We start from the raw sequence: 230,686 nt of genomic DNA, 5'->3' as shown, positions 1-230,686 counted from the left end.
ATAAATTCTTGTCAGTATCATTATATCATGACCATAGAATCTAGTCAATCGAGCACATTACTTCGATTACCCTCCGATGAAATCAATTTATCAGTTACTTGATCATGATCAACAGCTTCTTCGATTCCAATCAGATCTCCGGGCTGTACATTAAAATATAAACAGAGTTTTAGCAGCAAATCTCTCGGATATTGGACCATTTCATCTTTATACATGCGGCGAATGGAATCAAAGTGATAATTGACCTCCTTCGCAAGCTTGCGAATCGATAATTTTGGATCATGTTTCTCCATAACCTCTTTAAGTCTACTGCGTATAACCATTACTCACGCACCCCCTCATTTACTATATAAAGGAACATTTAGTGAGTCAATAAATGGACAAGTAATAACGGTCAAGAGACAGGATTACCTTTATTACAAGTACTTATTATATTTTAGGAAAAATTTGGGGTTGTCGACAGTAACCGCCACTTCTCGCTCCTCCGAATGCGTTAAACTGGTACTGGCACTTAATCTTGGAGGGGGGCTCGTCATTTGAACAAGTATGATGTCATCATGATTGGCAGCGGTCATAACGCACTTATCACGGCTGCTTATCTTACACGCGCGGGAAGAAGCGTCCTTATGCTGGAGAAGAACGACCGCCCGGGCGGGTTTTTACGTACGGAAGAACTCACATTGCCAGGATTTAAACATGATGTATACGCCGCTGCTCACCCTCTATTCCTGACAGGTCCTGCATATGCGGATTTCAAGAAAGAGCTCGAAGCGCGTAGCCTGCATTACGTCAACACGGACCTCCCCACCGGTGTTTCAATGGAAAACGGGGATACGGCCGTCTTCGCAAGGTCAGTCGAAGAGCTTACCGTCGAAGCAGAGCGCCTGGCTCCGAGTGACGGAGCGGTACTCGGACGGATGTTCGAGGCATTCGCGCCTTATGCCAGTGATGTCTTCGAGCTGTTCAACTTAGATTTATCCAGTCAACAGGCCACCGAGATTATACATAGGCTGCTATATGACAAACGAGTTGGGGGCAAAAGCATACCTACGTTCACCCCCTCCCTGTTCTCGACCGCCCGAAATGTCGTAAGTGATTTCCAGTCGCCGGTCATGCGCGCTATGTTGGCTTCATGGGTCACACATTTAGGTCGAACACCTGATGAAATCGGCAGCGGAATCTGGGTGCCGCTCACAGCAATGGCGCTTATGGGCGGTGGGATGCCAATACCTGCAGGCGGGAGCGAACAGCTTGCACAGGCCTTGACTCGGTTAGTACAGGACCAAGGCGGCAAGATCCTTACCGGTACTATGGTCAAGAAGATCATCGTCAAGCATGGAAAAGCGGTCGGCGTTCGCACGGCCGATGGCGAAGAATACCATGCAAAACATGCGGTTGTCGCATCAACCGGCCCGGATCAGCTGTTCCTGTCGCTGCTAGCGGATACCGAAGTCAGCCCTGACATCCGCAGTGAAGCGAAGGGGTTCCGCTACGGAAGGGGCTGTGTTCAAATCCATCTCGCGCTAAGCGAAGCGCCGAAATGGCCGGATGGTCGGTTCCATCGCGTCGGACAGCCCCATTTAACCGATGGGCTCGACGGGTTTACTCAAGCCATCGCTCAAGGGATGGCGGGTCTGCTTCCAGCCAAGCCAACGTTTACGGTGGATTGCTCGACCAACCTTGATCCCTCCAGAGCACCTGCCGGCAAAGCGATCATGCGGCTCCAAGTTCTTGAAGTGCCTTGCCGCCCGCGCGGAGATGCCGCCGGCCTGATTGATGTTGGCGATGGTACGTGGACGCCCAATCTTACCGAACGCTTCACGGAACGCGTTATTGCCGTAGTTGGCAAGCATATCCCGAATATACCGGACGCGATTATCGGGAAATCTGTCGTTACGCCGGACACGATCGCCCGTTTCAACCCGAACTCCGGGCCCGGCGACCCTTACGGAGGCTCACATGATTTCGCACAGAGCTACTTGTTTCGACCGCTGCCGTCCCAACCAAGCCACAGAACTGCAATTCCAAATCTGTTTATGTTAGGTGCGGCTACGTGGCCGGGGCATGGCATTAACGGCGGATCAGGTTATATTGTGGCACAGCAGCTGTTAGCTCAAGACATGCATGAATAGGATCACAACGAAAAGCTGCCGGACTTATTCTCCGGCAGCCGAATGACAGAGAAACCCAACGCGTATAACACGTTGGGTTTCTTTTCTGTACTCCGAATAAACTCTAACGGTTGTCAGCGTGGCTATTTCATGAAATAAACTGCTTTAACATTTCTAACGGTTGCAGGTATCGTTAATCGCTGCAAAACAGTAGATTTCTAACGAAAAATGCCCAAATAAGCCCGCTCACAGCCGTTAGTAATGAAATACTTTCTTTTTGGGTTAAATAGCCGCTGTCGCAACCGTTACAGCTTCCTCTCTCGACGCTCCGACAGCTTTACTTTATCTAAACTCAATCTTTATCCTTCGGCCCACCATGCTTGTCATGCCCCTTCGGTGGGCGGTCCTCATCTTTCTGACCGTGGTCATTCTTAGGACCTTTATGACCGGGACCTTTATCTCCCTTATCTCCTTTATTCCCCTTGCCTCCCGGCTTGTGATCCTTATCTCGATCATCCGCTTTCGGCGGCTTCCCGGGTTTCTTCACAGCATTGCCCGGCGCTTTCGGAAAAGCGAGAATCGGTTCGCCTTTCAGCGCCTCGCTCATCAACTCCCGGAATACTGCCGCCGCTGCCTTTGATGTTGTCGTTAGATAATGCTGTGCATCCGTATGATCGTACCCAAGCCATACGGCTCCGACAAGCTGCGGGGTATAGCCGACAAACCAGTTGTCCTTGATTCCTTCGCCTCCGGTTCCCGGCATTTCGGTTGTGCCTGTTTTACCGGCGACAGGTCGACCTGCAAGTGCAGCTACCTCCCCTGTTCCTTCCTCAACGACGCCTTCAAGCATGGCAGTCATCGTACGCGCAACGGAAGACTCGGTCGTCTTCACGCCTGCATCCCCGGCTGCTTCAGCCAGTACTTCGCCATCTGCCGATTCGATGCGGATAATGGAGTGGGCCGGATTGCGGGTCCCATCATTGGCAAAGACACTGAACGCTTCAGCCATAGTCAGTGGAGAGACACCTTCTTGGAGTCCGCCCAGTGCAAGCCCAAGCGTTCTGTCCTCGTCCTTGAGCTCGATCCCGAAACGCTCAGCTGCCTCCATCCCCGCATCAATCCCCATCTCATTCAATAACCGCACGGCCGGAATGTTATAAGAATTTATGATCGCTTCGTAGATCGATACTTCTCCGTGGTAGCCGCCTCCGGCATTCTTCGGTTCATACCCTCCGAAGGCGACCGGCTCGTCGAGCAGCGTATCATCGGGACGATAGCCCTGTTCGAAAGCCGGCGTGTATACGGAAATCGGCTTCATCGTGGAACCGGGCTGTCGCTTCAGCTGCACGGCGCGGTTAAATCCACGGAAAGGCTGCTGCCCTCTGCCGCCAACGAGCGCTTTAATCCCGCCATCACGCGGATCGACCAATACCGCACCGCTTTGAATAAGCTGGTCGGCATTGCTGGTTGGAAACACCGCATTGTTCGCATACACCTTTTCTGCGGCTTGCTGCATTTTCGTATCCAACGCCGTATGTATCCGCAATCCTCCATGCAGGATTTCATTCTCGGTCAACCCGTACAAGGCGGACGCTTCTCGAATGATTTGATCCACATAATACGGATACTTTATGCCTTCTCCGCGGTTTGGCTTGGCGCTTCCGAGTTTGATCGGCTCACGGACCGTCTTCTCATACGCAGCCGGGCTTAGTTTCCCTTGATCCTTCATGAGTTGAAGAACAATATTACGGCGTTCTAACGCTTTATCGAGATGCTTAAACGGCGAAAGCGCCGAAGGGGCTCTGATAATGCCTGCCAGCATCGCCGACTCTGAAAGCGTAAGGTTCTCGACTTTCTTGCTGAAGTAAGTCTCTGCCGCTCGTTTAATTCCCCAAGCCCCTTCGCCAAAGTAGATTTGGTTGATATACATTTCGATAATTTGTTGTTTGTCGTATTCTCCTTCGATTTTTTTGGATAAGAGTACTTCGTTCCATTTCCTCCCCCACGTTCGATCATGAGTCAGAAAGACGTTCTTAGCCAGCTGTTGCGTGATCGTGCTCGCACCTTGTACCGTCTTTCCGCTCGTTAGATTGGTCGTTAGTGCACGGGCAATGCCCCATAGGTCAGCCCCGTTATGCTCAAAGAAACGTTTATCTTCAACCGCAACGACTGCATCGATGAGATGCCTTGGCAATTGCTCAAATGTAACGGGTTCAATGGTATTGAGTGAAATTCGGCTTGCTACTTCGTCATCTTGATCATAGATAATTGTGGCTGCCGGAAGCGGCTTCGCCAGCAAAGTAATATCCTGCTTGTTTACCAGTGCTCCGAAGACGGCCCAGCCTAATGCAACAACCAATATACCTGTCAGTATTAAGGCTACTCCTAGCTTCTTCCACGACATTTGTACTGTCGATCTCTTTTTACTTCTCGGTTTCATATAAGTCTCCCAACCTCTTCCTATCCTGCCCTGCCTCAGATAGTAGTTCGCAGAGAGAATCGAATTTCAGTAGGTTGGAACCCAAATTCGTTCTTTGTAATTACTGGGGATGCTGTACTTACACCTTATTTTAACGTTATACAGCCACAATTCTTAAGTTACATAACGTCTTCTGTCTTTATGTTAACAATATTTTTCCATATTCCCTGTAACGATTCCAAGCCTTAAGGGATATCCTATATAGTCAAATGACTATTCCAACATCATGGAGGTTACCGAAATGAATCGTGGATTTTTCCCCGGAGGTGGATTTGGTGGAGGCTTTGGTGGAGGTTTCGGCCGTCGCCCGTTCTTCCGTCCCTTTCCCCATCCATTCTTCCCAGGACGTTTCTTGTTTCCGTTCTTTTCCTTTTCACCGTTTTTCTTCCCATTCTTTCGCGACGGTCAATCGGATGATATGGTTTTCGCACAGCATCAGGTTCAAACCGGCGATACATTCGCCTCTATCGGCCACAAATATAACATCCCCATGCCGATCTTGGAGGAAGCAAACCCGCAGCATAAGAACCCGAACCAGTTGAACGTTGGCGAGACGGTCGTCATCCCGCGTATATCCAATATGGTTTGTCATAAAACCTATTCGGAAATGGCCCAGCAGCCTTCTGAAATGCAGAAATAACAGCATCGCCTATCCATAATCCATAAATAAGCAGATAACTATGCAAAAAGCCCTCTGAAACGCAGTTAACTGCGAATCAGAAGGCTTTTATTCATTCAGATTCATTTCAACCACTTTCCTGGCGAACTGGGCAAAATAGGCAATGTGCTCCGGACTTCGGTCTATCGCCCATCTGAGTTTATCGAACGCTCTAAGCAGCATTAACGGCTTTAAATCCGTGAAGTCCTCGATCCTTCTCCCATACCCATCCAGAAAAGCTTGAAAATCCTCAGCATCCGGCCCGTCGCCAACTATCACGCATTGCAGCACTTGCATAATATCACCATCCGGCACTACATGAACCTCTGCACTGCCCCAATCCAGCAATCGAACCTCTCCCGTAGGACTGACCAATGTATTCTTCAGTGAGAGATCACCGTGGTTTAAGCCGAACCGATAGTCTGTTCGCTTCACAAGCTCGAATCGTTCTCTCACTTTCACCGATTCTTCTTGGGAGATGACGCCAAGCTCGATGAACCGATCATCCGCAGTCAAACTGTTGATGTTATATTGCACGTACCCCTTCCAACTGCCGTCAGACCCGGGATGAGGAGGCGAAATGAACTCACCTGTTGCGGGATTGATCAGTTCTTCCCCGAAGCCCCGTGCATCGATCGTATGGATTCGTCTGACATAGATTCCGAGCTGTCGCCAAACTTCCGACTCCCGGGTTGTGGTGTCTAACCCGTTGTCTCCATCTACGAAAGATTGAATCATATAGGCGGTATCTCCGGCTATTCCTATCGCCAGCACTTCAGGACCGGGCACGCCGGCAGCGGCCGCTTGCTCCATGCACCATTTTTCCTTGATATAAATGGGATAAACCGATGAGTCGTTCATGCGAACCACAACCTTGTGAGCTGCTGTCTCGACTACACAAACTTGATTTACGAAGCCTTTGCCTAGGATCTGGTACGAGGATATCACATGTTCCTGCAAATAAACGCCTGCTAGTTGTTCGGCTTGTTTTACGATCGAGTTCTCCATGGCGCTTTCAGCAAACCCTCCTTCAAATCCGGTCAGTTTCCCCCTCTTGGCGGATGTCTATTAAACGCAATGAAGTGGAAAAAGTTGCAAACAGCGTGAAGCTGGATTCAGCAGCATAAAAAAGACTACCGAACAATGGTCCGGCAGTCTCTGTGTTACATCCTAATTGGGCTATTTATTTAGCATCAGGAGCAGGGTGGGCCTTCAAGTAAGCAATCGCATTGTTGATGGCTTCCGAAGCTTCTCCATAGGTGATTTCACCCTTCGGATCGAAGCTGCCGTCGCTGCTAAGCTTTACGATTCCGTAGCTGAGTGAGCGCTGGATGGCACCGGAATTGACAACGTCGATTTGATCCGCATCCTTGATATCGGTGACGACTACATTGATCATAGGCAGCTTGCCTGCTTCTTCAACCGTTTTGACGAGCTGTGTAATAAATGCTTCACGCGTAAATGCTGCGCTAGGATCCGCATCCTCGCTCAGAGACGGTGTTACGCCAATTGCTGCACCGATCATCTCATTACCTTGCTTGATGGATACTTTGCTGTTTGCATCGATAGGCGCAACGTGAGCTTTCATGTAAGCCAGTGCATTGTAAATTTCAACTGCCGCTTCCGAACGTGTAATGATCACCTTCGGATTTACTTTGCCATCTTCGCCAAGTTTAATGACGCCGTAGTTTAGTGCACGCGTGATAGAACCCGAGTACTCGATGTAAATTTGATCTTGGTCCGCGATCTCTACGACAACCGGCTTGACCATTGGTAATTTGCCGGTTACTTCGATAGCATGGATAAGCTCGTGTGTAAATTCTTCGCGCGTTAATTGCTTGTTCGGATTCAAATCTTTCGGGAGATCAAGCCCGTTGACTGCGGCAATGATCAGCGCATCCGCGTACCAAGCTTTATCGTTTGCGTTCACGAAATAATCAGTCGCTTTCGGTTCTTTAAAGAAGCGAACCAAATCCAAGTTCAAGTCCAGGGCATTGACGATGAGCTGCACGCCTTGAGCTGCTGTCATGGTTGCATGCGGTGCAAATTGGTCAGCCGAGATTCCTTTGATCAAACCGCGCTGCTGCAAGGAAATGATCTCATTCTTCCCAGCATTGTTGCCCAGATCCGTGAAACCGGAAGTTGCAGCGAAGCTCTGGCTTGCAAAAGCGAATACCATCGTCGCCGCTGCCGTTAACGTAATCATTTTGAATGTTTTTCTCATTATCGTTCACCTCATGAAGTAAATTGGCTTTCAGGTAAGGTAGACGAGCATGAATTGGAAAAGGTTACAGAAAGTAACCCGATTAATTGTTAAGGTATTGTAAATCCGACATTCACCCAGCCACCTATCCATTACAATGGCCTGATTGCATTAGAATAATGCCGGTTTCAAGGTCCAGGTTTGCAGCTGAGACAGCCGAATCAGATTCGGCACTTTCAGTTCAGGAGGAAACGGACTCCACTGCGGCCCCCAATTCTCATCCGTACGCGCATGTACTTTGGATTTCAATACGGCGCCTGTAATGATTTCGATACGATCCTCATCTTCGTAACCATTCGCGATAACAGCTGCCAACGTACACGTAAGATCAACGGGATTAATGCGGTATCCGGCTACATTGAAATAATCAGGAAGCTGCATGTCATCCAACAATCCGGGATATTGTCCGGAGATCGCTTGCTTTATGTCCGCAACTCGAACAGGTTCGGCCGGATCGCTCTGTGTTTCATTTTCCGGGCCATAGATGAGTTCAGGGATTAAGTCTTGTCCAAGCAAATACCGGCAAAAAACAGCGTGCAGTTCCGATGCGGACAAAGAGTAGTCTTGAAAGACCGTATAGTTCAGTTCATTTGAGATCCCGGCTGCGATGGCGCGGATATCCGAAGCCTGCAACGGTTTCCGATTGGATTTCTCCATCTCATAAGCTTCCATTGAAGTGATATAGTTCACATTTGATTTTGTACGTGTATGGTCAATAAACTTGCCCAGCATGTCGATATAGCGTTCCATCTCTCCTGCCGGTCTAAGGGGAGCTGGTTGCCACTGATCACGCGGGGTATTGTGACCCTTATTGTAATTCACGCCGTCCCAGAATCCGGTACATGCAAACTCGCAGGGATGATAATAGATGCTGATGAGCCCTTCCCCGTCTTCTAGAGTAAGCTCGTCGTACAGCTGGTCGAATACGGCCATGCCCTCTTCCAGACCGTCTTCTCTCAACTCCATGCGCATTATACCCTTCATATCGGTAAGATTAAGCAATCCGCCATACCAAAACGGTTTATGATCCAGTGTAATTTGATCATGAACATCCAGATAAACCGGAATGCCCCAGCTTCGAAGCACAGGAAAGGTTTGCGGTGCCCATGAATATCCGGCCTGGCCATAACATCGGCTGGATTGACCCGTAATGCGTGTTACATCCTCCAGCCCCATTCTCTCTCGCAAAGCATACTCCGCAGCACCATCCGCAAAGCCATAGCTCTCCAAATATTCGCTTACCGTGGGATGCACGCTGTGCCAATCCGTATGATAGCCGATTTCATGTTGAGCGAGCTGCTCTATAATATCCTGCCGGTTATTACGTTCTAATTTGCGGGCTTTCTCACCGACAATCTTGAATATTCCCTTGATGTTGCGATTGTTTAACAGCTGTACAACGGCAAGCAATGCTTCTTCGGACTCCTTGGTTATGTAGTCTTCCGTATCGAACCAAAGCATGACATGAACATTAGCCATCTTCTATCCCTCCCCCTCCTGTCACCTAAGTAATAAACGACTTTACGACTCGTTTCGGAGCAACCAGGCTCCACGCCTTGAAGATCAAGCTATTCAATTCATTCGGATCCACGAGCTCGAGTTGAATGATGACATAATTCAGAGTTGGATATTTCGGCGGAACCCGATAAACTTCGGGGTCGATCGTCGTGTACGCCTCACGATCTTCCGCCGTTAGCTTAACCAGCAGGGTCACGCCATCAGGCTGAATGACGGCATAGATCTTATTTTTCACGCGAAAGGATGGCTTCCCCCAATGGTCGACTTCATCCGTTTCGGGCAAGGACAGCGCATACCTTCTTATTTGATCCTCGGTAATCATTGCGGTTCCCTCCAATTGCGCTTGTGGATGTACAGGATATTGTTGTCTATTTTCGCCATGCTGCTCGATTCCCCTCTAGTTAATCTCAAAAAAAATAGACCCGTGAGCTTCGCGGATCTTGCAGCTTGTATAGACACCTACTAACTTCACCTATCTTCCGCTCCATCTTCCTAGCTTCCGACTACTCTTTCAAGGCGGGGAGAGTTTCGTCTAACGGTCGCCAGAGCACTTATTTGGTCTTCTTTTGTTATGAATTTACTCTAACGGTAGTCAGTGCGCTTATTTGTCCTATTACGATCGGAAATCCTACCTTATTCGCGAAATAACCTCTGTGGCAACCGTTACAAATGCTGGACTCTGAATAAGGGGAGTTTAGGCGCGCTGGCAACCGTTAGAATTCGGGGAGCGACTCTCTAGGCTAGCCTTCACTATGGCGCTTGTTGAAACGAAAAGAACCCCGCTGTTTATAAATCGGCGGGGTTCACTACCATCTGAAAGTATGCAACACTATTATCTACGCTTCTTGGAGAATGCCAATCTCTTCAATAGGCAGAATCAAATCTACCGTTGTGCCCTTATCAAGCTGACTCTCGATATGGAGGCTGCCTCCATGTGCTTCAATGATTTTATGACAAACCATGAGTCCGAGACCTGTCCCCTTCTCCTTGGTCGTGTAGAAGGGCTCTCCCAACATCAGCATTCTTTCTTCCGATATTCCGCATCCGTTATCTATGAAGCGAACCATAATATGGCGGTCGACTACCTTCATTTCTATATGGATGTTGCCTCCGCTTGTCATCGACTCGATCGCATTTTTAAGAATATTGATAAAGACCTGTTTTAATTGATTTTGCTGGCAGTTTATCATGGGAATGTCGTCTGCGATGTCGGCATGAATCTGCACGTTACTGAGCGTTGCTTGGGTTTCGAGCAGCGAGAACACCTCATAATAAATTTGCCGCACATCTCTTACCTCGAAGCTCATCGCTTGAGGTTTGGCGATCACGAGAAATTCACTGACGATATCATTGATGCGGTCTAATTCCGATAACATAATTTTTAAATATTCTTGATTCATGTCTTCCTTCGCTTGAAATAATTGAACAAAACCGCGAAGCGACGTTAACGGATTTCGGATCTCATGTGCAACACCGGCTGCGAGCTGACCTACTACGGACAGCTTCTCGGATTTAATCAACAATTCTTCTGTCCGCTTACGATTGGTGATGTCTTTGGCAATGCCATAAACACCTTGGATTTTACCATGAATAACAATCGGAACCATCTTCAGATTCAAATCGATCGGAAGCCCGGATTCATGTCGGATCGCAATTTCAATGCTGTTGGACTCGCCATTCACTGCTTCCTTAAAAATAGCGCATACCTTTTCACGATCATCCGTCATGATCAGCTCCTTGAAAGGCTGGTGCAGAAGATCATCAAGTTGAAATCCGGTAATCTTGCTGGTGGCCGGATTGGCATTCAAGAAGTAGCCCTCCAGATCTAATCTGAAGATCGCATCCGGATTATGATCAACAAGCGACATATAGGCTTGTTCTTGCTCTTCCAGTTTACGTTCGGCTTGTTTGCGCTCGGTAATATCCTTGCACAAAAGCTGCACAGCCGACTTGCCAAGGTACTTGATCGGAACCGACCTTACCTCGACATCAACGACTTGTCCATCAAGGCGAACGATTTTCTGTTCAACGGGCACCGTGGACTTCCCTTCCACCACGACTTGTCGAACACGTTCCATTACACGATCAATGAACTCCGGATGTATCATCGTAACGATAGGCAGTCCAATCACTTCTTCAGGACTGGATGCTCCGACAATTTTGGCGCCGGCAGGATTAATAAACACGATTTTTCCATCACGGTGGACCGCAACGGGCTCCGGCGAATGCTCGACGATCGCACGGTAACGTTCTTCGCTTTCGGTCAGGGCCTTCTTCAGCCGTTTCACCCAGAAGTAGAGGATTACGGCCGTACTCAACACGTAGAACAGACCTTTGGAGGCATTCACCGTAATGGCATCTGATAATTGCAGCATATCGATTAATTTATCGGATAGGATGATCCAGAGACTGCCTATAATCACATAGACGAATGAAATCTTGACAGCCGATTCTGATTTTTCCAACTTTGACCGCATATTCATACCCTTCTCATCCTTAACTATATAAAATAAAAAACGCGAATCTATAACTTGTTGATTATATCATTTATTTCTTTAAAAATTTACAGAACTTTATTTCCAAATCGATTGCTTTGATTACAGGGGGATTAATTGAAAAAACCAACGCAATCCACGTTGGTTCCTAACTTGTTCATGTCCGATTCCATTTCGATCTCTAAACGGCAAGAGACTGAAACAAAAACGGATCTCCGTTCATATATGCGCTGAGCAGAGCCTGGGCATATGGCTGTTCTTCCATTAAGCCTTCGGTTTCAAGCTCATTCTCTGCGTGAAAGCTGTAAGCTTCGATAATAGACATGATGAAGAAACTTTCTAAGATCGGCATTGCAGCTTCACTCAGTTGTCTCACTTTGCGATAGCCTTGGATGAAGAGCTCTCTTTGAGCCGGATGCAGCCCCATAATCGACTGGGCGATGTCGTATAGGTGATAACCGAAGCCGCATCTTCCGAAATCGATGGGAAACGGCTCTCCATGATGATAAACGATATTGCCAATATGTAAGTCTGCATGAATCATCCCATAATCATCCCGCTCCTGCGATTCGAGTGCATCAAGATGGTTGCTCACTCTTACGGCAGCTTGGGCATATAATGCGATGCCTTCCTCCGAAATAAAATGCGCATAATGACCATTCAAATGTTCCCAGTCCTTCGTAAAGCTCTTACTGCCCCAAGTCGGTCGAACAAAATCGCGTGAAGGACAGAAATCTGCGCCGGCCTCATGCAGCCGGGCCATCATTGCCCCGAGGCGGTGGACGTTTTCTGTCGTCAGCATGCCTTTATGAATAGTGTCACCCTCGACCCATTTCAGCAAAGTTGCATAATAACGCAAGCCCTCGCGGCTCTCCGCATTCGTAATGAATTCACCTTCGTGATTCGATATTGCGACCGGTACGATCAGTTCCTTGTGCCGCAAGTATGCCAACCATTCAAGCTCTGATGCGGTTTCACTGCGAGTCTTGGTAGCTGGATGAATGCGGAGCAACAGTTTCTCTCCATCGCCGAAATCGACGCGGAAGGTCGCATGCTCCGAAATTTGAATGAAATGAATGGAACTCCAGTCGATATCGTAGTGCTGCAAGGCGATAAGCGCCGCCTGCTTGGTTTGCTTTAGTGTATTACGCCGATTACTCTCCGTGTCCATAAGAAATCCGCTGTGCATAACAATCCCCTTATTCCATACATGTCTTGAAACTAATTCCTCTTCATTAAAGTAACATTCATACCAAATCGTGTAAACTAGCAGATTGCCATAAAATGCATAGATGAAACCGGCTTTGCTTATACTAGTCACCGAGTGAATTTTATCCGCCGGGGGATCATCCATGGGTACCATCAGCAGCAGCATCGAAGTAAACGAAGCTTACCTCAGGGAACAATTCGACCATTGTTCGGATATTGTGTTTCGTCAATTTTCTCTGAAGGATGAAACCTTAATTTTGCTCGCCTATATAGATGGCATGACGAATGTGGAACGAATTGAGAATAATGTGCTGAGACCTCTAATCTTCAACGGTTTGCCGCAGGGGATTGGACGAATACAGACATTGGCGGAAATGTTCAAACGCGAATGGTTACCCTTGTCGAATATCAAAACAGCCGAATCCATGGAGGATCTCCTTCAACATATTCTGCAAGGCAGTTTGGCAATCATGGTGGATGGCGAAGCATCCGTGCTCCTCGCTCAGCTGCAAGAATTCGAGATGAGAGGCATTCAAGAGCCGCTTAAGGAATCGACGCTGCGCGGTTCCAAGGAAGGTTTTGTAGAAAATATCCGCACCAACACCTCGTTAATCAGACGCAGAATCATTCACCCGCAGCTGAAGATGGAATCGTTTACGATCGGGACATACACGCAAACCGAAGTCGTCCTCACCTATGTCAAAGGACTTGCGGCTGATCATGTGATAGCTGAAGTAAGAGAAAAACTCGGACAGATCGAGGTTAACGGCGTCATCGATTCTGCGTATATCGAAGAGTGGATCGAGAACAGTTCCTTCTCTCTCTTCCCGCAAATTCAAAACACCGAACGTCCGGACATTGTGACCGCAAGCTTATTGGATGGCAAGGTCGCACTTCTCACGAACGGAACGCCCTTTGCCCTTATTCTTCCCAGCACTTTCTGGTCCGGCTTGCAATCCGCCGATGATTATTTCGAGCGGTTCGTCTTCATCATCCTAACTCGGATGGTGCGATACATTATGACTTTCATTTCCTTTGCTTTGCCAGCCATCTATGTCTCTCTGTCGACGTTCCATCCGGAGATGATTCCGAGCAATCTCATGATAGGCATTGCGACAGCCCGAGAATCCTCGCCTTTTCCAACGGTTATCGAAGTGTTTATTATGATGTTCATCTTTGACGGGTTGCAAGAAGCCGGGGTTCATCTTCCCAATCAACTCGGTCCTGTGGTCAGCATCATTGGCGCGCTGGTAATCGGACAAGCCGCGGTTGAAGCAGGCATCATCTCAACGCCGATTATCATCGTCATTTCCTTAACCGGGATCGCTGCTTATACCATTCCCAGATATAGCGCTACCCTTCCCTTTCGCATCATTCGGTACATGATGCTGTTTATTTCCGGTGCCCTTGGCTTCGTAGGCTTCGCTTTCGGCATTATCTTCTTATTAATTCATCTGGTTATGCTGGAATCCTTCGGAACGCCTTACTTAAGCCCTGTAGCGCCTTTCGATGGCAAACGATTTCGAGATCTCGTCATTCGATACCCCTTCTGGATGAAAAACGGTCGAAATAAGAAAAAGAAAAGAGCTTCGCAATGATTCGGTTAATACGGTTTCTAAGTATCGCTTCCATGCTTCTGCTGTCACTGCCCGGCTGCACTGATTTTGTCGAACCGAATCAATTAGCCTATATCTTGGGTACGGCTGTTGATCATGCTGATGATGGGGAGATTGAAATTAGTAATCAGATTGTCATTCCCTCTCAATTAAAAGGCTCCGGTCAAGGCGGCGAATCCGGAAGTGAGGATAATTATCTTGTCGTTTCCGCTAAAGGAAAGGATGTATTTGATGCCACTCAGAAGATTCAAAGTAAAATATCTCGAAGATTGATGACGAGCCACCGCATCATAATCGCAATCGGTGAAGAGTATTTCCGAAAACAAGAGGTAAGTAAATTATTTGATAAGCTGGGGAGAGACCCTGCAAACAATCTAAGGGATACCATCCTTCTCGTTCGCGGCAGTCGTGCCAAGGATTTTCTAATGCTGCAGCATCCCATGGAATATAACTCCAGCATCGCTGCCGGCAAAGAGCTGCACATCAATGGGCTCCATGGTTTTTCGTCGAGAGAGCTCGTGATCGAGAGTCTGTCTGAAGGAACTCGGCCGGTCTTACCCTATCTTCAAATCCAAGAAGTGAAATATAACAGCAAGTCGAAGAAACCTATTGCATCTGTAGCAGGCTTCGCTGTCATGGATAAGAAGCTTAAAATCAAAGGATTTCTAGACGCAGCAGAAGGCTCACAAGCAATCTGGATGATTGGGAAAGGCAACTATGGCGGAATTACGATTCCTTGGAAAAAGGATGAAGGCGTCGTCTCGTTTAGGTTGACACATCAGAGCCGGCGAGTTCACGCCGGTAAAGACCCCACGCACGTTGTACTCACAGTTACAGGGCAAGCCTACTTGCTTGAAAATACGACATCACTTGATATGTCGGAATCCGTTAACATGATCGCGATCCAGAAATACTTGAATGAATACATCCAGAAGGACATGCAGCTTACGATGAACAAAATTCAGCAATGGGGACCTGATGTGTTCGGTATTGGAGAGTATCTGCATCGTAAACATCCGACTTGGTGGAAAAAACAAAAGGCGGATTGGGATGCGAATTTCAAAAACATTGAGGTCAAAGTCAAAGCAACGATTCAGCTTCGGTCGACCGGCGTAACCGGGGCGCAGCTCAAATAACGGTGGAAAGGTGGCAGAATATAGGATGAAAGTTAGCGGTTATCAGATGTTTTGGTTAATCAGCATCTCCTCCATGATCATATTCTCCTACCTTCCTATCCGTTTGGCTACGGAAGAATCGCACCAGGATAGCTGGATCTCCATTCTACTCGGAAGTATGATCATGATGGCCGCAACTTGGGTCATTCTTCGCCTATGTCAACAGCATAAAGATAAAACGTTAGTAAACTTCCTTAAAGACCTCTTAGGCACCGTGATAGGTAAGTTACTCGTCATTCTATATTTCATACTCTGGTTTATGCAGATGTCTACGATCACCAAAAGCTTGGTGGAATTTCAAAACCTGGTTATGCTGCATAACACGCCAATGATTGTAATTTTACTTTGCATGTTGTTTCTTATTGCGTTTGTGGTGTATAAAGGCGGGATTACGGCAATAAGCAGATGCGCGGAGATTATAGGTCCCATTTTTGTCTTTACTTTTTTCGCTCAGCTGGTGCTCAATCCGCAGGACATGAATGTGAAGCGAATTTTGCCGATCTTTGTCGACTCGGGGTGGCCTCATATTCTGAAGGGTACGCTGTATTCGTACAATTACATGGTTGATCCTTCGATCATCCTAATGCTTTTCTTCTTCGCAAGAAACAAACGTTCTGCCTCGCGAGCCATTTTGCTGGGTACAGCCGTTTCTATGATTTGGGGCGTGTTAACCACGCTGGTGCTGCTGTCCATCACGGGTCCCTTCTTGGCTGCTCAATTAGTGGTTCCTGTATATTCGCTAACCAAGTTTATCCATATCCTCAATTTCGTACAAAATATTGATGCAATCTTCATCCCGCTATGGCTGTTTGGCGCATTTATTAAGTTGGCAATAGGCTTGTTTATCCTTAGCTACGGATTATCGGAGTGGACCGGCTTCAAGAACTGGAAGCTCATTTCATGCATCCTGACTGTCGTTCTGCTTGGAGTCGTCATGTATAGCTCTCAGCATATTGAGCTTTCAAATATGCTTAAAAACTCATTTCTGATTCATTTTTTTTATCCCGCTGTATTCCTTGTCATTCCCTTAATGCTCTGGGCGATTAGCAGCATCCGGCAGCGCCTTGGAACCTAAAACAGGACGTACCGATTAGCAATCGATACGTCCTGTTTCATTCTTCTATACCGCTAAATGTTGGAGTTTATCGGGATTTCTGAGCACATATAAATTCCGGATGGCGTCGCCTTCGACATGCAGCATCACTACCGTGTGAATGCCTTCATCCGATCGCATAATAATCGCCGGCTGCCCATTTAATTGGGTGATTTCGACAATCGAGCCAATAGCAGCTTTATGCAGCGGCTTACTTAGGAAACTAGCAACAATTTCTCTTGAAGCAACGGGTTTGACGACTGCAGAAACCTTGCCTCCCCCATCCGAGACAAGAACAACATTCTGATCGAGCATCGATACGATTTCATGGAGGTTTCCTTGTTTGAGCGCATATAGGAAGCCATGTACCCACTTCTCGTCGGCGGCTTCCGGCTGAACAAGCTCTTCTGAGGACACGCCCATCTTCGCCCTCGCGCGACTAAGCAATTTACGGCAATTCACTTCGCTCTTCTCGATCAACTCTGCAATTTCGGGAAATTCAAAGCCGAGCGCCTCGCGTAATACGAACACGATTCGTTCCGAGGGAGTTAAACGTTCAAGCATGACAATCATGGCATAAGATAAGAGCTCGTCGCGAGCTACCGATTCCATGCCATCATCATAAGAGCTGACAAGCGGCTCCGGCAGCCATTCTCCAAAATATTGTTCTCGCTTCTTGCGAGCCGACTTCTGTAAATCCCGACAGCGATTCGTAACCATTTTACATAGATAGGCTTTGGGCTGGGTCAATTTCTCCGGCGGAATCTCATAAGCCTTCATAAATACGTCCTGCACAACATCCTCTGCATCGGATACGGAGCCGGTCAGCTGATATGCGAGTTTAAACAATAGTGCCCTGTACTGCTCATATAATTCCTGCATCCTACCACTTCCATTCATCAAGCTTAACTTCAAACAGCTTAGAAAAAGGCCATTACATATAACGAGGTACGATGGCAAAGTGTGACAAGCAATTTTTGCAGGCCGGTAATTTCAATTGATTTGGTACATAGCTTTTCCTGCTCGATGTTTAATATGTATGTGAACGCGAATGGCTGTCACAGAATTTAATGCTGCCTCGTTTTATGTTCGAAGAGCGGATAAGACAACCTTAACCGACCTTACAAAACCAATAAAGCGAGGAATAGACGATCATGACACAACGTATAAATTACATGCAGCAATCACCGGAGTTTTTCAAGCAACTGATGAATTTGAGCAATGCCGAGAAGGAAAGCGCCATTGAAGAAACCATTCTTGATCTCGTTCATATCAGAGCATCTCAAATAAACGGCTGCGGCTTCTGCCTGGATATGCACGCGAAGCAAGCGAAGATGAATGGCGAAAGAGAGCTTCGTCTGTATCACCTGCCAATCTGGAGAGAATCCACCTTGTTCTCGCCGCGCGAGCGCGCAGCGCTGGCATGGACTGAAATCCTGACTAAGCTGCCTGAGCATGGCGTACCTGCCGAAGTGTACGACCGCGTTCGCGAACAATTCTCGGAGAAAGAGCTCTCCGATCTGACTTTCTCGGTCATGACCATCAATGCATGGAATCGGATCAACGTCGCGTTCACAACCGTACCAGGCTCGGCGGACGCAGCATTTGGTTTGAATAAAGCCGGCCTGAACTGACTTAAACAGCTGAAATTCCAATAGATATTTCGAAACGGCCTTCGTTTGCGGATACAAACGTCGTAGCGCGATTCGTTCGAGATATTACAAGGAAAGAGCTCCTGAATGCATGCATTCAGGAGCTCTTTTGCGCTGTTCAAATGCCGTTCAATCACTCATTCCATGGGGTGTAAACTAGCGAATACCGCGCGTTCATTCCATTCGGTTTGAAAGCCGGGCTCTGAGGGCCGAGCATAATAGATTCGATTGATCCCGCTCCACCGAATGGCGCTCATACACATCGGGCAAGGCTCATCGCTCGCGTACATTTCACAATCCTTCAGTTCAGTTATCTTCAAAGTATGACAAGCGGTACGTATGGCTTGAATTTCGGCATGCGCTGTCGGATCACAATTCCGGGTGACATCGTTCGTACCGGTTGCGATGATGATGCCGTTCATCATGAGAACAGCTCCGTACCGACCGCCACGGCCGGATTGCTCATTCTCGTCAGCTAACTCAACAGCTAACTTTAGCACTTCTTCTATGTACATCATCAACGTCCCTCCATCTCTAACCTCATTAGAAACGTCTGGCTTCGACGACCATCTCTGATTTCTTCTTCCCGTTCTTCCATACGCCTAAGCGTGGAGGGCGATCGATGATAACATCTTCTACCCGATCCGCCTGTACCAGAACAAGATCCGCGTTTGCTCCAACCGAGATCCCATATTGGGCCAAACCGAGTGCGCGCGCAGCATGGCTCGTCGCCATCTCCATGATTTTGGCGAGTTCAACCGTTGTCCCGAACTGCGCGGTATTCGCTAATAACAAGGCGATATCGAGCGGATCACCCGTTCCATAAGGCGTAAAAGCATTGCGGATATTGTTGGTCCCCATCGTCACATTAACGCCCGCCGCTTGCAGCAGCTTTACCGGCGTCAGACCGCGGCGCGCGGCTTGTTCATCTTGCCTGCCGCCAAGATAAAGGTCTGTCGCAGGCAGGCAAATAATCTGCAAGTCCGCCTCAGCCAGTTTCTCCGCATATTGCAGCGCATGATCGCGCGCGACGGATCCGAGCGATGTCACGTGTCCGGCAGCCACTCGCCCTTGATAACCGCGGTTGATGGTCTCTTCCGCAACCATCAGGATGTTTAGCTCGCTCGGATTATCGGAGAAATCGATATGCAGGTCCACAGGTTTTCCATACTTTTCCGCCAGATCGAACACGATCTTTACATGATCATTCGCCGAGTAATCGTTATAAGGGATGCCTCCAACGACGTCCGCTCCCATGCGAAGGGATTCCTCCATCAGCTCCGCGGTTCCGGGCTGCTGTATGATCCCCTCCTGCGGAAAAACGACAAGCTGTAGGTCTATGGTATCCCTCCATTTCTCTTTGAGCGCAAGTGTTGCTTCCATCGCCTGAAGCCCAATGATAGGATCCACCTCGACTTGGCAGCGCATCGAAGTCACGCCGAATCTCGCACTTCGCTCCAGAACCCGAGTTGCTCGACTGGATATATCCTCGTAGGTATAATGATTCTTCAACGCTCTGGTAACAGCGATTGCCTCAGCAAGCCCTCCTGCTGCGACCGGCGACTTCTCGGTTAGAAACGCTTTGTCTAAGTGAATATGCGCCTCCACTAAACCCGGCAGCAGTATTCTGCCTTCCCCGGCGATTGTTTCTTGGGCAGGAGGCAGCTCCTCACCTGCACCTACTGGCTCGAAGCGGATGATTAACCCGTCTTTTACTCCGATATCATACCGGCCGCTGCCGGTGGAAATCCCAATGTTACGAAAAAGTAGATCTAACATAGACACCCGCCTTTTCCCCGGAAACCGCTATCCTCTCAGAAATAATGCCCCTATAGCCAAAGAACCTAAGATGCCCCACACCGGATTCCAATGTAAGTACTGCACCATAATAAAGAACATGCACGCAATCATGAACGGAAGAAAGCTTAGGCCAATCGCACTTGAGCCGGGTTGAAACGCATATTTCGCAAAGTCGTAAGCAAGCAGTGCCATCATTGTGAAAATAACCGGCTGTACGCCTTTGATCATCCCTTTGATAACCGGCACATGCTCCAGCTTTACCAATATGCCGGAGAGCACGACCATTAATAATGCCGTCGGTAGAACTACCGCACTCAGCGCGACAATTGCGCCGCCCCAACCGGCGACTTTAAAACCAATATATGCGGCAAGCTTCGTTGCAATCGGCCCCGGCAGCGCGTTTCCGAAAGCAAGCGCACTCCCGAATTCCGATGTATCCATCCAACCGTTACGGTTAACCACTTGATCTTGATACAGCGGAATGATCGAAGGTCCCCCGCCATACCCCAACATCGTCGCTGAGCCGAAAGCCAAAAACAATTTCCATAATAGGCTCATTTGAACCCTTCCTTTCCTCTACGAGCTGATCGCCATGCCGTCACCGCGCGGATCGACAGCGCCGCTTCGAAGTCCATTCCCGTCAATAACAATCCCTTGTGCTTGCCCCATGATGCGATTCCAATTCCCGAACAATTGCACTTGATGTCCCCGGAACGCCAATTCACAAGCGGCTTCTTCCGTTTCCGGACACCGGGTCTCCATGCGAAGCACATCGCTGTCCGTCCCCCACGTTCGACCGTATACCCACCGCGGCAATTCAATCGCTTCGGCAATGGTAAGCCCATAATCCAGCAAGCCCGTTATAAGAGATAATTGCGTCTGCGGTTGACCTTCTCCGCCTTGTGTCCCCAGTAATGCGTAGAGCGCTCCGTCCTTGCTAATCATTGCCGGCATTAAAGTATGGAAGCTTCTTTTCATTGGCTCGAGCGTGTTGACATGATCGGCATCAAGAGAGAAATAGGACCCTCTGTTTTGGAAAATAATGCCCGTATCTCCCGCCATATAACAGGAGCCGAAATCGTAATATAAGCTCTGGATAAAGGATACCCCGTTGCCTTCCGCATCCACGATGGCTGCATAAGCCGTGTCCTGCCCCAACACGGGTGATAGATGTGGTTTTACATCCATAGGCGCCCCATCCATTGTGCTTATTTTCGCGAACAATTCTTTTGCATAAGCTTTGGACAGCAGCTTCTCCATTGGAATATCCGCTGCGAATAGGGGATCGGTTAAATAACGATCTCTCTCCTTGAATACCTGCTTGACGGTCTCCACTGCCAAATGGTAGAAATCCGCCGAATGGCGAGGGATCTTCCCCATATCCACATTCTCCAGCATGTTTAGCATCATAAGCGCGGAGAAACCTTGTGAGTTAGGCGGCATCTCGAAGATGTCGTAGCCCCTATAATTAACGGTTAACGGTTCCGCCCATTCCCCATGATGACGGCGAAAATCATCGTCTCGAAGCAATCCGCCATCCCGTTCGATTGCCTCCGTCATCTTCTTCATCAATTCGCCTTCGTAGAAGGCCACTCTTCCTTCCGACTGAAGCGCTCTTAAACTTGCCGCCAATGCTGTCTGGACCAGGCGATCTCCATGACTTAGCAGCTTTCCATTCTTCAAGAAGACTTGCGACATGGACTCGTTTGCTCGAATCAGCTCTTCATCGGTCACCATCCAGTGATGCAAATCTCGCGATATCGGAAAACCTTCTTCCGCATATTCAATTGCCGGTTGAAGCAAATCCGCCCAGGATAACCTGCCGTAATGGGACCAGACTTCCCACCAGGCATCGACCATTCCCGGAACCGTTATCGCGCTCTCTACGCCTCGCCCGGGGATCGCCTTCCAACCCTTATTCAAAAAGTACTCTCTGGTAGCTAAATGACCTGATCTGCCGCTGCCGTTAAACCCCACTATGGTGCCCTTGTGATGGATCATGAAGAAAGCATCGCCGCCGATTCCCGTCATATGAGGATAAACAACGCCCAGCGCTGCACTTACCGCGACAGATGCATCTATGGCATTGCCGCCGCGACCTATAATCTCATTTCCCACCTGCGAAGCCAAGTAATGCGGTGCTGCAACCATATTCTTGTAGGACATTGGCATGATGTTTCTCACCGCGCTGCCTCCTTTGCTTGGCATAAAGGGACCCCCCTAGGGGATCCCCTTTTTACGCCAACCTTCTATTTTTCCGGAAGAAAGTCATTCGTATAAAGCTCGCTGGTCGGAATATCCTTCTTGATCATGCCGGCTTCCTTCATCTCATCAACAAGCGTCTTCCAACGCTCCTCCGACATGTAACCCAGTCCGTGGGTTTCCGCATCGCCGCCAAATACGAAGTCCTTCGTGATTTCTTGTGAGCTCTTCAAATGATCGAGGGAATAATCCTTGTTGGTTTCGTTAATCAGTTTATTCACTTCATCGCCGTGCGCATAGTAATAATCCCAGCCTTCAACCGTAGCTTTTAAGTATTTCTTGACGGTATCGGGATGATTCTTAATCATGTCTTCCGTCGTAATCACGACGTTACCATAGGGGTTGTAGCCCAGATCCGCGTTCAGGAACCAGTCCACATCAATGCCTTCTCCCTTAAGCACGTACGGCTCGTTGGTTGCAAATCCTTGCGTGACCGAATCCTTATCCGCAGAGAACCCCGCAAGGGAACCCGTGTAGTTCTGAACCTGCACCTTATCCAATTTGTATTTGTAGCTGAGGTACTGCCAGAATGGAAAACCGGTTGCCGTATACACTTTTCGGCCGTTCAAATCTTCAATCTTCGTAATGCCGGAGTCTTTGTGAAAGATGAGGTTCTGCGGATTGGTTTGGAGATTGGCGAAAATCGTCACGATCGGGATGCCTTCATTGCGGGCAAGCACGACCTCGTCCGCATTGGCCATCGCGAATTGCACTTTGCCGGATGCGAGCAGCTGCACGTTGGACACCTGCGGTCCGCCTTGCTGTAACGTTACGTCCAGACCGGCATCCTCGTAAATCTTGCCGGCTACCGCGGCATAGTGTCCGCCCATCTCCGGCTGAGCGAACCAGCTCATGGTTTGCGTGATTTTGACCGGCTCGTCAGATGATCCCGTATTTGATCCACAAGCTGTCAATACTGCGGCCAGAATCGTCGTACTTGCAACCAACTTCGTTTTCTCCATCGTTTTCATCCTCAATCTCCCCATCCATTTTCTATATTTGGTGAATCGTTGAAACCACCGTTGACCCGTCAGTTCTCCGTTTGAGATGCGGATTCGTGCCAATTTCTAAGGACGTAATGGGATAAAATCGAAATGCCTGCGAAGAAGATCATGCCCAGCAAGGATGCGGTTATCGCACAAGCAAACAAATAAGGCGTCTGCATCTGAACCGCTGCCGATGTAATGGCGATGCCAAGCCCGCCTTTAGCTCCGCCGATGCCGGCAACGAATTCGCCAATAATGGCACCGATGACGGCAAGGCCGCAGGAGATTTTCATCCCGCCTAATATGTAGGGCATCGCATACGGAATGCGAAGCTTCCACATCATTTTCCAGCCGGTTCCGTTGTACATGCGCATGAGATTCACGAGGTTGTGATCCGTCGCATTTAAGCCGAGATTGCTATTCGAGATAATCGGAAATACCGCTACGATAAAGGAAATGATAATGATGGAATTCATGCCGGTGCCAAACCAGATCACGATCAGCGGCGCAACGGCTACAACGGGAATCGTCTGAAGGACAATGGCATAAGGGGACAAGCTTCGCTGCACCCATTTGGATGCCGTCATCAGCAGCGCCGTTAGATTCCCGACGACGATACTGAGCAGAAAACCGAAGAAAGCGGATAATGAAGTATTAAATGCGGAGCGAAGCAGGTCGCTCCCTCTTTCCGATGCTGCTTGTGCAATTGCTGTCGGCGACGGAAGAATGTATCGGGGAAGATCAAAAATCATCGTAATGAACTGCCATATCACCAAAATCGCAAGCATGAGGATAAGCGGAGGCGCTGCAATTGGCAGAATTTGCTTCGCTTTGCCGGGCTTGTTTGCGGCAGCTTGCTCCTTCTCGGGCTTTGCGGGCACTGCGGTGACTTCGATGTTTAGAATATCGTTCATGTTCTAGCCTCCCTTTAAAGCTTTCGAAACTTGATCCACTAATTGACCGAAGGCCGCCGAAGCTTGAAACTCGTCGTCCCTTGGATAAGCAGCAGGAATATCGATGGTGCTGCTTATTTGGCCCGGGTATGACTTCATAATGACGACTTTGCTGGATAAGTAGACAGCCTCGAACACATTATGGGTAACGAATACGACCGTAAGCTTCGATTGCCGCCAAATCTCAAGCAATTCCTGATGCAGATGATGCCGCGTCATCTCATCCAGCGCGCCGAACGGTTCGTCCATGAACAGGATTTTGGGATTGGAAACGAGCGAGCGAGCAATCGAAACCCGCATCTTCATTCCGCCTGACAGCGCTTTGGGATAGGAATCGCGAAAGCTCTCCAGCCGCACGAGTCTAAGCACCCGATCTACCTCTTCGCGTCGCTCCTTCTTACCTACTCCGCGCAGCTCTAATGGCAATTCAACATTTTCGATTACCGTCCGCCATGGCATCAGGTTAGCTTCTTGGAATACGAATCCAAGCTGACCGCTCGTTTTCATTAATTGCCCCGAAGGCTGACCGAGGACGGACACGACGCCTTCGGTTGCTTCTCCCAGTCCGGCCATGATGCGCAGCAATGTTGATTTTCCGCAGCCGGAAGGGCCAACCAGAGAAACAAACTCCCCTTCGCCTATATCCAAATCTACTTCCCGCAGTGCCAGCGTTCCGGTTCCGTACCGCTTCGTGACATTGCTAATATGTATCGCCTTCTCTGCCAGCATCGCCATTCCCCTCTCGCCTCTCGTCATCTCAACGGGTCGTTACCATGACCGATCGAATTGCTTCCCCGCAACAACCTTCCCTTGAACAGCAACGATTTCCCGCTCGGGCGCGGCTGCAATCGCGTGCTCGGGATTTAATGCTTGCACCAACATGAAATCTGCTTGTGCGCCAATTTGAAATTCCAGCGGAGCTGAAGTCAGATAAGGATATACCGCACGCAATCGCTCATCGTCATTCCACCTATTGATCTCGGCAAGTCTTCTGCCTCGGGCCAATAGATCAGGATTTCCGAAAGGCGTCCATGCATCCAGCCCCGTATGATCAGTACCTAGTTTGATGTTCACGCCCAGCGCTGTTAGCTGATCCGCTCTTGGCATCGCGGAATCGATAGGAACGCTCGTGATAATCATGATGTTCTGCTCCGCAAGTCGAGCGGCGATATCAGCAGAAGCTCCCTTGTCGATTTCTCCTAAGCAATAAGCATGACTGACAGCTACTTTACCTTGCTTACTCGTTTGCTGCGTATAGTCCGCAATGCGCTCAATGGTATAGAGTCCCAGATGACTCTGATCATGCAAATGAATATCGACGCCTGCGCCATAATCCACACTCATATCAAACACGGTGTCCAAGCAAGCTTCGATATTTCGATCAACGCCCGCAGGATCGACACAACCAACGATTGTTGCCCCTTCGCGAAGGGCTTGCTTCAGCAGCGCAATCGATGAAGATCGAAGTAAACCTTGCTGTGGGAAAGCCGCGATCTCGATATCTACCAAACCTCTGTACAGCTCCTTCACTTGAACGATCGTTTCCAAATGCCGTAATCCGATTTCGGGATCGATATCGACATGAACTCTTGCGCGCGTCGTTCCGCTTGCCAGCATTTGATCCAGCGTTTGGATTGCACGATCCTTCATACCGGCCTTATGCGGTGCCAGGAGCTCCTTCTCGAGGTGAAATTGATCGAGAATCGTGTCCACTCTTCTTCGAGCTATCCATCGATCAGCCGGGAATTGCTTATCCAGATGCACATGATAATCTTCCAGCGTCGGAAGCATGAGCAGGTTCCGGGCATCCCAACTATTCGCATGAACCGGCATGGGCTGATGTTGAGGAATGATGTCAGCTATTCTTCCTTGACTGATGTAAATGTGGTGTATCCCCTCGTTCACAACTATGTTGCTTAACCATTGGCCCACTGTTTTCCCTCCTTGCCATGATTCATCTTCCGTTATAGGACAACATAAATAGCCCGAAAAATATCAGCTACGATATCTCCCGGGCTTTTATCCCTCCGTGTGCACGGCAGTTTGCCGTGTGACATCTCTTGGACCGAACCAATGCCTCAAGATCGACATTGTGGAACCCTAGATGTCATTTCTATTTAGTTTTAGATGATGATCCAGTTGTTTATGTTATGTTTATTAACATGCATATAACATAACAAACAAATGGCCGATATGCAATAACTAAATTTTCATTGCGATGTCTAAATATCGATTGTAAATTCTATTGGTTGGTATATTATGATTGTATGGTTACGTTACGTAATTATAAAACGAATAATCTCATGTTTTGTATATCGAATACAGGAGGACGAGCATGGAAAATTACGAAAAGAAAGAATGGACAGAATATCCCCTTGATGAGATCGACCGTAAAATCATTCAGTTTCTTCATGACAATGCGAGGATATCTTACACGGATATCGGCAAGGAGATCGGTTTATCACGGGTAGCTGTTCAAGCGAGGATAAGCGCCTTGCTGGAGAACGGAGTTATCGAACGATTCACGGCCGTTATCAATCCGGCCAAGATTGGCATCCACGTGTCCGCTTTCTTTAATGTGGATGTTGAACCCTCCCACCTGCAAGAAATATCAGAGAAGCTTGCCACAGTCGATGAAGTCACGAGCTTGTATCACATGACCGGACCGAGCAAGCTGCACATGCACGCGATCTTCCCGAATATTCAAGTGATGGAATCGTTCCTGGTAGAGAAGCTGTATGCCATGAGAGGGGTCGTAAGCGTAGATTGCCAATTGCTCATGAAACGATATAAGAGTCGTTTTGGGATGAAATTGTAAATAGCCGAGTATAGAGCGAGGTTGGTGCGAGGTAGAGAAACGGGATATGCAGTTCATCGAATCACAAGCCTGTTGTTGATTCATTTAACCTGCAGCTGTGACTGCCGCCACTATCGGTATGCTAACGAATCGCAGAGGTCTTATTTTCGTGAAAATCGCCTTTCGAAAAATCTAACGAATCGTAGAAGCCTTATTCCGCCGAAAGAGGCGTTGGGACATGGGATTTGGGCTAAATAAGACCTGTAGGATTCGTTAGAATTTCAAATTGCCTCATTCCGGGCAAATAAGGCTTCCTGGATTCGTTAGAAAAATCACCGTATGTGGGTCATGCTTGACTAGCGATTTTACAAGGTTGAATGTCCTTTGTTGCGATCACGAGATCGTGGCGAGATCAGCAATTACCCATCCTTTACTCTCCGCATCGGCAATTCGCTCCGCATAATCGGCAGCTTGAGCCAATGCCTCAACCTTATGCGCTGATTCACCTAACACCGAGTACGCCCGCGCAGCAGCTTCATAGGCATAAGCGATATAGAAGGCGTCCAGCTCTGCATCCGCGCTAATCTTCATGCACTTCATGGCGTAGCCAAGCGCTTGACTGCCTTGTCCAATAACTGCATAAACGCGGGCCAGCTGCCAGTAGCCGATAGATAGGTTCGTTGGCGTATGATCTTCCACCTGCGTCCAGTGCCAGAACGAGCTGTGGCACAGATGCAGCATCTCTTCGCTCTCCCGCTCCGTTCGCTCTTCCTTACTAAGCAGATCCCAAACTTTGTTGAAGCATGATGAAGCCAGCTGTTTATGAGTCGTCAGAACGTCCCTCTCCCTGCAAATGTAAGATAAGTGCTACGCTATCATCATAAATAATCGATATAAACTTGTAAACGCGAACATAACTCCAAGAAAATAAGCTGCAGGAAGGAAGGCAATTCCAACCTGCAGCTATCTATGCCACTATAAACGTTTACCGATATTCCGGCGGTGTCCGTCTCGCGACATTCGTCAGAATAGCCGCTTCGATAACGGCTTTGCGCACCTGAATGACGACCTGCTCGTTGAAAATACTCGGAATTATGTAGTGCTCATTTAGCTCGCTGCTTGAAACGACCGATGCGATCGCTCTTGCTGCCGCCAGCTTCATCGGTTCATTGATGCGTCTCGCCCGGCAGTCGAGCGCTCCGCGGAACAGTCCCGGGAATACGAGCACGTTGTTGATTTGGTTCGGGTAATCGCTTCGGCCCGTCGCAAATACGGCAACATGCGGCAGTGCCTCTTCCGGCGTAATCTCCGGCTCCGGATTTGCCATTGCGAATACGATGCTCCCCGGCGCCATGCGCTTCACATCTTCTTCACCCAGCACGCGCGCACGCGAAACCCCGATGAATACATCTGCTCCCGCTATAACTTCCTTCAGTGTGCCGCTGTTCGTTTCAACCTGCGGCTGCTCCGAGAGCCATTGCCACATCGGGTGATGCTCATACGATCCGCCGCGAACAATCGCTCCGTCTCGATCAACCGGAACAAGACGTTTCACGCCGGCTTGCAGCAGCATTTTACAGATCGAAACGCCTGCCGCTCCGATGCCGTTCACGACAACACGAATATTCTCGATCCGTTTGCCGACAACTTTAAGGGCATTCAACAATCCGGCAATGACGACAACGGCCGTTCCGTGCTGATCATCATGGAAGACCGGAATATCCAGCTCATCGGCGAGCCTGCTTTCGATTTCGAAACAGCGCGGAGAACTGATATCCTCCAGATTGATGCCGCCGAAGATCGGACTCATGATCTTAATCGTCCGGATGAGTTCTTCCGTATCTTTCGTATCCAGACAGATGGGGAACGCATCGACGCCTGCGAGCTGTTTGAACAGCATCGCTTTCCCTTCCATAACGGGTGCCGCGGCATGCGGGCCGATATCGCCTAGACCAAGAACCGCTGTTCCATCGGTGACCACGGCAACGGTGTTGCGTTTTATCGTAAGCGAGTAAGCTTTGTGAGGATTCTCAGCGATTGCCGTACACACGCGCGCCACTCCCGGCGTATACACTTTCGAGAGATCATCGCGATTCTTGATCGGCAGCGTCGGCTGAATGGTGATTTTACCGCCTAAGTGAACCAAGAACGTACGGTCCGATACGTTGATAACCGTAATCCCGTCCAGTCCGCGAAGCGCATCCACCATGACCGATTCATTTTTGTCCGAGAGATCGACGGTAATATCGCGCGTTGACGTGTCATGACCCGGGCGGATAACGTCAATCGACGTAATATCCCCGCCCGCCTTGCTGATGGTTGCGGCTACATCGCCGAAGGTAACTTTCTTATGATCGAGCTCCAACCTGAAAATAATGCTAGTTTGTGCCATCTTAGACCCAACCTCTCCATCTTACGGCTTCAGCGACTCGTTTTAATCCTACCATATAGGCGGACAGCCTCATATCCGTCTTCTTCTCTTGGGATGTGCGGTACACATTGTTGAACGCATCCACGAGTATCTTTTTCAGACGATCGTTAACTTCTTCTTCTGTCCAATAGTATCCCTGATTATTTTGTACCCATTCGAAATACGATACAACCACGCCTCCGGCACTTGCCAATACGTCAGGAACGATCATAATGCCGCGTTCGGTCAAAATCTGTGTAGCCATATGAGTCGTCGGCCCATTAGCGGCTTCTACGAGCAGCTTTGCTTTAATGAGATGGGCATTGTCTTCCGTAATTTGATTCTCAATGGCCGCCGGAATTAGGATATCGCAATCCTGAACCAATAATTCCTGATTCGTGATGCGATTCGGGAATAGATTGGTCACGCAGCCGAATGAATCGCGGCGATCCATCAAATGGTCGATATCCAGACCTTCCGGATTGTAGAGCGCACCGGCTGCATCGGAGATACCGACGATCGTTGCCCCGGCGTCGTGCAGGAATTTTGCCAAATAACTGCCGGCATTTCCGAAGCCTTGAATGATAACGCGCGCCTTCTTGATCTCGATTCCGAGCACTTTAGCCGCTTCATTCATGACGATGCTCACGCCAAGCGCCGTCGACGACTCACGTCCGATGGACCCGCCGAGCACGAGCGGTTTACCTGTAATAAAACCCGGGGAGTCAAATTCGCGGATCCGGCTGTACTCGTCCATCATCCACGCCATAATTTGCGAATTCGTAAATACATCCGGAGCCGGAATATCCTTCGTCGGTCCTACGATCTGACTGATCGCTCTTACATAACCGCGGCTAAGCCGTTCCAATTCGCCGAAAGACATTGTGCGCGGATCGCACTGGATGCCGCCTTTCCCGCCGCCATACGGCAAATTCGTAATGCCGCACTTGATGCTCATCCACATCGATAACGCTTTCACTTCCTCCTGCGTAACATCCGGATGGAAACGAACGCCGCCTTTAGTCGGACCGACCGCATCATTATGCTGCGCGCGATAGCCTGTGAACACCTTCACCTTGCCATCATCCATTTTCACCGGGATACGAACGGTAAGCTGACGCAGAGGCTCCTTCAACAGCTCGTAGAAAGCGCTCTCATATCCAAGCTTAGTTAAAGCCGTTTCAATGACTTGCTGCGTTCTTGCAAGTACGTCAACATTTTCTTTGACCTTATTCATTTGTATAGGGCCCCCTCAGGTAGGTGTGAAAAATAGAATGATTAACAAGAGAAAGGCCCTCCAGGCAATTAGCTTAGAGGGCCGCAAAGTTCATTAGATTTTGCGGGAAGTCAGTTTAGCTTGCGTGAAGAGCAGCAGGTAATCATAGCCGCCTGCTTTGGAATCCGTACCCGACATGTTGAAACCGCCGAATGGATGAACGCCTACAAGCGCTCCCGTACATTTACGGTTGATATAGAGGTTACCGCAATGAACCGTTTCAAGCGCTTCTGCAATCCGATCCTCGTCTGTTGAGAAGTAAGAACCTGTCAAACCAAACTCCGTATCGTTGTACATGGCGATTGCTTCCTGCCAATCCTTCGCTTTAGCAAGCGCAAGCACCGGTCCGAAGATCTCTTCCTGCATGATCCGAGCTTTGCCGCCTACATCGCCGAACACAGTCGGTTGGATGTAGTAGCCGTTGCCTTCCGCTTTATCGCCGCCCACGAGCAGCGTGCCTTCTTGTTTACCCACTTCGATGTAATCAAGGATGCGGTCATAGGACGTTTTATCAATAACAGGACCTGCCGCAAAATCATGCTCTTGCAGACCCCACTTCAGCTGCTTCGTCAATTCGACGACACGTTCAGCTACTTGATCGTAAACCGATTCCACGATAACCGCACGCGAGCCTGCAGAACACTTCTGTCCTTGGAAACCAAATGCAGACGCTACGATAGCTGCCGCCGCCGCTTCCAAATCAGCTGTTTCATCGACCACGATACCGTCTTTGCCGCCCATCTCCGCAATGACACGTTTGATCCAGATTTGACCCGGAACGGTATCAGCGGCAAGCTTGTTGATGCGAAGACCGACTTCTTTGGAGCCGGTGAAGCTGATGAAGCGAGTTTTCGGATGTGTCGTCAAGTAGTCGCCCACTTCTGCGCCGCTGCCCGGGATAAAGTTGATAACGCCTGCCGGCAAACCTACTTCTTCCATAAGAGCAAAGAACTTATGCGCGATGACCGGAGTTGTCGATGCCGGTTTAAGCAGTACGGTGTTACCCGAGACGACTGCTGCCGTCGTCATCCCCGCGCAGATCGCCAGCGGGAAGTTCCAAGGAGGAATAACAACACCGACGCCCAGCGGAATATAAGTGATTTTGTTGTCTTCGCCTGGAATCTTCGTCAGCGGCTGCGTTTCGTTCGTATGGCTTAGGCGAATCATTTCGCGGCCGTAGAACTCCAAGAAATCGATGGCTTCCGCAGTATCCACGTCAGCTTCCACATAGTTTTTACCGGACTCCAGAATCATCGTCGCGGAGAATTCATGCTTGCGCTCGCGCATCAGATGAGCGGCTTTGAACAAGTATTCCGCACGCTCGCGGGCAGGTACCTTTTTCCACGTTTCGAACGTAGTCAGCGCTGCTTGCATCGCTTGTTCGGCAAGCTTCTGATCGGCTTTGCTCACATAGCCGATCACTTCGTCCACATTACCGGGGTTGATCGACGTGATTTTCGCTTCCGTCTCGATCTTCTCGCCGCCGATCGTAAGCGGATAATGACGGCCCAATTCAGATTTCACCTTTGCAATTGCCGCTTGCATGGCTTTCTTATTCTCTTCCAGTGCAAAGTTCGTAAACGGCTCGTTCGCATATGGTTTCACTTCTGTAAATGTTTTCATCATCGTCAGGCTCCTCTCCCGGTTACGGGTCTAATGTATTCATAAGGCTATTATTTACTTAAACATGTTCTTGAGAACGAACCAAACATTAGCCGGACGTTCTGCCAGGCGGCGCATGAAATAACCGAACCAATCGACGCCATAGGGCACATACACGCGAACACGGTAGCCTTCTTGCACAAGCTGTTTCTGTAGATCCTCGCAAATCCCGTACAGCATTTGGAACTCAAAGCGTTCCTTGGAAATGCCCTCTACTTGAACGAATGCTTTCGTAAAATCGATAATGGCGGGATCATGGCTGGCGACAGCCGTATAATTACCGTTCTTCATATGCTGCTGAATAATCCGTTTCAGATTATCATCCACATCTTTCTTCTCCGGGAACGCCACGTCAGGCGATTCCTTATAGGCACCTTTCACGAGGCGCAAATTAGCGCCAAGCGCATTTAAATGCGCGATATCCTGCTCGGTCCGGTACAAATACGCTTGAATGACAATGCCGACATTGTCGAATTCTTTGCGAAGCTCCTCATAAATATCGAGCGAAACTTGGCAGTGCGCGTAATCTTCCATGTCAATGCGGACAAAATTATTATGCGTCCGGGCGCGGGTCAAAATCCGTCTCATATTGCTCATGCAAAGCTCGCGGCTGATATCCAGGCCAAGCGAGGTCATCTTGAGCGACAGATTGGAAGTAACGCCGGAGCTTGCGATCGCATCGAGTGTCTGAATACACATCTCTGCGGACTCGCGTGCCTCTTCTTCGCTAAACACAAATTCACCCAAGTGATCCAGCGTCGCGATACGACCATCCTCATTGAGTTTACGTACGGCATCGATCGACTGTTTAATCGTCTCGCCTGCGACAAAACGGGCTGCGCCAAAGCGAAGACCATATTTCTTAGCTAAACGGTTGGCAGATCGGCTCTTGCCCAATGCTTGAAATATATTTCGAAGCATCACTTCCATGCGATCAAGTCCCCCCCGTGGAGTTGTACAAAGTTGTTCATTTCACTACAGATAATTATACACTCAATTTTATGTTTTGAACAGTATTTGTTCAATAAAAGTGTTCAACCAATGTTTTGAACAACTGTGCAAGCCGACCCATGGGCAATTCTGTTGAATAAGTTCGACAAAGTATGGTAAATTTGAGTCATCTTACGCCATAGCGAGGGCCATTATGTTCAAAATTGAACAACTACCATTGAACAATCAAGTGATGTTTCTGCCTGGCGCAGCGACAGTGGATCAACTGCTGCAACCATTAAGAGAAAACAAAGCCGTCATTCTTGCTATTAAGGAAGACATCAAACAAGCTGTCCTCGTCATTCCCGAGGATCTGGCTCTCTTGGAGGGCGGGCTTCTTGATAAGCATGCCTCCGTGCAGGAGCTGCTTGGCGAGAACCCTTGGTTTCGGTCTGCCCTATGCGAAGTAATAAATGACTCCTTCATTCAAGCTTCTTTCGCAACGAATCGCCCTGTACTTCTTCGTGAAACGGGCGGTACGATTCTGGGCTATATTTCTTTATCGGATCTGGTCCGTCATCTCGATTCGGAGCAGCAGCGCTGGTCAGCCTACTTCAAGACGCTCTCGGAGACCGTTACGGAAGCCGTTACCGTTGTCGATCGAAGCGGCGAGGTGATCTGCTGGAACCCGGTCGCCGAAGAAATCTACAACTTACCCAAATCCGATATTCTTGGCCGGCGCATCGGGGAACATTTTGAAACCGAAACGCTGATGGTATTGAAAATACTCGACGAAGGCAGATTGATTCGCAACACCTATCATCGACCTCGCGAAGATACTCATGTTCTAATAAATGCAGCTCCTATTCGAGATGCTCAAGGTACAATAATCGGCGGCATCGCAGCTGAGCAGGATATTACGCAGCTGGTGCGGCTTAATGAGCAATTGAGCTCTGCTCACACCTTCTCGCATCTGCAGAAATCCGCCGATAAAGATCTGTATTCCCTCATGAAAGGCAAAGGTCCGGCCATCGGCAAAGTGATGCAATGGGCTAAGAAGGTCGCGGCGACCGACACTCCTGTTCTGCTAATCGGTGAGGGCGGCGTAGGCAAAGAGCAGCTTGCGCAGATCATCCATAATTCGGGACCGCGTGCCGAGCACGCGTTTCTGTCCGTGAATTGCGGCATTGTTCCGATGGGGCTGCTCGAAACGGAGCTCTTCGGTTTCCAAGGCGGTGCTTTCACCGGTTCAGAAGCCGGAGAAGCCGGCAAGCTGGAGCAAGCAAAGGACGGTACCTTGTTCATAAATGAAATCGACCGGCTGTCACTTGAACTGCAAGCGAAGCTGTACCACTATATTTCGCGGCAAACGATCACGCGTACAGGCGGCAGCAAACCCATTGCGCTGCGAACGCGCATCATTGCGGCATCGACGACTGATCTGGCGGCCAAGGTAGCAGAGCAACAATTCCGGTCCGATTTGTATTATGCGCTGAATGTCGTCTCCCTCTCCATCCCGCCGCTGCGGGAGCGGCCGGAAGATATTCCGGCGATGCTGCAGATGTATCTGAAGCAGTTCTCGCTTCATTATCAGAAGCCGCTTCCTACCCTATCCCCGGAAGTCATGCTGGCGTTTGCCAATTATGATTGGCCGGGCAATATTCTGGAGCTGCGCAATGTCATCGAACGCTGCATCATTCTAAGCGATGAAGATACGCTGACATTAGAGCATTTGCCTGCAGCCCTTCAAGCGAAGCAGCCAAGCTTGGCGCTTACCCGCAAGGATGCCGACGCCTCCAATTCCGATGGCGAGAAGCGACTGAAAGCAAGCAGCAACAACGAAGAAGAGCAGCTGCTCATTCACGACGCGCTTGCCAAGACAGCCGGCAATAAGAGCGCCGCGGCGAAGCTGCTCGGCGTATCCAGAGGAACGCTGTACAACAAGATGAAGGAATTCGGTCTGGAATAAAGCTAAAAGCCGCTGCGAGCGATCCTGAGATCGTGGTCGTAACGGCTTTTCTTTATGTGCGTTATAAGATTCGTTTACCGAGCAAGGATGCAATAAGTCCGATAGCCAGTCGAGCTGTGCGGCGGCTTTCATCCATCATGCCATTCACTTCAACGACATCGATGGAGAGAATGCGGTTGGTCTCAGCCAGCAGCTCGCAAGCAAAATGCGCTTCACGATACGTCAGTCCACCCGGCACTTGCATGCCGACTCCCGGCGCTTCCATCGGATCCAGGCAGTCTGCGGAGAAGCTTACGTGGATGCCGTCCGTGCCTTGTCCTGCAATTTCAACTGCTTTGGCAATGACCTTCTCAATCCCCATTCGGTCAATCTCGTGCATCGTGAATACGCTAATCCCTTCGGACAGAATGAGCGCTCGCTCTTCAGGTTCTACATCACGGACTCCGATAAGAACTACATTCTCCTTCTTAATGGCAGTCGCAGATACCCCATCAGTGATATCTGTCAGCGCAAGCCTTGCTTTGCCAAGCGCGACGGCTAGCGACATTCCGCCCATTTTTCCTGTAGGCGTGTTCTCTTCCGTGTTGAGTCCTGCATGTGCATCAAAGTAGATGACGCCAACGCTTGCGATTTCCTTCGCAAGTCCTGCCAATGCTCCGATCGTTACGCTGTGGTCTCCGCCGAGCACGAGCGGCATGCTGCCTTTACTCACTTCCTGCGCGACCAAATCCGCCACTTGTCTGCTCATTTCCTTCACTTCAGGCAAATGCTTAAGGCTTGAATCTTTGGCAGACGCCGCTGTCGGCTTCTGAGGGCACTTCACTTTATGTTCGCCTACGATCTCATAGGCTGTCTTGCGGAGCTGACGCAATAATCCAACCTGCATCATCGTTTCCGGTCCCTCTTCCGTACCGGGACGTCCCGCTCCAAGTCCGAAAGGTACCGCAATCAGACTCAGTTTCTTCTTGTTCTCTGCCGCTTGGTTCCGTTCTGCCATCGTGGCCCACCATCCTACTCGTCGTCTGCGTGCTATTGCCGGCTTCAGCCGGTTTTAGAAAAGCTGCTTGATTCGCGTGAGCGCCCAATCCAGCTGTTCTTTCGTAATCGTGAGCGGCGGCGCGAAGCGAATGGTCGTTTCATGCGTTTCTTTGCACAGAATCCCGAGCTCCTTCAGCTTTTCGCAGTAAGGCCGAGCTTCTCCGTGCAGCTCAAGGCCAATAAACAGCCCGCGTCCGCGTACTTCTTTAATAACCGGATTGTCAATCTGACGAAGCTGCTCAAGGAAATAAGCACCTAGCTCATTCGAGCGTTTTACCAGTTCTTCATCCTGAAGCACATCGAGTGCAGCGATCGCAACCGCGCAGCCGAGCGGATTGCCCCCGAACGTTGAACCGTGCGAACCTGGGCTGAATACGCCTAGAATCTCCTCGTTTGCCGCAACGGCAGAGATCGGGAACACGCCGCCGCCGAGCGCTTTCCCCATGATGTACATATCCGGTGCAACCGATTCCCAATCACATGCGAACAGCTCACCTGTACGGCCGAATCCCGTTTGGATTTCGTCCGCTACGAAGAGTACATGGTTTGCTTTGCATAGATCTGACGCAGCCTTAAGGAAACCTGCAGTCGGAATGATGATACCGGCTTCCCCTTGAATCGGCTCGACGAGAAACGCTGCCGTGTTCGGCGTGATTGCTGCGCGAAGCGCTTCAAGATCGCCGTATGGGATGATTTTGAAGCCTGGTGTAAAGGGTCCGAACCCTTGCTTATATTCTTCCGAGGAAGAGAACGACGTCACCGTAATGGTCCGTCCGTGGAAATTGCCTTCACACACGATAATTTCCGCTTGATCTGCCGGCACCTGCTTCACATTGTATGCCCAGCGACGAACCGCTTTGAGCGCTGTCTCGACCGCTTCCGCGCCGGTGTTCATTGGCAGTATCATGCTTTTCCCGGTCAACGCGGTCAGCTTCTCATAGAACACGCCAAGCAGGTCGTTATGGTATGCGCGCGAAGTTAGCGTTACTTTGTCTGCCTGTTCCTTGAGCGCTGCGATGATGCGGGGATGGCGATGACCATGATTCAGTGCCGAATACGCACTCAGCATATCCATGAATTTGTTGCCTTCCGGATCTTCTACCCATACGCCTTCAGCCTTCGAGATGACGATCGGCAGCGGGTGATAGTTCGGGGCGCCGAAGCGCTCCGTCTGTTCGATAATGCGATTAGTCACGGTACCCATAGTGGCACTCTCCCTTACGATGTCTCTTACAGCATATGCGGTTAAAGGATACGTTCGCCAAACACCGATCCGATCAATTCCACTGCTGCCATTGCCGTCTTATTATGTTGATCCAGCATCGGATTCACTTCCACGAATTCCGCGGACACCAGTATGTTGCGTTCGAAGAGCAGCTCCATTGCAAAATGGCTCTCTCTATACGACATCCCGCCTGACACCGGCGTACCTACGCCCGGCGCTTCAAACGGATCCATGCCATCTAGGTCCAAGCTCAGATGGACGCCGTCAGTACCGTTCGTCACAATCTCCATGGCTTCTTCCATGACCTGTTTCATGCCATTGCGGTCAATGTCATGCATGGTGAAGACGCGAATTCCTTTCTCCTTCAGAAAAGCACGCTCACCCGGGTCAATCGACCGCGCCCCGATAATGACTACGTTCTCCGGACGAAGCGTCGTCTCCATGCCGCCAATCCCTACAAGATCAGGATGCCCGTAACCGAGTACGGCTGCCAGGGACATGCCGTGGATATTACCGGAATGCGTAGTCTCATGGGTATTGACGTCTGTATGAGCATCAAACCAAATGACGCCAAGCCGTTTCACATGCTGCAAAACACCTTTGATGGTTCCAATTGCAATGCTATGGTCACCGCCAAGCACAAGCGGGAACTGGCCTTTACCCATTTCGGCGGAAACTTGTTTGGCTAGCTCCGTGTTGACGCGAACGATTTCGCTAAGGTGCTTCAATTTCTCGCCTTGCCTCGGAGCTTCAAGCTTGCGTTGTACGCTAAGATCGCCGAGATCCTCTATGTTAAAGCCGAGCGCTTTCAGTCGTTCATGAAGATTCGCTCCTCGAATCGCGTCCGGGCCCAAGTCGACGCCCTTGCGATCTGCACCATATTGCAGCGGCACACCGATAATGGAAATGTTGTTGTTTTTCACCGCGTTCATTTGCTGCACTCCTTCCATATCTTCAAGTATGTCCATTGTAGCATAGCGAATTTTATAGAAAAAATTGAAATCCTTAATGATTACAATTGAGAAAACCTATGTATGATTATGCACGGAATTGCTTCGGCGCGTTGGAGGGGATTAGGTGTGGGGGGTTCCGACCGTTTCTTGTACTCGAATTAAGTTGAACAATCCCCTGCGGATATTATTCGAGTACAAATACGGACGCTTACGCTTCTCCACTCCCCCACACCCACCCCCTCTTCTATGCGACTTCTTCTCGTCCGTGCAACTTTTAGTAGCGAAAAAACCTTTAATTGTGCCGCGATGGCCAATTAAAGGTTTTTGTTAAAAACATTAGTCCCACTCTTTCCAGATGCGCTGGACGATTTCGGAGAAGGATTGGATGTTTTGTTCGGTGATTCGTTTTTTGAGGATGACCATGGAGGTTTCGATTTTGCCTGGGAAGCGGTGGATTTCGGCCAGCGTGCCTTTGCGAAGCTCGTCTTCGACGAGCGCTGAGCCGAGCAATGCGGTACCGGTATGATAAAGCACGGTGCGTTTGATCGTTTCGTCGGTGACGCATTCGATGTATTTGTCCGGGGTGAAGCCGTACTCCTGCAAGCATTCGTTCACAAGCCGCTGGATGTTGGACCCGGATTTGTATGTAATAAACGGATAGGTTTCGAGCAATGTGCGCGTATCGTGTTTCTCGAACAGTTCTTTGGTCGTGACGAGGACGAGATCTTCTTTGCCAAGGGGCATAAGCTCCATCTGCTGCGAATCGCAGGGCCCCGCGATGATGGCAAGATCCGCTTCGTTGGTGGCGACCTTCTTCATGGCATCATTGCTGTCGCATGAGAACAGCTGCAGCTTCACCTTCGGATTTTGCGAAATATAGGAATGGATGATAAGCGATAGATATTGCGTACAGTAAAATTCAGGCGCTGCTACGGTTAATAACCCATGCGGGTTATCCAGTTTGCGGAGCTCCGCTTCCATCTCGTCCATCAATGCGAATGTCTGGTCAACGTATTGTTTAACAAGCTTACCCGAGGGCGTAAGGTACGTCTTCTTCCCAACACGATTCAATAAAGTGACGCCAAGCTCGCTCTCAAGCGATTGGAGCTGCAACGTGATGGTCGGCTGTGTATAACCGAGCATTTGGGCTGCTTTTGTAAGATTAAGGGTATCGGCAACTACTTGGAAGGTCTTATATTTCTTGAAATCCATGCGACAATCCGCCTTTGACAAGCCATAATGACTCATTATAGAGGTGAACGCAAAGAAGGGCAAGCACGGGGCCGGCCCTTCTACTCTACGGTATTGTTCAACTTTTACACGAGGTCTATCCAGATGTCATCCTCTTGCTCGTTAAACCGAATCTGTAATTCACGATCCTCCAGATACCACAAATTGTCCGCTTCCATGAAGAACGTAATGCCCTCCACTACTTGATGAAGTCCCGGTTCTCTTGGTTCATCCTTCATAATCCCGAGCGAATAGCCTGGTTGAACACTGCCGCTGCCACCTAAACGAACGAAAATACGCAATTGATCGCCATCCGACAATTCCATTTCTCTGATATACCAGCGTGCGGCCGATTGTTCTACCATTATCCTCATCGCTTCCATCTCCTCATTTTGGATACGGTTACATTGTATATATACGCCGTCCAGCCCGCTTTTACCTCTTTGTTCGCAAAGAATCAATGCATGCCTATTTCTGACTACAACCCTCTGGCTCGCTCCTGTTTCTGACGTTTAAGCCTCAAATACGCGAGCACCGCCAGGTACGCGAGCAATGACATCCATATGATAAAAATCGTCAGCTTCGTGCTTCCCGAAGGCTCGTCGCTGTGTACGTCCGCCGCCATCTTCACATCTTCTTCCGGACTTGGCGTAACCGAAGCAACGGACACGGGAAGCTCTGGTTTGACTGGTTCCATTGTACCAGCATCTACCGTCCCTATCGAGCTGGTTACCAAAACATTTCCTTGGGAGGTTACGGTAATTGCGGGCGTTTCTCCTTTGGGGAGTACGGCCCACATCGGTTCGGCAGCTATGAACTCAGCCGGTGAGCTGCTTGTGAAGGGATAGGAATCATTGGCTGCGATCAGCTGTTTCAGTTCGTAATGTTCAAAGCCGTAGTCAAGCAAATTGGTCATCTCTTTATAGACGGCTGTTTTGGAAGGCGATTTCAAAATAACGCCGATCAGTTCCATCCCATCACGTTTCGCCGACGTGACAAGTGTAAAGCCCGCCGCTTCCGTATAACCGTTCTTGATACCCGTTGTACCTTCATAATCTTTGAGCATTTGGTTGTGGTTAATAAGTGACGAGGTCCACTCTTTCCCCACCCAAGGCATTCGTTTCGTAGCCACGATTTTGCGGAAGACTTCGTTTTGCATCGCATATCTGCTGATTCTGGCCATGTCTATCGCAGTTGTAACCTGCGCTTCGTCCGGCAATCCGCTCGGGTTGACGAAATTGGTGTGCTCCGCGCCGGCTTTCTCTTTGACAAAAGCATTCATTCGTTCTGCGAACTGCGCCTTAGATCCGTCTATATATTCGGCGATGGCCGTTGCTGCATCATTGCCGGAATTCATGAGCATGCCGTAGAGGAGCTTCTCCAGCGACACCTGTTCGCCTTCAGCCAGATAAATTCGCGTCCCCTCTTCGCGCCGGGCTTCCCTTGACACGGTTACCAAGTTCGATAAAACGCTTTCATACTCTAAAGCGACAATGCCTGTTACGATCTTGGTAATACTTGCCGGAAACTGCTGTTTCTCGGCGTTCTTCTGAAATAACACGGTCCCGGTCTGGGCGTCCATCAGAATGGCCGATTCGGAGGCTAAGTTGGGCTCAGCCTGTACAGCCTCTTCTGCATAGACTGGAACAGCAAAACAGAAAACTTGGATGAGAAGAAGCAATGCGCTTATGCGCTTAATTGTGTTTTGAGCCATGACAGTAAATGACCTCCTAGTACGCTCGAAGCCTGCATCTGTTACTAACGTACCATCTGGAAAGGCTGTACTTCAATTATTATTTTGTGGCATCTGACAAAAGCTATGGAAGATCGGTTTGACAGCCCAGCAGGTTCAACCTATTCTAAAGGCAAGATCTCACAAATCGAGGGTGCAGAGAGGGTTGTCTCCATGAATGAATATCGTGTAAAAGGTCTCTCATGTGTCAGTTGTACATTAGAGCTCGAACGCCAGATTCGCAAGCTTGAGCACGGCAATGAAGCCTCTCTGAGTTACACATCCGGCAAGCTGAAGCTCCCTCCGCTCGCGTCACTTCAAGCCGTGGAGAAGCTTCTTAAGGAAGAGCGTGCTTTCATCGTACAAGAGGTTTGCGAGAATACCAGTGAGAACGATCCTTCTGTTGGACATAAACATGCACATGGATGCGGGCACGATCACGGACATGATCATGAGCACGGGCATCTTTACGAGCACGAACACGAGGGCGATCATGAACATGTTCACGAACATACTGCCGGACATCAACACAAACACAGTCATGACCATGATCACGGCGATTCGCACCAGCATAAAGGCCATGATCACAGTCACAGTCACGGGCATGATGGTCACGACCACGATCACGCTCATGCGCATGGCGGCAGCCTACTTGAAAATAAAGGCCTCATTGCGGCGGCTGTTTTATATGGCGCAGCATTTTTTGCACAGGAGTATTGGATATCCGGACTTATCATTACGCTCTATCTCATATCCATCGTTCTAAGCGGCTACACCACTTTCATGCGCGGGCTCAAGAACTTACTCAAACTTAGGTTCAATATCGATACCTTGATGACCATCGCGCTCATTGGAGCGATCGGCATTCAGGAATGGAAGGAAGCGGCTTTCGTGTCGCTCCTGTTCGGCATAAACGAGTGGTTGGAAGGCCTCGGCATGGAGAAGGCGCGCCGATCGATGTCTGCGTTGCTTGAATCGGCACCGAAGGAAGCTTTGACCGTGGTGAATGGTATCGAGAAGCTCGTACCTATCGCATCCCTTCGCAAGGGGGATCTCGTCATTGTTAAGCCGGGCGCTCAAATTCCCTCAGACGGCAAGGTTGTCGGCGGTCGAAGTTCCGTAAGCGAGGCAGCCATTACCGGGGAATCGCTTCCTGTTGATAAAACCGTTGGGGATCCGGTATTCGGCGGCAGCTTGAATAACGAAGGTGTACTTCATGTTGAGATCGAGAAAGCCTATCATGACTCGTCGCTTGCTAAGATTTTGCATTTGGTCGCAGAAGCGCAAGAAACCAAGACTCCGACAGAATTGTTCATCAACCGCTTCTCTCGCATCTACACGCCGATCATTATGATTATTGCTGCAGTTGTTATTTTGATGCCGCCGCTTTTGTTGGATGGCTCCTGGAGCAAATGGCTTTATCAAGGTCTGGCTGTACTAATCGTCGGCTGTCCTTGCGCGCTCATTCTCTCCTCCCCTATCGCCATTATCTCGGGGATTACCCGAAATGCTCGAAACGGGATCCTTGTCAAAGGCGGCGTGTACTTAGAACAGCTCGGCAAAATCAACACCTTAGCGTTCGATAAAACAGGGACACTCACCAGAGGGGTACCGGTTGTCGAGGAGACAATCGTGTACGAAGAGGAAAGGTTCTTCACAATAGCCGGAACAATAGAACGCAGTTCCTCGCATCCTTTGGCCAAAGCAATTATGAAAGCCGTAACCGATCACGGAGCTGAACTCTTGCATGCAGAAGACATCGAGACATTGCCCGGCCGCGGGGTGAAGGCTGTTATTTCCGGTCAAACCTACTGGCTGGGCAACGAACATAGTCTTGCACATCTCGTTGTGCAGCCGCAAGTCCAAGAACAATTGAAAAAGCTCAAAGAGCGCGGGCTGACGGTCGTACTCGTGGCAGATGACGCGAACGTGCTCGGATTATTCGGGATCGCAGATGAAATTCGCGAAGAGAGCGCCGCCGTTATGGATGCGCTGCACCACCTCGGCATGAAGCGAACTGTAATGCTGACCGGAGATCATGCCATTTCCGCTCAGAAAGTCGCACAGCGCGTCGGCGTAACGGAGTACTATGCAGATCTGCTGCCCGAGGACAAGGTAAATAAGATCAAAGAGCTCGCAAGAGATGGCCGCGTCGCGATGATCGGAGACGGCATTAATGATGCTCCTGCACTTGCCTTCGCAAACCTCGGCATTGCCATGGGCAAAGGAACGGACAGTGCCATTGAAACCGCAGATATCGTGCTGATGCAGGATCACCTGGGGAAATTGCCTGATGCGATACGGGTCGCCAAACGCATGAATCGTATTATTTTCTTCAACATCTCCTGCGCGCTTGGGCTGAAGCTAATCGCTCTGCTGCTCACGATTCCGGGCTGGCTCACCTTATGGATTGCCATCTTATCCGACATGGGAGCTACGGTCTTTGTCACGCTTGTCAGTTTAACGATTCTTATCGGAGCAAACAAATCGATAGAACCATCACCAAAAAGGAGACACGGCGGTTAGCCGCGTCTCCTTTTTGGTGTGTTTACAAGCTTGCCTGGATAACGGCATGTAAGGTATCGACATCCGAAGATATCGGAATGGCTTCATATGACTTTAATTGATTATTGTCGATGATACATCGATGTTCGTAACAGGCTTCTCCAGCCAAGACCGCAGGCAAATAGTTCGGTATGATGACGCCCATCCCATGATTGCCTTTGCCAAGCACCCACGACTTATCCTTCCACTCTAATACGCCTTCATCTATTCTCAGCGGAGTGTTTAGCTTGATATGCTCGGGTACGGATACGCGGAACACATACATGCCCCCGTTATCTTCTTGATCGACTTCCCATGACACAATTCCGCAATACCGGAAGTTCGCGAGGCTCAGCCCCGTCTCTTCCACGACTTCCCGTTTCACGCCGGCGAGCGGCGTTTCCCCTGCTTCCAGCTTGCCACCTACGCCGTTCCACAACCCCATCGCCGGCGGGCGGTCTCGATTCAACAGGAGCAGCTTGTCCCCTTGTTCGATAAAACAAATCGTATACTTGTACATCCCACGCCTCCACATGAATGAGCTGATCTATATGACTAGTTTAGCATGGAATTGTATCGGAAACCTCAACGGGAAAGCTGAGCATCGGAAAATCCGTCGCTCAGCTGCAAATCGGAGCTTTCTTGTTGCCGAGAGTCGGGAATTCCGACTCTCACTGTCCCCAAACACAAAAAAAGGTTGAACAGGAACCTCCTGTTCAACCTCCATCTTAAAAACGCTACTTCTGCACATCCTGCGGATGGCCCGATTCCAGCAGCGCGACGACGCTTGCGTTGGAGTCGACCTGCGCCGGGTTCTTGCAGCCCGGAATAACGGCCGTCACCGCCGGGTGCTTCAAGCACCACGCGAGTGCCCATGCCGCCATATCGACGCCGGCCGGCACTTCTTCGGCCGCGATGCGCTGCACTTCCTGCAGCTTCTGCACCGTGCTCTCGCGATCGTGGCGATGGCGCACATCCGTGACATCGAATACCGCATCCGGCTTATACTTGCCGCTGAGATATCCGCTTGCGAGCGGAACGCGTGCCAGCACGCCGAGGTCCTGTCTCAAGCAGGAAGGGAACACTTCCTCCTCAGGCGCCTGATCAAGGCGATTATAGACCACTTGAATGACCTTTGAACCGACCTGCGTGGACGCATCAACCTGATGGATGTTGCGGTTGCTGCCGATTGACGTGCCGAGGTGTTTGATTTTGCCGGCTTGCACCTGCTTGTCCAGCACCGTCCATAGCTCGTCATTATCGAAGACCGCATCCGGTCCGGAATGGAATTGGTACAAGTCCACGTAATCCGTCTTCAGCGCGGACAGCGAAGCATCTAGCTGTCTGATGACGTCTGCCGCCGAGAAATCATCCGTACGGGTGAAACGTTCATGGAAATGATGGCCGAACTTCGTCGCAACAATCCAATCCTCGCGTTTACGGCGGGATAGATAATCACCGATAAGGGATTCGGATAAATGATCGCCGTAACACTCCGCAGTATCGATCAGGTTAATGCCCAGCTCCGCACCGCGGTCCAAAATCGCATCCGCCTCAGCCTGCGTAAAGGACTGTCCCCATTCACCGCCAAATTGCCATGTGCCGATTCCAATGACCGATACGTTCAAATCGGTTTTACCAAGTCTGCGATATTGCATGCTCATGTTCTGTTTCGCCTCCGATTTCCCACTATAATTCTTGAGCAGATTAGTATCACCCGCTCCATCATTACTGTTCTAACACATGGAGCCGCGTGAATCAAATCGAGCCACAGCCAGCCCTATCAAACGGTTTGTTTATTCGATTGCGCAATCAGCTCCGCAACCAGCCCTGCAGCTGCTTCCGCGGAGTAAGGCTTGCTCACTTTCTTCGCTTGTCTGCGCATCAGATCCAGTCGAGCAGGCGATTTCAGCAACATGCGCATAGTTGCCAGCAGATCTGCCTCATCCTCGATGTGTATCGCCGCGCCGCTATTGCGCAGGAAGTTTGCATTATCTATCTCTTGTCCGGGGAGAGGCTTATAAATCAGCATTGGCAAGCCGACAGCGAGCGCCTCGGAAGATGTAAGTCCACCGGATTTGGTAAGAAGCAGATCGGACGCAGCCATCAGCTCAGGTACCCGGTCCGTAAAGCCCGTAACGACAATTGGCAGCTTATGAGCAAATTTCAGCCGCGTAAGGTGAAGTCTGAGTTTGTCATTATGCCCGCAGACAAAGATCATTTGAGCATGGAGTTCTTTTCGAGCCAGAGACAAGCATAACGCTTCCCCAATCTCCTGCCCCATCAAACCGTTGCCGCCGCCCATAACAAGGACCGTCGGACGTTCCGGTTCAAGCCCGATCTCTGTTAATATCGCGGTTTTATCATAGGCACCGTTATACTCCGGACGAATCGGGATACCCGTCACCGAGATTCGCTCGGGTTCAACGCCGACTCTGGACAAGCTATGCGCAACTTCAATGGAGCCCACGACATAATAGTCCGTCTCCGGATATAACCAATAGCTGTGATCCGTAAAATCCGTAATAACCGTGACCGTCGGAACGTCATATAGTCCGTTATCTTTCATAAAAGACATCGCTCCGGCAGCCAGCGGAAAGGTGGATACCACAACGGAAGGCTTGATCGTTTGCAGCATCGTCAGAAACTTCCCGAGTCCGAGCGCCTGCATAAACTTCAAGCTGCTCGTCAATCGATTATGATGACGTGTTTTGCCATAGAAGTAGCCATAGGTTTTCGGAAAGGTTTGCACACCGTTCAAATAGACATATTTGCTTATAGGATGAACCCTAGGATGTGCTTCGGCCATGTAGTCCATGATCTCTGCTTTAATTTCAGGATGAAGTGCAGCCAGTGCTCTTCGGAGCGCATGGGCTGCCTGAATATGCCCGGACCCATAATCGCCGGTCAGAATCAGAATCGGTCCTTTCTCCATCAACGTCTCCCCCTCAAGTCGTTTCGAAGGCATATGGATGCTTTGCACCGAATGAACAACCGAATGAACAAACTACCCCAAATTAATTTGGCTAGTACCATCAATATACGTTATAACTCGCATGCTGATGCTCGTTTTGACCTAATCTTTACTTGGTGTTTTTGTAAAAACGATCTTTACTCTTCTTTCGGTACCGGGCTTCCCTATTCCTTCACGACATGTAAACGGATTCATAAAGAGTCGACCTGTTAAAAGAATCGCGTTTCCCCCGGCTGGAACAGGTGGAATTTCTGCCCCCGGAACTTGCCGAGCAGCGCATCCATAAATCCGGCAATACCTTCGCTATTATTAGGATAAAGGTCGTAGTGGAGCGGGATGACGACATCCATGCGCAATTCGGCTGCAAAAGCCGCCGCCTCGTACGCATTCATGTTGCCGACAACGCCAAGTCGATTTCGAAACAAATCCCTTCCGTTAATCGGCAGCATGCCGATGTCGATCTCATAGGACTGCAGCATCCCGATCAGCTCTTCTTGCACCAGCGTATCCCCGGCGTGATAGATGGTCAAACCATCCCATTCCAAGATGTAGCCTAAATATCGATCCCAGCCGTCCTCATCCACTTCTCGCTCTTCATGCCAGGCGGCTATAGGATGAATGATCAGATCAGCTTCGCTCTGCAGAGACGCACCGTATCGCAAAGCAAGAATCCGATCCGGAGAAATTCCGATATCCGCCAGCAACTGCCGGCAGGCAAGCGGCCCCGCGAACTTGCAGGCAGGCGAAGCTTCTGCTAGTACCGCCAATGTTTCCGGATCCAGATGGTCTTGATGCTCATGGGTAAGAAGAACAAGATGGAGATCCTTCAGCTCAGAAGGATGTACGGGCGGTGCATAGCTGCGCGTCCAATACCCTTCCGGAAAACCGGTTAATCGGTCGACGGAGTCCGTCAAATAAGGATCAATGGCGACATGAAACCCGTTGCGGTGAATGATGACACCGACTTGTCCAATGTACTGGATGGATGTCTGTGCCTGAATAGTTGCGGTTGATGGATCATGGATCATTTTGGAAGCCCCCTTCTTAAATTAGCGTATCAGAAAAAGCGCCGTCTCGGAAGCGTTTACCTCTCTATGCGGCAATAAAAAAATGACCGCGCCGGTTTCCACCGGCACAGCCACTCTTGATAAACAGATTTAGTCAGACTCAACAAAGCGCTGAAGCGCTGACATTTTATTTTCCCAGAAGCGTTCATAATAATTGAGCCAATTCTTGAGCTCCTGCAGCGGCTGCGTTTCCAGTCGGTAACGAGTTTCGCGTCCGACCTTCCGTTCCTTGACAAGACCGGCTTCTGCCAGAATGCGGAGATGCTTCGATACGGCAGTACGCGTCATTGGAAAATATCCCGTAATCGCCGTCACCGGCATTTCCCGATCGACCAGCAGCTTCAATACCTCGCGCCTTGTTGGATCGGCGATGGCTTGAAACACATCATGCTTCGCTGATGGTAGTGCCATATTAAGCCTCTACATACTTGCCGAGTGCTTGGTGGATTCCCACCCAGCCCCCTTTCATCCGCTCGCGTACGACGGCATGAGGCATTCCGAATTCGTTGACATAATCGGCTTTCCAGCCGGAATGAATGAGGGTACACTCGGTTTGATTGTCGCCGATCATTTGAAGCGTAATCGTAAGCACCCAATCCTTTCCCCAGGCAAAAGAAATCCGATTAGGCTCGTCCACTTCCTTCACAACGCAAGGCTGAATACCGAACGGACCGGCATCGATTTTAAATTCATGCCCGACTTCCGCTACCAAATCATTCGGCATGAACCATACCGAAAGCCCTTCCGAAGTCGATATAGCCGCCCACACCTTTTGGATCGGGGCTTTGAAAATCCCGGTTTGAATTATATCCGGCAATAGGTTTTCTGTTTCCATCCCATCAATCTCCTCTTGTAATTACTTTATCCGCGTGGCAGAACAAGCTAATGTGCTGCAATTTCCACCGTTCCCGCAACTATCGGCAATCAAAAAAGCGAAACCATTTGGTTTCGCTTTAATTATAGAATGTTTATTGTTTTCATGTCAAACTAGCTGTTCTTCTTCCCTTGCTCATTCTCTACATTGTGATCTTCCCAGCGTCTGGAGTAGGCTTTATTGGTAACCCAAATTGTCATCCACGTCACAATGATCGCGATAATTGCAGCTGCAATCCATACCCCTGTCGGAACACCCATTCTCAGTCTCCCCTTTATGTTCTGTACTATACTGCTCATTCTTATCCAAATCATATCATTTACTCGTGCCTTGCGACGCACGGACAAATGAACACATTTTGACGAATTCCGAAATGTCTGCTGTTCATTACGATGTCCAAGCGTCCGGCGACATACAGATGCCAAATAGTCTCTTTCCCTTGCGGGGACAAGCCTTTGTGTGCATAATGAGAAAGGTCGCTTCGCGCATAATTAATGAAGGAGCAGAAAGAAGGAACCTCGCCGTGAAAATTTCGATATCCTCTAAAATGTCCATTTCTCCCGTATTCCCGCTCATTGTCGGAATGCTGGCCATCTCGTTTGCACCGATCTTCGTGAGGTATTCCAATGCGCCGGTTTCCGTCCAAGGGATGTACCGGATGCTCTTCACTTTTATTCTGATGCTGCCATTCGGCATTAAGCAGCTTCCCGGCATGAAAGCCATCTCGCGAAAAGATTGGCTGTTGCTCCTGGCAGCGGGCTTCTTCCTCGCCCTCCACTTCCTTCTCTGGATGGCATCGCTGACCTATACCTCGATTGCCAGCTCCACCATCATATTGGCGCTGGAGCCTGTGTTCGTCATGGTCGGCGCCTTTCTATTGTTCAAGGACAAACCGCGCAAGTTCGCGGTTATCGGCATGATCGTCGCTTTGATCGGGGCTATCAGTATCGGTTCAGGAGATATTACACTGTCGCAGCGCGCGTTCTTCGGCGACAGCTTGTCTTTCTTCGGGGCGTTAGCCGTAGCCGTGAACATGCTGATCGCCAAACAAATTCTGAAGCGCGTCTCCTCGTTCCTGTATAGCTTCATCGTATTTGGCGTCACAACGGCGTGCTTCGCCATTTATAATGTGGCAACGAGTACCCCGATGTCCGGATACGCAGACCGAGAGTGGATCGTATTCCTGCTGCTTGCGATCGTTCCGACCGTATTCGGTCACATGATCTTTAACTGGCTGCTGAAGTATGTCAAGCCGACCACGATATCCATGTCCGTGCTCGCAGAGCCGGTCGGCGCCAGCTTGCTCGGCATGCTGCTGTTCCGTGAGATGGTTACGGGCTTCCAGCTCGTCGGCGGCGCCTTCGTCATCGCCGGGCTCATCCTCTATATGCGAGCCGAGAAGCAAACCCATCCAGTCGAAGTTGAGAACGAAGCGCTCAGCGCGTAAATAAAGGCTCTCCGATCCGTCATCTATTTTGACGGATTGGAGAGCCTATTTTTCTCTCTCTCGCCCGCCCCGGTAAAAAACGCTAACGAATCGAACAAGCGTTATTTCCTGCTGAAATACTGTTTTCCGCTCCTTTGCCACAAATAAGACCTCTGCAATTCGTTAAAGCAAATTCGCTGCTGCTTTACCTCAAAACAAAAAGCTGCCTCAAAGCGCATAATTCACGCTTGAGACAGCCCTATATGTTTCTTACAACTACTCCAAGCCGTGCTCTTCTCGAATACGGTACAAGCCTTGGATAATCGGTTCTGCCGGATCGCGATTCAGCAAGTGATGCGCAATCAGCATGTGAAGCGGCAATGCACAGACGTTATTGCCATCGGAGATGGACGTAAACCCTGCTTCGAGCACTGCGCCATGCTGTTCGTTCAAGTCCAGATCAACATGAACCTGCTCGTCCGGGAATTCTTCGCGAATGGTCTTCGCGCAGTAAGGCACGATAATGTTGTCGATGAGCGCTTTCGCCTCATCTTCGGATTGCGGAGGCATTGGAAGCAAACGCTCGCCGCCCGCATCCATCAGATCCAAGAAGAACGACGACATCCAAAGCGCCGGATCTTCGTTGTTTTGGAACGTGTTGAGCAGCTCGCGCATGAAGAAGCCGCATGCATACTTGTGTCCGTCTTTCACTTCGACTTTGTATGTGAAGATCGGCCCATACACTTCATGGTTCAACACTTGTCCGTCAACCTGATCTTCTTCGAATTTAAAACGAAGCGCTCTTAGCGCGTTCTCGTGAAGCGCTTGAATCAAACGTTGGATTTCTTCTTCAGGAATACCTGCCGCTTGCTCTTGCGTTTCGTTTTGATTAGATACATCGTTAGTTGTCATCGTCTATTCACCCATCATTCATCATATAATGTTCGTTTCCTAATTGTCTACTCGTAATTTTTCCTATTGCAGCCTCTATTTATGAGCGGGGCTCCAATAAATAGGCCAGCAGCAGTGCCGCTGTATTCAATACTGCATCGCTATGCGTGCGTTCCATACTGTGCGAGGCATGTACGCCCGGCCCGATTAACGCCGCCTTGATGTTGCTTCCGCCGCGCAGTGCAGCCGAAGCATCTGAGCCATAATGCGGATAAATATCGATCGCATATGGGATGTTCTCACGCCCGGCCAGCTCAATTAATTTCGAGGTCATGAGATAGTCGTAGGGTCCGGAAGAATCCTTCGCGCAGATGGACACATCCCGCTCGGTCGTCGAGAGATCATCGCCGATCGCGCCCATATCAACAGCGATCATTTCGGTAATATCCGCCGGAATATTCGAGCTGCCATGACCTACTTCTTCATAAGTCGAGATGATGATCTTAACCGTGCGAAGCGGCGATTTGCCTTCGCGCTTCAACCACTCAAGAAGTCCGAATACGGCGGCCACACTCGCCTTGTCATCCAAGTGTCGTGACTTTATGAGTCCGTTAGGGAAGAATCGCGTGCGCGCATCCCAGCTAATCATATCCCCGGGAGCAATGCCAAGCTTCTGTACATCTTCCTTCGTCTTCACAAGTTCATCGATCCGAATCTCCATATTGGCTTCATCGCGTTTCAAATCGCGAACATCGGAGAATACGTGGACAGACGGTTTCGTTGTCAGCACGGTGCCATCATACGTGCGCCCATCACGCGTGTGAATGAGACAGTATTCGCTCTCTACCGTATGCATGGAATAACCGCCGATCGGTGTGAACCGGAGCGTACCGGACGGCTTGATGGACCTTACCATAGCACCCAATGTATCCACATGGGCGGTAATGGCGATAACCTCGTTATCTTGAGGGTCGGAACCTGGTATCGTTATAATGCCGTTGCCTTTAGGGGTCAGCTCCAGCGCGTAACCCAGCTTGGCTGCTTCCTCTTGAATAATGCGCATGATCGTCATGCAAAATCCGCTAGGGCTCGGTGTTGTCAGTAGTAGCTCCAGCAGGCGGTGAATGTAAGCTCGATCGAGCTGAGGTTGAAGCGGTTCAGTCATAGCTTGCCAGACACTCCTTTCAGAAAGTTAACACTTGTTCTATCATAGCCGATTCGGAGGCAAATGCCTATTGCCACATCCAGAAAATGACCGGAATGGCGGAACCTACCGCGGCCAGAACCGTGTCGCGTCCCTTCCAGTGCTCGGTGATCAGCAGCGTCGGCTGCCTTTCTTTGCCGACACCCCTGCTCTCGAGCGCGTCGGAAACCTGTTCGCCAAGCCGGAACAAAGCCAGCATGAACGGGATGGACGTTTCCTGAAGCCGTCGGAACGAGCCTCCCGCGGAACGCTCGGTTTGTTTCCCTCTCGCCGTTGCGATACGCGCGAAACGTTCCCATTCCGATAGAAGAACCGGTATGAATCGAAGCAGCAGCGTAATGGTTAGCAGCAGCTTCGTCACCCAGAGCGGTACTTTCCCTACTTTTGAAAACAGTTGTTCCAGTGATCGTCTAAGCCTCAGCGGCGTAACGGCCAAGGGCAATCCGAAGCCAAGCAGCATCGCCAGGAGCGGCCGCAGAAGGGATTGCAGCGACACGAGTGCGGCTTCCGTGCTCCATAAGCCGCCACCTTCCTGCGGTCCGAGTCCGGCAATGAGCGCGACCGAGAACGTGAACACAGTCAGTGCCATAATTGCGCTGCGCCAGCGACGCAGTGGAATTTTCCCGAAATGTATCGCAGCTGCAACAACCAGTGCCATAGCACCCAAACCGGACCAGGTGGACTGAAATAGGATCGCGGCAGAAACCAGAATATAAGTAAGCCAAACCGATCTGGGATCAAATAAGGATATTGGCGATGGATGTCTATCTGAATCTCGCAGAGCGAACGGCGTTCTGGTATCACGTACGGTAGGCGGCCTGTTTGGCCGAAGCAAATGGATGCTCGGCTTCACGCTATGGGCTGCTTCTAGTGCCAAAGCGGCCGGATCCCACACCTGCTTGGCCGGAACGCCAAGGCAAGCGAATTGATGGGCTACACGCAGCCATGCCGGAATGTCCATGCCGGCCTCCTCCAGCCAATGGGGATTCATGAGAAGCTCTTCCCTGCGGCAATGCCGCACGCTCCCGTCCGTATGCATGATGATCACCGCAGTTGCCAACTGCAGCGCCCAGTCGCTCTCATGTGAAATGAGGAGCACGCCTTTTCCGCCTGCTGCCTGCTGTTTAAGCTGCGCACCGAGCTGCTCATGACCGGCAGCATCCAGCCCGGCGGTCGGTTCATCGAGCAGCAGCCATGAAGCCGGAGGTGCGAATAAGCAGGCTAATGCGGTTCGCCTGCGCTCCCCTCCGCTCATAAAGTAAGGATCACGTTCAAGCCACGACTCATCCCATCCGACAGCGGCGAGCGCCTCAATTGACCTGCGGGTGCGATCATCTTCATCAAGCTGATAGGGACGCATCACATACTGCAGCTCGTCGCGAACCGTACGCGCAAACAATTGTTCTTCCGGCGATTGACAAGAATAACTATAACGGAGCATGGCCGGACGGTTGCGTTCGGTTTTCTTTCGTCCTAAGCGCGATCGACGCTCCCTCCACAACGGATGCGAATCATACGAAACGGTGATGCCTTCAGACTTCGTAAGGCCGGCGATTGTTTCCATGAATCTGGTTTTGCCGACGCCATTAGCGCCAATGATGATCGTGATCGTTCCTTGTCTCAATTGCAATTCATGCTCATGAATAGCGGGCATCTCATTATGTACCCCTGAAGGCACCTGCTTCAAACCGACAATATGCAACGTCATCGCGGCACCGCCTCGATTCGAGCAAGCGCCTGATCCCATTCTTCCGTCGTTTCCGGATAAGGCCGCTGCAGCTTTCCGAGTCTTCCCAGCTCCAGCGCTAAGGCGGATAAGTAGGGCAATCGAAGCCCGATCGTTTGGCATGGCGTCGGTCCTTGTCCGACTTGTTCTGCCGATCCATAAAGGAACTCTTCGCCTATCCCGTCAAAAACAATGCTGCCGCCCAGCATCGCAACGACACGCGCGTTAGACGTTATTTCCTGCAAACGCTGCGTTACCCAGACGATCGAAGTGCCTCGTTGATGTAGCTTCTTCGCCAATCCTTGCACAAGCACCATCGATTGCTCATCGAGCATGGATGTCGCTTCATCGAACACGATTAGCGACGTCTCGCCGGCCGAAGCGGCCGCCACGGCAGCCAACTGTCTTTGTCCGCCCGACAGGCGGTTCCAGGGAATATCCCCGATTGCCGAAAGTCCGGTAAAGGTGAGTATCTCTTCGGTCTGCAGCATAATTTCATGAGGAGGCATGCCGCGCCATTCGAGCGCAAATCGAATTTCCTCTCGCGGTGTTTCGGCGAATAATTGGGCATCCGGCTGCTGCATCACATAAGGCGATGGTCCGTTCCCTGCAAAACCTCGGCTCCAAGTCCCTTGAACGCCTTCAATTGTTAACCCAGCCAGTAATCGGGCCAGCGAAGACTTCCCGCTCCCGTTCACTCCGGCAATATTCACCCATTCTCCGGGCGACAGTTCAAAATCAATTTGCTGCAGCCGCGGGCTGCTATCCCCATTATCCAACAGCCGATCTATAGAAACATCCTTCAATATCAGACGTTCATCATATGTAGATTGCCTCATGAAAATCCCTCTTCCCAAACGGATTAACCCATGTTATGATTTCAATTGTTAACCAACACACGATAACAAGGTTAACATTAGAGAGGAGAATTTTCAATGGAAACGACTTCAAGCTCCAAATCAAATTCAAACAACTCATCTTCTGCTGTACTCGCCCCTATTTCGGATAGCGGACAATCCGGAGCAACCTATTGGATACGCGGTATCGTATTCACAGCACTGTTCGCCGCTCTCTTCATCGCTTTTGGTTACATCAGCATTCCGCTCGGTTTCACAACGGTGCCGATTACGCTGCAAACCTTCGCCATCATGTTAGCCGGCGGTTTGCTTGGCGCCCGATTCGGCTTTTGGAGTATCGCCATCGTCGTCATCCTTACCGCTTGCGGCCTCCCGCTTCTGCACGGCAACGGAGGTCTTGGCGTGATTTTCGGCGCAACGGGCGGATACATATGGATGTTCCCGCTTTCGGCCTTGTTCATCGGATTGGCAAGCGACCGTATCTTCGCACGTACGAACAAACTCAATCGCAGCCAATATGTAATGCTGTTCATCAGCTTGGTATTGTTCAGCGTAATCCTCGCCTATGTAGGCGGCGTGCCGTGGCTTGCCTATAAGGCCAATTACTCGTTCGCCAAAGCGATGGTCAACGGCTGCTATCCGTTCTTGTTCGGCGACATGGTCAAAGCGATTGCCGCTACATTCTTGATCGCGACACTACGTCCATTACTTCCGAAACTCCGCTAATACGGAGATCCAGCAGCTCTTTCATCAGCCGGCCTGCCGCTTCAATTCTGTTCTATCAGAACGCGAAGCTCGCGCAGCGTCGGCTTTCTTATGCTCACAACGACATTTCCCTTGTCGATCGCAATGCCTTTGATATGCAGGAGCTCCGGCAGCTGCGATCCAAGCGGAATGACAATATCGTCAAAATACCCCTTCGACAATGAAATCCCGCGCAGCTTTGCTTCATCGACCTTCGCGACTAGGTTCGGCTCGTTCCACTCCAGTTTATAGTAGATCACGATCCCCACCGGCAATCGATCCCTCAGCTTCAAATTTAAATGCGCAACCAGACGTTCCCCCTCCAGATTAAATCTGGCGCCGGTAATGAGGACTCCCGGCTGGTATTCCGGTTTCAGCCGAATCGCGGCTTTGCCGATATTATCAATGTCTGCCTCCGAGAGCACGAATGACGTTTTCAGGTTCTTTATCATCGTCAACGCCCGTTCCAAGAGCGGCACTTCATTAAAACGCAGATCCAGCTGCTCTGTCGGCTTCACGTATATAACAGCCCCGAAACAGGCAGCGATAACGAGCGCCAGCAGTACGATTAATGTAATCCCGATTTTCTTAAGCACAAGTCATCACTCCGATCTCATTCCTCCTATTATACTCTCCCCTCCGTTTCCCCTTCTACTGCCGCTTTGAGCAGCAGGATAAAAAAATACAAGCCGGTCCCCTTATCGGGAAAACTCGGCTTGCATACCTTCCATACAAATTCCGCTATTGCACTACGGCATTGCGCCACGATCCATACGCAGATATATCTTCCGCACCAAGCTCTGCATACGCTTCACAAATAAATCCGGGCACTTCCGTGCCATCGCTCAGCTCAACCTTGCCGATGCCGAGCGGCGCCGGAATGGACGCAGTGAAGCCGCCGAAGGAAGCTATCGGCATCTCCCAGATTTCAAGCGTAACGGCGGATCCGCCGTGCTTTTGCTTAATCATGCCCGGCTTCGCAGGCGTGGTTGGGAGCCTCACAAGCCGATATTTAGCCGCACTCTCGGCCTCTCGAACAAAAGCGGCGCCGCAAGCAATCATTTGCTTCTCAAGCGGGAAACCCCGCATATGAAGACCGCATACCGCAACCAATGTCGTTGCCGGAGCTTCTGCGGATGATAGCGTGACCGATGGTTTAACATCATCTGCAGGCTGTACGCCGCCGTCAAACGCGGAAATAAACTGTTTTGCAGCACTGCATAGTAAGGTTTCATTCTCCGCGGTACCAAACAACGTCACGCCAAACGGTAAATCCCTATCCGCATCGCCGGCTTGAACGGCAACGGCGCACAGATCAAGTAAATTGCAATGGTTCGTATACCGTCCCATATCGCTGTTCGTGCTGATCGGATTCGCTCGCACCTCATCGCGCGTCCATGTTCCGCCGCATGTCGGCAGGAACAGAACCGCGTCTTTCAGCAGCTGCTTTGCTTCCCGTTTAAATGCTTGCAGCTTATGGGAGGCTTGGAAGACCGCCGCAGCAGTGTAGTCCGGTGATGCACCGGTACGAAGCACCTGCTCCGTTACAGGGAACGCGGTTCCGGGATGGCTCTCGATGAATGGACCCAGATCTGCCCATCGTTCCGCCACCCAAGGTCCTCCGTATAGGATCGCCGCTGCTTCCGCGAACAGATCGAGCTCTAAATAGGTAACAGGCAACCCCATCGCTTCAACGACCGCAACTGCTTTCGCCCACGCTCGCTCATATTGCTCCGAGAACGGTCCGTAGAAGGTTGGCGTCCCCTTTGGTAAACAGACCGCTGCCGGGAGTTTATCCGTGAATGGATGCGCGATCTCGCGCGACCATGGATCTGTCTCTTCCAAACCGCGGGCAATCAAGTCAACCGCCAGCGCATCGTCAAGATTATGCGCGAAGACCGTGACGCAGTCCAGGCTCGCACATGCCGGAACAACGCCTTTTGTCGGCCATGCGCCTAGGGTCGGTTTGTAGCCGACCAACCCATTCAGCGCCGCCGGAACTCGGCCGGAGCCGGCTGTGTCCGTGCCCAGCGCAAAAACCGCTTGCCCGCGCGCTACCGACACGGCCGATCCGGAGCTGGAGCCGCCGCTAATCAGCTCGCTTCGCAGCGCATTATGCGTTTCGCCATAGGGGCTCCGCGTGCCGACAAGGCCGGTGGCGAACTGATCCAGATTGGTTTTGCCAATGGGAATAGCTCCGGCCCTAATGAGTCGCTGTACGACAACAGCGCTGTCACCCGGTGTATAGCTGTACTCCGCACACGCGGCTGTTGTGGGCGCTCCCTCTAAATCGATATTATCTTTGACGGCGAAAGGGATCCCCCAGAGCGGCGAGCTCTCCGGTGTCATCGTTGCCGTTAACCGTTCAAGGTAAGGCTCAATCAGCGCCATGGACGGCGGTGTAATCCATATATTCATCTCCGCATCCGCTTCGGCTCGGCGAATGATCTCGGCAATCACATCAGCAGGCTTCAGAAGCTGCGCGATATATTGTTCTCTGAGCCATTGTGCAGTCAGTTGACTTGGCCATTCTATCGTGGTCATATGCTCAGCGCCTCTCTTTCCCGTGCCTTCACGAGTCCGACAATCAATTGACCCGTATGCACTTCATCACCCGGTTTGACGAAGATCGAAGAAACAACCCCATCGCATGGAGCCGTTTGAGTAAACTCCATCTTCATGCTCTCCTCGATAATCAGCGTTTCGCCTTTCTTCACCTCTTGGCCCGGATTTACAAGCACCTTCCATACACTTCCGGGCATCGTGCAGCGAACCGCAATCGTTCCTTCCGGCAGTTCATCCTCGGGCGTTTCTTTACCCGCATCATGCTCCGAAATAAATTCGGCGAGTCCGAGCGCTTTCCAGTTCTCCCGCTCTGCTTGGAAAGCCGCTTGCTGCATCGATTGGAATTCAGCCGCGCTCTCCTTAATCTCATCGAGGAATGCCAGGTAATCGCTTAGCTTGAACGTCGTTTCGGTAATATCCGCCTCGAACCGTCCGCGAGTGAAATCTTCGCGCAAGCGCAGAAGTTCATCAGCCGTTACCGGGTAGAACCGGATTTGGTCAAAGAACCGAAGCAGCCACGGCTTGCCCGGCTGGAAGCTCTCCGTTTGCCGGTTCAAGTTCCACATTTGAATCGTCCGGCCGACGAATTGGTAACCGCCGGGACCTTCCATGCCGTATACGCACATGTAGGCGCCGCCGATGCCAACCGCATTCTCCGGCGTCCATGTCCGTGCCGGATTATATTTGGTTGTGACCAGCCGATGGCGCGGATCGATCGGCGTCGCAACGGGCGCTCCGAGGTAGACATCGCCAAGGCCCATCACAAGATAATTCGCCTCATGCACGACTTTAAACACTTCATCCAGATCGCCTAGGCCATTTATACGACGAATGAATTCCAAGTTGCTTGGACACCAAGGGGCATCCGGACGAACATTTTGCTGATAACGTTCGATCGCCAGCTGCGTTGCAGGATCATCCCACGAAAGCGGCAAACGAACAATTCGCGATGGAACCTCAATGGTTTCAAGAGGCGGCAACTCGGAATCCAACTCAAGTATTCGCTCGCACGCTTCTCGTACGGTGGTTCGTTTCGGATCAATATGCACTTGAAGCGAGCGAATGCCCGGTGTCAAATCCTGTACCGGAATGGCACCGGTTTCCCGGATCGCTTGCATCAGCGCGTGTACTTGGAAGCGAAGCAGTAAGTCAAGCTCCATCTCGCCATACTCCACCAAAATATTCTCGTCCCCGCTGCAGCGAATCGTAATCGGGAATCTGCGATTCGCCGATTCTTGCTTCAACAACGGATATTCCGGCGACAAATATTCGGATTCGGTTTCCGGTAAGCCAAGCGGGATGAGCTGATCCCATTTCCCTTGACCGATCGCTTCCAGATTGCTTTCTTGTTCCTTGCGCAGACGGTCAGCTTCATCCAGCGACAGCAGACGGAAACGAACGCGGTCACCGGGATGCAGCTGACCCAGCTTCCAGAATTCCGCGGACGCAGTCGTCACGGGACATACGAAGCCGCCTAAGCTGGGACCGTCCGGTCCAAGCAGAATCGGCATATCCCCCGTCAAATCCAACGTTCCAACCGCATACGCGTTGTCGTGGATATTCGATGGATGCAAGCCTGCTTGGCCGCCATCCTCCCTAGCCCATTGCGGAGCAGGTCCAATTAGTCGTACACCGGTCCGAGAGCTGTTAAAGTGCACCTCGAAGCTTGTTTCGGCAAGCTCTTGGAGGTAAGTAGGCAGCAGATATTCCGCTGTACAGTGCGGTCCGGGAATAACGCCAACCGTCCAAGTGCGAGTCATCGTCGGCAGATCCGACTCTTTCAGCAACACTTCCGTTCCGGTTAGAGGAACTTGCTGCACGCTCCGATTGACACCCAGCACATCCCCTGCGCGAAGCGCCCGCCCGCCATGGCCGCCGAAATTGCCAAGCGTAAATGTCGCCGAGCTGCCGAGAATACGCGGCATGTCAAACCCGCCGCCAACAAGCAAATAGCCGCGCATACCTGCTTTGGCTTCGCCGTAGCTGAGCACTTGACCTTTGCGAGCATGGATTGGCTGGTACATCGGCACAGCAGCCTCATCCAGCACCGCGTCCATGTCAGCTCCGGTTAAACAAATCCACATATCATCCCGGAACTTATACGCACCGCCGCGAAGCGTCAGCTCTAGCCCTGCCGCATCGTCGGCATTGCCTAGCAGCTTGTTCCCCATACGGAACGACAGCGGATCCATCGGACCGCAAGGCGGGACGCCAACATCCCAATACCCTGTACGCCCCGGCCAATCCTGCACCGTCGTTTGCACTCCGCCATCTAGGACTTCAAGAGCAAGCTCAGCCGGCTCAAACGTATTAAGAAGCTGTGTATACACGTTGCCGCTCAAGCAATCTTCATGACTAAGCAGCGCTTTGACATATTGCAGATTTGTCGTGACCCCATAGAGACGCGTCTCATCAATGGCTTGTATCAGCTTGGCGATGGCATCCATCCGGTTGTCGCCGTGTACGATGATCTTTGCCAACATCGGATCGTATAAGGTGGTAACGGTAATGCCGTCTCGTACCCAGGATTCAATGCGCGCATGTTCTGTGAATTTCACTTGATCGAGCTTCCCTGCGCTCGGGCGGAATTGCTGCAGACAATCCTCTGCATAGATACGCGCTTGAATACTGTGGCCAACAGACGGCTTGATCATGGACTCCAGCCCTGTCAGCTCATTCGCCGCTTCACGCACCATCCATTCCACCAGATCAAGGCCAAGCACTTCCTCGGTCACGCCATGCTCCACTTGCAGCCGGGTATTCACTTCCAAGAAATAAAACGCGCATGATTCCGGGTCGTACAAATATTCAATGGTTCCCGCACTGCGGTAGCCAACCTCTGCGGCAAGCCGCTTCGAGGAAGCGAACATCTCTTGACGCACTTGCTCCGGAAGATTCGGTGCCGGACTTTCTTCGATGACCTTCTGATTCCTACGCTGAATGGAACAGTCGCGTTCTCCTAAAGTCACGACCTCACCGAAGCCGTTGCCGAAGATTTGGACCTCTACGTGACGGGCTCTGGCAATATATTTTTCCAGAAAAATGCCGCCGTTCTTAAAGTTGGTCTCCGCTAGGTAACGAACACCGTCGAAAGCAGCAATAAGCGCGCTCTCATCTGCGCAAACCCGCATGCCGATTCCGCCGCCGCCGGCCGTGCTCTTCAGAATTACGGGATACCCGATCTCTTCAGCCTGCACGAGTGCTTCGTCGAGCTCCGAGATCAGCGCCGTTCCGGGCAGCATCGGCACACCTGCGCGTTCTGCGATTTCACGAGCGGAATGTTTCAGACCGAACATCTCCATTTGCTCCGGTGTTGGTCCGATAAATACGATTCCGCGCTCGCGGCAAGCACGGGCGAAAGCGGCATTTTCGCTGAGAAACCCATAACCCGGGTGGATTGCCTGCGCACCGGTATCAATGGCGGTTTGGAGAATCCGATCCACATCCAGGTAGCTTTCTTTTGCCGGGCCGGTCCCGATCAGTACCGCTTCATCTGCACCATCAACATGAAGACTGTCTTGATCTGCCTGTGTATAGACGGCAACGGATTGGATGCCAAGCTTGCGAAGCGTACGTTCAATTCGAACGGCGATTGCGCCGCGGTTGGCGATAAGAACTTTAGTGAACATGGACATGGTGTTTCCCTCCCGTTTATGGAACTCTATTTCTCTCTATGGATTCCAGATTAATACCCGAATCGGAGTTGGGTTATAGGCATTGCATGGATTATTTAATTGAGGACAATTGCTGATTAACACCATCGTGCGGGAAATCGATTCCATCTCCACATAACAACCCGGTGCCGACACCCCATCAGCAAACCGCAGCCCGCCATCTTCTGACACCGGTACATTCATGAAGAAGTTCACGTTAGGTGCCAAATCCCGTTTGGTATAGCCGCCATCATGTTTAGCCAGCTGCAGCATGAACGTATCGCGGCAATTGTGCATTTGGAGCTTCTCATGCGCATAGCGCACGGTATTACTCTGAGCGGAACAAGAGCCGCCGACCGTGTCATGTCTGCCGCAAGTATCGGCTACGATCTTCACCAGTTCTTTGCCGGATTCCGCCCTAAGCACGGAGCCAGTCGTTAAATAAATGTTTCCTTGCCCCGTAATGGTCGCGACCGCACTATAATGGTCTTCCGGATTCTCCGCATCGTAGAACAACGTATCAGCCGCTTGATTCCCTTCCAAATCCACAATCCGCAGTACTTGCCCCGGCTGAAGCTCCTTCATCCAGCCGTCCCCGGCCAATACAATTTCATCTATAATTGCCGTTTCCGGTTGCAGTAAACTTTCGTGTCGGTTAAATGCAGTAGTCATCGTAGTTCCTCCTTATGAATAGTTGCATGAATGAATCGATATGGCCCATTGGGCTTATCAAGATGGATCAGCGACCTGCTAGCAAGTAGTACTCCGCCGTATTCTCGAATGCTCGCCGATTCTCGGATCTAAAGTTACAGCAATAATCCGTATCCAGATCGACGGCCGGGGCAGGCAACACCTCAAGCTGTACAGGAGCTGTCGGATAGTGAGTGGACGGATTCAGCGGGTTCGGCGTATTCGACACGACTAGGAGAATATCCATCTCTGTCCGGAGCGTTACGGAAGCGCCTTCCTTGCAGTGAGAGGCATCGTAGATCATTCGGCCCACATCGTTACAGCTCACCTTCGAGAACAAATTGACGACCGGTCCCATGTCGCGGATGCCTAAACCGCTGCGGACGAGCTCTACCGCAAAATTCTCATAGCCGCTGCGCAGCCACTCATTCCGAAGCTGTTGATAGGTGGATTGGCCGTACTTGGCATCTGTCGTAGCGCGAGTCATAAAGCCGGTTATCGTGTCATGCCAGCCTAGGTCATCTTCGACGAAGCTCGCCATTGCGCGGCCGTTATCGCTCATCAGAATATTTCCGCGAGTCAAATGTGCCGTATATTGGGCTTTCAGCGTGTCCGGCATATTGTAGCGCTCCGTCAAATCATCCGCGTGAAACATCATGACCGACAAATTCGCGTTATCCTTCAAGGCCGTAAACCGAAGTAACCTTCCTCTGCTAATCCTCGCAGACCATTTATCCCCTGCCCCAAAGGTGGTGCTCCATAAGCTTGTCGTCATTGAATATTCCTCCTCGAAAAGTGATTGAAATATAAAAAGCCCGAGAGATTGGTTTCTCCCAGGCTTTTATCCTTCCGTGTTATGCAGCGCTGCCGCACACCATCTCTCGGACCAGACTTACATGAAAGAATCGCTCACGCAACGGAACCCTAGATGATTAGTTGTCCTCAATAGCTAACATGAGAACCGATATTCAATTGTTAAAACCTGCTATTGATTCGTATTATAGGGGGGTTTTCGTGAAAGTGTCAATGCTTATGTAAGGTATTATTACATTAACGTTCGTTAGGCAATGCAAACAGCAACTAAAAAAAAACCTCCCTGCATGCGTCCGGCGCACTTAGGAGAGGTTGAATAGGGAACTATTTTAATGTCGCTGCGGAAGCGATTTTACATACCGATCGGATACATCCATCAGTTGCATCACATAATCATAGTCGCTCCGATAAGGAGTAAGATTCGTCACCGGCTCCAGCGTTCGAATGTTTACCGCTTTGCCATCCTCGAAGCCTTTGCCCGGCACAAACAGAATGTCATCGTTGTAGAACGAGCCTGTCGGCAAATAATAACGCGTCCCAAACACATTCCGGTCTACATTAAGCAAATCATGGCCGAAGGCCGTATATTGTTCATCCTTCAGCGACACGCCGAGCAAATTCGCGACTGTCGGCATAATATCCAGCTGGCCGCCTACACGTTCGACGACCTTCCCTTGCTGACCGGGTGCATGAATGATAAGCGGGATATTAAACCGACTTACTTGCGGGTCGTATTTAATTCCAAGCGCTTGCTTCACAAACGCAGGATCGTTTTCGTCCGGCTGAAGTCCAAAATGGTCTCCATACAACACCAAAACGGTATTATCCCACTGCCCCGTCGCTTTGAGCTTATCGATTAACGTTCCGATCGCATAATCCGTATAGTTCACGCCGAGCAAATAGTTGCCCAGCTGCGTGCCTTTCAGCTGCTCCGGAAGTTTCATTTTCATGCGATCCAATGGCACTTCGAATGGGAAGTGATTCGACACGGTAATAAACTGACCGTAATACGGCTTGCTTCCGCCGCTTACTTCCTGCAGCTTCTCAACCCCAACGCGGAATAGCTCTTCATCGGAGGCTCCGAAGCTGTTATAATGATCGTTTTTGTAATAAGGCTTGTCAAAATAATGATCAAACCCCAGTGCAGCATAGAGCTTATTGCGATCCCAGAATGTCACATCGTTCACATGAAACGTATTTGTGACATAGCCGCTTTCCTTCAGCAATTTCGGGAGACTGGGGATATCACGATCGCCATAACCGGTAGACATCGCGATTTTCGCAGTCGGGTAGATGGACGTGTTGGACATAAACTCGGCATCCGATGTATTCCCCTGCCCGATTTGCTGGAACACATACGGGAAATAGAAGCTTTCATCAGCCAGCTTGTTCAGCACGGGCGTCAGCTCTTGACCGCCAACGGACAGATGAATCGGAAAGTTCTGAAACGCCTCCATCTGGATGACGATCAGATTTTTGCCCTTCTGCGTGCCGAAATAGGCCGCTGGTGCTCCACCAGTCCCGTCCTTATAAGGATAGCTTGCTTGCAGATCGCTTGCTTCCTGCGTGATTTTGTCGATATCCCCTTCAGCCGCTACGCTGTTATCTTGCGCCGCTTTGATGGCTGCAGATATTTGATAATTCAAGAAACCTTCCTGCTCTGCTTCGACAAGTTCATTTTCGATGGGCATGCCGACTTGAATAACACGAGCCGACAGCGAAAAACTTAGGATCAGAATCAGAGTCATCACAACACGATAAATTGACGTCACGGACCGCTTGCTGTATCCGCCGTTACTGCTCCATGAGCGGCGGCGGCGCGATCCTCTAACGGCAGTGAAAATCCACAGCGCTAAACCAATCACCAAATCGGCAAAAAACAAAAAGTGATTCAATTGAATCGTTGATTCGACGCTTGATCCGATTTTCGTCACCTGATGCAGCTCGTACAGTGCCGTATAGGTCGGTACGTTCCCGAAATGCTCGAAATATACAGCTGACGAGAATAACGCGAAGGAATAAATGAGATTCACCGCGCCGTATACGGCTGTTCGGAGCTTACTTGGCGTAACAAGTTCTATTACGCTGAGCAAGACCAAGATAGCGCCGAGGTCCGCGAATATATGCGACAAATCAATTTCGTGAAATAAGAAATAGCGCAGCAGCAGCATTTTGGCAAAGAATAGTGCAATTGCCATATAGAATAGCGGAATTCTCGCATTCTTCTCCTGATTCAGAGAAAGCAGCGTCCCCCGCTGATGGATCGGAAAATGATTCATAACGACTTTCTGTACCTTCTTTCTTATAAGCTGAACCGTTGCCTGAAGCCGCACTTCCGGCATAGCTCCTCGACAACTTCCCTGCGCGAGAATCCGTCATACAGCCGGTTCGCGCGGTCGCCTTCAATGATGTCTGAGAACGGTGTCTGATGAATGTTGCCAAGATTGATGACGCCTTCGCCGTCTAAGCAGCAAGGCACTACGGTGCCGTCAACCAGAATGCCGGCTTGATTGCGGAGCGCATGGCAGAAACCTTTGCCCTCGTCTTCTTTCTCCTTCAGATCCGGCCACTTGAACTCCACCTCGTGGTTCAAATACACGCGGTCCGCGATCTTTATCCCATTCCCGCGCTGGAACTTTTCTTGAATGCGGAAATCCAAATCAAAGGCTTCCTCAATCTGCTGCAAAATCGCTTGATTGCGGTTAGCTTCCACATTAACCTCATTGTCTTCAGCCAAATTCCATAACCGAAGCGACACCAGCATGTCCGAGGTTGCTGTAGCCTCTTTCACGAACGACAGCACGCTGCCCACGTAACCTTCTTTATCAACGGAGCCTTCATGTCCGTCAAAGCTATGCAGCGAGAAGTTCATTTGACGAAGGGCGGGTTTGCCCATGATCTTATGTTTGGCTTTGTGCAGCAGCGTTCCGTTCGTCGTAATATTCACCTTAAAACCGCGCTCATGACTGAGATCAAGCAGTTGATCGATCTTCGGATGCAGCAGCGGTTCGCCTTTTAGGTGAAAGTAGATATAGTCTGTGTGCGGTTTGATTTCATCTAGTATTTTCGTGAAATCTTCGATCTTAATGAAGCTCGCCTGACGTTTCGTTTGTGGACAGAAGGAGCAAGCCAGATTGCATACACTCGTAATTTCGATATAAAATTTCTTGAACTTTTTCATCCCGATCAGGCCCCGTTCATACGATCAATATAGGTTGCGGTGCAATAACATACCCTCCATTATAAATCGCCGACGCAAAAGCTGTCCACTTAAGGACACTGGAAACGGCGGTTTTGTCGTTGACACAAAGGCAATTTGCAACTTATAATTGCTATTCATGCAATTGAGAAATATTATCAAAGGAGTGCGCGCCAATGATGATGAACGAGCTCGTCATCGATTTCTCGCAATTCGATTCGTATTACTTACGCGTGTCGCCGACAGGTGCTGCAACCCCCGCCTTCGAGATGCCTGCGACTGATTTTTCTCGCGCCGATGAAGTAAAGAAGGCGATTGAGATCGCAAGTTTGACGGCGCGCGCTACCGGCTCTGAGCTGGCTGCTTCTTTTATCGGCGGTTCATTATTCAATTTGTGCAAAGCAAGACTGCTCTTACTGTCCCGATATAACGTTCTTCTTAATTTCTCGCTCGATCGACTCACGTTTCAAATGGAAGATTTCGGAACTTATCATATGTTCGGCTATAAGCTGCATGATGTCCGCTATACAGAGATACCGAACGATGCCGACCGCGGACAGCTCGTCCGAGACGCGTTCGAGGCAGATTTTCGAGACGTTGTGACACCGATACTGAACGCCATCGCTTCTGCAGGGGATCTCAAGCCGGCTGCCATTTGGATGCAATTCGGCAGCATGCTGGCTAACATGATAACCACTTTCGAGGCAAAAGAAACCCATGACGCCGTGCGGGAGCGCTTCGCTCACGATTGCAAGGTACTCACGGAACAGCTCGACCCGGGCCTGTTCGGCAGCAAACGCAATCCTTTTGCACATACGCCGAGATATGTCGACAGCCCCTACCAGCTTGGCGGCAAAACGATGATCCGTTCCGGCTGCTGCATGTACCACTGCCGCGAAGACGGCGACATGTGCTACAACTGCCCGAAACTCACCACCTCCCAGCGCGAAGAACGCTACGCGCGCATCGTCAGCGCGAAATAAACCATTAACGGCTGAACGGATTATTATCCCGTTCAGCCTTTTTTGAACCAGCTCGCACCAATCCACCCGGCCGCACGCCCCGCGGCAGAGGCTGAGAGTCGGAAAATCCTACTCTCAGTGCCAAACCCACACCGATTTGACGCCGAGAGTCGGGAAAACCGTCTCTCAGCATGCAAACCAACCACTTTACCCCCGCGGCGGAGGCTGAGAGTCGGAAAATCCTACTCTCAGTGCCAAACCCACACCGATTTGACGCCGAGAGTCGGGAAAACCGTCTCTCAGCATGCAAACCAACCACTTTACCCCTGCGGCGGAGGCTGAGAGTCGGAAAATCCTACTCTCAGTGCCAAATTCACTCCAAATTGTCGCCGAGAGTCGGAAAAACCGTCTCTCAGTATGCAAACTAACCACCTTCCCCCGGCTTTAGCTGCTGAAAGTTCGAAAACCGTGCTCTCAGCTCCTACATCACGCCGAAATGAAGCCGAGAGTTCCATATTCGAACCCTCAGCTCCAAACCCACTCCGAATTGATGCTGAAAGCTCCAATTTCGCACTCTCAGCGCTCCAGACACCGTTCACACCGGTTTCGGCGCGCATTCCGCCCTACCCGGCAACTCGCAGCCTCAACAAAAAAAGCAGCCATATGGCTGCCTTCAATAATCATCGTTACTCGCTCGTCAGCATGGCGTGCATTTCGTCCTTCGTTCGTTCCTGACGGAGAACATGCTCCGCGGAGATGTCAGACTTGTTCTCGTTGCGGAACCACTTGCCATCCAGGTAATAGCCGTTGACTCGCGCCATGGAGTAGAACGCGCACAGCTGATTGGCGATTCGGATGGCATGCTCTTTGGTTTGGGCCGAATATAACGTATTACCGAAACTGAGTGGATTGTTGTTGCATTGAATGTTGACATTAAATGGCCCTTCATCACCTTCTACCTGCTTCACCAAAATTTGATTGTTGTAGCAATTGAGCAGATAATGAACTGTCATGTCATACACCGCCTTAATCACTTTGTTTCGGCCCGCTATTTGCTGGCCGTACAAACTATTACACACGCATGCTCATTTCTAAGCAGTTCACCTTATTCTATTCTTCGGCTTCCGAGAAATGCGCTTTACAAAAACTATCAATCAGCTGCTCTTCCTCGTCTTCCAGCTCAGCATCCACATAACGATCGTTAATGCTCTCGTACAGCTCATACTTCACGATGCCGGACGCCTCGCCATCCACTTTATAAATGACGCGGATATATACGCCATTCTCCACGAACAGCTCATCATCCTCAGGCAAGTCCACATCCAGCCTAAACTCATATCGATCCCCAACAAGAATGCCGAACGGGTCTTTCACTTTATCCACCGAAAATGCCGTAATCGAAATCATTGCCTCATCCCTTCAAATTCCTCAAGTATGCCTCATGTGTTAGTATATCGTCTATCTCCGTTCCTTTAAACACCTGCACCTCATTGACCTGCCAGAACGCCTTCCAAGCGAAGCAGCTTCTCCTTCGCATCCATCCCGCCGCGGAAACCGGTTAACGCACCATTCTTCCCGATTACCCGGTGACATGGCACGACGATTAGCACCGGATTCGCGCCGATAGCTGTCCCGACGGCTCGAACCGCACTTGCTTTGCCAATCCGCTCCGCAATATCAGAATAGGAACAGGTCTGCCCATGGGGGATTTGCTCCAGCGCTTGCCAGACCAGCTGCTGAAAAGCCGTACCCTTCACGCTCAGCGGCAGCTGAAAACTTGTCAGCTCCCCATTCAAATAAGCAAGAAGCTGCTTTCTATATCCCTCTAAACGTACATCATCCCTAACCAGCATCCATCCCGGATAATGTTTCGCACACCATTCAGTGACCTCTTCCAATGATGCAGCGGGCGAGCTAACATAACTTAACCCATCATCAGTCGCAACAAGAATGAGCTGCCAGGCTGCATCGTCAATCGCCGTCCAATACAAATTTTTCACGGTTCCCCATCCTCCCCTAAGTCCATCTTCTTGCATTGCTTCGCAGCAGCCATCCGATAAGCCGACGGCGAGCTGCCCGTTTCCTTCTGATAAACCGTTGCAAAATGAGCCGCGTTCGGATAACCCACTCGCACGCCGACTTCACTAATGGATAACTCGGTTGCGGACAACAGCAGCCCCTTCGCCGCCTCGACACGCACTTGCTGCAAATACGCAGCGGGGGACTTGCCTTTGATTCGCTTAAACGTTCGCTGTATATGATAAGGACTGACATGCGACATCTCAGCTAATGCAGCTAAAGTAAGCGGCTCCTCGTATCGCTCATCCATCATGGCTGCAATCGACTCCACCCATTCTTCCTCCGGAAGTCGCTTTCCTTCCGGCTTGCATCGTTTACACGGCCGATATTCACTCGCGAGGGCAGCTTGCGCATTCGAGAAGATGTGGACATGCTTCGGATTCGGCGTTCTCGATTTGCAAGAAGGCCTGCAGAATATTCCGGTCGAACTCACGCCGTAGTAGAACTGACCATCGTACGAAGCATCGCAGCTCGCAATCGCCAGCCACATTTCACTAGTCATCAAGGGCATGCTCCTTCACCTCCATGAGAAGAAGTATACCCTCTTTACAGTGCCGATGTAAGCTTTCCCGCATGAGAACGCAAGATTACGAAAGCGAACAGCCGTCAAAATATGATACAACTGTAATGTACCCGAATTGAAAGGAGGCCTCCGAACGAGCGATGCACGCCATTACGATCCATCCACCTGCCCCGTTCAGCAGCGCCCATATCATCGACTATTTGAAACGATCCAGCAACGAATGTTTATTTCATGTCGAAAATAATGCTGTACTGCGGCTTATCCCAACTGCAAGCAAGCCCGTGCTCATAAGAATTACACCTGATCATAACGATTCACTGATCATCGAGTTCCCCGCCTTGAACGAAGAACCTTCTCAGAACCTTCGCGAGACCGCTGCCCGCTATGTATGGGAATGGTTCGATTGCGAACGCGATTTACAGCCCTTCTATGAAATGGCTGAGCAGGACGACCTGCTTCGGAATACGGTTAAACAATTCCACGGTCTGCGAATAGTCGGCATCGACGACTTATTCGAAGCGCTCAGCTGGGGAATCATGGGCCAGCAAATTAATTTGACCTTTGCCTACACGCTCAAGAAGAGATTTGTGGAGCGCTTCGGCTCATCACTGGAGTGGAATGGCCAATGTTACTTTACCTTCCCTACACCGGAACAAATCGCCGCTCTTCAGGTATCCGACCTGACGGAAATGCAGTTTACCGGCCGCAAATCCGAGTACTTAATCGGAACCGCCGCCGAGATGGCCGAAGGCCGATTATCCAAAGAACAGCTAATGGCACTCCCAGACTGGTCCGCTATAGAAAAAGCATTAACGCGAATTCGCGGAATCGGGCCTTGGACAGCTAACTATGTACTGATGCGTTGTTTGCGGATGCCCGCTGCTTTCCCGCTTGAGGACGCAGGGCTGCACAATGCGCTCAAACACCTTATGCAGCGGCCGGACAAACCTTCAATCGCGGAGATCAAACAGCTCTCCTCCAACTGGGGCGACTGGAAAGCCTATGCCACCTTCTACCTCTGGCGGACCCTGTACTAGCAACACCCCACCTTCCCCGAACAAAAAAAGCCGCCAAATAGGCGGCTAAAAGTCAAATTCACCTTTCTTCTTTCGCGGTTGAGATTTGATCTTATTCTGTACTTTGGGCAGATGCCTCATGCTGCGATGCATCGGTCCTTTACAGATCGGACAAGCCTGTTCACCAGCCTCGGCAAATTCCTCACGAACCCACGCTTTACAATCTGCGTTCTTACATTTCCAAATCTTCGTTGCGATTAACTGCGGTTTTTCCTCTTCATTCATCGACAATCTAAAAGCATCCTTTCTCTTGCTGCCTGAACGAAGCTAGTTCGCACGCCATTAAATTTTCAATTGACGATCAGGTAGTTTATGTTATATTATCTAACAAAACAACGTAACTAAATATGCCATACGTTTTCTAGGGTTCCGCAGCAGCCATTCCGGCATGCTGGACTGGACCGAGAGAGAACGCACAGCCGCTGCTGTGTTCACGGAGGGATAAAAGCCCGGGAGGATCTCATTTGGGGATACCTTCCGCGCTTTTTTTATTTTCAAGCCATCTATCTTCTCAAGTTACGATGGTTACAAGCGGGATGACGGAAGGGTGCTGCACATGAACGTACAAGTCAAACTAACGCCAACATTATCGTTATTTCAAATCGTATTCCTCGGCCTCGCTTGGATGACGCCGATGATCTATTTCTCGATTTATGGCATTGCTTACGAATCCTCCGCCGGGATGTTAACCCAAGCGTACTTGACCGCGTTTGTCGCCATTATGTTTACTGCCTACAGCTACGGACATATGTCGAAGGCTCACTCGAGCTCCGGTTCTGCCTACTCCTACGTGAAGAAATCTATCCATCCCTATCTTGGCTTCCTGGTCGGGTGGGCATTGCTGCTGGATTACCTCTTCTCACCTATTATCGCATGCTTAACATTCGGAATCTATATGCATGCGCAATTTCCGGCCATTCCGTCCTACCTATGGATAATCGGCATCAATTTGCTAGTTACACTAGTGAACCTGCGCGGAGCATCTTTCTCAGCCAATCTGAGCAAATGGTTCGTCCTCATTCAAATGGGATTCATTGCCTTGTTTTGCATCTTGCTCTACCGAAACCTAACTTCCATAAGCGAACCGCTTGCGCCGCTCCTCCAACACGAGATTCCTTTCTCCACGATACTGACAGGCGCTTCCATGATCTGCTTCTCCTTTCTCGGATTCGATTCCATTACGACAATGTCGGAAGAAACGAAGAACGCAAGCAAAACCATTCCCAGAGCCATCGCTATTATTATTGGGATCGCGATCGTTTTATATGTCGTACCGTCTTATTTAACTCAGCTGACCTTCCCTAATCCAATCCCTTTTGCCAACATCGATTCGGCCGGGCTCGAAATCGTGAAAATGGTCGGCGGGGCCATGCTTGGATCGGTATTCATCATTGTGCTCTTATTTGCAATCTTTACGCAAGGAATCTCTTCCGTTTCAAGCGTATCACGGCTGCTGTTCGTAATGGGACGCGAATCGATTCTTCCGGAGCGCATCTTCGCCTATGTACACCCCAAGCTCAAAACGCCTGCGGTCAATATTCTGATAGTTGGCATGGTCTCCATGTTAGCTTTAGTCATTCGACTTGATACGGCAATCAAATTTGTGAACTTCGGCGCACTGACTGCCTTCTTCTTTGTCAACATATCTGTCATCTGCCATTATTACATGAAGCAGCGGAAACGTACTGTAAAAGGAACACTAGCTTATTTGGTTCTGCCGGGCACAGGCGCCTGCGTTATCGGCTATTTGTTCCTCCTGTTGAGCAAAGATGCACTTATTATGGGACTTATCTGGCTCATCCTCGGTGTGCTGTATCAAGCCTATCGCAATCAAGACGTCATAAAGCTGTTCCTGCAACGAAACAAAGCCTTCTCGATCGAGAAATCAAAAAGCACCCCTTAAGGGGTGCTTTCATGATTACACAACATACAGTTAGTCGTTAACCGTATTCGGCGCCGCTCCCAGGCTGCCATTATCGATCAAGCTGCGAAGATCCGGCTCAATCGCTGCCGGATCCGTCGATGCCGGATACTGCTTCACAACGTTGCCCTCTTCATCAATGAGGAATTTCACGAAATTCCACTCGATCGTACCGGTATGATAAGGGGCAGGCGCTGCGTCCACAAGATATTTATATAACGGATGAGCATCTTCGCCAATCACGTCAATTTTCGCAAACATCGGGAAGGTTACGCTGTAATTGAGCTCGCAGAAGCTGGCAATCTCCTCGTTCGTCCCCGGCTCTTGTCCAGCGAATTGATTGCACGGGAAACCAAGTACGACGAAATTTTCGTCCTTATGGGCTTCGTAAATCTGCTGTAAGCCTTTGTAATGAGGGGTAAGTCCACATGCGCTTGCCGTGTTGACGATAAGTAGCGTCTTGCCTTTATATGCGGACAGCGACTGCTCTTCGCCTGTAATCGTCTTGACGGTGAAATCGTAAATGCTCATCGATAGGTCCCTCCTGAATTGAGTTCACAGTATATTGCATTTAATTAAATTGTATAAAATGATTATAGCCTATGAACACCGCTTCGGGCAACCCCTAAAATAGCCATTATTCCTTCGTTATCACCTTCTGGAGCATCCTTACCAGCTCCTCCACATCTTGCCAAATATGAGGTCTAACCCCTTGCGGCAGCTGCTGATCGGCCTCTTGGCTTGTCCAAATGATCGGGATCTCATTGCCTATCGCAAACCCCGCACGTAACCACAGTTCCGCATTCGGATCCGTCACATCCACTACGAACAGTTTGCAATTGCCGACGTCTTGCAGTATCGCTTCAATCGGCTTCGGATCATGGCGCAGCGAGATATCCTCCTCCAGAAACTTCGGTGCATAACCAAGCTGAATCAGCCTCGGGAATACCGTCTCCAGCCAATCTCTGCTTCCTTTATCGTCCATGCCGCTAAGCAGGACGTAACATGGTTTCAGCGCTTTACCGCTCGCGGTATTAGCCGCCTCCACCCATCCTTTCTCCGTCAGCTTGAACGTAGAGCCGATGCGCTCAATATATCCTTCTTCTTTGAGCTTCTCCGTGATGAAGACGAGCTCTTGCAAATTTAATGAATATGTCAAATTATAGCTTTGTGAGAACTGATTGATAACGACCGCTTCACCCGGACCGCCAGTATGGCGGTGCAAATAACGGAGAAGACGATTCCCCTTCTCTTCGGTTGTAATCGGAATTTGCGGAGATTGCAGGATGGTTTCCCTGTCCTCGTACGTTAGAACGACCTTCTCATCGCAATCCGTCTGCTCCCGGATATAGGCCGACAGGATCGGAAACGAATTCCGTTTCTCCGAGTAGGACAACAGTCGATAGGGCTCGTAGCTGTCTTCCCGCAGCCCATAAGATCCGCCCGGCGCGCACATACAGTCGATGTACCATTCATTGCCGCCTTTTCGTTTCACTTTCACTAACTCATCGCAAAATAAACAACGTTTCGATTCTAAAACTTCCATTGTCTAATCACCCCTTATTTAACGATTCGCAGCCGCTGCCTTCGATTAGGGTGCTAAGGGGATTAAGCTTCTCTCATTATTGTCCCTCTCCTTTATCCTCCTGCCGTGCAAGAACCCATTTTGCACCATCCCAGCGCAGTACGTCACCGGCCTCGATTTCCTCCTCCGCTTTCTCCCGCGGCAGCGTGAGCACCTTACCGTTCACCTCGATCGCAAGACTCTTCCCGTCTACGGCAACCACGTTCCCGAGCCGTTGAACGGCGCACTTGACTTTAGTATTCGCTTCGTTTTCCATCCTTATAGCCCCCCCGGGTCCAATGTGATCCTACACGTCCAATCACCGATCGATTCGTTACATTCATTATACGCTTCCAACGCGTGAGGGCAATATTCTCCGGGCAGCTTCCTGATGCTTCATCTTCAAGAACACCGTAAATATGCATAAAAATTGCCAAATTGGTAATTTTAACTACAATGCCATCGAATGGAGGAGCATGGAATTGAATGATAAAATCACCCCTTTCCAATTGTCCACCTTGCTGGTTACCTTTATCGGAATCTCTAACCACGTCATCTTGATTCCCATCTTGCTGGATACAGCGAATCGGGACGCATGGATCTCTGTCTTGGCGGCCATCCTTCCTTCCTTACTGCTTGGCTTGCTGTATGTCTATATCTACAAAAAGATCCCTGCTTCGTTATCCACCTGGATGTTCGAGAAAGCGCCTGCGTTTATATGGCTTATTTTCACCCTGCTGTTCACCGCATATTTCCTGACACAAGCAAGCATCAGCATACGGGATACGATTATGTGGTCCAACTCGTCCTACTTGACCTATACGCCGCAGTGGGTAGTCGGCTTATGTCTCATTGGCATTAGTTATTACACGGCAAGAAAAGGGCTGGCCGCTATCGCCATCACAAACGGCATACTTCTTCCTTTTATTATTGCGGCCGGATTGTACGTCATGACCGTGAACTTTCAATATAAGGATTACAACTACCTCTTTCCCATCTTCAAAAATTCGGCGAAGTCGATCACGAAAGGCGCTTGGTATACGACTTCAGGCGTTACGGAAATCTTCCTCGTGCTCTTCCTGAAAGACGATGTGAAAGGGAAGCTGTCCGCACTCAATATCAGTCTGGTCGTACTCATGTTAATCGAATTGACATTCGGGCCATTGACCGGCGTAATCGCCATGTTCGGTCCTTTCGAAGCAACGCTGCTGCGATACCCTGCCTATGAGCAATGGAGGATGGCGGCCATCGGAAGCATGCTGAGCCAAACGGACTTTATGTCCATTTATCAATGGCTGGCCGGCGCGTTTATCCGCATTTCCTTGGCCATTTATATCATTCACACGCTGTGGGTGAAAAGGTGGAAGCATCCCGAGATCTTGCTCATTCTGATCTCTTCGGTCCTTCTGGCGGTCAATTTACTTAGACTCTCGGATGTAAAATTTCATAATCAAGTGAGAACCTACTATTCAAGCTCCATCATCTTTTGCGTTGTGGTGAGCATCGTGATCTTAATTTGCATCTGGGTCGGAAAGAACAAGAAGGCGGTGCAGCGAAATGGCTAACCTGAGCGAACGCGATATCCGGCTCCTATTCGAAGACTGCGGCGATGTTACCTTCGAGCTCAACGGCACCTTTTTATTCGTCTTCTGCCAAGGATTATCGAGCCGCGAGCAAATCAATGAAATCAGCACCTACGGCGCAGACCTTTGGCAACAGCATCCCGTTAAACTAACTTCACAATGGAAGAACGAGCTCTCCTCGTATGTGTTTAACGGCGACTTAATCCTTTACGATCGGGAAACAACGAACTGCTATGTGCAATACGTCTCAGATCCGCCCCAAAGAACAACGGAAGAATCGGTCACGGAAACGTCTACGAAAGGAGCACGTGACGGATTTACCGAGAGTATCCAGACGAACTTGGCGTTAATCCGAAAACGTTTGGCTACGCCGACACTCAAAGTCGAATCCTTTGCAATCGGTCTCCGGAGCCAGACTGCAATAAATCTCCTCTACATTCAAGATATCGCGAATAAAGGGGCGGTTAATGAAGCCAGACGCAGATTGCAGAACATACATATCGATGCGCTTGTTACAAGCTCACAGCTGGAAGAAGCCATCTCGGACCGTTCGTATTCGGTAATCCCCTTAATCGACAACACCGGACGACCGGATTTCGCCGCGGAATGCTTGATGAGCGGCCGTTTCGTTATCCTGCTGGACAACTCACCGCTGGCCATCATTGCCCCCATTACGCTTACATCGCTCATAAATTCACCGGAAGATGGCTATTTCCGAGCGGTAATCAGCTCTTTTCAGCGGTTAATCCGGTTTTGCGGCTGGTATTTGGCACTGTTCCTACCCGCTTTCTATATTGCGCTGATTGGCTTTAATTTCGAGCAGGTACCATTGCCCTTATTGGCAACAATTGCATCGAATCGCATCGGACTTCCGCTTTCCCTTCCATTCGAGGCGATAACCGTGCTCGTCTTGTTTGAATTGTTCAAAGAGGCCGGACAACGGCTGCCTAAATCGGTTGGGCCAACCGTTACCGTCGTCGGCGGTATCATCGTAGGCGATGCCGCGATCCGCGCCGGAATTACGTCTCCGACCGTAACCGTGGTGGCTGCAACAACCGTGATCGCCGGCTATACGCTCGTAAACCCGACGCTCAGCGGCATCGTGTCCATTGTTCGCATCGCCATCATGATCATCTCCTCCATTCTTGGCATGTTCGGCTTCTTCATGTCCATTTTCTTCGTCGTCTCTTATCTGTCCGATCTCAAATCGTTCGGGATTCCTTACCTCTCTCCGATTTCACCGCCATCCTGGCCAGATGTTGTAGGAGCGATACTGAAGAAACCGGCAAAACTCATGAATAAGCGACCGCAGAACCTCCATTTGCAGGACGATACCAGGATGAAGGACGATAACCCATGAAACGAACCTGGAAGGCCATCGCGGTCAGCTGCATCGTCTTATCGCTGTGCGGCTGCTGGGACGTGAAGAACATTCAATATTTCAACTTCGTTACCGTAATGGGGGTTGATTACGTCGACGGTAAATATAAGATTTATGCGCAAATCAACGATCTCACCACAATGGCCAAGGAAGAAGGCGGCGGCCAAAGCGCTAAACCCGTCGTAATCGGCAAAGGCGAAGGCGAGAGCATCGGGATGGCGATATTCGACCTGCAGAAAGAAAGTCAAATGCGCATGGATTGGACGCAGAATAAAGCGTTCATATTCAGTGATCGGCTTCTTGCGAGGGGGATTTTCGATATCCACGATGAATTGATGCGAACGCGCGATCAACGTTATACGCCATGGGTGTTCGCGACGAATGAAGATCTTGCAGAGATTCTGAGCACCATGCCGATCACCGGCAGCTCCTATGTTTCCACTTTGTACTATCAGCCGAATCTGTTGTTTAAGCAACTCCAGTCTTCTTTTGAACCCATCCAATATCAGAAACTGATCCGGTCCACAAGGGAACCGTACGAGACGACTTTGGTTGACCATGTAAAGCTCTCGAATAACTGGAAGAAAGGGAGTACGGTGTTCACGCTGCCAATTGTGGATGGGCTTGTCGCGCTCAAGAACGGAAAGAGCGAAGCTCGATTCAGCCGCGAAGAAGCTACCGGCGTGAAATGGTTAAAGAAGAACACCAGGCGCGGCATGCTCCCCATCAGGGATGAGCAAGGCACCTTCATTGGAACGGCTACGCTTAAGAGCCTCAAGGTTAAGAAACAAGCTGTTTATAAGGATGGCAAACGGATCGTCAAACTAAATATCAACATGGACGCCGGTCTTCGGGAGCAAAAGAAATCGTTCCCTCTGGTTGAAATGAACCAACTCCTCGAGAAGAGCTTGTACGACGAAATTATGAAAACCTATGAAGTAGGCAAGAAGCGTTCCACGGATATCTACTCTTTGAACGAAGTCTGGTATCGTAAAGGCCTTGCCGTAAACGAAGAGATTCCGGGGATTGAGGTGCATGTCAAAGTAAAGCTAATGGCCACCGGCATGCTTGAACTTCGGAAATGACGAATCTGCAAGTCAAGGCGGATTACATTAGACTTTTCTAATTGTATTCTCATAATCGGGAGCTTTCTTGATGCGGCATAGGTCTTCCGGCTCATTGGAAAGTGGTGGTACAAAATGCTGTGCTATAGTGTTCCTAGGCAATCACAGCAGCCTGTATCCAACTACTATTCCGTGCAGGAGGAATTCATCATGACAAACACACACATTCATAAACGTTTAAATAAAAAACTTCTGAACCTTACATTAGGCTTATCCATTGCAATTGGCGGCGGAAGCATGCTCTTCACGCCGGATACGACTCATGCAGCGACAGCTACGAAAACGAATACAACTACAAATACGACTGCGACTGCGGCTGAGAATTCTTCTATCGTGAATGACATCATTGCAACAGGTAAACAATATTTAGGCGTCGAGTACAAATTCGGTGCCAAGACGACAACGACTTCCGTATTCGACTGCTCCTCTTTTGTTCAATATATCTTTAAGCAGCATGGCATTGATTTACCGCGTTCGTCCAGACAACAAGCTAAAGTCGGCACGAAAGTAACGAAGGATCAGCTGCAGCCCGGCGATCTTGTGTTCTCCGACACCAATCGAGACGGCGTCATTAATCACGTGAGTCTCTATATCGGCGATGACAAACTGCTGCAAACGTACCGTGTCGGCGTAGGTGTAACGGTGTCCAAATTCTCCGGCAGTTCGTGGGATAAGACATTCGTAACGGCTCGTCATGTTATTACCGATGACAATACCGGCAATACGGGCGACAACGGTAATACCGATAACAGCGGCGACAATGGCAGCATTGATGATGGCAACACCGGCGGCAATAACGAGAACGATGGCACAATCGACGACACTCAACCCGAGCAGTCTGATGATTCCACGACGCCAACGCAATCTTCCGGCAACTCCGGTCACTATAATCGGAATCGATAAGCTAAGCGCTTAGAACACTCCCATCACCATATACAAATAGTGGCTGTCCCAAAAGTGCATGTATTGGCTTTTGGGGCAGCTTTTTCGGCTTTACCCAGCACATTTATATTCTAACGAATCGTAGAAGCCTTATATTAGCTGAATGATAGGTTTTGAAAATCTAACGAATCGTACAGGTGTTATTTCGTGTCCCAATGCCTCTTTTCGCTCCATTTCACCCGCATAAGGCCCGTACGATTTGTTAGACTAATTTCGAGGCTGTTTTCATCAAAATAAGGCCCGTACGATTCGTTAGAATTCTAATATCTGTGGCGAGCCCACCAGCGAAGCGACAAGGCCGAGATCAGCTGCAAATTGCCAAGATGCAGCTGTTCGCTTCCGGTTGCACATACACCACAGCAAAGAGGAGACTGCTTCCCACGCAGCCTCCTCTACTATTAATCCCTATCGTACAATAATCCGCCTTTGTTCGTAGAGGCACTTCCGTAAAATTCGGTATAAACCTTCTCCGCATAAGCATCCGTCATGCCCGCAATATAATCGGACACCATCCGCTCCCACGGCCAGACATCCTTAAGCCGCTCGTAGCTTTCGAGCCAATCCGGCGGGATGATGAGCCTGCCCGAGTCTTGCACCTTAAAGCTGTCCCACAACCGCTTTATGATGATCTCACTGCGTTTGTGAAGCCGCTGGACCCGGAAATCCTTGATCAGCATCACCCATGCCAGCTTTTTCAGGATCTCCATTGTGCGAAGCAGCTCTAAGTCCTGCACGCCGTCGCGAACGAACGTAACCCGTTTCCAGCCTGTTGCCGGATCATCGATAATCCCGACCCCGCTGACAAACTTCCTCACCCATCGCGCTTTCATCTCTCTGCGGGTGCGCGAGGACTCCCTGCCGCATTCCACGTAGATGCTTTCCCACTGCTCCAGATAATGATGCAGCGCCTGCTTCACCATCAGCTTCATATCGACCTGCTCCCAGTGCATGACTGCGTTGCCGGGATCGTTGATGATTTCCTGCATGACGTTCGCGACAAGGCGATCATCCTCGAACAAGCTAGGGTTCATCTGGATTTTGCCCGCACGAATGCCATCCTCTATATCATGCGTGGAATAAGCGATATCGTCGCACAAGTCCATCAGCTGCGCCTCAAGCGTTGCACAGCCATCCGGCATCCCCCACGCACTGCGCAACGCGTGGATCCCTTGCCATTCCATGCTGTAGACCCCCTTCAAGCGTCCGGGATCCTCCAAGCAGAATGGGTATTTATTAATGGCGAGCAGGACAGCTGCGGTCAGATCGAGTCCGCTGTCACTTCCTGCGCGTTTCTCCAGAAACATTAAGATCCGATAATTTTGAGCATTGCCTTCATACTTTAGCCCATGCTCTTCCATAAGCAGTTCATTGAGCACCTCTTCCCCTTTATGGCCAAAAGGAGGATGCCCCAAGTCATGCGCAAGCGAAGCGCATTCCACAACCTCCGGATCGAGCATCAGCCCCGGATGTTCTTTCTTCGCCAGGAACGTGTAACTCTTCCCGAGCTTTCGAGCCACTTCCCGCGCGATCTGTGATACTTCAAGCGAATGCGTCAGACGAGTTCGATAATAGTCGCCGGAGCCTGCCCCGAATACTTGCGATTTGCCCTGCAGGCGACGAAATGCCGGGGATTGAATCAATCTGGCATAGTCTTTCTCATACTCATCCCGATCCTCGCTGGAGTGGATGTTCTCGAAATCGAATAACCGCATTTTACGCACGTTCATCTGCATTCGCCTCCGTTTCTCGCTGTCTTACCCTCATTCTATGTAGTATGGGGAGCAATAGCAAATAAAAAACCTCACTAGCTGACGTTCAGGGATAGAAGCCCTAACGTCAGGAAGTGAGGTTGATGTTTGTCCGCGGGAAGGATTAGCCTTCGAGCAGCAGCGATTCCGGATCTTCAAGCAGTTGCTTCACGGTAACGAGGAAGCGAACCGCTTCGGCACCGTCAACGATACGGTGATCGTACGACAAGGCGATGTACATCATCGGGCGGTTCTCCATGCGCACATCGTCAATCGCCACAGGGCGAATTTGGATTTTGTGCATACCGAGAATACCGACTTGCGGTGCGTTAAGAATCGGCGTGGACAACAGCGAACCGAATACGCCGCCGTTTGTAATCGTGAATGTGCCGCCTTGCAGATCATTCAGCGCCAATGTGTTAGCACGTGCTTTACCGGCAAGGTCGGCAATTTGCTTCTCGATTTGAGCAAAGCTCAGACGATCCGCTTCACGTACGACCGGTACAACAAGACCTTCTTTCGCAGATACCGCGATACCGATGTCGTAATATTGTTTCACAAGGATCTCGTCGCCTTGGATTTCTGCATTCAGCAGCGGGTAAGCTTTGAGCGCGCCGATTACAGCCTTCGTGAAGAAGGACATGAAGCCAAGACCGATGTCATGCTTCTCTTTAAACGCGTCCTTCCGGCGTTTTCTCACTTCAAGAATCGCCGTCATGTCCACTTCGTTGAACGTTGTCAGCATTGCAGCGGTTTGCTGCGCCTCCACGAGGCGTTTCGCGATTGTAATACGGCGACGGGACATCTTGCGGCGTTCAGCCGGTTTGCCCGGCTCTGCTGCTACCGGAGCAGGCGCCGCTTGCGCGGTAGGAGCTGCTGCAGGAGCTTTAGCCGCAGTGTTATGAGCTTGGATATCCTCTTGACGGATACGGCCCATTGGATCTTGCGCTTGCACTTGCGTCAGGTCAATGCCGCGCTCTCTTGCAAGCTTACGTGCTGCCGGCGTTGCCGAGAACACAGCAGCATTCGCATCGGAAGCAGCCGGAGCAGCCGGAGTCGCTGCAGGCGCAGCCACAGGAGCCGGTTCCGCAGCTGCCACAGGAGCTGCCGGAGTAGAAGCCGGCGCTACAGGTGCCGGAGCTGCAGCAGGGTCGCTGCTAGGCGACATTGGCTGAGAAGGCGCCGCGCCGGAGCCGCTGCCGATCTGGCCGATCGTTTCGCCTACCGCTACGGTTTCCCCTTCGCCGCGTAGAAGCTGTTCGATAACGCCGGCTTGCTCCGCACTGATTTCAATATTTACTTTATCCGTTTCCAGCTCAGCAAGCACATCGCCTACATTTACGCTGTCACCAGCTTTAACATGCCATTTAGAGATCGTGCCTTCTACGATCGATTCGCCCATTTCGGGTACTTTAATTTCACTCATGGCTGTTCTCCCCTTTAGTCGTCGTTGTTAGCGTACTGCGATTCAGCGCAACGGAAACGATACGTTGCTGCTCCATGTTGTGTACATATTGGAATCCGCTTGCCGGGCTCGACCGTTTAGGACGACCGATATAACGGATGGTTGTATTAGGTGTTACACGAGCGCGGATACGCGGCTCAACATAGTTCCATGCGCCCATGTTTTGCGGCTCCTCTTGCACCCACAGCACTTCTTTTACATTCGGATAACGGTTGATGATTTGCTCGATATCGGTTTTCGGGAACGGATACAGCTGCTCCACGCGAACGATATGAACCCAGTTCCAAGTATCCGCAGCTTGTCCGTCTTTAAGCTCTAACGCAGCTTCCAGATCGATGGCTACTTTACCGGTACAGAAGATCAGGCGTTCAACTTGCTCCGGCTGTTTGCCGAGACCCGGCTGCTCCAGCACAAGCCTGAATGAGCCATGGCTGAATTCTGCCGGATCGGATGCAACGCTTGGGTTCCGAATCAAGCTCTTAGGCGACATCACGATGAGCGGACGCGCTTCGTCCGTATTGATGATCGCCGCTTGACGGCGAAGCAAATGGAAGTATTGCGACGCTGACGTCAAGTTCACGATCGTCAGGTTGTCTTCAGCCGCAAGAAGCAGGAAACGCTCGAGCTTCGCACTGGAATGCTCCGGACCTTGGCCTTCGTAGCCGTGAGGCAGCAGCATGATCAGACCGGATTTCTGCGACCATTTGACGCGGCCTGCCGTGATGAACTGGTCAATGATAACTTGCGCGCAGTTGGCAAAGTCGCCGTATTGGGCTTCCCAAATAACTAGTGTTTCCGGGGAAAACACGTTGTATCCATAATCAAACCCAAGTACTGAAGCTTCTGCCAGCGGACTGTTATGGACCGCAAACGAAGCATTTGCTTGAGGCAGCTTGTGAAGCGGCGAGAACGTCGCATTTGAATCGTAATCATGCAGCACGATATTACGGAATGCGAAGGTTGCGCGTTCCGAATCTTGTCCGCTAAGACGAATCGGCGTACCGTCGGATAGGATTGTCGCAAACGCAAGCGTTTCTGCCAAGCCCCAATCCACTTTGCTGCCTTTTTCCAGCGCATTGGCACGACGCATCAGGATGCGTTCAAGCTTCTCGTGCACCTTGAAGCCATCCGGCCATTTGAGCAGTTCCTCGTTGATGGCACTAAGCTTCTTAAGCGGAACGGAAGTAACGACTTCCTTCTTGCGGCGCTTGCTTGTGTCGTCAATTTTCGGCTGCTTGAACGATTTATCGCTCGATTTCACTTCATCAAGCGCAGCTTGCAGCTTCGCCAGACCGGCTTGTCTAATAGCTACGACTTGATCCTCCGACAGGAGACCCTTTTCTTTGAGCTTCTCGCTGTAAATGCGGCCGACAACCGGATGGTTGCGCAGCTTCTGATAAACTAGCGGCTGCGTCGTTTCCGGATCGTCCGTCTCATTGTGACCATGACGGCGGTAGCCGACCATGTCGATCAAGAAGTCTTTGTGGAACTTCTGACGGTACTCACATGCCATCCGAACCGCAGCAATACACGCCTCCGGATCGTCGGCGCTAACATGTACGATTGGGATTTCGTATCCCTTCGCAAGGTCACTCGCATAATGCGTGGAACGCGAATCCTTGCTCTCGGTCGTGAAGCCGAGTTTATTGTTTACGATGATATGAATCGTTCCGCCGTTCTCGTAACCCGCAAGCTTCTTGAAGTTAAGCGTCTCCGCGACGATACCTTCACCTGCGAAAGCAGCGTCGCCGTGCATAAGGATCGCTGCCGCGCTGCCGAAATCGGATTTCGGATAACCGGCTTTGCTGCGATCATCCTGAGCCGCGCGCGTGTAGCCTTCAACGATCGGATTTACGTATTCCAAGTGACTTGGATTGTTCGCCAGCGAGATGCGAGTCTCAACCGTTTCATTCTCTTTAAGCGAACGATGTGCGCCTAAGTGGTATTTTACGTCGCCTGTCCAGCCGATATTGATGCCCATCGCGCCTTCGGATGGCAGCAAATCCTTCTCTTTGTTTGGCGAATGATGGAATTCCGAGAAAATAGCTGTGTAGGGTTTGCCGAGAACATGAGTCAGAACATTCAAACGTCCACGGTGCGCCATCCCCATCAGAATGTGACGAGCGCCGTCATGCGCGAGCTCACGAACGATCTCATCCAGCATCGGAACAAGCGTATCCGTTCCTTCAATGGAGAAACGTTTCTGTCCCACGAATGAACGGTGCAGGAAAGTCTCGAATTGCTCGACATCAATTAGGCGTCCCAGCAAAGCGATCCGTTCTTTGGCACTCATCGGTTTGCTGGCCATGCCGATTTCAGCTTGGCGATGGAGCCAGATCCGCTCATCCTCAGCATGAATATGACCGAATTCAAAACCGAACGACTTCGTATATACGTCCTTCAAATGCGCAATAGCTTGGGCACCTGTCCGAATCGCCTCCGGTGCTTCCTCCCAGATCAGAGAAGCCGGAATGGTGTCCAGATCTTCCGGTGTCAGCTTAAATGTGGCGGGCTCAAGCAGCTGCGTGTCCGGAGCGGCAGATAAACCAAGCGGATCGTTGTCGGCTGCCAGATGACCGTAAGTACGGATGTTCCGCACAAGCTTGCCAGCGTCGACGATTTTCTTCAAGAAAGCAGGATCAATCGATTTGATGCTATCAGAGCCTGAAGCGCCGGATGCGAGCGGTGGATTCACATTTACAATGCCCTTTGCCGAAGTGACCGGCGGCGGTCCCCACTTCGCAAAGGAATCTCTGAATGCTGGCTCAACAGATTCGGGGTTTATCAGGAACTTCTCATACATTTCCTCGATATACCCTAAATTCGGGCCATAATAGAGTTCCCATGGCGACTTCTGACTATTATTCTCTGCTGTCATTACAGGCTACCTCCAACTATTTAGATGCGCTTATTTAATTAATTAACCCTTTGTACGTCCATCCATACATGATAGCAGAAACAACACAGCTGGGACAAATGAACAGGCAAAAGTCCATGGAATGTTCATATTTAAAAGTCTGAATCCCCGTTGACAGAAAAAAAGCATACTAATCACCGGCAAATGCAAGTAAATTAGCCCCTAAATTCACAAAAAAAAGAAGTCCCGAGGGACTTCTACTCTTTTTATAAGGTGGAACGCTCGCCCAGCTCCTCTTCAGCCTCATCGTGCTCCGATTCATCATTCGCTTCATCAGCCGTGCCGCGTGCATTCAGCATCAGCATCGTAATCAGGGCGAAAGCGATCAAAGCCAGGAATGGAATGGTGACATAACCGCCAAACCAATCGAGGTAATCTTCGCTGCAAGGAACGCCGACCGTGCAAGGAAGCATTTTGGCCAAAGCCGGAATTTGCTGTTCCGCATAATGATACAAGGCAATCAACCCGCCAAGCAGTGATAGCGGCCAAATGTATGGGATTAGCCTGCGATCATTGCGATAACTCGCAATTCCGAGGAGTACGACAAGCGGATACATGAATATGCGTTGATACCAGCATAAATTGCATGGGATAAAGTGCATGATTTCGCTTAAATACAGACTGCTGCCCGTTGCGACGATCGACACGATCCACGCCAAATATAGCGCGTATTTGCTAAAGAACCCAAGATTCTTGGACGATTGGATCATTTGTCCTCGCCGGCCAGCGCGTCATCGATGGCTTTCTTAATACCCGGATAGTCGCCGAATTGGCCTGTAAATTCTTCTCCGTTAATAAACAGGGTTGGTGTCGAGTTTACGTTAGCGGCAATTGCTTTGGATTTATGCTTGCTGACCTCGGATGAGTACGTGCCTTCTTCGATATCTTTCTTCAGCAAATCCAAATCGACATCGATCGCGTTATCCTTGGCTAGCTGAACCAAATGTTCTGGCGTTGCCCAAAGCGTATGCTCGTCTTGCTGATTCTTATAAAGGACATCGAAATATTTCCAAAAAGCGTCATTATTCTGATGATAAACGGACTGAGCGGCCAGTGCGGCTGTCGTTGAATCCTCACCGATGAACGGGAAGTTCATAAAGTAAAATGCAACTTTGCCCGACTCCACGTATTCCTTCTCGATCTGTGGTTTAATTTGCTGGCTGAACACTTGGCAGGATGGGCATTTGTAATCGCCGAACTCGACGATCTTCACCGGCGCATCGGCTTTCCCCAGCACAGGCAGCTGTTCGTAATCAAATGCGGTCGGGTCTGCCTTCGGTGTGAAGATCAGGGCAGCAATAATACCCAGAATGACAACAAGGCCCGTCCCCCACATCAGCTTCTTCATAAACTTGCGCTGTTTCTCCAGCTTCTCTTGCTCGGCTTTGCGTTGACTCTTATACGTGGATTTCTTCATTGGCTGCGACATATTGCTTCCCATCCTTTTCTATGAAGCTATTCTATTTAAATTGTAGAGAACGACTTACTAGATGTCAATTCATTCAACGCTTAGAGTCAGGGGCTTAACGCCTCCCGGAAGAATGCGTTCTACTTGCTCCATCACCCGCGCATCCGCCAGTTCTTGGCCTATGATTGTAATCATCCCGGTATCCTCGCGACCACGAATCAACCGGCCTACACCTTGCTTCAACCGAAGCAGCATATGAGGCATGTCCACCGTTTCGAACGGATGCTCGGCATCTCTGCGTTTAGCGGTAAAGACAGGATCGTGCGGAGGAAATGGAAGCGACCACATCAGCACATGCGACAGCGAAGGACCGGGAATATCGAGCCCCTCCCATAACGTGACCGCACATAACACACTGGCTTCATCGCGTTGGAACGTCTCGATGAGATGGCTGATTTCAGCCGTCCCTTCAAATAGGAACCGGAACGCTGCATAATCCGGTATCGCTGCGATATCCGTTTTAAACTGCTGCAATTCTTCCTTGGACGGGAACAGAATAAGCGCTCGGCCTTCCGATTGTTGCAGTCTGCGCAGAGCAAGCTTCAGCTTGTCAGCCTGGCTGCTTAACGGCGCAACCGCCGCACTCATCTGCGACTCGTAATCATATGGCGACGCAACCGAGAAGGATAACGCCTTCTGAATGCCGAGACTGTCTGCGATATAATCAAACGAATTATTGACGGACATGGTAGCCGAGGAGAACACAATCGGCATGTGTTTCGAGAAGACGCGCTCCTCCAGGATCTCCTTCACCAGCTTCGGCATAATGACAAGCGTAATGCCATCCTGCTCTTCTTCGATCCATGTGATCAAACCGTTTGGTTTCTTGAATAAGTTCAGCGCAAGCTGGAGCATTTCGATATGCTCTTCCACAATGGTGAGCTGATAAGCATCGATGGTAAACATTCCGCTCTCGAAGACAAGCTCTTCTTCGATTGCCGCGAGTACAGCCCCGAAGCGAGTAACTTCCTTCAACAAGCGCTCCGACATGATCACTTCGCGTCGATCCGACGCTGCAACGGAACGGCTGCCGGCATCCAGCAGTCTGAAGAGCTGTTCGCTCTGTTCGATCGCTTCATCAATCGTAACGGCAAGCGTCTCACGGATCTCTCCTTGAAGCAGCCGCGTGATGATGGATTCAAAGACGTTGTGCTTCAGTTTATAGGTAAGTGCTTTCTGAGCTGCCGTCTCCAGCAGATGACCTTCGTCAAATACGACGGAGCTATGCTCGGGAAGCAACGGCAGCTGACCTTCGCGTTTACGCGCTTCATAGGTCCACACATGCTCCATATAGAAGTCGTGGGAGCAGATAATAATGTCAGCAGCTTTGCGGTAGTGCTCGCGTGAGAGCGTCTGTCCACAGCGATGTCTCCGCGAACAGACCAGGCAGTCCTGGAAGACGTCCCAACCGACCGCTTTCCACTGGTCGTCCGTCAGGTTCGGGTAATCCTTGCGATTGCCGTAGGGGTAGAAGGCTTGCATCGTACCGGGGTTATGGACAAAGTCAGGCAATGCCGCATGCATATCCCGATAAATCTCCGTATCCGTGAAGCCGCCTCTTGCATCTTCAAGCTTGTTCAAGCAAATATATTGATCCATCGACTTGCCCAGCCGCGCATCAATTGTCAAATCCAGATAACGTGCCAGCTTCGCGATATCGCCTTCAGGCTTCACCAGCTGTTCGATCAGCGATTCATCCGCGCAGGCAATAATGGCCGGTTTTCGCGTATATCTTGCATAGTTAATGGCATAAAGCAAATAAACGAAGGTTTTCCCAGTCCCTACGCCGGCCTCTGCAAAAGTCGTTTGTTTCTCGCTATAAGCCCTTTCCAGCTGAAAAGCCATATAGATTTGCTCATCTCGGAGTTCAAATCCGGCTTCAGGCAGCCGTTCGTAGAACACATCCGCAATCCAATCACTGGCTTGCTGGACGAAGGATTCTTTCGGGTCAAAGTCAAAAGGGTACTTGTTCACCTGTTTCAAAGCCTCCAGCATTACTTAATTTCTAACAACATTCAAACCGTAATCATACCATGTTTCCACTCAAAAAGGCTAATCCATCCCGTGGATTAGCCTTGATGAAAGAATTGCCACCTGCGATTTACACGACGTCGAATCCTTGATCTTCGATAAGTGTTTTAATGCGATCCAGAGAGATCGACTTCTCCTCGTAATCGACCATAACGCGGTTGCCCGGCAAATCAACCTTCGCTGCTACGCCGTTCTTCTTCAGCGCGCCTTCTATGCTGTTCACGCAATGCTGGCAGGACATGCCTTTTACTTGAATGGTGGTTGTCATTTGGAATCGCTCCTCTTCGTCTGAATTACTTGCGGAATCGTTGAAGTCTTAAAGCGCTGAGTACGACGGAAACAGAGCTCAGCGCCATCGCAGCCCCTGCCACCCATGGGGCGAGCCAGCCGGCTGCGGCAATCGGGATCCCAACTGCATTATAGGCTAGCGCCCAGAATAAATTTTGCTTGATGTTGCTCATTGTTTTGCGGCTTAGTGCGATTGCCTCGGGAATACTGCTTAAATCGCCGCGCATCAACGTAATATCGGCTGCTTCTATGGCAACGTCGGTCCCTGTTCCCATAGCCATGCCGATATCCGCGGTAGCGAGCGCCGGCGCATCGTTAATGCCGTCGCCAATCATCGCCACTTTAAGCCCGCGCGCTTGAAGTTTCTTCACTTCCTCCGCTTTGCCCTCCGGTAAAACTTCGGCAAGAACCGTCCGTATCCCTGCTTGTTCCGCGATTGCCCGGGCTGTAGATGCATTGTCCCCCGTAATCAGCACAACTTCCAAGCCAAGCGCCTGTAACGCTTCGACTGCTGCGCGAGATGTCGGCTTAATCCGATCCGCAACCGCGAGGAAACCTGCATACACGCCGTCTACGGCTGCGAGAACAACCGTATTGCCCTCGTTCTCCAGCTGTTCGATTGCGGTTAGATCCGCAAGCTCAACCCGATGCTGCGCAAGCAGGCGGCGTGTGCCGACAAGCAGCTCTTTCCCTTCGATGCGCGCCTCGATCCCGAAGCCGGGTATCGCGGCGAACGATTCCATCGCGGCTGCCTTCTTCATTCCCTGCCCGCGAAGACCTGCGGCAATCGCTTCGCCAAGAGGGTGCTCAGAACTGCTCTCGGCTGTAAGAACCAATCGCAGCACCTCGTCTTGTTCAAAGCCGGGTTCAACCTGATAACGCGTCAGCTTCGGTTTGCCTTCTGTCACGGTTCCCGTCTTATCAAGCAGTACCGCATCGATGAGATGCGCACGCTCCAGATGCTCTCCGCCTTTGAACAAGATGCCCAGCTCAGCCGCTCGGCCTGATCCGGCCATGATAGAGGTCGGCGTGGCGAGCCCCAGCGCACAAGGGCAGGCAATAACGAGCACGGCAATCGCTTTGCGCAGCGCCTCGGGAAATGCTCCGGGCTCAAGCGCAAAGTACCAGACCAGAAACGTTACAGCTGCGATTCCGATAACAATGGGGACGAAGATGCCTGAGATGACATCCGCAATTCGCTGGATAGGCGCCTTCGAACCCTGAGCTTCCTCGACGATCCGAATGATCGAAGCCAACACGGTTTCTTTGCCTACCTTCGTGGCTCTCATGACAAGCTGACCGTTTCCGTTGATCGTTGCCCCGATTAGCGGATCACCTGCCTGCTTCTGAACAGGGAAACTCTCTCCGGTTAGCATCGATTCATCGACAGACGAACGGCCCTCCAGCACAGCACCATCCACCGGAATCTTCTCACCAGGCTTTACGATAACTAAATCACCGGGCTGCACCTCTTCGATCGGAAGACGAACCTCGATACCTTCCCTTATAACGACAGCTTGCTTCGGTGCCAGCCCGATTAATGCGCTGATCGCTTGGGAGGAACGGCCTTTCGCCAGCGCTTCAAGCAGCTTCCCGAGCAGCAGGAAGGTGATAAGCAGCGCGCTCGTTTCATAGTACAGTTCAACACTATGCATCCCCATTCTTAGGGATGACAGCGTCTCGACCAAACTATAGAAATAAGCCGCGGATGTTCCGATCGCTACTAACACGTCCATATTGGCGCTTCTGCCGCGCAGCGCCTTATAGGCACCGATATAGAACGGAGCGCCGATTACAAATTGAACCGGCGTAGCCAAGACGAGCTGCAGCCAAGGATTCATGAACCAGCCCGGAATGTGAAGAAAGGATGCAAAAGCGAAGTGATCCGCCATGGCCAGCAGCAGCGGCAAAGAGAGCAGAGCAGAAACAAGTAACCGAAGCTTCAGCTTCCTCAATCCCGATTCACGTTGATCGCCGAGCTGCGACATTTCTTTATGTAGCTCAGCATGAAACCCCAGCTGATCCACTTTGCTCATCACGTCGCCAACGGCGATGACAGCTTCATTATATTCCACACGAGCGGTTTCCATCGTCAAATTCACGCTGGCACTCGTGACACCTTCCAGTCTAGATAGCCCCTTCTCGATCCGAGCCGCGCAAGAGGCACAGGTCATGCCGCTGATTTGTAGTGTCGTCTTCTGTATCGTCACGGTCGATCCATCCCCTTCTCCCCTCCGTATACCTCTGGAGGGTATGCTCTCAAAACCATCTTACCATACCCCATGGGGGTATTTCAAGTGGTGTAAAAAAGACCGCACAGCCTGCACTTCCGGTCTGTCGGTCTGTTATTTCATCAGTTTGTTCATGGTTACCAGCAGTTCCTTTACCACAGCATGATCGCCCTGCTGGATGCGCTCGATCACGCAGCTATTCATATGGTGCTCCAGCAGCAGCTTCCCAACCCCATTCAACGCAGACTGAGCGGCGGCAATCTGATTAAGCACATCATCGCAATACGTATCCTTCTCAATAAGACCCTTCAAGCCGCGTATTTGCCCCTCTATTCGGTTCAAACGGGTAATTAAGCTGTTCTTGATTTCATCGGTATGCGCACTGCGCCGGACTGAACCTTCTTGATCGTGGCAATGCTCATGTTCGGTATGGTTCATCCACATCCCCCTTTTCATACCATTCACTATATCATACCTCCAGGGGGTATACAACTTTACTCCGCTTTCATGCCTTCGTCCTACGTTAACCCTGATACAGAAACACGGCTGCAAGCACAAATATGCCAAGCCCGAATACGAGCGGATGCAGGAGCGGTGTCTGTTTACTGACTTCCTGCGTTTCCTCGTTCACCTCTTGTGATTCTTCCCGAATCAGCTGCAATACAACCAAATGAACGAACAGATACAGCACATCGACGAACAGCACCATCATCGCGGCATGCGTGCCCATCATGACACCAAGCATCGCGCCCATCATGCCTCCCATAATTCCCGCGAGCATGCCATCAAGCGCTGCCATCGTACTGACCGGCTTCCCTGCCAAGTAACCGCAGACAAGCCCAAGCAGCACCGATGCTGCTGTAGGAAATGATAAATCCTTAGGATACATGACCCCTGCAATAGTACCTATAGTGACGCTTGTCATCATCCCAATCGTCATTGCAATCATCATCCCGGCCATGCAGCTGATGAATTCACTTCTTAAATATGTACGGATGATCGACCATGCAGACATGCCTGCAACCCCAACAATACTGCCGATATAGAAGTAACTCATCAATCAAACGCCCCTTTGTACCCCATCATTCCATGATAGTATTCGGTCACGTCTGTCAATATTCGTTCGATGAAGAATTTCTAATGCATTTCTCATACTTCGGTTCAAACCCTTGTCATTCCTTATGAATCCGCTTTCTATGTAAATGATGGAATTTATTTATATGCTATAGTGTTCCTAGGTCATTTGTCCCAATCGGAGACAACGCATATATCAACTTCACAGGGGGAACTTGAAAATGAAAACGAACATCAGCAAATTGGTTATGAGTATCGCATTAAGCTTCTCTTTACTGGCAGGCGGCACAGTGGCTCTTCAAGCTACACCGGCTCATGCAACTTCAGCTGCGAAAGCGAGCAATATTATCAGCACAGCCAAAAAATATCTCGGTACACCTTATAAATATGGCGTTTCCACTTCAACAACCCGTTATTTCGATTGCTCTTCTTTCACTAAATACGTGTTTAAGAAGTACGGCACTACGCTTCCGCGTACGTCCAAGAGCCAATCCAAAGTCGGTTCTTATGTGAGCAAAAGCAACTTAAAGCCGGGCGACTTGGTTTTCTTCTATAAACCTATTCATCATGTCGGCATCTACATCGGTAACGGTAAAATGATTCACACGTACGGTAAACCGGGCGTAATGATTTCCAGCATCAACTCCGGCTGGTGGAAAGATCACTACGCTACAGCACGCCGAGTATCCTAGTTCGTGCAAATGAAAAAGGGAAGAAGCGCTCATTGCCGAGCGTTTCTTCCCTTTTGTCGTTTCGAGTGCAGCATGCTTAATCCCGGAACTTTAATATAATAGCGCGGCTTAGCGACGTCGATTAACTGCGAACTGTATATACCGGAATGTCCGGAGAACATATAACTGACGAAGCAAGCCAACAGCATATAACCGGCTCCTGAAATACCGAACAGCTCTAAACCAAGAACGGCACATGCCAGCGGTGCATTGGCAGCGCCGCTGAAGACCGCAATTAACCCGAGCCCGGCCAGGAATGCGACACTTAAATGGAGCAGCGGCGCGAGCGCATTGCCAAGCGCGGCCCCAATGACAAACAGCGGTGTAACTTCTCCACCTAGGTAACCGGTTCCTAATGTGACGACTGTAAACACCGTTTTCCATAGGAATGCTGCGCCGGGCACCTGCTCTTGAAACGATTGTATAAGTAGCGGCAAGCTTAATCCCAGATAGCGGCGTGTGCCCACGGCGAATGTTAACCCAATGATGACTAATCCTCCGACGACAGCTCTTAGCCAGCCGAGCGGCATCAGCTTTGAAGAGATTCGTTTCACGAAATGAATCGCAGCCGTGAAGATCAGGCTCATCCATCCGAACAAGATGGATGCAACCAGCACCTTCAGCAGAATAACCCAGCTAAAGGAAGAAATACCGCTGCCCATGCTGTAATCGATATGGTGAATCCCCCAAGCCAGCGTCGTGTAATTCGCAACAATTGCTGCTATGAGACTTGGCAAGATCGCATGATACGTGATCTTCCTTCCCATAATGACAACTTCAAGCGCAAAGACCGCCCCAGCCCAAGGTGTCCCAAATACAGCGCCGAAACCCGAACTTATTCCGCACAACAGAAAGATTCTTCTGCCTGCTGAATCCACTTTTACGATCCTTCCGAACCAATCGGCAAGGCTGCCGCCCATCTGAACGGCCGTCCCTTCTCGTCCGGCTGAACCGCCAAATAAATGAGTGACCCACGTTCCGATCAGGATAAGCGGAGCCATCCGAATCGGAACGCGCTCATAGCGATCCGGCAGGTCATCGCTCCTACGAATTTGTTCGATTAGGAGATTATTTCCCTTTGCGGTATTCGCCCCATATTTCGCAAATAAGAAGCTCATCCCCCCTCCGGCTGCTGGCAGAAGCAGCAGCAGCCAATAAAAGGAATTCTGAAGATAAGTTGCATATTCGAGTCCTGCCAGGAATAATGCGGCAGCCGAACCCACCGCAATTCCGATTATCGCGCTATACATCATCCATCTGATACTCTTTCGAATAATCGTCATCGTCATCATCGTCGCCCTTGCAAGCCTATTTGCTCCTAATCATAGCCGTTTCACAGCCATACAGGCAATAAACTTCTGCGGCTTGGGTATAAAAGGCATGCCAAAACGACCATCCTAAATGGGAACGGAGGTGAGTTCAGATGGCGAAAGATGTACTTTGCGAAGTCAACTCCTGCAAGCATTGGGCTGCAGGCAACCATTGCAATGCTTCTTCCATTTATGTGGTGAGTAACCGCGGGAAACAAGCAAACAATTCCGAAGAGACAGATTGCAAAACCTTCGAAGCGAAAATCTAGACGAATGCACGTTTTGCTTCATGAAACGACAACGAGCCGCCTCGACCAGAAGGCGGCTCGTCCTGTCCTTCTATACCGTAGTATAGCCAACAGTGATAATAATTATCATTGAGAATACAATTTGCAATAATTTTTAATTACGCTTGCCACTTCTTCACGTTTTCGCGGAAACGCTTGTAGATCCAGTCGTTAACTTCCCACAGATCTGCAACCGGTTGGTTCGTGTGCGGAAGGGTATGCATGTAGCCCGGAGGTCCGAATTCAGGAACAACGGTCGAAACCGCATGTCCTTGTGCCGCGCGGCTTTGGATCATTTCTTTCCACCAGCCTTCGAACAATGACACCTCATATGCATACTCCGGTGCCGATGGATCCGCTACTTGCGGTCCTTCCGCATAACCTACACGCGCATGAATATGAAGCGTACGGGAAATTGCGAGCTCGATATCCGCTCTGTTATCTTCCAGATGCGACTCACATACGCAAGTCCAGTGGCTGAAATCCGCAGTGATTTTGAGCTCAGGAAGCGCCTCAAGCAAACGAGCCGTCGTCCATGGCGTGAACATGGCACGCTGACGGTGCGTTTCATGACCGACCGCCAAGCCTGTCGAATGTTCTACAGCCAGCGCTTGTTCGAAGAAGTTGACTTGCTGCTCGAACGTCATGTGATCACGTGCGCTATGGGAGTTTACGAAGAGCGGTTTAAACGAAACCGCGCGCTCCACTTGCTCTGCGAAGCTAGCCGCATGGTCAGCGCCGCCTGTGAAGATTTGCGGGATAAAGTCAAATTTGAACTCTTCCAGCAGTTCCTTGAATTCATTCTCTTGATCGGCTTCAGGCATCGGTGTCTCAACACCGTCAAAACCTGCTGCTTGAATCCGGGTAAACATGTCCCGATATGTGCCTTCCATTCCCCACAATGCTTTCAGAAACTTCGTTTGCATCTTAGTGTTCCTCCTCAGACCTATACCTTTTAATAAAATTACCACACTTTACTATACACGTGCTCGTCCAGGCTGACTACTCTAATTCTACGGTTTCCCTCTCATGGAGCCGAAGCTGCTGTGTGGCAAATTCCAAATACAGCGGATGGGTTTCAAGCAGCTCATCATGCGTCCCGCTTCCGGTCAATTTCCCTTTCTCGATAAACAGAATTTGATCGGCATCCACAACCGTCGACAGCCGGTGAGCAATGACCAGCGTCGTGCGTCCTGCCATTAAATTCTTAAGCGCTTCTTGAACGACAACCTCTGATTTGCTGTCCAGACTTGATGTCGCCTCATCGAGCATCAGGATCTTCGGATCGCGCAGCAGCGCTCTGGCAATCGCAATACGCTGGCGCTGGCCGCCAGAAAGCTTGATTCCGCGTTCGCCGACTTCCGTATCATAACCATTTGGCAGCTCGCTGATGAATGTATGGGCATAGGCCATTTCCGCCGCACGCACGATCGTCGCGTCGCTGACTTCTTGATCCATGCCATAACATAAATTATCTCGAATCGTACCGGCGATCAACGGACTTTCCTGCGATACATACCCGAACTGGCTTCTCCACGACCTCAAATTGTAGCTGTCGATGGATTCCTTGCCAAGCTTGATAGTCCCGCCTGTCGGCTCATAATACCGTTCCAACAATGAGAACAAGGTTGTTTTCCCGCCGCCGCTCGGTCCTACGATTGCCGTAACCGTACCCGGCTCCACACGAAAATTAAGCTCAGCCAGCACAGGTTCGCCGTTCGCATAGTGGAAGCTGAGATCATGAACGGAGATGGCTTGATCCGCACGATCAACAGGTTTTCCGCCCTCGTGATCCTCTTCGGGAGCATCCAGTATCGCAATAATCCGTTCCGTAGCGCCGACTGTTTTCTTGAACTGGGTGAAGAATGAAGTGATCTGCGTCATCGGCATTACAATTTGAATCAGATAGAGAATAAATGCAACGAGCTCGCCGGCCGACAAGGCGCCTGAAGACACCCGCACGCCGCCGTAACCGATAATGACCACAAGCAGCATCATCATAACGAAAAACATCAGCGGTGCAATCATCGCTTGAATTCGCGCTTCTTTCAGACCGAAACTGAACAAACTGCTAATTTTCGTGCTGCCGGCTGTATATTCGCGTTTCTCGGCATTCATCGATTTCACGAGTCTGACTTCAGAGAGCACTTGCGTTAGCGTCGTTGTGAACGATGCGGTTTCTTCTTGCAGTCCTTTCGAAACGATATACATCTGACGGCCCAGCGGAACCAAGAACACGGCCGCTATCGGAATCACGCCGAGCATGACTGCGGTCATCTGCCAATCCATGTAGAACAATACGGCAACCGATCCGATTACCGAGATGATCCCGGTCAAGAAATTCGTTAAATTCTCGGAGATCAGCTGCTTCACGACTCCTGTGTCATTGGTCATGCGGCTGATCGTCTCACCGGTTCGGTGATTATCATAAAACGGAATCGGCAGCTTCAGCAGCTTCTTCCATAGCTTGTCGCGCAGGTTGGCCACGATTCGCTGTCCAACCGCATTTAACATATACATGGAGAACCCGCTGGCTAAAGCCTGCAGCACGAAGATGCCGCCGAACAACGTAATTTGCTGCCAGCTGAGATTGCTGATCGAGAAGCCGTCCACGAGATTTTTGGTGAACAACGGTATGATAAGCGAAATTAATGTCCCGATTAAACTCATCGAAATGGCGGTAATAATCAGTCCTTTAGACGGTCTTGTTTGACCGATCAATCGGAGCAGCGGTTTCCAGCTGCCGCTTGGCTTTGCTTGGTCATTCATGGTGATCAGTTCCTTCCCTGCGTATCTATTCTGGTAGTACGCGTTAAGCATAGCAGCTGTTTTTGAACGGATTATGAACAGAACGGAAGGATATGCTGGAAAAGAAGCTGCTTGGCCGCCATCGCGCTGCTCTTGCCCTCAGGCTCCTTGCGAATGGCCGCTACTAGATCATAAGAGGGTACGATGAAAATATACTGTCCCCCATAACCTTTGGCGAAGCAGTAATCTACGACACCGTTATGCGCCTCCGTCGATATCCACCAATGGTACCCGTATTCCCCGAATATCGGGGGCTCGTAATGAGCCAGCCCTTTGTGGTGAATCGCGGTTGAAGTTTCAACCCAGCTTCGCGGAATAACCTGCTCTCCCTTCCATAACCCGCCTTGCAAATAAAGCTGACCGAATTTCGCCATGTCTCCGGAAGTCATATGCAGCCCCGCTCCGCCTTCATATATCCCGTCATGACTGTTCCATCTCGGCTTACGAAATCCCAGCTTCTGAAACAAATGCTCCTCTGCGAAGGCATAGGTCGATCGTCCGGTAGCTTTGGTCAGAATCGCTGATAATAAATGAGAACCGCCGGAATTATATGCAAAAGCTTCCCCAGGGTCATGCGCCATCGGCTGCGCGAGAATGAAAGAGATCCAGTCGTCCGTTCGCTTCATTTTCCAATACGGCTTATCGAAATCCGGCCATTCCAATCCGGACGTCATGGATAGCAGATGCTTGATTCGAATGGCATGTTTGCGCTCATCATCTGCTGCCGCCACGGGAAAGAAATCGGTAATCGGCTCCTCGATCCCTTTAATGTGTCCTTGCTCGATAGCGATGCCGATTAAGGCAGATAGAATGCTCTTCGTGCAGGAGTAGATCGCGCCAACGCGATCGATGTTCTTGTCATGCCATTCCCACAGCAGCTCACCGCCTCGGAGAATGACGACATCGTTTATTTTCCACGTATCCAGATGACTGCGAAGATCTTCGGTATAGAGTGCTACCCCATGTGCCGGCGTAGGCGTCAATAAATCCATATGTACATAATTCCTTTCTCACTGGCTGAATGAGATGCTGACATGTAAAATAAGAATAGCTTGTCTGATTTTAACAAATGCGAATAAACCGGAGGTAATGAACGGGATGGCTCTTATTCAATGTGATTTCTATTCGGAAGTGCTTGGCTTGTCCATGTCGATGAACGTTATTTTACCACAGGCTGCTCCCTCGCAGATTGGGATGGCTTCTCATGCCGGACAGCAGAAGCATAAGACCTTGTTCCTGCTTCACGGCTTGTCGGATGATCATACGATCTGGCTTAGAAGGACGTCAATCGAGCGTTACGTAGCTGAACTTGGCATCGCTGTCGTTATGCCGGCCGTACATCGCAGCTTTTATACCGATATGGTTTTTGGCGGCAACTACTGGACGTTTATCAGTGAAGAGCTGCCAGCCATCGCCCGCTCCTTCTTCCCGCTGTCGGACCGCAGAGAAGATAATTTCGTTGCAGGCTTATCCATGGGCGGTTATGGCGCATTTAAACTGGCGTTGAATAAACCGGATTCGTTCGCGGCTGCGGCGAGCTTGTCGGGCGCGCTGCATTTGAGAGACCTTAGCGAGCGTTGGCCTTTTGAGTATAACCTGATTTACGGATCCACTAATAAATTAAATGAGCTGCCCAACTGTTTATTCCTGGCCGCTAAGCAGCTGGCTGAATCAGGGAAACCGATTCCGATGCTCTATCAATGCTGCGGTACCGAGGATTTCTTATATGATCATAATGCCCAGTTCCTTGAGCATGCGCTGAAGCTTCGACTCCCCCTTACCTATGAGGAAGGGCCGGGCGAACATGAATGGGGCTATTGGGACAAGCAGATTCAACGCGTGCTTGCATGGCTGCCACTTAAGTAAAGACAATAAAGCCGCGGTGGAAATGAGCGTTAATGCTCATTCCTGCCGCGGCTTTATTTGATCAATCCAACAGAATCGGAGAAATCGCGACTCCCGAAGGGAAACTGCCCGTCGGCAGAATCGCTATCGGCAGTTGACTGGCAACCTCAATGACCGCAACGTAGCCAAAGGTAAGTATCGTCACATACACCTTCAAGCCATCCGCAGTAATGGCGATATCGCTCGTATTGCTGCCTGCGGGCAGCTCGATCCGAGTTAAAATTTCATTACGCGACAGATTGATGACCACGATCTCGTCGCCACCTCGACTCGCCACATAAGCTAATGCACCATCCGGCGTAATAACCAGCTTCTGCGGGTCATTGCCCGTATCCAGCTTTATTGTGGCCGCAATGACTTGCGAAGAAGTCCGAATGGCATAAACACGTTCAAATTGCACATCCGTTACATACGCGATTTCACCGTCCGGCGTAAACGCGATCGCGGAAGGTTTGGCGCCTTGTGGGAGCCTGATCGTCGATATAATGGCATGTGTGATTGTATCAACAACGACTATACAACCTTTGTTGATCAAGCAGCAATACGCCTTCTGTCCGTCCGGTGCGATGGCAACTGCAACGGGATCGCTGCCGGCAGGGAGCGGAATCAACTTGACGAGCGAACGCGTCTCCGTATCGATGACGACGATATAGTCCTCTACCATCGTCGTCACGTACGCTTTGCCGCTGTTACGCGACACAGCAACCGCTAGCGGCACGGCACCCACCGGGAACGTAATTTCCCCCGCGATGGTATGCGTGAGCGTGTTGATGATTTTCACCGTTTTGTCGCCTTGGCAGGTCACCAGAACTTCTCGCCCATTCGGGGTAAAATCCAGCTGCCGCGGGCTGCTGCCAACCGGAAACGGAATCGTCGCAACTCTTGTGTTGGTCGCTGTCTGAATAACCGTTACCGTGTGACCCGTATGGTTAGCGACATACGCGTGCATCATTTCGTCCATCAGCGAAGACATCACCTGCAAATTATGCTGGGCGATCATCTCCCCTTCGTCGTCGAGCTCCGCCATGGTAGCGAATACTTCACCGGCTGCCAGACCGTTTGCCGTAATGCTGACGCCAAATTGATCCAGTTCTTTGACCTCATGCCGGACCGTGAAGGTGCCGCTGGAATAACCGACAGGCTGCAGCTCAACGATAGCCAGCCTGCGCATAACAAGCTTCCCGTATCCCCCTCCTACTTGATCGCCGTTTACCGGATTGGAATCCGTTGATGCTGCCGCTTCGGTTGCAATCGTATACACTTGAATGCCTGCCGAAGCTTGCTGTCTTCCGCGATTCATGACCGTAATTCTAAGGCTCGCCGTTCGTCTTCGTTCTCGATTAATCAGCAGTCCAGTGTCCAAGATCGGCAAAGGGGACGCCTCCTCTACTCTTCCATTCCTCTATCGTATGAGATGCTAGAGAAAATGGCGCGAGACATATCACTATGTCAGGCTGGTAGATTGTGCAGGCTCGGTTGCATCCCGCACATTCACCCCAAATAAACGTCAATCGTGACATTCTCTTCGAATCCGATTGCTTGGTACACGCCTTGTCCCATCTTGCTTGCGAGCAGTACGGCAACTCTTCCGCCGGCAGCTTGGCCTTCCCGCGCGGCATGCGCAGTTAAGGCACTTCCTAACCCTCGGCGCCGATAACCTTCCAGTGTGGCTACATTATAGATGCCGATTGTATCTCCATCGTGGATCGCAGTCGCTGCCGCAACCGGCTGACCATCCATGAAGCCTATATAATGGCGGAACGCGGCGTTCTCGCCAAACGCTGCATCTTCGCTGATTTGAACGAGGGCCTCACCGGCTTCGCCTTCAAATCCAAATACGGGCAGCACGATTTCTCGAAACCAGTTCATCTCCGCCCGCGTTCGGATTGGCTTGATGTTTAACCCGTGAATTGCAGGCGAAATGTACGTCCAATCAGGCAATGAAACCGACATACCGGATAGGCTGTCTACCTTCTTAAGTCCGTTCTCTGCCAGTGCTTGCGCCAAATTCGCATGGTCGGCATCATGGGACCAAGTCAGCCAAGTGAATGGAACCTTGCGTGCCTGATAACCATTTATCAGTCTTTCGATATCTTCCTTGGTATCTTTGTCGGACAACGGTTGATGATAGGCGATCACGCTGTTATATAGCGGATGAGTAAGATCGGATTCATATCGCATGAGTTCCCGCGTTTGCTCCACCATGATGCGCTGACTTACAAGACTCAATTGTACGCGGGAGAAAATGACATTTTGCTTGATCTTCTCAGGCATGTTGGTCATATCGCTCAGCCTCTCTTTGTTTCGTTATTTATTAGTTACATAACTGGGACGAATATATAAACGTTCGAATCCTGCCCTGTGGTAGTTCCCGTAAGACTTATTCGCGCCTTCTTCCCCTGCGGACGGTTGCCCGGTTTCCGCGGTAAATCCGACTACACCTGCTGATATCCCATCGGTTAACCGCTGTTTAATTAATGCGTTCTGGGCTCCTCTGCCGCGATAGTCGGGCAATGTGGCATCTATACCAAACCAAGCCCAGTTGTGATCGATGAACATAGCTCCGCTTGCTACTGGAATTTGATTATCGTAAGCGACATACACTTGCCATTTGGGTCGTCCAACCAGCGCCGAGAACCATGGGATCACGGCCTCAGGCAAGCCGAACCCCGCTTGCACGACATGGCCGAAGTCTGCGGCAAGCTGCGGCTCAACCAGCTTTACTTCAAGAGCGGTTGGCATCGGATGATCTTCTGCAGGCAGCGCATAACGATAATATTTTGCGATACCGTTACCGGAAGGCTTCAGAGCTCTGGCTTGTATCCATCTCTGAATGGTTTCCGCCGGACGCGCTGTCTGAGCAATTTGCAAGGAGAAGCGCGGTGAAGCATGTTGATGCATCCATGCCATCGCTTGCTCCAACTCCGCACTGCTTACGGGCTCATCGATTCCTAATCCGAGAACTCGGTTGAATTCGCCAATCGGCGTCCCCTGATCGGCAATGGCTATGCTCGATCCCAAACGAGTAAATGAAACCTGGGCATGTTGGACATAATCTTGAGGGGCAACTGCAAATAAATCAAACCAAGCCTCTCGTTCTACCTTTTCAATTGCAAGATGTACATAACTATCAAGCACCGTGTTGATAGGGGTTCTTCCTCTCCGTTATTGCCAGATGATTTTCGCTCGTCAAAAAAGCACCGTTCGCAGCCGAACGGTGCTCCATCAGTGGAATAATGTTATGATTTCATACCTTTGAATCCCATGCCGTACACGCCCGGGATCGACGTCTCTTTGCCAAGGACAGCGGCCGCTTCGAGCGTCCAGTACGGATTACGCAGCATGCCTCTTCCAACAGCTACGAGATCGGCATCTTCATTGCCGACGACTGCGTTGGCAAGCGACGGTTCGTCCAGTCGGCCAACGGCGATAACCGGCACTTCCAAGGCATTCTTGATTGCTCTGGCCATCGGAACTTGGTAAGCAACATGCGTGCCCGGCCTGCCATGCGCGAGGATAGGACCTTCACCGCCGGAGCTCACGTGGAACATGTCTACTCCGGCATCGCGGTAGGCTCTTGAGAATGCGATGCTTTCATCAAGGCCATAGCCGCCTTCGACGTATTCTCGGGCTGAAATGCGCATGATAAGAGGCATGTTCTCCGGCATCGCGCTTCTAACGGCATGGATGACTTCGCGGCCGAACAACGTCAAATCCTTGCCATATTCATCGGTACGTTTATTAGTATACGTGGATTGAAATTGATGAATCAGATAGCCGTGCGCACCATGAATCTCTATGGTATCTACGCCGGCTTTGATCGCGCGTTCGGCAGCCTTTCTGAATTTCCCAACCATCGCTTTCGTTTCTTCCGTCGTCAAAGCCCTCGGTGTTTTGGACTTCTCATCGTACGGAATCGCCGAAGGGGCGACAGGAACTTCAGCATGCTCGGCTTTGCGTCCGGCATGAGCGATTTGAATGCCTACCTTCGCGCCGTATTCATGACACGCATCAACAATACGCTTGAGCGGCGCAATATGGTCATCGGACCACAAACCCAAATCGAAGTCCGTAATACGGCCGTCCGGCTCGATGTCGCTCATCTCGATGATCACCAATCCTGCTCCGCCGATCGCCCGGCTCACATAGTGCACGTAATGCCAATCTGTGGGTATTCCGTCGTTGTTTCTGACTGCATATTGGCACATCGGCGGCATGACGACTCGATTTTTCAGTTCCAAGCCTTTGATCTTAAAATCATTGAACAAATTGTACATAGATTCGCATGCTCCTTTATACCTTCAACTGCTTCACGGCAGTGGTATGGATTTAGTTATAGCGGCTGGTGGTGCTCCATCATGGTAACATTGCGATTTGGCAAAATGTACTACGTTTCTGTTTGGAGGGTCCTAACCATTCGTTATGACGGATGCGATTCAATAAAGCCTAACAACTGTCTGCAGACGGATTCTTCCCGTGTAATGACTGAGATTTGACGCGTCGCCCCAAAATCCGTAATCGGAATCGCTTTTATCGTATCCTTCTTCTGAATGATGAAGATTTCAGGCAAAATGGCAATACCCAGGTTAGCATGAACGAAACCGAGAATGCTTTGTCCCAATTCGATTTCCAGAGCGATGTCGAGCTCTTTCCCTCTTTCGGAGAATTCTTTCTCGACTAACATTCTTACATCGCAGCCTTCGGGAAGCATCACGAACGTATCATTTTTTATCTCATCAAACCGAACTTCTTCTTTATTGCCGTATACAGGATGATTTACATGAACGAATAGGAAGAACCGCTCCGTAAATGCAGGCGTTGTATAGAAGGGGTGCTTAACGCCTCTGTCATCAAAGAATGCGGCATCGAGATTGCCATTTTCCAAATTTGTCAGCATGTCAAAAAAACTATAAAAGACCCGTACTTTGATGTCCAACTTTGTCTCTGCTTGCAGATTGCCTGCTATTCGACCGGGCAAATAAATGGTGGCGATGCTTGGCCAAGAGCCGATGGTCAGCACGGTTTTGCCCTCATCTTGACTTCGCGTAACCTCCCGGCGCAGCGCATTTACTTCATTAAGGATACGTATGCTTCTCTCAAGCAAAATCTGACCTGCGGTCGTCAGCGTCACGCCGACGGATGATCGCAGCAATAATTGGGCTCCCAATTCATCCTCTAAGTTGCGGATCTGCTTACTTAGAGCAGGCTGGCTGATATGCAAAGATTCACTGGCCTTCGTTAGGCTTTTCGTTTCCGCCGTCTGCTGAAAGGCCTCCAGCCATTCTATTCTCATCTTCATCCCTCATAACTTTTGGTTACTCCCGACCAAACATAGCGGTAGTACAATCCGCAGATGCGGAGTGTTACAGTATGGATACAGCAAAAACAACGACAAATAAAACGTCGTTTCGTTCTTTGTTTGAACCGTTAATTGTCCAAGGCGGCGTCACGCGGAAGTGATGCATTGTTCTTGGTTATAGTGCGCTTCGCTTCAACAAATTATTTCGAATCGAGGAGTGATATATAATGACAAAACGTGTGCTTCTGGTGGTTACAACCGCCGATAAAATGAACGATAATGAACCGACAGGGCTATGGTTATCCGAATTTGGAGAAGCCTATATCGCTTTTAATAAAGAGGGTTATGAGGTTACAATCGCCAGCCCGTTAGGCGGGCAAGCGCCAATTGATCATAGAAGCTTGGAAGGCGCGTCTCAAGAAATGCTCGATACGGCCAACTATCTGACAGATACCCTGAAACTGGATCACGTAACCGACATCGATTCTTATGATGCCCTCTTCCTTCCCGGCGGGCACGGGACAATGTTCGATATGCCTGATAATGAATGGCTTCGGACCATCATTCGATCGATGTATGAATCGGGTAAAGTAGTCGCAGCTGTGTGCCACGGTCCGGCTGCGCTCGTCAATGTGCAACTATCGAACGGCACTTCATTGGTCGCCGGCAAAACAATTGCGGCTTTTACCGATGAGGAAGAACGCGAAACGACATTGGACAGATTTATGCCGTTCCTGTTGGAGACGCGGCTTCGTGAATTGGGAGCCAATGTGGTAGCAACACCTAACTGGACGATTAACATACAAGCGGATGCAAATCTCATTACAGGTCAAAATCCGCAATCCACAGAACAAGCTGCTAATGAAGTCATTCGATATCTGGGTGGCCAATCATAATGACAACAACAACAATCGAACGCACTGCAGGACAACAAGTAATCAAACGTTGGAAGATGCACCGTAATGCTTTGCTCGAGCTTGTAGCGGTATTGCCTGAATCAGGCGGATCCTGGCGCCCTTGGGAAGGTGGCATGACGACCGTTGAACTGGTGCACCACCTTGCTTTTACGCCTGATTTCTTCTTCTCTGCGATCGAGAAACGAGACATGATCATCCCGCCTCTTCCGGCGACATTAGCCGAAGCTCGCCAGCTCCTCGAGGAGCTTACCGCTGAACATGAACGCAAACTTGCTTCTTATTCAGAAGCCGACTTACTGAAAGACGCGACCATTAATGCCTTTAACGTTACAGAACCCATCGTGGAAGTACTGCATCGTTTAATCGGCCATGAGGCACATCACAAAGGACAGCTGTTCGTATATGCCCGCATGCTTGGGGCTGTTCCGCCATTTTATGCAGATATAACGGTGTAAACTGCAAAAGCCATGCAACCATTGAGGCCAAACAAATGCACGCAAAAAAAGATCGGCTAATCGCCGATCTTTTTTTGCGTTAGGCTTACACCTCTACGGCAATATGCGAGAACGATTTGAAATCGAATAACCCTTTGTCCGTCAGCTTCAAATGCGGGATGACGGGAAGCGTCAGGAACGATAAGGTGAGCAGCGGATTAAAATCCTGCGAGGCGCCGATCTCAGCCATCGCAGCCATCAGCTTCTTCAGCCCCTCGTTAACTTCCGCATATGGCCGATCCGACATTAATCCTCCAATTGGCAGCGGCAGTGAAGATAGTACCTCGCGGCCGTCCACGACCACGGCTCCGCCACCGATACGCGTTATTTCTTCGATTGCGAGCAGCATCTCATTGTCGGAAGCTCCGACAACCACGAGGTTGTGGGAATCATGCGCAACCGTTGTTGCAATCGCCCCTCGTGTCAGACCGAACCCTTTTACGATGCCAACGCCTACATTTCCGGTCGCCTGATGTCTTTCAATGACAGCCAGCTTCATGAAGTCGCTGGCTGCGGATGGCAAGAACATCCCCTCATCGTCCACGTCGACCAATTCGATGCGTTGGTTCGTCACAAGCGAATTCGGAATAACCTCAATGACACGGCAGCGATTACTTTTTAAAGGGATTGCAAGGTGAGCGGGTTCGACCGGCTTAACGTTAAGTCCAAGCAAATTGCAGCTCAGGCTGTCGATTGTCGTACCCGATGGCGGAAAAGCTTCTTCCACGATTATCCCTGCTTCCACAACGCAGCGTCCGCGCTTAAACACTTGATAAATCTTCACTTGTTCCAGATCATCGAGCAGCACCAAATCGGCTTGGTATCCGGCGGCGATCGCGCCATGCCGATAGAGTCGGAAGCACTCCGCCGCATTGATCGTCGCCATCTGAATCGCGGTGATCGGATCGAGCCCTTTAGCCATTGCGAGCCTTAAGATATGATCGATGCTGCCTTCGTTCAACAGATCGTCGATCAGCTTATCATCGGTAACGAATAAGCAGCGTCTTGCGTTTCTCGTCGTAACTACAGGCAGCAGCGCATCCAGATCCTTCGCGACCGTCCCTTCGCGGATCATTAAATACATGCCCAGATCAAGCCGATCCTGGGCCTCCTGCAAGCTGGTGCTCTCGTGATCGGTACGAATGCCTGCCGCCATATAGACATTCAAACCTTCTCGGCTAATTCCGGCCGCGTGTCCGTCCAAGAGGACGCCGGCCTTGTGGGTCGCTTCAAGTTTATGCAGCATTCGTTCCTCCGTATGTTCAACGGATGGAAAATCCATGACTTCGGCCAGCCCCAGAACATTGGGGTGGCTAAAGAATGGCTCCAGATGCACTGCATCGAGCCGAGCACCGTTGCTTTCGAATGGGGTTGCAGGCACGCATGAAGGCAGCATGACGTAACTGTCGATCGGCAAGCCTTCGGCAGCATCGAGCATATACTGAATGCCTTCTGTTCCAGCGACGTTCGCGATTTCATGCGGATCCGTTACGACCGTCGTGACTCCGTGCAATAGCGATACGCGAGCAAATTGCGGCGGTGTGAGCAGCGAACTCTCGATGTGAACATGACCGTCGATGAAGCCCGGCACGATATAACGGCCCTCTGCATCAATGATTTCTTTTCCCTCGTACATGCCGATACCGGCGATTATACCTCCAATGATAGCGATATCGCCTGTCATCATTTCTCCCGTAAAAACATTAACGATACGTCCGTTGCGGATGACCACATCCGCAGGCTCCTGTTTAGCCGCAACCCGGATAAGCGTACGCAAACTTGGTTGTTCCATCATTCCCACCTCTGTTTCGAGTAATAAAATAAAAAAAAATCCTGATCACAAAAACATGTATGCGAAATACACATTTTTGTAATCAGGATTTTACGGCTCCTGGTAGAGACCCTCAAACCATATTATTGAGGTTATACAGCTTGGTATCAAATTGCCGTAATTGTACAACATACGTCAACCTAAATTCAAGTATGTGCGCATTTATATTCGGATAAGAAGTGAAGCGCTGCGCTTCATTTCTTATCCGAATGGTTTCACTCAGTTCGTTAATGCCCCATCATCATAGCTGCGTCTGCTCCCGTTTCATCTCCGGCCTTTACTTTATCTTCATCCTTCAATCTTGGTTTGCGCAGAATGAGCGAAAGAAGGACACCTGCCGTTGCAATGCATGCGGACAGGAAGAACGTATCTCCATACCCCGCTACAACAGCCGTAAGTGGGTTTGCACCTTGCTCAGCGCTCTCCGAATGGGAAGTAATTTGCGAAGTCAGATACCCGGTAAGTCCGGCAACCGCGAAGGATACTACAACTTGCTGTGCAGCTGTGGTAAGCGGGGTGACCCGGCTGACCAAACGCCGAGGCGCTGAGTTTAAAACATGGGTATTCAGTGGCATCATGGAGAATCCCATCCCCAGTCCCATCATGCAGATGGATACAATTATTAGCCACAGACTGGTATCGACCGATACGGTGGATAAAATAAACAATGCAGCGGAGACGACAGCCAAACCACCGAATGCAAGCGGTCTGGCCCCGATTTTATCAAATAATCGTCCGCTGATCGGCATCCCAATACCTGCGCAAATCGCTTGCGGCATTAGGATCCAGCCGGTCTCTAATGCTGTGTAATGTTTTACACTTTGCAGGTAAAGCGGAACAATCAACATAGCGCCAAACAACGCGAGCTGCACGATCCAAGTCAGAATAATCCCGCGGGTAAAGTCCGACGATTTGAATACTTTAAGCTCCAGAAGCGGCTGCTCCTGCCTCAGTTCCACGAAGATAAACACAAGTAATGCGAGCCCGCCAACGATTAGCCCTGTAAGGGTAGCTGTTGAAGTCCAGCTTGTCCCCCCTTCGCTCACGCCGAAGGCAAGCATCGTAAATGCAATCGGAGCAAGGAACATGCCGATCACATCCAGATGAGGCGCTCGATGGCGATCGGATTTCGGCAAATATTTGACGCCCAGAAAGAATGCAACGATGCCAATGGGCAAATTGATAATAAAAATCCAATGCCAGCTGACCGAATCCACCAACCACCCTGACAAGACAGGACCAAATGCCGGCGCCATCAGCATCGGAATGCCTAATACGCCCATAATGGATCCGCGTCGTTCGGGCGGCGCAAGCTTAAATACCATAGCCATCCCTATCGGAGATACCATACCTCCGCCGAGGCCTTGAATAACACGGTAAATGATCAGTTGTTCCGGTGTCTGAGCAATACCGCATAAGAGCGAACCAATCGTAAACAAGGTAATCGTCAGAAGAAAAATCTGCTTAGAGCCGAACTTATCCGTCAGCCAGCCTGCAAGCGGAATGACAGCGGACAATGCAAGTGTATAACCGGTAACCGTCCACTGAATGGTCTTCAGATCCGTATCGAAATAATCCACCAGATGGGGAATGGCGTTATTGACCACCGTGCTGTCGAGAATAACCATAATCATTCCCACGATAATGGCCATTAGCGGCGCAATGATGGTTTTCAGAGAGAAGTCATCGTCTTTATTCGGTAAAGGTTGTGATGGTGTTCGTGCAGACATGTGCGCTCCACTCCTTTCTACTGCTGTTGATTAGGTTCCCCCTTGGCTGCAATAATAATTGATGAGCGGAACAGTTGTATCTGCCAACCATGCATGATTACGGATGTTATAGGCAAATAAGTTGTTAGACACATAAAAAGAAGCGAAGCGTATTACGCTTCACTTCTTAACGGCGAGGTCGAGGCCATTCTGCTATCGCCAATGTACAACCCGATACACGTTGCGCTTCCCTACATGTTGTTTAATCCGCGTGGCCACTCGTGACATTTTCACCACATCCGTCTTCCCTTTCGCATCTTTCGTTACGGTTAACCGCAATATGGTTCCTCGCAGTCTGGCGGTATGCTGAGGAAGCTCGGTAGACACGAAGTTCCCCAGGGAAGAGGCCGCTACCCGGTTTCTGATTTGTCCGTCGATGTCCTTTATCTTCGTCATTTTGATGGGATGCAGCACATGGGGATGGGCTCCCAGCACCACATTCACGCCATTTCTAAATAACAGCTGCATGAGCCGGAGCTGGCTCCGGTCAGGGTAAGATCGAAATTCTTTCCCGAAATGAAGGCAAGCAATAATCAGGTCCGTTCTGCGTTTTAAGCTGCGCACGTCCGCAATCATCTTTTTCCGATGTAGCCTGTTGACCATCCACGCTTGGGGCACCGCGATCCCATTCGTTCCTTTCGTATAAGCCACTATGCCGATTCGAATTCCTTTAACGTTCACAATCAGCTTCCTGCGCGCTTCTTGAGCAGAACGACTTGTGCCTGTATGCCGAAGCCCATGGCGATCTAGGACGCTAAGCGTCCGCTTCAAACCGGAGACTTTGCCGTCCATGCAGTGGTTATTGGCTGTACCTAATACATTGAAACCTAAGTTTCGAAGCGTAGCCGCAAATGGATCCGGGGAGCTGAACAGCAGTTTGCCGCGTGCCGGGCGGAACTTTGGACCGGAGAAGGTCGTCTCCAAATTGCCTATCGTTAAATGGGCATTGCGCAGATAGGGTTTCACTTTGGCAAAAATCGGAGCGAATCCGCCTTCTCGCTGAGCCGATGCGATCATCTTCTTCTTCATCAACAAATCCCCGACTGCCGCAATGGTGATTCTCATTCCTTCACCCACTCCTCTCACGTTATACCGCGTTATTCGATGGACGAGTGATCTGCTTGCAAGTTGGACCACCTTCAGCGCGTCAAATTGGACAAAAAGTAATCCGCGGAAAACCGCGGATTACTTGCTTTGCTCTCTATCTGGTTTCTCTGTGCAGCGTGACCTTCTTATGCGTCGGGCAATATTTGCGAAGCTCCAGACGCTGCGGATTGTTTTTCTTGCTTTTGGTCGTCATGTAGTTGCGTGTCCCGCATTCCGTACATGCCATCGTAATCGTTACGCGCATGATTATATCACCTTCCTCTATCCATAAGTTATGAATGAAGGCGTCTGGGTGACAATCATAAGTTAACGAAAAAACCTGCCTTTAGGCAGGTCATAGTAGCGTGATATGGGGAGTCAAACACTCTCTTCATAAGTCGAGAGAATGTTGCATTTCTTGCAACATTCCAATTCAGGAGACGGTCATTGCTGATCCTCACGCACGCATGCGCCGCCGTTGCACGAACCGTCGTAAATAAAAAGAGCCAAGCACATCCAGCTGCTTAGCTCTTCCCTATTATCTAACCTGTCGGACCGTCTGCGAACAATACGCGCAGCTCTTCCAGCCTCGCCAGCATATGTTTAAGCTCAATCGCCAGAAACTCTTCGTTAGCGGTTTCAAACGCTGTTTTCAGCTTCGTTAAACTCTCCGTTGCCTCCGGAAGCAGCTTGAACGCTTCTTCCGCATGTTTGTAAAAGGGATGGACCTGAACCGACTGCGGATCTGTCATCGATGTTCACTCCTTGCACGTATGTAGGTAGTCTATACTCTACCATTGCGCAAGCCATTTTGCAAAATCCTGACAGTTCAGCTGCCTCTATAGGTGCTGTATCCGCCTGGCGCGACCAGCAGCGGGATATGATAGTTGGAGCTCGAATCCTCGACAATGAATCGAACGGGCACTAGATTCAAAAACCGGATATCGCCGCCAAAATAGCTCCCTACATCAAACACAAGCTCGTACTCGCCGCTATGCAATTCCCCTCGACCCAGCAAAGGCGTATCCACTCGGCCATCTGCGTTCGTTTGTACTTCCTTAATCAGCTGCGGCGGTCTGCCAAGCGAGGAATGAACCCACAGCTGAATCTTCATCCCGGCGGCCGGCTTTCCTTGCGACGTGTCCAGAACATGCGTGGTCAATTGTCCCATCATGGCGACACGACCGATTTGGCGGAAGTATGAGCAGCCATCGCCTTTTGAAATTCAGCACTCTCCAGATCCGCTCTGGTCAGCGAGAATCCTTGAAACCCAAACGGCGGCCTCGGCTCCGTATATGCACCGGCTCCCGTGACCGAATCGCGGTCGACGATCGTTTCCCAAGTCCGGTTGTTGGATTCGAAGCTAACCTCCTCCAATTGCAGGAATCTGGTTAATAGCTGCAAGCCAATTTGACAAACCAAGTATTGAATAGACGGGGACTGGATCGAGTGGAACACGTGCTGAGCCAGATCACGTACTTGCTCCGCCGCTACGTACGCACCGCTATTCCCGTCGATAGCATCCGTCACCTTCGAATACCGCCAATTGATGTTCAAGAAAATAAATAAAGGCCGATCATAGCTTTCGGGCAACGTCGTATATTCATCGCGAATGAATCCGTAGAACGAGCTCCCGCTCACTTTAATAAGCTGCAAATCCGCAATGCCGCTGGCATGACTGACAACGACGGCTCCGGCATCAGCCGCACGTTTCATCCCTAGCGAAGCATGGGCATGTTCGTTGTGAGACCGGCGAAACACCAAACCGCTCTCGTTAAAGCCCCCATCACCGCCGACCTGAATGGACTGGAACGGAATGCGATCTGCAGCCATTTCAACGTCCGTTATGTGCGGGTATTGAGCGAGGAAAGCTTCGGCAACATACGCCAGGAAACCTTCCGTCGTACTGCCATCATAAGCAGCAGCATGCCTTAGAATGAAATTTTTCATCGAGTCGGTGGCCACGACATGCGTGTTATCCCCTTCACTGAACGAGCTCAGCAGCACCTCGCTGCTGACCGAGAACGTCACATTATGCGCAAAAATTATATTCGTTTCGCCACAATAGGGTGATTCCGGAATCGGCGTTACAGCAAGCGGAGCCGCATAGGTTCGATAGGCAAGCACATCGCCTTTGCCATAATAGAGCGTCCGTCCATCCCGAAGCTTCATCAAGCATCATCCTTTCCCCACAAGACTATTCATCAATTAAATCAATCAGGCGAAGCTGCGTAATTCGCTGAATTTCCAGCAGCGCCTGTCTTCGTTCCTGCACGGCGGAATGCTGCAGACGCTGCTGCATGGCTGCCAGCAGATCCGCTTTCGTTCGCCCGCGTACCGCCATTATAAAGGGAAATCCGAATTGCGACGTATAAGCTGCATTGAGCTGTGCAAATCGCTTAAACTCGTCCGGGGACAGCTCATGCAGCCCTGCCCCTTGCTGCTCGGCAGAGGAATAGGACGTCATGGTCATTCGAGTTGCCAAATCCGGATGCGCGCGAAACAGTTCGGTCACCCGTTCTTCCGGCGCATGCCGCACGACGGCCAACATCGCTTCATGAAGCTCGTTCACGGAATGAAAGGGCCTTGCTTCCCAAGCTTTCTCCGCTACCCAAGGCGAGTGCTCAAATACCCCTCCGATTTGACCGACGAACATCTCCTTACTGAGCGTATTCAGCTGCCATAAACTTATGCTCATGTCCAATACCCCGCATGTACGGCCGCAGTCTCCGCATCGATTTCCGGGAATGGCCCAATCACTTCGATCGGTTTGCGACCGCAGGCAAAGACGTCCCTGCAAGGCAGGTTCAACGTTAAATTCCGTTCATCCTCGCCGGTCAGCTCCGAAAGCCTGCTCTCCGACATGCCATATACGACTGTGCCCACATTTCCCCAGTAGATCGCTCCTGCACACATGGCACAAGGCTCAACGGACGTGTACAGAGTGAACTGCCAGAGCTGCTGCTTGGAGAAGGTTCGGGAGGCGTTCACCATTAAGGTCGTTTCCGCATGACCGGCGCAGCTGCCCGTGGTCACTTCCACATTGCCCTGCTCCAGAACGATGGCGCCTGACGGATCGACCAAGATTGCGCCAAAAGGCGTATTGCCTGAAGCTAATGCCTGCTTGGACACTTCAATGCTTTTACGCAAATAATACAGATGCCGCTCCTTCTCGTTCATGGCAGATCCCCCCTTTGTTCAATGAGCCGATGCACCGCGCGAATAATGCCTCCATAGCCCGTACACCGGCATAAGTTGCCGGACAACGCCTCTTCAACCTCTTCAAGCGTTGGATTGGGTTGTTCTTGCATTAATGCCGTCACCGAAACGATCATGCCCGGCGTGCAATAGCCGCATTGATAGCCGCCTTCTTCCAGAAAGGCTTGTTGGACCGGATGCAGTCCTTCTCCGCCTATGCCTTCAATTGTCGTAATGGCCTTTCCGTTACACTGATAGGCCATCGTCAGACAGGCATTGGCTGCTTTGCCGTCCACCAATACCATGCAGGCGCCGCATCGCCCGATTTCACAGGCTATCTTCGTACCGGTAAGCTCCAGATCCTCGCGGATAATCGCTAACAATCGTTTACTTTCGGGAACGTTCAATCGGACTTCTTCGCCATTGACGGTACAGTTAAGCGGAGAAGGAGACCATTGCTGAAGCTCGAATTCATTTTTCACAGGTCCCTCACCGCCTTCACCGAGAAAGTAGGCCGATTCAGCAGCTCAAGCGGATCGATCGGGAGCTTATTCAGACGTCTTCCGGTTGCATCATGTACCGCCGCCAGAATGGCGGGAGCCACGCCAACCGAACCGATTTCGCCAACGCCTCGCGGTCCGTAATCATCGCCTTCCGGCAGTTCCTCAATCGCCTCAACATGGACCATTCCGTTCGCATCCTTGATTGTCGGAATGAAGTAACTGTCGAGGTTCCCCGTCATGTAACGGCCTTCTTCCATGAGCGCTTCTTCGGTCAGCGTATAGCCAAGCGCCATGATGCTCCCGCCTTCAATTTGTCCCAAGTATCCTTGCGGATTAATGACCGGTCCGGCCGCAACGGCATGATACTGCTCCAGAACGTGGACGCGTCCTGTCAGCGTATTGACTTCCACCTTCGCGACTACCGCAGCGAACGTATACAAATAATGGGCTCCTGTCCTCGGATACGTCGTGGCAGGAAACGCGAACTTCGTCTCGGCGCGGATCTCTCGTCCGGCGCCATCGGCCAGCGCTTTGTAACAGAGCAGCAACTCACCGCTGTCATTGCCCTCACCCGCTTCGCCCTTGCTCCAAATCCCTCCTGCGCCAACACTGAGCCTCTCTTCGGGAAGCGCCAACAGTTCGGCCGCTGCGCCAAGCAGCCCGTTTATAAAAGGAGGCTTCAGCTGCTGCAGCGACTTCCACATCATCGTTGTCGCTCTGGATGCGGTCGTCGAGCCGCTGTCCGGCACCGCATCGGTGTCGCCGATAACGAGGCGCAGATCGGACGGCGCGAAGCCGAACTGTTCCAGCAGCATCAGTTCAAGGGACGCGAGCAAACCCTGCCCGCATTCCTCGTAACCGAACTGCGCTTCTATGACGCCGTCTCGGGCAAGCACCAACCTGCCGCCGGCAGGGTCGGGAATACCGGCTCCAAGCCCTGCCCCATGCATGATGAAAGCCGCTCCGATGCCGGTATGAAGCCAGGGTTGAGCCGGAGCGGACGGCTTCGACTGTTGCTTTTCCTGCCACAAGGGTGAAGCCGCGACCGCCTCCCATACTTGCCGAGCACCATCCGTTGGTGCAATCGGATGCCCGAACGGCCCCGGATCATCCTTTCTGCGCATATTGTGCAGCCGGAACGCCCACGGCTCCATTCCGCACGTCTCCGCCAGTCGATCCATCTGGCCTTCCAGCGCGAATATCGCCTGATTGCCGCCGAAACCGCGAAACTCGCCGGACATTCCGTTGTTCGTGTAAACAGAGACACTTTGTACATCGAGTGTTCCATATCGGTAAGGCCCGATCACATGCTCGGTGGCAAAATGAAGCACTTCCGCCCCAAGCGTCGCGTAAGGCCCGGTATCCGCGGTTATTGATACTTGATGAGCCAGAATGCTGCCATTGCCGTCAATGCCCGTTTTCATCGTAATCGTCATCGGATGCCGTTTAAGTCCGGCTCGCACGGACTCTTGCCTGGAATTGTGAATCTTAACCGGCCGATTCGTCTTGAGGGCCAGCAGCGCACCGTACGGCTGAACGTTCAGCTCATCCTTGCCGCCGAAGGAACCGCCGATCGGACTGGACAAGATACGGATGGCTGTCTCCGGCATCGCCGTAATACGCGATAGCTGTAACCGATCCATAAACCCATGCTGCGTCGGGGAGTGAACCGTCAGCCGTCCGTCAGCTTCCGGAACGAACAATCCTCCCTCGGTTTCCATGTACGCATGCATTTGTCGAGGAGAGATGTAAGTCTCCTCCACGATATGGACGCATCCTGCGAAGCCTTCTTCGATATTCCCGCGGGCAAAATCGGTTTGATGCAAAATATTCCCCTTGGCATGCAGCTTTACCGCATCTGCCGCCATCGCCTTTGAAGGACTGTCCATGATCGGCAGCTCTTCATAATCGACCTCGATTAGCGCCAGTGCCTGCTCCGCTTGTTGAGCCGTCTCCGCGGCAACGCAAGCTACCGCATCGCCAACGTAGCGAACTCTATCCCAGCACAGCACGGGTTGATCTTGAATCGCTATGCCGTACCCGTTCAAACCCGGGACATCCATATGCGTCAGCACCGCATGCACGCCCGGCAGCTGCTTCGCTTTATCGGTACGAATGGCCAGTATGCGCGCATGGGGATAGCGGCTGCGAAGCACGCGTCCAATCAGCATGCCCGGCGCCGTCCGATCCGTGAGATACGCAAGCTTGCCCGTCACTTTATCAGGACCATCGGGCCTGACTCGCCACCGCTCCTTGCCGTTGCTTCGGTTGAGCAGCATGTTCATCACCCTCCCGTATCGCTGAAATTATGTCTTCAACTACCCGCTCGAAGCAGTCCTTCCTGCATGCTGCCCTTGCTGCCACAATAACGCTGAGAGAAGCCCCGCCGCTGTTCGTTTGCGGTATGCCGCAGAAACGAAGGAATCTCCTTTGGGCTGCGCTTCCAGCACAACTTGCTCATACAGCTTCTCCATCAGCTCTGCGCTCAAGCTGGAATTAAGCAGCAGCTTCTCTGCTCCGTAAAGCCGATGCGGAACCATTTGTCCTCCGCCTACGGCCATTCGGATTCGGCTGATTGCCCCGCTGGCACGATCCATATCAATGGAATAGGCCACCGTCACGACAGAAGGGGTGAATGCCTCGCGTCTGCCAATTTTCTGATAGACTTCCAATCTCCGTATAAGCGGGTTCGCATCCGGCAGCTGCAGTTTTACTTGAGTCAGTATTCGTCCCTGGGGAGTCGCCGAATCACTCCCGTTTTCAAGCCACAGAATAAGAGGTTCGCGCTGTGCGCCGCGTCCATCATGCCAGAGCAGCTCCGCTTCGCTGACGATCAGTGCCGGCAGAATATCTCCGGTCTTGCAAGCGATATTGCCTCCGATGGTTGCGGCATTGCGTACAGAGGGTGCGGCGATCGTGGTCACGGCATCTACGACGCCCTTGTAATGCTCCCCCAGAAACGGATCTCGCCGAAGCGTGGTTAAGGTGGATAAAGCGCCGATCGTCATTTCTTTCGAGCTGACGGAGATCCCTTTCATGCCGGGGATGCTGCTAAGATCGATCAGATGCCGAGGTTTGGCCGCGCCGTTCTCCCATTGGACGGAGAGCCAAGTGCCGCCGGAGATAAATGTAGCTTCATCGCCGAGGCTCTGTTTCAATCGCCAAGCTTCCGCCGCATCCAGCGGATGCCACACCGAAGGAGCAGGATGGAAACGCTCATTGCCGGTAATGCTCATCGTTCGATCACCTCCTTACCCAAACGAACAATCGGTTCAGAATCGTTGTTCCCGATAATAAGGCATGCCGAGCGCTTCAGGCGCGCCGGACGGTTTGTTGCGGTTACGCCAGCCTAAAGCCATAAGGACGAGAATGGTGACCAGGTACGGGATCATTTTCAGGAAATAAGAGGGGATTTCAACGCCAATGAGCTGCAGCCTAAAGCCGATCGTACTGAGCAAGCCGAAGAAGTATGCGCACAATAACGCACGAACGGGGTTCCATCTGGCAAAAATAATGAGAGCGACGGCGATCCAGCCCCGTCCTGCCGTCATCCCCTCCGTCCAGGTCGGGGTATACACAAGCAGCAGGTCCGCGCCGGCGATACCGATGAGCATCGAGCCCGCGATTACACAACCATAGCGGAACGCATAAACGCGGATTCCCATGACATCCGCCGTCGCAGGACTGTCGCCCATCGCGCGCAGATGCAAGCCCCACGACGTCCGATAGATGAACAGATGCATCGCGATAACAAGCAGGAAACTCAGCCAAGTAAACAAATCCAACCGAGCAAAAATATCACCGGCAACAGGCACTTGGGCAAGCCAGTTCATTCGTATTGCAGGTACGGCATGCGCGATCGGAATACCGCTGATGCTTTTGCCCAGATAAGCGCTCAGACCTGAGCCGAATAATGTCAGCGCAAGTCCGGTTACAATTTGGTTCGTTCGCAGCGATACCGTGAAAACCGCATGCAGCAAGCCGATAACTGCGCTAATTGCGATGACGGCGAGCAAGGTGAATGTGAGATTTTCGGTATGCAAATAGGTCAACCCCGCCATCACGGCGCCGAGCAGCATCAACCCTTCCGCGCCAAGCTGAATGATGCCGGAGCGTTCAATCAGAATCCCTCCAAGCGCTGCAATCAAGAGCGGCGTACCGGAAGAGATGGCGACCTGTATGAGCTGAATCATGGTTTCCATAAGCTCGACACTCCCCGTTACACGTTTCGGCGCAATCGCAAGCGGCCAATGAAGCCGCCGGCAATGAGGAAAAATAGGATTGCGCCTTGCAGCATATTCGAAATCGATGACGGCAAACCGATCGTTTGAACGCTGTAGCCGCCGACGATCAATCCGCCGAACAAGACGGAAGATATAACTAAGCCGATCGGGTTCAGCTTCGCCAGCCAAGCGACGATTATAGCCGTATACCCATAACCCGGAGAGATTCCGTACATCAATCGATGCGTAACGCCCGATACCTCGCTCATTCCGGCAATACCGGCTAAGCCGCCGCTAATCAGCATGACAAGCAGAATATGCTTACTAAGCGGCATTCCCGCATGTTTGGCTGCTTCCGGGTTGGCGCCGATGACTCGCAGCTCATACCCCCACTTCGTATACCTAATCGTAATGGCATACATTGCCGCCGCGACGAGTCCGATTATTAGGCCGGCATGGAGTCGCGTGCCGCCGAGCACGGGCAACGATTGTGCGGCGGTGAATACAGGCGTTCCGGGGAAGTTGAAGCCTTCCGGGTCTCGCCAAGGGCCGAAGACAACGTAATCCAGCGCCAGCAGCGCGACGTAATTCAGCATCAAGGAAGTAATCAGCTCGTTGACTCGAAAATAAATACGGGGCAAAGCGGTGAGTAAACCCCATATTCCACCGGCCAGAATGCCGAATACGGCCATTAGCGGGATAGAGAAGTACATCGGCAATGTCGGAAAATAAATCGTGACCGCGGTTGCCGCAATTGCACCTGCGGCAAATTGTCCTTCTGCTCCGATGTTCCAGAACGAGATCCGGTAAGCGATGGAAACGCCGATTCCGCATAAGAGGAGCGGTATCGCTTTAACAAGCGTTTCCGAGAGGCCGTACGAGCTGCCAAACGCACCGGTCACCATCTTCTTATATACGATGAGCGGGTTCATCCCATTCATGGCAATGAAGATGCCGCATACGATCAGCGCCAGGATCATGGAGATAAGGACGACCCACCATGGATTCCGGGCGGAATCGGCTCCCGGTTCCAATACGAGCCGGAGAGGGAACCTCCGTTTCGCTCTAACCTGCTGCGGCAGCGGATGACCGGCAACGGGGTGGTCATTCATATCACTTCCTCCCCTCCGCCGCTCTCGTCTCGAACCCCTGCCATATAGAGACCGATTTGCTCCCGGGTTGCTTCTTCCCGATTCAGCTCACCGACAATTGCCCCTCGGCTTATGACGAGAATTCGGTCTGACAGGCGAAGTACTTCGTCGAGGTCCTCCGAAATCAGCAGAACGCTTCCGCCTGAATGACGCAGCCGAAACAACAGCTGATGTACGCTGTTTGCAGCCCCGACATCCAAGCCCTGGGTAGGATGAACCGCAATCATCAACTTCGGCGACTGATGAATCTCGCGTGCGAACAGCAGCTTCTGCTGATTGCCGCCGGAAAGCTGACTGACAGGCGTAGATACGGAAGGCGTTCTTACATCGAATTGCTCGATAAGCTGTTGTGACCAAGCCAGATTGCGTTTCATCCGCAGAAATCCAAGCCTCGTCCGCGCTCCGGAACGATAAGACTTCAGTAACAGATTGTCCGTAGACCCCAAGCTCCCGGCCAATCCGCTGCGCATCCGGTTCTCGGGTATATGCGCAATACCGGCTTCGATGAAGTCCCGCACTGTAGACGAACGCATATCCTTCCCCGCGAAACGGATGGAACCGCGGCTCGGAGAGCGAAGTCCTGCCAGCACTTCGGCCAGCTCCTTCTGTCCATTGCCGGCGACACCGGCGATGCCGACGATTTCACCTTGGTATACGTGAAGCGACAGCCCTTTGCACGCCGCGCGGCCATGATCGGCCATCACTTCCAGCTCTTGCGCGGAGAGCAGCAGCTCCCCGCGCGGAGTCCCTGCTGATAGATGAGGCATCTCGATGATCGTTTTACCGACCATCAGCCTCGCTAAATCGCGTTCATTCGTTTCGCTCGTGTCCATCGTTACAACCATCTTGCCTTTTCGCATAACCGAGATTCGATCCGAAGCCTGCATCACTTCACCCAGCTTATGCGTCGTCATAATGACGGTCTTGCCTTCCTTCTTCATCGCTTCGAGCGTCTGAAAGAGAAGATCGGCCTCATCGGGCGTTAAGACGGAGGTCGGCTCATCCAGGACGATGATTTCCGCCCCCCGGTACAAGGTTTTCATAATTTCTACGCGCTGCTGCTCGCCAACGGAGAGCTGCCAGATCGGACGATCAACATGGATCGCAAGACCGAATCGCCTCGCAATGGCTTCTATCTCTTCTTGCTTCTTCTTCATCCACCCGGCGCCTCGCCAGACGGAGGATTGCTCTCCGAGCACAATGTTCTCCGCGGCCGTCAGCGTCGGAACAAGTCGGAAGTTCTGAAAAACCATGCCGACACCTTGCTTCATCGCATCCTTCGGCGAACGAATTCTCACTTGTTCGCCGCGCAGGCAGATGGCGCCGTCCGTCGGCTGGTACACGCCTGAGAGCATGCACATCAGCGTGCTCTTGCCTGCCCCGTTCTCGCCAAGCAGCGCATGAATCTCGCCCGCTCTCGCCCGAAAGTCCACCCCGTCGCTCGCGATCACACTTCCGAAGCGCTTCACAATGCCTCGCATTTCAACGGAGAAGCTTCCCTGCATGACGAAACGCCTCCTGACCATCGGATTACTTCGGAATCGTGCCCGCTACCCCTTTGACGAACCAATCCATTTTCAAGATCGCGTCCAAACTCATCGTTTCGCCGGCTTTCAGCTTCTCTGCTCCGCTTGCATCCGCAATCGGACCGGTAAACACTTGCAGGGATCCGTCCAGAACCTTCGCCTTCGCATCCTCAACCAGCTTCTTCACGTCATCCGGCACCTTCGCGCCAAGCGGCGCGAGATCGACCATCCCGTCTGCCATCGAGCCCATGAATTGCTCGTTTTTCCACGTTCCGTCCTGCACGGCTTTCACGACGCTAGTGTAATACGGTCCCCAGTTCCATACCGGGTTGGTCAAATACGCATCCGGCGCATATTTGCTCATATCCGAGTCGTTGCCGCCTGCGAACGCACCGCGCTCAGCCGCAGCTTGAACGGTAGCAGGTGAATCTTGATAAGCCATCAATACATCCGCGCCTTTATCCAGCAGACTGATCGCCGCTTGCCGCTCCGTGTTCGGATCAAACCATGTGTTGGACCACACGACGTCTACTTTTATGTCCGGATTCACGCTTTGTGCGCCTAATGCAAACGCGTTGATATTATAAATAACTTCCGGAATCGGAAATGCGCCTACATAACCGAGATGATTTTTCTTCGTTACCTTTCCTGCCGCGATGCCGGCTAAGTAACTGGCTTCGAAGTTTTTCCCGAAATAAGTACCCATGTTGTCAGCTGTTTTATAACCAGCCGTATGTTCGAAGATGACCTTCGGAAATTTCTTCGCCACGTTCAAGGTGTAATCCATATAACCGAAGCTTGTTGTGAAAATAATATCGTGGTTCTGCGCCAGCTCTGTAATGATGCGCTCCGCATCCGCGCTCTCGGGCACATTCTCTACCGTGTCGGCTTTGATGCCTGTCTGTTCTTCCATATACTTACGCCCTTGATCATGCTGGAACGTCCAGCCGCCGTCACCCGGCGGTCCGATGTAAACGAACGCGACACGAGGGACTTTAGCTTCTGATTCCGTTTCCGTAGTCGTCGTGTTCGTGCTTGTCGCCGTGTTTGAATCCGTATCTTCTGCCTTAGCCGCGTTAGTAGAGGTTGATGTCTTATCTTCGTTGTTTGTGCTGCTGCAGCCGGTCAGCACCATGACAAATGCAAGCATGGCCGTCAAACCAAACGTCATTGCCCGGTTACGAAGTTTCATACCGTTCCTCCCCAAACCTTATCTATATTCATCCCAGGTTCTGCCTGGGACGTAATTCCACTATAAGTCGGCGTCATGAATACGTCAACTTATATTACATTAACATGACTTACATGTTACTTCGCTTTCAATTGCATTTGGGACCAAATCAGCCTCGCCTTCTCCAGTTGATCTTTCGTATCCACATCAATGAAAGCCCATTCCGCCGCATAACGGACTACCTTTCCCCGATATTTCGGAGATTTCAGCAGTTTCCTCGCTCCGGCGTCGCCTTCAAGCTCACACAACAGCGGGAACATCGATTTGTTAAAAATCACCGGCGGACCCGCTACGTCCCCATATCCGCTGGCCACATAATCCACTGTCGGATCCTCTTGAAACACGGACACAAGGCGTTTAAGCAGCGTCGCATTTACAAAGGGCTGATCTGCCAGCGCAATTAACACGGCATCCGGATTTTCCGACAAGAGCGCTTGAATGCCGCTTCGGATGGAATGCGACATCCCGCCTTGCGCTTCTTTGCAGAGGGTAATCCGGTACTTAGGCAGCAACCCAAGCCGTTCCTTGCGGTCATACAGCCATAAGAGCGGATCATCCGGCCGCACGACGACAGTCAACGAGTGAAATCCGCAGCTGCGCAGCTCCTGTAAGCCTCGACTTCCCATTGTGACGCCAGGAGCCAATTCCAGCGACAGCTTCGCTTCCCCCATTCGTTTGCTTGAGCCTGCAGCGAGATAGATACTGCCTATTTTCATCCCGGTTTCGCCTCCTCTTTACTTGTTTGCATGGCATGCTGCGCAGCAGCGCGTACCGCAATCAATTGCGCGGCTGCACTAACCGCTATTTCCTGCGGACCTTCCGCACTGATCGGCAGCCCCATCGGCGCATATACATTTGCCCTTCGATCCAGTCCTTCAAGCAGCTGCGCCGTTCTCGACCTCGAACCCAGCAGCCCGATATAACGCAGTCCTAAAGGAATCGCCCGGCTAAGCATCTCCCGATCATGCCGCAAATGATGGCTGCACACGATCAGATAATCCTTGATTCCAAGCTGAAGTTTATCGATCAACTCTTGAGGAGTCCCCATGACAAACGCCACGTTAGTACTAAGGTTGGCGCGATAACGGCCACTCTCGCCTTCCATGTCGCGTTCACGCCAATCGGCAATTACAACGCGAAACCCAATATCGACGGCTATCTTTGCAATCGCAGCTGCATCCTGCCCATCCCCGAACAGAATAAGCCTCGGCTTCGGCGGCCAGACACAGATGAGACTTCCCTCTCGCTGCTCGGTATCCGTTATGTTCGGAGCGTCTACAAGAACGCCGTCGACAACCAAACCATCCTCATCCACGAGCTTATAATCGATTCGCGAGCCGCCCCATCTTCGGCTAAGTGCAATCGTTTGCTCGAATTGCATACGCCGATCCGCCTCTCGGAGCAAGCGCAGCAGCCCACCGCGAGCAGCCTCCACGAGGACGGTTACCTCACCGCCGCAGCCAACCGTTTCTCCCCATATAACATCTTCTTCGGATCGGAGATTGTAGCTCACCATGACCGGAAACCCGCTCTCCAGCACATCCTCCACCCTTGCATGCAGATCCTCTTCCAAGCAGCCCGGACTTAAACTCCCGATCCTCCTGCCGCTTGCGTAAATCAGCATTGCCGCTCCTTCTTTGCGATAAGAGTGACCGCTTACTCGAATAATCGTAGCCAGAACAGCCGGCACTTCACTTCGATGATCCGCTGCCAGTTCGACCAATATCGGAGTCATATCCACCGCCGCCACCTCCAAAACCTTACATGCAGGTATCACGAAAGGAAACACCAACGAATTATAAATGTCATGTTATATAACATAATAGGACGCTCTATGAAAATATTCAAGAGCATAATGTAACGTTAATTTACATATTGTATGCCAAAAAAACCTCCTCGCTGCACGTCCCAGACGCTGCGGCAAGAAGGTTTTCTAGGGCTTATTCGATTGTTATTGCATGTAATTGTTCGATGGATAGGAAGCTGTCGAGCTCGGCTGCGAGGCAAGCGAGCTCTTCACTTGCGCCATCGCCTGCTGGATTTTCTGCTGAATGAGCTGAATTTGACGTTTCTGCGCATCCATTTGCATTTGCAGCTGATTCTCGGCCAGCTTCAGCTCGCGTTCAATGTTGTACAGCTCCTGAACGACCTGTTGGACCTGTTGTGATTTCGGGTCCAGCCCCGCATTGCGCAGCGCCTGCTGCGCCTGCAGCTGCTCTTGCTGTTGTCTTTGCTTGATCTGCTCTTGGAACTGCTCATAGCTAAGCTGTTGACTGTTTAGGTTCGATTGACCTTGCATCTCCATATTGAGCCTCCTATTGCGGTTTCCTAGTTCCGCTATAGATTGCCCCTACCCAGAGCTGATTATGTCATTTCGTACCAATCAGCGCTTCACTCCTCCGTCGCGAGCGATGAGCTCCTCCAACAACTCATTGGAAATGGATTGCTTGCCGTAGCGCGCCCGTTGATAAGCCGCAAGGAGCGGATTCGTTTCAACAGCACCGTTACCTTTGCTCAGAGACTGCACATCTGCACTGATTTCATTCGGCGTCAGATGCGGCTTAAATGAATACCCCTTCTTCACGAAGCTGCCTACCCAGCGGCGGTATAAGTACCGCACACGCGCTTCATTATCCGCAAGATCCTTCCATTTGAGCTTCTGCTCTTTGGCGCGATTGCGCCATGAAGTGAACCGGTTGCCGGAACTTCGAATCCGTTCGACTTCATCGACATAGCCGCTGGTCGTCCGCGCAGCATCCCTGCGGAACAGCTGCGCAAGTTTACTGCGAAGCTGTTTCAACCACTCCGGCAGCTCTTTCAGCTTGCGAAGGACCAGCCAGAGTACGAATCCGACCATTATCGCCGCGATACCGTACAGGATTATCTCAACCCACAGCGGCAGCCCCTTCGATGCGCCGTCGATCGGCGGCATTTCAGGCAGCTGCTGCGTCTCTGCGCCGCTTGAAGGCGGAGCCGACTCTTTCCCGCTTCCGCTTAACAATCCGCCGAGCAGATCCTTTACCCCGCGTCCGAGTGCCCCGAATACAGCCTGCAGCTGATAGCTGAGTACAATCAGCACGGATATCGCTGCGGCAACGCCGACGAAGAGCCGATTATGTCTGCGCACGGTATAGTCTACGACCGGTTTGGCATCTCCGGATAATGTCTCCCGGCTAACCGTACTGCGATTCGTCTGATACAGCGTAATGCCTAGCGCAAGCAATCCCGCAATCAAATAGAAGGAATGATACGCACTGAAACCATCCTTAAATTGATACACGACCGATCCGGCAAAATAAAAGGACGTCCCCATCACATACGTTCGCGGCAGATGGCGCAATAACGGATGTGTCACCGCATAAGCCGAACCCCGAAACAGCGCGGCCGTCAAATACAGAAACGGAACAATCGCATCTACCGTCAAACCAAATAAGAAGAAACAGCTTGCGGCCGCAATGATCGCAGCAAGTACGCATCTGCCAAACGAATGCGCAAACTTCACCATTAAATTAAGTCCGCAACCGACCATATATCCTGCGAGCAGAAGAAGCATCATAGCAGGCAACGATACGCCAAATTGCGGTTTCCATACATAAACAGCGAGGTAGATCGGCATGAACAACAATAATTCGATCAAGCCCGATAAGAGTAACGAGATGATAGCTTTAAGCACGTTTCCTTTTACATTTGAAGCACTCATCCGGCAGCAACCTCCACTCCCGCAATCGGCAGCCAATCTACCGAATGGCCATCGCTTCGAAGCTTCGCCATTTGCCGTTCGATAGGGTCACTCATGAAAGCTGAAATAATGACGACATCGCAGCGTTCCTCCCACGCGGAGCTGAGCTGCTCCACCATCGCATCGAAAGGCTGTGTACGCACAATAACAAGCTTCGCGAGTTGACCGTATAAATGCGTCAAATGCTCGCTCCCGCTTCCTCTATCTACCTTCATGACCGTTTCCGGATGATCAAGCTCATGGCCGTTGCTCGCAAAGGCCGTTTCAACGCCTTGTTCGGTCGCATATTGCAGAATCGCAGCCGCATAACGGATGCCTTCTTCTATGAGAGCCGGGTTATTGACCGCTTCCCACATCCCGGCATGATCCTCGACATTGAGCAGAACGATGAGCCGGTAATCTGCGGTGTAGTCGCGGCGGTGTACCTGCATCGCGCCGGTTCGCGCGGTCGCGCTCCAATTGATCATTTTGAAAGAATCGCCCGGACGGTATTCCCGAACTCCGCTGATGTAGAAGGGATCTTCCACAATCCATCTGCGCACCGCGATATCCCCTTGCCAGCTCCGAGAAGGAAGCTGGATCAGCGAACGATCGGCAGGCTGCGGGTACACGAGCAGCTCCACTTCAAGCGGCACTGACCGCCATGAGCTGAACATTCCGAACAGATCGCCAAACGTCAGTGACGCGCTGGTCAGCCGGTAGCATCCCCTCGAGGCGGCCAGAACCGTATGGCGGCGTTTTAATTGCTTATTGCCCATAAGGCTGAATAAGCTGCGATGATTTTGATAAAATTGCCCGTGGCTGACCGCGAAATTGGTATCGCTTTCGAATTTCAATCCGGTGTGCAGCAAGGATTCAACGCGAAGCCACGGCACAGGCACTAATTTACGATTCACTAACCGCTCCACCATTTCGATGCGGTCGCCTTCAAAGCAGGTCGCCACGCTGAACGTACGCGAATACGTCACGCCTTTCATCCCCAAGTAGCGGAAAATATACCGCTGCACCAAGATTACAAAAAGTGCGCTTAGAATATACCAATGAATGCCCATGCTTCATCTCCCTCCACGGCCGACTTCTTAAGCCCGGCCGACAAGCGGCGAATCCGCAGGCACCGAGACGGATCCAAGAATGCTGCCGATGACCTGCTCCGCCGCTTCAGGACGCATCCGCTGCACGCTTCTCAGCGCGATACGGTGAGCCAGCACAGGCACCGCCATGGCCTTCACATCATCCGGCAGAACATAGTCTCTGCCCTTGATTGCCGCATGCGCTTGGCAGGCACGCAGCAGCGCCTGGCTGCTCCGCGGACTGGCGCCGAGCGCCGCATCCGGATGCACCCGGGTCGCTTCTACGATCGCAAGCATATAGCCAAGCAGCTCTTCACTGACTTGAACGCTCGTAAACAGCTGCTTGGCAGCTTCAATCTCTTCCGCGCCGATAACCGGCTCAAGCTGCTCCAGCGGACTGTCCGCCATGAAACGCTTCATGATGGAGATGCCTTCCTCCGTAGTCGGGTAGCCCATCTTAATCTTGAACAGGAAGCGGTCTAGCTGCGCCTCCGGCAGCGGGAACGTCCCCTGCTGCTCGATCGGATTCTGAGTCGCAATAACAAGAAACGGACGACCAAGCGTATGGGTCGTACCGTCGATGCTCACTTGGCGCTCTTCCATACACTCCAGCAAGCTGGACTGTGTGCGCGGCGTCGCTCGGTTTATCTCGTCTGCCAGCACAATGTTAGCGAAGAGAGGTCCCGGACGAAATTCGAATTCCGCGATTTTCTGATTATAGAAGTGAATGCCTGTCAGGTCGGACGGGAGCAAATCCGGCGTAAATTGGATCCTCTTGAAAGCGCCGTCAATTGACTTGGCAAGCGCTTTGGCGAGCAGCGTCTTCCCTGTCCCCGGTACATCTTCCAGCAGCACATGGCCGGATGTTAGTATGGCGATAATTAATTTGTCGACGATATCTTCTTTCCCTACGATGACTTTACTGACATTGGAACGAATTCGATCTGCCGTTTGACTGATTTTACTTAAACTCATCCTGCGTGCTCCTCTCGTTTCCAGCGAATGGAAGTACATCCTCTCAAGTATACCCCCATTCTACCGGACAGGCTAGACCCGATTAAGAGACTGCTAGCGAAGCTCCGAGAGTCCTCTCATATAGGGACGAAGTACGGGCGGGATATAAATCGAACCATCTTCACGCTGATGGTTCTCCAGCAGCGGAATTAGAATTCGCGGCGTGGCGACCATCGTATTGTTCAACGTATACGCAAATTGCGGTTTTCCGTTCTGGTCCAAATAGCGGATATTCGAGCGCCGCGCCTGAAAATCCAGCAATAACGAAGCCGAATGCGTCTCCCCATAGCTGCCGCGGCTCGGCATCCATGTCTCGATGTCGTACTGCTTATAATTCTTCTGCGACATATCGCCGGCGCACACCGCAACCACTCGATACGGAAGCTCAAGCAGCTGCAGCAGCTCTTCGCTCGTTGCCGTCATTTGCTCCAGCAGCGATAACGCCAGCGATAGATCAGCCTCACACAGGACAACCTGCTCGACTTTCGCAAATTGATGAACCCTATAGAGACCCTGTACATCGCGCCCCGCCGACCCGACCTCGCTGCGATAACAAGGGCTGACAGCCCCAAGCCGCTTCGGAATAGCAAGATCCATGAGCTCCCCGCTGTAGAACGAGATGAGCGGCACCTCCGACGTCCCGATCAGCCACTTATCTTCCCCTTGAATGCCGAAGGTCTGATCCCGATTAGCCGGAAAATACCCCGACGACACGAGCGTCTCCTCCTTCACCATAACTGGCACATCCATTAGCTCATATCCTTTATCCATCAACATGTCGAGTGCCAGCTGTTGGACGGCCCTATGCAATTGAAGCCCGTAATTGGCCAGCACATATTGCCGGGTACCGCCGATCTTGACTCCGCGCGCAAAATCCACCATGCCCAATCGCTGCCCGATCTCCACATGGCTCTGCGGCGTGAAAGTCGCAAAATCGGGAATGTCTCCGACTCGGCGTATTTCAACGTTATCCTCATCACCGGCTCCGGGCGGCGTGTCTGCCGAAGTGAGATTAGGGACGCGCAGCATCAGATCCTCGTAGCGGAACATCGTTTGCCGATACTGTGCCTCTGCCAGCTTAAGCTGCTGCAGCAGCTCCGATGTTTCAAGCTTCAATGGTGCCGCTTCTTCCTTGCGGCCTTCGAGCATCAGCTGCTCAATCGCTTTCGAGCGTCGGTTTCGCTCCGCGCGAAGCGTTTCCGTGAGTAGAAGCAGCTCCCGCCGGCGGTCATCGACTTCGAGGAGCTCTTCAATCGATATCGAAATCTTTTTCGAATTTGCGGCTTGTTGATACGCTTTCGCTTGCTGTCTGATCGCTGCGATGTTTAGCATGGTAAGCACTCCCTTTAATTTGTAATGTCGTTGGAGACAAACAAAAATACGCGTTCCTTTTGTCCCATAACAATGGGACGAAGAACGCGCTCGCGGTGCCACCCAAATTAGTCAATCGCATGATCGACTCTCTCAGATCCGCCGATAACGGTGCGGTACCGGAATGCTTGGAGAGCCTGGAACGGCAACCGAATTGCCGTCAAACTCTGTACGCAACGCCTCCGAGTTGGATGCTCATCATCGGCCTGTGTGCTTATTGTTCGTTAGTATAGCAGAGCTATACTCAAGGTGCAAGGGGCAGTCATGAATGACGGCCCGAAAAATTACAGAACGGAAGAAATAAGCTCTTTCTCGAGCACTTCACGCTCAAATGCTTCTACATACTTAGTCATGCAGTTGCAGTAGTAATCTCTTCTGCAGATTGGGCAAGGAACCGTAAGAAGACGGTTAACGCCAATCAATTTCCAATCCGGCTTCTTCGTGAAGATCAGTCGGCATTGGGTGTTATCGGACATCGTAACGACAAAATGATATAGTCCATCTGCTACATTAATGTCTGCAGCTGCAAAATCTTTAATTTTCATATTGAATTTCATAATCAATCTCCTGTTTTGTAGATTTGAAAATTCCTTGTAAGCTTATTAAATTTGCGGGTGAATGTCAATTCATTTATATAGTTTATCCATGTGGGAACTGCCCGAAACGTGAACTTCCGGTTATTCTCGCAAATATGTGCCTCTCTAGCACGAAAGAAAGAGCAGCCCCCTGAATTAGGAGCTGCCGTTCGCGCGAATCTTAAGCACCCGTTTGCATCGCAAGCGACTGCTGCATCTCGAATTGCGTCATATAAAGCTTCTTGTACAACCCATTTTGCTTCATTAGATCATCATGCGAACCCTGCTCGGAAATTTGACCATCCTTGACGACGAGAATGATATCGGCATCGCGGATCGTAGATAGCCTATGCGCGATAATAAACGCCGTACGGCCTTCCAGCATCGTATGAAGCGCGGCTTGAATGTGCTGTTCCGTCTCTGTATCTACACTGGACGTAGCTTCATCCAGAATCAGAATGCGCGGATCTGAGAGCAGTACCCGACCGAAGGCCAGCAGCTGGCGCTGACCGACGGACAGCTTCGACCCGCGCTCCTCGACCTGCGTCTGATAACCGTCCGCAAATTGGGAGACAAACTTGTCGATGCGTACATTCTCGGCTGCGCGGCGCAGCGCCTCATCGGATGCGTCCTCGTTGCCGTAGCGCAAATTCTCTTCAATCGTTCCGGAGAAGATGAAGGAATCCTGCAGCACGATACCCATCTGACGCCGCAGCGACTCCAGCGTTACATCCTTCACTTCTTGGCCGTCAATTAGAATCCGGCCGCCGGTCGTATCATAGAAGCGCATGAGCAGATTGACGATCGTGCTTTTCCCTGCACCGGTTGGACCCACTAGCGCAACGCGCTGCCCCGGCTTAATATGAAGATTAATATTCTTTAGCACATCCGGTTTATCCGCTTCGTAGCGGAATGCTACGTTCTCGAATACAACCTCGCCTTGAATCGTTTTCATCGGTTTCGCGTTGGCGCGATCCTTCACTTCCGGTTCGGAGTCCAGGATCTCGAAGATACGCTCTGCCGAAGCCATTGCAGACAGCACCTGGCTATACACTTTGGAGAGCGCGCTGAGCGGTCCCCAGAAACGCCACAAGTAATTGATGAAGGCCATAATGAAGCCCAGCGTCAGTTCTTTATCCATCACCGCTTGCGCACCGAACCACAGCACGACGCAGGTTCCGATCATCCCGATCATCTCAACGGAAGGGAAGACGATCGATTCCAGCGTTACGGCCCGCATGAACGCATTCTTATTACGAGTGTTCAGCTTCTCGAACCGCTTGTTGTTCTCGGATTGGCGAGAGAACGCTTGAATGACGCGTATGCCTTGCAGCGTCTCGTTCAAATTGCCGTTGATCGCGGACATCGTCTTGCGGGATCGCGACCAGGAGCCTTCGATTTTGGATTGCATTTGGCCGACAACCAAGTAGAGCAGCGGCAGGGTAATGAACGATAACAACGCCAGCTTCCAATCCATCCATAGCAGGATAACTACGATCCCGATCAGGTGCGTAAACTCCATGACAAGCGTAATCAAGCCGCCGTTGATGAGCTCGCCGATCGCGTTCGTGTCGTTCGTGATGCGGGACATGATTTTGCCTGCCGGTCGCCCGTCAAAGAAACGAAACGATAGGGATTGCAAATGATTGAACAACTGTTGTCGCAGATCGAACAAAATGCGTTGTCCGGTAAAATTGATGAATCTGGTATGCAGGTAGCCAAACAGCCAGCCCGCTACTCTAATCCCCAGCAGGGTGATACCGATCATATTAATCACGAAGAAATCTTGCTTTAAGATTCCTTCGTCAATGATATACCTTAGCAGCAGCGGCTCCGCGAGACTGAGCCCCATGTTGAACAAGACAATAACGAGGACGATGGCAAGTACTTTGCGGTAAGGGAGCACGTAGCGGAACAAGCGCTTCATGTACTCCCGGTTAAACGGCTTCTCTTCTAAATCTTCGTCGGAATCCCATTCGACTTGACTCATTGAGGTTTCCCTCCTTTATGACGTTAATGATTATTTTTCATGCCGTTAATTTCACGATTATCTGGCCGCGGCAGCCTCTTGCATCTGGAACAAATTACGGAAGAACCCTTCCTGCTCGAACAGTTCTTTATGCGTTCCCTGCTGTACAATCTTGCCTCCGTCCAGCACGACAATGCGATCTGCACGTTTTACGGAGGATAACCGCTGCGCGATGATGAACGTCGTGCGTCCCTTCATGACCTCCAGCAGCTCCTCATGGATGGCGGATTCCGTTGCCGTATCGACGCTTGCCGTCGCTTCGTCCAGCACGAGGATCGGCGGATCCATCAGAATAGCACGCGCAAGCGCGACACGCTGCCGCTGCCCGCCGGACAGCCCGACACCGCGCTCGCCGATGATCGTGTCATAGCCATGCGGCAATGTATCGATAAAGCTATGAATTTGGGCTTTGCGAGACGCCCATTCGATCTGCTCTTGCGTCGCTTCCGGTACTCCGTATGCGATGTTCTCCCGAATGGTCGCGGAGAACAGGAATGTCTCCTGCGGAACAATGCCGATTTTGCGGCGCAGGCCTTCGAGCTCATAGTCACGGACATCGACGCCGTCAATCATCAGCCGGCCTTGGCTGACATCGTAGAACCGCGACATCAGCGCGATCAAGCTGCTCTTGCCGGAGCCTGTCGCACCGAGCACGGCAATGACTTCTCCCTGTTTCACCCCAAGCGAGATATCCTCCAGAATACCCGCGTCCTGCTCCGGATCTTGATCGGCAAAGTGGAAGGAAACCCCTTCAAAGCTGACATTGCCTTCTATGCGATCCGTATCCGCATTAGCCCCCGTCTCCGAGCTGATATCTACCGGCGTATCCAGCACTTCGAACACGCGCGGCGCAGCTTTGATTGCTTGCTGCATAATGTTGATTTGCCAGCCGAGCATGTTAAGCGGCCAGATGATTCCCCATGTATACCACTGGAACGCCATGAACGTACCGAGCGACATGCTGCCCTTCGCCACGAAATACGCACCGACCCATATCATCGTCAGAAAGACCAGACCTCCATAGAAGTTCATAAGCGGAAACGATTTGGCCTCAAGCTTCGCCCGGTCCATATTCGTTTCGAAGTTCTGATCGTTGCGTTCCTCGAACTTGGATTGTTCCACGTTCTCACGGGCAAAGGCTTTCACGACCCGGATACCCGAAATATTCTCTTGCAAGGTTGTCGTCAGCTTGCCCATTTGTTCTCTGATCTGACCCCAAGCCGGACCAACCTTTTTGTTAAACTGGTACAGCGCAAACAACAGCAGCGGAACGCTGGCCATGCAGAGCAGCGTAACCTGCCACTGGATGAACGCCATGAAGATAATCGTCCCGACGAAGGTCATCGCGCCGGTGAACATCGCCATCGCGCCGAAACCGATGAAGTTCTTCACCGACTCGATATCGCCTGTCATCCGCGACATCAGCTGTCCGGTCTGGGCTTTATCGTAGTAGCTAAAGGACAACCGCTGCAGATGGTTATAGAGCTGCTCCCTAAGCGTATAGACGACATTTTGCCCGACGAGCTCTTGCGCGCGGCCTTGGACGAACATCGCGATACTTTTCACGACTTGAATGCCCGCCAGACCTAATATCAACGCAAGAATCAGCTTCACGTCGCTACCCCCGATCCCTTCGTCGAAGATCAGCTTCAGCATCCACGGCGCGATCAGATCAATCGCCGTTCCGAGCACCATCATCGCCAGCGAGATGACGACCCAACTCGTGCTTGGGCGCAAATAACGCAATAAGCGAACCAAATTTTTCATTGTTGTATTCCCCCTTAAACAAAAACATGCGCAGGTTCCTCAGACGGCAACAAAAAAGGAGACCTCAAGCCGCATGGCTCAAGATCTCCTTATACACAGACGGGTATACAGCTACTTAAGGCTGCGGTCTGTGAAAGAAGTCGGGCCGATGGACCTGATCAAACGCTTCATTGCGCACATCAATAAAAATGTTTACCATATCCATCGCCCTCCTTTCATTGTTTTCCGTTAATTGGAACATCCAAATCTTAACACCACTTCCGGCAGTGCGCAAGGGGCTCTTGTGAAATTTATTTTCGCCTATTATCGCCTATTATCGGTCTAAATCAGCCTAAACGCGGTCATGCTCCTCTTAGCAGCCGTTTATAAATCGCTGGAAGGCTCGAAATCCGCAGCCGTAATTCCTTGTTCTACCGCGAATTCGAAATCCTCGATATCATAGACCTGGACAGGCACTTCCGCCTCCAGGAGCTTATCTTGAAACTCGAATTGATCCGACAGCAGAGGCACGCTCAGCTTCATCGAAGTCAGTAACAGCTCCGTCTCAATCGGGTCAAAATATTCGCCGTAATGCGCGTTATCCACCGCATGAACAATGGTAAATTGAATCATGTCATCCAGCAGCAGAGGCGAGCTCTGACGCCAAGGCATCTGAAGCGCACGCTCGATCTTCTTCTTGTTGAACGGGTCCTCGAAGAACGCAATAAGCTCTCCTATTTTCCCTTTCACGTGCGCATCGTCCTCAGGATCATCCATCACAGGATCTGTGCCTGCTTTCATATCGTAGAGTTCCATAATTGTCGAATATGGCAAGACAAAATCGACAGGCCGGCTTGGTACGAGCAAATGACCATATGTTGCTACCATTACGGCTTCAATGACAAATCGCCGTCGCATTCTATCTCCCCCTTTGTAATCGGGAGTTTGACAGGAGTCAAACTCTCTCTGCTAAGTGTTAGCTTATTATACAACATAACCTTTCGCGTACACAGAGCTAAATGCTTGTTTTACAGGAAGCAACTGTTTGGAAGCTGTGCTAAAATAAGACTGGTCCCTGCCCTAATGTTAAATGTGTATTGGAGTTGATCCCGAACTTATGCATAACGAACAAGTAATCATCGTCGGTGCCGGTCCGTGCGGACTGGCCGCTGCAATTGAGTTGCAGGCAATCGGCATCGATCCGCTCATGATCGAGAAACGCAATGTCGTTCATTCGATATCGCAATACCCCACCTATATGCACTTCTTCAGCTCCCCGGAGCTGCTCGAGATCGCCGGCATTCCATTCACGACGGCGAACGAGAAGCCGTCTCGCGTCGAAGCGCTCAACTACTACCGCAGCGTTGCTCTGCGGCGTGAAGTCCGCGTTAACGCGTATGAAGCCGTCACGGCGATTCATCCGCAGCAAGATGGCAGCTTCGTGCTGGAGAGCTCGAATCGACATGGCGAGTTGAACCACTATCACGCCAAAGCCGTCATTATCGCAACCGGGTACTTTGATCACCCGAACGAGCTCGGCATTCCCGGCGAGAAGTCCGATAAGGTGACGCATTTCTTCCGTGAAGCCCATCCTTACACCGGCATGCAGGTCGCCATCATCGGCGGCAGCAACTCGGCGATCGACGCGGCTCTGGAGCTGGAGCGAGTTGGCGCGAAGGTCACAGTCGTATACAGGGGCGACCACTATTCTTCGAGCATCAAGCCATGGGTGCGTCCGATCTTCGAGAGCCTCGTCTCGAAAGGCCGCATTCAGATGCGCTTCGCCTCCCGTGTCATTGCAATCAGTCCGCGAAGCGTCACCATCGAACGGGAAGGCGGACTCGATGAGCTGCCGAACGACTTCGTGCTGGCCTTGACCGGTTTCCACCCGGATCGCGCTTTCCTTGCCTCCTTCGGCGTTACGATCGAGGAAGAAGGGTATCCGACCTTCAATGACGAAACGATGGAGAGCAATGTACCGGGTATTTATTTGGCCGGCGTTGTCGCCTCCCGGCGGGAAGCCAATGAAATCTTTATCGAATCCGGCCGGTTCCACGGTCGGAAAATCGCCGCACAGCTCATGCGTACCGGTTCGCTAACGCAATAGTCTTCTGCCGCGCGTATGTATACTGAAAAAGGCTTTGAATCCCGATTAGGCGCAGCCGCGCGGTCGGTAAATTCAAAGCCTTTCTGGTTTTCTTACAGACTCACGATCGGCTGAACGCCATCTTCGTCGATGCCTTGGAAGGTCATCACTGTCGCAATTTTCTGCAGCCGGATATATTCATTATTCAACAATTCCGTTCGGAAATACGCAAACATATAGACGGCTTCGATAAATGTCAATGCCGGATAAACGGTAATGTTCTGATTGCTGAACGGATTATCGAGCAGCACCTGCCATTCCCCGCTTCGCTGGTCTTCGGGTATGGATTCGAATACATGACGCTTGGTCCGAATGATGCCTGCGAATTCGCGCCAAACGTACGTCCACGACGGACTTGTCCGGCCAGGCTCCGGAACAGCAAGCTGCCCACGTCGCAGCAGTTCTTGGGCATACTCGCCTTCCTCATCGGTAAACGTACGTAAATATTGCCTGAAGTCATCCAGAAACCGTCTAATTGCGGTGAATCCTCCCGATCTGAGCTCCTGGCCGAACGCCTCTATTTCCACATCGGAATTCAGCCCCTTGATCTGTTGAAAATAGGATTGATCCGTCACATTCATACGCCTCTTACCCTCCTACACAACACTATGACTTCAGCAGCGTGATGGTTCCATCTTGCTCCAGCACTATTTTTCGAGTCGGATTATTGTTCAGCTTCACATTAAACAGCTTCAACCGCTCTTCCTTCACTTCAAGAAGATCCCAGTCTAAGGTCGGCTCGATAAAGCCCCTCTCGATAAGCGCTTGCTCAGCCAGCTGTTCCGCTGTTTCATTATCCTCCCACCAGAGAGCGCCATAGTATGCAAAGTCATACACATTTCGCAACATTCCACAGGCGATTTCTCCGGTCATGCGATGACGCAATACGATGGGCATTGTCCTTCAGCTCTCCTTCTATCGGGACGGTAAGGCGGCATTCAAAATAAAAGGCGCGGCGCCTATTAGCCGCCGCGCCGTCTCAGATCTTACAAGTACATATTCTCGTGCTTCGCCTTGAGGCGGAGCCAGCGGCGTTCCACTTCTTCCTCGAACGACTTGAGGGCTTCGGCATATTCCGGACGCGTCATATGTTTGGTTTTTCCCATGTTCTTCAGCCAGTCGCCAAGCGGAATTCGTTTCCCCTTCTCTTCCGGGTTATACGTAATCGTCGTGACGCCTTCTTCAACCTCATACATCGGGAAGAAGCATGTGTTAACGGCCTCATCGATCAAGGTCTGACCGATTTTCTCCTCCGAGAGCCAGTTCAGCGGGCAAGAAATAAGGATTTTCCCATACACAAGTCCGACGTTCTGCGCATAATATTGCGCCTTCGCCGCTTTACGGAGCAAATCCTGCGGCAGCGATTCCGAACCTGTAAATACATACGAAATATTGGTTGCCGCCATAATTTGCGCCGTATCCTTATGATGGAACAGCTTACCGCCTTGATGCTTGCCTACGTTGGATGTTGAAGTACGATGACCAAGCGGCGTTGAATACGACATCTGAGCGCCGGTATTCATATAACCCTCGTTATCGTACTCCAGAATGATCATCTTATGGTTACGGAGTGCGCTTCCGATCGCCGGCCCCATACCGATGTCCATCCCGCCGTCGCCTGTAATCATGACGAAGGTGAAATCATCCTTCAAGCCGTACTGATCCAGTTCGCCGCGGCGTTTGCGTTCCCAGAACATCTCTACAACCCCGGACAGCGTTGCGGCACCATTCTGGAACAAGTTATGAATATACGTCGCTTTATGCGAAGAGTACGGGAATCCGGTTGTAACAACCATCGCGCAGCCGGTTTGGTAGAGGGCGACGATATCGCCTTCAATCCCCTTGAAGAACAGCTCCAGGCCGGAGAAAATACCGCAGCCCGGACAAGCTCCGTGACCCGGTGCCAGTCGCTTCGGTTTCTTCGTCAGCTGGCGAACAGGCGGAACTTTCACCTTCAGCTTACCGGTTGTTTCATCGCGGTCAACCGTAATGAGACCTGTCTTCAGCTCTTCATACTTGAGCGGTTCAAGGACGCGCTTCGGCGCTTTCTCGGGATCGCCCGGCGTATGGCCCCAGTAGTCAAACGGCACTTCGACTTTGCCCGATTGCGCAGCTTCGATCGCAAGCTCAAACAGGTGATGCCCGTCTTCCGCGTAGAAATCTTTGCCGCCTAGGCCGTAAATCCGGCTGATGACGAGTGTATCCCGAACGCCTTGCGTAAACAGCGCCGCTTTAATTTCGTTCGTCATGTTGCCGCCATGGCCGCCATAGGAATCAGCGCGATCGCCGATCGTCACGGCTTTGACGCCGCGCAGAGCTTCTGCGATTTCTTTCGCGGGGAACGGACGAATCATATTCGGCGCGATCGAACCTGCTTTGATCCCTTTCGCGCGCAGCTGATCCACGACGTCTTTGATAATTTCCGAAGCGGAATTCATCAAGAACACCGCTACTTCGGCATCGTCCATCCGATACAGATCAAGAATCGGGTAATCCCTGCCTGTCAGTTCGGCATATTCTGCTCGGATCCGATCGAACACTTCTCCGGCATTATACATAGCCATCGATTGCTGGTAGCAGTTGTTGATGTAATCCGGTTCGTTCATGTAAGGGCCGACGGTGATTGGATTGTTGCGGTCAAGCACATGTTTGAAGCCTTCGGGCGAATGCTCGCCTACGAAAGCATGTACATCCGCGCGGTGGGCAAAGGTTTGGACGCGGCGTTTCTGATGCGAAGTAAAGTAACCGTCGGAAGCGACAAGAACAGGCAGTCGCACCTGCGGATCTTCGGCAAGCTTAAGCGCCATAATGTTCATGTCATACACAGCTTGCGGATCACGGCACATCAGGATCGGCCAGCCGGTATTGAGTGCGAAGTACAAATCGGAGTGATCGCCATGAATATCGAGCGGCCCGGAAACCGAACGGCATACGAGGTTCATGACCATCGGGAAACGCGTACCGGATTGAACCGGCATTTGCTCCAGCATATACAGGTAACCGTTGGAGCTTGTCGCGTTGAATACGCGGCCGCCGGCAGCGGAGGCGCCATAGCAAATCCCTGCGGAACCATGCTCGCCGTCTGCGGGTATCAATTTAATGTCATGCTGCCCGTTCGCTTTCATGAGATCGAGGAACTGGGCAACCTCTGTTGATGGCGAAATAGGAAAATATCCCATCACGTGATAGTTAATTTGATGTGCGGCATAAGCCGCCATCTCATTACCTGACTCATAGACCATACGCTGCTCTACTTTACCTCTGCTCACTTCTTTGTTGATTTCAATGGCCATTGTTTCGCTCCTCTCTTCCGTGCAAACCCTACAAGACGTTAATTCGCTTTTGCCCAATCAAACTTGTGCGGCACTCGGTGTTGTTCGCCGTAACCATCCGTTTCACGTTCAGAAGCAAGCGCTTCGGTCGGACATGCCACAACGCATTTCAAGCAACCCTTGCAATATTGATAATCGATCCCCTGCAGGAACATTTGCGGACGACCTTTCTTATCCGGCTGCTCTTCCCATACGAAGCAGAAGTCCGGACACGCGGTGTCGCAAGCTGCGCAGTGAATACATTTCTCATCGTCAAAATGCGGCATCATGCCTTGCCTTGAAATACTAATGTCCTTCAGCACGCTGTTTCCGGGATTGATGATCATCCCGCCCATTGGCTGCGTCTCATAGCCGAGTGATGGGACGTCCCACCGCGTTGGCTGAGGCATCGCCTCGCCTTCAGGAAGCGTGTAAGTCTGGAACTTCACTTCATCGTACCCGCGCTGGAACGTACGCAGTGCCGGTTCGACTGCCTGCGGATATTTCTTCTCGAGCGACTTCCGGATAATTCCTTTCATATGCTCAAAATCCAGGAACGTGCAGAGTCGGAATAACCCGCCTAGCATCGCCATGTTAACGCGATTGTTCTCCTCGAGCGAAATGCTTGTAGCATCAACTACAGCAAGTGTACCAGCGGACAAGTTCATTTTCTGCTTCAATTCATCGGTTGTTTTGCTAGAATTGACCAGTACCACGCTGTCTTCATAAATCCCGCTGATGACATTCACGGTTTTGGACATATTCTCATGAAACACCCCAACGATATGAGGACGCTCTACCGGCGTCGTATCGCGGATATTCGTCTCCATATCGCAGAAACGAATATGCGCCTTTACCGGCGAGCCCTTCTTCTCTGATCCGTAAGAGGAGAAACTGACCCCATTGAAACCGCTTCCAACAACGCCTGCTTCAGCTAACATCTTTCCGGCCAAGTTAGCGCCCAATCCGCCTATTGATTCCAATCGAATTTCAAAGAATCCAAGATCATTCTGTTTTGGAAGTACCGCCACTTGCTCCACTCCCTTCCCGAATTAACTGAATACTTATATAATTCACAACTATCAGTATACCATTACATGGAAGGGGCGAATAGCGTTTCTTTCCTAAACAGGTTCGCGAAAACAGTAATACAGCATAATGTCCCGAAAGCTGTTCTAGTACAGCTTGTCCCATTTTAATAAACAAAGCTAGCACAGCGGCTGTCTATTTCCGACATGGACAGCCCTGCGTTGCCGAATTACGGACGCGAATTGCGACGTTGATAGTGCCTTAATTCCTTCCAGCCGACTTGTTTAATCCCTTCGTCATGCATCGCCTCTTGTACTTCTTTATCTCGGAAAATATCCATTTCCATTCCTCGCTTAAGCGGTTCCGAGTGAAAAGCGGTTAGCTCGTCAGTTACTAGCGCCGGGTGGATAATCAGTTCGGATACGCCCGGCTTTAACCGTTTCAGCAGCGAAATCATTTGCGACTTGAACTGTGCGTACGTTTCACCCGACTTTGCATGAAACGGCAGCGCCACGAGATAGTCCAGCACGACGACTCCTCGCCGATCTGCTTCCGCAGCATGTTTAAGTGCCTGTAAGGCCAATTCCGGAGGTGCCGGCGCTCCCGATTCCAGCTGCAGGAATCGAGGTAGTCGAAACGGCAGCCTGTATCCTGCGCATACGTCAAACACTTCCGTCAGAAAATGTCTGCCCGTCTGCAATCCGTACAGGCTTCCCATATGGTTATCTGCGTGAGTCACATTAACGCCCATATGCAGCGCCATCTCTACTTGAGCGATGAGTTCTTGTTTCACCTGCTCCGTATCGGCCCTGCGCTCGAACGATTTGGAATCCCGATGAAAATACCCTTCACCCGTCACAAGCGACTCCGTTGATCCGCCGCGATAAACCGGCCCCCACTTCATCACGTCCCATTCGCTCGTCAGGGTGAAATGGACGCCGACATCCAAGAGCGTATGGCTGGCGCTCCATCCTGCCGCTTCCCTTGCCCATGCGCAAGGCATCATAATCGTAGCCGAGGAAACGATTCCGCCCTCAAGCAGCTTCTGAATCCCTTTATTGCTGGAGTGACATAAGCCGAAATCATCCGCGTTAATAATCAACAAGCGATCGTTCGGTCCGTAACCTAGCAGCTCAGCCGTACTCTTCATATACATGCCTCCCCACCTTGCTTCAGCATGATTGCTTCCGGTTTACCGAAATTAAATTTCACAATATCATGTTATCTATATGAATAAAACAAGGCCGATCATGCTCCGCGGCGGGGATAGATCGGCCTTGCATGTCTTATGAGATCAAATGACGACGGAACGAGTTCAGCAGCTCTTCATTCCAGCGATCGACCCAATTACATACGAAAGATGCGCGCTCGATCTGATCGTGCCAGATCGCGTCCGAATCCATTCCATCGAATAACCTGCCGGCAAAATGAAGCCAGACATCGACCATCCGAATCTTTACTAACGCAGGCAGCAGCTGCACTTCATCCTCCGTCAGGTTCGCCGCTTCGCCATAGCCGCTGCAGAATAACTCGATCCTGCGAAAGGCTTCTTCTTCGTCTTCGCTTGGAAATTCGGCTATAGCGACAGCCAGCTCCATCGCTCTTACATCCATCGTGCAAAATTCGAAGTCCAGCATTCCTGTTATCCGATCTCCTTCAGCAACCGCATTCGTAAACACGATATCCCCATGGATCCACTGCAGCCGCAGGCCGGCAATTTGATTTCTTAACCCCGCTAATTGTTCTCTTGCACGCTGAAGTCCATCCAGCTTATCCCGGCTTTTAGAGAGGCGCTCCGAGCGCTCGCATAACCCAATTAGAACCTCGGCCGACATGGAACCATGGATGTCCTCGAGCTCGTAATAGGGTTTATACTGGGGGACTGTTTCCGGCTTCAACGATAAGCCGGCCAGTGCGAGAGAAAGCTCTCCAGCGGCATAACCAAGACCGTATATATGGGAATCATAGTCAGCCCTTGGCCTATTCCCGTCAATATACCGATATAAGGCGGCGAGCTTGCCTTCCGAGCCGATCGTAACCGAATCGCTTGCGTGATTGAGAACCGGGCGAGGCACTTCAAACGATAACTGATGTCGCTGGAGCTCGTTTAGGATTTCATGCTCTGTTCTTATAAACGCATCGTTCCGATGGTTCTCGTATACGCGGAGCACGAACTTCTCCCCATCGGAGTAAACCATGCGAGTCGTATTATTCATGCCGCTTTCTTCCTGCTTGAGCAGCCAATTCCGATCAAGCGGATAAGCATTCAAGTACTCGGCAAATTCCCCTACTCTGATTTGACTCATAGATGCCGCTGCCTCCTGTTGGTTGCGCCTATTTTTCAACTTATCAGCCCCGTGGCACTTATTCGGCTCCCAGCTTCTCCAGCCTGCCGGCAAGCGTATGCTGCCAGCTTTCCGACAATTCCGCAATGGCAAGCAGGCTGCGTATACCCGCCTTGTCCTGTTTGTCGATGTGCATGACTCGGTTTGCTTCAGCAATCGTAATCGCAGCCGGATGTCTCTCTGTCAGGAGCAGCTTGTCCCCTTGTCTTACATGCCCTTCCGCAAGCACGCGCAAATAAAAACCGGTAAAGCCGTTTATCTGCACTTCGTGAGCCAGCTCCGGCAATTGATGCTTCATGCCGAGCTTGTAGCAGGGCTGTCTCGGCTGACTGACTTGGACTACGGTCTCTCCGACGCTCCATACATCTCCAATACAAACTTCATGCTCCGTCAGAGCGGAAACGGTGAAATTCTCGCCAAAAGCGCCTGGGAGAACATCGCGCTGCCAGCGTCCTTCCCAATATGGGAAATGTTCGGCCGAATACACGCAAACGGCTTTATCCGCACCGCCATGAAAGACAAGATCGCCTTGTCCGTCACCGTTCAACCCTGTGCGAGACAAATAAACAGGCTGTGTGCCAATCGGGCTCTTATTGATGCCGGTGCTTATATCTTTTTTCCCGAATTGTACGGTTTCCGGCAGACCTGTGTTAATGGAAATCACTGTTCCAAGCTCCATCCCTGCTCCTCCTTCAACGATCTCTGTATATTACAACGAATTATAAGCCGAATTATGGAAGCTGCGCAATCCTTAATGCCATTAATAATAGTGATTTTGACACGATTTCCCCTAATTGATCACGTTGTTACAGAACGTGTCGAAAGCGCTCTTTTCATGTTGTTTCGTGCGCTTCCCCGGGAAATAGTCCAGCGCATTTGGGGAAATATTTTCCGAGGTTCACTTTAATATTTCCCTATGACCCAGGCTGGATTCAATAAGCTGAGCGAGTTGATTTCTAATGTTGCGGGAATTTTCTTTCAATTCTGATACATTCATCGATGGATCTCCGACTGAACCGTATCGAGCCCACAACCTTGAACGGTACCTTCTTCAGCAAAGCCCGGTATTTCCACTCGATTAGAAGCCCTCCAATCAAGACTGCGATAGTGATAGAAAGAAGGACAACAGGATTCATGAATGCAAACGCCGCTGCCGCGCTTATCGATAGCCAGCATACTGAAATCGCGTCCGCAAACACCCCATACGCGCCAAGATTCCATGGTCCTTTTAGCTTCGAAAGATTGCGATTCGTCATTTCCCCATACAGCTTAGCTCCAATGGGAAGCGCCATAGCGATATGCAGCGCCGCTACACTTAATAAGATCAGCTGCAAAAGCGTGGTTTGCGGAGTCATCGCTCCGGCTGCCACCGCTTTGAGCACCAATGAAGCTACACCGGCAACTATAGATACAGCAAGCACCGCACGAAGCGGCGTGCGATACAGCACGGATACCGCGGAAAGCCTGTTTGAGAATGGCGCAGCTTCGTCCCTCGCCATCGCGAACAACGTGCGTGATGCTGCCGCAACAGACGCATTCCCATTCATCCACATAAACGAAATAATGAGCAGCAACAAGATCGTATTACTCATTGCCCCCCATTTGGTCCAGAACGTTATAAACCAAGTTCCGATGTCTGAATAGCCGTATAGCCCCTCACTTCCCAGTGGAAACCACATCAACAGAAGCACGAACAAGATAAATCCGAATAAACCAAATGCAACGGAAGAGAAGAAGATCGACCACGGTACGATGATCCGTGGATCCCTCGTTTCTTCCGCCATCTGTCCGGCATGGTCGATACCCAGAAACAGACGCTGCAGCATTAGCATCCCGATTAACATCCCCGATTGGCTGCTATTGCCTGGTGCGGAACCGGCGATGGGGTCCGTACCTGAGAGCATTTGAAACGGATAACTGGCCGGCCATGCCGCCGCAACGAAGAACAGAATGATCGCCAGCCATACCAGCAGCTGCAGGCCGGAAGAAATCCCCGCTATTTTGCCTAAGGAGTGAACCCCTCTTACATTCAGGAGTGCTTGCGTGAGAAACAGCACGATAAGGAGCGCATAATACAACTCTCCGCCGCCCGCATAGCCTAATCGCGTCTCCATCACTTTATAAAGCCAATCTGCCAGAAGCAGATTCGTAGTTACAAGCAAGAGAATCGTACCCAGGAAATGCAGCCAGCCCGACCATAAGCCCATCCGGCGTCCGCCTGCGGATAACGCCCAATGATAGCAGCCTCCGGCAGTCGGGATGGCAGACGCAAGCGCTGCAAGCGAGCTTGCCGTCACGATGCCAAGGAAGGTTAAGACAGGCCAACCGACTCCGATGACAGCCGGACCGCCCGCAGCCAGCGCCGGACCAAGAAAAAGGACCGCTCCGCCAAGCATGGATAAGGATGTAAAGGACAGCCCAAACAGGGATAATCCGCCCATATGCCTAGTCAGCTGCTGGGCAAATCCAATTCCGTTCAGATCATGTTTATCCTGCATATAGCGCACATAGGGAGAGTAGTGATGCAAGGATTGGTGCAAGGACCGCTTCGCGCCTCGTTCTGCTGTCCGAGCAATGAATAGGGAGAGACCACATGCACATACGAAAATCAAACAACCTGCCCACAGCAAAAACAATGTCGCCACCCCCATACTTGACTTTATGAGCGCGGCAATCCTATCAGCACACTAAAAAATCCGCCGGCATCGGAGCTGCCAGGACGGATTGAAACTTGCCTATTTATTCGGTAGGAGGTTTTTACTCAGCCTTGCAATCCTTTTTCTTCAAGCTGTTCAATACGCGATTCTTCACTTGCTCGATATCAAACGGCTTGGTGAAAAACGATTGCACGCCCAGCTGTTTGGCTGCCTCCATCTTAAGCGGATCCCCAAATGCCGTAATCATCGCTACCTGTGCATGTTCGTTCCATCGACGAATGCCTTGGAGTGCCTCAATTCCATCCATATCCGGCATCTTCAGATCAAGCAAAATGAAGTCAATCGCCGTCGTACGAACGGTCTCAATCGCAGAAGTCCCGTTGATCGCCTCATAGACGATCATCCCTTCAAGCTCGAATAATTCTCGGAGCAGCATGCGGATTGCCGCTTGATCATCAACGATGAGGATGCTGCAAATCAGCTTGTTAACCTTCGGTTCCGATTCTACAACCGATATACGCTCCGGCTCTGCTGAAGCTTGCTTATTCTTGAGTTGAAGCAGTTGGCTTTGATGGTTGCGTTCCATGACCGGTTTATTATTCTCGTGCTGTCTTCGTCTGATCAAGGTGACAGTCAGAATAAAGCAGATTGGCAGCAATATGAGAACATAAATCATAAGGATCTCCTCTGGTACAGTTAATTGTTCACATCCATTCGGCCAAGTGGTCCGTTCGGATTAATGATGTCGCTTAGGTCATAGACGGAAATCGGGAAGTACGGAAACCCGAATGCGTAAGGAGTAAGCTCGTATAAGGCAAAATAAATGACAAGCGCGCGATCCGCAATGTAGAAAGGCTGATCCGGCCGAATGGCGTTGAACGGCTCCAATGTGGCGATTTGACGCTCATCGATTTGAGCCTTGATGATATCCGACAGTCTGCCGACATAATTGCTGCCCGGTTTGAAAAGCTCCGACAATGAGTATGACTTGCCGGTGCCTGTATCGAACGTAAGCGACTCCTGAAGCGTTAGCCCATGAGCCCCGCCCGTAAACGCGTAATTAAACAACGATAAGCTTAGAATGTCCTTCTCGTTCGTCTTGACCTCGAAATACCCTTGCATATCGGCGCGCGGATCCTCAAGAGAGCCCTGATCGTGCACGAGCTCGCTTACCGTCCTGCGTATTTTACCGTTAATTGAATTGCGTGCCGCCGTGTTATGAAGTCCGCTAACGACCGGAACCCAAATCTCGGCTTTCGGGAACGTGACGCGGGAGGCATGGATAACGGCCGGAAACTGGAATGCCATGATGGAACACCTGCCTATTCTAGGTTAATGCTCCATTGTATGCCGGTTCCTATTTAGATGACTCTTCTCATCTCATGCCATTCAATGCCCCCGTGCGTGGATGCCGAAACCGCTACATACTCGAACCCGAGTCCTTCATAGAAAGCGATCAGATGCTGTTCGCACATGAGAACGATAGTAGCGAGCTGATCGGCTTCCGCTCGTTCGATAAGCGCTCTCATCAACGCGGATCCAATACCGCTGCAACGATGCTTGGGAGCGACTGCCACGGACAGAATGACAAGGTGGTTTCCACCGGCCTCGGCACTGTGCGCGCTCTTCACCGCATCGCTCTCACAGCTGCTTTCCGCTGTACGAACACCGCAGGATAGCCCGATAAGCTCGTTATCCTGCCAAGCAGACCAGAAATAGCCCGGGAAATGCTGCTGTCGGAACGCAAAAGATTCCCGCGTAGCAGCAGCTTCAACCGGATAACATGCGAGCTCCAGCGCATGTGCGGCATCCAGCTCACTTTGTTCGATTGGCCGCAGCTCATAGGTAATGGATGCACTCACAGCAGCATTTTCTCCCGCTCTGTCATTTTTCTTCCCTTGATATCCAGCACGAGCTTCCCGTTATTCAAACCGATAATCCGATCTGCGAACCGCTCCGCCCAGTCACCTTGATGCATGACCGCAACTACCGAGATCCCTTGCGTCTGGCACATCTTCTTCAAATCGGACAGCACTTGCTCTGCCGCATGCGGGTCCAGCCCGGATACAGGTTCATCCGTTAGCAGTGTCTTGGCACCGTGAACCAAAGCGCGAGCCATCGCAATACGCTGCTTCTCCCCGCCGCTCAGCTTATCGCCCTTCTGATGTGCTTTCTCAAGCAGCCCCATCTTCTCGATCATATCCATGGCACCCATGTAGTCATCACTGCGGATCATACCTGTCACTCGGCGCCAGATCGGGGTTTGGTGCGTTGTGCCGATGAGCACGTTCTTGAGTGCGGTCCGTTTGCCGATTAAGGTCGGCTTCTCTTCGAGATAAGCGATTTCACGACGGATTTTCATTTTGCCAAGCAGGCCTTTTTTGAGAATATCGACGCCGTCCACGATATAGGAGCCGCCGCTCCACGACTCTCTCATCGCCAAGCAACGAAGAAGCATGGACTTCCCGCTTCCGCTTGCCCCTTTAACGGCGATAAATTCACCGGGTTCTATGTTAAAGCTGATCCCGGAGAGCACCTTCGGCCCGCCCGGAATTTGTTTGGATAGTTGATCGACTTTTATCATGAGTGGCGCTCCTTTATGAATGCATTTGCTAATAAATTCACAGAGTTCTATGTAAGCTATTAATCTAGTTTAAGTTAAAAAAATAATAGTTTCCATACGAACAAATGTTTGCTATAATAAAAACAAGAACACACGTTCTAAATTCCCGCCAATTGTGAGGAGGCTAACCATCATGAATAACTGTGAAAACTATCGATTTATCGAAACGCATCGACCATTCCGGGATCTAACGTTTAAGTTTTATTCCAACGGCTCCTTGACCATTATCGACAACAGTGCTGATGAAGTCATTAGCCCCCGCGAATTGAAAGGAGCAAGCTACGACTTCTATGTTCGCAAGAGAATCGCTTATATTAAGCAGGATCTCACTGCGAAATTAAATAAGTATGCCTAACAACTCACAGTCTCTATAGGTGTCCGCAGCTGCCTGCTGACCCGTATAGAGACTGTTCCCTGTCCTTGTTCTGCCGTATGTATTAAGGCAGCTGTTTATTAATGCCGTTTAAGCTGGACGGCCTGCTTGCGAATTTATCCAGCTTCTTTAATGTGGAAGTATAATCTTTCCCCTCTGATTCGCTACCACGGTTTTTCGAATTGCTGTTCCGATTTGTTGGCATACATCATTCACCTCCACCTACAGTATTTGTAAATGTTCCCAGTACTATTCGATTTGACGGCGAATCCCAAGATGCGGTAGATTGAATCTACACAGCGAAATCATCTGGGGAAGGAGCCGTGCCTAAGATGAAACAAAGTATTCTATTCGATCTCGATGATACGCTAATTTACTGCAACAAGTATTTCTATTTCGTCATTGATCAATTTACGGACCTCATGTCAGACTGGTTCAGAGGTTATGGAATTTCGGCTCAGGAAATCCGTGACAAGCAAACCGAAATCGACATTGCCGGCGTTCATGTATCCGGCTTTAAGAGCGATCACTTCCCGCAATCCTTTATTGGAACTTATCAGCATTACTCCGATCTGCTGGGTAGAGCGATATCCCCCGTAGAAGTAGATATGCTGTGGAAATTAGGAAGAAGTGTTTACGATCATGAGGTTGAGCCCTATCCGTTCATGGAAGAGACGCTGGACGAGCTGGCCTCCAAAGGTCATGAGCTGCACCTCTACACCGGTGGGGAAATGTTAATTCAACAACGTAAAATCAAAGAAATGCAGCTGGAGCGATATTTTGGTCCGCGCATCTATGTCCGTTCGATGAAGAATATCGAAGCGATGGAGAACATCCTGAGAGAAGGCAAATTCGATCGTAAATCGACTTGGATGATCGGCAACTCCATTCGTACAGATGTGATTCCCGCTTTGACTTCGGGCATACACGCCATTCACATGAAGACGGATTCCGAATGGGCGTATAATATTGTCGGCATTGATGTAGAGCCAAAAGGCGCATTCTTCACCCTCGACCAGCTCCGGGACGTACCGACAAGTATTCATACTTACCTGAATCAGCGCGGTCCCAATTAATGAACAAGAAGAGGCTTGTCCCACACAAGAGTGATTACGACTCCTGTGAGGACAAGCCTCTTGTTCGTTCTTACGGAGCAGGTACAAATTCTACTGCTCCGGTTGAGTTATTCGTTAGCGTCAGTTTGCCGGACTCGCTGGAACCGTCTTCCCGCTTGAACGTGGAAGCTCTCGTCGCGCCGCTAACAGCCAGCGCCTTCGCCATCGCTGCCGTTACCAGACGTCCCTGCTGTTCCTTCCAGATGACAAACGTACAGCCATCCCTAAACCGCATACACCCATAGCCGCGTTTCCCTTCCACAAGCTCGCCGCCACAGCCTGGCCGTGGACATGTGGCAATCACCTTCGGCGAGCTTGATGCCGGCTCCCGGGAAACTGAAGCGCTTGTAGCTTTCGCAGAACGCGCTGAGGTACTGCTGCTGCTGCCAGCCGCTGAAGTGCTTGCAGACTTCGATCGAGGTGCAGCTGCACTTCTAGCAGCGGTCCCCGCGCTAGAGCCAGATGCCTCAGTCTTCGCTGCCTTCTCCTTCGAGGAAGTCCGACGCGAATTCTTCTCGCCTGAAGCGGAAGCTTTCGCTCCTCTGCCTTTACCTTTAGCTTCTCCGGCAGGTTGTCCCGGCTCCTCGAATAAGCTCGCATCCGCTTGGCGCTGATGTTTCACTTTGCCGACGATCATCTCGGCAAACTGCTTCACCTTCGCGATGAACTGCTCATCCGACGCTTCGCCCTTCGATATTTGATGGAGTCGCTGCTCCCAGCGCCCCGTCATTTCAGGCGAAGCCAGCAGTTCTACACCGGCGCCGCGAATCAGCTCGATGGCTGCGCAGCCCTTTGTCGTGATATCGAGCCGCTTGCCTGTCGGCTTGATATACCCGACAAATTTAAGCCGCTCAATCGTCGCGGCGCGCGTTGCCGGAGTTCCCAGCCCCGTCTGCTTCATCGCGTCACGAAGCTCTTCATCCTCAATCGCTTTACCGGCACTCTCCATCGCTTTGAGCAGCGTGCCTTCCGTATATGGCTTCGGCGGCTTCGTGGCCTTCTCAAGAGCATCCGCGCCGTCACAATGTACCGGTGCATCCGGATCAACCGAGAACGGACGATCGGTTTCGACCAGATCATCCTCTTGATCATCCGTCGCATCGTCGGATTTCTTCTTCGACTTGCTCTTAGCCTTGCTCGCGTTCCCGTCATCCTGATCGCCCAGCACGACTCGCCACCCGGCATCCAGCTGTTCCTTCGCACGTGTGCGGAACTGCTCTTCTTCAACCTCCGTCAACACTTCATGATTGTTGTAGACAGCAGGAGGATAGTAATGAGAGAGGAATCGACGAACGATCATATCGTAAATGTTCTGCTCTTCCGTGCTTAAGGAACCGGGACGCTTAGGTGTCGGCAATATCGCGTGATGGTCCTCAACTTTAGCCGGATTACAGACGGCTTTGTTGCCTTTATGCACCCTGCTGCGATCCGCGCCGTTAGCCAGATCTCCATAGGAAGTTTGTTTAAGCATGTTAAGAACATTTCCCATTATTGGAAGGTTCTCTTCCGTGACATAGTTAGAACTTGTCCGCGGATACGTAATCACTTTATGTTTCTCATAGAGGGATTGCGCAATATCGAGCGTTTTCTTCGCCGGATAACCATATCTGCCATTCGCTTCTCGCTGCAGCAGTGTCAGATCGTACAGCCGATATGGATATTCCTTCGATTCCGTCACCGTATAGCTGACAATCTTAGCGGGTTTCCCGGATACTTTAGCGGCTAAAGCTTCAGCCTGCTCTCGTTTCGTTATCCGGTCTCCCTGCCAGACGCCTTTATACGCAAAGTCCTGCTGACTGAACGAGGCTTGCACCACGAAGTATGTCTCACTGTCAAAAGCGGTTATTTCTTTATGCCGATCATACAGCAATGCCAATACAGGCGTTTGTACGCGTCCAACCGACAGCAGTGTTTTGTGGCGAATGGTAAATGCCCGCGAAGCGTTCATCCCAACCAGCCAGTCCGCCTCGCTTCTCGCCTTAGCTGCACGTGTAAGATCATCGTAGTCCTGATCGCTGCGCAGCGAATCGAATCCGCGGCGAATCGTTTCCGGGGTCAGATCGGAAATCCACAGCCGATCTGTCGGCTGCGGCATTTTCAAATATTGCCGGATCAAATGGAAGATAAGCTGACCTTCACGCCCGGCATCGCATGCGTTAACAAGCCGGTCACAGCGCTTCGACAGCTCGCCGATAGTAGCAAGCTGATCCTTCGTCCGCGCATTCGGCCATAGCTTAAAGCGATCCGGAATGATGGGCAAATCCGCTTCATTCCATCTCTTATATTTGGGATCGTACTGGTCCGGTTCTGCGAGACTGACCAAATGGCCGATCGCCCACGTAATAATGTAGTGCTCGCCTTCCAAATAAGCGCGTTTGTTCTGCGCCTTCGGTTCTACGACTGCGGCGATTGTCCGGCCCATATCGGGTTTCTCTGCGATAATCAATGTTTTCAAGCAATCGCCTCTTTACCGTTCGTTAACCAACATAATCTGACGTTTCATCGCATCCAATATCGCTCGTACGCCTTTCGACCAATTGACGTCTTCGGCATATTTCGTATTGATCCAAGTGAGTGCGTCGACATCGTCAGGTCTTCCTTGACTTTTATGTACAATCGTATTGCTTGCGATCTTCGCAGACTCGCTGATTGACGTATTAAACTCTTTCCAGCTGTGAAACACGTTAAACGGATTGTTCGCGATCTTCTTCGCATCTTTGTGCGTCTTCGGTACAAAAGCCTGTTCTTGTCCGGTTATCGCAAACAGCAAAAGCGGATGGATATCATGCTCCTTAGCCGCATTAACAATGGTGCTGAGGTACGGCTCCTCTGCAAGTAAAGACGATTTCCCCGCCAAATACTGTACAAGCCGTTCTTTATTTACTTCCACATATCTCAGCTCACTGGGCAATTCATTCTTATACTTCTGCGCGCTCTCATTCGTCGGCGACTGAGGAACCGGAGGGGTTACAACCACAGGTTGTCCTGTCTGAGGAAGCTCGGCACGAGTAGTTGATGGATGAAGGGTCCACCAGCCATAGAACAATGTCGACACGCTTAGCGCCAGCGTAAGGAACAAATAAGTACTCGGCTTGGTTTTATTGCCTAGGCCGCCATCACGGCTGCCGGGAAGCGCGATAACCTCAGCCATTCGTTCAGGCGCGCGATAATAGCCTGCCACCGTGCCGACAACGGCATCCCAGGATTCAACCTGCAGGTGGGGGGAATTCGCAATATGAATGCCTTCCTCGATAATACCCTTGAACGCTTTATGCTCAATCGTCACGCCAAGCCGCTGCTCTACCCATTCATGCAAGGCATGAAAAAGCTGAGGGTCACGATAATCGAGCCTCAGGCATGCTTCAAAGATATGTTTCTCATCAACGGGAACCTGCTTCCTTACCGCAATGCTCCGCATCAGCTCCGTCGAAACGATCAGCTTCTGTTCGTGCGGGAAAGCCGGTAATTGCCGCAGGACAATACGCTGCATCGCATCCGCTACGATTTCGGCGCGGCGATCGCTAGGCAAGTCACCATACTTATGCTGGACATAATGTCTGATTTTATGAATATCCGTCGGCGTAAGAACACCTGCAGCTGTGGCTCGCAATCGAATCTCCTCCCACCAAGAAACGATAACCTACAGCTCATTTTACCACATCTTACCTTAGCCGATAGAGAGATTTGCAATCTGGGTTTGGATTTCTGCGGATTCAATATACGCTCTTATCTGTTCCTTCTCATCCGAGGTGAATTGAAACTCGCAATCACAGCCCTCATCCAGCGGAACGATCTGAGCAATAACCCCGCTATGCGTACATATCACTAATGCCGTTAAATCGATTAAGCCGTCTGGTACAGGCGTTGCTTGATCCACGATCATACGCAGCTCGATATCCACCCACTGGTCGTCACGAAGCTCTAAGCGAGGAATAAACGTCATAAATCGCAGCTGTGTAACCTGCTCGGAACCATATTGAATCATCGTATTCCCACTCCTTCGTTAAACGAAATAAAAGCGCCCGTAGGCGCTTTGCATTCCGAATCGCTTCTTAAGGAAGCATCGTTGTTCCCATCAAATAACGGTCCACTTCACGCGCAGCCTCGCGTCCTTCGTTGATTGCCCAAACAACCAAGCTTTGTCCACGGCGCATGTCGCCTGCAGCGAATACTTTGTCAACGCTCGTTTTGTAGTTGCCGTAAGCGGCTTTTACATTCGAACGACGGTCTTGCTCAAGGCCAAGCTTCTGAATCAGCGTGTTCTCAGGGCCTTCGAAACCAACCGCGATCATAACCAGATCCGCCGGCCATACTTTCTCTGTGCCTGGGATTTCCGTATAGATTCTGCGGCCGGTTTCATCCACCGTACGCTGGATTTGCACCGTGTGCAATTCTTTCAGGTTGCCGTTCTCGTCACCGACGAATTTCTTCGTCAGTACGGAGAATGCGCGAGGATCTTCGCCATACAGCGCGCGAGCTTCCTCTTGTGCATAATCAAGCGTGTACACGTTAGGGAATTGCGGCCATGGGTTCTTCTCTTGGTCACGCACTAGCGGCGCTTTACCAACCGTACCGAATTGCGTCACCGATTTACAACCGTGGCGAAGCGCTGTCGCTACACAGTCCGTACCTGTGTCGCCGCCGCCGATTACGATTACGTTCTTATCTTTAGCCGAGATATAGTTACCGTCTTCCAAGTTGGAATCCAGGTAGCTCTTAATGGTGCCGTTCAAATAATCCATTGCCAAGTGAACGCCGTTCAAATCGCGGCCTTCAATGTCAACTTCGCGCGCCTTCGTAGCACCGCCGCAAAGGACAACGGCATCGAATTCATTCATCAATTGCTCAGCCGGTACATTCGTGCCAACCTCTGCGTTTGTAATGAAGTTAACGCCTTCCGCTTCCATCAGATCCACGCGACGCTGAACCACTTTCTTGTCGAGTTTCATTGTCGGAATACCGTAAGTGAGCAAGCCGCCGATGCGATCTGCGCGCTCATAAACCGTTACGGTGTGGCCTGCTTTGTTAAGCTGAGCCGCGCAAGCCATTCCGGCCGGACCGGAACCTACAACGGCAACCTTCTTGCCTGTACGCATAAGCGGAGGTTGAGGAACGACCCATCCTTCATCGAAGCCTTTGTCGATAATGGATTGCTCGATTGTTTTTATCGTAACCGGATCGCCGATCAGGCCAACCGTACAGGAGCCTTCACACGGAGCCGGGCAAACACGGCCGGTGAATTCCGGGAAATTGTTCGTTTTGTGCAAACGATCCAGCGCTTCGCGCCAAAGTCCACGATAGATGAGGTTATTCCATTCCGGAATAAGGTTGTTCACCGGACAGCCCGATGCGCCTCCCGGAAGTTCGATACCTGTATGGCAATAAGGCGTACCGCAATCCATGCAGCGCGCGCCTTGCGTTCTCAGCTGATCTTCACTGAAATGCTTATGAAATTCATCCCAATCCTTAATCCGTTCAAGCGGATCGCGGTCAGCAGGCAGCTCGCGTTTGTAGTCCATAAATCCAGTAGGTGTAGACATGATCGCTTTTCCTCCATCCATTTTCCCATTACCGAATGTTCGTTATCTCTCTAAAACTATATCGGGAATCGACATTGAATTCAATATCAAACTTTACCATATAAAACCTGATAACTATTTACAATATCTTAGCAACTTGGCCTAACGCAATAAATGGATTTTCCGTACAATCATTTGCACTTTATCACATAATGTTAGGCATTTGCCATACAAATAGAGTTCGCTCTAACGAGCGTCCCTGACATATGTAACGATTGTAAAATCATAGGCATTTTTCTCATCCTTCGAGAAATGCTCCCGATTCTCCACGGTCCACTCCTTCATGTCGAAAGCCGGAAAATAAGCATCCCCTGCCACATCCGCTTCGACTTCCGTTAACCACAGCTTGTCCGCATAGGGCATAAACAGCGAATAGATCTCTGCCCCGCCCATAATAACAAGCTCTTCACCTTCATGAGGGCCAAACTGAGCCAACACTTCATCTACGGAATGTGCCACCTCGCAGCCATCCGGCTTATAATCCAAGCTGCGGGTTAAGATGACATTACGGCGATTCTTGAGCGGACCGCTCAGCGATTCGAAGGTTTTACGCCCCATCACAACGGTTTTGCCAGCTGTCGAACGACGAAAATGAGCCATCTCAGCCGGCAGGCTCCATGGCATTTCATTGTCGATCCCGATCACCCGGTTGCGCGCCATTGCGGCAATCATAGCAATTGTCATATTCGGCACCCTTCCTTATATCGCGACTTCAGCTTTAATCGTAGGATGGTGCTCATAATCGGCAATCTCGAAATCATCATAGACATAATCGAAAATCGATTCCGGCTTCCGCTTTATGATAAGCTTCGGCAGGGGCAGCGGTTCACGCGTTAATTGAAGCTTTACCTGCTCGATATGATTGCTGTAAATATGAACATCCGCACCGGAATAAATAAATTCCCCAACACCAAGATCGCATTGCTGGGCAATCATATGCGTAAGCAGCGCATATTGCGCAATATTAAAAGGAAGACCCAAGAAGGTATCCGAAGAACGCATCGTCAGCATACATGAGAGTTTCCCGTTCGCCACATAGAATTGGAATACAAAATGACACGGCGGAAGCTTCATATTGTCGATTTCCGCTACATTCCATGCACTGACAATATGACGCCTCGAATCCGGGTTATTCTTAATCGAGTTTACTACAGCAGCAATTTGATCTATATGACGACCATCAGGTGTCTCCCAAGCCCGCCACTGCGACCCGTAGACAGGACCCAGATCCCCGTTCTCATCTGCCCACTCGTTCCAAATCCGAACGCCATTCTCTTGCAGGTAACGAACGTTCGTATCTCCCTTAAGGAACCAGAGCAGTTCATGAATAATGGATTTCACATGCATCCGTTTCGTCGTGACCAGCGGAAAGCCTTGATTTAAGTCGAAGCGAAGCTGACGACCGAACACGGATCTTGTTCCTGTTCCTGTACGATCTTCTTTAACTACCCCGTTAGCCAAGACATCCTGAAGCAAATCCAAATAAGCCTTCAACGTCCGTTAACCCCTCTCCAGCTTTCTACAAAAAAAACCGCTTCCTCTTATCTTAACATTTAATGGCTCTTCTGTCTGTCCTGTTTTCGCTGCATGCGAAGTTCGTAACGATCCGGTGCGGACAAATGAAGCGCCTGTTCTTCATCATTCTGCGGAATTATGCCCGGGACAGGGGTAGGCTTGCCATGCTCATCCAGCGCGACGAAGGTGAAAAAGGCGGTGACAGCGGTTTTGCGTTCTCCCGTATAGACATGCTCGGTTTGGACCTTCACATAGATTTCCATAGAGCTCTTACGCGTCCATGTGACAAAAGCCTCTACGTCGATCATATCGCCGACCTTGATCGGCGCAACAAAATCCAAACTATCGGTCGAGGCCGTTACCACCGGCCCGCGCGCATGGCGCATGCTTGTTATCGCCGCGATCTTATCCATGTATTCCATTACTTTGCCACCGAACATCGTTCCGTGGTAATTCGTATCCGACGGGAAGATCAACTGCATCATCGTTGATCTCGATTCGTCCGTTGTCTTCTTCGACACTTCGCTCGTCATTGCAGGCTGCCTCCTTGGCTAAATGCTAAAGAAGAAAGAGGCCCAGCTGCAGAACAACTGCGGCGTGACCTCTTGTATTCCTGTAAGCCTTGGTTATATATAGATTAGCTTGTTATTTGGCAATTGCGTGAATCGGATGTCCAAGCGCCACTTCAACCGCATCCAGAACGATTTCGCCAAGCGTTGGATGTGCATGAATCGTCAGAGCGATATCTTCAAGCGTCGCGCCCATTTCGATTGCAAGTCCTAGCTCTGCGATCATGTTGGAAGCTTCAATACCGGCGATTTGGGCACCAAGTAAGAGACCGTTATCCGCATCCGCGATTACTTTGACGAAACCTTCGTTTACGCCAAGGGACAACGCACGTCCGTTGATGTTGAACGGGAATTTGCCGACCTTCACGTTGTGGCCTTTTTCCTTCGCTTCCTTCTCGCTGTAGCCTACGCTAGACAATTCAGGATCGGAGAATACCACAAGCGGAATGCACTTGTAATCGATTTTGCTTGGTTGACCGGCAATGACTTCTGCAGCAACGCGGCCTTCATACATCGCTTTATGCGCAAGCGCAGGTCCTGCAATAATATCGCCGATTGCGAAGATGTGCGGGATGCTTGTACGGCATTGCTCGTCGACTTCGATCATACCGCGGTCGGTCATCTTCACATCGATCATATCAAGGCCAAGCTCGCCATCTGTATTTGGACGGCGTCCAACCGTTACAAGCAAGTAATCTGCTGTAACTTGTTTGTCTTCGCCACCTACTGTGTACGTAACGGTTACATCGTTGTCTGTTTGTACGGCACTCTTCGCTTGAGCACCTGTTACGATATCTGTTTTCGTGCCTTTAAGCTTCTTCGCCACGAGCGAAGACATGTCGCTGTCAAAGCCGGGAAGAATCGTATCGGAACCTTCGATTACCGTAACCTTCGTACCGAAACGAGCATACATTTGACCAAGCTCGATACCGATGTAGCCGCCGCCGATAACAACGAGGCTCTTCGGAATTTCAGGCAAGGACAATGCTTCCGTCGAAGAAACGATACGGCCGCCGTAAGGGAATGCCTTCAGCTCGATTGGACGGGAGCCTGTTGCAATGATGCAGTTCTTGAAACGGTAACGCGGAGCTTCTTGCTCATTGAATACACGTGCTTCCGTATCGCTGATGAACATCACTTCGCCGCTGAAGAACTGAATTTTGTTAGCTTTCAACAGTTGTCCTACGCCGCCGGTCAATTTCTTTACGACGCCGTTCTTGAACTCTTGAACTTTGCTCCATTCCACTTTCACATCGGATGCTGTGATACCGAAGGAAGAAGCGTGCGAAATGGATTCATATTGATGGGACGCCGAGATCAGCGCCTTGGACGGGATACAGCCAACATTCAAGCATACGCCGCCTACATACTGTTTATCTACGACAAGCACGCTTTGGCCAAGCTGTGCAGCGCGAATTGCCGCTACATAGCCGCCCGGGCCTGCTCCAATGACGAGCAAATCAATATCGAGTGATGCATCTCCTACTACCATGGTTTTAAACCTCCATTACAAGTAATTGCGGATCAGCCAGCAGCTGTTTAATGTAGTTCATGAAGTTTTGCGCTGTTGCGCCATCAATCAGACGGTGGTCAAAACTTAGGGAAAGTGCCATAACCGATGCAGCAACGATTTCGCCGTTCTTCACAACCGGTTTCTCGGAGATACGGCCTGTACCAAGAATAGCAACCTCAGGGAAGTTGATAACCGGCGTAAAGAACATACCGCCGGCGGATCCGATGTTCGTGATGCTGATCGTGCTGCCTCTTAGTTCGGACGCTGTCAGCTTACCGTCACGGCCGCGAGTAGCCAGATCCTTGATCGCATCTGCAACCATCCATACGTTCTTGCGGTCTGCATCCTGAATGACCGGAACGATCAAACCGTTATCTGTATCGGTAGCAATACCGATGTTGTAGTATTTCTTGTACACGATCTCTTGTTTCTCTTCGTCAAGCGTCGCGTTCATAATCGGGAACTGACGGCAAGCCGCAACGAGAGCTTTTACGATGAATGGCAGGTAAGTCAGCTTAACGCCTTTCTTCTCTGCGATCGGCTTCGCTTTCGTACGAAGCTCAACAAGTGCCGTTACATCCACTTCATCCATCAGTGTTACGTGAGGCGCAGTGTATACCGATTTAACCATGGCGTTCGCAATAACTTTGCGAATGCCTTTGAATGGTACGCGCTCTTCGGCACGGTCGCCGACAACGACAGCCGCTGCTGCAGCCGGTTTCGATTCCGCTGCTGCCGGTGCTTCTGCTGCTTGTGCCGCAGCCGGAGCTGCTTGCGCCGCCGTTCCGCCGCCCGCAGCGATTGCAGTTACATCATCACGCGTAATGCGGCCGTTCTTGCCAGAGCCTGCTACGCCGGCAAGCTCAACGCCTTGCTCGCGAGCGAATTTACGCACGCTTGGCGTCGCCAGAACCATACCGCCTGCTGCTGTAACGGGAGCCGGAGCTGCCGCTGGTGCAGCAGGTGCTGCTGCAGGAGCCGGAGCTGCTGCTGTTGTTGGGGCAGGTGCTGCTGCAGGAGCTTCTGCCGCCGGTGCCGGTGCATTGTGGCTATCGCCAGCCGGTGCAGCTTGCTCAGGCACATCGCCTTCCGCATCGATGATGGCAACAAGGTCGCCAACATGGCAAACCTGTCCGTCCTTTACGAGCACTTCAAGCACTTTACCATTTACAGGACAAGGAACTTCCACGATTGCCTTGTCATTCTGTACTTCCATGATGATATCTTCATCCGTAACCGTTGCGCCTGCCGTAATATGCATTTTGACGATTTCGCCTTCATGCAAGCCTTCGCCAAGCTCCGGGAAACGATACTCGAATTTTGCCACGTCCCGTGACCTCCTTCTCAGTCTTCACAACCTGCTCTATGGTGGGTTTATCTATTAGAAATTAAGCACTTGGTTTACTGCTTTGATAATGCGAGCAGGGCTTGGCAGCCAAGCGTCTTCCACTTGTGCGAACGGGTAAACCGTATCCGGACCCGCTACGCGAAGTACCGGCGCTTCCAGGTGAAGGATTGCGTTCTCGTTGATTTGAGCGATGATTTCCGCAGCCGCACCGGAAGTTTTCTGTGCTTCCTGTACAACGATTGCGCGGTTTGTTTTCTTGATCGAAGCAACGATCGTTTCGATATCAAGCGGAAGCAGTGTACGCAGGTCGATAACCTCTGCTTTCACGCCGCTCTTCTCAAGCTCTTCAGCAGCCTTAACAGCTGTGTGAACCATAAGACCGTAAGCGATGATCGTGACATCGGAACCTTCGCGAACAACATTCGCTTTACCGATTTCAACTGTGTATGCCTCTTCGGGCACATCTTGACGGAAAGCATGGTAAAGGTTCAAATGCTCCATGAAGAATACAGGGTCATTATCGCGAATAGCCGCAACGAGAAGACCTTTTGCATCATAAGGATTGGAAGGTACGATTACTTTGATACCCGGCGTTTGAATCGCCAAGCCTTCAAGGGAATCGGTGTGAAGCTCAGCTGCCTTTACGCCGCCGCCAAATGGCGTACGGAAAACGATTGGCGAGTTGTAGCGTCCGCCGGAACGGTAACGCATACGCGCTGCTTGGATAAACATTTGATCCATTGCTTCATAGATGAAACCGACGAATTGAATCTCAGCAACCGGGCGGAAGCCTTGAAGGCCCATCCCTACCGCCATACCGGCAATTGCAGATTCAGCAAGCGGTGTATCGAATACGCGATCTTCCCCGAATTCGCCTTGCAGTCCTTCTGTCGCACGGAAAACGCCGCCGACCTTACCAACGTCTTCACCGAAAATGTATACGTTCGGGTCATTCTTAAGCTCCACGCGCATTGCATCGCGGATCGCTTCTTTCATATTCATTTGAGCCATTGTCGCGAGTTCCTCCTTAGCTAACTTCGATAGTCATCCCATTTATTGGAAATCGGCTTTTTGCGCTTCCAGGTGAGCAGGTGTGTGCTCGAACATGGAATCAATCAGTCCGTTCACAGTCATTTTCTCTGTTGCTTCCGCTTTCTTGATGTGTTCGTTTACAGTCGCTTTCGCTTCCTCTTTCACGCGGGCTGTATCTTCATCGGACCACAGACCCTTCTTCTCCAGGAATTTTGCGAAACGAGTGATCGGATCTTTCAGGCTCCATTCGCCTTCTTCATCCTTCGTACGGTATTTCGTTGTATCATCCGCCATGGAATGCGGACGGAAACGGTAAGTCAGCATTTCGATAAGCGTTGCGCCTTCGCCGTTACGGCCGCGCTCTGCAGCATCGGATACCGCTTTAATAACTGCAAGCACGTCCATACCGTCGACTTGCACACCGCGGATACCGGCAGCGACTGCTTTGTGTGCAACCGACAATGCAGCCGTTTGCTTCGCGTATGGAGTAGTGATCGCATAACCGTTGTTTTGAACAACATAAATGACAGGCAGCTTGAATGCGCCGGCAAAGTTCATGCCTTCGTAGAAGTCGCCTTCAGAAGAACCGCCGTCACCTGTATAAGTGATAGCTACGCGCTTCTCGCCTTTTTTCTTGAATGCCATAGCAACGCCTGTAGCATGTAGAATTTGAGCGCCGATAATGATTTGCGGCATAAGAACATGAACGTCCGCAGGAATTTGACCGCCGTGCTGATGACCGCGGGAGTACAGGAATGCTTGATACAGCGGCAATCCATGCCATACGATTTGCGGCATGTCGCGGTAGCCCGGGCAGATGAAATCATCTTTGTTAAGTGCATATTCGCTTCCGATCATGGAAGCTTCTTGACCCGAAACAGGTGCGTAGAAGCCAAGACGACCTTGTCTTCCCAAGTTTACGGCACGCTCATCCCATGTGCGCGTGAAAACCATGCGATACATAATTTCTTTCAATTGCTCATCCGACAAATTCGGCATAAGCGCTTCGTTAACAATTTCCCCTTCAGGAGACAAAACGGAAAGTGGAGTTACCGGCTCCGTCTGAACTTCATAAGGCAGCTTGCTCATATTGTTCACCTCAGTTGAATATTTGAAAAAACGAGTATCCCTGTTATAGAATGATTATAAACCTGTTTAACCGAAATGGTCAAAGCATAAAGCACAATAAACCGTTGTATTTTGCAACATTTGATCTATTAGCCTGCTAAATTGTATATGTAACAGAACTATCGAACTACTAGTACAGAATAGTACAACAGGGCATATTACTAGCAAAAGCTGCATTTGTTTCCTCCCTTTTGTTTACCCACAACACGTCCAAACCATGCAAGGACAAAGGAGTTTTTATTCATGACCGATCCTCGTTATTTGAAAAGAACGATTGTAAAGGATGTCATTACCAGTCGATTGCTGCCCGAGGGCTCACGCGATCTAAGGGTATATTTACCACCCGGCTACAATGAACTGCTCAGCTATCCGGTCGTCTATTGCCAAGACGGCGAGCAATTTTTCAATTTCGGCCGCATTGCGACGATTGCCAATCAGCTCATTCTGGATGAAGGGATTGAGCCTTTCGTTATTGTTGGTGTTGATGTAGACATTAAGCTTCGTACGGCCGAATATGCACCCAATGGCGATCGGCATCACGGATATGTCGCTTTCTTCGGCGATGAACTCATTCCATATATCGAGTCCAAATATGCAGCAAGACAAGACGCCGACGCTCGCATTCTTGCAGGCGATTCCTTAGGCGGATCCGTCAGCTTTCACATTGCGCTCACCTACCCTGAATTGTTCCATCAAGTTATTTCCTTGTCAGGGGCGTTTTATCCCGCTTCGCGCGAGATTGCTAAGAGCTCTTCGGATCTAAGCAAACTGGTACTGTTCATGATCGTAGGCCTCCAAGAAACGGCATTTAAATCCGATAGCGGCGTATTTGATTTCGTTGCCATTAACCGTGAAATGAAAGCTATCCTGGAGTCTAAAGGGGCCACGACCCATTACAGCGAGCATGATGGCGATCATGTGTGGGGCTTCTGGCAGCAGCACATTCCGGATGCGCTTCGCACGTTCCTTCACCCTGAGGCCTAATAGGCGCATAATAAACAAAAAGACCGCATCCCAACTTCTCCATGGGAATGCGGTCTTTCTTTATTTTACAATTGATGTTCGCGACGAATTCGCTCCAGCAGATTCTCGCAGCCTTTCGATACAAGCCCATAGACCTCATCGAAATTGCCAGTGTAATACGGGTCCGGTACGTCATCGCTCGACTCATCGGGCAGCAAATCCATGAATTTGAACACTTTGGCATGCAGATCAGAACGGCTCCCGAAGAGCGCGTGCACATCTCGTTCATTGGCGCTGTCCATGCAGATGATATAGTCGAAGGTCTGATAGTCGTCGATAAGTACTTGTCTAGCTCGCATTCCCTCGTACGAAATCCCGTAACGCTCCAGCAGTCCGCGCGTTCCTTCATGCGGCGGCTTGCCGAGATGCCAATCTCCCGTTCCGGCGGAATCGACTTTGATCCGGTCCTCCAGCTCGCGCGCCTTCAGTTGATGCCTCAGCACCGCTTCTGCCATCGGCGACCGGCAAATATTTCCCAGACAAACAAATAATACGCTAATCATGATCCTTCTCCTTTTTCTTGCTCAATCTTGGCAGCTTCAGCGCGCTCTTTATCCGAATAGACCGACTGCGCGAGCGCGTACTTCAATGATCGCCTCGGCAGCCGCCAGTTGTAGTGAACGGATAACATTCTGAAGATAATGACGATAACAAATAAGATTAATAATTCCACCGGGGATTCGAAAAAACCCAAACCGATCGCCGCGCCTGCGGCAAGCGCCCAGACGGCATAGATTTCATCGCGCAGCACCAGCGGCTTACGGCCTGCAAGCACATCGCGAATCATCCCGCCGCCGATTCCGGTCAACATGGCTGCAACCATAACGGCGCTAAGCGGATACTTGCCCGTTGCGTACAGCGCCCCCTGAATCGCAAAAGCCGACAGCCCTATCGCATCGAAGAAAGCTTCGCTCTTCTTCCATCTGTTAATCCACTTGACCGGCATGATAAATGCAATGGTCATCGCGATTACCGCCGTCTTCAGCAGCATGCCCTGCGTCCATATCGTCGTAATCGGAACATTGATCAATAGGTTCCGGATTACTCCGCCTCCGAATGCAGTGACAAGTCCAAGCACATACACGCCCAAAATATCATACTCTTCTTCCATTGCAACAATCGCGCCGCTGACCGCAAACGCAATCGTTCCAATAATACTGAATACGGTGAAAATGTCCATGTCCATCTGTAGATTCATTGCTAGATGCCTCCGCGTGTCTCCGCTCAATATGATCCTTACTCATTTTAGCCGCGGCTCGTCGAATCTTCAAGCGTTACATTTTCCACTTCGAGAGCAATTCGACTGGTCAACGGCTCTGAAGGGAAGTATACTGGCGTAAAATGCTTCGGTTCTCAAATGGACACGAACGATTGCAAAGGCAGGACTACTTATGATTCCTAAGCGAATAGTCATTTTCACAGGCGGTCGATTGGGTCCGTGGGCGCTTGATTTCCTCACTCCTGACGATTTGCTGATCGGAGCAGATGCCGGCGCATTATTCCTTGTCGAGCACGGGCTGAAGCCGCATATCGCGCTGGGCGACTTCGATTCCGTTACCCCGGCTCAGCTGGCGTACATCCGCGAGAACAGCGGCGAAACCCATGATTACGATCCGATCGACAAGGATTATACGGACACGGAGTTGGCGTGGCGTCTTGCACTCTCTAAGAAACCGCAGCAAATCGTCATGCTTGGCGCTCTCGGAACCAGGTTCGACCATTCGCTCGCGAATGTGCATTTGCTCCGTATGGCGCAGCAGCAAGGAATTGCCGCTTCGATCGTAGATGAACACAACTGTATTCAGCTTACCACTGATCAAACGAAGTTATTTAACAGCAGCTACACTTACGTTTCCTTATTGCCGCTATCTGAAATTGTGACAGGGATTACGTTGACAGGATTTCAATATCCGCTTCAAGAAGCTTCGCTTGAAATCGGACAATCGCTCGGCATCAGTAACAAGCTTCTCCTTGAGGATGGTCAAATTACAATCAAGCAAGGGATGCTGCTCGTTATACAAAGCCGGGATTAAAGGTGACTCTGATGGAACGAATAGCCACCTTATCATGCCCTGTCGCGGTAATCAAGCTTTTGGCTCATCCGGCGGTAGGATGATGGATAGTCCGGGGACGTATTTTCGCCCCATCAGCTTGCGCGTTTTACGATTCTCCTTCGATTCGAACACGATATCCATATCGTAGCCCTCTTCCAATTCCGGGTACAGCTGCGTACTCGGAATGTAGAGCGACAGCCGTTTGCGGTTGAAGGTCATCTTGTTCTTCTGAACCTGCACAACCACATCGCCGCGTTCATTTGCCGGTTGGAATACGATTCCTGTCCGTTTGAGCGGATAAATCCAGACACAATCCCCGACTTGTAAAGGTTTCTTAGCTCCGGCTCCCTCCGTATTTGCGTCTTCCTCCTTGTGCTTTGCTTGAGCCTTTGTCTCTTCTTTGCTGCTTGCCCGCTTCAAATCATTGTCCCATCGCAATGCAGAGGTAGAATCAAACTCTCCGGCGTTCAATGTCTCCCGCTGTTGCGTAGAATTGGCGGATTTGGCTGCCACAACGCGCTCCTCCGCCCGCTTGATAACACTCTCCGGCAAGCCGAACCTCCTCGCAATCGCAAAAGCGTAGCTGTCCCCGGCTTCCCCGATTTCCAGCTTATAAATCGGCTGCAACGTATCGGCATCGAAAGCCATACGGGCATTCGTACAACCCTTCATGACGGAGGCAAATCGTTTAATCTCGTTAAAATGAGTCGTGGCCGCCACAAGCGAGCCGCGTTTCAGAAGCTCCTCCAACACGGCAATGGACAAGGCAATGCCTTCGCCGGGATCCGTTCCGGCTGCCAGCTCGTCAAGCAGAATCAGCGAACGAGCATTTGCTTTGCGAAGCATGTCGCTCAGACATTCCATGTGCGCAGAGAACGTGCTTAACGATTGCTCAATGCTTTGGCCATCACCGACATCTGCCATAATGGTCTGGAATAACCCCAGCTCCGTTCCGGCCTCAGCAGGAATAAGGAGTCCTGACTGCACCATCAGCGCGAATAAACCAATTGTCTTAAGCGCGACGGTTTTGCCGCCGGTATTAGGTCCCGTAATGATAAGCTGACGCCACTCGCCTCCAATTTCAATCGTAAGCGGTACTGCCTTGCCGCCTAACAGCGGATGTTTGGCTCCGATCAACTTCACGTAAGGCTTGTCGACAATGGCAGCTTTAATCCCGTTAAACGTACGCGATAGCTTCGCTCTGGCAAATATAAAATCAAAGGATGCCATTGCCTCCAAATTCCATCTCAACGCGGCACTCTGCTCTTCGGCCAGATCCGAAAGCTGCGATAGGATCAGCGTTCGTTCGCGTTCCTCTTCACTCTTCCATATTTGCCACTCCGCTTGCAGATCGGCCACATCGACCGGCTCAACGAACAAGGTTTGCCCGCTTGCCGACTCATCCCATACGGTGCCCGGTACCTGTCTGCGCAGGTCTCTCTTCACCGGAATAACATAATGTCCGTTCCGTTTGCTGACTAATTGATCCTGCAGCGCATTCTTGTATTTGCCTAACAGCTGACCCAGCTTGCGCTCGATTCGCTCTTCTGCGGCGGCGAGATGCCTGCGGATGTCCGCCAAAGCCGGAGACGCTTGATCGGTCAAGGCGCCATGCCGAATGCAGCGCTGCAATTCTTTCACGAGCTCCGGACAATCGTACATGGAATCGGCGTAGCTGCTGATTGTCGGCGCAGTCATTCGTTTGCTGTCCATATATCGTTTCATTTGTCCGATTGAGGTGAGCCAGACGGCCAAATTGCCGAGTTCCTGCTCGCTGTAGATTTTCCCTTTGCCCAGCAGTGCCATGAAGACCTCTATGCCTTCCATTGCGGAGATCGGGACGCTTGCGCCGGTTGCCAGCAGCGCCGCCGCCTCTTCCGTTTCGCCAAGCCATGCTTTCACTCGGCCGGGTTCTGCGCTTGGTTCATGCCGCTCGGCGAGCGCTCTTCCCGCTTCAGAAACGGTATAGGTGAGCAGCATCGCTTTAATCTTATCGAATTCCAATTTCGTCATTGACGCGTTATTCATGTGTGGTTACCCATCCTTTTCGGTGTTTGAATTTATACGCAAAAAAACAGGGACAGAACGCATACGCATCCCATCCCTGTTCATGGTTTTCTCGGTAAACTCTCTTTGATTCGTCGAAGAAACCTGCTTCCGGCAATCAGAATGCGGATTTCCCGTAGAACAAAAAAAAGCGTGCTCGAGAGAGCACGCGAATTTACCGTCCAGTAGGAGGCGGAAATTGTCATGTTCTTAACTCATTGGTTGCACGCTTCTGTGGGATACAACAATATAAACCTACTCCGATTAGAGAAAGTCCACTTGTATATCTGACAAAAGCCGTGCACCCGGCAGCGCTTCCGGCGCCGGGCAGTATCCAATTTAGAAGTTAAGAACCATAACCCGCATTAAAATTTCCCCTTACTGCTTAAAGTTAATTTTATAATAGCGTCAGCACGCGGCCTAAGTCAAGCGGCAATCGCCTAGACGATGGCCGTCAGTCCCGCATGCGCAAATGCGACATTCGCGGGCAACCCATAATCTCGCTGTAAATCAATATCATGCGACATATGCGTAAACAATGTTTTGACCGGTTTTAAATCTTCGATCAAGGCCAGTGCTTCCGTAACATCATAGACGGAACGCGTCTCGAACGGGTATGGCTCTTGATAGAAACTCGTCCCCAGTATGAGCAGATCCAGCTCTGCCAGCGGCACCAGCTCCTCGCCTTCAAGCGCAATGGAATCGGAGCAATAGGCGAATGCCTTACCGCGCTCGGCATGCGAGAACCGGAACGCGTACGCATAACCGTTCTTCCCATGGTTTACTTTCCACGTCTGCACAACCCAGCCCCCGAATTGAAGCGGCTCTGTAATCGGATGGAATTCAATGTGAGAAGAGAGCCATGGAAACCGAGTTAGAATATCGTTAATCACATCAGGCATAGCATAGGCTTTCCCTTTGCACCGGAGCCATCTGCATAGGTCTGCCCACTCCGGCAAACCTGCGATGTGATCGAAATGAGCATGCGTAATCAATATCGTATCGATCCGTTTGAGACCTGCAGCTTCCATCTGGCTGCGCCAATCCGGACCGCAATCAATCAACATCGTCCCAAACTCTTCGTCTGCGAGATGAACGAGTGAACGCATTCTGCGGTTCACGCCGCCCGATCTCGCCTCCTCACATACGCTGCAAGAGCAATAGACACGAGGAACGCCCATTGCATCTCCCGTTCCCCAGAAGGTGACTGTCGTCGCCAAGAATGTTTCCCCCACTCCCATTAGCGTTATGTACGCACTGCCTCTCTACAGTGGTTTCAGCGCAAGCTTGGATTGACCTTTCAAGCCTTCGACCATGGCATACCATTCATCCGGCTTATTAGGCAGAGCTGAATAATATTCCGTCAAGAACGCCACCACGAGCGAGGCATCCAGTTCAGTGCGGTTCTCGTCCTGAGGCAGGAAACACAGATCCAGGCCACCGACAGCCGCCCCATCTTCTTCCCAAGACGGGTGTACATAAGGGAAGTCGATCCGCATATAGCCGATATGCGACAGCACTTCACGACGAACAAACGGGTTCATCGGATAGACGCCGCCGAATTCATATTCTGCCAACGTTGGATTGTAAATTTCGGCAAACATGCCGATCGGATCGGTTCCGCTTTGCTGCGCCAACCGTTCCAAGTCACGCGAGCGGTTACGCATCAGAAACCGACCGACACCCAGCCCCGGACGACCGACAATCGTAAAATCCGTCATTGCGACTTGCATACCGGGATAATAGCGATATTCCGTTGTGCCGACAACCTCTCCTTCGTGCACCGCTACATAGACGTGAATGCTCGGATCCTCGAGAGGACCGGCCCATTTCTCGAATGCAAGCACTTCTTCCTTCGGGAAAATGGTTTTCATCAAGTCATGCATGCTCTTGAATAAGGGATTGTCGATCGATTGAATGCGTATGTAGTCCATGGGCTTATAACTTCCTCTCTATTCGTGTATAAATGGATTCTTCCACTCCATAATTGCGGCATAACCGCAGGATTCTTCATCCTCCAGATAATGCTGCGCAACGCCGACCGGCAGTCGCCCGCAGCGCATCAGGAACGAGATCACGGGATCATTGAACAAGCCCGTTGTAATCCCTTCTAAATATTCCGACGCCGAAACCGTATCCGAATACCGATGATAGCCCGGCATCCGGCCGCCGCCAAGCAGTCTCCGCAGCTGAAGATGCACCACAACCTCATACATGCTTTGCATAAGCCATTTACCGACGCCGGCTTTACGCATTTCGGGAATGACGCATAAATCCACGACATATAACGTTGTACCGTCAGGATCGTGATTGCGAATGTATCCGCTGTCCGTGACAGCCTCCCACGTATGTTCGCCCTCCAGCTGCGACTCGCTTACAAGAAGCCCCGTCATAGAGCCGATTAAACGGCCATCCATTTCCGCGCATAACGCACCTTCCGGAAACCGAGTAATATGCTCACGCAGCTGCGTTTCATTCCACCATAGCTCGGAAGGAAACGGAGGCGGAAAGGATTCGCGCTGAATGGCGATCATTCCCTCGATATCGGAGAACCCGTAATTGCGGATCACAATTTCGACCGGTTTGCCCGTATGGTAGACAATCAACTGTTTACGCATCGCTCACCCTCCCCTCCTCCGGTAATATATCGCACGCTTACGACCAGTCGCAGTATAAATCGGTGCGGCGGTCGCGCCAAGTCGTCACCGATCCGGCAGCACGCACATCATGAAGCAGCTGAACATTGAGATCAGCGACAACAAGCATATCATCATTAATGATGCCTTCTGTCATGATGCCGGCAGGAGGAAATGGAATGTCGTTTGGAGAAATAACCGCTGCTTGACCGTAATTAGCTCGCATAAAATCGACTTTGCGCAGCGACCCAACCGTTCCTGTCGTCACAATGTAGACTTGATTCTCGACAGCCCTTGCATGACAGCAGTAGCGAACTCGGTAGAACCCATGTCGATCATCGGTGCAGGAAGGACAGAAAATAATGTCCGCCCCTTTCGCCCGGGCCATCCGGACCACTTCCGGAAATTCGATATCGTAACAAGTAAGCATCGCGATTGTGCCATGCTCGGTATCAAATACGCGCAAGGATTCGCCATGCGACATATTCCATTCCTCGCGTTCGGTTGGCGTCATATGCAGCTTAGCCTGCTGCTCCACACGGCCGTTCGGGTAGAACAGATGCGCAGCATTGTTCAGCATGCCGCCTCCGGCATCGATGACATGCGTGCCGCCAACGATGTGCACTTGATATTCCGCTGCAAGTGATTGAAATAGTTCGATATAGCGTTCCGTAAAGTCAGGCAGTCTTTCAATCGACAATGGTCGTCCCTCATCGTCCCCGATGGAGAGCAATTGCGTCGTGAAAAACTCCGGAAACAAAATAAATTGAACGCCATATTCAGATGCATTCCGAACATAGTGCCGAATTTGATCGGCAAATTGCTCGAAGCGCTCGATATCTGCCAGCTTGTACTGGACAGCGCAGACACGTAAACTCCCCATAGTTCTCCCCGCCTTTGTAAGCTTTGAAAAATAATTATTTGCGCAATGGCAGCGCAATCGAAATGGTCGTGCCTTGTTCAGGCTTGCTGAATACGTCGATTTGACCTTCATGCAAATCCACAATCCGTTTGGCGATGGACAACCCTAGTCCGGCACCGCCGGTAGATCGGCTTCTGGCGCTGTCTACGCGGTAGAAACGCTCGAACAAATGCGGAATTTCGTCCTCGGGAATGCCCATTCCTTTGTCCGAGACCGATATCCGGATAACGCCTTTATTCGCCCCAAGGGTAACATCAATTGGATCCTTGCTGTATTTGATTGCATTGTCAATGAGGATGACAAGCAGCTGCCTGATTTTATCCTTATCTCCGATCATGCGAACATCTTGTTTGCCGGTATGTACGCGAATCATGCGTTGGAAGGTCATATGGAGCATATCCGCGGTTTCATCCGTCAGCTGCACGAGATTGAAGTTTTCCAAATTGAGCCAATCTTCCTGCTCGGCTTGCGCCAGCTGAAGCATCGATTTGGTCAAGTTCTGCAATCGCTGCGATTCCTTGCTGATCGCTTCAATCGCTTCATCACGAATGTTGACGTCATCGCGTCCCCATCTTTTCAACATGCCCGCATAGCTGGTAATAACCGTTACCGGTGTTCTTAACTCATGCGAGGCATCGGCAACGAACTGCTTCTGCCGCTCGAACGTACGATCCAGCCGGTCGATCATCTGATTAAAGGCGCGCGCAAGCTGAAGCAGCTCAGCGGATTGATCGCGCTGAGCGAGCTCGATCTGTCGCAGCTTCCCGCTGCGGTCAATCTCCCTCATCGTCTGCACCATGTGCTGAATCGGCGATGTTAATCTCGAAGTAAACCAATAGGTACCGAAGATGGCGAACAAGATCGCTCCGATGCTGGTAATGGTCAACGCAATGACCAGAACCTGTAAGTAGCTGTCCAGCAGCGTCAGCTTACGGTACAGCTCAAGCGTTCCGATCACCTGGCCGTCATGGAAGAGCGGCACCTTCATGTACAGCACTCGGCGGCCTTCCAGAAAGAACATCCCCGTATCATGCTGACTCGAAAATTCCGACTTTAGCGCAAGCAGCTCGGAGTCAGAGCCCTGCGAGTTCACGGTTCTGCCGCCTCGATCAACGATGCGTATGAGCTCGCTGATGTTATAGAAATCCCGCAGCAGCTCCCCATTGGATAGCTGCGTAGGGTCGACGATCCGGGGGTCTTCCAGCAGGATATTGACTTTATTCGTCAGCAGCTGATCCTCACTGCGTATCGTGATTTTAATCACAAATAAATAAACGAAAATGTTAAACAGGATCAGTATAAATATAAGCCAAAAAATCGTAAAAAACGTAAATCGTCTGCGCAGCGTCATGCATCCGGCTCCTTGAGCATATAGCCGACGCCACGAACCGTGTGGATGAGCTTATGCCTGTACCCTTTATCGATTTTCTGGCGCAAATAACGGATGTATACATCCACTAAATTCGTCTCGCCAATGAAGTCGTAACCCCATACTTCGGACAAAATATCCTCTCGCGACTTCTCTTCATTCCGATGCTCCGCCAAATAAACAAGCAGCTCGAATTCACGCGGGGTGAGCTCGATCGCCAGATCCTTGCGGAAGACTTTGCGAGTGCGCAGCTCGATCGAGAGATCGGCGGCCTTCAGCACATCCGGACTCTCCGTCTCCTTCGGCTGCTGCTGGAAGATCCGCAGCAAATTCCGAACTCGCGCAAGCAGCTCTTCCATCGCGAACGGTTTGGTAATATAGTCATTGGCGCCATGCTCGAAACCGCTTACCTTGTCCGGAATCGTGTCACGTGCCGTTAATAGAATAATTGGGATTTGATTGCCGGATTGCCGCAGTCTGCGCAGCACTTCAATTCCATTTAGTTCAGGAAGCATCACGTCGAGCAGGAGCATATCCCATTCGCCGTTGTTGGCTTGTTCAAGTCCGCTCCTGCCGTCTGCGGCACGACCGACCGAATACCCTTCATGCTCTAGCTCAAGCTGAAGAACCCGTGCAATGCCGTCCTCATCTTCGATGACAAGAATGCGTTCGTTCATTCTCGCTGTACACCCACTTTGTTATAGACTTAAACGGACTAGCCCGTTCCCACTATCATAAAGAAGCAAAAGCGCCTTTGCAAGCAGCAAAGCCGCCAATCCTAAGCTTGGCGGCTCTGTTCTCTACCTATTTAGCTCATTGCGTGCTGCATCGACCATTGTTCGACATCCCATACCTTCGTTACCCAGTCCTCGTAGAAATCAGGTTCGTGGGAAACCAGGATTATGGTCCCTTTGTAGGACGCCAGCGCGCGTTTGAGTTCTGCTTTCGCGTGAATATCCAAATGGTTGGTCGGCTCATCGAACGCGACCCAATTGCTCTCGCGCATAAGCAGCTTACACAGACGAACCTTCGCCTGCTCACCGCCGCTGAGCTGGTTCAGCGCGCGCGTGATATGCTCGTTCTTCAAGCCGCAGCGTGCCAAAGCCGCGCGTACTTCATGCTGATTCATGCTGGAAAACTCGTTCCACACATCATCCAGCGGCGTTAAATTCGGCGCTTTCACCTCTTGCTCGAAATACGCAGGGAACAAATAATCGCCGCGGTAGATCGTGCCGTCAAGCGCATCGATTTTGCCCAGAATCGTCTTCAGCAGGGTCGATTTACCTACGCCGTTACAGCCGACAATCGCAATCTTGTCTCCCCGCTCCACTAGCATGTTCATTGGCGGAAGCAGCGGTTTGGTGCCGTATCCGATCGTCAGTCCCGTCGCTTCGAAGACGGTTTTGCCGCTTGTGCGTGCTTCTTTGAACACAAAGGTAGGCTTCGCAGCTTCCTCCGGCTTCTCAATCCGCTCAATCCGGTCAAGCTGCTTCTCACGGCTTTTTGCCCTGCCGCTGGTCGAAGCACGTGCTTTATTCTTCTGAATAAACTCTTCCTGCTTCTTGATGTATTCCTTCTGCTTCTCATAAGCATCGATATGCTGCGCCTTGTTCATGTCCGCCATCGTCAAGAATTTCTCGTAATTAGCGGCATAACGAGTGAGCTTCGTGAACTCTAAATGATAAATCACGTTCACGACCTCGTTCATAAAGCCCGTATCATGGGAAATAAGAATAAAGGCGTATGGATAGTTCTTCAAGTAGTGCGTCAGCCATGCAATATGCTCTTCGTCCAAATAGTTCGTCGGCTCATCGAGCAGCAGCACCATCGGCTTCTCCAGCAGCAGCTTAGCAAGCAGTACCTTCGTACGCTGTCCGCCGCTTAGCGATGCGACATCCCGATCGAGACCAATGACGCTCAAACCGAGTCCGTTCGCCATCTCGTCGACCTTCACATCAAGCAAATAGAAGTCGCCGATTTCAAGTTCCTCTTGAATTTCGCCCATTCGAACCAGCAGCACCTCAAGCTGATCGGGATCGGCATCTGCCATTTGGCCCGCGATATCATTGAGCTCCCGCTCCAGTTCCAGCAGGGGAAGAAACGCGTCTTTCAGCACATCGCGAATCGTCTTGCCGGGAACAAGCTTCGTATGCTGGTCCAAATATCCGTATCTGACGCGAGGCGTCCACTCAACCTTCCCGCTGTCCTTTAACAATTTACCGGTTAAAATATTCATCATCGTCGACTTGCCCGTACCGTTCGCGCCGACCAGGCCGACACGTTCGCCGGCGAGCAGCCGGAAGGATACATTTTTGAATAACGTGCGATCTCCGAAACTATGGGATAATTCCTCTATCGTCAATAAACTCATGTTCAAGCTCGCTTTCCAATGATAATTAAGCGCCTTAATTGCTGCGCTCGCAACTCATTGTATCACAGGATGTGCCGGAATGTGCCGGGATACCCCAACTATTTCTTGCAAAATAGGCTGAAAGGCACGTTCCAGCAGGCTTAGCCAATTTTTGTGGGACGTGGCCCACTTGCCTGACCAGAGCAAATCGGCCAGTTGATCCGCCGGCAGCAGAGGAACGGAACACATCGGTTTCTCCGGAATGGCGGCCAACCATTCGCTGCGATTGCGAAATGGCATATCTTTGTTAGCCACCCAATAGGTGCTGAGACGAGCCTTCGAACGTTCGAAGCAAATGCGTTCCGCCGCTTGTAGTCGCTGCGGTGTCCATTTAGAAGGGGACGGATCAACAACGAAAATCAAAGCATCGCATGCCGTCAGTGCCAACGTTAATTCATTGGTCGTGAGCCATTTGCCGGAGATATCGGTTAGAACGACAGGCGAATCTGCTGTTTCTGACAGCAGCCGATATTTAAGCGTTGGCTCAGCAGCTGCAGATAGGCGCCTATCCGCCTCCAGTGCATGCCATTTAATATGTTTAGACGGCGAATGAAACGTTCGATATTGGCCTTGCCACGTTTGTTGAGTTGCCGATCGAAGCCGTCGCTGGGCTTCCGGTGTGTATAACAAGGCATGCCATTCCGGTTCAAGCTCCGGATGCTCAATCGCTGTACATGAGATGCCTTGTCGCTCGAGTAAATGTGCCAGCGTGATGGTTGTGAAGGTCGCGCCTGCGCCGGGTGACAGCGACGCGATCATGATGGTTTGGCTGCGATTGTTCCGGAGTTGCTCAGTTTGACCGATCCTGCGGTGCGATGCGGCGGGATTGTCGCCTAAGCAGTCTACAAGCGCATGCTTAGCCTCCATCATGGAGCTGTATCTGCACACTGGGTTTGGATCGAGCATGCGGTATAATACTTCGGACATCTTGATGGGTACATGGCTCGGTAAACCAGTACGTCTCGATGTACCGGTTCCCTCATTCGTCCTGTACCGCTTGCCTCCGCTAAGCAAGTAGTAAAGCAAAGCTCCTAAGCCAAATACATCCGTACGCGCGTCGCTCTGGCATTCCCCTCCTTGTTCCGGAGCTGAGAAGCCCGGCGTTCCAAGCATAACCGTATCTTGAGCTTGGCCCGGCTTATACTCTCTGGCGATCCCGAAATCAATTAATCGCACAAAACCGCCGCAGTCCATCATCACGTTCGTCGGCTTTAAGTCCCGATGAATAATCGGCGGATGCTGGCTGTGCAAATAGTGCAAGGCGTCGCACAGCTGGCTTCCGATTGCCACGATGTCTGGGGGACGAATCACGCCGCCTTGAGATGTCAGGTATGCTTGAAGCGTAATCCCATCGATGTAATCCATAACGACAACTTCACAGCCCAGCTCCTCGACGAGTGGGAAATAATCCACAATAAGAGGCAAATGGGGATGATTCAAACGCATCAGCAGTGCCGCCTCTTCTGCCCCATCTACCCCTTCGAGCTTGTGGATTGAGGCGATCTTGAGTGCACGAAGTTTCCCATGCAAGCGCAGATCCTCGGCCGCATAAACCTCACCCATGCCGCCTCTGCCAATTAATCCGGCAATGCGATATCGACCTCCGATCATAAAGCCATCTTTAAGCAGCTCTTGTTTCTCGTTTGCTGTGCTCATCCACTAGCCTCCCTAAGGCAAAATGCAAAAAAGCATCCCGAATGCACAGACATTGTCTGTTCATTCGGGATGCTTTCCCGGTTCTACCGTTTCACTAAGTATAACGTAATTTCATCGCGATTGTGGAACAATTGCTTCGCTTTCTTCAGCTCAAATGCGGTTTCCAGCTTCGAGATCACATCGCGGATCGTCTGCAGCGGTTTCTTATGCATCAGCTTAATCGTAATGATCGCTGTCGCGCCATCTGTCAGCGCTTCGGTTTTCTCCAGCACAAGCTTCGCCATCTGCATCGGACTCCAACTCATATCGCATACGAGCAAGTCAAACGTATTCGACGGGAAGTTAACATCGGACGCGTTCTTCTTCATCTTCGTAAGACGCGGATATGCCGACAGCGTCGGATGCAGTTCTGCTGGGTCGATCGCCGTCACGCGCAATCCGCGCTCAAGCAGCAGATGCGTCCATCCGCCGGGAGCCGCACCGATGTCGAGCGCTTCGCGGAAGGTTTCGAAGTAGACCTTGAACGCTCGCTCCGCTTCAAGCAGCTTGAACTTCGCCCGCGAGATCTGTCCTTCTTCCCGTTGGAAACGAACCGCACCGCCGGGCCAATCCGACAGCTGCTCCGATGGAGTCCCCCACCCCACGTATAGTTCTTCGGCAGCCGCAAAGATGGAGAAAATGTGATCGGGCGATTGCATCGTCGTCTCTCCGCCCAGCTCCATAATGACAGCATCCAGCACAGCCTTTGTATCGGCAGCGGAATAGATAAACGGCGTTCCTTCCAGCCGTCTCAGATGAATGGCCGTTGTCCCTTCTTCGCAGCGCATTCTCGCACTCCGTATCAGCTCCGAAAGCGCCTGCAAGTCGTCGGCATTGCCGTGGATCGGCAATGTGCGGTCAATCGGCTGAATATGTCTTAAGAAGATCGGTTCATTCGTCTGAATGAGATCCAGCATCTCTTCTTTGCTTAACGGAACCTCCATCTTGAATACTTCGCCTGCGATAAGCTGCGTAAATTTAATGCCGTTAATTTGCCTACGAAGCTCTTCCATTGCAAGCGACGCAAAACCATGATTAGCTGTTCCAATCCAATGACTCACTACTGTTTGCCTCCTGATAATGCTCGAATCCATGGCCGGTCATCGGCCCATTCTACGGCCACCGGCCAGTCGTACGCACGGCTTAGCCACTCCGGACTAAGCACTTCCTTCTTCGGACCCGCTGCTACGATGCGTCCGTCCTGTACCAACGCCACATGAGTAAATAGCGGTATGATTTCTTCCATATGATGCGTCACGTACACAACGGTTATATCGCGCTCGCTAAGTCGGTTAAGATCGATCAGCAGCTTCTCGCGCTCATATAAATCCAAGCCCGCACAAGGCTCGTCCATAATCAGCAGCTTCGGATTGGACATCAGCGCGCGTGCCAACATCACCTTTTTCCGTTCACCCTGCGAGAGCGTAGCCAGTGTTTGATCTGCCGTGTACAGCAAGCCCACTTCATCTAAGAGCCGCAGCGCTTTCTGGCGTACCTCTTCATCGATTGTCTGATAGAAACGCAGAAACGCGTACTCCCCTGTCGCAACGACTTCCCATACCGGATCGCGCAGTGTCAGTTTCTCAATAACCGATTGGCTGATATAACCGACTTGCTTACGAACCTCCCGCACATCGCATTCCCCGAAGCGATTGCCGAGTACATCCACGGTTCCCGAAGAAGGGAACTGGTAGCCGGTCATCATTTCCAGTAGCGTTGTTTTTCCGCAACCGTTTCGGCCCAGAATTACCCAGTGCTCGCCTTTATTGATTTGAAGATTAACGCCATCAAGAATTTGTCTTTCTTCGCGGCGAAACGTGATATCTTGCAATGTAATCATGTTCATGGTATTTCCCTCCCAGAAGTTCACATGAAGTAGATTTGCGCTACCTGCTCTCTGCAGGCATTGGACCGTTATGAATTTGAATGTCCAGCGGTGCATGCTGAGTTAATAAATGTACCATCTGCAGTCTGCCTGCAAGACTGGACGTATGAAAGTAACATCTTCGCGGATAACGTCCGCTCGTTACGATATATTCGGCAACGGCAAGCCCATTCGGCTGCCCCCAGCCAAGCTCGAAGTCGAGCGAGAGGATATTCACTTCCTCATGCTGCAGCAGAAGGATGCATTCAGCAGCCGTCTTTGCAAGAACGAAGCCCTGTGGGCAAGGCCGATAATCGTCTAAATACACGTTGATCATGCTTCGCTCTCCCCTCCTAACCGCCGGATCAGCTCCAGCTGATCCCGGTGTGTACCATCTTCCCCGGACGGGGTCTCCAGCACGAACGGAACTTGCTTCAGCAGCGGATGACGCAGCAGCCAGATCAAGCCGGCCTCGCCAATATAGCCTTCGCCGATTCTCGCATGGCGGTCTCTCTTCTCCCCGCTTGGATGGACGGAGTCATTCAGATGAATGGCAACCAGCTCTGAAATCACGCGAAGCTCCTGCGCTTTGTCCATCCATGCTGCGTCAGCGCTTCCATCCCACACGCCGCTGGCAAAGAGATGGCAAGTATCCAGGCAGAACCCGATTTTGTGCGGATCCGCGCATAAGCTGCGAATTTGAGCCAGCTCCTCCATCGTAGTCCCCATGAAAGTGTGATCACCGGCTTGATTCTCGATGAGCAGCTTAGCTTTGCCGTTCCACTGCGAAGTAATCGCGCTTAACGTCAGTACGGCATTACGGTAGCCCTCAAGAGGATCCGGTCCTTTATAGACGCCAAAATGAACCACAACCCCCAATGAACCGCAAGCTTCCGCAATAGCGAGATCATTAAGCAGCGATTCCACCGTTCTCGCGCGATGCTCTGCATCTTCTGAGGCAATATTCGTCGGATAAGGGGAATGGGCAATGGAAACAATCCCCCGCTCCTCGCAGAACGCTGCACACCGCTTCGCCTCACTGTAGTCGATCTCTTTGACAGAAAGACTTCGCGGATTTTTCGGAAAATATTGATAAGCGACAGCACCGTACGCTGCCGCTCGCTTTGCCGCTTCCCTGTAACCGCCCTTAGTGGAAACATGAAATCCGGTCCGCATCGTGTCTACCTGTCCTTCTGGCAAACCGGACAATAGAACATTTTGCGCGAGTTGATTTCTTCCTGCACAATCGTACCACCGCAGTTCAAACAAGGCTCTCCGCCGCGATCATACACGAGGCAATGATTATTGTAACCGCCGGTAACGGTATCCTCATTCGTAAGCGGCATCTCCATATATCCGCCATGCGCTAGTGCCGACTGCAGCACCTTATGCATAGCGTTGTAGATACGCTCCCACGATTCCGGCTCAATCGCAGACAGCTTCGCATCCGGGCGAATTCGCGCTTCGAACGCAATCTCATCTGCATAGCAGTTGCCAATGCCCGCGATAACGCGCTGCTCCACAAGTGCCGTCTTCAGGGAACCTCTGCGCCCCTTGAAGCGCTCCTTGAATTTCTCCAGCGTCAGCCACTTGTCGAACGGCTCCGGTCCAAGATCTGCTAAGCGAGCAATCGTTTCCTTAACCGTCAGCAGGTGGATGTATCCGAGGCGCAATCCGATAAAGCACAGCTCCCCTTGCGGAAACCCGATCGTAACCTGAACCGTGCGGTCCGTGCGCTGCTCGGGATCGATGCCGCGTGCTTCATACCGAATCATACCGCCCAGCATCAGATGCAGCAGCAGCCGTTTTCCGTTATCCAGATGCAGAATCAACATTTTGCCGCGACGCTCCACGAACCAAACGGTTCTCCCGACCAGCTCCTGCTCGAAGGTTTCCACCGGCACGTTGATCGATTTCTGACGCGTAACCTGCACATTCATAATGGGCTGACCGGAGATTCGCTCCGCCAGCAACTTGCGATAATGTTCCATTTCCGGCCATTCCGGCATCGTGCTTCTTCCTTCCTAACGGCTCTGCTGACCACTTGCCAGCTGATCGCCTATAAACTGCTGCAATGTATGTAAGTTATCGATAATGACCGTAGCCTCACAGCCGGCTGCCGCAAGCAGCTCCTTATAATTGTCGCCTGTTGCGAGCCCGGTTAAAACAAGGATCGACGGACAATCTGCCGCTTGCGCCGCTGCGATATCCGTAGCCGGATTATCGCCGATCATCCAAGTCTCGGATGCATGAAGCCCCAGACGTTGCAGCGCGAAATCCATTAAGATGGCCGACGGCTTGCCGATCACGATGGGTTCAACACCGGAAGCCGCTCTTAGCATGGCACCGATCGAACCCGCGCCCGGCACCAAGCCATGTTCTGCTGGTACCAGCAAATCCGGATTCGTCAAAATATAGCTTGCGCCGCCGCGGATAAACGTGACCGCTCTGGCTACTTTATCGTAAGTAAGCTGCTTATCAATGCCTTGCACGACGATATCCGGCTCTTCGTCTACCAGCAGTAAACCGGCATCCTGCAGGGCCGTTCGCAGCCCATGCTCTCCAATGACATGGACTCGCGCACCTGGTTGACGCTCGGCGATATAGGCCGCAGCACCTTGCGCGGAAGTACATACTTCTGATGGATTCGTCTGAATTCCCATAGCACTTAGCCGGTCAGCGAAAGCCTCGGGCGTTGCGGAAGAATTGTTCGTGACGAATAAGAATGGAATGTCTAACCGCCGCAGCGCAGCAATAAGAGCATCTGCTCCCGGAATCATAATGCCGCCATGGTACATCGTTCCGTCCAAATCGATGAGCAGACCGCGAAGCGTATTGACGCTCATGAATGTCCACTCCTTCTGCTTGCTTCTGTTATTTTGTTGATCTTTATACGTAAACGGTCAATCCGTTTGCGAAGCAAATCAAGCTCAGTGCGCCGATTTCCCTTCATTCGCGAGCCCGTTAGGCGTCGCTGAGCGATCGAGAATGCTGTTTCGGCCAGTTCCAGCGCTTCATCCAGCTGCTTCGTCTTGTGCTCGTAATACATCGCAAGCTCAATATGCGCCTCATAATCCGGCCAAGCCGCTTGTGCCGCTTCATCTACAGCCTTCTGCCACAATACCACAGCACGCTGCCAATTTCCACATTTCTTGTCTCGTTCCGCCAGTAAACACAAGCCTTTGAGCGTTGGACGAGGATGCTCGGCAGCCGCGGCATACAGCGGCTCGGCAAGGTCCGATTTTCCCATTTTCTCCAGCCACAGCCCTGTTCGCAGCAGTTCCTCCGCTTCCTCCGGCATCGGAACCGTTCCCGTTCCTATTCGGCCGCCGAGCAAGTGGCCAAACCGGATCGCAAGCGCAGCCAGTGAAAGCATATCGATTTCATTGTGCTGAAAGACGCCGAGCAGCGGCTCCGGCTTTCTGTCCGCTAAATATTGAAAATAGATCGCCGGCGCGAGAGAACCCGGCACATCATCAAGTCTTGTAATTCCAAGACGTTCTTCTTCCACGTGACTCAACCGGCAAGAGACAAGCGTGTTACGCCAAACAGACCGGGACGGGTGCAATAAATCAATATGGATGGGCTCCCACTTGAATGTACGAAAACCGTTCAGAATAAATCGATTGTATAAGACCGGCCAGTCGAAGGTGCGACCGTTATAGGTTACTAAGTGGGTGAAGCTGGGGAGCAAGTTGCATAAATAGCCGATCATCGCCCGTTCCTCTGCCGGATGACGAATTAGCATTTGCTCGACAATGAAAACATCATCCTGCAAATATGCCAGCCCTACCATGAAAGGGACATTCCCCGCTCCGACTCCGAGTCCGGTAGTTTCTAAGTCAAGAAACAGCAGATTCGTATAGCCAAGATCAGCGGAATCGGGTTTGCGAAAAGCATCAAGCTGGTTTTGAGCTTCGGAGAGCTCGATCAGCTCATGAATCCCGTGCTTATGCGACAGCGGATAACGGCTTTCCCGTACCAGAAATGCGCCTTCCGTCGACTGCACAATGCGCACGCCCAGCTCATCCCACTCCGAAGATAACGTGTCATCATCGACGGCTGCGTCCGAGACAGCACCGACAGTTGCAACAGGTGCCTGATCTTCACCATGGATGAGAGCTCCCTCTTCACCTTCAGCGATAACAGAGGACTCGGAGTGAGCAACCATACCAGCCAGTCGCTCCTCTTGAGCAACTTGCGCGTTCTTCAATCGCAGCAGTCGATCTCTTAGCCCGCTCATAACCCCTCCAATATGAACAGCGATTTTTTCTTCGCGTTCATGCCAATGATTTCGGTGCCGATACAAGAAGGACAGCCCGCTTCGCAAGGGCATTTCTGAATGAGATTCTTCGCTGCTGCTTTTATGTCATCGAATCGCTTGTAGACATCTTCCGCCAGCCCAATACCGCCTGGATAATGGTCATAGATGAAAATCGTCGGAAGCTGCGAATGTTCGGCCCTAATCTGCGAAATGACATGGATATCGCTTCGGTCGCACATGACGTGGACAGGTACGATATGCCGGATAACATTCGCTATGCCCATTAGCAGCTGCTCCAGCGTTTTGGTTTCAATCGTAGGGTCAACCTCGTTGATCTCGACCCAAGTCGCGCTCGTATGCAGCTCTTCCTCCGGCAGCTTTATGGGGCCATATCCGATATTCTCGAAACTCGATAAACGGATTTTTTTGTACATGGTAGCCATAACATTAACGGCCGCGTCGCCGTAATGAATGGAAGTCATCGGTCTTTTCTTCGATAAATCTATGGATAATACCTTAAGTTTAACCGCCAGATTGGCATCCGTATAATACTCTACATCCACTTCCCGTACATAGGCCTTCTTATGCTCCCAATCCAGCTTCTCGACTTGGAATTGCACGCCTTCATGTAAATAAATCGCTTCATCATGCAAGAGGGTCATGGCGCTGAATCGATCCATCTCGCCAATGATTTTTACATTTCCTCTTTCGGATTGGTCGATGATGACTACATTCTCTTGTGCCGCGGAGCGCAGGCTTACTTCATGGGCAGGGAAAGACTGATTGGCCCAGTAGAATGCCCCTCCGGCTTGCGTAAGCACTCTTTCCTCGACCAGATACTCCAAAATATCGGTAATCTCTAATGGGCCGAACTCCTCTCCCAATTTGAGCGGAAGCTCGTATGCCGCACATCGCAAATGGTCGACCAAAATCAATAGATTCTCCGGGTTGATTCGTGCCGATTCCGGGGATCGTTCGAAGAAATAATCCGGATTCTGCACGATATACTGGTCGATCGGCGTATTGCTGGCAACCATCACTACCAAAGCCTCGCCATGGCGCCTACCCGCCCGTCCTGCCTGCTGCCAAGTGCTGGCGACGCTGCCGGGATACCCCGACATAATGCAGACCTGCAGCTGCCCGATATCTACGCCAAGCTCAAGCGCATTCGTGCTCACGACGCCTACGATTTCGCCATTCCTTAGTCCACGTTCGATTTCGCGACGCTGGTTGGGTAAGTAGCCGCCCCGATACCCCCGTATGGACTTTCCGCCAAGTTCATTTTTCACTAATTCCTGAAGATGACTTAGAATGAGTTCTACTCTGACTCGGCTGCGGGCGAATACGATCGTCTGCACCTTATTGGCCAGAAATTGTTTCGCTAATTGGTTTACCTCTACCGTTGCGCTTTTCCGAAGATTTAACGGCTTATTAGTGATGGGAGGATTATAAAACACGAAATGTTTTCTTCCCCTCGGCGCCCCGTTATCGTCTACCAAACGCATGGGTTTACCTGTAAGCTGTTCGGCCAGCTCCCTTGGGTTTGCGATTGTAGCCGACGTGCAGATAAATATCGGATCACTGCCATAAAACTTGCAGATCCGCTGCAGTCTGCGAATGACATTCGATACATGGCTGCCGAAGACGCCTCGATATGTATGCAGTTCGTCGATGACGATATATTTGAGATTGCTAAATAAGCTGATCCATTTCGTATGATGCGGAAGAATGGCGGAATGAAGCATATCCGGATTCGTAATGACGATATGGCCAACATTCTTTACGATTTGGCGAATTTCCGGGGATGTGTCACCGTCATAGGTAAAACTCTTGATGTCGATGCCCATTTCGGCGATAATTTCGTTCAGCTCGCTCTTCTGATCCTGCGCCAGTGCTTTGGTAGGGAACAGATATAACGCCCGAGCAGCATCGTCTTCCGCAATAGATTGGAGTACGGGGAGGTTATAGCAAAGCGTTTTTCCCGATGCGGTCGGGGTGACAGCGACCATATTCTCGCCTTTGCGAATGGTTTCGTAGGCGGTGTACTGATGGCTGTATAGCTGTTCTATTCCTCTTCTGGCTAATGCCTCTTTAATTCTTGCATCGACACTTTCGGGCATGGGTCTTGTTCTTGCTTCTATAGGCTCAACTTCGTGCCAGTTGATGACATTCTCGTTTGCTCGTAATTCCTGTATGAGATCGGAAAGATTTTTCTTGCGCAACATATTGATAACCCCCGTGATAGAACGATTGTTCCCCTCATTATAACCGCTTGCGTTAAAATAAAAAAAGCCCTATTTTTAACAAACGTCAGAAGCCGTCTTCTCGCAGCATGCGATCGGACGGCTTCGGGGTAAACTCCGCTTGTCACCATATAAGGCGCTTCCTAGGTTGAACGCTTCACTTGAAATTCCGCATAATCAAACGCGGCATCCGTATGAGGGAAAATGGTCCGAGCATCCGTCACCAGCTCCGCCACTGCTTCATCGTCGAATCGCGAGCTGAAATGGGTCACTACGAGCCGCTTGACCCCTGCTGCAGCCGCAATCTCTGCGGCTTGGCGAATCGTGGAATGGCCGTAAGCAGCCGCTTTCTCCTCCATGCCGCCTGCGAATGTCGCTTCGTGCACCAGCAAGTCGGCATCTTTCGCCAGTATAATGGCATTCCGGCAAGGCGTAGTATCACCGAGAATAGTGACAATGCGTCCCGGCAGCTGCGGACCGACTACATCGGATGAAGTAATCGTGCGGCCATCCTCAAGCGTGATTGATTCGCCGCGTTTTAGCATGCCGTACAACGGACCCGGCCGGACACCCAGCTCAGCAAGCCTCCCCAGATTCAGCTGACCTTGCTGTGGACGCTCGGTGATGCGATAACCAAAGCATGGCAATCGATGGTCCAGCTCGGCTGCTTCCACGACGAAGCGATCATCCGCAGCCACCTCTCCTGCAGTAACCTCGATCACTTCCAGCTCATAACCCAGATGAACTCCGCTATGTTGGAAGATCACATTCAAATATTCCTTCAGCCCGGCTGGACCAAAGATTTGAAGCGGACCTGCCCCCTCGAAATACGTCCGGCTGCTCAGCAAACCCGGCAATCCGTAGAGATGATCACCATGCAAATGAGTAATAAAGATTCGTTCCAATTTATTTAACTTCAATCCGCCGTGCAGCAGCCGATGCTGCGTGCCTTCGCCGGTATCGAACAGCCAGAAACCGCAGTGCGGTTCAGGAAGACAGAAGGCAATGGAAGTCACATTGCGTGTTTTCGTTGGTCTTCCTGCGCTGGTTCCGAGAAACGTGAGCTGCATGCAAGCTCCCTCCAATCTCCATCCATATGCTATCTATAACAATACCCTCCATAGCTGCGGCTTAACACCGCAAGTTTGGAGGGTACCTATGCTATCCGTTACGCTTTCTCTACGTTGAAATACTGCGCTTCCGGATGGGCGAATACCATCGCGGATACCGATGCTTCCGGCTCCATCATGAAACCTTCCGTTAATTGCACGCCGATATCCTCCGGTTTCATCAGCTCAAACAGCGGCTGTTGATCTTCCAGGTTTGGACAAGCCGGGTAACCAAAGGAGACGCGAATACCTTGATAACGAGCACCATGGCGCTGTTTCATCGTCATCTCCGGATGATCCGGGAAACCCCAAGTATCGCGCATCAGATGATGAACGCGTTCTGCCATGGCTTCCGCTACCTCAAGTGCAACGGATTGCAGCGCATGGGAGCGCAAGTAGTCGCCGTTATCTTTCAGCTCGGTCGCTTTCTCCCTTACGCCTTCTCCTGCCGTTACAACGAGGAAGCCGACGTAATCCATCACGCCGCTCTCCACCGATTTCAAGAAATCCGCCAAGCAGAGATAAGGCTCAACTTGCTGACGAGGGAACGTGAACCGCTTGATCTCAACACCGGGCTGACTCGGGTCATAGATAATAATATCGTTGCCCGATGATTGTGCCGGGAAGAAACGATACATCCCGTTAGCTTTCAGCAAGCCTTTGGCGCCTTCGGCAAGAAGTCCGTCAACCGTCTCTTTCAAACTAACTGCTTTCTCATTGCCTTCAGCAAGCAGTGTGTCCACGTTGCCTTTCAAACCAAGATGATGGCCAAGCAGCATCTGCATGTTTATATAAGGCCCGATATGCGGAATCGGTACGTTGCGAAGCACATGTCGTTCCGTATCCGGGGGGATGTACACGGGAGCATCCTTGGAAACATTCGATTTCACCGCACGCGTCAGCTCAGGAAGCGGCTTCTTCTCCGTTTCTTCCAAGTAGCCGGATGCCTTGAGCGCAGCCATCTCTTCTTCATAGACGAGGCGGTGTTCCTTGTCCATCAGCTTGTTGGCAATGTCCAGACCATCCATCGCATCCTTCGCGTACAGCACCAACCCGTCATACTCAGGTCCGATCCGATGCTTCGTAAATTTACGGGTAAGCGCCGCGCCTCCGACCAGAATCGGAGCGTCAATGCCTGCACTGCGCAAATCCTGCGCGGTCAGTACCATCTGCTGGGCCGATTTCACGAGCAGACCTGAAAGTCCAATCGCGTCAACCGGTTCCTTGCGGAAAGACTCAATAATCTGTTCGGGCGGAACTTTGATGCCCAGGTTTATGATTTTGTAGCCATTGTTGGATAAGATGATTTCGACCAGGTTTTTACCGATATCATGGACATCGCCTTTAACCGTGGCCAGCATGATTTTACCTTTAACGGCCGTTTCATTCTTTTCCATGAACGGTTCGAGATACGTAACGGAAGCTTTCATCACTTCGGCGCTCTGCAGCACCTCTGCCACGATCAGCTCATTTCCGTTAAACAGGCGGCCGACTTCCTCCATCCCTCTCATCAGCGGTCCGTTGATGATTTCAAGCGGCGCGTACTTCTTCATCGCCTCATCAAGATCCGGATAGAGTCCTTCCTTCGTACCTTCGACAACATAAGAAGCAAGGCGTTCTTCAAGGGTCAACGTGGAAATTTTCTCTTTCTTCACAACTTTCTTCTCACGGAATGCTGCAACGAAAGCGGCCAACGTCTCATCGTTCGTATTGTAGATCAACTCTTCGGCAAGGCGGCGCTCCTCTTCCGGAATGGAAGCATACCGCTCCAGTTTCTCCGTATTCACGATTGCATAATCAAGACCGGCTTTCGTCGTGTGATACAGGTAAACGGAGTTAAGCACTTCACGGCCCGCATCCGGCAAGCCGAACGAGATATTACTCAGTCCGAGTATCGTCTTAGCCTTCGGATACTTCGCTTTAATCATCTTAATGCCTTCAATGGTCTCAACCGCAGAACCGATATACTGCGGATCACCGGATCCAACCGGGAACATGTTCGGGTCAAATATAATATCTTCCGGGTTCATGCCATATTTGCCGGTTAGCAGCTCATACGACCGTGTAGCCACTTCCATCTTCGCTTCACGCGATACGGCTTGTCCACGCTCATCGATAAGAATACAAACAACGGCCGCACCGTAGCGATGAATGAGCGGCAAAATTTTCTCGAATTTGGACTCGCCATCCTCCAAGTTAATGGAGTTGATAATGGCTTTACCTTGGGAATACTTCAAGCCGAGCTCAATAATATGATCGTACGTGGAATCGAGCATGAGCGGCACTTTAATCTTCTTCACAACTTCAGGAAGGAAATTATGAACGGCATGCGCCTCATCAATGTCGGTATCCTGCAGGTTAATATCAATAATGTGAGCGCCGCCCTTTACTTGTGCACGGGCAATTTCGGACGCTTCATCAAACTTCTCTTCTTTAATGAGTCGTTTGAATTTCCGAGATCCGGAAATGTTCGTACGCTCGCCGATCATGATTGGACGGTTATCTTCTTCAATATAAACCGTCTCGATACCGGAAACCGCCGGCGGATGTTCTCCTTGCTTCGAACGCGGCGCGTAATTCGCCAGTGTTTCCGCCATGGCACGGATATGATCCGGCGTTGTGCCGCAGCATCCGCCTGCGATATTAATCCAGCCCTGTTCGGCAAAATCGGCGATTTTCCTAGCCAGCGATTCCGGCGATTCATGATAGTTCCCATTCTCATCCGGCAAGCCGGCATTCGGGTAGCAGCTGACAGCTGCATGCGAAATCGCCGATAGAGAACGGATGTGGTCACGCATAAATTCCGGACCCGTCGCGCAGTTAAGCCCAATCGAGATCGGGTTCATATGCTCAAGCGAGATATAGAAGGATTCAATATTTTGTCCGGCTAATGTTGTGCCCATCGGCTCGATAGTACCGGAAATCATGAGCGGAAGCGTCTTGCCCGTTTCTTCGTAAGCTTTATGAATACCGATTGTGCCGGCTTTTACGTTAAGCGTATCTTGCGAGGTTTCCAGCAGCATGGCGTCAACGCCGCCTTCAATGAGCGCGATGGCTTGCTCGTAATAGCTCTCCACGAGCTGATCAAACGTAACTCCGCCTGTTACGGACAGCGTCTTCGTAGTTGGCCCCAGCGCTCCGGCTACGTAACGCGGCTTGTCCGGCGTGGAGTATTTGTCTGCAGCTGCACGGGCAAGGGATGCCGCGGCAAGATTGATCTCTCTTGCCTTCTCCGGAATATCATATTCAGCAAGAACGACGCTTGTCGCGCCGAACGTATTGGTTTCGAGAATGTCTGCACCTGCAGCCAAGTAAGCTTCATGGATTCCTTGAATCACATCGGGACGTGTCAGAACGAGCATTTCATTACAGCCGTCCAGTTCTTCGCCGCCAAAATCCTCCGGCCCCAGATCCGCCTGTTGAATCATCGTTCCCATTGCCCCGTCGAGAATGAGAATTCGTTTCGCGAGCATATCCTGCATTGTCGGTTTCGTCAAAAGATGCACTTCCCTTCCGAAAATCCAACTCACTGCCTTTATTTGAGCTTAGGCGTGGTCGATTCAGCAAAAATCATTTCCCTATACTCTACCAGAATTCACCGCGCGTGCAAAGAACCTTTTCAGGCCAATCGTTTTGTTCTATAATTATTCTGATCGGAATTACGATTTTTGTGAAAAGAGGGATTATTCGATGGCTGAAATTCGAATTCGCAGCACGGATGAGCGCATCTCCGGCGAAGAGAACGTCCGCGCCTTTCTAGAGAAGCAAGAAGTACTTTATGAGCACTGGGATGCAAGCAAGCTGCCGACTGAACTTCATAACAAATTTGTCTTGAATGATGAAGAGAAGCAAACCATTCTCAGCACATACGACGATGAAATCCGTGACCTTGCAGCACGTCGCGGCTACAAAATCTGGGATGTCATCTCTTTGTCCGATGCAACTCCGAACATCGAGGAACTGCTGAAGAAGTTTGAGCAAATCCACATTCATACCGAAGATGAAATTCGCGGCATCGTGTCCGGTCGCGGTATCTTCATCATTAAAGGCGACGAGGAAACCGGGTATTTCGATGTTGAGCTTGAAGCCGGCGATGTCATCTCCGTACCGGAGAACAAAGCACATTTCTTCACGCTGATGGACAACCGCGAAATTATCGCTGTTCGCCTCTTCATCGAGAAAGACGGCTGGGTCGCTCACAATATCGAGGATCCTGCTTTCGCCTAATACCTGGAGTCAAATAAGAAGACCCGTCCTCGGACGGGTCTTCTTATTTGGGTTTCTACGCATGCCGCACTTCTCCGTGATTAGAGAAGCAAAGGCAGCAATTCTTCCAGATGCTTAATTTCATGGGAAGGAATAATTTCATCGGAACGCGTCATGCCGTGGCGATTAATCCAAACGGAAGTCATGCCAATCGTATTGGCGCCCAGAATATCCGTTGTCAGCTTGTCCCCTACCATAATGCCATGCTCCGGTTCAACGCCGAGACGCTCTAATGCATGATGGAAGATGGCAGAAGCCGGTTTGCCTTGGCCGAATTCACCGGAAATAATAATATGATCAAAATAAGGCACGATCGCCGGAACGCCGGCCAGCTTCTCACGCTGAAGGTCAGGCGATCCGTTCGTCAGCAGCAGAAGCTTGTACTTTCCTTTCAGCTGATCCAAGATCGCGAACGTCTCTTCGTATACATAAGGACGGCTGCGGCGTTCAGCCGGGAACTGCTCGGCAAGCTGAGCTCCGAGCGTCGCATTGTCCACGCCGAGCGCCTTCAGGCCGCGTGTCCAAGCTTCACGGCGATAGGCCGGCGCGAGCTGCTGGAGCTGGCGGAACTCTTCTTGTTCCCCCTCAAGAAAATTCGCCCACAGCCCCTCAAACGGATTAATGCCGATCATTTTTGTGAATGGGAACGTTTCGTAGGACTCATAGAGTGCGCGAGCTTCGCGGCGAACGGCCTCCTCCAAGCTTTTCGCATCTACTCCGGTTTCTGCTGCAGCGGTTTGACAAGTCGCATCAAATGCTTCCTGCACGCTTCGGTCATCCCATAATAAAGTATCGTCAAGGTCAAATAAGACTGCTTGTTTAGCCATAATCGTGTCTGCACTCCACTTCCGAATTATTTTTCAGTGAACGAAATACCATGCTGTGCGGAGAACGTCCGCAAGCGCTCAGCCATTTGATCCGTTGGGAAACGGTTCATCACGCGCGAGAACACCCAGTTGCCGCCTTTATGCTGCTCAACAACGATGTAGCCTTTCTGCGAGGAGATGGACTTAATATTGTTTACATAGATCGAACGATCGCCTGTGAACCGACGGGAGCGAATAAAGTCGCTGCCTACCGAAAGATACGGACGGCGCAGCGTGAATAACAGAGCCAGAATTACATAACAAGCTACCGTTAGCCAGAACATGTTGCCCGTCTGCTTATATGTATCCGCAGAAACAGTAACGATGACATAGAACAGGATGAACAGCAGCAGGAAGGCCGGCATTAAATAGCTTCTTCCTTTAAAGGTGTCGAGCTTCACTCCGCCTGATTTGGCAGACATAAGCGGCGCCTGGCCATGTTTCTTACGTTGTTTGTTAATTTGAGATTGGTTCTTCTGTACTTTACGTTCCCACGATCTTGACAAAGGTGTTCCTCCTTCATAATCTTCAACGCGCTGTGATTCTTCTTGCTAGTAGTTAAAACGGTCGAGCGAATTTCGCTATGAAACGATTCGGATATTCACTGGGCAACGCACTAACTTCATCCAGCTTGTTCCATACCGAATCCGGCATCGTCCAACCGATCGCACCCATATTGTCTTCAAACTGCTCCAATGTGCTTGCTCCGAAGATCGGAGACGTAATGCCTTTGCGTTGGAGCAACCAAGACAACGCCACTTGAGCAGGCGTGCGCTCCAGTTCTTTCGCTGCGCTCAGCACCGCTTCAAGCACTGCAAAGTTACTATCATTGGCACGAACTGCCCAAGAGCTCTCGCCTTGCTTGGACGTTAATCTTCCGCTTACAGGCTCCTCTTGTGTATACCTGCCTGTCAGAAAACCTCCGCCTAATGGTGCCCAAGGAATAATGCTTACATTCTCTTCCAAACATAAAGATAGCATTTCGCGGTCCATCTCACGGCTAACCAGACTGTATTGCGGTTGAATCGAGATAAATCGGACATAACGATTCCAATCGCTGGTAGACAATGACTTCATGAGCTGCCAGGCGAAGAAATTGGAACAGCCAATATAACGAACTTTACCCGAGGTAACCAAGTCATCGAGTGCGCGAAGCGTCTCTTCGATCGGTGTAGCGTGATCCCATACATGCACTTGGTAGAGGTCGATATAGTCGGTATCCAGTCTCTTCAAGCTTGCTTCGACGGCATCCATAATATGCTTTCTGGAAACGCCTACGCCGTTAGGATGGTTGGCGGTTGCGAATCTCACTTTCGTTGCGAGAACGACTTCCGAACGTCGATCTTTTATCGCTTTGCCTACGATCTCTTCAGAACGGCCGGATACATACACGTTCGCTGTATCGAGGAAATTGCCGCCTTTCTCGAAGAAACGATTCATCATCTCTATGGAATCCGTCTCGCTTGTCGTGTTACCGAATGTCATTGTACCTAAACAAAGCTCCGATACGGCCAAACCGCTTCGGCCTAATAAACGATATTGCATGCTACATGTCCTCCTTCAAATGAGACGGCTGCTAATGCTTGATCGTATCTTCCCCGTTCTCCTCATCTTCCACATATTTGATGGTATCGAGTTGATTACGGAAGTTTTTCTTGAAATTCTCAAGATATAGACGGCGAAGCTCGTCGCGTTCGACCAGTTCCTCCGGTGACAACCCTACGGTTTTGTTCTTTCTGGATAGTTCATTAATACGGGCGATGATCTTTTCCATTTCCATTGTGCTCCCTCCCTGTTTCGGCCAACATGTCATTCTTTACTTTGACATTTTTAATTGCCCATTGTCAAGGCGAAATGGCCCTCTCCGAAGCTTGAATCCTGTTGTTTGTTCGTGCTCGATTTAGGTCTGATTCACCTTATTAATACGTTATGCCGCCAGAAATGAAAAAAGCCTGAGCAATGGAGACTCAGACTTCTGAATGTAGATCCTCATGAATCGTTAAGGTTAGGAAGTATTGCCTTCTATAGAAGCTGTAACCTTGAACCTAGTTATTCAGCGGGAATAATTAAGGATTGTCCGGCTTGCAATGAGCTGGATGTCAAGTTGTTCCGTTGTTTCAAGTTGAAAACAACGTGGCGGATATCTTCGCCTTCTTTACGAATACTGCTTGCGATATTCCATAGCGTGTCACCGGAGCCAACAACGACGATCTGCTCCGAGGCAGTTGGTGCTGCCGGATATTCGCTGTTCGCTTGGCTTGTCATTAGTGACAGTCCTGTGAAGAGCAGTACGAAAAACAGTGTTGCAACGGCTAGTCTCATTAATAAGCGCTCTGTTCTTCTAGCTTGCCAAGTGCGCTTCACGGCGCGAGTCTTGCGAGTTTCACCTTTATAATTAGAAGAGTAAGTGGACATCGTTGTCATCATTCTCCAGCACCCCAAACGTTTGTTCTATTTGATAAACCTAGAATAACACGAACATTTGTTTGTGGTCAAGCATTTTTGGAACGTTTGTTCGTAAAAATATGCGAACTTGTGTTTCTCGAACTTATGTTTGTACGAACTCGGGTTCTGTGTTATAATTTGACACAAATGAAACTTTGGAGTGATTCCGGTGTCGAAACTTTCAAACCGCCAGCAGGCGATACTAGAATTCATTAAGACGGAAGTCCGCGAGAAAGGTTATCCGCCTTCCGTTCGCGAGATCGGTGAAGCGGTTGGACTCGCTTCCAGCTCAACTGTCCACGGCCATCTTGATCGCCTGGAGAAGAAAGGACTTATTCGCCGCGACCCGACTAAACCTCGTGCTATTGAGATTTTGGACGGCGAAGACAACGAGATTCCATTCCCGCTCTCCATTGCTAAGGTTCCGGTAGTAGGTAAAGTAACTGCCGGTGTGCCGATTACCGCAACAGAGAATATTGAGGATTACTTCCCCCTTCCGGCTGACAAGGTTGGCGACCACAACGTCTTTATCCTTAACGTTGTTGGAGAAAGTATGATCGAAGCAGGCATTCATAACGGCGATTACGTCATTGTCCGCCAACAGCAAACCGCTTCCAACGGCGATATCGTCGTAGCGATGACAGAAGAAGACGAAGCTACGGTGAAGACCTTCTATAAGGAGAAGGATCATATCCGTCTTCAACCGGAGAACTCCACGATGGAACCGATCCGTCTGCGTAACGTCTCCATTCTCGGCAAAGTCATCGGACTTTTCCGCGACATCCATTAATTAATGCATCTAAGGGGCATGTTCGATCGCTGCAGCAGCGATTGAACATGCCCCTTTTCTGTCATCCAGCACGCAGATGTACCTCCGTGATGTCAGCTAACCTACGATTTCTCGGAATAACAAATGACGATAGGTGAATTTACTGCTGCTGTACTTGAAGCTCAAAGCTATGCCCGAGAAATCAATCGTTATCGATTTAAGTGCACATGCCGTTACTTTTTGTCGAATTAACGCTGCCAGACGTGTTCGATTGTTGTTGTTCACGGCTGCGGCAACTGCTGCAGCATAGGATGAAGAAGCTCTAAGCGCTTTGTAGAAAGGTAGTACAGCTCTTGCGATAGCTCTATGAATCGGGGTCGAGAATGTGAACTGGGTTGTTCCTGGCGGAATCGTCGTTCCGATGGAATATTGTAGGATCGGTTCGGGAAATTCGAAATCGAAGAAGTAGCCAATGGCGTTCGTAGAGAACCCATTTAACTTCGCATATGGCGCTACCGACTTAAACAGAGCGGATAACGTATCCAGATCCGCGCCACGAATAGCTTTAGACCATTTCAATGCATAGGAATAATTCAGTACGATCTTCCTGAAGAATGGCACCATCGTTGCTGCTACATGGGATAGTATCGCCCCGGTAAGTCTAAACTGCTTCTCCGCACTTGCCGCTTGCTTCTTCACATAGGCTGCCTCCTTCATGAATGGCTATTGTGGCATACTATGCGGAAATAAAAGTACAAGTGCGGATGCCCCCATCCAAGGATAAACAAAAAACCCTTGATGCCAAACGGCATCAAAGGTTTCGTCGGTTCTAGTAGAGCGTCAAGTACTGATCGCGTTCCCACTCGTGGATTTGCGTACGGTACATATCCCACTCGATTTCTTTAAGCTCATAGAAGTGAGCAAGCGCGTGATCGCCAAGCGCTTCACAAACAACTTCGCTGCGAAGCAGCTCTGTCAATGCTTCTTTCAGGTCATCCGGCAAGGTAGGAATGCCCTCTTCGATACGCTCTTCATCCGTCATCACGTAGATGTTACGGTCAGTCGGAGCCGGCAGCGGAGTTTTGTTGCGGATACCGTCAAGGCCAGCTTTAAGCATAACAGCAAGAGCCAGGTATGGATTAGCCGCTGGGTCTGGGCTGCGGACTTCTATCCGTGTGCTTAGACCGCGCGAGGCAGGAATACGAATCATCGGGCTGCGGTTACTCGCGGACCATGCTACATAGCAAGGTGCCTCATAGCCCGGAACCAGACGCTTGTACGAGTTTACGGTAGGGTTCGTAATCGCCGAGAAAGCACGTGCATGGTTCAGTACACCGGCCATGTAATAACGAGCTATTTGGCTAAGACCAAGCTTGTCGCTCTCATCGTAGAACGCGTTTACGTTGCCGCGGAACAACGACTGGTGACAGTGCATACCGGAACCATTTACACCGAATAGCGGTTTAGGCATGAACGAAGCATGCAGTCCGTGCTGGCGTGCAATGGTTTTTACTACGAGCTTGAACGTTTGAATTTGATCGGCTGCTTTAATCGCATCCGCATATTTGAAGTCGATTTCGTGCTGACCCGGAGCTACCTCATGGTGAGAAGCTTCGATTTCGAAGCCCATTTCTTCCAATGTCAATACGATTTCACGGCGGCAGTTCTCACCAAGGTCCATCGGAGCAAGGTCGAAGTATCCGCCTTGATCGTTAAGTTCTGTAGTTGGATTGCCTTTCTCATCTGTTTTGAATAGGAAAAATTCCGGTTCTGGTCCAACGTTCATCGCAGTAAAGCCAAGCTCTTCCGCCTCTTTCAGAACGCGCTTCAGAATGCCGCGCGGGTCGCCGGCAAATGGTGTACCGTCAGGCATATATACATCACAGATCAGACGGGCAATACGATCTTCCGCAACCCAAGGGAATACAACCCATGTATCAAGGTCCGGATAGAGGTACATGTCGGACTCTTCAATCCGCACATAACCTTCGATGGACGAGCCGTCGAACATCATTTTGTTGTCGAGTGCCTTTTCCAGCTGACTTACCGGAATTTCGACGTTCTTGATCGTTCCCAGCAAATCGGTGAACTGAAGACGAATAAACCGGACATTCTGTTCTTTGCAAATACGTCTGATGTCATCCTTGTTGTAGCTCACAGAATCATCTCCTTAAAGGCTAGTTGGTATTCCTTACTTTTTGTTATAGAAACGGGACAGCTGGCCTTGAATCATAGATGCTTTGCCAGGTCTCTTCTCTAGCAGCTGCTGCTTAAGCAATCGATGCAATTGCGCATCGGAGAGCTCGCGACGTTTCACTTCCGACAGCTCGCTGACGACTGTCGCATCTTCGGATTCCTTGGATACAGGGTTCATCACTTGCTTAATGCCCGCAATGTTAACGCCCTTCTCGATTAACGATTTAATCTCTAGCAGCCTCTCCACATCGTTGAACGAGAACAGCCGCTGGTTCCCAGACGTACGAGCGGGCACTATCAGTTCATGCTGCTCGTAGTAACGGATTTGCCTCGCGGTCAAGTCGGTCAACTTCATGACGATGCCGATCGGAAAAAGCGCCATATTTCTGCGTATTTCGTCACCCATGTCGCATCAACCTTCCAGTTTCTGATATATGCTACCATTGTACCGCTCTGCCAAAAACGTGTCAAGTCGTGTAAGGTTTAATTACAACCAACTCGCGCTCGGCAAGTACCGTTAAAGCATTCAGAACACCGTATTTGACGTGTGCATAAGTAAGTCCGCCCTGCATATAAGCGATGTACGGTTCCCGGATCGGAGCGTCAGCTGACAGCTCTAGACTGCCGCCCTGCATGAAGGTCCCCGCCGCCATAATAACAGGGTGTTCATAGCCGGGCATATCCCACGGTTCGGGTACCACATGAGCATCAACCGCCGATGCCTTCTGCACACCCTGCACGAAAGCAATCAGCTGCTCTGCTCGCTCGAAGCGAATCGCTTGGATCAAGTCCGTGCGCGGCGCATCGAAACGCGGATTGCTTTCGAAGCCGAGAAGCTCGAACATGGCTGCGCCGAAGACGCTGCCCTTGAGCGCTTGTCCGACTAAGTGCGGAGCCAAGAACAAGCCCTGGTACATCGCACGAAGCGTTCCAAGAGTAGCCCCAACCTCTCCGCCGATTCCCGGTGCCGTCAGTCTGAACGAGGTCAGTTCAACTGCCTTCTTCGTACCGGCTACGTACCCGCCCGTTGGAGCAATACCGCCGCCGGGATTCTTGATCAGCGAGCCCGCCATTAGGTCAACGCCAACTTCAGTCGGTTCAAGCTCCTCGGTAAACTCGCCGTAACAGTTGTCTACGAAGACGTACACATCGGGTTTCAACGCCTTCACCTTTTTAACCATCTCACCGATTTCTGCAACAGTGTAGGAAGCACGCCAGTCATAACCACGCGAGCGCTGTATGCCAATGACTTTAGTCCGCTCTGTGATGCGTGCCGTTACGGTCTCCCAATCGATAGAGCCGTTGGCTAACGGAGCAACCTCACCGTAGCCGATTCCGAAATCCTGCAAGGAGCCTTTCCCGTCACCGGGTTTACCGATGACTTTATGCAGCGTATCATACGGTTTACCCGTTATGTACAACAGCTCGTCCCCTGGACGAAGAAGCCCGAATAAAGCGCAGCTGATCGTATGCGTGCCGGATACGAAATGCGGTCTGACAAGCGCCGCTTCCGCCCCCATAACGTCTGCATACACCAGATCAAGCACTTCGCGACCGCGATCGTTGTAGCCATAACCCGTCGATCCGTTAAAATGATAATCGCTGACGCGGTGCTTCTGGAAAGCATCAATAACCTTCCACTGATTGCGTTCACTGATTCCATCGATGGAACGAAAAACAGGGGCGGCCTGCATTTCTGCAGCCTCCGCCCACTTCGTTAACTCTAACCATTTTTCACTCTCTTGCTGTTTCACTTTCCTCTGACTCTCCTCATGTATCTCAACTTAATCGTATCGTTACGCTTGCTCCGCATAGGCAGCAAGTCGATGTCCATGCACTTCAAAATCTTGTTTGTTCAGTTCTACCGTCAGTTTAATGATGTCGCCGTCAACCGCTTGGTCAATAACGTCACCTGTGCGGTAAGCTAACGCGATCAGATCGCCTCGATCAGCCGGCACATGGAATACACGCGTATCTCCGCTAAGCTTATCCTGAACGGTTTGCAGCAAGCGCTGCAGATCATCTTTATTGAACGCGCTCATGACCAGCGTATCTTGACCGCCTGCACGCAGGAACTGATGATCGTCACCGATGCACATATCGATCTTGTTATAGACCATAATTGTCGGTTTGCCGTCTGCGCCAAGTTCACGCATGATGGTGTTCACGACCGAAATCTGTTCCTCGCGCATTTCAGATGCGCTGTCAATGACATGAAGCACCAAATCCGCTTCGCATACCTCTTCCAGTGTTGCCCGGAATGCCGCAACCAAATCATGGGGAAGATTCTGGATAAATCCTACCGTATCCGTCAACACCACTTCTTTGCCGCTCGGCAGCTCCAAGTTCCGGGAGGTAGGGTCAAGCGTAGCGAACAGTTGGTTCTCCACATACACGTCAGCCTGCGTCAACTCGCGCAACAGCGTTGATTTACCTGCATTCGTATAGCCTACTAAGGCAACCTGCTGCACGCCGGACTTCCGTCTGCGTTCACGATGAAGTGTACGGTGTTTCACAACCTCATCCAGGACGTTCTTCAGATCGGAAATCCGATCCCGGATATGGCGACGATCGGTTTCAAGCTTGGATTCGCCGGGTCCTCGCGTCCCGATACCGCCGCCAAGCCGCGACAGATTCTTGCCGTGGCCGGACAGCCGCGGCAGCAAATAACTCAGCTGTGCGAGCTCAACTTGAATAATGCCTTCGCGCGTCTTGGCACGCTGCGCGAAGATATCGAGGATGAGCTGCGTCCGGTCGATGATTTTCAAATCCAACGCTTCCTCGAGATTACGGACCTGCGCGCCGGAGAGCTCTTGATCGAAGATTGCCGTCGTTGCGCCAAGCTCCTCCGACATCGCCCTTAGTTCCTCGACTTTGCCTTTGCCGATAAACCACTTGGTATCTACTTTTTCTTTGTTCTGCGTCATGGACGCGAGCACTTCGACGCCTGCTGTTTCCGCCAAGCTCACAAGCTCCTGCAGAGATAGCTCGGGATCGCTTGTGCCCCGTTTAATATTAGGCGTCACTAGGCTGACCAGTATCGCTCGGTCCTGTAAATCCGTATCGGTATCATAGGTTGATTGCCGCATGGGTTAATTGCCACTCCTTCATACTTGCCGGTTACTTTTCCCACTTCAGATCTTCCGGCCGAACTGCCATCAGCTCTTGTTTTCCCGGCGATCCGGTAGGATATTGATTCAATAAACGCACCGCTTGGTGCCGAAATGCCTTCTCAATAACGTTGCGCACATAACGCGCATTGCTGAACGCAAACATCGTCATCGTTTTCTCCTGCATGAGATGCTGTCGCAGCTTGAATACGGACTGTGGCATCAGGGTGTAATCCCGATCCTTCGCCATCAGCTCCGCGATCTGAATCAGTTGATCGATGGAGTAGTCCGGGAAATCAATCTGGATGGGGAACCGCGATGGAAGCCCTGGATTAGTTAGGAGGAAATGCTCGATCTCTAGCGGATATCCGGCCAGAATCAACACAAATTGATTCCGATGATCCTCCATGGCTTTAACCAGCGTATCGATCGCTTCTTTCCCAAAATCCTTCTCTCCGCCGCGAGCTAAGCTGTACGCTTCGTCCACAAATAACACGCCGCCCAGCGCCTTGCGCACCAAATCACGTGTTTTCTGCGCCGTATGCCCGATATATTCGCCGACGAGATCCGCGCGCTCCACTTCGATCATATGCCCCTTAGAGAGCACGCCCATCTTGTTAAACAGCTTGGCAACGATTCTCGCAATCGAAGTTTTGCCTGTACCCGGATTCCCCGTGAAAATCATATGATACACATGCGAACCGCCTGTCAGTCCGGCATCTGAACGCATCCGGCTGATCTGCAGCAGCGCATAGATTTCATAAATAAGCAGCTTTACATTATCAAGACCCACCATCGAATCAAGCTCACGCCCAATTTCGAGAAACGGATCATTGGCGGATAACGGTTTGGCAACCGCTACCGGCTCACTCTCCAGCGCTTGCGCCGAGCTGCTCGTGGATGCGTAAGACTCGCTGCTGCGCAGCACCACATTGATCTGCCGCGAAGGTCTGCCGCTGCCGTTCCCTCCTGTTGATACAACTCGTTCGTCCATCTGCTTCATCACCTATCCTTCGCTGAATCATCGGCATAAGCTGCACGTATAATCCATTGTATTCTAGTGATTTCAGCCATATTAACAGTTTTCAAAGGAGCCTAGCCCCATTGATATTTAGAACGAATTCGGCAGATTGACACCCATTCGGAGCAGCAATTCATCCATTTTCCACTTCGTAAAGGCCAGCACTTCACGAGATTGATTGAATGCAACAGACAAAACTTGAGATTTCAGACCAATCGCGGTAGTTGCTGCAGGGTAGTCCAAATAAGAGGCGATATCAGCAGCTCTCGGCGCGTGAAAATCATGCGATACAATCAGCAGACTATCCCATCCCCGTTTCTTCGCCAAAGGTTTGCTAAACAGCAAATTCTCATAGGTGCTTCGAGAATCTTCCTCCAGCACCATCCGTTCGGCCGGGACGCCCTGGGACACCAAGTAATTACGCATGCCTTCCGCTTCCGAAAGCGTAGACCCATTATGATCATGTCCGCCGGACAGAATAAAATACTTCACGTTGCCCTGCTTGTACAATTGAAGACCTAAATCGAGCCGCTCGCGCAGACCGGGGCTTGGCTGATCAGACCATAGCGCTGCACCCAGAATGACAGCCGCATCCGCTTTGGGGACAGGCTTAGGCATCTCATAGCTGTTGATGACCCATAGCAGATAAGCACACCAGAAAGCGCCTAAGGCCATGACCCAAGCGCAGATCCGCAGAAGGAGAAAAAACTTGTTCGACCGTTTGCGGGCACTGCGCTTATGGGGTCGTTTTGCAATGACCGTTTGCTTCATGATTCACTTAGCTCACCGTTCTGGGCAAGCGCCTTACGATGCTTCAGGCTCAGCGTGAAATAACGGAATCGACCGTTACGTATCGTGGATAAGAGCCGGCCTGCCGTCTTGCGTGCGAGCGCCGCATCTTTGTTCGTCACCGTGCCTTGACTCACAGCTTCTTCGAGTTCATCTTCATCAAGAAGGAACACCTCGCCGCTTGGCAGCACGACAACATCCAGATACAAATCATCGAACCAAGGCACCTGCTGATCCGTCAGGCCTTGTGTCTTGCAAATATCGATATACCATTGAACGACCCGGTTCTTATCATCGAACATAGTCGTTACGACAAAATGTTCACCGCGAGGGAAATGCTGCATCCACAAATATCCGCGGTCAGCCAGGCATAATTTCCGCCCATTGTATTCTTTCCAAAGCGGTTCGCGCAATTCGTGAATGCGGTAGAACGTCACAAGTCCTTTAAACTCGTCTGCGTCCATCGCGAGGCACGTATAGCTTCTACGCAGGATGCGGCGCCAGTTGGCTCGGTCAGAAAATTTTCGTTTCATACGGAACGACCTTTCCGTTAGGATCGCGCCCTTAAGTTGCGGCGCAGAACGCGTACAACTGCACGACTGGTTCCTGTCTAAGTCTCATGCAGCAGGGTAGAATTACCTCATTAAAAAAAGCTTACCACAACTTACCGTCTATCTCCAGCGACCCAGGAAAATAAACCAAGCCCTCCTTGTCCAAGAACAAAAAGAAGGAGAACAGCTAGGCTGCTCTCCTTGTGGGACTTCCTTATTTCTCCGAAATGCTGACGGATTCGATCGTTACATCTTCTGTCGGCTTGCTGTCCGTCGGTTCGCCATTCCCAGGTCCAACCGGCGTATTCGCAATTGCCGTCACAATGTCCATCCCCTTCGTCACTTTACCGAAGATTGTATAATTCGGCTGCGAGTTGAGGAAATCAGCGCCTGCTCCGGTGCAAATAAAGAACTGGCTGCCGCCGCTCTCGGGCTGGCCCGTATTCGCCATGGCAAGAATACCTGCCTCGAACTTATGACCGTTGTTAAACTCATCCGGGATCGTATAGCCCGGTCCGCCGGTACCGTTGCCAAGCGGATCTCCGCCTTGAATCATGAAATCCTTTATGATCCGATGAAACTTAACGCCGTCATAGAACTTCTCTTTCGAGAGGAATACAAAGCTGTTAACGGTCTGTGGTGCATCCTTCGCAAACAGCTCAACCGTGAACTCTCCCTTGTTCGTCTTGAATGTGGCGTTGTAGGACTTCTCTTTGTCGATCGCCATAGCAGGCATTTCCGACCAAGACTTCGGTGAATCTTCTTCGTTTGCGGCACCGCCGGTAGTGTTGTTATCTACCGCTTCTGTCGGTGTACCTTGGTTCTCCTGAACCGAGTTATTGGTTTTGGCTCCACATCCAGCCGTGACAATCAACATGGCTGATAGGATGAATACGAGTGCAGTCCGGTTCATCATAATCTGAAAATCCTCCAAGCGTTCCGTAATGGTAGTCAGCGTAAAGCGTAAACCGAAGCTTCGATTTATTTCGAATTACGTTGCTGCTTCGTTCAATTATGGCGTTGTGGGAGGGGGCGAATTGGTCGCTCCGTTCCCATTCGAGTTCCCTGCTCCGGGATCAGGCTGGCCATCCGCAGGAACGGAGCCGTCGCCTCCCGGCGTATTGCCGGAGTCGCCGGTACCGTTCCCCGGATTGTTGCCATTCCCATTGCCGGGATCGGTCGGCTGGCCGCCGTTGCCAGGCGTTTCACCACCGTTACCCGGTGTTTCGCCGCCATTCCCAGGCGTTTCTCCACCGTTATTCCCATCCCCCGGAGGCGTTGTGCCATCCCCGGGCTCTTCGTCACCAGGAGGCGTTTCATTGCCGTCTCCCGGCGGAACTTCTCCGCCCGGCTCTTCCGTTGGCGGCGGCGTAATCTCCGCTTCCGGAATTTCCACGGTCAATTGATCGGAAGGCGTCCCTTCCATATCTTTGTTCGCATCATAAGCCGTTACATAATAGGTGTAGCTCATCCCCGGTGCAACGGTCATGTCATCAACAACCGGCTCTAAGGAATCAAGCAGCTTGGTAAAGGCCTTCTCGCTCGCTTCCTTACGGTACACATGATACTGAACGCCTTCCCCTTCAATTGGCGACCACGACAGCTTCACAAATGCGGCTGCCTCATCATAGATCGCGTTGAAGTTCGTAATGCCGACCGGCGGTTTCTCTTCCTGTACATCGGAAGGTTTCGCGAAACTGCCTTTCTTCACGCCTTTAATGGCATCTTTCATGACTTTCCCGAACATGGCGGCGGATTGCGCGCTGCTCTTCTTGATCATATGATTCTTGTCCGTAATATCATAGCCCATCCAAACAACCGCTGTCCATTCAGCCGTATAGCCGGCGAACCAGGCATCGCGATTATAGCCTGTTTTCAAGCCCGGAATACCATGCTGCGTTGTACCCGTCTTGCCTGCTACCGGGCGATCAATGCGAGCAGCCGTACCCGTACCGCCCTTCTCGGTTACAGCCTGCATCATATCGGTCATGTAGTAAGCCGTCTCCGGACTCATCAGCTGTTCAGGCTGAGGCGCATCGTACTGGTAAAGAACTTCCTCGTTCTTATCGGTAATTTTGATCAACGCATGCGGATCTACCGATTTGCCTTCATTGGCGAAGGCGCTGTATGCTCGAGCCATTTCAAACGGAGTAACGCCATTGGTTAAACCGCCGAGGCCGATCGCAAGGTTGCGGTCTCTGGAGCTGTCCAGCTCGAAGCCCATTTTATCCGCGAATTTCAACCCGGTTTTCACGCCGATTTCGTTAAGCAGCCACACAGCGGAAGCATTGCGAGACTCTTTCAACGACTGCCTCATCGGGACAGGACCGATATATTTCACTTTATTTGAATCGGTCGGACAATACGAGCCGTAGCAAGTCTTCACATCCTGCAAAATCGACCACGGGTACCAGTCGCCGCTCTCCACCGCCGGTCCGTAGACGGTAATTGGCTTAAAGGCTGAGCCCGGTTGACGGCGTTCAACCACGCGGTTCGTGCCTTTGTTCACGTAATCCCGGCCGCCGACCATCCCTTGAATCTCGCCGTTACGGTGATCGACGATGATCATCGCTCCTTGAACCTGCTTATCGTCGACACTCTTCTCGAAGTTGTCGTCATCTTCGAATTCGCGCGCCATGACCGATTGAGCTTGCGTATTCAAGGTCGTATAAATTTTGTAACCGCCGACGCGCAGTTCTTCCTCGGTTAAACCGCTTTTCTCCACCGCTTCATCGACGACATAATCAATGAATGTAAGATTGGAATCGTCCGCCGATTTCGTTTGATTCTCCGGACGCTTATATTCAACAGCCTTGGCTTCATCCATCTCGGCCTGCGTGATGTAGCCCTGATCAAACATGAGCTGCAGAACGACCGCGCGTCGCTCTTGCGAATTTATCGGATTATTAATCGGGTTATAATTGCCCGGTGCCTTCGGAATGGCAGCTAAGGTTGCCATTTGCCATAGCTTAAGATCTTTAAGCTCGGTGTCAAAGTAAAAGCTCGCCGCTTCTTTAATCCCATAAGCACCTTTACCGAAGTAAATCCGGTTTAAATACATCGTAATGATCTCGTCTTTGGTTTTCTTATGCTCCAATGCGATGGCAATCGAAGCTTCCGTTGCTTTGCGGAAGAAGGTTTTGTCCTGCGTCAGGAACAAATTCTTCGCCAGCTGCTGGGTTATTGTACTGCCGCCCTCTACTGCACTGCGAGCCACGATATCTTTTACAACCGCTCTTCCGATTGAATAAAGGTCGATCCCGGAATGTTCCTCGAAGCGGCGGTCCTCTGTCGCAATGACGGCTTCGCGCATGAGCAATGGAATGTCATCAAACTCCACCGTTTCGCGGTTTCCGCCAGCCGAAGACAGCTTGGTAACTTCTTTGCCCTTCGAATCATAAATCGTCGAAGATTCCGGCAATATGAATTTATCCTGATTCTCGGCCAGAATGCGTTCGCCGTTCAAAATAATTAACAAATAACCGATGATGCCGCATACTATGGCAACCGCCCCGGTAAAAAACAGCCAGACGGCCCATTTACGTTTTTTGTTGGTTTTCTTGCCTTTCTTCTCTACCTTCTTGTTCCTCGTGCTGCGTGGTCCATCAGCCATAAGCTCAGGTCCCCTCCAGTTCTGTCACTCCTAAATTGTGCACTCTCTCTATTTATACCCTATATGAGTAAACGGCAACAGGAGGTTTGAAACATCTTCATCCGGCGAACTCCTGCCCATCAAAAAAAGAACAACCCTGCACGTCGCAAGGGTTGCTCTGTCGTGCCGCTATCCAATTAAACGTTACATGTTCTGAAAAGGTTTCAAAACATGCGCTCCGGAAGTTACGCTTCGTTGTCTTGAACCTGCATGAGCGAAACATTGCGCTGCGGGGTAAAAGTCGAGATCGCATGCTTGTACACCATTTGCTGACGGCCTTCGCTGTCAATGACGATCGTGAAGTTGTCGAATGCTTTGATGACACCGCGAATTTGAAAACCGTTCGTCAAATAAACGGTTACCGGCACGCTGTCTTTGCGGAGTTGATTCAGAAATGTATCCTGAATGTTGATTGATTTGTTCATTGCGCGTTACCCCCATCGTCAAAAGGTTGGTTAAAAGTATATTCAATATCGATCTTAAACTTTCCTGCTATTATACCATAAATTGCTTGCAAATTCTTGTGAAAATTTTCATCCGTGTCAATCCAATGGATATCGCTCATATGGCGGAACCAAGACAGCTGTCTTTTGGCAAACCGTCTGGTATCGCGTTTGAGCAGTTCAACAGCTTCTTCAAGCGCGAGATGACCTTCTAAATAGAGGACGATTTCCTTGTAGCCAAGTCCGTGCATCGACACCGCATTCGCCGGAACACCGTCAGCAAGCAGCCGCTTTACCTCGTCGACAAGTCCTTCATCCATCATGGCATCGACACGCTCGTTGATCCGTTCATACAGCTTCGCGCGGTCCATTGTGAGACCGATAATACAGAGTTCGAACGGGGATGTCTTTTTCTGTCCTTCAAGCTGCTGCGAGACCGTCGAACCTGTCAAATGATGGACTTCCAACGCGCGAATGACGCGGCGCTGGTCGTTGGGATGCAGTCGATCGGCCGCCTCCGGATCTACGGCGCGAAGCCTTTCATGAAGCGCTTCCGCGCCATGTGCCAGTGCATAGAGGCGCTGCTCTTCCCGATAAGCATCATCAGAGCCTACTTCGGCAAAATCATAACCATAGGCGACCGATTCCACATATAGTCCGGTACCGCCTACGATAAAAGGCAGCTTGCCCCGGTTCTCAATCTCCGGAATAAGCACCGCACAGCGCTCTTGAAATTCAGCAACCGAGAAGGAATGGGTCGGATCGCAAATATCGATTAAGTGATGCGGAATCCCTTCCCGCTCCTCCGGTTTGATTTTGGCGGTACCGATGTCCATGCCTTTATAAACTTGAATGGAGTCGCCGGAAATGATTTCGGCATTGCATGTTTTGGCGAGCTCGAGGCTTAATCTTGTTTTGCCGACCGCTGTCGGGCCGATCAGCACCAGCAGCTTCGGCTTGTTGCTCTCTGTATGGATTGTCGCTGAGCTCATGTTGGCAGAATCACTCCGTAAGCTATTTTATTAATATGCCGCCGTTCGAAGCCCAGCCGCTGAAATTCATCGCTGCCTTGGTGCTCCTTGAGGACAACCATTTTGCGGGCTACACGGGTGGCCTGACGAATCGATTCTTCCTGAAGCGCGTCATTGTTGGCGAGTCCTCGCAAGGGCTGTAACGCAGATGAATCGTGCATCGGCTTGCGGAACATCGGATCGAAGTAAACGATATCCACGCTTTTGTCCGGCAAAGCGGACAGATAGTCGATATGGTTCGCATGGCGCATTTCAATTCGGCGCAGCGCCGCGTTCACGTCTGCATGCTCGGTCTCGTAAGTCTTCAGCCCTTCGCGAACGACGGTATACAGCATCCGTTCGCTTTCAAGCGCCGTTACGCGGCCTTCTTCCCCAACTGCGAAAGCAAAAACCAGCGCATCCGAGCCCAGACCTGCCGTGCAATCAATAACATGATCGCCGGGCTGACAGCCTGTGAGCGAGACAAGCGGATCGGCTTCCCCTTTGCGCATCCGTTTCACGCGTACATAAGCCATGCTGGGATGAAAGTACAGCGGCTCCTCCGATTCCTCATAATAGCGTAGTCCTCGGTGGTCCGCAACAAGCAGGCGATTGTCGTTGTATTTCGTTTTGAGCAGGCTGAGCGAGTCTTGTTTGCGAGGAACATATCGGCCTCCAAGCTCTTCTGCCAGCCCGGCAGCATAGGCAGTCTGCTCCGGTGTAGGCTTGTGCGGCGTAGTGACGATCATGACATCACCCGCTTAAACATCTTCTCCAGCTGATAGGTGGTCATATGGACCACAATCGGTCTGCCATGCGGACAAGTGTAAGGCTGGATGCATGCTCCAAGTCTACGCAGCAGGCCTTCGCCTTCTTCGCGCGTCAATCTGTCATTCGCTTTGATGGATGCTTTGCAGGAACACATGATGGCGGATTTCTCTCGCATTTTGCCGATATCGATTGCTCCTCGCTCACTGATGAGCCACTCCGCCATCTCTTCGATGACATTGTGTTCTTCGCCTTCAGGGAGCCATTCCGGGTAGGAGCGCACTAAGAAGGTATGTGCCCCGAACGGTTCGAGCTCGACTCCGGCCTCCTGCATGTAAGGCAGCTTGCCCTTCAAGGCAGCCGCCTCCGCTTGCGTAAATTCCATGGTCAGCGGCACTAGCAGCTGCTGGCTTGCCTGCTCCGGTCTGCTGAATTTCTCGAAGAAATATTCATAATTGATGCGTTCATGCGCCGCATGCTGGTCGATCAAGAAGAGTCCTTCTTCGTTCTGCGCGATGATATAGGTGCCATGCAGCTGCCCGATCCAGTACAGCTCGGGGAACGATGGCGTTGCAGGATCACGTGGTGGTTGAGATACAGCTGCATAGCTTGATGAAACCGCCCGGGCGCTTGTGAAATCATTTGAATTGCTTGCAGGGCTATCAGACGCTTGGACAGACTCCGGTGCTTTGTCGGCAGCGGAAGCCGGCTTAACGCCTTGTTCCGTTTGACTTCCTACGCTATTCGACGCATAGTTCGAATCGGATTCCCGTGCAATCGCCCCCTGCGTGCTTGGCGGTGCGTACAGTCGCTCCGTCGCATCTCTGGGAATGGCGCCTCGATTGACTCCTGCTTGCCAATCCGGCGTATAACTGCGGCTCTCTTGACCGCGAGATATAGCATTGTTGTTGCTGGCAATCGATTGCGGCTTTTCCCCCAAGGTCGTCGCCTGATTCGGCTGCTTTGCTTGCGGTTGCTGCGGTGCTGCAGCGGAGGGAACGCCGGGATTCCTGCTCGCGATCGCTTCCTCGGCAATGTCCAGAGCTGCAGCGATTTCTGCTGCAGATAACGCTTGTCCGCCAATCAGGGCCGTTGATGGCGCAGCCTTCGGGAACGTATCATCCGGTTGATGGAAGGAGATACGATCCTGAATGAACAGCGGCTTCGAGCGTTCTGTAGTCGCTGCCGGACCAGGGATATGCCGCTGCTTGCCTAGTGCGCGCTTGACAGCTTCCTCGATAAACTCGCGCAATTCCGCTTCTTTGCTGAAGCGCACCTCCATTTTGGAAGGATGCACGTTAACGTCCAGCAAGCTCGGATGCATGCCGAGCTCTAGCACGACCATAGGGAATCGATTAATCGGAAGCAGCGTGTGATAGGCTTGCATAATCGCCTGATTGATCACGAAGCTCCGGATATACCTGCCATTCACGACGATTGTAATTCCGTTGCGGTTCGATCTCGTCTGCTCGGGTTTCGAAATAAAACCTTGCAGCTCATAATCCGGATGTTCGCCTGAAACCGGCAGCATCGCCTTAGCCGTAGCTGTACCGTAAATCGCCGCAAAGGCTTGCAAACGATCGCCGCTCCCTAATGTGCGAAGCAGCAGACCGCCGTTATGCTTTAATGTAAAAGCAATTCCGGGATGCGCCAGCGCCAGACGGTTGACGTAATCCGCAATATGACCGATCTCCGTTTGGATCGTCTTCATATACTTAAGCCTGGCAGGTGTATTATAAAACAGCTCGCGCACGCTAATATCCGTCCCTTGCGGCGCATTCGCTTCTTCGTTCGCAGTAATCGTGCCGCCTTCGATAACAAGCCGGCGGCCAAGCCCGGTTTTCTCCGGTGATGACACACATTCTACGCGGGCTACAGCGGCAATACTCGGAAGTGCCTCGCCGCGGAACCCGAGGCTCGCGATACGAAACAAATCTTTGCTGGACGAAATTTTACTCGTTGCATGTCTGTAGAACGCCGTCTCGATATCCTCGCCCTCGATGCCGGAGCCGTTGTCCGTTACGCGCACAAGGGTCAGACCGCCCTCTTCGATGACGATATCGATGGCACTGCTGCCTGCGTCAACCGCATTCTCTACGAGTTCCTTCACTACGGACGATGGCCGCTCCACCACTTCGCCTGCGGCGATTTGGTTGGCTAATTGCTCGTCCAATATTCGGATTTTGCTCATCTCGACCATACACCTCCTCAGCTATCCTTGCTCGTCGTTTAGCTTGAGCTTCATATCATTCAGCCATTGCATCGCTTGCATCGGCGTTAAATTAAACAGATCCAGCTTCCGAAGCTGTTCGGCCAGCTGCTCTGCGCGGGTATTCCCCTTACGTTGCTTGCCGGTGCTTGGAGCTGCTTCTTCGAAAATAGAGAGTTGAACGACACCTGTTGATGCTGTTGCTGGTTCGGGAACCTGTACAGGTTCAACGACACGAGGCAGTTCTACTGCTGCCGGAACCTTAGCGGCCTCTTCGGTTGGCGCTGCATAAGCTGCGGCAGCTTCTGCGACATAAGGAAGCTTGACCGCTGCGGCAGCCGCTAGGTTTTCATGATCCGTGTGCAGCTCTAGCAGCGAATACGCACGCTCGATAATGCTCCCCGGCAATCCGGCCAACTGTGCGCAGTAAATCCCATAGCTGCTGCCGGCAGCGCCTGGAACCAGCTTACGCAGGAAGGTGACATTGTCGCCGGTTTCCTGAACGGCCATGCAGGCATTTGCTAACCGCGGAAGCGTATCGCCCAGATGGGCCAATTCATGAAAATGCGTCGACACAAGCGCTTTACAGCCGACTTCATGATGAACAAACTCAATAACCGCCTGCGCAATCGCCATACCCTCGCCCGTCGATGTGCCGCGTCCCAGCTCATCGATAATGACTAAACTTTGAGCCGTTGCTTTCTCCGTCATGATCTGGATGTCTTTCATCTCCACCATGAACGTACTTTGTCCGCCGATCAGATCGTCGGCTGCGCCAATGCGCGTGAAGATGCGGTCAATGAGCGGAACCTCGGCGAACTTCGCCGGTACGAAGCTGCCGATTTGAGCCATGATGCTGACTAAGGCAACCTGGCGCATATAAGTGCTTTTCCCCGCCATATTCGGTCCGGTAATGAGGAGCATGGAGGCTTTATCCGCGCCGTTCGCGAGCGAGGTGTCGTTGGCAATGAATGATGCGTCCATAACTGCCTCGACTACGGGATGGCGACCTTCCTGCACGACAAAATCGTACCCTTCCGTTACTTTCGGCTTCACATAACGCTGTTCGCCGCTGACGGTAGCAAGGGATTGGAACACGTCAAGGGCAGCCAGCACTTCGGCAAGCTTCTGAAGCCGGTGCAGATGAGCGCTCAGATGATCGCGAAGCTCAACAAACTTGGCATACTCAAGGTCGACCATTTTATCTTCTGCTTCGAGAATTAACGTTTCTTTCTCCTTCAGCTCCGGCGTTACGTAACGTTCGGCGTTCGTTAACGTCTGTTTGCGTTCATAACGGCCTTCCGGAAGGCTGCCAATATTCGCTTTGGACACTTCCAAATAATAGCCGAACACTTTGTTGTAGCCGATCTTCAGCGACTTGATGCCGGTCGCCTCGCGCTCTCTGCGTTCCAGCTCTGCCAGCCACTTCTTGCCGTTCACGCTCGCTTCACGAAGCTCGTCCAAATAACTGTCATATCCGGCACGGATCAATCCGCCTTCACGCACGGAAACCGGCGGTTCTTCCACGATGACCGTCTCGATCATCTCGGCCAGGTCAGCACAGTGATCGACATCTTTTACAAGCTTGCGTAAAGTCTCAGAGTCCGACTCGGCACAGAGTGCTGCAATGGCAGGCACATGCTGCAGGGATGACTTCAGTGCATTCAGATCCCGACCGTTGGCGCTTCCGTACGCTACCCGCCCGACTAGTCGTTCCAGATCGTAGATTTCATTCAGTTCACGGCGCAGCTCATCACGCAAAATAAAATTGCCATAAAGCCTGTCCACCGCTTCAAGCCGCTCATCGATCGCCGCCTTCGACAGCAGCGGTTTATCGATCCACCTTCTCAGCAGCCTTGCTCCCATCGAGGTGCGTGTACGATCCAGCAGCCATAGCAGCGAACCTTTCTTGTTACGATCGCGTACCGTTTCAACTAACTCTAAGTTGCGTCTCGTAAACGGATCAAGAATCATATATTGATTCGGCTCATAGACCGAAATCCGTCTAACATGGCCCAGCGAGCGCTTCTGCGTCTCGTCCAGATAACCGGTCAACAAGCTGACCGCGCGATGTCTGGCAGGTGCAAGGGAATCTAGCGTCAATTGACTGAATTGCTGCGCGAGCCGCTCCGGATCCATCGGCGCTCTCTCCGTGAAGAGGACCGGACGGTTCCAAACCGCCGCTGCCGAGCGAAGCTGCTCCATCGCTCCCGCGTCGCCGACAATCTCAGAAGGATGATAGACGTTTACTTCATCCGTCAACGCTTCTTGCGCAGCCGAGAACGATGTGACATAGAGTTCACCTGTTGTTAAATCACATGCTGCAACGCCGAATGCGCCGCCATGCTCTGCGACCGCCACGATGAAATTGTTCGCTTTATCCGCGAGCGATTTCGATTCCATTACGGTACCCGGCGTTACGACGCGGATGATCTCCCGGCGCACTACACCTTTGGCAGCGGATGGATCTTCCACCTGCTCACAGATCGCAACTTTGAAGCCCTTCTCAATCAAGCGAGCTATGTATCCCTCTGCGGAATGATAAGGTACGCCGCACATCGGAATTTTCTTATCGCCACCGCCCTCGCGGCCGGTAAGTGTGATCTCCAACTCTCTGGACGCGTTGATCGCATCTTCAAAAAACATTTCATAAAAATCGCCCAGACGGAAAAACAGAATCGCGTCCTTCGCGCCTTCCTTTATGCCCAAATATTGCTGAATCATCGGGGTATATGCAATCATGCGGCCCCTCCTATGTGAATTTACGTATATTTGCGTGCTATGAACAAACAGACCTTCATTATAACAGAAAAAGCGCTCCGGTTGGAGCGCCTTAGTCTACTCTACACATTATTGCTCCTTGAGCTACTCATTCGCCGCTGGAGTGCTGTTCAGAGGTGTGTTGTTCGCTGAGCTGCGCGTCCGACGCTGTAATCCGCGAACCTGTTCGGCTGGACAGAAGAGAGGTACTACGTACCTCTCTTTGCGCTAATTTCGCCATCTGTATCCCATGAGAGGTACTACGTATCTCTCTTTGCGCTAATTTCACCATCTGCATCCCAAGAGCGGTACTTCGTATCTCTCTTTGCGCTAATTTCACCATCTGCATCCCATGAGAGGTACTACGTACCTTTCTTTGCCCTCATAACACCATTTGCATCCCAAGAGCGGTACTAGTACCGCTCTTGGGATGCAAATCCCCGCAGCAGCAGCACATAACGGTGACCGTTAACTCACACACCTACCAAAAGTTACTCCAAAGTCCGCACTTCAACTAACTATGCCGTACTTGCTTCATTCGTCGCTTTCGCACCATATGTACCGATCTGAATACCACTCTCTTTGGGTCGCTTTCTGCTGAATTAATTACCATGTAGACCTCTAGATGCGCTTCATGTGCTTGGAGCTACACTAGCTCACATCGACTCTCTACCACCAATATGTGTTACATGGAAATGACCGTCTTCTTAACTAGTCCATTTCAGACCATTGTGTTGCCCTCAGAGCTACACATCCTGTCGCTGGCACGCCTTTCGCGGGATTGTGTTGCTCCCACAGCCACACATCCGCCGCTGGCACGCCTTTCGCGAGATTGTGTTGCTCCTAGAGCCACACATCCGTCGCTGTCGCACCATTCTCGAGATTGTGTTGCTCTCAGAGCTACACATTCGCCGCTTGCACGTCTTTCGCGGGATTGTGTTGCTCTCAGTGCCACACATCTATGCCATCGCATTACTCAAGCACCCGCACCGAGCGGTTTGCATGATTAGCTGGAGATCTGTCCTCCCCACTGCCCACAGGTATACGCCACTTCGTGCGTAGATCAGCCTCCGTGTCCCACTTCTTCCCTTGGCGAATTGAAATGAGCAGCGGTTCGATCCACTGCGCCAGTTCATGATAGGAGCTCGTCGAGGCCATCGACGAGGCTAACTGATCCAGACAGCCGCGCAGCACCTCGCTGTCACCAGCATAATAAGCGGCAACATAGCGCTCCTCTTCCGCCGGACAGTAGCTGAGCGTGTTTGTTTCACGCGCGCAAAGCAGCGCCAGGGCAAAAGCTGCCTTCGCAGCAAGCGGCGAAACAAGCCAGCTCGGCAGCGTGCGATACTCGAATCCGCCATGCGGCTGGAGCCGGAAATCGCCCAGAAAGCCGTATTTCGGACGGCGCGACTGTTCCGCCGAGGACTCGATCATCGCTAGCGGAAACGCGATATAGCTGTCCAACAGCCGCAGCAGCCTTCCCGTCAAGGAAACACCACTTAGGTGGATGTGGCCGCCTAACGCAAACCCTGCGGCAGGCATTCCACCTGCCGCCCAGCGCAGCGGCGGTTCGCTCGGGATGCGCTGCGAGGCTTGCTGCAGCAGCTTGCGGATGTTTCGCGCAAGCTCATCCGGCGTTGCAGCAGGTGCCGGCCGGAGCTCGGCGATCGGGTACCGAATCTGCCCTCGCACGACAACGGCATCGCAGCCGGCGCCATGCCCGCCTTCCAAGTAGCGGGCAGCCGATACCACTCTACCATCCCCATCAAGCAGCAGAAATTCAGGATCCGCGCCAATCAAAATTGAAGACGAAGTTGTGACCACCCATTCCCGTTCTCGTTCTCGTTCTCGTTCCCGCTCCCGCTCCTGCTCCTGCTCCTGCTCCTGCTCCTGCTCCTGCGCTAGCTCTGGCTCTTGCCCTTGCCCCTGCTCTCGCACCTGCTCTTGCTCTTGCTCTTGCTCTTGCTCTTGCCCTTGCCCTTGCCCTTGCCCCCGCTCTCGCACCTGCTCTAGCTCTCGTTCTCGCTCACGTTCCCGCTCCCGATCCATCTCCCTCTCTCTAACTCCCGCCCCCAGCTCATCCTCCAACCGCAGCACCGCTTCCTTCCAATGCCCAAGCCGATAGTCAGCCAACGAAGGAAGCGTGATACGCGCGACAAAGCACCGCCCCTGCTCCCCCTCTGCAAGCTCGACGATGCCGTTATCTAGTCCGCAAGCATAGAGCGCCCGAGCCGCTAAGCGGACGAAAGGTTTATAGCGCGCGTCCTCCGATAGAACTTCCTTATTCACTTCTCCCAACAGAACTTCAGCATAGCTGCTTAGTCGTTTTCTCTTCCGTTCCACCGCGATCGGGAGCAACTGAAATAACGAGACTTCATAACTCGCGACCCGATTCGCTCCCTGCACATCTCGCCACGCTGCAGTACCTGAACGCACGAGCCGTCTGCGGACCTCCTCCTCGTCCCATGACGAGAATGCCGCAGCGCCGGCATTAATGACGAGCGGCTGCTTGGCCGATTCACGCCAACCGGCAGCCAAGCCTATCCCGTTCCGCCCCGCAAGGACGGCATCCTCAGCGTCCGGACCGCCTGCCCTTCCTACGATGCCGTCGAAAGGGACGAATTCTGCTCCACTGCTCAACCATACCCTGCCAGCCATCGCCGCCAACTCCGATCGCTCTCTTTAACAACGAACAAATGTATTCCTATATTTTTCGAAAAAAAAGAGGGCTCTCGCCCTCGAATCTTTCCCCGCTCTCGCATACGATACACTAACCTAACTGTAACCCGCTAAAATTACAGTTCGTCGTCGAGCAGCTCCGGATCCAAATCTTCAAAGTCACCATCATCACCGTAATCGTAATCTTTGCCGTCATCCGAACCACCCGGCAAAGTAGCTACCCACACCTTCGTTTCAGCAACCAGAACGACCGCAAATTCGCGCTCCACGCGAATAACGACGCTGTTCCCGCTGGACGAAATGTTAGCTTCAATGCAATTCGGCTCTTGCGTTGACTCCGCAGATACTTCCTCGGTCGAAGCCCGGTGCTTCGGATCGAGATAGGAGAGCGGCACATGTTCGACGTAGGATAATGTTTCTTTCGCTACGTCAGTCTGCGAGTTTTTGTTGTAAGAATACCAGATGTTGACATCGTAAGTACCGATAACTTCGATCCCGTCTCCGGAACGGACCGCCTCATATTGGTGATTAATAATCCAAGCGCCCAAGATGCTGGTTGGGTGATGAGGCGGCGTAACGTTATGAGTTACTGTGGAAAACTTACGACCTTTGCCGCAGACAGCTTTGGTAATAATTTCTCTAGCCTTAAGCTGTTTATCTGCATAAGCCATCGATCTAACCTCCTCCATACAATCATTCAATTAAAGTGTATGCAGGACATTCGTCTAGGGTGACTATTTCTTTTTGACATGTACAAATTTTATAGGCTAATTCATATTATTAGCAGAATTCATTATACGTTTGCTTCGCGCGCGGCAGCCTTCAGGCTGTTTTTTTGTTTTTTGAGCCGTTTTGCGATGGAGAGATAGCGCCGGAGCTCATGCACCACATGCAGTAGCGCCGCACGCATTTCGAACTCATCTCGGGTTATGGGAAGCGGCATTGTAGGGAAACGGGATTCCAGCTTCAAACGCATCTCATCGACTTTTCCCTCGTATACTTCGGATTTCACATCGTCCGCCAAATGCTCGAACAGCTCCGCGACCAGCTCGCCCTGCGGCAATGATTCATAGACCAGCGCCAATTGCGTTAACATCAAACTGATGGAGTCCAACTGCTGCTGACGCATGTCAAAATAATTCGGCCAATAGCGGCTGTACGCGCTTCCTTGTCCCCATACCCGATTCTCGCGGGCGATCTCCGAACGCCGGATGCCTTCCTCAATCGCCTGCCCCGCTTCGAGCAGCTCTTCTCCATTCCATACAAGGGACGGCGTGCGTAGTGTCGCTGCCATCGTTTGAAATATTCGGCCGAACTTCTCCTCCGTCACATGCCGAAGCTCAACCAGCTTATGCTCTTCCTTAGGCATATACAGGAAATTAATGACGGTTGCCCAGCCTAAGCCGGTCAACAGCAGCATAATTTCGTTGCCGATCAACGCAGTCGTAACTTCTTCCTTCGCATAGACGTGAAAAACAATGACCGCACTCGTTACGATACCGTCCTTAAGATGAAACCGCGACAAGATCGGAAAAGCAAACAGCACGAAGAGCGAGATCGTCCAGAGGTGGAAGCCGAGCAGCATAAATAATAAGGAAGCAAAGAACAAACCGAGCACGGAAGCCATGAATCGGTCAAAAGCGCTTCGCAGCCCTTTCATCCGAGTGACTTCTACACCGAGGATAGCAAGCAAACCCGCCGACAGCGGCGGGTCTAGACCAAGATAGTGTGCCGTATATAAAGCGGCAAGCGCCGCAACAGCTGTTTTGATAACCCGGATTCCCATGATTACTCCTTAGTCCGATAGCCGATAACTGACATGCTCCCCCACAAGCAGCTCCTAGATCGAGATACAGCGACGAGTAAGTCCCAGCTTCATTTTGACACTATCGTACCCCTCTGGTAAGAGGCTAGTCAACTATAGGACTTGAACACGACAACGGCATTATGTCCGCCAAAACCAAACGAATTACTAACGCCGATTTGCAGGTCAGCTTGCCTTGCACGATTCGGCACATAATCCAGATCGCACTCCGGATCCGGATTCTCCTGATTAATCGTAGGCGGGATGATGCCCTCCTGAAGACTCTTCATTAAGGCAATCGCTTGTGCGCCGCCTGCAGCGCCCAGCATATGACCTGTCATCGATTTGATCGCAGAGACCGGAATTTGATTGGCATTCTCGCCGAATACCCGCTTGATCGCAATCGTTTCCGATAGGTCGCCAATGTGCGTGCTGGTCGCATGCGCAAATATCACATCCACCTGATCAGGATCGACAGCAGCTTCGCGAAGCGCAGCTTTCATGGCCAGATAAGGTCCGTACCCTTCCGGATGGGTGGCTACCATATGATATGCATCAGAGCTTGCGCCATAACCGATAATCTCCGCATGAATACGCGCATTTCGCCGCTTCGCATGAGATTCCGATTCCAAGATCACGATGCCTGCGCCTTCTGCCATCACGAAACCGTCACGGCCTTGATCGAACGGCCGGCTTGCTTTGTGAGGCTCATCGTTGCGCGTCGACAAGGAGGTCGCATTGCCAAAGCTGGCTAATGAGATTTCCGTGATAGCTGCTTCTGCGCCGCCGGCAATCACTACATCTGCTGCTCCGCTTCTGATCAGCCGAAACGCTTCACCAATAGCGGTATTGCCAATGGAACACGCAGTCACCGGAGAGAGCGTCGGACCATGTGTCCCATAACGGATACTGATCATAGCCGCTGCCATGTTTGATATCATCATCGGCACCAACGTAGGACTCACGCGTTCAGGTCCGCGTTCATGCAGTACGGCATCCTGCTGAAGCAGCGTTTCGATCCCGCCGATGCCCGAGCCTACATACACGCCAACGCGTTCCGCGTCTACCTCTTCTTTCTGCAATCCTGCATCCGCCCACGCCTGATCCGCAGCAGCAAGAGCGAACTGACAGAAACGATCCATGCGTCTGGCTTCCTTGCGTCCGAACAGCTCCTCCGCATCAAAATCGACCACCGTACCGGCAATTTGCGCTTTATGACGCGTAACATCAAAGCGATCGATCGGCCTAATTCCTGACTGCCCTTGAACTAACGCCTGCCAGTAGGTATCTATATCAGAACCCAGCGGCGATATAATCCCCATTCCGGTTACAACTACTCGTTCCATCGTACGACTACCTCCTTGGTATTCTCTCTTGTGATGCTATGGTGTCATATTCGTTATCCTATTACAAGTTGTCGTTTATCCTAGTATAATTAACACCATACTAGCAGCATCATTTGAAGACGGAGTGATGATCATTGAACAATCGATCCCGACTGCAAGCACTATCAACGTTCCTCAAATCGAAGCGCACCTCGTTATCCCCGGAAGCGGTCGGATTACCGGCAGGCGGACGCAGAAGGACACCCGGCCTTCGCAGAGAAGAAGTCGCGCAGCTGGCCGGCGTTAGTCATACCTGGTACACCTGGCTTGAGCAAGGACGTGACATTAAAGCCTCCATGTCCGTGCTGGATGCGATAGCGACGGCGCTGCGATTAACTTCCGATGAGCGAAAATATTTATATGCCTTAGCTCTCGAAAGCGGGACCGGGCTTAGCAGCGTACTGGAGGAAACCGCGCAAATCAGTCCTTCGCTGCGCCGCATCCTGCAGGAGCTGCGCAGCTGTCCTACCATTATCTCGGATCGGCACTGTCAGATCGTCGGCTGGAATGAGGCGGCCTCCCATGTCTTCATGAACTTCGAGCAGCTTCCTCCCTCTGAGCGAAATATGATCGCACTTTTGTTTGAGCGTCAGGAATTTAGAAGGCTGGCAGGGAATTGGGAGCATTTCGTCAGCGGTTTCCTTGCTATTTTCCGTGCTTATTACGGGCAGTACGTCGACGATGAATGGTATGAGCATTTCCTCGGCCGCATGAAGCAGACACAATCGGACTTTGCCGCGCTGTGGGAGAAAAGCCAGGTAAGCGCCGCTCCGGAGGTACTTATCGAATTCCGTCACGCTAAGGCGGGCAAGATGCTCTTCCAATTAACCTCCTTGCAGGTTCATGGCGAAACCGATCTGCGCTGCAGCATCTACACGCCGGCTCCGGACTCCATGACCGAGAGAAAATTGGAGCAGCTTATGGCCAGAGAATCTGCAGAGACGGAGTAGCGCTATCTGAGGCACAAAAAAACCGCCGCCTGCGATCTCTCGCAAGCAGCGGTCTCAAACCTACAGCTTATATATAGCCGTGTATTTCTTCTCCAAATAACGAACCAAGTAATCCGGATCAAGCGGCTTACCTGTAATGTCGTTGATCAGTTCGGATGGTGTTCTCAGTTTCCCATACTGATACACTTTATCTGTCAGCCAGTCTTTAATCGGATGCAGATTGCCTTTCTCGACATTTTCCCAAAAGTCCGGCATTTCGCGTTCCAAGGTTTCCGTCATTTGAGCAGCATACATGTTTCCGAGGGAATAGGATGGGAAATAACCGAATGCTCCGCCGGACCAGTGCACATCCTGAAGAACTCCTTCCGCATCCGTTGGCGGTTCAATGCCCAGGTATTCTTTATATTTCTCATTCCATAGCTTTGGAAGCTCGGATGCTTTCACGCCTTCATTAAAGATCAGCTTCTCCATCTCGTAACGAATGATAATATGCAGGTTGTAGGTCAGCTCATCCGCTTCAATGCGAATGAGAGAAGGCTGCACGACATTCGTTGCGCGGTAGAAATCTTCCATCGGCACATCAAGCTGATTCGGGAAATGCTCTTGCAAGTCGCCATAGTATCGGCTCCAGAAGTTTAAGCTGCGGCCGATTACATTTTCCCAGAAGCGGGATTGCGATTCGTGGATGCCCATCGACGTACCCGTGCAGAGCGTTGTGCCGATCAGGTCTTGACGGATATTTTGTTCATATAACGCATGTCCGCCTTCATGGATCGTGCCGAACAACGCGCTGGTCACATCATCGTTGAGATAACGTGTCGTAATCCGAACGTCACCCGGATTTAGCCCGGTTGCGAACGGATGCGCGCTTTCATCAAGTCTGCCGCCGTTGAAGTCAAAGCCCATTTGATCCAAAATAAAGGTGCTGAATTTCTTCTGCGCATCCTTCGCGTAAGTCTGCTTCAGGAAACCCGTTTCCGGTTGATGCGGCGATGCAGCGATGGCTGCAGCGAGCGGTACCAGCTTCTCGCGGAGACCCCCGAACACATGGTCCAGTTCTTCTGTGGTCATTCCCGGCTCATACATATCCAGAAGCGTGTCGTAGCGTGTACCTTTTACGCCCCACAGGTCGATGAATTGATTCGTGTATGTAATGATCTTATCCAGATAGGGCTCGAACGACGCGTAGTCGTTGTTCACTTTGGCTTCTTCCCAGAAGGTTTCCGCCTGCGAGGTCAGCACCACATAATCTTGATACATCTTAGGCGGAATCTTCACGCTGCGATCATAATCCTTACGGGTTTCCGTAACCAGCCGCTTTTGAACCTCATTCAGTCCTTCATAAGTACTCGGCTCTTCCAGTGCTGTCAGCCATTCCCCGAGCTCCGGGGCAGTAGCAAGCTTGAACATTTGACCGGACAAATTACCGATCGATTGCGAACGAACATCCATTCCTTTACGCGGCGCGCCGGTACGTAAATCCCACGAGAGCAGGGCAATTGACTCCTCGTAACTTTTAATTAGTCCAATCCGTTCTACAAACAATTCCAATTCTTTCGTGCTATTTGTCATCAAAATGTCATCACCTTTCCATAACGTTTAGACGCTACTACTTGATCATACTTTTTGCAAACCGTATAATCAACCTAATCCTGGCTTTGCACGCAACCTCTATGAAAGGAGATTTGACATGCAATTTTCATTTACTTCATCTGCGATCGAGCAATTGTCTCCTTATATGCAAGGCGGCAGCAAACATCTCAAATTGTTGTACGACACGGAAGGCTGCGGCTGCGTCGTCAGCGGCGTACCCACCTTGCAGCTACTCGAGCAAACACATCCGGACGATCGATTAGGCAGCGGAACTCCCTATTCCGTATGGTACGAGCCCCGGTATGAGGTGTTCTTCGAGCCAAACCTCAAGATTGATTATAATGAAGCGCGCCATTCGTTCAGCTTGAAGAGCGACAGCCAGATTTATACCGCCAATCTGCGGTTCATGAAAGTGTAAGACGTTTTACAAAATAGAGAAAACCTTGTTCTTATAATTGGATGGAGGGAAACGAATGAATAGACTCAATGACATTCTAGCCTTTAATGAACAATTTGTTGCCAACGGTGAGTATGAGAAATATTTGACCGATAAATTCCCACAGAAGAAGATGGTCATCGTTACGTGCATGGACACCAGACTTACTGAGATGCTGCCGAAAGCGCTCAATTTGCGCAATGGCGATGCGAAGATTATTAAGAACGCCGGTGCCATTGTGACGCAGCCATTCGGGAACATCATGCGGAGTATTCTCGTTGCCGTATATGAGCTTGGGGCTGATGAGGTCGTTGTGATTGGACATCACGAATGCGGGATGACAGGCCTCAATCCGGAAGTGGTCATTTCGCATATGCTCGAAGGCGGTGTTTCTGAAGAAACCATTCGTACGCTTCGCAACTCGGGCATGCACCTGGAGCGCTGGCTGACTGGCTTCGATAACGTGCAAGACAGCGTTGAGCGCAGCGTGGGGATCATTAAGAATCATCCTTTGCTGCCTGCCCAAACACCGGTGCATGGCTTGATCATTCATCCGGAAACAGGCAAGCTGGATCTGGTCGTTAACGGCTACGAACCTGCTGCTGAATAAATCATTAGTAATCGAAAAAAGCTTAGCTGACAAGCCTGCCGCATGCTGTGCAGAACTTGATCGCTAAGCTTTTTCTATAGGGTGCCTACCGCTTCTTCTCCTTCGCTGCGGCAGCGCGTGCGGCAATGACATCGCTTCGATCACGAAGCGTATGGCGACTAATAAGCGCTTCATCCATTCGGCTCGGCGCCCCCCAGACATACCCTTCCCGCTCCGCTGCCACTACGCTTCGAGCGTGCAATTCCGAATCGACAATCGGCAAATTCATATCTGTAAATGGCAAAGAATCTTCGATAGCCTCGATTCTCTCCGCTATCATCGCAATCAGTTGCTCGCCGTTTAGTCCGACTTCGTTCAGCAGCTGTGCATCCAACCGCTTCTCGGCTTGCCGCAAAATCTTGAGCGCCCCGCGATTATTGTGCCTTCTATGATGATAGGATCCTACTGCAATCTGAATGAGCCCTACCCAGATCGAACCGAGCAAGTCGCCGGGCTGCGCCTTCCAATATTCCTCGAGCAATTCATGGCATTCAAAATAATCCCGTGTCGCATGAAACTCGTACAAAAACGACTCATATGCCGCCGGATATTGCTTCAATTGCATCGCTATCCCCCATTTCCGTAAAATCATTCGTAAAAAGAGAATGAAAACTGAAACCTTTGATTATATTAGACGTAATTGTACTGATTGGCAATATCAGCTGTCTTTGCAGCATATCAGGAGGAGACTTACAGATGAAAAAGGGTTTATTAATGCTGATGGCTTTCGCGCTTTTTTTCGCATTCAGCGCAGGGGCGGTTGATGCTAAGCCGAGAGGTAAAATTTCCTCACCGAAGAAGAGCTATACGTCTACCCCATCCAAGCCTGCTGACAATGTAACCAAAAGCAATGGCGGGACAAGCGGAACGACTAAAGCAGGGGCGGCAACAACAGGTAAACGCGGGTTTTTCAGCGGCGGAAGCTTTATGAAAGGGCTCATGATCGGTGGACTTGCGGGTCTATTGTTCGGCGGCATGTTCGGTAATCTGGGATTCCTCGGCGACATGTTCGGATTAATCATTAATGTGATTGCAATCTATATTGTCATCGTCGCGATACGGGGTATATTCCATTACTTCAAGAATCGCCGCAAGCCGGCTCATCCCGATCAACGGAGACCTTACTAAGTTATGAGAATCTACACGGACGAGATCATAAACGCTATTTGCCTCCATATGGCAGAACGTAGAGGCGTCTCTCCGACGGATGTTGAAGCACAACTGTCATGGGACGAAGAATACGGCTATACGGCGGAGGTTTGGGTTCAAGGACGCGGCCAATATCTGGTGGAAGCGAATTTGCTGGAAGCCATCGAGCAATATTTGCTAAAGCAATATCAACTCCGGAAGTTCCGTTCGCAAATTACGCTGGATGCGGACGAAGAGTTCTGGGCGGATATTGAGGACTAAAATCAAGCGGGATCGGTGCTAATGCGCCGATCCCGTTTTTTCAAACAAAAATAAAGAAGTCAGCCGGAAAATCCGGCTGACTTCTTTTCATTTCACTTAATCGATAAATGCCACGTACTTCAGCAGTCGCTTCAGCATAACCGCCGCTTCCGCACGGGTCGCCTTATTGCGTGGAACAAAGTTCCCATTGCTCATTCCATTGATAATGCCTGCTTCAACCGCTTGAGCTACTGGCTGCTTCGCCCAGCTGTCAATAGCTGCTTTATCCTTGAACATATCCAACAGTTGTTCAGCCCCGCTAGGCTGTTTGCCCGTAAACGCAATGGCGCGAGCTATAATAACCGCCATTTCTTCACGGTTAATGGAAGCATTCGGTTTAAAGCTGCCATCTTCATAACCTTTGACGAGTCCGGCTTTTACCGCTGCTCCAACTGCTCCTGCGAACCAGTCCTGAATGAGGACGTCGCTTAATCCCGCTGCAGTCTTCACTTCCGACATGCCCAGAGCGCGAACGATCATGGCTGCAAACTCTGCGCGCGTAATCGCCTGATCCGGACCAAATTGATCGCCGCTGCTTCCTCTAACGATCAGCTTGGAAGCCATTAGTTCGATATCAGCGCGTGCCCAGTGCTTGCTCACGTCGCTAAACGTTTTGCTCAGCTGCTCAATCGCATAAATACTGTTTCCGTTACGCTGAATGGTAACGATCGTTTGGCCGCCAACCGTCTTGAATGATGAAGGCACGAAGGTGAACTCTCCGGTCTCCGGATTGTACATTACCGCAGTAGTTGTTTTTGGATCAAGCTGCTGCGACGTAACGATGGTCCGAGAGATGTAGGTGCTGCCAAATTGGTTAATCTCCTGGGTCTTCCCGTTTGCTTGTACAGCTACGGTATATTCAACAGGTGCGCCAATTAAAGTTACACCGGTTGAAGCTGCCGCGTCCTTCACTTGCTGCGCCGCAGCGCCGCTTGCTTGTGCGATCGAGATGACGAGCTTCGCATCAGCACCAAATGCAGCTGCTAATTTGGCCAAATCAAGTACATCCAGCGGGAGATTATAACTTGCTCCGCCAATATCGATCGATACCGTCAGATCTGCTTTAAGCTTCAACGCATCAGTCAGATCTTTGACAAGCAGCTCCGCATTTACAGCCTGCACAGCGGTTTCAGTCTTAATATGAACGATATGATCGCTTTGACTATTCATCAACTCGATCGCTTTAGTAATTGTCCCGGCAGGAACGGTAAGCTTCCCATCGTTCAGTTCGCCCAGCACGGTAACGCCATCGTCTGTTTTTACAGGCGTTGGACCTGAGTTGGGCGGAGCAGGAGGTACTACTACCACCGGCGGATTATTTCCCGTCGTTCCTGTCGTGAAACTCCAAATATTGGACAAACCTTGTCCGGTATAGGCATCCTCCGCTAACGCATACCACTGGTACTTCTTATTGGCTTCCAGATTGCTCCAAGTTACTCCGGCCTGCTCACCGCTTGTTGCTTCATTCACTTTGCCTATGAGCTGGTCCGTATACACGTTGACACCCATGTAATCCGTTGCTACCCGCTTCACCTGCGCTGTCAAATCAACATCCAGCGTAAATTCGTCTTTGTTCGGGTAATCTTTCGGATCATAGTAGTTGTAATCGTCGAGGTATGGCGAGTACGTTTTCACGTACATTTTGTCGTTCGCCATATCGAATTGAAGCAGCTTGATATACCCTTGGCCGCCTTCCGGTCCGCCTTGATAATCCGATAGCATTTGATAGACTTTACGATCTTTCACGCCGTCGTTATTATCATCGAGCTCATCGACGAGCAAAGCGGAATTATGATAATGGCCCGACAATACGGCAAATACATTCTTATTCTTTGTTACCACTTTCTCGAAAATCTTATCTGCAATCGGTGCACGGTTGCCCGACACGAGCAGGAATTCATGAAAGTTCAGAATCGCCTTGCGATTCGGATATTTGGCCAGCACTTCATTCATCCAGTCGATATCCGAATCACGGACGCCCCAACCCATGTACACCATAATGAAATCATTCCCGTTGGAAGAAACGAGATCGTAGTGGCCGCGGTTGTTATCGAGCGAACCGCCGTATGTCGGCTGATCCTTAAAGCGCTTCTCGCCGAAATATTTCCAATAATAATCATAAGCGCCAAGCTGATGGTCAACGTCATGGTTACCGGCCAGAACGCCATATGGTATGTTGGCATTCTCCAGCACCTTCATATCCGCATCGGCCCTTTCCCATTGAATTTCCTTATCCGCCTCATCTACGATATCCCCGGTATGGATAACGTATTTGATTTTTTGCGACTCTTTGTTATCCGCAATCCAGTTGACAATGTCCTCATAAATATGCGGGTAACTCTCGGAGTAATATTGCGTATCCGACATCCACGCGAAGGAGAAATCAAATTTCTCCTGCGATACCGGCAGCTCATCCTGCACCATAACCTGAAGCGAATGATCGGCTGCATACTCGCCGGCAGTTACCCATGCTCCAAGTGTAAAATCAGTTGCCCCGGCAATCTTGGAATCTACGCTCTTCCATTTCGACTCTGCCGGGCTCCATACGTACATACTGACTTTACGGCCTTCAAGGGAATTTCCTTTCCAGCTTAATTCAACCTTATCGGTATCTTTCACCGAAGCATCCAACTGAACCTGGAACCGCTGGTACGGAAATTGTTCCGTTGAATCGTCGATCAAATATTGCCCGTCAGTCGCGCTGATCTTATCGTAATCCTCTGGCGTCATCGCGCTTTCGCCGGCAGGAACCATTTCTTTCGGAGGCTCAACATCTGCCGCATTGCGGAAGCCTTGGAAATCGCCCTGACTGGCAGCGTCATACTTAAAGCCTTGGAAGAACGAAACCTTCATACTGTCATTCATTGGATCTGCAACTTTAACGGTCAGAACGGGATTGCGGTCAATTCCCGTTGAACCGGAAGCAGGCGTTACCAATTCAGGTTTCGTCGGATTTTCCGCCGGTACGGAGAAGGTTACTTGTTTCTGTGCCATATTGCCGACTTTATCGGTAGCATGGACAAGGACTACATGATTACCTGCCGTCAAATCCTTGGACGAAGTCTTATAAGGAAGGGTGATCGGCGCTTCATCCAGCCATACCTCTACTTTATCGAGCCCTGACAGCGCATCTTGCACGGATGCATCAATGGCAAACGGACCACGGTACATTTTCCCCTCCTCCAAGGAGGTAGTGATCGATGGTGCGGTATTGTCGACTTTGACCGTTACGGTCTTCTCGCCCAGCTGCGAATGGCCAACGGTTATCGCATGCTCGCCATCATGCAGCTTTGTCGTGTCCAAAGCGTAAGCCTTGGAAGCTAAGAGCGCATCCGGGATAGCAAAGTTAAAGTCCATCACCGGGAATTTACCCGCGCTGTCTCCCATGGGGATAACCGTATCGCGGTTTTTGTAACGCTCATCGAAAATTTCGGTGCCGTCTGCGAACACAAGTCTTACATTACGGACCGTAAAATCATCTTTATTCTCTTCTGCGCGATCATCAAACGGCGACGCTTTCGTACCCGCGCGAATCGAGATGATATTGCTGCCTGCCTTTAAGCGCTCAGCCGCAATTGGCACCGTTAACGTCGTATAGCTATTAATTGGATCTTCAAAAATGTAAAGCGCTTCTTTGCCGATCGCAACGCCGTTCTTAAAGTAGTAGTTGACTCCGTTTGCTTCGAATGCGAAATACGCATCCTGCTCAACGGCTGCATAAGTTCCAGCGCTTACTTCCGTCTGATCGACGGACAAGTGCAGCGATGAAGCAGGAGCACTCTCAGAAGTACCCTTCAGAACCTTTGTACCAGCAAGTATGTCTCCGTCCTTCACATTCAGGCGCAAGCTGGAATGATCGGAATTGCCTGTTACATTTACACGATACTTCTCCGAAGTCACCTCGTTCTTGCCGTCCGAAATCACATAGTAATACTCCAAGTAATTCCGTCCGATCAACTCCGGCGAGTAGATCGTATAGTGATAAAGCGTATCCGCGAAGCTTTCTTCCAAATAACGCTTCGTATAGACGCTATCGAGGTTGCTCTTATAATAGAGCGCCACCGATTTCACCTTGTTCTCATCATTTGCTTCCGCTTTGATTTGCAGATTTTTGGCCTTATCAATCTCGGTAATGTCCGTTAAATCTTTAAAAGTCGGGTTTGTTGTATCTGCGGGCTGTTTAACAGGAATAATCGGCACTTGAACGGGAGCGACCTTCCCAGGTGTAGCCGCATCTATACCGGCACTGTATTTAATCATTTGCGTGCTTCCGGCGGGCGAATATTTGTAGAAAATCCCTTTATTCGCAACGGTTTCTGCATCGTTGTCATAATAAACGGCGGAGATTTCCGTCTTCGTATTTGAAGCAACCACAATCCCCCGTTTGCCGCCGTTAGCCATACCGTCACTGTACATTTTGACAATGTCGGTCCCTTCGACTAGGTTTGTGCCATAGAGCTTATTAAAATCATCGATTGTTGATTGTTTGTTCTGGCTGTTGATTACCCAGAACACCATCGTTTTCTTCGAAGGAATCAGCAATTCCTCTGAAGCCGTCGGCCAAACGACATCGGCATCCGGTCCGGAATCGGTGTAACGATATTGGATTTTGTAGTTTTTGAAATTGATCGTTTGATCCGTATTGTTATAAACCTCAACAAATTCGTAACCGTCCCCTGTTCCTACGTTGGTAGAGTCCGGAACGATCTCCGTTACCATAAGCGGCGGCAGCTTGTTAAAATCAACATTGCCATGTTCGATCGAGACCGTGAATGTACTGGTCTTCACTGTATCCACGCCATCTGACGCCTGGATGTAGTATTGAAGCGCCGTATCGGTCAACGCTTCTTTCGGAATCGTTGCGGAGAACTGACTTTCTTCTCCTGTTGCCATGGCTGCCGATTGATAGTCGACTGCTTCGCCAACTCTATAATAAAGAGTTGCCGACAGCGTCTGATTATCCGGGTCTGCGATGGTTGCGAGAATCGTCAGATCGTTATCGATGCTTCCTGTAGCGGGGGGCACATGCTCGATAACAGGCAGTTGATTAACTGCAGGCGCGGGCTGTGCAGGAAGCAGCTCCGCTTCCGCTGAGCCCGGAGTTGCTGCATTCACGGCTGCGGATTTCAAGCTCATGCGATTGGTTCCATCCGTTGGATATTGATAGAAAATCCCTTTATCAACATCTGTTTGAGCATCGGTCTCATAGAAGGCCTCGGCAATTTCCTTGCCTGCCTTGGAAGCAACGATGATTTTGCGCATGCCGCCATTAGACATACCGCCGCCGCCATCAATCTTGAATAAGTTGGTGTTTTCTACAAGGGAAGTCTTATAGTTGGCATTAAAATCAGCTGCAGTAAGGGCAGTGTTGACGCCGTTCATAATCCAGAACACGGACGAACTGAGCGGCTGAATGACCGCCGATGCCGGCAAAGACCAAACAGCGTCGGGAGTCGAAGAATTTGTATAACGGTAAATAAGCTGATAATCCTTGAGCGAGATCGGACGAGTCGTATTATTGTACAGTTCTACAAACTCATAGGCATCCGAATCGACACCGGCTGCATTCGTTGTATCCGGAACAAGCTCGGTGATCAGCAATACCGGTACTTTACTGAAATCGAAGTTTTGTTGCTCGATGGCTACCGTATTTATTGCGGATTTGATGTTATGGGTGGAATCCGCAGCTTGGATATAATATTGCAGCTCAGCGCTTGTTAAAGCCGCTTTGGGGATAACGCCTGTAAATACAGCAGTTCCCGCAGTATTCCCCATGGGCACAGAAGCATAATCGGCATCCGATTTGTTCTTATAATAGAGCGCTGCGGTTGGCGTATCGTCCGCATCGGTGATTTGCGCCGTTATCGTAAGATCTTCACTGCTTGTCCCATGCGTGACCGGAGTATGGTCAATAATTGGAGCCTCATTAACCGGTATATCCGGGAATTCATAGCGAACGGACGGAATTTGCTCTGCCGCCAGCGTACCCGGCGTCGGAGCTGATTTGATTGCAAATTTATCCGTTTGCGTGCCGCTTGCCGGCAGTTTAAAGTGGTCAC

Annotated in this window: 206 protein-coding genes, 1 pseudogene and 4 riboswitches (1 of these 211 cut by a window edge); of the genes and pseudogenes, 35 read left to right on the top strand and 172 right to left on the bottom strand. The window is 51.0% G+C overall.

The genetic code is table 11. From position 1 onward, the window contains the following. Positions 1-44: 44 nt before the first annotated feature. A complete protein-coding gene (locus BM412_RS08115) occupies positions 45-323 on the bottom strand; it encodes a helix-turn-helix domain-containing protein (RefSeq protein ID WP_091216124.1) in 279 nt (92 codons plus the stop codon). A gap of 213 nt (positions 324-536) precedes the next feature. Here BM412_RS08115 and BM412_RS08110 point away from each other — a divergent pair, with 213 nt between their 5' ends. Next, positions 537-2,132: a phytoene desaturase family protein gene (locus BM412_RS08110; RefSeq protein WP_091216122.1), complete on the top strand. Its 1,596-nt coding sequence runs from the start codon at positions 537-539 to the stop codon at positions 2,130-2,132. A 331-nt stretch (positions 2,133-2,463) separates the two neighbouring features. Here the strand turns inward: BM412_RS08110 and BM412_RS08105 are convergent, their stop codons facing one another. Beyond that, the gene (locus tag BM412_RS08105; protein ID WP_305728715.1) at positions 2,464-4,515 is read right to left on the bottom strand and encodes a transglycosylase domain-containing protein; all 2,052 of its coding nucleotides are present in this window, start codon (positions 4,513-4,515) and stop codon (positions 2,464-2,466) included. A gap of 316 nt (positions 4,516-4,831) precedes the next feature. On the opposite strand from BM412_RS08105, the gene BM412_RS08100 reads away from it, so the two are divergent. Beyond that, a complete protein-coding gene (locus BM412_RS08100) occupies positions 4,832-5,230 on the top strand; it encodes a LysM peptidoglycan-binding domain-containing protein (RefSeq protein WP_091216117.1) in 399 nt (132 codons plus the stop codon). Positions 5,231-5,317: 87 nt separating this feature from the next. Here the strand turns inward: BM412_RS08100 and BM412_RS08095 are convergent, their stop codons facing one another. The 6 genes from BM412_RS08095 to BM412_RS08070 all read right to left on the bottom strand — a co-directional run bounded on the left by BM412_RS08095 (position 5,318) and on the right by BM412_RS08070 (position 12,695). After that, positions 5,318-6,256: a phosphotransferase family protein gene (locus BM412_RS08095; RefSeq protein ID WP_091216114.1), complete on the bottom strand. Its 939-nt coding sequence runs from the start codon at positions 6,254-6,256 to the stop codon at positions 5,318-5,320. Between the two features lie 175 nt (positions 6,257-6,431). Next, the gene (locus BM412_RS32065) at positions 6,432-7,472 is read right to left on the bottom strand and encodes an S-layer homology domain-containing protein (RefSeq protein WP_177245708.1); all 1,041 of its coding nucleotides are present in this window, start codon (positions 7,470-7,472) and stop codon (positions 6,432-6,434) included. Positions 7,473-7,622: 150 nt separating this feature from the next. Beyond that, positions 7,623-8,990, bottom strand: a complete 1,368-nt coding sequence (locus BM412_RS08085; RefSeq protein WP_091216111.1) for a polysaccharide deacetylase family protein — start codon at positions 8,988-8,990, stop codon at positions 7,623-7,625. Between the two features lie 25 nt (positions 8,991-9,015). Next, entirely contained in the window at positions 9,016-9,351 is a 336-nt protein-coding gene (locus tag BM412_RS08080; protein WP_091216109.1) for an MmcQ/YjbR family DNA-binding protein, read from the bottom strand. A 514-nt stretch (positions 9,352-9,865) separates the two neighbouring features. Continuing rightward, positions 9,866-11,494, bottom strand: a complete 1,629-nt coding sequence (locus BM412_RS08075; RefSeq protein WP_177245707.1) for a PAS domain-containing sensor histidine kinase — start codon at positions 11,492-11,494, stop codon at positions 9,866-9,868. Between the two features lie 211 nt (positions 11,495-11,705). Next, positions 11,706-12,695, bottom strand: coding sequence for a phosphotransferase enzyme family protein (locus BM412_RS08070; RefSeq protein ID WP_177245706.1), 990 nt, complete (start codon positions 12,693-12,695; stop codon positions 11,706-11,708). 181 nt (positions 12,696-12,876) lie between these two features. Between BM412_RS08070 and BM412_RS08065 the strand changes: the two genes are divergently transcribed. The 3 genes from BM412_RS08065 to BM412_RS08055 are packed head-to-tail and all read left to right on the top strand — an operon-like array spanning position 12,877 to position 16,599. Next, entirely contained in the window at positions 12,877-14,331 is a 1,455-nt protein-coding gene (locus tag BM412_RS08065; RefSeq protein WP_091216102.1) for a spore germination protein, read from the top strand. Further along, complete coding sequence (locus BM412_RS08060) at positions 14,328-15,485, top strand: Ger(x)C family spore germination protein (protein ID WP_091216100.1); 1,158 nt, start codon at positions 14,328-14,330, stop codon at positions 15,483-15,485. Before BM412_RS08065 ends, BM412_RS08060 begins: the two co-directional genes overlap by 4 nt. A gap of 25 nt (positions 15,486-15,510) precedes the next feature. Next, positions 15,511-16,599 carry a GerAB/ArcD/ProY family transporter gene (locus BM412_RS08055; protein ID WP_091216097.1) on the top strand — a complete coding sequence of 363 codons (1,089 nt, stop codon included), beginning with the start codon at positions 15,511-15,513 and terminating at the stop codon, positions 16,597-16,599. Positions 16,600-16,644: 45 nt separating this feature from the next. Here the strand turns inward: BM412_RS08055 and sigJ are convergent, their stop codons facing one another. Beyond that, the gene (sigJ, locus tag BM412_RS08050; RefSeq protein ID WP_091216094.1) at positions 16,645-17,499 is read right to left on the bottom strand and encodes an RNA polymerase sigma factor SigJ; all 855 of its coding nucleotides are present in this window, start codon (positions 17,497-17,499) and stop codon (positions 16,645-16,647) included. Between the two features lie 272 nt (positions 17,500-17,771). On the opposite strand from sigJ, the gene BM412_RS08045 reads away from it, so the two are divergent. Further along, positions 17,772-18,251, top strand: a complete 480-nt coding sequence (locus BM412_RS08045; RefSeq protein ID WP_091216092.1) for a carboxymuconolactone decarboxylase family protein — start codon at positions 17,772-17,774, stop codon at positions 18,249-18,251. A gap of 155 nt (positions 18,252-18,406) precedes the next feature. Here BM412_RS08045 and BM412_RS08040 read toward each other — a convergent pair whose 3' ends face one another. The 8 genes from BM412_RS08040 to BM412_RS08005 form a co-directional block, all read right to left on the bottom strand. Further along, positions 18,407-18,787, bottom strand: a complete 381-nt coding sequence (locus BM412_RS08040; RefSeq protein WP_091216089.1) for a nucleoside deaminase — start codon at positions 18,785-18,787, stop codon at positions 18,407-18,409. A 25-nt stretch (positions 18,788-18,812) separates the two neighbouring features. Further along, positions 18,813-20,048: an amidohydrolase family protein gene (locus BM412_RS08035; protein ID WP_091216086.1), complete on the bottom strand. Its 1,236-nt coding sequence runs from the start codon at positions 20,046-20,048 to the stop codon at positions 18,813-18,815. Between the two features lie 27 nt (positions 20,049-20,075). Continuing rightward, positions 20,076-20,627 carry a chromate transporter gene (locus BM412_RS08030; RefSeq protein ID WP_091216083.1) on the bottom strand — a complete coding sequence of 184 codons (552 nt, stop codon included), beginning with the start codon at positions 20,625-20,627 and terminating at the stop codon, positions 20,076-20,078. An 18-nt stretch (positions 20,628-20,645) separates the two neighbouring features. Next, complete coding sequence (gene ggt, locus BM412_RS08025; protein ID WP_091216081.1) at positions 20,646-22,277, bottom strand: gamma-glutamyltransferase; 1,632 nt, start codon at positions 22,275-22,277, stop codon at positions 20,646-20,648. 41 nt (positions 22,278-22,318) lie between these two features. Beyond that, positions 22,319-23,293: an ABC transporter substrate-binding protein gene (locus BM412_RS08020; RefSeq protein ID WP_177245705.1), complete on the bottom strand. Its 975-nt coding sequence runs from the start codon at positions 23,291-23,293 to the stop codon at positions 22,319-22,321. 68 nt (positions 23,294-23,361) lie between these two features. After that, positions 23,362-24,231 (bottom strand): ABC transporter permease, encoded by an 870-nt coding sequence (locus tag BM412_RS08015; RefSeq protein WP_091216075.1) that lies wholly within the window; start codon positions 24,229-24,231, stop codon positions 23,362-23,364. A 3-nt stretch (positions 24,232-24,234) separates the two neighbouring features. Further along, positions 24,235-25,026, bottom strand: coding sequence for an ABC transporter ATP-binding protein (locus BM412_RS08010; RefSeq protein WP_256256187.1), 792 nt, complete (start codon positions 25,024-25,026; stop codon positions 24,235-24,237). 12 nt (positions 25,027-25,038) lie between these two features. After that, on the bottom strand, positions 25,039-26,202 hold the full coding sequence (locus tag BM412_RS08005) for an amidohydrolase family protein (protein WP_091216070.1): 1,164 nt from the start codon (positions 26,200-26,202) through the stop codon (positions 25,039-25,041). Positions 26,203-26,276: 74 nt separating this feature from the next. Continuing rightward, a riboswitch (guanidine-I (ykkC/yxkD leader) is annotated at positions 26,277-26,385 on the bottom strand. Between the two features lie 220 nt (positions 26,386-26,605). On the opposite strand from BM412_RS08005, the gene BM412_RS08000 reads away from it, so the two are divergent. Next, positions 26,606-27,088 (top strand): chromate efflux transcriptional regulator ChrS, encoded by a 483-nt coding sequence (locus BM412_RS08000; RefSeq protein WP_091216067.1) that lies wholly within the window; start codon positions 26,606-26,608, stop codon positions 27,086-27,088. Positions 27,089-27,460: 372 nt separating this feature from the next. Here the strand turns inward: BM412_RS08000 and BM412_RS07995 are convergent, their stop codons facing one another. From BM412_RS07995 to BM412_RS07975, 5 genes are all read right to left on the bottom strand, one after another. Beyond that, positions 27,461-27,808 carry a hypothetical protein gene (locus BM412_RS07995; protein ID WP_256256186.1) on the bottom strand — a complete coding sequence of 116 codons (348 nt, stop codon included), beginning with the start codon at positions 27,806-27,808 and terminating at the stop codon, positions 27,461-27,463. Positions 27,809-28,052: 244 nt separating this feature from the next. Then, on the bottom strand, positions 28,053-29,459 hold the full coding sequence (locus tag BM412_RS07990) for an NAD-dependent malic enzyme (RefSeq protein ID WP_091216062.1): 1,407 nt from the start codon (positions 29,457-29,459) through the stop codon (positions 28,053-28,055). Between the two features lies 1 nt (position 29,460). Next, positions 29,461-30,714, bottom strand: a complete 1,254-nt coding sequence (locus BM412_RS07985) for a Glu/Leu/Phe/Val family dehydrogenase (RefSeq protein ID WP_091216059.1) — start codon at positions 30,712-30,714, stop codon at positions 29,461-29,463. A 93-nt stretch (positions 30,715-30,807) separates the two neighbouring features. Further along, positions 30,808-32,376: an L-glutamate gamma-semialdehyde dehydrogenase gene (gene pruA, locus BM412_RS07980; protein ID WP_091220278.1), complete on the bottom strand. Its 1,569-nt coding sequence runs from the start codon at positions 32,374-32,376 to the stop codon at positions 30,808-30,810. A 54-nt stretch (positions 32,377-32,430) separates the two neighbouring features. Continuing rightward, positions 32,431-33,345 carry a proline dehydrogenase family protein gene (locus BM412_RS07975; protein WP_091216056.1) on the bottom strand — a complete coding sequence of 305 codons (915 nt, stop codon included), beginning with the start codon at positions 33,343-33,345 and terminating at the stop codon, positions 32,431-32,433. Between the two features lie 238 nt (positions 33,346-33,583). Between BM412_RS07975 and BM412_RS07970 the strand changes: the two genes are divergently transcribed. Next, a complete protein-coding gene (locus tag BM412_RS07970; protein WP_256256185.1) occupies positions 33,584-35,314 on the top strand; it encodes a sigma-54 interaction domain-containing protein in 1,731 nt (576 codons plus the stop codon). A gap of 61 nt (positions 35,315-35,375) precedes the next feature. On the opposite strand, the gene rocF (BM412_RS07965) is transcribed toward BM412_RS07970, so the two are convergent. The 6 genes from rocF (BM412_RS07965) to BM412_RS07940 form a co-directional block, all read right to left on the bottom strand. Then, complete coding sequence (gene rocF, locus BM412_RS07965) at positions 35,376-36,311, bottom strand: arginase (protein ID WP_091216051.1); 936 nt, start codon at positions 36,309-36,311, stop codon at positions 35,376-35,378. Between the two features lie 54 nt (positions 36,312-36,365). After that, positions 36,366-37,556: an ornithine--oxo-acid transaminase gene (locus BM412_RS07960; RefSeq protein ID WP_091216049.1), complete on the bottom strand. Its 1,191-nt coding sequence runs from the start codon at positions 37,554-37,556 to the stop codon at positions 36,366-36,368. A gap of 41 nt (positions 37,557-37,597) precedes the next feature. Next, on the bottom strand, positions 37,598-38,509 hold the full coding sequence (gene rocF, locus BM412_RS07955; protein WP_091216046.1) for an arginase: 912 nt from the start codon (positions 38,507-38,509) through the stop codon (positions 37,598-37,600). Between the two features lie 357 nt (positions 38,510-38,866). Further along, positions 38,867-39,742 (bottom strand): LysR family transcriptional regulator, encoded by an 876-nt coding sequence (locus BM412_RS07950; RefSeq protein WP_091216043.1) that lies wholly within the window; start codon positions 39,740-39,742, stop codon positions 38,867-38,869. 104 nt (positions 39,743-39,846) lie between these two features. Further along, positions 39,847-40,134, bottom strand: a complete 288-nt coding sequence (locus BM412_RS07945; protein WP_091216041.1) for a HesB/YadR/YfhF family protein — start codon at positions 40,132-40,134, stop codon at positions 39,847-39,849. A gap of 104 nt (positions 40,135-40,238) precedes the next feature. Continuing rightward, complete coding sequence (locus BM412_RS07940) at positions 40,239-41,474, bottom strand: D-alanyl-D-alanine carboxypeptidase family protein (RefSeq protein WP_091216038.1); 1,236 nt, start codon at positions 41,472-41,474, stop codon at positions 40,239-40,241. Between the two features lie 192 nt (positions 41,475-41,666). On the opposite strand from BM412_RS07940, the gene BM412_RS07935 reads away from it, so the two are divergent. Then, positions 41,667-44,018, top strand: coding sequence for a heavy metal translocating P-type ATPase (locus BM412_RS07935; RefSeq protein WP_091216035.1), 2,352 nt, complete (start codon positions 41,667-41,669; stop codon positions 44,016-44,018). A 22-nt stretch (positions 44,019-44,040) separates the two neighbouring features. On the opposite strand, the gene BM412_RS07930 is transcribed toward BM412_RS07935, so the two are convergent. The 7 genes from BM412_RS07930 to BM412_RS32060 form a co-directional block, all read right to left on the bottom strand. Further along, positions 44,041-44,556 carry an NUDIX hydrolase gene (locus tag BM412_RS07930; protein WP_091216033.1) on the bottom strand — a complete coding sequence of 172 codons (516 nt, stop codon included), beginning with the start codon at positions 44,554-44,556 and terminating at the stop codon, positions 44,041-44,043. Positions 44,557-44,773: 217 nt separating this feature from the next. After that, positions 44,774-45,694 carry an aldo/keto reductase gene (locus tag BM412_RS07925; protein ID WP_091220276.1) on the bottom strand — a complete coding sequence of 307 codons (921 nt, stop codon included), beginning with the start codon at positions 45,692-45,694 and terminating at the stop codon, positions 44,774-44,776. Between the two features lie 125 nt (positions 45,695-45,819). Then, complete coding sequence (locus BM412_RS07920) at positions 45,820-46,971, bottom strand: MGDG synthase family glycosyltransferase (RefSeq protein WP_177245704.1); 1,152 nt, start codon at positions 46,969-46,971, stop codon at positions 45,820-45,822. A gap of 248 nt (positions 46,972-47,219) precedes the next feature. Further along, a complete protein-coding gene (locus tag BM412_RS07915) occupies positions 47,220-48,038 on the bottom strand; it encodes an MBL fold metallo-hydrolase (protein ID WP_091216027.1) in 819 nt (272 codons plus the stop codon). A gap of 129 nt (positions 48,039-48,167) precedes the next feature. Beyond that, positions 48,168-48,488 (bottom strand): ArsR/SmtB family transcription factor, encoded by a 321-nt coding sequence (locus BM412_RS07910; RefSeq protein ID WP_091216024.1) that lies wholly within the window; start codon positions 48,486-48,488, stop codon positions 48,168-48,170. Between the two features lies 1 nt (position 48,489). After that, the gene (locus BM412_RS07905) at positions 48,490-48,912 is read right to left on the bottom strand and encodes an SRPBCC family protein (RefSeq protein ID WP_091216021.1); all 423 of its coding nucleotides are present in this window, start codon (positions 48,910-48,912) and stop codon (positions 48,490-48,492) included. A 152-nt stretch (positions 48,913-49,064) separates the two neighbouring features. Continuing rightward, positions 49,065-49,211 carry a hypothetical protein gene (locus BM412_RS32060; RefSeq protein ID WP_177245703.1) on the bottom strand — a complete coding sequence of 49 codons (147 nt, stop codon included), beginning with the start codon at positions 49,209-49,211 and terminating at the stop codon, positions 49,065-49,067. Positions 49,212-49,474: 263 nt separating this feature from the next. On the opposite strand from BM412_RS32060, the gene BM412_RS07900 reads away from it, so the two are divergent. Then, positions 49,475-50,398, top strand: a complete 924-nt coding sequence (locus BM412_RS07900; protein ID WP_256256184.1) for a DMT family transporter — start codon at positions 49,475-49,477, stop codon at positions 50,396-50,398. Positions 50,399-50,653: 255 nt separating this feature from the next. Here BM412_RS07900 and BM412_RS07895 read toward each other — a convergent pair whose 3' ends face one another. The 4 genes from BM412_RS07895 to BM412_RS07880 form a co-directional block, all read right to left on the bottom strand. Beyond that, complete coding sequence (locus BM412_RS07895; protein WP_091216019.1) at positions 50,654-51,289, bottom strand: hypothetical protein; 636 nt, start codon at positions 51,287-51,289, stop codon at positions 50,654-50,656. Between the two features lie 79 nt (positions 51,290-51,368). Then, the gene (locus BM412_RS07890) at positions 51,369-52,433 is read right to left on the bottom strand and encodes a M42 family metallopeptidase (RefSeq protein ID WP_091216016.1); all 1,065 of its coding nucleotides are present in this window, start codon (positions 52,431-52,433) and stop codon (positions 51,369-51,371) included. 67 nt (positions 52,434-52,500) lie between these two features. Further along, positions 52,501-54,180, bottom strand: a complete 1,680-nt coding sequence (locus BM412_RS07885) for an ATP-binding cassette domain-containing protein (RefSeq protein WP_177245702.1) — start codon at positions 54,178-54,180, stop codon at positions 52,501-52,503. Then, entirely contained in the window at positions 54,177-55,037 is an 861-nt protein-coding gene (locus BM412_RS07880) for an energy-coupling factor ABC transporter ATP-binding protein (protein ID WP_091220273.1), read from the bottom strand. The genes BM412_RS07885 and BM412_RS07880 overlap by 4 nt, the downstream gene beginning before the upstream one ends. A gap of 96 nt (positions 55,038-55,133) precedes the next feature. Between BM412_RS07880 and BM412_RS07875 the strand changes: the two genes are divergently transcribed. Continuing rightward, the gene (locus tag BM412_RS07875; RefSeq protein WP_091216011.1) at positions 55,134-55,781 is read left to right on the top strand and encodes a biotin transporter BioY; all 648 of its coding nucleotides are present in this window, start codon (positions 55,134-55,136) and stop codon (positions 55,779-55,781) included. Between the two features lie 41 nt (positions 55,782-55,822). Here BM412_RS07875 and BM412_RS07870 read toward each other — a convergent pair whose 3' ends face one another. The 7 genes from BM412_RS07870 to BM412_RS07840 all read right to left on the bottom strand — a co-directional run bounded on the left by BM412_RS07870 (position 55,823) and on the right by BM412_RS07840 (position 66,701). Next, entirely contained in the window at positions 55,823-56,395 is a 573-nt protein-coding gene (locus BM412_RS07870) for a hypothetical protein (RefSeq protein WP_091216006.1), read from the bottom strand. A gap of 145 nt (positions 56,396-56,540) precedes the next feature. Further along, positions 56,541-58,343 (bottom strand): allophanate hydrolase, encoded by a 1,803-nt coding sequence (gene atzF / locus BM412_RS07865; protein ID WP_091216003.1) that lies wholly within the window; start codon positions 58,341-58,343, stop codon positions 56,541-56,543. After that, positions 58,340-61,993: an urea carboxylase gene (gene uca / locus BM412_RS07860; protein ID WP_091220272.1), complete on the bottom strand. Its 3,654-nt coding sequence runs from the start codon at positions 61,991-61,993 to the stop codon at positions 58,340-58,342. Before uca ends, atzF begins: the two co-directional genes overlap by 4 nt. A gap of 42 nt (positions 61,994-62,035) precedes the next feature. Beyond that, entirely contained in the window at positions 62,036-62,689 is a 654-nt protein-coding gene (locus BM412_RS07855) for an urea amidolyase associated protein UAAP2 (protein WP_091216001.1), read from the bottom strand. 67 nt (positions 62,690-62,756) lie between these two features. Beyond that, a complete protein-coding gene (locus tag BM412_RS07850) occupies positions 62,757-63,482 on the bottom strand; it encodes an urea amidolyase associated protein UAAP1 (protein ID WP_091215998.1) in 726 nt (241 codons plus the stop codon). A gap of 53 nt (positions 63,483-63,535) precedes the next feature. Further along, positions 63,536-63,646: riboswitch (guanidine-I (ykkC/yxkD leader) on the bottom strand. Between the two features lie 203 nt (positions 63,647-63,849). Then, the gene (locus tag BM412_RS07845) at positions 63,850-65,853 is read right to left on the bottom strand and encodes an LTA synthase family protein (protein ID WP_371264733.1); all 2,004 of its coding nucleotides are present in this window, start codon (positions 65,851-65,853) and stop codon (positions 63,850-63,852) included. Continuing rightward, entirely contained in the window at positions 65,823-66,701 is an 879-nt protein-coding gene (locus tag BM412_RS07840; protein WP_091215996.1) for a radical SAM/SPASM domain-containing protein, read from the bottom strand. Before BM412_RS07840 ends, BM412_RS07845 begins: the two co-directional genes overlap by 31 nt. 194 nt (positions 66,702-66,895) lie before the next feature. On the opposite strand from BM412_RS07840, the gene BM412_RS07835 reads away from it, so the two are divergent. Continuing rightward, positions 66,896-67,702, top strand: a complete 807-nt coding sequence (locus BM412_RS07835) for a hypothetical protein (RefSeq protein WP_091215994.1) — start codon at positions 66,896-66,898, stop codon at positions 67,700-67,702. A gap of 665 nt (positions 67,703-68,367) precedes the next feature. Here the strand turns inward: BM412_RS07835 and BM412_RS07830 are convergent. The 4 genes from BM412_RS07830 to BM412_RS07815 form a co-directional block, all read right to left on the bottom strand. Further along, positions 68,368-68,694, bottom strand: a complete 327-nt coding sequence (locus BM412_RS07830) for a hypothetical protein (protein WP_091215991.1) — start codon at positions 68,692-68,694, stop codon at positions 68,368-68,370. A 97-nt stretch (positions 68,695-68,791) separates the two neighbouring features. Beyond that, a complete protein-coding gene (locus BM412_RS07825; protein ID WP_091215988.1) occupies positions 68,792-69,088 on the bottom strand; it encodes a DUF6509 family protein in 297 nt (98 codons plus the stop codon). Between the two features lie 80 nt (positions 69,089-69,168). Beyond that, entirely contained in the window at positions 69,169-69,681 is a 513-nt protein-coding gene (locus tag BM412_RS07820; protein ID WP_256256182.1) for a methylated-DNA--[protein]-cysteine S-methyltransferase, read from the bottom strand. Beyond that, positions 69,678-70,271, bottom strand: a complete 594-nt coding sequence (locus BM412_RS07815) for a bifunctional transcriptional activator/DNA repair enzyme AdaA (RefSeq protein ID WP_091215985.1) — start codon at positions 70,269-70,271, stop codon at positions 69,678-69,680. The genes BM412_RS07820 and BM412_RS07815 overlap by 4 nt, the downstream gene beginning before the upstream one ends. Positions 70,272-70,423: 152 nt before the next feature. Between BM412_RS07815 and BM412_RS07810 the strand changes: the two genes are divergently transcribed. Beyond that, positions 70,424-71,320 (top strand): DNA-3-methyladenine glycosylase family protein, encoded by an 897-nt coding sequence (locus tag BM412_RS07810; RefSeq protein WP_091215982.1) that lies wholly within the window; start codon positions 70,424-70,426, stop codon positions 71,318-71,320. 45 nt (positions 71,321-71,365) lie between these two features. On the opposite strand, the gene BM412_RS07805 is transcribed toward BM412_RS07810, so the two are convergent. After that, complete coding sequence (locus tag BM412_RS07805) at positions 71,366-71,584, bottom strand: cold-inducible protein YdjO-related protein (RefSeq protein ID WP_256256181.1); 219 nt, start codon at positions 71,582-71,584, stop codon at positions 71,366-71,368. A gap of 125 nt (positions 71,585-71,709) precedes the next feature. After that, positions 71,710-71,817, top strand: a riboswitch (guanidine-I (ykkC/yxkD leader). A 98-nt stretch (positions 71,818-71,915) separates the two neighbouring features. Here BM412_RS07805 and BM412_RS07800 point away from each other — a divergent pair. Next, entirely contained in the window at positions 71,916-73,262 is a 1,347-nt protein-coding gene (locus BM412_RS07800; protein ID WP_091215974.1) for an APC family permease, read from the top strand. A gap of 30 nt (positions 73,263-73,292) precedes the next feature. Here BM412_RS07800 and BM412_RS07795 read toward each other — a convergent pair whose 3' ends face one another. The 3 genes from BM412_RS07795 to BM412_RS07785 form a co-directional block, all read right to left on the bottom strand. After that, complete coding sequence (locus BM412_RS07795; RefSeq protein ID WP_091215971.1) at positions 73,293-73,811, bottom strand: glutathione peroxidase; 519 nt, start codon at positions 73,809-73,811, stop codon at positions 73,293-73,295. A gap of 106 nt (positions 73,812-73,917) precedes the next feature. Continuing rightward, positions 73,918-74,826 (bottom strand): hypothetical protein, encoded by a 909-nt coding sequence (locus BM412_RS07790; protein ID WP_091215969.1) that lies wholly within the window; start codon positions 74,824-74,826, stop codon positions 73,918-73,920. A gap of 76 nt (positions 74,827-74,902) precedes the next feature. Next, positions 74,903-75,121, bottom strand: a complete 219-nt coding sequence (locus BM412_RS07785) for a hypothetical protein (RefSeq protein ID WP_091215967.1) — start codon at positions 75,119-75,121, stop codon at positions 74,903-74,905. A 205-nt stretch (positions 75,122-75,326) separates the two neighbouring features. Between BM412_RS07785 and BM412_RS07780 the strand changes: the two genes are divergently transcribed. From BM412_RS07780 to BM412_RS07765, 4 genes are all read left to right on the top strand, one after another. After that, positions 75,327-76,409, top strand: coding sequence for an endospore germination permease (locus BM412_RS07780; RefSeq protein WP_177245701.1), 1,083 nt, complete (start codon positions 75,327-75,329; stop codon positions 76,407-76,409). Next, positions 76,402-77,787: a spore germination protein gene (locus BM412_RS07775; protein WP_091215963.1), complete on the top strand. Its 1,386-nt coding sequence runs from the start codon at positions 76,402-76,404 to the stop codon at positions 77,785-77,787. The genes BM412_RS07780 and BM412_RS07775 overlap by 8 nt, the downstream gene beginning before the upstream one ends. Further along, entirely contained in the window at positions 77,784-78,893 is a 1,110-nt protein-coding gene (locus BM412_RS07770; RefSeq protein ID WP_091215960.1) for a Ger(x)C family spore germination protein, read from the top strand. The genes BM412_RS07775 and BM412_RS07770 overlap by 4 nt, the downstream gene beginning before the upstream one ends. 189 nt (positions 78,894-79,082) lie before the next feature. Then, positions 79,083-79,835 (top strand): C40 family peptidase, encoded by a 753-nt coding sequence (locus BM412_RS07765; RefSeq protein ID WP_091215958.1) that lies wholly within the window; start codon positions 79,083-79,085, stop codon positions 79,833-79,835. Between the two features lie 437 nt (positions 79,836-80,272). On the opposite strand, the gene BM412_RS07760 is transcribed toward BM412_RS07765, so the two are convergent. The 10 genes and pseudogenes from BM412_RS07760 to BM412_RS07715 form a co-directional block, all read right to left on the bottom strand. Beyond that, entirely contained in the window at positions 80,273-81,601 is a 1,329-nt protein-coding gene (locus BM412_RS07760; protein WP_091215955.1) for a deoxyguanosinetriphosphate triphosphohydrolase family protein, read from the bottom strand. Positions 81,602-81,746: 145 nt separating this feature from the next. Then, on the bottom strand, positions 81,747-83,048 hold the full coding sequence (odhB, locus tag BM412_RS07755) for a 2-oxoglutarate dehydrogenase complex dihydrolipoyllysine-residue succinyltransferase (RefSeq protein ID WP_091215953.1): 1,302 nt from the start codon (positions 83,046-83,048) through the stop codon (positions 81,747-81,749). Continuing rightward, entirely contained in the window at positions 83,041-85,965 is a 2,925-nt protein-coding gene (locus BM412_RS07750; RefSeq protein ID WP_091215950.1) for a 2-oxoglutarate dehydrogenase E1 component, read from the bottom strand. Before BM412_RS07750 ends, odhB begins: the two co-directional genes overlap by 8 nt. A gap of 245 nt (positions 85,966-86,210) precedes the next feature. Further along, positions 86,211-86,714, bottom strand: a complete 504-nt coding sequence (locus tag BM412_RS07745; RefSeq protein WP_091215948.1) for a disulfide oxidoreductase — start codon at positions 86,712-86,714, stop codon at positions 86,211-86,213. After that, positions 86,711-87,421: a DsbA family protein gene (locus BM412_RS07740; RefSeq protein WP_256256180.1), complete on the bottom strand. Its 711-nt coding sequence runs from the start codon at positions 87,419-87,421 to the stop codon at positions 86,711-86,713. The genes BM412_RS07745 and BM412_RS07740 overlap by 4 nt, the downstream gene beginning before the upstream one ends. 81 nt (positions 87,422-87,502) lie before the next feature. After that, the gene (locus BM412_RS07735) at positions 87,503-89,446 is read right to left on the bottom strand and encodes an ATP-dependent DNA helicase (protein ID WP_091215941.1); all 1,944 of its coding nucleotides are present in this window, start codon (positions 89,444-89,446) and stop codon (positions 87,503-87,505) included. 127 nt (positions 89,447-89,573) lie between these two features. After that, entirely contained in the window at positions 89,574-89,771 is a 198-nt protein-coding gene (locus BM412_RS07730) for a cation transporter (protein WP_091215937.1), read from the bottom strand. 25 nt (positions 89,772-89,796) lie between these two features. Further along, positions 89,797-92,061 (bottom strand): annotated as a pseudogene (locus tag BM412_RS07725) (heavy metal translocating P-type ATPase); the annotation flags it as partial. A 75-nt stretch (positions 92,062-92,136) separates the two neighbouring features. Next, the gene (locus BM412_RS07720) at positions 92,137-92,460 is read right to left on the bottom strand and encodes a metal-sensitive transcriptional regulator (protein ID WP_091215933.1); all 324 of its coding nucleotides are present in this window, start codon (positions 92,458-92,460) and stop codon (positions 92,137-92,139) included. An 85-nt stretch (positions 92,461-92,545) separates the two neighbouring features. Next, positions 92,546-93,079, bottom strand: coding sequence for a hypothetical protein (locus BM412_RS07715; RefSeq protein ID WP_091215931.1), 534 nt, complete (start codon positions 93,077-93,079; stop codon positions 92,546-92,548). A 238-nt stretch (positions 93,080-93,317) separates the two neighbouring features. Between BM412_RS07715 and BM412_RS07710 the strand changes: the two genes are divergently transcribed. Continuing rightward, entirely contained in the window at positions 93,318-93,788 is a 471-nt protein-coding gene (locus tag BM412_RS07710; RefSeq protein WP_091215928.1) for a C40 family peptidase, read from the top strand. Between the two features lie 29 nt (positions 93,789-93,817). On the opposite strand, the gene BM412_RS07705 is transcribed toward BM412_RS07710, so the two are convergent. Next, positions 93,818-95,110: a chloride channel protein gene (locus tag BM412_RS07705; protein ID WP_177245700.1), complete on the bottom strand. Its 1,293-nt coding sequence runs from the start codon at positions 95,108-95,110 to the stop codon at positions 93,818-93,820. 140 nt (positions 95,111-95,250) lie between these two features. Between BM412_RS07705 and BM412_RS07700 the strand changes: the two genes are divergently transcribed. Then, the gene (locus BM412_RS07700; RefSeq protein WP_090983801.1) at positions 95,251-95,406 is read left to right on the top strand and encodes a DUF1540 domain-containing protein; all 156 of its coding nucleotides are present in this window, start codon (positions 95,251-95,253) and stop codon (positions 95,404-95,406) included. Positions 95,407-95,543: 137 nt separating this feature from the next. Here the strand turns inward: BM412_RS07700 and BM412_RS07695 are convergent, their stop codons facing one another. The 3 genes from BM412_RS07695 to BM412_RS07685 form a co-directional block, all read right to left on the bottom strand. Continuing rightward, positions 95,544-96,350 carry a sugar phosphate isomerase/epimerase family protein gene (locus tag BM412_RS07695; protein WP_091215923.1) on the bottom strand — a complete coding sequence of 269 codons (807 nt, stop codon included), beginning with the start codon at positions 96,348-96,350 and terminating at the stop codon, positions 95,544-95,546. A 76-nt stretch (positions 96,351-96,426) separates the two neighbouring features. After that, positions 96,427-98,199, bottom strand: a complete 1,773-nt coding sequence (locus BM412_RS07690) for an ABC transporter ATP-binding protein (RefSeq protein ID WP_305728720.1) — start codon at positions 98,197-98,199, stop codon at positions 96,427-96,429. 65 nt (positions 98,200-98,264) lie between these two features. Continuing rightward, on the bottom strand, positions 98,265-99,224 hold the full coding sequence (locus tag BM412_RS07685) for a serine hydrolase domain-containing protein (protein WP_091215917.1): 960 nt from the start codon (positions 99,222-99,224) through the stop codon (positions 98,265-98,267). 106 nt (positions 99,225-99,330) lie between these two features. Between BM412_RS07685 and BM412_RS07680 the strand changes: the two genes are divergently transcribed. Further along, a complete protein-coding gene (locus BM412_RS07680) occupies positions 99,331-100,098 on the top strand; it encodes an alpha/beta hydrolase (RefSeq protein WP_091215914.1) in 768 nt (255 codons plus the stop codon). A 61-nt stretch (positions 100,099-100,159) separates the two neighbouring features. Here the strand turns inward: BM412_RS07680 and BM412_RS07675 are convergent, their stop codons facing one another. The 5 genes from BM412_RS07675 to BM412_RS07655 all read right to left on the bottom strand — a co-directional run bounded on the left by BM412_RS07675 (position 100,160) and on the right by BM412_RS07655 (position 105,430). Then, on the bottom strand, positions 100,160-101,509 hold the full coding sequence (locus tag BM412_RS07675; protein ID WP_091215912.1) for a beta-propeller fold lactonase family protein: 1,350 nt from the start codon (positions 101,507-101,509) through the stop codon (positions 100,160-100,162). 119 nt (positions 101,510-101,628) lie between these two features. Continuing rightward, positions 101,629-102,420 (bottom strand): GNAT family N-acetyltransferase, encoded by a 792-nt coding sequence (locus BM412_RS07670; RefSeq protein WP_091215910.1) that lies wholly within the window; start codon positions 102,418-102,420, stop codon positions 101,629-101,631. Between the two features lie 24 nt (positions 102,421-102,444). Next, positions 102,445-103,158: a GNAT family N-acetyltransferase gene (locus tag BM412_RS07665; RefSeq protein ID WP_143111575.1), complete on the bottom strand. Its 714-nt coding sequence runs from the start codon at positions 103,156-103,158 to the stop codon at positions 102,445-102,447. A gap of 218 nt (positions 103,159-103,376) precedes the next feature. Beyond that, on the bottom strand, positions 103,377-104,414 hold the full coding sequence (locus BM412_RS07660) for an NADH:flavin oxidoreductase/NADH oxidase (protein WP_091215905.1): 1,038 nt from the start codon (positions 104,412-104,414) through the stop codon (positions 103,377-103,379). Between the two features lie 143 nt (positions 104,415-104,557). Then, positions 104,558-105,430, bottom strand: a complete 873-nt coding sequence (locus BM412_RS07655) for a LysR family transcriptional regulator (protein ID WP_177245699.1) — start codon at positions 105,428-105,430, stop codon at positions 104,558-104,560. 233 nt (positions 105,431-105,663) lie between these two features. Here BM412_RS07655 and BM412_RS07650 point away from each other — a divergent pair, with 233 nt between their 5' ends. Both BM412_RS07650 and BM412_RS07645 read left to right on the top strand, forming a co-directional pair. Beyond that, positions 105,664-106,332 (top strand): type 1 glutamine amidotransferase domain-containing protein, encoded by a 669-nt coding sequence (locus BM412_RS07650; RefSeq protein ID WP_091215900.1) that lies wholly within the window; start codon positions 105,664-105,666, stop codon positions 106,330-106,332. Continuing rightward, on the top strand, positions 106,332-106,808 hold the full coding sequence (locus BM412_RS07645) for a DinB family protein (RefSeq protein WP_091215898.1): 477 nt from the start codon (positions 106,332-106,334) through the stop codon (positions 106,806-106,808). Before BM412_RS07650 ends, BM412_RS07645 begins: the two co-directional genes overlap by 1 nt. Before the next feature lie 85 nt (positions 106,809-106,893). Here the strand turns inward: BM412_RS07645 and ade are convergent, their stop codons facing one another. The 27 genes from ade to BM412_RS07510 form a co-directional block, all read right to left on the bottom strand. After that, positions 106,894-108,642, bottom strand: a complete 1,749-nt coding sequence (ade, locus tag BM412_RS07640) for an adenine deaminase (protein ID WP_091215895.1) — start codon at positions 108,640-108,642, stop codon at positions 106,894-106,896. Between the two features lie 56 nt (positions 108,643-108,698). Then, positions 108,699-108,798, bottom strand: a riboswitch (purine riboswitch). A gap of 107 nt (positions 108,799-108,905) precedes the next feature. Further along, positions 108,906-110,408, bottom strand: coding sequence for an MDR family MFS transporter (locus BM412_RS07635; RefSeq protein WP_091215893.1), 1,503 nt, complete (start codon positions 110,406-110,408; stop codon positions 108,906-108,908). Positions 110,409-110,600: 192 nt separating this feature from the next. Beyond that, positions 110,601-111,512: a CapA family protein gene (locus tag BM412_RS07630; protein WP_091215890.1), complete on the bottom strand. Its 912-nt coding sequence runs from the start codon at positions 111,510-111,512 to the stop codon at positions 110,601-110,603. Positions 111,513-111,648: 136 nt separating this feature from the next. Beyond that, the gene (gene rpmG / locus BM412_RS07625; protein ID WP_091215886.1) at positions 111,649-111,798 is read right to left on the bottom strand and encodes a 50S ribosomal protein L33; all 150 of its coding nucleotides are present in this window, start codon (positions 111,796-111,798) and stop codon (positions 111,649-111,651) included. A 277-nt stretch (positions 111,799-112,075) separates the two neighbouring features. Next, a complete protein-coding gene (locus tag BM412_RS07620; RefSeq protein ID WP_091215883.1) occupies positions 112,076-112,285 on the bottom strand; it encodes a hypothetical protein in 210 nt (69 codons plus the stop codon). A gap of 77 nt (positions 112,286-112,362) precedes the next feature. Beyond that, on the bottom strand, positions 112,363-112,707 hold the full coding sequence (uraH, locus tag BM412_RS07615) for a hydroxyisourate hydrolase (protein ID WP_218163127.1): 345 nt from the start codon (positions 112,705-112,707) through the stop codon (positions 112,363-112,365). Continuing rightward, a complete protein-coding gene (gene pucL / locus BM412_RS07610) occupies positions 112,704-113,705 on the bottom strand; it encodes a factor-independent urate hydroxylase (protein ID WP_091215878.1) in 1,002 nt (333 codons plus the stop codon). The genes uraH and pucL overlap by 4 nt, the downstream gene beginning before the upstream one ends. 25 nt (positions 113,706-113,730) lie before the next feature. Next, a complete protein-coding gene (uraD, locus tag BM412_RS07605) occupies positions 113,731-114,231 on the bottom strand; it encodes a 2-oxo-4-hydroxy-4-carboxy-5-ureidoimidazoline decarboxylase (protein WP_177245698.1) in 501 nt (166 codons plus the stop codon). Next, positions 114,228-114,713 carry a nucleoside deaminase gene (locus BM412_RS07600; protein ID WP_091215875.1) on the bottom strand — a complete coding sequence of 162 codons (486 nt, stop codon included), beginning with the start codon at positions 114,711-114,713 and terminating at the stop codon, positions 114,228-114,230. Before BM412_RS07600 ends, uraD begins: the two co-directional genes overlap by 4 nt. Continuing rightward, on the bottom strand, positions 114,710-115,213 hold the full coding sequence (locus BM412_RS07595; protein ID WP_091215872.1) for a (2Fe-2S)-binding protein: 504 nt from the start codon (positions 115,211-115,213) through the stop codon (positions 114,710-114,712). The genes BM412_RS07600 and BM412_RS07595 overlap by 4 nt, the downstream gene beginning before the upstream one ends. Continuing rightward, on the bottom strand, positions 115,210-117,513 hold the full coding sequence (pucD, locus tag BM412_RS07590) for a xanthine dehydrogenase subunit D (protein ID WP_091215869.1): 2,304 nt from the start codon (positions 117,511-117,513) through the stop codon (positions 115,210-115,212). Before pucD ends, BM412_RS07595 begins: the two co-directional genes overlap by 4 nt. Positions 117,514-117,552: 39 nt before the next feature. Beyond that, positions 117,553-118,470: an FAD binding domain-containing protein gene (locus BM412_RS07585; RefSeq protein WP_091215867.1), complete on the bottom strand. Its 918-nt coding sequence runs from the start codon at positions 118,468-118,470 to the stop codon at positions 117,553-117,555. A 36-nt stretch (positions 118,471-118,506) separates the two neighbouring features. Next, the gene (locus BM412_RS07580; protein ID WP_091215864.1) at positions 118,507-119,436 is read right to left on the bottom strand and encodes an ABC transporter permease; all 930 of its coding nucleotides are present in this window, start codon (positions 119,434-119,436) and stop codon (positions 118,507-118,509) included. A 17-nt stretch (positions 119,437-119,453) separates the two neighbouring features. Further along, complete coding sequence (locus tag BM412_RS07575; protein WP_091215861.1) at positions 119,454-120,569, bottom strand: ABC transporter permease; 1,116 nt, start codon at positions 120,567-120,569, stop codon at positions 119,454-119,456. Beyond that, entirely contained in the window at positions 120,566-122,113 is a 1,548-nt protein-coding gene (locus BM412_RS07570) for an ABC transporter ATP-binding protein (protein WP_091215859.1), read from the bottom strand. The genes BM412_RS07575 and BM412_RS07570 overlap by 4 nt, the downstream gene beginning before the upstream one ends. A 25-nt stretch (positions 122,114-122,138) precedes the next feature. Continuing rightward, complete coding sequence (locus tag BM412_RS07565; protein WP_091215856.1) at positions 122,139-123,326, bottom strand: BMP family ABC transporter substrate-binding protein; 1,188 nt, start codon at positions 123,324-123,326, stop codon at positions 122,139-122,141. A 116-nt stretch (positions 123,327-123,442) separates the two neighbouring features. Further along, complete coding sequence (locus BM412_RS07560) at positions 123,443-124,081, bottom strand: nucleotidyltransferase family protein (RefSeq protein WP_091215853.1); 639 nt, start codon at positions 124,079-124,081, stop codon at positions 123,443-123,445. Further along, complete coding sequence (locus BM412_RS07555) at positions 124,078-125,100, bottom strand: XdhC family protein (RefSeq protein WP_143111574.1); 1,023 nt, start codon at positions 125,098-125,100, stop codon at positions 124,078-124,080. Before BM412_RS07555 ends, BM412_RS07560 begins: the two co-directional genes overlap by 4 nt. Positions 125,101-125,316: 216 nt before the next feature. Then, entirely contained in the window at positions 125,317-125,670 is a 354-nt protein-coding gene (locus tag BM412_RS07550) for a hypothetical protein (protein WP_091215848.1), read from the bottom strand. 78 nt (positions 125,671-125,748) lie between these two features. Next, complete coding sequence (locus tag BM412_RS07545) at positions 125,749-127,065, bottom strand: DUF4129 domain-containing protein (RefSeq protein WP_091215846.1); 1,317 nt, start codon at positions 127,063-127,065, stop codon at positions 125,749-125,751. Next, the gene (locus BM412_RS07540; RefSeq protein WP_091215844.1) at positions 127,062-128,156 is read right to left on the bottom strand and encodes a DUF58 domain-containing protein; all 1,095 of its coding nucleotides are present in this window, start codon (positions 128,154-128,156) and stop codon (positions 127,062-127,064) included. Before BM412_RS07540 ends, BM412_RS07545 begins: the two co-directional genes overlap by 4 nt. Positions 128,157-128,183: 27 nt before the next feature. Continuing rightward, positions 128,184-129,149, bottom strand: coding sequence for an AAA family ATPase (locus tag BM412_RS07535; RefSeq protein WP_091215840.1), 966 nt, complete (start codon positions 129,147-129,149; stop codon positions 128,184-128,186). Between the two features lie 93 nt (positions 129,150-129,242). Beyond that, on the bottom strand, positions 129,243-130,520 hold the full coding sequence (gene serS, locus BM412_RS07530; RefSeq protein ID WP_091215838.1) for a serine--tRNA ligase: 1,278 nt from the start codon (positions 130,518-130,520) through the stop codon (positions 129,243-129,245). 323 nt (positions 130,521-130,843) lie between these two features. Continuing rightward, positions 130,844-131,116, bottom strand: a complete 273-nt coding sequence (locus BM412_RS07525; protein WP_091215835.1) for a hypothetical protein — start codon at positions 131,114-131,116, stop codon at positions 130,844-130,846. A 199-nt stretch (positions 131,117-131,315) separates the two neighbouring features. Beyond that, positions 131,316-133,124, bottom strand: a complete 1,809-nt coding sequence (locus tag BM412_RS07520) for an ABC transporter ATP-binding protein (RefSeq protein ID WP_091215832.1) — start codon at positions 133,122-133,124, stop codon at positions 131,316-131,318. 57 nt (positions 133,125-133,181) lie between these two features. Continuing rightward, complete coding sequence (locus BM412_RS07515; RefSeq protein WP_091215830.1) at positions 133,182-134,930, bottom strand: ABC transporter ATP-binding protein; 1,749 nt, start codon at positions 134,928-134,930, stop codon at positions 133,182-133,184. 363 nt (positions 134,931-135,293) lie between these two features. Beyond that, a complete protein-coding gene (locus BM412_RS07510) occupies positions 135,294-135,827 on the bottom strand; it encodes an ADP-heptose synthase (protein WP_091215827.1) in 534 nt (177 codons plus the stop codon). Between the two features lie 199 nt (positions 135,828-136,026). Between BM412_RS07510 and BM412_RS07505 the strand changes: the two genes are divergently transcribed. Next, a complete protein-coding gene (locus BM412_RS07505; protein WP_091215824.1) occupies positions 136,027-137,016 on the top strand; it encodes a YpdA family putative bacillithiol disulfide reductase in 990 nt (329 codons plus the stop codon). Positions 137,017-137,108: 92 nt separating this feature from the next. On the opposite strand, the gene BM412_RS07500 is transcribed toward BM412_RS07505, so the two are convergent. The 12 genes from BM412_RS07500 to BM412_RS07445 form a co-directional block, all read right to left on the bottom strand. After that, positions 137,109-137,636: an RNA-binding protein gene (locus tag BM412_RS07500; protein ID WP_091215820.1), complete on the bottom strand. Its 528-nt coding sequence runs from the start codon at positions 137,634-137,636 to the stop codon at positions 137,109-137,111. A 25-nt stretch (positions 137,637-137,661) separates the two neighbouring features. Next, a complete protein-coding gene (locus tag BM412_RS07495) occupies positions 137,662-137,952 on the bottom strand; it encodes a hypothetical protein (protein ID WP_091215817.1) in 291 nt (96 codons plus the stop codon). A gap of 89 nt (positions 137,953-138,041) precedes the next feature. Further along, entirely contained in the window at positions 138,042-140,348 is a 2,307-nt protein-coding gene (locus BM412_RS07490; RefSeq protein WP_091215814.1) for a thiamine pyrophosphate-dependent enzyme, read from the bottom strand. Positions 140,349-140,386: 38 nt separating this feature from the next. Beyond that, positions 140,387-141,397, bottom strand: a complete 1,011-nt coding sequence (locus tag BM412_RS07485) for a 2-oxoacid:acceptor oxidoreductase family protein (protein WP_091215812.1) — start codon at positions 141,395-141,397, stop codon at positions 140,387-140,389. Positions 141,398-141,624: 227 nt separating this feature from the next. Then, the gene (locus BM412_RS07480) at positions 141,625-142,545 is read right to left on the bottom strand and encodes a polysaccharide deacetylase family protein (RefSeq protein WP_091215809.1); all 921 of its coding nucleotides are present in this window, start codon (positions 142,543-142,545) and stop codon (positions 141,625-141,627) included. A 136-nt stretch (positions 142,546-142,681) separates the two neighbouring features. Continuing rightward, complete coding sequence (locus BM412_RS07475) at positions 142,682-143,701, bottom strand: phosphotransferase (RefSeq protein WP_091215806.1); 1,020 nt, start codon at positions 143,699-143,701, stop codon at positions 142,682-142,684. 58 nt (positions 143,702-143,759) lie between these two features. Next, a complete protein-coding gene (locus BM412_RS07470; RefSeq protein WP_091215804.1) occupies positions 143,760-144,419 on the bottom strand; it encodes an MOSC domain-containing protein in 660 nt (219 codons plus the stop codon). A gap of 277 nt (positions 144,420-144,696) precedes the next feature. Further along, positions 144,697-146,238, bottom strand: coding sequence for an APC family permease (locus BM412_RS07465; RefSeq protein ID WP_177245697.1), 1,542 nt, complete (start codon positions 146,236-146,238; stop codon positions 144,697-144,699). A 259-nt stretch (positions 146,239-146,497) separates the two neighbouring features. Continuing rightward, complete coding sequence (locus BM412_RS07460) at positions 146,498-147,073, bottom strand: response regulator (protein WP_091215799.1); 576 nt, start codon at positions 147,071-147,073, stop codon at positions 146,498-146,500. A 20-nt stretch (positions 147,074-147,093) separates the two neighbouring features. Next, positions 147,094-147,705, bottom strand: a complete 612-nt coding sequence (locus BM412_RS07455) for a DUF3298 and DUF4163 domain-containing protein (RefSeq protein ID WP_091215796.1) — start codon at positions 147,703-147,705, stop codon at positions 147,094-147,096. A gap of 53 nt (positions 147,706-147,758) precedes the next feature. Beyond that, positions 147,759-148,259: a GNAT family N-acetyltransferase gene (locus BM412_RS07450; protein WP_091215794.1), complete on the bottom strand. Its 501-nt coding sequence runs from the start codon at positions 148,257-148,259 to the stop codon at positions 147,759-147,761. Next, positions 148,256-148,981, bottom strand: a complete 726-nt coding sequence (locus BM412_RS07445; RefSeq protein WP_091215791.1) for a phosphonate ABC transporter ATP-binding protein — start codon at positions 148,979-148,981, stop codon at positions 148,256-148,258. The genes BM412_RS07450 and BM412_RS07445 overlap by 4 nt, the downstream gene beginning before the upstream one ends. A 172-nt stretch (positions 148,982-149,153) precedes the next feature. Here BM412_RS07445 and BM412_RS07440 point away from each other — a divergent pair, with 172 nt between their 5' ends. Beyond that, positions 149,154-149,375, top strand: a complete 222-nt coding sequence (locus BM412_RS07440) for a hypothetical protein (RefSeq protein ID WP_091215788.1) — start codon at positions 149,154-149,156, stop codon at positions 149,373-149,375. 82 nt (positions 149,376-149,457) lie between these two features. On the opposite strand, the gene BM412_RS32055 is transcribed toward BM412_RS07440, so the two are convergent. Further along, positions 149,458-149,598, bottom strand: coding sequence for a hypothetical protein (locus BM412_RS32055; RefSeq protein WP_177245696.1), 141 nt, complete (start codon positions 149,596-149,598; stop codon positions 149,458-149,460). 127 nt (positions 149,599-149,725) lie between these two features. Between BM412_RS32055 and BM412_RS07435 the strand changes: the two genes are divergently transcribed. Then, positions 149,726-150,469, top strand: coding sequence for an HAD family hydrolase (locus tag BM412_RS07435; RefSeq protein WP_091215785.1), 744 nt, complete (start codon positions 149,726-149,728; stop codon positions 150,467-150,469). Positions 150,470-150,539: 70 nt separating this feature from the next. On the opposite strand, the gene BM412_RS07430 is transcribed toward BM412_RS07435, so the two are convergent. The 11 genes from BM412_RS07430 to pdhA all read right to left on the bottom strand — a co-directional run bounded on the left by BM412_RS07430 (position 150,540) and on the right by pdhA (position 163,153). Next, complete coding sequence (locus BM412_RS07430) at positions 150,540-152,963, bottom strand: DNA topoisomerase 3 (RefSeq protein ID WP_091215783.1); 2,424 nt, start codon at positions 152,961-152,963, stop codon at positions 150,540-150,542. A 12-nt stretch (positions 152,964-152,975) separates the two neighbouring features. Beyond that, positions 152,976-154,118 (bottom strand): glucosaminidase domain-containing protein, encoded by a 1,143-nt coding sequence (locus tag BM412_RS07425; protein WP_091215780.1) that lies wholly within the window; start codon positions 154,116-154,118, stop codon positions 152,976-152,978. A gap of 57 nt (positions 154,119-154,175) precedes the next feature. Next, the gene (locus BM412_RS07420; protein WP_091215778.1) at positions 154,176-154,493 is read right to left on the bottom strand and encodes a hypothetical protein; all 318 of its coding nucleotides are present in this window, start codon (positions 154,491-154,493) and stop codon (positions 154,176-154,178) included. A gap of 67 nt (positions 154,494-154,560) precedes the next feature. Beyond that, the gene (locus BM412_RS07415) at positions 154,561-156,048 is read right to left on the bottom strand and encodes a glutamate synthase subunit beta (RefSeq protein ID WP_091215776.1); all 1,488 of its coding nucleotides are present in this window, start codon (positions 156,046-156,048) and stop codon (positions 154,561-154,563) included. A gap of 225 nt (positions 156,049-156,273) precedes the next feature. Continuing rightward, positions 156,274-156,771: a dihydrofolate reductase gene (locus tag BM412_RS07410; protein ID WP_091215774.1), complete on the bottom strand. Its 498-nt coding sequence runs from the start codon at positions 156,769-156,771 to the stop codon at positions 156,274-156,276. Positions 156,772-156,786: 15 nt separating this feature from the next. After that, complete coding sequence (gene thyA / locus BM412_RS07405) at positions 156,787-157,581, bottom strand: thymidylate synthase (protein ID WP_091215772.1); 795 nt, start codon at positions 157,579-157,581, stop codon at positions 156,787-156,789. 59 nt (positions 157,582-157,640) lie between these two features. Then, positions 157,641-158,135 (bottom strand): acyl-CoA thioesterase, encoded by a 495-nt coding sequence (locus tag BM412_RS07400; RefSeq protein ID WP_091215770.1) that lies wholly within the window; start codon positions 158,133-158,135, stop codon positions 157,641-157,643. 112 nt (positions 158,136-158,247) lie between these two features. Further along, a complete protein-coding gene (gene lpdA, locus BM412_RS07395; RefSeq protein ID WP_091215768.1) occupies positions 158,248-159,663 on the bottom strand; it encodes a dihydrolipoyl dehydrogenase in 1,416 nt (471 codons plus the stop codon). A gap of 4 nt (positions 159,664-159,667) precedes the next feature. After that, complete coding sequence (locus tag BM412_RS07390; RefSeq protein WP_091215766.1) at positions 159,668-161,011, bottom strand: dihydrolipoamide acetyltransferase family protein; 1,344 nt, start codon at positions 161,009-161,011, stop codon at positions 159,668-159,670. 54 nt (positions 161,012-161,065) lie between these two features. Beyond that, on the bottom strand, positions 161,066-162,043 hold the full coding sequence (locus BM412_RS07385) for an alpha-ketoacid dehydrogenase subunit beta (RefSeq protein WP_090985403.1): 978 nt from the start codon (positions 162,041-162,043) through the stop codon (positions 161,066-161,068). Between the two features lie 42 nt (positions 162,044-162,085). After that, positions 162,086-163,153, bottom strand: coding sequence for a pyruvate dehydrogenase (acetyl-transferring) E1 component subunit alpha (gene pdhA / locus BM412_RS07380; protein ID WP_091215764.1), 1,068 nt, complete (start codon positions 163,151-163,153; stop codon positions 162,086-162,088). A 282-nt stretch (positions 163,154-163,435) separates the two neighbouring features. Between pdhA and BM412_RS07375 the strand changes: the two genes are divergently transcribed. Then, a complete protein-coding gene (locus BM412_RS07375) occupies positions 163,436-164,176 on the top strand; it encodes an alpha/beta hydrolase (protein ID WP_091215762.1) in 741 nt (246 codons plus the stop codon). Between the two features lie 65 nt (positions 164,177-164,241). On the opposite strand, the gene BM412_RS07370 is transcribed toward BM412_RS07375, so the two are convergent. Together BM412_RS07370 and BM412_RS07365 are read right to left on the bottom strand one after the other, a co-directional pair. Next, the gene (locus BM412_RS07370; protein WP_091215760.1) at positions 164,242-164,718 is read right to left on the bottom strand and encodes a low molecular weight protein-tyrosine-phosphatase; all 477 of its coding nucleotides are present in this window, start codon (positions 164,716-164,718) and stop codon (positions 164,242-164,244) included. Beyond that, positions 164,715-165,395 carry a trimeric intracellular cation channel family protein gene (locus BM412_RS07365; RefSeq protein WP_177245876.1) on the bottom strand — a complete coding sequence of 227 codons (681 nt, stop codon included), beginning with the start codon at positions 165,393-165,395 and terminating at the stop codon, positions 164,715-164,717. The genes BM412_RS07370 and BM412_RS07365 overlap by 4 nt, the downstream gene beginning before the upstream one ends. Positions 165,396-165,606: 211 nt before the next feature. Here BM412_RS07365 and BM412_RS07360 point away from each other — a divergent pair, with 211 nt between their 5' ends. Further along, positions 165,607-166,248 (top strand): thiamine diphosphokinase, encoded by a 642-nt coding sequence (locus BM412_RS07360; protein ID WP_091215755.1) that lies wholly within the window; start codon positions 165,607-165,609, stop codon positions 166,246-166,248. A 51-nt stretch (positions 166,249-166,299) separates the two neighbouring features. On the opposite strand, the gene BM412_RS07355 is transcribed toward BM412_RS07360, so the two are convergent. The 19 genes from BM412_RS07355 to metH form a co-directional block, all read right to left on the bottom strand. Then, positions 166,300-168,297, bottom strand: a complete 1,998-nt coding sequence (locus tag BM412_RS07355; protein ID WP_091215754.1) for an endonuclease MutS2 — start codon at positions 168,295-168,297, stop codon at positions 166,300-166,302. Positions 168,298-168,755: 458 nt separating this feature from the next. After that, positions 168,756-169,535 carry an MBL fold metallo-hydrolase gene (locus BM412_RS07350; RefSeq protein WP_371264730.1) on the bottom strand — a complete coding sequence of 260 codons (780 nt, stop codon included), beginning with the start codon at positions 169,533-169,535 and terminating at the stop codon, positions 168,756-168,758. 45 nt (positions 169,536-169,580) lie between these two features. Further along, positions 169,581-170,249, bottom strand: coding sequence for a GNAT family N-acetyltransferase (locus tag BM412_RS07345; RefSeq protein WP_091215751.1), 669 nt, complete (start codon positions 170,247-170,249; stop codon positions 169,581-169,583). 18 nt (positions 170,250-170,267) lie between these two features. Beyond that, positions 170,268-170,933: a GNAT family N-acetyltransferase gene (locus tag BM412_RS07340; protein ID WP_091215747.1), complete on the bottom strand. Its 666-nt coding sequence runs from the start codon at positions 170,931-170,933 to the stop codon at positions 170,268-170,270. 37 nt (positions 170,934-170,970) lie between these two features. Further along, a complete protein-coding gene (locus BM412_RS07335) occupies positions 170,971-171,834 on the bottom strand; it encodes a carbon-nitrogen hydrolase family protein (protein ID WP_091215745.1) in 864 nt (287 codons plus the stop codon). 34 nt (positions 171,835-171,868) lie between these two features. Continuing rightward, the gene (locus tag BM412_RS07330; protein WP_091215742.1) at positions 171,869-173,224 is read right to left on the bottom strand and encodes a HAMP domain-containing sensor histidine kinase; all 1,356 of its coding nucleotides are present in this window, start codon (positions 173,222-173,224) and stop codon (positions 171,869-171,871) included. After that, positions 173,221-173,919: a response regulator transcription factor gene (locus BM412_RS07325; RefSeq protein WP_091215739.1), complete on the bottom strand. Its 699-nt coding sequence runs from the start codon at positions 173,917-173,919 to the stop codon at positions 173,221-173,223. Before BM412_RS07325 ends, BM412_RS07330 begins: the two co-directional genes overlap by 4 nt. A gap of 131 nt (positions 173,920-174,050) precedes the next feature. Next, a complete protein-coding gene (locus tag BM412_RS07320) occupies positions 174,051-175,613 on the bottom strand; it encodes an ABC-F family ATP-binding cassette domain-containing protein (protein WP_091215736.1) in 1,563 nt (520 codons plus the stop codon). 54 nt (positions 175,614-175,667) lie between these two features. After that, positions 175,668-177,308: a serine/threonine protein kinase gene (locus tag BM412_RS07315; RefSeq protein ID WP_091215734.1), complete on the bottom strand. Its 1,641-nt coding sequence runs from the start codon at positions 177,306-177,308 to the stop codon at positions 175,668-175,670. A gap of 83 nt (positions 177,309-177,391) precedes the next feature. Then, positions 177,392-178,408, bottom strand: coding sequence for an SAM-dependent methyltransferase (locus BM412_RS07310; protein WP_177245695.1), 1,017 nt, complete (start codon positions 178,406-178,408; stop codon positions 177,392-177,394). Then, positions 178,408-179,187 (bottom strand): ABC transporter ATP-binding protein, encoded by a 780-nt coding sequence (locus tag BM412_RS07305; protein ID WP_091220265.1) that lies wholly within the window; start codon positions 179,185-179,187, stop codon positions 178,408-178,410. The genes BM412_RS07310 and BM412_RS07305 overlap by 1 nt, the downstream gene beginning before the upstream one ends. Positions 179,188-179,233: 46 nt before the next feature. Then, positions 179,234-179,548: a cyclic-phosphate processing receiver domain-containing protein gene (locus BM412_RS07300; protein ID WP_091215729.1), complete on the bottom strand. Its 315-nt coding sequence runs from the start codon at positions 179,546-179,548 to the stop codon at positions 179,234-179,236. After that, positions 179,545-180,420, bottom strand: a complete 876-nt coding sequence (locus BM412_RS07295; RefSeq protein ID WP_371264728.1) for a deoxyribonuclease IV — start codon at positions 180,418-180,420, stop codon at positions 179,545-179,547. The genes BM412_RS07300 and BM412_RS07295 overlap by 4 nt, the downstream gene beginning before the upstream one ends. After that, positions 180,393-181,220 carry an Fpg/Nei family DNA glycosylase gene (locus tag BM412_RS07290; RefSeq protein ID WP_091215723.1) on the bottom strand — a complete coding sequence of 276 codons (828 nt, stop codon included), beginning with the start codon at positions 181,218-181,220 and terminating at the stop codon, positions 180,393-180,395. Before BM412_RS07290 ends, BM412_RS07295 begins: the two co-directional genes overlap by 28 nt. Positions 181,221-181,235: 15 nt before the next feature. Beyond that, entirely contained in the window at positions 181,236-182,057 is an 822-nt protein-coding gene (locus BM412_RS07285) for a TIGR01457 family HAD-type hydrolase (RefSeq protein WP_091215721.1), read from the bottom strand. Beyond that, a complete protein-coding gene (locus BM412_RS07280) occupies positions 182,054-183,454 on the bottom strand; it encodes a ribonuclease H-like domain-containing protein (RefSeq protein ID WP_091215718.1) in 1,401 nt (466 codons plus the stop codon). Before BM412_RS07280 ends, BM412_RS07285 begins: the two co-directional genes overlap by 4 nt. Further along, a complete protein-coding gene (locus tag BM412_RS07275) occupies positions 183,451-185,697 on the bottom strand; it encodes a DEAD/DEAH box helicase (protein WP_091220263.1) in 2,247 nt (748 codons plus the stop codon). The genes BM412_RS07280 and BM412_RS07275 overlap by 4 nt, the downstream gene beginning before the upstream one ends. Positions 185,698-185,861: 164 nt before the next feature. Then, the gene (gene rnz, locus BM412_RS07270) at positions 185,862-186,788 is read right to left on the bottom strand and encodes a ribonuclease Z (RefSeq protein ID WP_091215716.1); all 927 of its coding nucleotides are present in this window, start codon (positions 186,786-186,788) and stop codon (positions 185,862-185,864) included. Between the two features lie 98 nt (positions 186,789-186,886). After that, the gene (metH, locus tag BM412_RS07265; RefSeq protein ID WP_091215713.1) at positions 186,887-190,324 is read right to left on the bottom strand and encodes a methionine synthase; all 3,438 of its coding nucleotides are present in this window, start codon (positions 190,322-190,324) and stop codon (positions 186,887-186,889) included. A 193-nt stretch (positions 190,325-190,517) separates the two neighbouring features. Between metH and BM412_RS07260 the strand changes: the two genes are divergently transcribed. Next, on the top strand, positions 190,518-191,054 hold the full coding sequence (locus BM412_RS07260) for a 1,2-dihydroxy-3-keto-5-methylthiopentene dioxygenase (RefSeq protein ID WP_091215710.1): 537 nt from the start codon (positions 190,518-190,520) through the stop codon (positions 191,052-191,054). A gap of 80 nt (positions 191,055-191,134) precedes the next feature. Here the strand turns inward: BM412_RS07260 and BM412_RS07255 are convergent, their stop codons facing one another. The 5 genes from BM412_RS07255 to BM412_RS07235 form a co-directional block, all read right to left on the bottom strand. Then, complete coding sequence (locus BM412_RS07255) at positions 191,135-191,920, bottom strand: HAD family hydrolase (RefSeq protein WP_091215707.1); 786 nt, start codon at positions 191,918-191,920, stop codon at positions 191,135-191,137. Positions 191,921-191,946: 26 nt separating this feature from the next. Then, complete coding sequence (locus BM412_RS07250; protein ID WP_091215705.1) at positions 191,947-192,465, bottom strand: hypothetical protein; 519 nt, start codon at positions 192,463-192,465, stop codon at positions 191,947-191,949. 52 nt (positions 192,466-192,517) lie between these two features. Continuing rightward, the gene (locus BM412_RS07245) at positions 192,518-193,504 is read right to left on the bottom strand and encodes an aldo/keto reductase (RefSeq protein WP_091215704.1); all 987 of its coding nucleotides are present in this window, start codon (positions 193,502-193,504) and stop codon (positions 192,518-192,520) included. 31 nt (positions 193,505-193,535) lie between these two features. After that, complete coding sequence (locus tag BM412_RS07240; RefSeq protein WP_091215702.1) at positions 193,536-193,739, bottom strand: DUF896 domain-containing protein; 204 nt, start codon at positions 193,737-193,739, stop codon at positions 193,536-193,538. Positions 193,740-194,008: 269 nt separating this feature from the next. After that, positions 194,009-194,386, bottom strand: a complete 378-nt coding sequence (locus BM412_RS07235; protein WP_091215700.1) for a LysM peptidoglycan-binding domain-containing protein — start codon at positions 194,384-194,386, stop codon at positions 194,009-194,011. A 187-nt stretch (positions 194,387-194,573) separates the two neighbouring features. Between BM412_RS07235 and lexA the strand changes: the two genes are divergently transcribed. Further along, complete coding sequence (gene lexA / locus BM412_RS07230) at positions 194,574-195,194, top strand: transcriptional repressor LexA (RefSeq protein ID WP_090985351.1); 621 nt, start codon at positions 194,574-194,576, stop codon at positions 195,192-195,194. A 96-nt stretch (positions 195,195-195,290) separates the two neighbouring features. On the opposite strand, the gene BM412_RS07225 is transcribed toward lexA, so the two are convergent. The 19 genes from BM412_RS07225 to fabF all read right to left on the bottom strand — a co-directional run bounded on the left by BM412_RS07225 (position 195,291) and on the right by fabF (position 219,511). Then, positions 195,291-195,872, bottom strand: coding sequence for a hypothetical protein (locus BM412_RS07225; RefSeq protein ID WP_091215697.1), 582 nt, complete (start codon positions 195,870-195,872; stop codon positions 195,291-195,293). A 130-nt stretch (positions 195,873-196,002) separates the two neighbouring features. Continuing rightward, positions 196,003-197,331 (bottom strand): type I glutamate--ammonia ligase, encoded by a 1,329-nt coding sequence (gene glnA, locus BM412_RS07220; RefSeq protein ID WP_091215695.1) that lies wholly within the window; start codon positions 197,329-197,331, stop codon positions 196,003-196,005. A gap of 33 nt (positions 197,332-197,364) precedes the next feature. Beyond that, the gene (locus tag BM412_RS07215; RefSeq protein ID WP_090985346.1) at positions 197,365-197,775 is read right to left on the bottom strand and encodes a MerR family transcriptional regulator; all 411 of its coding nucleotides are present in this window, start codon (positions 197,773-197,775) and stop codon (positions 197,365-197,367) included. A gap of 61 nt (positions 197,776-197,836) precedes the next feature. Further along, positions 197,837-199,123, bottom strand: a complete 1,287-nt coding sequence (locus tag BM412_RS07210; protein WP_256256170.1) for a methionine gamma-lyase family protein — start codon at positions 199,121-199,123, stop codon at positions 197,837-197,839. A gap of 42 nt (positions 199,124-199,165) precedes the next feature. Then, positions 199,166-200,458, bottom strand: a complete 1,293-nt coding sequence (gene hflX, locus BM412_RS07205) for a GTPase HflX (protein WP_091215692.1) — start codon at positions 200,456-200,458, stop codon at positions 199,166-199,168. Between the two features lie 31 nt (positions 200,459-200,489). After that, a complete protein-coding gene (locus BM412_RS07200) occupies positions 200,490-201,482 on the bottom strand; it encodes an AAA family ATPase (protein ID WP_371264804.1) in 993 nt (330 codons plus the stop codon). Positions 201,483-201,590: 108 nt separating this feature from the next. Beyond that, on the bottom strand, positions 201,591-202,271 hold the full coding sequence (locus BM412_RS07195) for a YdcF family protein (RefSeq protein WP_091215690.1): 681 nt from the start codon (positions 202,269-202,271) through the stop codon (positions 201,591-201,593). Further along, complete coding sequence (locus tag BM412_RS07190) at positions 202,268-202,822, bottom strand: ribonuclease FAU-1 family protein (protein WP_090985338.1); 555 nt, start codon at positions 202,820-202,822, stop codon at positions 202,268-202,270. Before BM412_RS07190 ends, BM412_RS07195 begins: the two co-directional genes overlap by 4 nt. Positions 202,823-203,054: 232 nt before the next feature. Next, positions 203,055-203,753 (bottom strand): peptidylprolyl isomerase, encoded by a 699-nt coding sequence (locus tag BM412_RS07185; protein ID WP_371264803.1) that lies wholly within the window; start codon positions 203,751-203,753, stop codon positions 203,055-203,057. 99 nt (positions 203,754-203,852) lie between these two features. Next, positions 203,853-206,453 (bottom strand): PBP1A family penicillin-binding protein, encoded by a 2,601-nt coding sequence (locus BM412_RS07180; protein ID WP_091215687.1) that lies wholly within the window; start codon positions 206,451-206,453, stop codon positions 203,853-203,855. Positions 206,454-206,677: 224 nt separating this feature from the next. Then, the gene (gene hfq, locus BM412_RS07175; protein ID WP_090635997.1) at positions 206,678-206,917 is read right to left on the bottom strand and encodes an RNA chaperone Hfq; all 240 of its coding nucleotides are present in this window, start codon (positions 206,915-206,917) and stop codon (positions 206,678-206,680) included. Continuing rightward, positions 206,914-207,927, bottom strand: a complete 1,014-nt coding sequence (gene miaA / locus BM412_RS07170; RefSeq protein WP_091215684.1) for a tRNA (adenosine(37)-N6)-dimethylallyltransferase MiaA — start codon at positions 207,925-207,927, stop codon at positions 206,914-206,916. Before miaA ends, hfq begins: the two co-directional genes overlap by 4 nt. Beyond that, positions 207,924-208,694, bottom strand: a complete 771-nt coding sequence (locus BM412_RS07165; RefSeq protein ID WP_091215681.1) for a class I SAM-dependent methyltransferase — start codon at positions 208,692-208,694, stop codon at positions 207,924-207,926. The genes miaA and BM412_RS07165 overlap by 4 nt, the downstream gene beginning before the upstream one ends. After that, positions 208,691-210,904, bottom strand: a complete 2,214-nt coding sequence (gene mutL, locus BM412_RS07160) for a DNA mismatch repair endonuclease MutL (RefSeq protein WP_091215678.1) — start codon at positions 210,902-210,904, stop codon at positions 208,691-208,693. The genes BM412_RS07165 and mutL overlap by 4 nt, the downstream gene beginning before the upstream one ends. A 21-nt stretch (positions 210,905-210,925) precedes the next feature. Further along, complete coding sequence (gene mutS / locus BM412_RS07155; RefSeq protein ID WP_091215675.1) at positions 210,926-213,664, bottom strand: DNA mismatch repair protein MutS; 2,739 nt, start codon at positions 213,662-213,664, stop codon at positions 210,926-210,928. Positions 213,665-214,654: 990 nt separating this feature from the next. Then, the gene (locus BM412_RS31790; protein WP_143111573.1) at positions 214,655-216,340 is read right to left on the bottom strand and encodes a putative amidoligase domain-containing protein; all 1,686 of its coding nucleotides are present in this window, start codon (positions 216,338-216,340) and stop codon (positions 214,655-214,657) included. Positions 216,341-216,477: 137 nt separating this feature from the next. After that, positions 216,478-217,032 (bottom strand): outer spore coat protein CotE, encoded by a 555-nt coding sequence (locus BM412_RS07140; protein ID WP_090978422.1) that lies wholly within the window; start codon positions 217,030-217,032, stop codon positions 216,478-216,480. Between the two features lie 122 nt (positions 217,033-217,154). Next, positions 217,155-218,147 (bottom strand): aromatic acid exporter family protein, encoded by a 993-nt coding sequence (locus BM412_RS07135; protein ID WP_091215670.1) that lies wholly within the window; start codon positions 218,145-218,147, stop codon positions 217,155-217,157. A gap of 128 nt (positions 218,148-218,275) precedes the next feature. Then, on the bottom strand, positions 218,276-219,511 hold the full coding sequence (gene fabF / locus BM412_RS07130; RefSeq protein WP_091215669.1) for a beta-ketoacyl-ACP synthase II: 1,236 nt from the start codon (positions 219,509-219,511) through the stop codon (positions 218,276-218,278). Positions 219,512-219,645: 134 nt separating this feature from the next. On the opposite strand from fabF, the gene BM412_RS07125 reads away from it, so the two are divergent. Then, positions 219,646-220,500, top strand: a complete 855-nt coding sequence (locus tag BM412_RS07125; protein ID WP_091215667.1) for a helix-turn-helix transcriptional regulator — start codon at positions 219,646-219,648, stop codon at positions 220,498-220,500. Between the two features lie 60 nt (positions 220,501-220,560). On the opposite strand, the gene BM412_RS07120 is transcribed toward BM412_RS07125, so the two are convergent. Continuing rightward, positions 220,561-222,072 (bottom strand): carboxypeptidase M32, encoded by a 1,512-nt coding sequence (locus BM412_RS07120; RefSeq protein WP_091215666.1) that lies wholly within the window; start codon positions 222,070-222,072, stop codon positions 220,561-220,563. A 118-nt stretch (positions 222,073-222,190) separates the two neighbouring features. Between BM412_RS07120 and BM412_RS07115 the strand changes: the two genes are divergently transcribed. Together BM412_RS07115 and BM412_RS07110 are read left to right on the top strand one after the other, a co-directional pair. Continuing rightward, positions 222,191-222,511 carry an iron-sulfur cluster biosynthesis family protein gene (locus BM412_RS07115; RefSeq protein ID WP_091215664.1) on the top strand — a complete coding sequence of 107 codons (321 nt, stop codon included), beginning with the start codon at positions 222,191-222,193 and terminating at the stop codon, positions 222,509-222,511. A 55-nt stretch (positions 222,512-222,566) separates the two neighbouring features. Further along, positions 222,567-223,139, top strand: coding sequence for a beta-class carbonic anhydrase (locus tag BM412_RS07110; RefSeq protein WP_091215663.1), 573 nt, complete (start codon positions 222,567-222,569; stop codon positions 223,137-223,139). A gap of 85 nt (positions 223,140-223,224) precedes the next feature. Here BM412_RS07110 and BM412_RS07105 read toward each other — a convergent pair whose 3' ends face one another. Further along, positions 223,225-223,743 carry a DUF309 domain-containing protein gene (locus BM412_RS07105; protein WP_218163126.1) on the bottom strand — a complete coding sequence of 173 codons (519 nt, stop codon included), beginning with the start codon at positions 223,741-223,743 and terminating at the stop codon, positions 223,225-223,227. A 131-nt stretch (positions 223,744-223,874) separates the two neighbouring features. Between BM412_RS07105 and BM412_RS07100 the strand changes: the two genes are divergently transcribed. Both BM412_RS07100 and BM412_RS07095 read left to right on the top strand, forming a co-directional pair. Beyond that, positions 223,875-224,306 carry a hypothetical protein gene (locus BM412_RS07100; RefSeq protein WP_091215659.1) on the top strand — a complete coding sequence of 144 codons (432 nt, stop codon included), beginning with the start codon at positions 223,875-223,877 and terminating at the stop codon, positions 224,304-224,306. Positions 224,307-224,309: 3 nt separating this feature from the next. After that, a complete protein-coding gene (locus BM412_RS07095; protein ID WP_091215657.1) occupies positions 224,310-224,588 on the top strand; it encodes a YxcD family protein in 279 nt (92 codons plus the stop codon). A gap of 96 nt (positions 224,589-224,684) precedes the next feature. On the opposite strand, the gene BM412_RS07090 is transcribed toward BM412_RS07095, so the two are convergent. Continuing rightward, positions 224,685-230,686, bottom strand: the 3' portion of a protein-coding gene (locus BM412_RS07090; RefSeq protein ID WP_091215655.1) for an S-layer homology domain-containing protein. The gene runs 526 nt beyond the window's last position; the window shows 6,002 of its 6,528 coding nt (coding positions 527-6,528); its start codon lies off the right edge, out of view — the gene reads right to left on this strand; its stop codon occupies positions 224,685-224,687.

This window comes from Paenibacillus sp. BC26 (assembly GCF_900116125.1).
GTDB lineage: Bacteria > Bacillota > Bacilli > Paenibacillales > Paenibacillaceae > Paenibacillus_Z > Paenibacillus_Z lignilyticus.
Note: the sequence above shows the minus strand (reverse complement) of the source record. Positions and strands in the feature narration are given on the sequence as shown.

Excerpts from the sequence above, each read along its gene's own strand:
- BM412_RS08115 (WP_091216124.1), bottom strand. The coding sequence starts at position 323 with ATGGTTATACGCAGTAGACTTAAAGAGGTTATGGAGAAACATGATCCA.
- BM412_RS08105 (WP_305728715.1), bottom strand. The coding sequence starts at position 4,515 with ATGTCGTGGAAGAAGCTAGGAGTAGCCTTAATACTGACAGGTATATTG.
- BM412_RS08100 (WP_091216117.1), top strand. The coding sequence starts at position 4,832 with ATGAATCGTGGATTTTTCCCCGGAGGTGGATTTGGTGGAGGCTTTGGT.
- BM412_RS08095 (WP_091216114.1), bottom strand. The coding sequence starts at position 6,256 with ATGGAGAACTCGATCGTAAAACAAGCCGAACAACTAGCAGGCGTTTAT.
- BM412_RS32065 (WP_177245708.1), bottom strand. The coding sequence starts at position 7,472 with ATGAGAAAAACATTCAAAATGATTACGTTAACGGCAGCGGCGACGATG.
- BM412_RS08085 (WP_091216111.1), bottom strand. The coding sequence starts at position 8,990 with ATGGCTAATGTTCATGTCATGCTTTGGTTCGATACGGAAGACTACATA.
- BM412_RS08080 (WP_091216109.1), bottom strand. The coding sequence starts at position 9,351 with ATGATTACCGAGGATCAAATAAGAAGGTATGCGCTGTCCTTGCCCGAA.
- BM412_RS08070 (WP_177245706.1), bottom strand. The coding sequence starts at position 12,695 with ATGGACACGGAGAGTAATCGGCGTAATACACTAAAGCAAACCAAGCAG.
- BM412_RS08065 (WP_091216102.1), top strand. The coding sequence starts at position 12,877 with ATGGGTACCATCAGCAGCAGCATCGAAGTAAACGAAGCTTACCTCAGG.
- BM412_RS08060 (WP_091216100.1), top strand. The coding sequence starts at position 14,328 with ATGATTCGGTTAATACGGTTTCTAAGTATCGCTTCCATGCTTCTGCTG.
- BM412_RS08055 (WP_091216097.1), top strand. The coding sequence starts at position 15,511 with ATGAAAGTTAGCGGTTATCAGATGTTTTGGTTAATCAGCATCTCCTCC.
- sigJ (WP_091216094.1), bottom strand. The coding sequence starts at position 17,499 with ATGCAGGAATTATATGAGCAGTACAGGGCACTATTGTTTAAACTCGCA.
- BM412_RS08045 (WP_091216092.1), top strand. The coding sequence starts at position 17,772 with ATGACACAACGTATAAATTACATGCAGCAATCACCGGAGTTTTTCAAG.
- BM412_RS08040 (WP_091216089.1), bottom strand. The coding sequence starts at position 18,787 with ATGATGTACATAGAAGAAGTGCTAAAGTTAGCTGTTGAGTTAGCTGAC.
- BM412_RS08035 (WP_091216086.1), bottom strand. The coding sequence starts at position 20,048 with ATGTTAGATCTACTTTTTCGTAACATTGGGATTTCCACCGGCAGCGGC.
- BM412_RS08030 (WP_091216083.1), bottom strand. The coding sequence starts at position 20,627 with ATGAGCCTATTATGGAAATTGTTTTTGGCTTTCGGCTCAGCGACGATG.
- ggt (WP_091216081.1), bottom strand. The coding sequence starts at position 22,277 with ATGCCAAGCAAAGGAGGCAGCGCGGTGAGAAACATCATGCCAATGTCC.
- BM412_RS08020 (WP_177245705.1), bottom strand. The coding sequence starts at position 23,293 with ATGGAGAAAACGAAGTTGGTTGCAAGTACGACGATTCTGGCCGCAGTA.
- BM412_RS08015 (WP_091216075.1), bottom strand. The coding sequence starts at position 24,231 with ATGAACGATATTCTAAACATCGAAGTCACCGCAGTGCCCGCAAAGCCC.
- BM412_RS08010 (WP_256256187.1), bottom strand. The coding sequence starts at position 25,026 with ATGACGAGAGGCGAGAGGGGAATGGCGATGCTGGCAGAGAAGGCGATA.
- BM412_RS08000 (WP_091216067.1), top strand. The coding sequence starts at position 26,606 with ATGGAAAATTACGAAAAGAAAGAATGGACAGAATATCCCCTTGATGAG.
- BM412_RS07995 (WP_256256186.1), bottom strand. The coding sequence starts at position 27,808 with ATGCTGCATCTGTGCCACAGCTCGTTCTGGCACTGGACGCAGGTGGAA.
- BM412_RS07990 (WP_091216062.1), bottom strand. The coding sequence starts at position 29,459 with ATGGCACAAACTAGCATTATTTTCAGGTTGGAGCTCGATCATAAGAAA.
- BM412_RS07985 (WP_091216059.1), bottom strand. The coding sequence starts at position 30,714 with ATGAATAAGGTCAAAGAAAATGTTGACGTACTTGCAAGAACGCAGCAA.
- pruA (WP_091220278.1), bottom strand. The coding sequence starts at position 32,376 with ATGAAAACATTTACAGAAGTGAAACCATATGCGAACGAGCCGTTTACG.
- BM412_RS07975 (WP_091216056.1), bottom strand. The coding sequence starts at position 33,345 with ATGGAAGTGATGCTTCGAAATATATTTCAAGCATTGGGCAAGAGCCGA.
- rocF (WP_091216051.1), bottom strand. The coding sequence starts at position 36,311 with ATGGCAGAACGGAACCAAGCGGCAGAGAACAAGAAGAAACTGAGTCTG.
- BM412_RS07960 (WP_091216049.1), bottom strand. The coding sequence starts at position 37,556 with ATGGGTACCGTGACTAATCGCATTATCGAACAGACGGAGCGCTTCGGC.
- rocF (WP_091216046.1), bottom strand. The coding sequence starts at position 38,509 with ATGAACGCGGTGAAAAACAACAACATTTCCATTATCGGTGTGCCGCTG.
- BM412_RS07950 (WP_091216043.1), bottom strand. The coding sequence starts at position 39,742 with ATGGATTTCAAGAAATATAAGACCTTCCAAGTAGTTGCCGATACCCTT.
- BM412_RS07945 (WP_091216041.1), bottom strand. The coding sequence starts at position 40,134 with ATGAGGATAATGGTAGAACAATCGGCCGCACGCTGGTATATCAGAGAA.
- BM412_RS07940 (WP_091216038.1), bottom strand. The coding sequence starts at position 41,474 with ATGGCTCAAAACACAATTAAGCGCATAAGCGCATTGCTTCTTCTCATC.
- BM412_RS07935 (WP_091216035.1), top strand. The coding sequence starts at position 41,667 with ATGAATGAATATCGTGTAAAAGGTCTCTCATGTGTCAGTTGTACATTA.
- BM412_RS07930 (WP_091216033.1), bottom strand. The coding sequence starts at position 44,556 with ATGTACAAGTATACGATTTGTTTTATCGAACAAGGGGACAAGCTGCTC.
- BM412_RS07925 (WP_091220276.1), bottom strand. The coding sequence starts at position 45,694 with ATGCAATATCGCAGACTTGGTAAAACCGATTTGAACGTATCGGTCATT.
- BM412_RS07920 (WP_177245704.1), bottom strand. The coding sequence starts at position 46,971 with ATGGAGAAAGGACCGATTCTGATTCTGACCGGCGATTATGGGTCCGGG.
- BM412_RS07915 (WP_091216027.1), bottom strand. The coding sequence starts at position 48,038 with ATGATCCATGATCCATCAACCGCAACTATTCAGGCACAGACATCCATC.
- BM412_RS07910 (WP_091216024.1), bottom strand. The coding sequence starts at position 48,488 with ATGGCACTACCATCAGCGAAGCATGATGTGTTTCAAGCCATCGCCGAT.
- BM412_RS07905 (WP_091216021.1), bottom strand. The coding sequence starts at position 48,912 with ATGGAAACAGAAAACCTATTGCCGGATATAATTCAAACCGGGATTTTC.
- BM412_RS32060 (WP_177245703.1), bottom strand. The coding sequence starts at position 49,211 with ATGGGTGTTCCGACAGGGGTATGGATTGCAGCTGCAATTATCGCGATC.
- BM412_RS07895 (WP_091216019.1), bottom strand. The coding sequence starts at position 51,289 with ATGACAACTAACGATGTATCTAATCAAAACGAAACGCAAGAGCAAGCG.
- BM412_RS07890 (WP_091216016.1), bottom strand. The coding sequence starts at position 52,433 with ATGACTGAACCGCTTCAACCTCAGCTCGATCGAGCTTACATTCACCGC.
- BM412_RS07885 (WP_177245702.1), bottom strand. The coding sequence starts at position 54,180 with ATGACGTTGCATATTGTCGGTTTGAAGCAGGTGCCTTCAGGGGTACAT.
- BM412_RS07880 (WP_091220273.1), bottom strand. The coding sequence starts at position 55,037 with ATGAGGCAATCTACATATGATGAACGTCTGATATTGAAGGATGTTTCT.
- BM412_RS07875 (WP_091216011.1), top strand. The coding sequence starts at position 55,134 with ATGGAAACGACTTCAAGCTCCAAATCAAATTCAAACAACTCATCTTCT.
- atzF (WP_091216003.1), bottom strand. The coding sequence starts at position 58,343 with ATGACCACGATAGAATGGCCAAGTCAACTGACTGCACAATGGCTCAGA.
- uca (WP_091220272.1), bottom strand. The coding sequence starts at position 61,993 with ATGTTCACTAAAGTTCTTATCGCCAACCGCGGCGCAATCGCCGTTCGA.
- BM412_RS07855 (WP_091216001.1), bottom strand. The coding sequence starts at position 62,689 with ATGACTACTGCATTTAACCGACACGAAAGTTTACTGCAACCGGAAACG.
- BM412_RS07850 (WP_091215998.1), bottom strand. The coding sequence starts at position 63,482 with ATGACGACAAGCTTATGGAGCACCACCTTTGGGGCAGGGGATAAATGG.
- BM412_RS07840 (WP_091215996.1), bottom strand. The coding sequence starts at position 66,701 with ATGAAAAAGTTCAAGAAATTTTATATCGAAATTACGAGTGTATGCAAT.
- BM412_RS07835 (WP_091215994.1), top strand. The coding sequence starts at position 66,896 with ATGATGATGAACGAGCTCGTCATCGATTTCTCGCAATTCGATTCGTAT.
- BM412_RS07830 (WP_091215991.1), bottom strand. The coding sequence starts at position 68,694 with ATGACAGTTCATTATCTGCTCAATTGCTACAACAATCAAATTTTGGTG.
- BM412_RS07825 (WP_091215988.1), bottom strand. The coding sequence starts at position 69,088 with ATGATTTCGATTACGGCATTTTCGGTGGATAAAGTGAAAGACCCGTTC.
- BM412_RS07815 (WP_091215985.1), bottom strand. The coding sequence starts at position 70,271 with ATGCCCTTGATGACTAGTGAAATGTGGCTGGCGATTGCGAGCTGCGAT.
- BM412_RS07810 (WP_091215982.1), top strand. The coding sequence starts at position 70,424 with ATGCACGCCATTACGATCCATCCACCTGCCCCGTTCAGCAGCGCCCAT.
- BM412_RS07805 (WP_256256181.1), bottom strand. The coding sequence starts at position 71,584 with ATGAATGAAGAGGAAAAACCGCAGTTAATCGCAACGAAGATTTGGAAA.
- BM412_RS07800 (WP_091215974.1), top strand. The coding sequence starts at position 71,916 with ATGAACGTACAAGTCAAACTAACGCCAACATTATCGTTATTTCAAATC.
- BM412_RS07795 (WP_091215971.1), bottom strand. The coding sequence starts at position 73,811 with ATGAGCATTTACGATTTCACCGTCAAGACGATTACAGGCGAAGAGCAG.
- BM412_RS07790 (WP_091215969.1), bottom strand. The coding sequence starts at position 74,826 with ATGGAAGTTTTAGAATCGAAACGTTGTTTATTTTGCGATGAGTTAGTG.
- BM412_RS07785 (WP_091215967.1), bottom strand. The coding sequence starts at position 75,121 with ATGGAAAACGAAGCGAATACTAAAGTCAAGTGCGCCGTTCAACGGCTC.
- BM412_RS07775 (WP_091215963.1), top strand. The coding sequence starts at position 76,402 with ATGGCTAACCTGAGCGAACGCGATATCCGGCTCCTATTCGAAGACTGC.
- BM412_RS07770 (WP_091215960.1), top strand. The coding sequence starts at position 77,784 with ATGAAACGAACCTGGAAGGCCATCGCGGTCAGCTGCATCGTCTTATCG.
- BM412_RS07765 (WP_091215958.1), top strand. The coding sequence starts at position 79,083 with ATGACAAACACACACATTCATAAACGTTTAAATAAAAAACTTCTGAAC.
- BM412_RS07760 (WP_091215955.1), bottom strand. The coding sequence starts at position 81,601 with ATGAACGTGCGTAAAATGCGGTTATTCGATTTCGAGAACATCCACTCC.
- odhB (WP_091215953.1), bottom strand. The coding sequence starts at position 83,048 with ATGAGTGAAATTAAAGTACCCGAAATGGGCGAATCGATCGTAGAAGGC.
- BM412_RS07750 (WP_091215950.1), bottom strand. The coding sequence starts at position 85,965 with ATGACAGCAGAGAATAATAGTCAGAAGTCGCCATGGGAACTCTATTAT.
- BM412_RS07745 (WP_091215948.1), bottom strand. The coding sequence starts at position 86,714 with ATGATCCAATCGTCCAAGAATCTTGGGTTCTTTAGCAAATACGCGCTA.
- BM412_RS07740 (WP_256256180.1), bottom strand. The coding sequence starts at position 87,421 with ATGAAGAAATCCACGTATAAGAGTCAACGCAAAGCCGAGCAAGAGAAG.
- BM412_RS07730 (WP_091215937.1), bottom strand. The coding sequence starts at position 89,771 with ATGACAACCACCATTCAAGTAAAAGGCATGTCCTGCCAGCATTGCGTG.
- BM412_RS07720 (WP_091215933.1), bottom strand. The coding sequence starts at position 92,460 with ATGAACCATACCGAACATGAGCATTGCCACGATCAAGAAGGTTCAGTC.
- BM412_RS07715 (WP_091215931.1), bottom strand. The coding sequence starts at position 93,079 with ATGAGTTACTTCTATATCGGCAGTATTGTTGGGGTTGCAGGCATGTCT.
- BM412_RS07710 (WP_091215928.1), top strand. The coding sequence starts at position 93,318 with ATGAAAACGAACATCAGCAAATTGGTTATGAGTATCGCATTAAGCTTC.
- BM412_RS07705 (WP_177245700.1), bottom strand. The coding sequence starts at position 95,110 with ATGACGATTATTCGAAAGAGTATCAGATGGATGATGTATAGCGCGATA.
- BM412_RS07700 (WP_090983801.1), top strand. The coding sequence starts at position 95,251 with ATGGCGAAAGATGTACTTTGCGAAGTCAACTCCTGCAAGCATTGGGCT.
- BM412_RS07695 (WP_091215923.1), bottom strand. The coding sequence starts at position 96,350 with ATGCAAACGAAGTTTCTGAAAGCATTGTGGGGAATGGAAGGCACATAT.
- BM412_RS07685 (WP_091215917.1), bottom strand. The coding sequence starts at position 99,224 with ATGGATTTATTGACGCCTACGCCGGCACATGGGGTAGCACTCTATACC.
- BM412_RS07680 (WP_091215914.1), top strand. The coding sequence starts at position 99,331 with ATGGCTCTTATTCAATGTGATTTCTATTCGGAAGTGCTTGGCTTGTCC.
- BM412_RS07670 (WP_091215910.1), bottom strand. The coding sequence starts at position 102,420 with ATGACCAACATGCCTGAGAAGATCAAGCAAAATGTCATTTTCTCCCGC.
- BM412_RS07660 (WP_091215905.1), bottom strand. The coding sequence starts at position 104,414 with ATGTACAATTTGTTCAATGATTTTAAGATCAAAGGCTTGGAACTGAAA.
- BM412_RS07655 (WP_177245699.1), bottom strand. The coding sequence starts at position 105,430 with ATGAGAATAGAATGGCTGGAGGCCTTTCAGCAGACGGCGGAAACGAAA.
- BM412_RS07650 (WP_091215900.1), top strand. The coding sequence starts at position 105,664 with ATGACAAAACGTGTGCTTCTGGTGGTTACAACCGCCGATAAAATGAAC.
- BM412_RS07645 (WP_091215898.1), top strand. The coding sequence starts at position 106,332 with ATGACAACAACAACAATCGAACGCACTGCAGGACAACAAGTAATCAAA.
- ade (WP_091215895.1), bottom strand. The coding sequence starts at position 108,642 with ATGATGGAACAACCAAGTTTGCGTACGCTTATCCGGGTTGCGGCTAAA.
- BM412_RS07635 (WP_091215893.1), bottom strand. The coding sequence starts at position 110,408 with ATGTCTGCACGAACACCATCACAACCTTTACCGAATAAAGACGATGAC.
- BM412_RS07630 (WP_091215890.1), bottom strand. The coding sequence starts at position 111,512 with ATGAGAATCACCATTGCGGCAGTCGGGGATTTGTTGATGAAGAAGAAG.
- rpmG (WP_091215886.1), bottom strand. The coding sequence starts at position 111,798 with ATGCGCGTAACGATTACGATGGCATGTACGGAATGCGGGACACGCAAC.
- BM412_RS07620 (WP_091215883.1), bottom strand. The coding sequence starts at position 112,285 with ATGACAGATCCGCAGTCGGTTCAGGTCCATCCCTTTTACAAACATGCG.
- uraH (WP_218163127.1), bottom strand. The coding sequence starts at position 112,707 with ATGATGGGACAATTGACCACGCATGTTCTGGACACGTCGCAAGGAAAG.
- pucL (WP_091215878.1), bottom strand. The coding sequence starts at position 113,705 with ATGAAGCTTCGGGATGGACGGACGCTCTATTATGGCAAAGGCGATGTG.
- uraD (WP_177245698.1), bottom strand. The coding sequence starts at position 114,231 with ATGAGCATAAGTTTATGGCAGCTGAATACGCTCAGTAAGGAGATGTTC.
- BM412_RS07600 (WP_091215875.1), bottom strand. The coding sequence starts at position 114,713 with ATGAACGAGAAGGAGCGGCATCTGTATTATTTGCGTAAAAGCATTGAA.
- pucD (WP_091215869.1), bottom strand. The coding sequence starts at position 117,513 with ATGCTGCTCAACCGAAGCAACGGCAAGGAGCGGTGGCGAGTCAGGCCC.
- BM412_RS07585 (WP_091215867.1), bottom strand. The coding sequence starts at position 118,470 with ATGAGCATTACCGGCAATGAGCGTTTCCATCCTGCTCCTTCGGTGTGG.
- BM412_RS07580 (WP_091215864.1), bottom strand. The coding sequence starts at position 119,436 with ATGGAAACCATGATTCAGCTCATACAGGTCGCCATCTCTTCCGGTACG.
- BM412_RS07575 (WP_091215861.1), bottom strand. The coding sequence starts at position 120,569 with ATGAATGACCACCCCGTTGCCGGTCATCCGCTGCCGCAGCAGGTTAGA.
- BM412_RS07570 (WP_091215859.1), bottom strand. The coding sequence starts at position 122,113 with ATGCAGGGAAGCTTCTCCGTTGAAATGCGAGGCATTGTGAAGCGCTTC.
- BM412_RS07565 (WP_091215856.1), bottom strand. The coding sequence starts at position 123,326 with ATGAAACTTCGTAACCGGGCAATGACGTTTGGTTTGACGGCCATGCTT.
- BM412_RS07560 (WP_091215853.1), bottom strand. The coding sequence starts at position 124,081 with ATGAAAATAGGCAGTATCTATCTCGCTGCAGGCTCAAGCAAACGAATG.
- BM412_RS07555 (WP_143111574.1), bottom strand. The coding sequence starts at position 125,100 with ATGACTCCGATATTGGTCGAACTGGCAGCGGATCATCGAAGTGAAGTG.
- BM412_RS07550 (WP_091215848.1), bottom strand. The coding sequence starts at position 125,670 with ATGGAGATGCAAGGTCAATCGAACCTAAACAGTCAACAGCTTAGCTAT.
- BM412_RS07545 (WP_091215846.1), bottom strand. The coding sequence starts at position 127,065 with ATGAGTGCTTCAAATGTAAAAGGAAACGTGCTTAAAGCTATCATCTCG.
- BM412_RS07540 (WP_091215844.1), bottom strand. The coding sequence starts at position 128,156 with ATGGGCATTCATTGGTATATTCTAAGCGCACTTTTTGTAATCTTGGTG.
- BM412_RS07535 (WP_091215840.1), bottom strand. The coding sequence starts at position 129,149 with ATGAGTTTAAGTAAAATCAGTCAAACGGCAGATCGAATTCGTTCCAAT.
- serS (WP_091215838.1), bottom strand. The coding sequence starts at position 130,520 with ATGCTAAACATCGCAGCGATCAGACAGCAAGCGAAAGCGTATCAACAA.
- BM412_RS07525 (WP_091215835.1), bottom strand. The coding sequence starts at position 131,116 with ATGAAATTCAATATGAAAATTAAAGATTTTGCAGCTGCAGACATTAAT.
- BM412_RS07520 (WP_091215832.1), bottom strand. The coding sequence starts at position 133,124 with ATGAGTCAAGTCGAATGGGATTCCGACGAAGATTTAGAAGAGAAGCCG.
- BM412_RS07515 (WP_091215830.1), bottom strand. The coding sequence starts at position 134,930 with ATGAAAAATTTGGTTCGCTTATTGCGTTATTTGCGCCCAAGCACGAGT.
- BM412_RS07510 (WP_091215827.1), bottom strand. The coding sequence starts at position 135,827 with ATGCGACGGCGATTTGTCATTGAAGCCGTAATGGTAGCAACATATGGT.
- BM412_RS07505 (WP_091215824.1), top strand. The coding sequence starts at position 136,027 with ATGCATAACGAACAAGTAATCATCGTCGGTGCCGGTCCGTGCGGACTG.
- BM412_RS07500 (WP_091215820.1), bottom strand. The coding sequence starts at position 137,636 with ATGAATGTGACGGATCAATCCTATTTTCAACAGATCAAGGGGCTGAAT.
- BM412_RS07495 (WP_091215817.1), bottom strand. The coding sequence starts at position 137,952 with ATGCCCATCGTATTGCGTCATCGCATGACCGGAGAAATCGCCTGTGGA.
- BM412_RS07490 (WP_091215814.1), bottom strand. The coding sequence starts at position 140,348 with ATGGCCATTGAAATCAACAAAGAAGTGAGCAGAGGTAAAGTAGAGCAG.
- BM412_RS07480 (WP_091215809.1), bottom strand. The coding sequence starts at position 142,545 with ATGAAGAGTACGGCTGAGCTGCTAGGTTACGGACCGAACGATCGCTTG.
- BM412_RS07475 (WP_091215806.1), bottom strand. The coding sequence starts at position 143,701 with ATGAGTCAAATCAGAGTAGGGGAATTTGCCGAGTACTTGAATGCTTAT.
- BM412_RS07470 (WP_091215804.1), bottom strand. The coding sequence starts at position 144,419 with ATGGAGCTTGGAACAGTGATTTCCATTAACACAGGTCTGCCGGAAACC.
- BM412_RS07465 (WP_177245697.1), bottom strand. The coding sequence starts at position 146,238 with ATGCAGGATAAACATGATCTGAACGGAATTGGATTTGCCCAGCAGCTG.
- BM412_RS07460 (WP_091215799.1), bottom strand. The coding sequence starts at position 147,073 with ATGATTTATGTTCTCATATTGCTGCCAATCTGCTTTATTCTGACTGTC.
- BM412_RS07455 (WP_091215796.1), bottom strand. The coding sequence starts at position 147,705 with ATGGCATTCCAGTTTCCGGCCGTTATCCATGCCTCCCGCGTCACGTTC.
- BM412_RS07445 (WP_091215791.1), bottom strand. The coding sequence starts at position 148,981 with ATGATAAAAGTCGATCAACTATCCAAACAAATTCCGGGCGGGCCGAAG.
- BM412_RS07440 (WP_091215788.1), top strand. The coding sequence starts at position 149,154 with ATGAATAACTGTGAAAACTATCGATTTATCGAAACGCATCGACCATTC.
- BM412_RS32055 (WP_177245696.1), bottom strand. The coding sequence starts at position 149,598 with ATGCCAACAAATCGGAACAGCAATTCGAAAAACCGTGGTAGCGAATCA.
- BM412_RS07435 (WP_091215785.1), top strand. The coding sequence starts at position 149,726 with ATGAAACAAAGTATTCTATTCGATCTCGATGATACGCTAATTTACTGC.
- BM412_RS07420 (WP_091215778.1), bottom strand. The coding sequence starts at position 154,493 with ATGATTCAATATGGTTCCGAGCAGGTTACACAGCTGCGATTTATGACG.
- BM412_RS07415 (WP_091215776.1), bottom strand. The coding sequence starts at position 156,048 with ATGTCTACACCTACTGGATTTATGGACTACAAACGCGAGCTGCCTGCT.
- BM412_RS07410 (WP_091215774.1), bottom strand. The coding sequence starts at position 156,771 with ATGACAATTGCTATGATTGCCGCAATGGCGCGCAACCGGGTGATCGGG.
- BM412_RS07400 (WP_091215770.1), bottom strand. The coding sequence starts at position 158,135 with ATGACGAGCGAAGTGTCGAAGAAGACAACGGACGAATCGAGATCAACG.
- lpdA (WP_091215768.1), bottom strand. The coding sequence starts at position 159,663 with ATGGTAGTAGGAGATGCATCACTCGATATTGATTTGCTCGTCATTGGA.
- BM412_RS07385 (WP_090985403.1), bottom strand. The coding sequence starts at position 162,043 with ATGGCTCAAATGAATATGAAAGAAGCGATCCGCGATGCAATGCGCGTG.
- pdhA (WP_091215764.1), bottom strand. The coding sequence starts at position 163,153 with ATGAGCAAGCTGCCTTATGAAGTTCAGACGGAGCCGGTAACTCCACTT.
- BM412_RS07375 (WP_091215762.1), top strand. The coding sequence starts at position 163,436 with ATGACCGATCCTCGTTATTTGAAAAGAACGATTGTAAAGGATGTCATT.
- BM412_RS07370 (WP_091215760.1), bottom strand. The coding sequence starts at position 164,718 with ATGATTAGCGTATTATTTGTTTGTCTGGGAAATATTTGCCGGTCGCCG.
- BM412_RS07365 (WP_177245876.1), bottom strand. The coding sequence starts at position 165,395 with ATGGACATTTTCACCGTATTCAGTATTATTGGAACGATTGCGTTTGCG.
- BM412_RS07360 (WP_091215755.1), top strand. The coding sequence starts at position 165,607 with ATGATTCCTAAGCGAATAGTCATTTTCACAGGCGGTCGATTGGGTCCG.
- BM412_RS07355 (WP_091215754.1), bottom strand. The coding sequence starts at position 168,297 with ATGAATAACGCGTCAATGACGAAATTGGAATTCGATAAGATTAAAGCG.
- BM412_RS07345 (WP_091215751.1), bottom strand. The coding sequence starts at position 170,249 with ATGGACTACATACGCATTCAATCGATCGACAATCCCTTATTCAAGAGC.
- BM412_RS07340 (WP_091215747.1), bottom strand. The coding sequence starts at position 170,933 with ATGCGTAAACAGTTGATTGTCTACCATACGGGCAAACCGGTCGAAATT.
- BM412_RS07335 (WP_091215745.1), bottom strand. The coding sequence starts at position 171,834 with ATGGGGAGTTTACGTGTCTGCGCTGTCCAGTACAAGCTGGCAGATATC.
- BM412_RS07330 (WP_091215742.1), bottom strand. The coding sequence starts at position 173,224 with ATGACGCTGCGCAGACGATTTACGTTTTTTACGATTTTTTGGCTTATA.
- BM412_RS07325 (WP_091215739.1), bottom strand. The coding sequence starts at position 173,919 with ATGAACGAACGCATTCTTGTCATCGAAGATGAGGACGGCATTGCACGG.
- BM412_RS07320 (WP_091215736.1), bottom strand. The coding sequence starts at position 175,613 with ATGAGTTTATTGACGATAGAGGAATTATCCCATAGTTTCGGAGATCGC.
- BM412_RS07315 (WP_091215734.1), bottom strand. The coding sequence starts at position 177,308 with ATGAGCACAGCAAACGAGAAACAAGAGCTGCTTAAAGATGGCTTTATG.
- BM412_RS07305 (WP_091220265.1), bottom strand. The coding sequence starts at position 179,187 with ATGATTACATTGCAAGATATCACGTTTCGCCGCGAAGAAAGACAAATT.
- BM412_RS07300 (WP_091215729.1), bottom strand. The coding sequence starts at position 179,548 with ATGATCAACGTGTATTTAGACGATTATCGGCCTTGCCCACAGGGCTTC.
- BM412_RS07290 (WP_091215723.1), bottom strand. The coding sequence starts at position 181,220 with ATGCCGGAATGGCCGGAAATGGAACATTATCGCAAGTTGCTGGCGGAG.
- BM412_RS07285 (WP_091215721.1), bottom strand. The coding sequence starts at position 182,057 with ATGAGCGTCAATACGCTTCGCGGTCTGCTCATCGATTTGGACGGAACG.
- BM412_RS07280 (WP_091215718.1), bottom strand. The coding sequence starts at position 183,454 with ATGAGCGGGCTAAGAGATCGACTGCTGCGATTGAAGAACGCGCAAGTT.
- rnz (WP_091215716.1), bottom strand. The coding sequence starts at position 186,788 with ATGCAGCTCACGTTTCTCGGAACCAGCGCAGGAAGACCAACGAAAACA.
- BM412_RS07260 (WP_091215710.1), top strand. The coding sequence starts at position 190,518 with ATGGCTGAAATTCGAATTCGCAGCACGGATGAGCGCATCTCCGGCGAA.
- BM412_RS07255 (WP_091215707.1), bottom strand. The coding sequence starts at position 191,920 with ATGGCTAAACAAGCAGTCTTATTTGACCTTGACGATACTTTATTATGG.
- BM412_RS07245 (WP_091215704.1), bottom strand. The coding sequence starts at position 193,504 with ATGCAATATCGTTTATTAGGCCGAAGCGGTTTGGCCGTATCGGAGCTT.
- BM412_RS07240 (WP_091215702.1), bottom strand. The coding sequence starts at position 193,739 with ATGGAAATGGAAAAGATCATCGCCCGTATTAATGAACTATCCAGAAAG.
- BM412_RS07235 (WP_091215700.1), bottom strand. The coding sequence starts at position 194,386 with ATGATGACAACGATGTCCACTTACTCTTCTAATTATAAAGGTGAAACT.
- BM412_RS07215 (WP_090985346.1), bottom strand. The coding sequence starts at position 197,775 with ATGGGTGACGAAATACGCAGAAATATGGCGCTTTTTCCGATCGGCATC.
- hflX (WP_091215692.1), bottom strand. The coding sequence starts at position 200,458 with ATGCGGCAATCAACCTATGATACCGATACGGATTTACAGGACCGAGCG.
- BM412_RS07200 (WP_371264804.1), bottom strand. The coding sequence starts at position 201,482 with ATGAAGCAGATGGACGAACGAGTTGTATCAACAGGAGGGAACGGCAGC.
- BM412_RS07195 (WP_091215690.1), bottom strand. The coding sequence starts at position 202,271 with ATGAAGCAAACGGTCATTGCAAAACGACCCCATAAGCGCAGTGCCCGC.
- BM412_RS07190 (WP_090985338.1), bottom strand. The coding sequence starts at position 202,822 with ATGAAACGAAAATTTTCTGACCGAGCCAACTGGCGCCGCATCCTGCGT.
- BM412_RS07185 (WP_371264803.1), bottom strand. The coding sequence starts at position 203,753 with ATGAACCGGACTGCACTCGTATTCATCCTATCAGCCATGTTGATTGTC.
- BM412_RS07180 (WP_091215687.1), bottom strand. The coding sequence starts at position 206,453 with ATGGCTGATGGACCACGCAGCACGAGGAACAAGAAGGTAGAGAAGAAA.
- hfq (WP_090635997.1), bottom strand. The coding sequence starts at position 206,917 with ATGAACAAATCAATCAACATTCAGGATACATTTCTGAATCAACTCCGC.
- miaA (WP_091215684.1), bottom strand. The coding sequence starts at position 207,927 with ATGAGCTCAGCGACAATCCATACAGAGAGCAACAAGCCGAAGCTGCTG.
- BM412_RS07165 (WP_091215681.1), bottom strand. The coding sequence starts at position 208,694 with ATGATCGTCACTACGCCGCACAAGCCTACACCGGAGCAGACTGCCTAT.
- mutL (WP_091215678.1), bottom strand. The coding sequence starts at position 210,904 with ATGAGCAAAATCCGAATATTGGACGAGCAATTAGCCAACCAAATCGCC.
- mutS (WP_091215675.1), bottom strand. The coding sequence starts at position 213,664 with ATGATTGCATATACCCCGATGATTCAGCAATATTTGGGCATAAAGGAA.
- BM412_RS31790 (WP_143111573.1), bottom strand. The coding sequence starts at position 216,340 with ATGGCTGGCAGGGTATGGTTGAGCAGTGGAGCAGAATTCGTCCCTTTC.
- BM412_RS07140 (WP_090978422.1), bottom strand. The coding sequence starts at position 217,032 with ATGGCTTATGCAGATAAACAGCTTAAGGCTAGAGAAATTATTACCAAA.
- BM412_RS07135 (WP_091215670.1), bottom strand. The coding sequence starts at position 218,147 with ATGGGAATCCGGGTTATCAAAACAGCTGTTGCGGCGCTTGCCGCTTTA.
- fabF (WP_091215669.1), bottom strand. The coding sequence starts at position 219,511 with ATGGAACGAGTAGTTGTAACCGGAATGGGGATTATATCGCCGCTGGGT.
- BM412_RS07120 (WP_091215666.1), bottom strand. The coding sequence starts at position 222,072 with ATGACAAATAGCACGAAAGAATTGGAATTGTTTGTAGAACGGATTGGA.
- BM412_RS07115 (WP_091215664.1), top strand. The coding sequence starts at position 222,191 with ATGCAATTTTCATTTACTTCATCTGCGATCGAGCAATTGTCTCCTTAT.
- BM412_RS07110 (WP_091215663.1), top strand. The coding sequence starts at position 222,567 with ATGAATAGACTCAATGACATTCTAGCCTTTAATGAACAATTTGTTGCC.
- BM412_RS07105 (WP_218163126.1), bottom strand. The coding sequence starts at position 223,743 with ATGCAATTGAAGCAATATCCGGCGGCATATGAGTCGTTTTTGTACGAG.
- BM412_RS07100 (WP_091215659.1), top strand. The coding sequence starts at position 223,875 with ATGAAAAAGGGTTTATTAATGCTGATGGCTTTCGCGCTTTTTTTCGCA.
- BM412_RS07095 (WP_091215657.1), top strand. The coding sequence starts at position 224,310 with ATGAGAATCTACACGGACGAGATCATAAACGCTATTTGCCTCCATATG.